At 55.9% G+C, this 215,767-nt stretch carries 198 protein-coding genes, 5 tRNA genes, 6 pseudogenes and 1 riboswitch; of the genes and pseudogenes, 52 read left to right on the top strand and 157 right to left on the bottom strand.

The genetic code is table 11. The annotated features are described in order from the left end of the window. Window positions 1-382: 382 nt before the first annotated feature. The 8 genes from C8P63_RS03770 to C8P63_RS03800 form a co-directional block, all read right to left on the bottom strand. Window positions 383-1,882 carry a Na+/H+ antiporter NhaC family protein gene (locus C8P63_RS03770; protein ID WP_108022015.1) on the bottom strand — a complete coding sequence of 500 codons (1,500 nt, stop codon included), beginning with the start codon at window positions 1,880-1,882 and terminating at the stop codon, window positions 383-385. Between the two features lie 319 nt (window positions 1,883-2,201). Beyond that, on the bottom strand, window positions 2,202-2,753 hold the full coding sequence (locus C8P63_RS03780; protein ID WP_108022017.1) for a DJ-1/PfpI family protein: 552 nt from the start codon (window positions 2,751-2,753) through the stop codon (window positions 2,202-2,204). A gap of 156 nt (window positions 2,754-2,909) precedes the next feature. Further along, window positions 2,910-3,077: a hypothetical protein gene (locus C8P63_RS18955; protein WP_170109483.1), complete on the bottom strand. Its 168-nt coding sequence runs from the start codon at window positions 3,075-3,077 to the stop codon at window positions 2,910-2,912. Between the two features lie 88 nt (window positions 3,078-3,165). Continuing rightward, the gene (locus tag C8P63_RS19880; protein ID WP_342748051.1) at window positions 3,166-3,342 is read right to left on the bottom strand and encodes a hypothetical protein; all 177 of its coding nucleotides are present in this window, start codon (window positions 3,340-3,342) and stop codon (window positions 3,166-3,168) included. A gap of 16 nt (window positions 3,343-3,358) precedes the next feature. Further along, the gene (locus tag C8P63_RS19885) at window positions 3,359-3,667 is read right to left on the bottom strand and encodes a GNAT family N-acetyltransferase (protein WP_342748052.1); all 309 of its coding nucleotides are present in this window, start codon (window positions 3,665-3,667) and stop codon (window positions 3,359-3,361) included. Between the two features lie 57 nt (window positions 3,668-3,724). After that, window positions 3,725-5,218 carry a M1 family metallopeptidase gene (locus C8P63_RS03790; RefSeq protein WP_108022018.1) on the bottom strand — a complete coding sequence of 498 codons (1,494 nt, stop codon included), beginning with the start codon at window positions 5,216-5,218 and terminating at the stop codon, window positions 3,725-3,727. Between the two features lie 149 nt (window positions 5,219-5,367). Continuing rightward, window positions 5,368-6,075 carry a metallophosphoesterase family protein gene (locus tag C8P63_RS03795; protein ID WP_108022190.1) on the bottom strand — a complete coding sequence of 236 codons (708 nt, stop codon included), beginning with the start codon at window positions 6,073-6,075 and terminating at the stop codon, window positions 5,368-5,370. 22 nt (window positions 6,076-6,097) lie between these two features. Beyond that, a complete protein-coding gene (locus tag C8P63_RS03800) occupies window positions 6,098-6,547 on the bottom strand; it encodes a hypothetical protein (RefSeq protein WP_108022019.1) in 450 nt (149 codons plus the stop codon). A 39-nt stretch (window positions 6,548-6,586) separates the two neighbouring features. Between C8P63_RS03800 and C8P63_RS03805 the strand changes: the two genes are divergently transcribed. Beyond that, entirely contained in the window at window positions 6,587-7,225 is a 639-nt protein-coding gene (locus C8P63_RS03805) for a DUF4397 domain-containing protein (RefSeq protein ID WP_170109484.1), read from the top strand. Between the two features lie 190 nt (window positions 7,226-7,415). Here the strand turns inward: C8P63_RS03805 and C8P63_RS03810 are convergent. The 8 genes and pseudogenes from C8P63_RS03810 to ilvD all read right to left on the bottom strand — a co-directional run bounded on the left by C8P63_RS03810 (window position 7,416) and on the right by ilvD (window position 18,728). Next, window positions 7,416-9,041: pseudogene (locus tag C8P63_RS03810) on the bottom strand (long-chain fatty acid--CoA ligase). A 684-nt stretch (window positions 9,042-9,725) separates the two neighbouring features. Beyond that, window positions 9,726-10,094, bottom strand: coding sequence for a hypothetical protein (locus tag C8P63_RS03815; RefSeq protein ID WP_108022021.1), 369 nt, complete (start codon window positions 10,092-10,094; stop codon window positions 9,726-9,728). 193 nt (window positions 10,095-10,287) lie between these two features. Continuing rightward, complete coding sequence (leuB, locus tag C8P63_RS03820) at window positions 10,288-11,406, bottom strand: 3-isopropylmalate dehydrogenase (RefSeq protein ID WP_108022022.1); 1,119 nt, start codon at window positions 11,404-11,406, stop codon at window positions 10,288-10,290. 31 nt (window positions 11,407-11,437) lie between these two features. Further along, window positions 11,438-12,994: a 2-isopropylmalate synthase gene (locus tag C8P63_RS03825; protein ID WP_108022023.1), complete on the bottom strand. Its 1,557-nt coding sequence runs from the start codon at window positions 12,992-12,994 to the stop codon at window positions 11,438-11,440. Window positions 12,995-13,017: 23 nt separating this feature from the next. Then, window positions 13,018-14,031, bottom strand: coding sequence for a ketol-acid reductoisomerase (gene ilvC / locus C8P63_RS03830; protein ID WP_108022024.1), 1,014 nt, complete (start codon window positions 14,029-14,031; stop codon window positions 13,018-13,020). 109 nt (window positions 14,032-14,140) lie between these two features. Further along, window positions 14,141-14,644: an acetolactate synthase small subunit gene (ilvN, locus tag C8P63_RS03835; RefSeq protein WP_108022025.1), complete on the bottom strand. Its 504-nt coding sequence runs from the start codon at window positions 14,642-14,644 to the stop codon at window positions 14,141-14,143. Continuing rightward, window positions 14,641-16,362 (bottom strand): biosynthetic-type acetolactate synthase large subunit, encoded by a 1,722-nt coding sequence (ilvB, locus tag C8P63_RS03840; protein ID WP_245920690.1) that lies wholly within the window; start codon window positions 16,360-16,362, stop codon window positions 14,641-14,643. The genes ilvN and ilvB overlap by 4 nt, the downstream gene beginning before the upstream one ends. Before the next feature lie 674 nt (window positions 16,363-17,036). Then, on the bottom strand, window positions 17,037-18,728 hold the full coding sequence (ilvD, locus tag C8P63_RS03845) for a dihydroxy-acid dehydratase (protein WP_108022027.1): 1,692 nt from the start codon (window positions 18,726-18,728) through the stop codon (window positions 17,037-17,039). Between the two features lie 125 nt (window positions 18,729-18,853). On the opposite strand from ilvD, the gene C8P63_RS03850 reads away from it, so the two are divergent. The 3 genes from C8P63_RS03850 (at window position 18,854) to C8P63_RS03860 (ending at window position 22,166) form a co-directional block, all read left to right on the top strand. Next, window positions 18,854-19,819, top strand: a complete 966-nt coding sequence (locus tag C8P63_RS03850; protein WP_281258671.1) for a bile acid:sodium symporter family protein — start codon at window positions 18,854-18,856, stop codon at window positions 19,817-19,819. Between the two features lie 244 nt (window positions 19,820-20,063). Beyond that, window positions 20,064-20,495: a MarR family winged helix-turn-helix transcriptional regulator gene (locus C8P63_RS03855; protein WP_170109485.1), complete on the top strand. Its 432-nt coding sequence runs from the start codon at window positions 20,064-20,066 to the stop codon at window positions 20,493-20,495. A 45-nt stretch (window positions 20,496-20,540) separates the two neighbouring features. Continuing rightward, the gene (locus C8P63_RS03860; protein WP_170109486.1) at window positions 20,541-22,166 is read left to right on the top strand and encodes an MDR family MFS transporter; all 1,626 of its coding nucleotides are present in this window, start codon (window positions 20,541-20,543) and stop codon (window positions 22,164-22,166) included. Between the two features lie 227 nt (window positions 22,167-22,393). Here the strand turns inward: C8P63_RS03860 and rplT are convergent, their stop codons facing one another. The 18 genes from rplT to polA all read right to left on the bottom strand — a co-directional run bounded on the left by rplT (window position 22,394) and on the right by polA (window position 38,559). Next, on the bottom strand, window positions 22,394-22,753 hold the full coding sequence (rplT, locus tag C8P63_RS03865) for a 50S ribosomal protein L20 (protein ID WP_108022030.1): 360 nt from the start codon (window positions 22,751-22,753) through the stop codon (window positions 22,394-22,396). A 47-nt stretch (window positions 22,754-22,800) separates the two neighbouring features. Further along, the gene (gene rpmI, locus C8P63_RS03870) at window positions 22,801-22,998 is read right to left on the bottom strand and encodes a 50S ribosomal protein L35 (RefSeq protein ID WP_108022031.1); all 198 of its coding nucleotides are present in this window, start codon (window positions 22,996-22,998) and stop codon (window positions 22,801-22,803) included. A 22-nt stretch (window positions 22,999-23,020) separates the two neighbouring features. Then, window positions 23,021-23,545 carry a translation initiation factor IF-3 gene (gene infC / locus C8P63_RS03875; protein WP_170109507.1) on the bottom strand — a complete coding sequence of 175 codons (525 nt, stop codon included), beginning with the start codon at window positions 23,543-23,545 and terminating at the stop codon, window positions 23,021-23,023. A 285-nt stretch (window positions 23,546-23,830) separates the two neighbouring features. After that, window positions 23,831-25,759 carry a threonine--tRNA ligase gene (thrS, locus tag C8P63_RS03885; protein ID WP_211308241.1) on the bottom strand — a complete coding sequence of 643 codons (1,929 nt, stop codon included), beginning with the start codon at window positions 25,757-25,759 and terminating at the stop codon, window positions 23,831-23,833. A gap of 432 nt (window positions 25,760-26,191) precedes the next feature. After that, window positions 26,192-27,040, bottom strand: a complete 849-nt coding sequence (gene ytxC / locus C8P63_RS03890; RefSeq protein ID WP_170109487.1) for a putative sporulation protein YtxC — start codon at window positions 27,038-27,040, stop codon at window positions 26,192-26,194. 137 nt (window positions 27,041-27,177) lie between these two features. Then, window positions 27,178-27,882, bottom strand: a complete 705-nt coding sequence (locus tag C8P63_RS03895) for a thermonuclease family protein (RefSeq protein WP_245920667.1) — start codon at window positions 27,880-27,882, stop codon at window positions 27,178-27,180. Window positions 27,883-27,918: 36 nt separating this feature from the next. Continuing rightward, window positions 27,919-28,581 (bottom strand): metal-dependent hydrolase, encoded by a 663-nt coding sequence (locus C8P63_RS03900; protein WP_170109488.1) that lies wholly within the window; start codon window positions 28,579-28,581, stop codon window positions 27,919-27,921. Window positions 28,582-28,906: 325 nt separating this feature from the next. Then, window positions 28,907-28,996: transfer RNA gene (locus C8P63_RS03905), tRNA-Leu, on the bottom strand. Between the two features lie 12 nt (window positions 28,997-29,008). After that, window positions 29,009-29,083: transfer RNA gene (locus C8P63_RS03910), tRNA-Gly, on the bottom strand. Window positions 29,084-29,091: 8 nt separating this feature from the next. Next, window positions 29,092-29,167 (bottom strand) — tRNA-Phe (locus C8P63_RS03915). Window positions 29,168-29,249: 82 nt separating this feature from the next. Then, window positions 29,250-30,179, bottom strand: a complete 930-nt coding sequence (dnaI, locus tag C8P63_RS03920; protein ID WP_108022036.1) for a primosomal protein DnaI — start codon at window positions 30,177-30,179, stop codon at window positions 29,250-29,252. Next, complete coding sequence (locus C8P63_RS03925) at window positions 30,179-31,675, bottom strand: replication initiation and membrane attachment family protein (RefSeq protein WP_108022037.1); 1,497 nt, start codon at window positions 31,673-31,675, stop codon at window positions 30,179-30,181. The genes dnaI and C8P63_RS03925 overlap by 1 nt, the downstream gene beginning before the upstream one ends. A gap of 91 nt (window positions 31,676-31,766) precedes the next feature. Further along, entirely contained in the window at window positions 31,767-32,264 is a 498-nt protein-coding gene (gene nrdR, locus C8P63_RS03930; RefSeq protein ID WP_108022038.1) for a transcriptional regulator NrdR, read from the bottom strand. A gap of 283 nt (window positions 32,265-32,547) precedes the next feature. Beyond that, window positions 32,548-33,588, bottom strand: coding sequence for a glyceraldehyde-3-phosphate dehydrogenase (locus C8P63_RS03935; protein WP_108022039.1), 1,041 nt, complete (start codon window positions 33,586-33,588; stop codon window positions 32,548-32,550). A gap of 202 nt (window positions 33,589-33,790) precedes the next feature. Beyond that, window positions 33,791-34,426 (bottom strand): lytic transglycosylase domain-containing protein, encoded by a 636-nt coding sequence (locus C8P63_RS03940; RefSeq protein ID WP_108022040.1) that lies wholly within the window; start codon window positions 34,424-34,426, stop codon window positions 33,791-33,793. Continuing rightward, window positions 34,384-35,013 carry a dephospho-CoA kinase gene (gene coaE, locus C8P63_RS03945; RefSeq protein WP_211308242.1) on the bottom strand — a complete coding sequence of 210 codons (630 nt, stop codon included), beginning with the start codon at window positions 35,011-35,013 and terminating at the stop codon, window positions 34,384-34,386. The genes C8P63_RS03940 and coaE overlap by 43 nt, the downstream gene beginning before the upstream one ends. A 55-nt stretch (window positions 35,014-35,068) precedes the next feature. After that, complete coding sequence (gene mutM / locus C8P63_RS03950; protein WP_108022041.1) at window positions 35,069-35,893, bottom strand: DNA-formamidopyrimidine glycosylase; 825 nt, start codon at window positions 35,891-35,893, stop codon at window positions 35,069-35,071. Window positions 35,894-35,913: 20 nt separating this feature from the next. Further along, a complete protein-coding gene (gene polA, locus C8P63_RS03955) occupies window positions 35,914-38,559 on the bottom strand; it encodes a DNA polymerase I (protein ID WP_211308243.1) in 2,646 nt (881 codons plus the stop codon). A 176-nt stretch (window positions 38,560-38,735) separates the two neighbouring features. On the opposite strand from polA, the gene C8P63_RS03960 reads away from it, so the two are divergent. Together C8P63_RS03960 and C8P63_RS03965 are read left to right on the top strand one after the other, a co-directional pair. Beyond that, complete coding sequence (locus C8P63_RS03960) at window positions 38,736-39,656, top strand: DMT family transporter (protein ID WP_245920669.1); 921 nt, start codon at window positions 38,736-38,738, stop codon at window positions 39,654-39,656. A gap of 535 nt (window positions 39,657-40,191) precedes the next feature. Continuing rightward, a complete protein-coding gene (locus C8P63_RS03965) occupies window positions 40,192-40,719 on the top strand; it encodes a hypothetical protein (protein WP_108022043.1) in 528 nt (175 codons plus the stop codon). Between the two features lie 1,117 nt (window positions 40,720-41,836). On the opposite strand, the gene C8P63_RS03970 is transcribed toward C8P63_RS03965, so the two are convergent. Beyond that, window positions 41,837-42,088: a WGxxGxxG family protein gene (locus tag C8P63_RS03970; RefSeq protein ID WP_108022044.1), complete on the bottom strand. Its 252-nt coding sequence runs from the start codon at window positions 42,086-42,088 to the stop codon at window positions 41,837-41,839. A gap of 143 nt (window positions 42,089-42,231) precedes the next feature. Here C8P63_RS03970 and C8P63_RS03975 point away from each other — a divergent pair, with 143 nt between their 5' ends. Next, window positions 42,232-42,747 carry a DUF3231 family protein gene (locus C8P63_RS03975; RefSeq protein WP_108022045.1) on the top strand — a complete coding sequence of 172 codons (516 nt, stop codon included), beginning with the start codon at window positions 42,232-42,234 and terminating at the stop codon, window positions 42,745-42,747. Between the two features lie 40 nt (window positions 42,748-42,787). Here C8P63_RS03975 and C8P63_RS18735 read toward each other — a convergent pair whose 3' ends face one another. Continuing rightward, window positions 42,788-43,021, bottom strand: a complete 234-nt coding sequence (locus C8P63_RS18735) for a hypothetical protein (RefSeq protein WP_146172105.1) — start codon at window positions 43,019-43,021, stop codon at window positions 42,788-42,790. A gap of 209 nt (window positions 43,022-43,230) precedes the next feature. On the opposite strand from C8P63_RS18735, the pseudogene C8P63_RS03980 reads away from it, so the two are divergent. Then, window positions 43,231-44,339: pseudogene (locus C8P63_RS03980) on the top strand (IS110 family RNA-guided transposase). A gap of 291 nt (window positions 44,340-44,630) precedes the next feature. On the opposite strand, the gene C8P63_RS03985 reads toward C8P63_RS03980, so the two are convergent. From C8P63_RS03985 to C8P63_RS03995, 3 genes are all read right to left on the bottom strand, one after another. Beyond that, window positions 44,631-44,915, bottom strand: a complete 285-nt coding sequence (locus tag C8P63_RS03985; protein WP_146172106.1) for a hypothetical protein — start codon at window positions 44,913-44,915, stop codon at window positions 44,631-44,633. Between the two features lie 283 nt (window positions 44,916-45,198). Continuing rightward, a complete protein-coding gene (locus tag C8P63_RS03990) occupies window positions 45,199-45,756 on the bottom strand; it encodes a hypothetical protein (RefSeq protein ID WP_108022047.1) in 558 nt (185 codons plus the stop codon). A 134-nt stretch (window positions 45,757-45,890) separates the two neighbouring features. Next, the gene (locus C8P63_RS03995; RefSeq protein WP_108022048.1) at window positions 45,891-46,559 is read right to left on the bottom strand and encodes a class I SAM-dependent methyltransferase; all 669 of its coding nucleotides are present in this window, start codon (window positions 46,557-46,559) and stop codon (window positions 45,891-45,893) included. 422 nt (window positions 46,560-46,981) lie between these two features. Between C8P63_RS03995 and C8P63_RS04000 the strand changes: the two genes are divergently transcribed. Then, window positions 46,982-47,992 (top strand): superoxide dismutase, encoded by a 1,011-nt coding sequence (locus C8P63_RS04000; protein ID WP_245920670.1) that lies wholly within the window; start codon window positions 46,982-46,984, stop codon window positions 47,990-47,992. 422 nt (window positions 47,993-48,414) lie between these two features. Here C8P63_RS04000 and C8P63_RS04005 read toward each other — a convergent pair whose 3' ends face one another. Then, on the bottom strand, window positions 48,415-50,358 hold the full coding sequence (locus tag C8P63_RS04005; protein ID WP_108022050.1) for a TOMM precursor leader peptide-binding protein: 1,944 nt from the start codon (window positions 50,356-50,358) through the stop codon (window positions 48,415-48,417). A gap of 380 nt (window positions 50,359-50,738) precedes the next feature. Between C8P63_RS04005 and C8P63_RS18960 the strand changes: the two genes are divergently transcribed. Continuing rightward, on the top strand, window positions 50,739-51,158 hold the full coding sequence (locus C8P63_RS18960) for a hypothetical protein (RefSeq protein ID WP_170109482.1): 420 nt from the start codon (window positions 50,739-50,741) through the stop codon (window positions 51,156-51,158). A 232-nt stretch (window positions 51,159-51,390) separates the two neighbouring features. Here the strand turns inward: C8P63_RS18960 and C8P63_RS04015 are convergent, their stop codons facing one another. From C8P63_RS04015 to C8P63_RS04030, 4 genes are all read right to left on the bottom strand, one after another. Beyond that, window positions 51,391-53,562 (bottom strand): heavy metal translocating P-type ATPase, encoded by a 2,172-nt coding sequence (locus C8P63_RS04015; RefSeq protein WP_108022052.1) that lies wholly within the window; start codon window positions 53,560-53,562, stop codon window positions 51,391-51,393. Further along, window positions 53,522-53,914 (bottom strand): ArsR/SmtB family transcription factor, encoded by a 393-nt coding sequence (locus C8P63_RS04020; protein WP_108022053.1) that lies wholly within the window; start codon window positions 53,912-53,914, stop codon window positions 53,522-53,524. The genes C8P63_RS04015 and C8P63_RS04020 overlap by 41 nt, the downstream gene beginning before the upstream one ends. Window positions 53,915-54,016: 102 nt before the next feature. Further along, window positions 54,017-54,628, bottom strand: a complete 612-nt coding sequence (locus tag C8P63_RS04025) for a class I SAM-dependent methyltransferase (protein WP_108022054.1) — start codon at window positions 54,626-54,628, stop codon at window positions 54,017-54,019. A gap of 102 nt (window positions 54,629-54,730) precedes the next feature. After that, on the bottom strand, window positions 54,731-55,645 hold the full coding sequence (locus C8P63_RS04030) for an aldo/keto reductase (protein WP_170109489.1): 915 nt from the start codon (window positions 55,643-55,645) through the stop codon (window positions 54,731-54,733). 34 nt (window positions 55,646-55,679) lie between these two features. Here C8P63_RS04030 and C8P63_RS04035 point away from each other — a divergent pair, with 34 nt between their 5' ends. Continuing rightward, window positions 55,680-56,927 (top strand): tetratricopeptide repeat protein, encoded by a 1,248-nt coding sequence (locus C8P63_RS04035; RefSeq protein WP_170109490.1) that lies wholly within the window; start codon window positions 55,680-55,682, stop codon window positions 56,925-56,927. Then, on the top strand, window positions 56,911-57,060 hold the full coding sequence (locus C8P63_RS18965; protein ID WP_170109491.1) for a hypothetical protein: 150 nt from the start codon (window positions 56,911-56,913) through the stop codon (window positions 57,058-57,060). Before C8P63_RS04035 ends, C8P63_RS18965 begins: the two co-directional genes overlap by 17 nt. 58 nt (window positions 57,061-57,118) lie before the next feature. Here C8P63_RS18965 and phoU read toward each other — a convergent pair whose 3' ends face one another. From phoU to C8P63_RS04090, 12 genes and pseudogenes are all read right to left on the bottom strand, one after another. Beyond that, window positions 57,119-57,772: a phosphate signaling complex protein PhoU gene (gene phoU / locus C8P63_RS04040; protein WP_245920694.1), complete on the bottom strand. Its 654-nt coding sequence runs from the start codon at window positions 57,770-57,772 to the stop codon at window positions 57,119-57,121. Between the two features lie 20 nt (window positions 57,773-57,792). Further along, window positions 57,793-58,569, bottom strand: coding sequence for a phosphate ABC transporter ATP-binding protein PstB (pstB, locus tag C8P63_RS04045; RefSeq protein WP_108022057.1), 777 nt, complete (start codon window positions 58,567-58,569; stop codon window positions 57,793-57,795). A gap of 14 nt (window positions 58,570-58,583) precedes the next feature. Further along, window positions 58,584-59,414: a phosphate ABC transporter permease PstA gene (gene pstA / locus C8P63_RS04050; protein ID WP_108022197.1), complete on the bottom strand. Its 831-nt coding sequence runs from the start codon at window positions 59,412-59,414 to the stop codon at window positions 58,584-58,586. Window positions 59,415-59,518: 104 nt separating this feature from the next. Continuing rightward, entirely contained in the window at window positions 59,519-60,454 is a 936-nt protein-coding gene (pstC, locus tag C8P63_RS04055; protein WP_108022058.1) for a phosphate ABC transporter permease subunit PstC, read from the bottom strand. A gap of 92 nt (window positions 60,455-60,546) precedes the next feature. Continuing rightward, window positions 60,547-61,491 carry a PstS family phosphate ABC transporter substrate-binding protein gene (locus C8P63_RS04060; protein ID WP_425437241.1) on the bottom strand — a complete coding sequence of 315 codons (945 nt, stop codon included), beginning with the start codon at window positions 61,489-61,491 and terminating at the stop codon, window positions 60,547-60,549. 420 nt (window positions 61,492-61,911) lie between these two features. Further along, a complete protein-coding gene (gene pnpS / locus C8P63_RS04065; RefSeq protein ID WP_425437242.1) occupies window positions 61,912-63,120 on the bottom strand; it encodes a two-component system histidine kinase PnpS in 1,209 nt (402 codons plus the stop codon). Between the two features lie 132 nt (window positions 63,121-63,252). After that, window positions 63,253-63,672: pseudogene (locus C8P63_RS19965) on the bottom strand (hypothetical protein); the annotation flags it as partial. Further along, complete coding sequence (locus C8P63_RS04070) at window positions 63,669-64,379, bottom strand: response regulator transcription factor (protein ID WP_108022198.1); 711 nt, start codon at window positions 64,377-64,379, stop codon at window positions 63,669-63,671. The pseudogene C8P63_RS19965 and the gene C8P63_RS04070, both read right to left, overlap by 4 nt. A gap of 193 nt (window positions 64,380-64,572) precedes the next feature. Further along, a complete protein-coding gene (locus C8P63_RS04075; RefSeq protein ID WP_108022061.1) occupies window positions 64,573-65,049 on the bottom strand; it encodes a hotdog family protein in 477 nt (158 codons plus the stop codon). Window positions 65,050-65,129: 80 nt separating this feature from the next. After that, window positions 65,130-66,068 carry a malate dehydrogenase gene (gene mdh / locus C8P63_RS04080; protein WP_108022062.1) on the bottom strand — a complete coding sequence of 313 codons (939 nt, stop codon included), beginning with the start codon at window positions 66,066-66,068 and terminating at the stop codon, window positions 65,130-65,132. 23 nt (window positions 66,069-66,091) lie between these two features. After that, window positions 66,092-67,378, bottom strand: a complete 1,287-nt coding sequence (gene icd / locus C8P63_RS04085) for an NADP-dependent isocitrate dehydrogenase (RefSeq protein WP_108022063.1) — start codon at window positions 67,376-67,378, stop codon at window positions 66,092-66,094. Window positions 67,379-67,435: 57 nt separating this feature from the next. Next, window positions 67,436-68,548, bottom strand: a complete 1,113-nt coding sequence (locus C8P63_RS04090) for a citrate synthase (protein ID WP_108022064.1) — start codon at window positions 68,546-68,548, stop codon at window positions 67,436-67,438. Between the two features lie 379 nt (window positions 68,549-68,927). On the opposite strand from C8P63_RS04090, the gene ytvI reads away from it, so the two are divergent. After that, window positions 68,928-70,070 carry a sporulation integral membrane protein YtvI gene (ytvI, locus tag C8P63_RS04095; protein WP_170109492.1) on the top strand — a complete coding sequence of 381 codons (1,143 nt, stop codon included), beginning with the start codon at window positions 68,928-68,930 and terminating at the stop codon, window positions 70,068-70,070. A gap of 37 nt (window positions 70,071-70,107) precedes the next feature. Here the strand turns inward: ytvI and C8P63_RS04100 are convergent, their stop codons facing one another. The 19 genes from C8P63_RS04100 to C8P63_RS04190 form a co-directional block, all read right to left on the bottom strand. Continuing rightward, a complete protein-coding gene (locus C8P63_RS04100; RefSeq protein WP_108022066.1) occupies window positions 70,108-70,509 on the bottom strand; it encodes an FxsA family protein in 402 nt (133 codons plus the stop codon). A 23-nt stretch (window positions 70,510-70,532) separates the two neighbouring features. Further along, entirely contained in the window at window positions 70,533-70,958 is a 426-nt protein-coding gene (locus C8P63_RS04105) for an acyl-CoA thioesterase (protein WP_108022067.1), read from the bottom strand. Between the two features lie 371 nt (window positions 70,959-71,329). Next, on the bottom strand, window positions 71,330-73,081 hold the full coding sequence (pyk, locus tag C8P63_RS04110; protein ID WP_108022068.1) for a pyruvate kinase: 1,752 nt from the start codon (window positions 73,079-73,081) through the stop codon (window positions 71,330-71,332). Between the two features lie 16 nt (window positions 73,082-73,097). After that, window positions 73,098-74,057, bottom strand: coding sequence for a 6-phosphofructokinase (pfkA, locus tag C8P63_RS04115; protein WP_108022069.1), 960 nt, complete (start codon window positions 74,055-74,057; stop codon window positions 73,098-73,100). A 90-nt stretch (window positions 74,058-74,147) separates the two neighbouring features. Beyond that, on the bottom strand, window positions 74,148-75,116 hold the full coding sequence (locus C8P63_RS04120) for an acetyl-CoA carboxylase carboxyltransferase subunit alpha (protein WP_108022070.1): 969 nt from the start codon (window positions 75,114-75,116) through the stop codon (window positions 74,148-74,150). Continuing rightward, window positions 75,103-75,969, bottom strand: coding sequence for an acetyl-CoA carboxylase, carboxyltransferase subunit beta (gene accD / locus C8P63_RS04125; RefSeq protein ID WP_108022071.1), 867 nt, complete (start codon window positions 75,967-75,969; stop codon window positions 75,103-75,105). The genes C8P63_RS04120 and accD overlap by 14 nt, the downstream gene beginning before the upstream one ends. Window positions 75,970-76,168: 199 nt before the next feature. Continuing rightward, complete coding sequence (locus C8P63_RS04130) at window positions 76,169-76,885, bottom strand: FadR/GntR family transcriptional regulator (RefSeq protein ID WP_245920673.1); 717 nt, start codon at window positions 76,883-76,885, stop codon at window positions 76,169-76,171. Between the two features lie 49 nt (window positions 76,886-76,934). Beyond that, a complete protein-coding gene (gene ystJ, locus C8P63_RS04135) occupies window positions 76,935-78,170 on the bottom strand; it encodes an NADP-dependent malic enzyme (RefSeq protein WP_108022072.1) in 1,236 nt (411 codons plus the stop codon). Between the two features lie 171 nt (window positions 78,171-78,341). Then, on the bottom strand, window positions 78,342-79,073 hold the full coding sequence (locus C8P63_RS04140; protein WP_342748053.1) for a DUF421 domain-containing protein: 732 nt from the start codon (window positions 79,071-79,073) through the stop codon (window positions 78,342-78,344). Between the two features lie 368 nt (window positions 79,074-79,441). Beyond that, window positions 79,442-79,999, bottom strand: a complete 558-nt coding sequence (locus tag C8P63_RS04145; protein WP_108022073.1) for a precorrin-2 dehydrogenase/sirohydrochlorin ferrochelatase family protein — start codon at window positions 79,997-79,999, stop codon at window positions 79,442-79,444. A gap of 102 nt (window positions 80,000-80,101) precedes the next feature. Next, the gene (locus tag C8P63_RS04150; RefSeq protein WP_108022074.1) at window positions 80,102-80,350 is read right to left on the bottom strand and encodes a DUF2164 domain-containing protein; all 249 of its coding nucleotides are present in this window, start codon (window positions 80,348-80,350) and stop codon (window positions 80,102-80,104) included. A gap of 600 nt (window positions 80,351-80,950) precedes the next feature. Further along, a complete protein-coding gene (gene cobA / locus C8P63_RS04155) occupies window positions 80,951-81,739 on the bottom strand; it encodes a uroporphyrinogen-III C-methyltransferase (protein WP_108022075.1) in 789 nt (262 codons plus the stop codon). 31 nt (window positions 81,740-81,770) lie between these two features. Then, a complete protein-coding gene (locus C8P63_RS04160; protein ID WP_108022076.1) occupies window positions 81,771-81,983 on the bottom strand; it encodes a DUF3906 family protein in 213 nt (70 codons plus the stop codon). Between the two features lie 13 nt (window positions 81,984-81,996). Then, window positions 81,997-83,628: a nitrite/sulfite reductase gene (locus C8P63_RS04165; RefSeq protein ID WP_108022077.1), complete on the bottom strand. Its 1,632-nt coding sequence runs from the start codon at window positions 83,626-83,628 to the stop codon at window positions 81,997-81,999. 12 nt (window positions 83,629-83,640) lie between these two features. Further along, window positions 83,641-84,249 carry an adenylyl-sulfate kinase gene (gene cysC, locus C8P63_RS04170; protein ID WP_108022078.1) on the bottom strand — a complete coding sequence of 203 codons (609 nt, stop codon included), beginning with the start codon at window positions 84,247-84,249 and terminating at the stop codon, window positions 83,641-83,643. Between the two features lie 16 nt (window positions 84,250-84,265). Then, complete coding sequence (sat, locus tag C8P63_RS04175; protein WP_108022079.1) at window positions 84,266-85,414, bottom strand: sulfate adenylyltransferase; 1,149 nt, start codon at window positions 85,412-85,414, stop codon at window positions 84,266-84,268. 65 nt (window positions 85,415-85,479) lie between these two features. After that, a complete protein-coding gene (locus C8P63_RS04180; RefSeq protein WP_108022080.1) occupies window positions 85,480-86,556 on the bottom strand; it encodes a sulfate permease in 1,077 nt (358 codons plus the stop codon). Window positions 86,557-86,562: 6 nt separating this feature from the next. Beyond that, the gene (locus tag C8P63_RS04185; RefSeq protein WP_108022081.1) at window positions 86,563-87,324 is read right to left on the bottom strand and encodes a phosphoadenylyl-sulfate reductase; all 762 of its coding nucleotides are present in this window, start codon (window positions 87,322-87,324) and stop codon (window positions 86,563-86,565) included. Window positions 87,325-87,384: 60 nt separating this feature from the next. Next, on the bottom strand, window positions 87,385-87,480 hold the full coding sequence (locus C8P63_RS04190; RefSeq protein ID WP_108022201.1) for a YezD family protein: 96 nt from the start codon (window positions 87,478-87,480) through the stop codon (window positions 87,385-87,387). Between the two features lie 139 nt (window positions 87,481-87,619). Next, window positions 87,620-87,730, bottom strand: a riboswitch (SAM riboswitch). Between the two features lie 331 nt (window positions 87,731-88,061). On the opposite strand from C8P63_RS04190, the gene wrbA reads away from it, so the two are divergent. Both wrbA and C8P63_RS04205 read left to right on the top strand, forming a co-directional pair. Further along, window positions 88,062-88,676 carry an NAD(P)H:quinone oxidoreductase gene (gene wrbA / locus C8P63_RS04195; protein WP_108022082.1) on the top strand — a complete coding sequence of 205 codons (615 nt, stop codon included), beginning with the start codon at window positions 88,062-88,064 and terminating at the stop codon, window positions 88,674-88,676. 1,220 nt (window positions 88,677-89,896) lie between these two features. Then, window positions 89,897-90,319, top strand: coding sequence for an SMI1/KNR4 family protein (locus C8P63_RS04205; RefSeq protein WP_108022084.1), 423 nt, complete (start codon window positions 89,897-89,899; stop codon window positions 90,317-90,319). 108 nt (window positions 90,320-90,427) lie between these two features. Here C8P63_RS04205 and C8P63_RS04210 read toward each other — a convergent pair whose 3' ends face one another. From C8P63_RS04210 to C8P63_RS04220, 4 genes are all read right to left on the bottom strand, one after another. Further along, the gene (locus tag C8P63_RS04210) at window positions 90,428-90,622 is read right to left on the bottom strand and encodes a hypothetical protein (protein WP_108022085.1); all 195 of its coding nucleotides are present in this window, start codon (window positions 90,620-90,622) and stop codon (window positions 90,428-90,430) included. Window positions 90,623-90,711: 89 nt separating this feature from the next. Next, window positions 90,712-90,834 (bottom strand): hypothetical protein, encoded by a 123-nt coding sequence (locus C8P63_RS19705; protein ID WP_281258675.1) that lies wholly within the window; start codon window positions 90,832-90,834, stop codon window positions 90,712-90,714. Next, entirely contained in the window at window positions 90,831-91,286 is a 456-nt protein-coding gene (locus C8P63_RS04215) for a hypothetical protein (RefSeq protein WP_108022086.1), read from the bottom strand. Before C8P63_RS04215 ends, C8P63_RS19705 begins: the two co-directional genes overlap by 4 nt. A 113-nt stretch (window positions 91,287-91,399) precedes the next feature. Further along, window positions 91,400-92,641 (bottom strand): glycerate kinase, encoded by a 1,242-nt coding sequence (locus C8P63_RS04220; protein WP_108022202.1) that lies wholly within the window; start codon window positions 92,639-92,641, stop codon window positions 91,400-91,402. Window positions 92,642-92,846: 205 nt separating this feature from the next. On the opposite strand from C8P63_RS04220, the gene C8P63_RS04225 reads away from it, so the two are divergent. Then, entirely contained in the window at window positions 92,847-93,095 is a 249-nt protein-coding gene (locus C8P63_RS04225) for a hypothetical protein (protein WP_108022087.1), read from the top strand. Window positions 93,096-93,184: 89 nt separating this feature from the next. Here C8P63_RS04225 and C8P63_RS04230 read toward each other — a convergent pair whose 3' ends face one another. Beyond that, a complete protein-coding gene (locus C8P63_RS04230; protein ID WP_108022088.1) occupies window positions 93,185-93,703 on the bottom strand; it encodes a phosphatidylglycerophosphatase A family protein in 519 nt (172 codons plus the stop codon). Window positions 93,704-93,739: 36 nt separating this feature from the next. Further along, window positions 93,740-97,231 (bottom strand): DNA polymerase III subunit alpha, encoded by a 3,492-nt coding sequence (locus C8P63_RS04235; protein WP_108022089.1) that lies wholly within the window; start codon window positions 97,229-97,231, stop codon window positions 93,740-93,742. A gap of 165 nt (window positions 97,232-97,396) precedes the next feature. Between C8P63_RS04235 and C8P63_RS04240 the strand changes: the two genes are divergently transcribed. The 4 genes from C8P63_RS04240 (at window position 97,397) to C8P63_RS04255 (ending at window position 98,986) form a co-directional block, all read left to right on the top strand. Beyond that, window positions 97,397-97,723 carry a YtrH family sporulation protein gene (locus tag C8P63_RS04240; protein WP_108022090.1) on the top strand — a complete coding sequence of 109 codons (327 nt, stop codon included), beginning with the start codon at window positions 97,397-97,399 and terminating at the stop codon, window positions 97,721-97,723. 1 nt (window position 97,724) lies between these two features. Beyond that, on the top strand, window positions 97,725-98,249 hold the full coding sequence (locus tag C8P63_RS04245; protein WP_108022091.1) for a sporulation membrane protein YtrI: 525 nt from the start codon (window positions 97,725-97,727) through the stop codon (window positions 98,247-98,249). A gap of 107 nt (window positions 98,250-98,356) precedes the next feature. Next, entirely contained in the window at window positions 98,357-98,590 is a 234-nt protein-coding gene (locus C8P63_RS04250; protein ID WP_108022092.1) for a YtzJ family protein, read from the top strand. A 90-nt stretch (window positions 98,591-98,680) separates the two neighbouring features. Then, on the top strand, window positions 98,681-98,986 hold the full coding sequence (locus C8P63_RS04255; RefSeq protein WP_108022093.1) for a hypothetical protein: 306 nt from the start codon (window positions 98,681-98,683) through the stop codon (window positions 98,984-98,986). Window positions 98,987-99,049: 63 nt separating this feature from the next. Here the strand turns inward: C8P63_RS04255 and C8P63_RS04260 are convergent, their stop codons facing one another. The 4 genes from C8P63_RS04260 to C8P63_RS04275 all read right to left on the bottom strand — a co-directional run bounded on the left by C8P63_RS04260 (window position 99,050) and on the right by C8P63_RS04275 (window position 102,396). Beyond that, complete coding sequence (locus tag C8P63_RS04260; RefSeq protein WP_108022203.1) at window positions 99,050-100,363, bottom strand: DRTGG domain-containing protein; 1,314 nt, start codon at window positions 100,361-100,363, stop codon at window positions 99,050-99,052. Between the two features lie 487 nt (window positions 100,364-100,850). Beyond that, window positions 100,851-101,135, bottom strand: a complete 285-nt coding sequence (locus C8P63_RS04265) for a hypothetical protein (protein WP_108022094.1) — start codon at window positions 101,133-101,135, stop codon at window positions 100,851-100,853. 188 nt (window positions 101,136-101,323) lie between these two features. After that, complete coding sequence (locus C8P63_RS04270) at window positions 101,324-102,016, bottom strand: metal-dependent hydrolase (RefSeq protein WP_108022095.1); 693 nt, start codon at window positions 102,014-102,016, stop codon at window positions 101,324-101,326. A gap of 32 nt (window positions 102,017-102,048) precedes the next feature. After that, window positions 102,049-102,396, bottom strand: a complete 348-nt coding sequence (locus tag C8P63_RS04275) for a YlbF family regulator (RefSeq protein WP_108022096.1) — start codon at window positions 102,394-102,396, stop codon at window positions 102,049-102,051. Window positions 102,397-102,639: 243 nt separating this feature from the next. Here C8P63_RS04275 and C8P63_RS04280 point away from each other — a divergent pair, with 243 nt between their 5' ends. The 5 genes from C8P63_RS04280 to C8P63_RS04300 are packed head-to-tail and all read left to right on the top strand — an operon-like array spanning window position 102,640 to window position 108,361. Beyond that, a complete protein-coding gene (locus C8P63_RS04280) occupies window positions 102,640-104,040 on the top strand; it encodes a YheC/YheD family endospore coat-associated protein (RefSeq protein WP_170109493.1) in 1,401 nt (466 codons plus the stop codon). Beyond that, entirely contained in the window at window positions 104,037-105,155 is a 1,119-nt protein-coding gene (locus tag C8P63_RS04285; RefSeq protein ID WP_108022098.1) for a YheC/YheD family endospore coat-associated protein, read from the top strand. The genes C8P63_RS04280 and C8P63_RS04285 overlap by 4 nt, the downstream gene beginning before the upstream one ends. Beyond that, entirely contained in the window at window positions 105,152-106,528 is a 1,377-nt protein-coding gene (locus C8P63_RS04290; RefSeq protein WP_170109494.1) for a YheC/YheD family endospore coat-associated protein, read from the top strand. The genes C8P63_RS04285 and C8P63_RS04290 overlap by 4 nt, the downstream gene beginning before the upstream one ends. Window positions 106,529-106,545: 17 nt before the next feature. Next, window positions 106,546-107,874, top strand: coding sequence for a YheC/YheD family endospore coat-associated protein (locus C8P63_RS04295; RefSeq protein ID WP_170109495.1), 1,329 nt, complete (start codon window positions 106,546-106,548; stop codon window positions 107,872-107,874). Window positions 107,875-107,878: 4 nt separating this feature from the next. Then, a complete protein-coding gene (locus tag C8P63_RS04300; protein ID WP_108022100.1) occupies window positions 107,879-108,361 on the top strand; it encodes a GNAT family N-acetyltransferase in 483 nt (160 codons plus the stop codon). Between the two features lie 409 nt (window positions 108,362-108,770). Here the strand turns inward: C8P63_RS04300 and C8P63_RS04310 are convergent, their stop codons facing one another. The 4 genes from C8P63_RS04310 to C8P63_RS04325 form a co-directional block, all read right to left on the bottom strand. Continuing rightward, window positions 108,771-109,238, bottom strand: a complete 468-nt coding sequence (locus C8P63_RS04310; RefSeq protein ID WP_108022102.1) for a low molecular weight protein-tyrosine-phosphatase — start codon at window positions 109,236-109,238, stop codon at window positions 108,771-108,773. A 32-nt stretch (window positions 109,239-109,270) separates the two neighbouring features. Further along, on the bottom strand, window positions 109,271-109,951 hold the full coding sequence (locus C8P63_RS04315; protein ID WP_108022103.1) for a glycosyltransferase family 2 protein: 681 nt from the start codon (window positions 109,949-109,951) through the stop codon (window positions 109,271-109,273). A gap of 199 nt (window positions 109,952-110,150) precedes the next feature. Further along, a complete protein-coding gene (locus tag C8P63_RS04320; RefSeq protein ID WP_108022104.1) occupies window positions 110,151-110,669 on the bottom strand; it encodes a glycosyltransferase family 2 protein in 519 nt (172 codons plus the stop codon). 140 nt (window positions 110,670-110,809) lie between these two features. Next, window positions 110,810-111,889: an ATP-grasp domain-containing protein gene (locus C8P63_RS04325; RefSeq protein WP_170109496.1), complete on the bottom strand. Its 1,080-nt coding sequence runs from the start codon at window positions 111,887-111,889 to the stop codon at window positions 110,810-110,812. 169 nt (window positions 111,890-112,058) lie between these two features. On the opposite strand from C8P63_RS04325, the gene C8P63_RS04330 reads away from it, so the two are divergent. Next, entirely contained in the window at window positions 112,059-112,757 is a 699-nt protein-coding gene (locus C8P63_RS04330) for a PIG-L deacetylase family protein (protein WP_108022106.1), read from the top strand. A 223-nt stretch (window positions 112,758-112,980) separates the two neighbouring features. On the opposite strand, the gene C8P63_RS04335 is transcribed toward C8P63_RS04330, so the two are convergent. After that, the gene (locus C8P63_RS04335; protein ID WP_170109497.1) at window positions 112,981-114,144 is read right to left on the bottom strand and encodes a glycosyltransferase family 4 protein; all 1,164 of its coding nucleotides are present in this window, start codon (window positions 114,142-114,144) and stop codon (window positions 112,981-112,983) included. A 475-nt stretch (window positions 114,145-114,619) separates the two neighbouring features. Here C8P63_RS04335 and C8P63_RS04340 point away from each other — a divergent pair, with 475 nt between their 5' ends. Next, window positions 114,620-115,390: a YheC/YheD family protein gene (locus tag C8P63_RS04340; RefSeq protein ID WP_245920695.1), complete on the top strand. Its 771-nt coding sequence runs from the start codon at window positions 114,620-114,622 to the stop codon at window positions 115,388-115,390. 335 nt (window positions 115,391-115,725) lie between these two features. Here C8P63_RS04340 and desA read toward each other — a convergent pair whose 3' ends face one another. Then, window positions 115,726-116,754, bottom strand: a complete 1,029-nt coding sequence (gene desA / locus C8P63_RS04345; RefSeq protein ID WP_281258676.1) for a Delta(5) desaturase DesA — start codon at window positions 116,752-116,754, stop codon at window positions 115,726-115,728. Window positions 116,755-117,045: 291 nt separating this feature from the next. Between desA and C8P63_RS04350 the strand changes: the two genes are divergently transcribed. Then, window positions 117,046-120,960 carry a WIAG-tail domain gene (locus tag C8P63_RS04350; RefSeq protein WP_170109498.1) on the top strand — a complete coding sequence of 1,305 codons (3,915 nt, stop codon included), beginning with the start codon at window positions 117,046-117,048 and terminating at the stop codon, window positions 120,958-120,960. A 44-nt stretch (window positions 120,961-121,004) separates the two neighbouring features. On the opposite strand, the gene C8P63_RS04355 is transcribed toward C8P63_RS04350, so the two are convergent. From C8P63_RS04355 to C8P63_RS04375, 5 genes are all read right to left on the bottom strand, one after another. Then, window positions 121,005-122,405 (bottom strand): SpoVR family protein, encoded by a 1,401-nt coding sequence (locus C8P63_RS04355; RefSeq protein WP_108022110.1) that lies wholly within the window; start codon window positions 122,403-122,405, stop codon window positions 121,005-121,007. Window positions 122,406-122,674: 269 nt separating this feature from the next. Continuing rightward, complete coding sequence (locus tag C8P63_RS04360; RefSeq protein ID WP_108022111.1) at window positions 122,675-123,664, bottom strand: MBL fold metallo-hydrolase; 990 nt, start codon at window positions 123,662-123,664, stop codon at window positions 122,675-122,677. Window positions 123,665-123,744: 80 nt separating this feature from the next. Next, entirely contained in the window at window positions 123,745-124,668 is a 924-nt protein-coding gene (locus C8P63_RS04365; protein WP_108022112.1) for a DMT family transporter, read from the bottom strand. Window positions 124,669-124,768: 100 nt separating this feature from the next. Continuing rightward, window positions 124,769-125,425 (bottom strand): SdpI family protein, encoded by a 657-nt coding sequence (locus C8P63_RS04370; protein WP_108022113.1) that lies wholly within the window; start codon window positions 125,423-125,425, stop codon window positions 124,769-124,771. Continuing rightward, complete coding sequence (locus C8P63_RS04375; RefSeq protein WP_108022114.1) at window positions 125,422-125,703, bottom strand: autorepressor SdpR family transcription factor; 282 nt, start codon at window positions 125,701-125,703, stop codon at window positions 125,422-125,424. Before C8P63_RS04375 ends, C8P63_RS04370 begins: the two co-directional genes overlap by 4 nt. 269 nt (window positions 125,704-125,972) lie before the next feature. Here C8P63_RS04375 and fni point away from each other — a divergent pair, with 269 nt between their 5' ends. After that, entirely contained in the window at window positions 125,973-127,022 is a 1,050-nt protein-coding gene (fni, locus tag C8P63_RS04380; RefSeq protein WP_108022115.1) for a type 2 isopentenyl-diphosphate Delta-isomerase, read from the top strand. A gap of 372 nt (window positions 127,023-127,394) precedes the next feature. Further along, window positions 127,395-128,822, top strand: coding sequence for an alanine/glycine:cation symporter family protein (locus C8P63_RS04385; RefSeq protein ID WP_108022116.1), 1,428 nt, complete (start codon window positions 127,395-127,397; stop codon window positions 128,820-128,822). Between the two features lie 120 nt (window positions 128,823-128,942). On the opposite strand, the gene C8P63_RS04390 is transcribed toward C8P63_RS04385, so the two are convergent. The 3 genes from C8P63_RS04390 to C8P63_RS04400 all read right to left on the bottom strand — a co-directional run bounded on the left by C8P63_RS04390 (window position 128,943) and on the right by C8P63_RS04400 (window position 135,611). Beyond that, a complete protein-coding gene (locus C8P63_RS04390; protein WP_245920677.1) occupies window positions 128,943-133,274 on the bottom strand; it encodes an alpha amylase N-terminal ig-like domain-containing protein in 4,332 nt (1,443 codons plus the stop codon). A gap of 213 nt (window positions 133,275-133,487) precedes the next feature. Next, entirely contained in the window at window positions 133,488-134,285 is a 798-nt protein-coding gene (gene thiD, locus C8P63_RS04395; RefSeq protein WP_108022118.1) for a bifunctional hydroxymethylpyrimidine kinase/phosphomethylpyrimidine kinase, read from the bottom strand. Window positions 134,286-134,480: 195 nt separating this feature from the next. Further along, the gene (locus C8P63_RS04400) at window positions 134,481-135,611 is read right to left on the bottom strand and encodes an NADH:flavin oxidoreductase (protein WP_281258682.1); all 1,131 of its coding nucleotides are present in this window, start codon (window positions 135,609-135,611) and stop codon (window positions 134,481-134,483) included. 392 nt (window positions 135,612-136,003) lie between these two features. Here C8P63_RS04400 and C8P63_RS04405 point away from each other — a divergent pair, with 392 nt between their 5' ends. Beyond that, window positions 136,004-136,423, top strand: a complete 420-nt coding sequence (locus C8P63_RS04405) for a DUF1259 domain-containing protein (RefSeq protein ID WP_108022119.1) — start codon at window positions 136,004-136,006, stop codon at window positions 136,421-136,423. Between the two features lie 1,231 nt (window positions 136,424-137,654). On the opposite strand, the gene C8P63_RS04410 is transcribed toward C8P63_RS04405, so the two are convergent. After that, on the bottom strand, window positions 137,655-137,999 hold the full coding sequence (locus C8P63_RS04410) for a c-type cytochrome (protein WP_170109499.1): 345 nt from the start codon (window positions 137,997-137,999) through the stop codon (window positions 137,655-137,657). Between the two features lie 332 nt (window positions 138,000-138,331). On the opposite strand from C8P63_RS04410, the gene C8P63_RS04415 reads away from it, so the two are divergent. Next, window positions 138,332-139,738: an MBL fold metallo-hydrolase gene (locus C8P63_RS04415; RefSeq protein ID WP_108022121.1), complete on the top strand. Its 1,407-nt coding sequence runs from the start codon at window positions 138,332-138,334 to the stop codon at window positions 139,736-139,738. 50 nt (window positions 139,739-139,788) lie between these two features. On the opposite strand, the gene C8P63_RS04420 is transcribed toward C8P63_RS04415, so the two are convergent. The 5 genes from C8P63_RS04420 to C8P63_RS04440 form a co-directional block, all read right to left on the bottom strand. Further along, complete coding sequence (locus C8P63_RS04420) at window positions 139,789-141,663, bottom strand: 3'-5' exonuclease (RefSeq protein WP_108022122.1); 1,875 nt, start codon at window positions 141,661-141,663, stop codon at window positions 139,789-139,791. Window positions 141,664-141,810: 147 nt separating this feature from the next. After that, window positions 141,811-142,278 (bottom strand): acyl-CoA thioesterase, encoded by a 468-nt coding sequence (locus C8P63_RS04425; RefSeq protein ID WP_108022123.1) that lies wholly within the window; start codon window positions 142,276-142,278, stop codon window positions 141,811-141,813. A gap of 551 nt (window positions 142,279-142,829) precedes the next feature. Then, entirely contained in the window at window positions 142,830-143,312 is a 483-nt protein-coding gene (locus tag C8P63_RS04430; RefSeq protein WP_108022124.1) for a hypothetical protein, read from the bottom strand. A 39-nt stretch (window positions 143,313-143,351) separates the two neighbouring features. Then, entirely contained in the window at window positions 143,352-144,506 is a 1,155-nt protein-coding gene (gene yhbH, locus C8P63_RS04435) for a sporulation protein YhbH (RefSeq protein WP_108022125.1), read from the bottom strand. A gap of 94 nt (window positions 144,507-144,600) precedes the next feature. Then, the gene (locus C8P63_RS04440) at window positions 144,601-146,499 is read right to left on the bottom strand and encodes a PrkA family serine protein kinase (RefSeq protein WP_108022126.1); all 1,899 of its coding nucleotides are present in this window, start codon (window positions 146,497-146,499) and stop codon (window positions 144,601-144,603) included. 1,145 nt (window positions 146,500-147,644) lie between these two features. Between C8P63_RS04440 and C8P63_RS04450 the strand changes: the two genes are divergently transcribed. Further along, the gene (locus tag C8P63_RS04450) at window positions 147,645-149,282 is read left to right on the top strand and encodes an amidase domain-containing protein (RefSeq protein WP_108022128.1); all 1,638 of its coding nucleotides are present in this window, start codon (window positions 147,645-147,647) and stop codon (window positions 149,280-149,282) included. A gap of 54 nt (window positions 149,283-149,336) precedes the next feature. On the opposite strand, the gene C8P63_RS04455 is transcribed toward C8P63_RS04450, so the two are convergent. The 3 genes from C8P63_RS04455 to C8P63_RS04470 form a co-directional block, all read right to left on the bottom strand. Further along, entirely contained in the window at window positions 149,337-150,056 is a 720-nt protein-coding gene (locus tag C8P63_RS04455; RefSeq protein WP_108022129.1) for an HAD family hydrolase, read from the bottom strand. Between the two features lie 48 nt (window positions 150,057-150,104). After that, window positions 150,105-150,569: a tRNA (cytidine(34)-2'-O)-methyltransferase gene (locus C8P63_RS04460; protein ID WP_108022130.1), complete on the bottom strand. Its 465-nt coding sequence runs from the start codon at window positions 150,567-150,569 to the stop codon at window positions 150,105-150,107. 624 nt (window positions 150,570-151,193) lie between these two features. Continuing rightward, window positions 151,194-152,333: an FAD-dependent oxidoreductase gene (locus C8P63_RS04470; RefSeq protein WP_342748054.1), complete on the bottom strand. Its 1,140-nt coding sequence runs from the start codon at window positions 152,331-152,333 to the stop codon at window positions 151,194-151,196. On the opposite strand from C8P63_RS04470, the gene C8P63_RS19460 reads away from it, so the two are divergent. After that, window positions 152,256-152,462: a DegV family protein gene (locus C8P63_RS19460; RefSeq protein WP_245920681.1), complete on the top strand. Its 207-nt coding sequence runs from the start codon at window positions 152,256-152,258 to the stop codon at window positions 152,460-152,462. The two genes, C8P63_RS04470 and C8P63_RS19460, sit on opposite strands and share 78 nt — an antisense overlap. A 149-nt stretch (window positions 152,463-152,611) precedes the next feature. Here C8P63_RS19460 and C8P63_RS04475 read toward each other — a convergent pair whose 3' ends face one another. From C8P63_RS04475 to C8P63_RS04530, 12 genes are all read right to left on the bottom strand, one after another. Then, the gene (locus tag C8P63_RS04475) at window positions 152,612-153,634 is read right to left on the bottom strand and encodes a cytochrome d ubiquinol oxidase subunit II (protein WP_108022132.1); all 1,023 of its coding nucleotides are present in this window, start codon (window positions 153,632-153,634) and stop codon (window positions 152,612-152,614) included. Between the two features lie 3 nt (window positions 153,635-153,637). After that, the gene (locus C8P63_RS04480; protein WP_108022133.1) at window positions 153,638-155,002 is read right to left on the bottom strand and encodes a cytochrome ubiquinol oxidase subunit I; all 1,365 of its coding nucleotides are present in this window, start codon (window positions 155,000-155,002) and stop codon (window positions 153,638-153,640) included. 434 nt (window positions 155,003-155,436) lie between these two features. Further along, complete coding sequence (locus tag C8P63_RS04485) at window positions 155,437-156,348, bottom strand: amidase domain-containing protein (protein WP_245920682.1); 912 nt, start codon at window positions 156,346-156,348, stop codon at window positions 155,437-155,439. Window positions 156,349-156,470: 122 nt separating this feature from the next. After that, on the bottom strand, window positions 156,471-156,764 hold the full coding sequence (locus C8P63_RS04490) for a hypothetical protein (RefSeq protein WP_146172107.1): 294 nt from the start codon (window positions 156,762-156,764) through the stop codon (window positions 156,471-156,473). A gap of 12 nt (window positions 156,765-156,776) precedes the next feature. Then, window positions 156,777-157,283, bottom strand: coding sequence for a GNAT family N-acetyltransferase (locus tag C8P63_RS04495; RefSeq protein ID WP_108022136.1), 507 nt, complete (start codon window positions 157,281-157,283; stop codon window positions 156,777-156,779). A gap of 13 nt (window positions 157,284-157,296) precedes the next feature. Further along, entirely contained in the window at window positions 157,297-159,042 is a 1,746-nt protein-coding gene (locus C8P63_RS04500) for an ABC transporter ATP-binding protein (protein ID WP_108022137.1), read from the bottom strand. Further along, complete coding sequence (locus C8P63_RS04505; protein WP_108022138.1) at window positions 158,999-160,795, bottom strand: ABC transporter ATP-binding protein; 1,797 nt, start codon at window positions 160,793-160,795, stop codon at window positions 158,999-159,001. Before C8P63_RS04505 ends, C8P63_RS04500 begins: the two co-directional genes overlap by 44 nt. Before the next feature lie 264 nt (window positions 160,796-161,059). Beyond that, window positions 161,060-161,599 (bottom strand): methylated-DNA--[protein]-cysteine S-methyltransferase, encoded by a 540-nt coding sequence (locus tag C8P63_RS04510; protein WP_108022139.1) that lies wholly within the window; start codon window positions 161,597-161,599, stop codon window positions 161,060-161,062. A 7-nt stretch (window positions 161,600-161,606) separates the two neighbouring features. After that, window positions 161,607-162,776 carry a tRNA epoxyqueuosine(34) reductase QueG gene (queG, locus tag C8P63_RS04515; RefSeq protein ID WP_108022207.1) on the bottom strand — a complete coding sequence of 390 codons (1,170 nt, stop codon included), beginning with the start codon at window positions 162,774-162,776 and terminating at the stop codon, window positions 161,607-161,609. A gap of 147 nt (window positions 162,777-162,923) precedes the next feature. Beyond that, on the bottom strand, window positions 162,924-163,358 hold the full coding sequence (gene rnhA, locus C8P63_RS04520; RefSeq protein ID WP_108022140.1) for a ribonuclease HI: 435 nt from the start codon (window positions 163,356-163,358) through the stop codon (window positions 162,924-162,926). Window positions 163,359-163,371: 13 nt separating this feature from the next. After that, window positions 163,372-165,081, bottom strand: coding sequence for an ABC-ATPase domain-containing protein (locus C8P63_RS04525; RefSeq protein WP_245920684.1), 1,710 nt, complete (start codon window positions 165,079-165,081; stop codon window positions 163,372-163,374). A gap of 362 nt (window positions 165,082-165,443) precedes the next feature. Further along, complete coding sequence (locus C8P63_RS04530; protein ID WP_108022142.1) at window positions 165,444-166,034, bottom strand: uracil-DNA glycosylase; 591 nt, start codon at window positions 166,032-166,034, stop codon at window positions 165,444-165,446. A gap of 225 nt (window positions 166,035-166,259) precedes the next feature. Here C8P63_RS04530 and C8P63_RS04535 point away from each other — a divergent pair, with 225 nt between their 5' ends. The 3 genes from C8P63_RS04535 to C8P63_RS04545 all read left to right on the top strand — a co-directional run bounded on the left by C8P63_RS04535 (window position 166,260) and on the right by C8P63_RS04545 (window position 168,699). Then, on the top strand, window positions 166,260-167,093 hold the full coding sequence (locus C8P63_RS04535) for a Cof-type HAD-IIB family hydrolase (RefSeq protein WP_108022143.1): 834 nt from the start codon (window positions 166,260-166,262) through the stop codon (window positions 167,091-167,093). 117 nt (window positions 167,094-167,210) lie between these two features. Further along, window positions 167,211-168,299 (top strand): DmpA family aminopeptidase, encoded by a 1,089-nt coding sequence (locus C8P63_RS04540; RefSeq protein WP_108022144.1) that lies wholly within the window; start codon window positions 167,211-167,213, stop codon window positions 168,297-168,299. A gap of 46 nt (window positions 168,300-168,345) precedes the next feature. Next, entirely contained in the window at window positions 168,346-168,699 is a 354-nt protein-coding gene (locus tag C8P63_RS04545) for a hypothetical protein (protein ID WP_170109500.1), read from the top strand. A gap of 44 nt (window positions 168,700-168,743) precedes the next feature. On the opposite strand, the gene C8P63_RS04550 is transcribed toward C8P63_RS04545, so the two are convergent. After that, window positions 168,744-168,820 (bottom strand) — tRNA-Pro (locus C8P63_RS04550). A 347-nt stretch (window positions 168,821-169,167) separates the two neighbouring features. Between C8P63_RS04550 and C8P63_RS04555 the strand changes: the two genes are divergently transcribed. Then, window positions 169,168-169,545 carry an EamA family transporter gene (locus C8P63_RS04555; protein ID WP_108022146.1) on the top strand — a complete coding sequence of 126 codons (378 nt, stop codon included), beginning with the start codon at window positions 169,168-169,170 and terminating at the stop codon, window positions 169,543-169,545. Window positions 169,546-169,559: 14 nt separating this feature from the next. On the opposite strand, the gene C8P63_RS04560 is transcribed toward C8P63_RS04555, so the two are convergent. Together C8P63_RS04560 and C8P63_RS04565 are read right to left on the bottom strand one after the other, a co-directional pair. Further along, on the bottom strand, window positions 169,560-170,741 hold the full coding sequence (locus C8P63_RS04560; RefSeq protein WP_108022147.1) for a zf-HC2 domain-containing protein: 1,182 nt from the start codon (window positions 170,739-170,741) through the stop codon (window positions 169,560-169,562). Continuing rightward, window positions 170,719-171,249 (bottom strand): RNA polymerase sigma factor, encoded by a 531-nt coding sequence (locus tag C8P63_RS04565; protein WP_108022148.1) that lies wholly within the window; start codon window positions 171,247-171,249, stop codon window positions 170,719-170,721. The genes C8P63_RS04560 and C8P63_RS04565 overlap by 23 nt, the downstream gene beginning before the upstream one ends. 400 nt (window positions 171,250-171,649) lie before the next feature. Between C8P63_RS04565 and C8P63_RS19465 the strand changes: the two are divergent. After that, window positions 171,650-171,872 (top strand): annotated as a pseudogene (locus C8P63_RS19465) (VOC family protein); the annotation flags it as partial. A 301-nt stretch (window positions 171,873-172,173) separates the two neighbouring features. Here the strand turns inward: C8P63_RS19465 and C8P63_RS04570 are convergent. Next, window positions 172,174-172,258 (bottom strand) — tRNA-Leu (locus C8P63_RS04570). Window positions 172,259-172,429: 171 nt separating this feature from the next. On the opposite strand from C8P63_RS04570, the gene C8P63_RS04575 reads away from it, so the two are divergent. Further along, window positions 172,430-172,789 carry a hydrolase gene (locus C8P63_RS04575; RefSeq protein ID WP_146172108.1) on the top strand — a complete coding sequence of 120 codons (360 nt, stop codon included), beginning with the start codon at window positions 172,430-172,432 and terminating at the stop codon, window positions 172,787-172,789. Here C8P63_RS04575 and C8P63_RS04580 read toward each other — a convergent pair. From C8P63_RS04580 to C8P63_RS04635, 12 genes are all read right to left on the bottom strand, one after another. Further along, window positions 172,783-173,301, bottom strand: coding sequence for a Gmad2 immunoglobulin-like domain-containing protein (locus C8P63_RS04580; RefSeq protein ID WP_170109501.1), 519 nt, complete (start codon window positions 173,299-173,301; stop codon window positions 172,783-172,785). The two genes, C8P63_RS04575 and C8P63_RS04580, sit on opposite strands and share 7 nt — an antisense overlap. A gap of 523 nt (window positions 173,302-173,824) precedes the next feature. Next, window positions 173,825-174,217 carry a thioesterase family protein gene (locus C8P63_RS04585; protein WP_108022151.1) on the bottom strand — a complete coding sequence of 131 codons (393 nt, stop codon included), beginning with the start codon at window positions 174,215-174,217 and terminating at the stop codon, window positions 173,825-173,827. A gap of 4 nt (window positions 174,218-174,221) precedes the next feature. After that, on the bottom strand, window positions 174,222-174,515 hold the full coding sequence (locus tag C8P63_RS04590; protein WP_108022152.1) for an aldehyde dehydrogenase family protein: 294 nt from the start codon (window positions 174,513-174,515) through the stop codon (window positions 174,222-174,224). Between the two features lie 13 nt (window positions 174,516-174,528). Then, a complete protein-coding gene (locus tag C8P63_RS04595) occupies window positions 174,529-174,801 on the bottom strand; it encodes a 3-hydroxyacyl-CoA dehydrogenase NAD-binding domain-containing protein (RefSeq protein WP_108022153.1) in 273 nt (90 codons plus the stop codon). A 2-nt stretch (window positions 174,802-174,803) separates the two neighbouring features. Then, window positions 174,804-175,115, bottom strand: a complete 312-nt coding sequence (locus C8P63_RS04600) for an EthD family reductase (protein WP_108022154.1) — start codon at window positions 175,113-175,115, stop codon at window positions 174,804-174,806. Between the two features lie 84 nt (window positions 175,116-175,199). After that, window positions 175,200-176,531 (bottom strand): phenylacetate--CoA ligase family protein, encoded by a 1,332-nt coding sequence (locus C8P63_RS04605; RefSeq protein ID WP_245920686.1) that lies wholly within the window; start codon window positions 176,529-176,531, stop codon window positions 175,200-175,202. A 96-nt stretch (window positions 176,532-176,627) separates the two neighbouring features. Next, window positions 176,628-177,110, bottom strand: a complete 483-nt coding sequence (paaD, locus tag C8P63_RS04610; protein WP_108022156.1) for a 1,2-phenylacetyl-CoA epoxidase subunit PaaD — start codon at window positions 177,108-177,110, stop codon at window positions 176,628-176,630. A 13-nt stretch (window positions 177,111-177,123) separates the two neighbouring features. Next, window positions 177,124-177,918: a 1,2-phenylacetyl-CoA epoxidase subunit PaaC gene (gene paaC / locus C8P63_RS04615; protein WP_108022157.1), complete on the bottom strand. Its 795-nt coding sequence runs from the start codon at window positions 177,916-177,918 to the stop codon at window positions 177,124-177,126. Next, the gene (locus tag C8P63_RS04620) at window positions 177,915-178,316 is read right to left on the bottom strand and encodes a phenylacetic acid degradation protein (protein WP_245920688.1); all 402 of its coding nucleotides are present in this window, start codon (window positions 178,314-178,316) and stop codon (window positions 177,915-177,917) included. The genes paaC and C8P63_RS04620 overlap by 4 nt, the downstream gene beginning before the upstream one ends. A gap of 11 nt (window positions 178,317-178,327) precedes the next feature. Further along, window positions 178,328-179,266 (bottom strand): 1,2-phenylacetyl-CoA epoxidase subunit PaaA, encoded by a 939-nt coding sequence (gene paaA, locus C8P63_RS04625; protein ID WP_108022159.1) that lies wholly within the window; start codon window positions 179,264-179,266, stop codon window positions 178,328-178,330. Then, the gene (locus C8P63_RS04630) at window positions 179,253-179,855 is read right to left on the bottom strand and encodes a TetR/AcrR family transcriptional regulator (RefSeq protein ID WP_108022160.1); all 603 of its coding nucleotides are present in this window, start codon (window positions 179,853-179,855) and stop codon (window positions 179,253-179,255) included. Before C8P63_RS04630 ends, paaA begins: the two co-directional genes overlap by 14 nt. A 419-nt stretch (window positions 179,856-180,274) precedes the next feature. After that, window positions 180,275-181,024 carry a sirohydrochlorin chelatase gene (locus tag C8P63_RS04635; protein WP_108022161.1) on the bottom strand — a complete coding sequence of 250 codons (750 nt, stop codon included), beginning with the start codon at window positions 181,022-181,024 and terminating at the stop codon, window positions 180,275-180,277. 230 nt (window positions 181,025-181,254) lie between these two features. On the opposite strand from C8P63_RS04635, the gene C8P63_RS04640 reads away from it, so the two are divergent. After that, window positions 181,255-181,815, top strand: a complete 561-nt coding sequence (locus C8P63_RS04640; protein WP_108022162.1) for a GNAT family N-acetyltransferase — start codon at window positions 181,255-181,257, stop codon at window positions 181,813-181,815. A 98-nt stretch (window positions 181,816-181,913) separates the two neighbouring features. Next, the gene (locus tag C8P63_RS04645) at window positions 181,914-182,351 is read left to right on the top strand and encodes a peptidylprolyl isomerase (RefSeq protein ID WP_108022163.1); all 438 of its coding nucleotides are present in this window, start codon (window positions 181,914-181,916) and stop codon (window positions 182,349-182,351) included. Between the two features lie 65 nt (window positions 182,352-182,416). On the opposite strand, the gene lplA is transcribed toward C8P63_RS04645, so the two are convergent. After that, the gene (gene lplA / locus C8P63_RS04650; protein WP_108022164.1) at window positions 182,417-183,409 is read right to left on the bottom strand and encodes a lipoate--protein ligase; all 993 of its coding nucleotides are present in this window, start codon (window positions 183,407-183,409) and stop codon (window positions 182,417-182,419) included. Between the two features lie 369 nt (window positions 183,410-183,778). Between lplA and C8P63_RS04655 the strand changes: the two genes are divergently transcribed. Continuing rightward, a complete protein-coding gene (locus C8P63_RS04655) occupies window positions 183,779-184,885 on the top strand; it encodes an LPXTG cell wall anchor domain-containing protein (RefSeq protein WP_108022165.1) in 1,107 nt (368 codons plus the stop codon). 37 nt (window positions 184,886-184,922) lie between these two features. On the opposite strand, the pseudogene pyrH reads toward C8P63_RS04655, so the two are convergent. Further along, a pseudogene (gene pyrH / locus C8P63_RS04660) lies at window positions 184,923-185,656 on the bottom strand (UMP kinase). A gap of 282 nt (window positions 185,657-185,938) precedes the next feature. Between pyrH and typA the strand changes: the two are divergent. Further along, window positions 185,939-187,768 carry a translational GTPase TypA gene (gene typA, locus C8P63_RS04665; RefSeq protein ID WP_108022166.1) on the top strand — a complete coding sequence of 610 codons (1,830 nt, stop codon included), beginning with the start codon at window positions 185,939-185,941 and terminating at the stop codon, window positions 187,766-187,768. A gap of 43 nt (window positions 187,769-187,811) precedes the next feature. Here the strand turns inward: typA and C8P63_RS19970 are convergent. The 8 genes and pseudogenes from C8P63_RS19970 to C8P63_RS04705 all read right to left on the bottom strand — a co-directional run. Continuing rightward, a pseudogene (locus tag C8P63_RS19970) lies at window positions 187,812-188,204 on the bottom strand (CAP domain-containing protein); the annotation flags it as partial. 679 nt (window positions 188,205-188,883) lie between these two features. Then, window positions 188,884-189,477, bottom strand: a complete 594-nt coding sequence (locus C8P63_RS04675) for a hypothetical protein (protein WP_108022168.1) — start codon at window positions 189,475-189,477, stop codon at window positions 188,884-188,886. A gap of 94 nt (window positions 189,478-189,571) precedes the next feature. Continuing rightward, window positions 189,572-189,859 (bottom strand): chromate transporter, encoded by a 288-nt coding sequence (locus C8P63_RS04680; RefSeq protein WP_108022169.1) that lies wholly within the window; start codon window positions 189,857-189,859, stop codon window positions 189,572-189,574. A gap of 50 nt (window positions 189,860-189,909) precedes the next feature. Then, complete coding sequence (locus C8P63_RS04685; RefSeq protein WP_108022170.1) at window positions 189,910-190,926, bottom strand: NADP-dependent oxidoreductase; 1,017 nt, start codon at window positions 190,924-190,926, stop codon at window positions 189,910-189,912. Between the two features lie 73 nt (window positions 190,927-190,999). Continuing rightward, on the bottom strand, window positions 191,000-191,569 hold the full coding sequence (locus C8P63_RS04690; RefSeq protein ID WP_108022171.1) for a GNAT family N-acetyltransferase: 570 nt from the start codon (window positions 191,567-191,569) through the stop codon (window positions 191,000-191,002). Window positions 191,570-191,925: 356 nt separating this feature from the next. Further along, window positions 191,926-192,345, bottom strand: a complete 420-nt coding sequence (locus C8P63_RS04695) for a hypothetical protein (protein ID WP_108022172.1) — start codon at window positions 192,343-192,345, stop codon at window positions 191,926-191,928. A 106-nt stretch (window positions 192,346-192,451) separates the two neighbouring features. After that, window positions 192,452-193,561 carry an o-succinylbenzoate synthase gene (menC, locus tag C8P63_RS04700; RefSeq protein ID WP_108022173.1) on the bottom strand — a complete coding sequence of 370 codons (1,110 nt, stop codon included), beginning with the start codon at window positions 193,559-193,561 and terminating at the stop codon, window positions 192,452-192,454. Further along, window positions 193,558-195,081: an o-succinylbenzoate--CoA ligase gene (locus tag C8P63_RS04705; RefSeq protein ID WP_245920689.1), complete on the bottom strand. Its 1,524-nt coding sequence runs from the start codon at window positions 195,079-195,081 to the stop codon at window positions 193,558-193,560. Before C8P63_RS04705 ends, menC begins: the two co-directional genes overlap by 4 nt. Before the next feature lie 520 nt (window positions 195,082-195,601). Between C8P63_RS04705 and C8P63_RS04710 the strand changes: the two genes are divergently transcribed. Next, complete coding sequence (locus C8P63_RS04710; RefSeq protein WP_170109502.1) at window positions 195,602-196,120, top strand: DUF1259 domain-containing protein; 519 nt, start codon at window positions 195,602-195,604, stop codon at window positions 196,118-196,120. Window positions 196,121-196,164: 44 nt separating this feature from the next. On the opposite strand, the gene C8P63_RS18970 is transcribed toward C8P63_RS04710, so the two are convergent. Then, window positions 196,165-196,338, bottom strand: a complete 174-nt coding sequence (locus C8P63_RS18970; RefSeq protein WP_170109503.1) for a hypothetical protein — start codon at window positions 196,336-196,338, stop codon at window positions 196,165-196,167. Between the two features lie 184 nt (window positions 196,339-196,522). Between C8P63_RS18970 and C8P63_RS04715 the strand changes: the two genes are divergently transcribed. Then, window positions 196,523-197,014 carry a glycine/sarcosine/betaine reductase selenoprotein B family protein gene (locus C8P63_RS04715; protein ID WP_170109504.1) on the top strand — a complete coding sequence of 164 codons (492 nt, stop codon included), beginning with the start codon at window positions 196,523-196,525 and terminating at the stop codon, window positions 197,012-197,014. 18 nt (window positions 197,015-197,032) lie between these two features. Continuing rightward, a complete protein-coding gene (locus C8P63_RS04720; protein ID WP_108022176.1) occupies window positions 197,033-197,269 on the top strand; it encodes a hypothetical protein in 237 nt (78 codons plus the stop codon). A 51-nt stretch (window positions 197,270-197,320) separates the two neighbouring features. Here the strand turns inward: C8P63_RS04720 and menB are convergent, their stop codons facing one another. From menB to C8P63_RS04740, 4 genes are read right to left on the bottom strand one after another with little or no spacing between them, the layout of a single operon-like run. Then, window positions 197,321-198,139, bottom strand: a complete 819-nt coding sequence (menB, locus tag C8P63_RS04725) for a 1,4-dihydroxy-2-naphthoyl-CoA synthase (protein WP_108022177.1) — start codon at window positions 198,137-198,139, stop codon at window positions 197,321-197,323. Window positions 198,140-198,143: 4 nt separating this feature from the next. Beyond that, window positions 198,144-198,983 carry a 2-succinyl-6-hydroxy-2,4-cyclohexadiene-1-carboxylate synthase gene (gene menH, locus C8P63_RS04730; protein WP_108022178.1) on the bottom strand — a complete coding sequence of 280 codons (840 nt, stop codon included), beginning with the start codon at window positions 198,981-198,983 and terminating at the stop codon, window positions 198,144-198,146. Continuing rightward, window positions 198,983-200,755, bottom strand: a complete 1,773-nt coding sequence (gene menD, locus C8P63_RS04735; protein WP_108022179.1) for a 2-succinyl-5-enolpyruvyl-6-hydroxy-3-cyclohexene-1-carboxylic-acid synthase — start codon at window positions 200,753-200,755, stop codon at window positions 198,983-198,985. The genes menH and menD overlap by 1 nt, the downstream gene beginning before the upstream one ends. Continuing rightward, complete coding sequence (locus C8P63_RS04740) at window positions 200,752-202,146, bottom strand: isochorismate synthase (RefSeq protein WP_245920697.1); 1,395 nt, start codon at window positions 202,144-202,146, stop codon at window positions 200,752-200,754. The genes menD and C8P63_RS04740 overlap by 4 nt, the downstream gene beginning before the upstream one ends. A 262-nt stretch (window positions 202,147-202,408) precedes the next feature. Between C8P63_RS04740 and C8P63_RS04745 the strand changes: the two genes are divergently transcribed. Together C8P63_RS04745 and ald are read left to right on the top strand one after the other, a co-directional pair. Next, entirely contained in the window at window positions 202,409-203,332 is a 924-nt protein-coding gene (locus C8P63_RS04745; protein ID WP_108022181.1) for a 1,4-dihydroxy-2-naphthoate polyprenyltransferase, read from the top strand. Window positions 203,333-203,645: 313 nt separating this feature from the next. After that, a complete protein-coding gene (gene ald / locus C8P63_RS04750; protein WP_108022182.1) occupies window positions 203,646-204,770 on the top strand; it encodes an alanine dehydrogenase in 1,125 nt (374 codons plus the stop codon). Between the two features lie 48 nt (window positions 204,771-204,818). Here ald and C8P63_RS04755 read toward each other — a convergent pair whose 3' ends face one another. The 4 genes from C8P63_RS04755 to C8P63_RS04770 all read right to left on the bottom strand — a co-directional run bounded on the left by C8P63_RS04755 (window position 204,819) and on the right by C8P63_RS04770 (window position 209,323). Then, window positions 204,819-206,405, bottom strand: a complete 1,587-nt coding sequence (locus C8P63_RS04755) for a PucR family transcriptional regulator (RefSeq protein WP_170109506.1) — start codon at window positions 206,403-206,405, stop codon at window positions 204,819-204,821. 121 nt (window positions 206,406-206,526) lie between these two features. Beyond that, window positions 206,527-207,183 (bottom strand): bifunctional 4-hydroxy-2-oxoglutarate aldolase/2-dehydro-3-deoxy-phosphogluconate aldolase, encoded by a 657-nt coding sequence (locus C8P63_RS04760; protein ID WP_108022184.1) that lies wholly within the window; start codon window positions 207,181-207,183, stop codon window positions 206,527-206,529. Window positions 207,184-207,195: 12 nt separating this feature from the next. Continuing rightward, window positions 207,196-208,344, bottom strand: a complete 1,149-nt coding sequence (dgoD, locus tag C8P63_RS04765) for a galactonate dehydratase (protein ID WP_108022185.1) — start codon at window positions 208,342-208,344, stop codon at window positions 207,196-207,198. 31 nt (window positions 208,345-208,375) lie between these two features. Continuing rightward, on the bottom strand, window positions 208,376-209,323 hold the full coding sequence (locus C8P63_RS04770) for a sugar kinase (protein WP_108022186.1): 948 nt from the start codon (window positions 209,321-209,323) through the stop codon (window positions 208,376-208,378). A gap of 216 nt (window positions 209,324-209,539) precedes the next feature. Here C8P63_RS04770 and C8P63_RS04775 point away from each other — a divergent pair, with 216 nt between their 5' ends. Together C8P63_RS04775 and C8P63_RS04780 are read left to right on the top strand one after the other, a co-directional pair. Next, complete coding sequence (locus tag C8P63_RS04775; RefSeq protein ID WP_146172110.1) at window positions 209,540-210,310, top strand: IclR family transcriptional regulator; 771 nt, start codon at window positions 209,540-209,542, stop codon at window positions 210,308-210,310. Between the two features lie 409 nt (window positions 210,311-210,719). Next, window positions 210,720-212,066: a GntP family permease gene (locus C8P63_RS04780; RefSeq protein WP_108022188.1), complete on the top strand. Its 1,347-nt coding sequence runs from the start codon at window positions 210,720-210,722 to the stop codon at window positions 212,064-212,066. Between the two features lie 184 nt (window positions 212,067-212,250). On the opposite strand, the gene trxB is transcribed toward C8P63_RS04780, so the two are convergent. Next, on the bottom strand, window positions 212,251-213,201 hold the full coding sequence (gene trxB / locus C8P63_RS04785; RefSeq protein WP_108022189.1) for a thioredoxin-disulfide reductase: 951 nt from the start codon (window positions 213,199-213,201) through the stop codon (window positions 212,251-212,253). Window positions 213,202-213,341: 140 nt separating this feature from the next. Then, complete coding sequence (locus tag C8P63_RS04790; protein WP_108022209.1) at window positions 213,342-213,665, bottom strand: ArsR/SmtB family transcription factor; 324 nt, start codon at window positions 213,663-213,665, stop codon at window positions 213,342-213,344. Window positions 213,666-213,960: 295 nt separating this feature from the next. On the opposite strand from C8P63_RS04790, the gene C8P63_RS04795 reads away from it, so the two are divergent. After that, window positions 213,961-215,208 carry a YeeE/YedE family protein gene (locus C8P63_RS04795; RefSeq protein WP_425437240.1) on the top strand — a complete coding sequence of 416 codons (1,248 nt, stop codon included), beginning with the start codon at window positions 213,961-213,963 and terminating at the stop codon, window positions 215,206-215,208. Window positions 215,209-215,767: the final 559 nt, after the last annotated feature.

A 215,767-nucleotide genomic window follows, 5' to 3' on the forward strand; every position in this document is an offset into this window, starting at 1 on the left:
GAGTGAAGCGACCCAGGCGAGACTTGTGCTCTGTGAGTGCATAGCGAGACCGGGGAGTGAAGCGACCCAGGCGAGACTTGTGCTCTGTGAGTGCAGCCGGAGCGGCTTTGGGTAAATGCTGCCGCTCACTTTTTCACAACGCTTGTAGGGGGTCTTTTTCACAGGCAGGGAGGACACGAAGAACGGAAGCGGGCTCCCACTGACATGGAAATTCATGATAAAATCCGACGTTTACACCTCCTTCTCAATAAAAAAAGCCCGCCTCGAAGCGGGCACAAGGGAGATGAGTGGTAAACCATTTTCATTCTATGGCGGAAAAAACCGTTTTAGACTGCTGAAGAAAAAGGCTGCCCGCATCCAACCGGCAGCCTTTTGGAATGCGTTAATCCTTCGGGGGTTCTTTCAGTTCTTCCCCGTTCTTCCCCTGATAACGAAGTCCCCAGCCGGTCAGGGCGGCGATCAGCATGACCAGAACCAGGAACCAGCCGTGGAACACGAAGGGGAACACGTCTGTCGGGGACACAACGGGAAGCCACTCGTATTTGCCCTTTAGATCACTGATGGTGGACCACCCGAGAAGCAGGGCCGCACTCCAAGGAAAGATGTACCCCAGGGCGGAACTCACCGCATCCAGGAAGTTGGCCCGACGGTACGAATGGATCCGGTGTTTTTCCCCGATCTCTTTCACAAAAGGTGCCGCGGCGATCTCGGCGGCAGTGTTGATGGTGATGGCACTGTTCAGGATCGACACGATGCCCCAAATCGCCAGCTCGGCGCGACGGACCACTCCCCGGATCCACCGGTTCAACGCCCCGGTAATGGCGTCCATGGTGCCTCCCAGGCTCAAGATGTGGGAGGCGGCCACGATCAGAAGGATCAGAATCGCCATGTTCATGTATCCCGAGATCCCTTCCACCAGGGCTCCTTCCACGATGGTATCGGAATCGGGATTAAACCGGATAAAGTCCCCCAGCACCCCCAGGTTGGTCCCCAGGATCAGGGGAATGGAGGCCAAAATCCCCCAGGTGAGGGAGGTAATCAGATGATGCCCCTTGAGTGCCAGAAAAATGACCAGGGCAAAGGGAAGGAGCAGGATCAAGCCGGCCGGATTGGACGATTGTTCCATCGCTGCCATCGCCGCCTGATTGTCCACGCCCTGTACCTCTCCCCCGCCGAAGACGAAAAACAGGAGGAGGGCCGGGAAGGCCGCCGCCAGACTGTATTTCAAACGGGAACGCACCACTCCCGGAACATCCGCCTCCTGAGTGACGGCGGAAACAATGGTGGTATCGGAGACGGGGGCCAGGTTGTCACCGAAGGCCGCGCCGCTGAGGATGGCGGCAAACAGAACCGTCGGATCGGCACCCATGGCCACCCCCGCCGGATACATCAGGGTACAAAATGCCACGGTGGTCCCGTATCCCGTCCCCACCGCCGTGGAGAAGACCGCAGCCAGAAGGAAGGTGAGCGCCGTGAAGGCCGCCCCCGTCATCCCGGAGGCGTCACCCAGCCATACCAAACCTTCCACCAGACCACCGGCCCGCAGCACCTGGGCGAACATGCCGGCCCAGAACCAGGCGACGATGGCCACCACACCGACCGGCTGGGCCATGCCGTCAAAGATGCCTTGGGCATAATCCTCCCATTTGCTTTTGGAGAGGAACAAGCCGATCCCCAAGCCGACCACGGCCCCGAGAACAAGCCCCAGTTCCGACGTGATATCGAGAAGACTGGTGGATACCGCCCAGATCACAAAAAAGAGCATCGGAACGGCGGCGCCGAAAGCTCCCATGCGGAAATCGAGTTTCCTCACGGTCTTGCTTCCCACCGCTTCGGCCAACTGTGCGTCCATATTTTCCGAAGATCGATTCGAATCTGCCATCTTATCCCTCCTGCCCTATGATTGTCGGCCGTTCCGGCGGAAGGTGATCCCCAAAGAGCCCCTGAAGAGAAAAATTCGATTTTGATAAGTCAATCCATCTCCCGTTTCCACCGGACCGCCGTTTTCATTTTCATTGTAACAGATCTGACACAGTTTCTCGCCATGGAATTTCAGGAAAACCCTTTGATCATCCTCATGAATCCGTTTTCAGGGGAAAGGCGGAATACAGTGACCCGGGGAATGACACTGTCAGACCGGCGGGATGCTTGACACCGAAAAAAACCGCCCGACGGGGAATCCCGTCGGGCGGTTTTGGGGGTTACCGGTTCAAGAGTTTCAGAAACTCTTTCATGAAGCCGGGCAAGTCCGGCCAGGCATGTCCCGAAACCAAATTTCCTTCGGTGTGGAGGTGTTCTTCCACATAGCGGGCTCCAGCCTGTTCCACCTCGGGGCGGCAGTTGCTGAAAGCGGTCATGGACCGGCCTTTGGCCACTTCGGGCACCACGGCGAAGACCAGTGCCGCGTGGCAGATGGCGCCGACGGGTTTGTTCTCGTCAAAGAAATGTTTGACGATGGACGGAATCCGTTCGTGCATCCGGATGTGTTCCGGCGCGCGTCCCCCCGGAATGATCAAACCGTCAAACTCCTCCGGTTTCACCTCGTCGAAGGACGCATGGGCTTCCAGACCGTAGGCATGTTTTTCGGTGAAGGTTTCCATATGGGGTTCAAAATCGTGGACCACCGTTTGCAGTTTCTTTTTGGTGGGTGCTGCGATGGTCACCTCATGCCCCTCTTCCAACAAACGGTAATAGGGGTAGAACACTTCGAGGGCTTCCGCCGCGTCACCGGTCAAAATCAACACTTTGGACATGGATGAACCTCCCGTTTTCCTGTTTTTTTACTCCTTATATGCATTAACCATTTTAACGAAAAACGAAACTTATTTGGTGGAAGTTCTTCTTTCACCTGAATCACGATTTTCCCCTGGACATGGCCTTCCTCGCTTTTTTCGCGGGCTCTACGAATGTCATCCAAGGGGATCACTTCCTTCAATGACCGGTTTTAAAGCCCCTTTTCCAACAAGTTTCCGATCCGGGCCAATCAACACATCGTTTTCCCGTGGTTCCGGTCGGGGCTGATCGGTCACCTTCAACCGGTCAACCCCGCCGTACCCATCCATGATGGCTGCTTTCATCGGATCACTCTGATATAAGGTTTTCCCTGTTGGGGGAACCGTTACTCCCTCATCTCGCATGCGTGGTGTCTGACTGCAGTTTGTCGTTTCATTTTCGAATATCAGACCATCCGTAGGCCACTTCTTTCAGTTCTTTTCCCGCAATCGTAACGGTCCCATCACGGATATAGGTGGCGCCAAGAGCTTCATAAAAGTGACGGGAATGATTCTCTGCCAAAACCCATACCAACATCGAGCGAAATCGGGTCGCAAGGTGATCAACCACTGCTTTGAAAAGTTGTTTACCAATGCCCTGTCAGCAGATAAATCGCGTACAATTCGCCGTCGTAACCGGGCTCGCCGAAACGCTCCCGTCCTCCATCCGCGAATCCAACGATTCTTCCAGACTCATGTTCCGCAACATACATTTTGTATGGCTCGTCGGATTGCTGCAGCCGCTTCTTCCATCTCTTTTCACGGTCGGAATAAGACAGGTTGAGGAGATATTCATTTGAAATGATGGAGTGGTAAGTGGTGCACCAGCTGTCCACATGAACTTTTGCGATATCCGAACAGTCATTGAGCGTCCCCGGACGGATTTTGACGGCCATCTCAACACCTCCATTTCCTTAAGAAAAACTGGACCCCAGGGTCCGGTTCGGTTTCTATTACTCCTGATCCGACAGATAGACCCGATGGTCGTGGAAGAATTGCGACAGGTCCTCGCCACTGGTTCGCTCCATCGTGTCGATAAAGTCGCGGGTGGTGGTCACTCCATACAGGTTCTCTTGAAAGTAAGTCTGCATTCCCTCGTAGAAACGGCGGTCTCCCAATTTTTCACGCAGGTCGTTCAGGGTGGAAGCACCGTAGCCGTAGATCATGCGGTAGTAGGCGTAAATTCCTTCCTCGCCTCGTGCGGTGAAAGCGGAGACGGGGGAAGAGAGATGGTAGTAGGGATCATCGACGGGAGGCACCTCATAATCCTCCAGTTCCCCGTCGTAGAGGGCGGCGGAAAAGGTGGCAAAGGATTCGTCCAGCCAAGGCTCGTCATACTCATTGTTGCCAAGCAGCCCGTAGAACCACTGGTGGCCGTTTTCATGGGCAACCACGGATTTGACCCACTCCTCCGTCCGATTGTCATTGAGGGACATCATGATCAGCTGGGGATACTCCATCCCGCCGAACCAACCCTCCATACTGACCACGTCCAGCTCGGGCCAGGGATACTGACCGTACTTTTCACTGAAGAGCTCGATGGACTCAATCCCTGATTCCAGCATCGCGTCAGCGAATTTTGCGTGTTTCTCCGTGTAGTACACGTTCACCTTTACCTTGCCGGCCATGCCGGATTTCACTTTATAGGTGGGATCCAGCTCGATGGCGAAATCCCGCACGTTTTTAGCCTTGAAACGGTGAACCGCCCACTTGCCGGACACTTTCGGTTTCCCGATCCGGGTGCCGGTGGCGGCTACCACCTGTTCCTTGTCGGTGGTGAGACGGACGTCGAAGTTTCCGCTCAGGGAGTAGAAACTTTCCCCGTAAGGATAGTAAGGGTCCACGTTCCAGCCTTCGTCATCGTAGACGGCCAAGATCGGGAACCAGTTGCCCAGGGAGACAGTGGTGCCGTACCAGCCGAAGCGGTCCTGGGCTTCCGGCACTTGGACGGTGAACTCCATCTGCACTTTTGCCGAGGCGTTTTCGGGGATGGAGAGCCCTTTGATATGAAGGCCCGTCCCCTTCAGGGAGAAATCTGCAGCCGTCCCGTCCACCTTCACCTTATGAATTTCGACGACGCCCCCGTTTTCCCGGAAGGTTTCCGCATTGGCCCAGACGTTAAACCAGATGTCTTTCATCTCCATCCCGAGATTATTGGCGAAGCGAACGGTCAGGGTGCCGTTGATCTGATGTTTCGTACTGTCGTACTTGACATCCATTTTATAGGAGGGATCGGAAGGGCCGCGCACCTCCTTCTTCGCGGCGGACGTCTTGGGTAACGGATCCTTCTCCGAACCGGCCGGCATGGAGGGGCGGTAAACCCCCGGAGCGTCAAAGGGTGAAGATTTCTCCTCCGCCACCGCGAGGGCTGGGACAGCGGCCGTCCCCAACAGCAGAGCGGCTGTCCCCAAGGCAATCAAACAACGAAAGCTGAGTTTTCTCTCCATGAAAAAACCTCCTTTTTTAGGTCTCGTTTACATCATTCGAGCTCCGAGGGAGGTTTCCTTCAGGTTTCAACAAAGTTATTGAAAATTTTTGTTAAATATTAATATTGAAGAAGTAGTAGGATCACAACGGGAACAACACCTGTGAATCTTCACCTGGTCATGTCGAGAACATGCTTGGCAAACTCCTCCGCACGGGGTACGCCGGTGGCCAGGAAATCACGGGCGGTCCGCTCCGGATCGACCATGGTTTCCCTCCATTCCACATCCGGCCCCAAAATGGCCCAGGAAGCACCCCGGGTTCCCAAGGGGAGACCGACACTGCCGGGATTGAGAATCCGTTTTCCGTTCACGACACGGTCCAGACAGACATGGGTGTGACCGCAGATCAACACCCTTTGGGTGACCCCTTTCACCATCTCTTGAATCCCGGAATTCGGGGTGTCGGCATGAATCCCTTCCGCATCGCTCCGTGGAGAACCATGAACAAACAGAACCTCTCCCCAATCTTCCACATTCAGTGCAACTTTCTCAGGCAGATTCCCCAAAAAGCGGAGTTCCTCTTCCGACAACCGGTCGGCGCACCACAGGTTGACTTCCGCCACCCAGTCCGACAACCCTTCCCGGACCCCGTGACGTTCCGCCATCTCCCGGTCGGCATTCCCCCGGATCACCCAAACCCCCGGTTTGGAGGCCAGCTCCATCACCCACCGTGTCACTTCCTTCGGCTGAGGCCCCCATGCCAGATCCCCGCCGATCACTATGTTTTCGATCCCTTCTTTCCGTATTTCCGCCCACACCGCTTTACAGGCGGGTAAATTGCCATGGAGATCATACAGCAACGCCAGTTTTTTCAACACGTCCGCCCCCTTTACCCAACTTTCATTCTCCGCTCCGCACACTTCTTCCTGGGCAAATGCATATGCTGGATGGGGCATGAATGAAAGGAGGGAAGCACCCCAAATGAGCAACGATGAACGAAAGAAAGACCGGGACGGAACCGAAGAAGAGAAGGAAACATCCCTTCACCAGCAATACGGTCCACTCCCCGGCTTCGGTCAGCCCGGCATGGGCTTCCCCGGCTTCGGTCAGCCGGGCATGGGCTTCCCCGGCTTCGGCCAGCCGGGCATGGGCTTCCCCGGCTTCGGCCAGCCGGACATGGGCTTCCCCGGCTTCGGCCAGCCGGACATGGGCTTCCCCGGCTTCGGTCAGCCGGACATGGGCTTCCCCGGCTTCGGTCAGCCGGACATGGGCTTCCCCGGCTTCGGTCAGCCGGACATGGGCTTCCCCGGCTTCGGTCAGCCGGACATGGGTTACCCCGGGTACGGCCAACCGGGTACCGGCTATCCCGGATACCCGCCGGAAGAAGGGATGGTACCGCGACGTCCGCAGCAGCCACCGCGCATGGGACAGCAATCGAGATTCCGTGTCCTGCACGCGATCCCGGACGCACCGGCGGTGGATGTCTACGTGGACGGCCGCCGGGTGGCTTCCAATCTCTCCTTCGGCCGGTACACTGACTACCTTCCCACCACCCCCGGCCGTCACCGGGTGGAACTGACCCGTGCGGGAACCCGCAATCCCATCCTCACCCAAACCATTGCCGTACCGATGAGGGATTACCTGACGATTGCCGCCATTGACAGCGCCAGGGGACCGCGCGTCGAACCCGAACTTGCCATTTACGAAGACGATCCCCGGACGCCTCCGCAAAAAAGCCGGGTCCGGTTCATCCACCTCTCCCCCGACGCACCGGCGGTGGATGTGTTCGCAGCCCGGGGAAGGGCCGCATACCAACCCCTTTTCCGAAACGTCTCCTACCGCACCTCCACCGACTACCGGACACTGAACCCCGGACAGTACAACCTGGCCGTTCGGGCGGCGGGGACGAACAATACCCTTCTGACTGTGCCCAATATCAACCTGCAAGCCAACCGGGCTTACACCATCGCGGCCATCGGCAAAGCGGAAGGTCAGCCCCGCCTCCGGGGCTTGATCATGCCCCATTGACCGGGACCGGAAATCGCGGAAGATGGCCCCTCAGCAGGGCTTTTGTTTTGGTTTTCCGACATACGGATCCATCCACCATTGTGTTATTTGCCGTTCAAAGGCTTTTTTCAAACATAAAGAAACCGAGCGGTCTCTTGAACACCATTAAACAAGCGGTTGCCTTTGGGGCAACCGCTGTGTTCCGTTTCCGTCACTCCACCGATTCCTTTGTTCCGAACCGCTCTTTCATCTCTTTACGGAGGGTGCGTTTCAGGAATTTGCCGACGGAGGTTTTGGGAAGTTCGTCCATGAAGACGATTTCGTCGGGGAGCCACCACTTGGCGACCTGGGGCTTCAAAAATTGGAGCAGGTCCTCCTTGGTCACTTTTTCCTTGTCATCTTCCTTCAGCACCACGCAAGCCACGGGACGCTCCTGCCATTTTTCGTGGGGAACGGCCACCACCGCCGCTTCAAACACCCCTTCGTGGGCCATCAGGGCGTTTTCCAGATCGACGGAGCTGATCCACTCCCCGCCGCTCTTAATCAGGTCCTTGGTCCGGTCCGTGATTTTGATTGCCCCTTCCCCGTCGACGGTCACGACGTCCCCGGTGTGAAGCCAACCGTCACGGAAGGCATCCGCACTTCGTTCATCTTTGTAATATTCGTCGGCGATCCAGGGACCGCGGATCAAAAGCTCGCCCATCTCTTTCCCGTCCCAGGCGGCTTCCCCGTCGGCCCCCTGGACCTTGATTTCCACTCCGGGAACCGGAAATCCCTGTTTGGACTTCAGTTCCAGCTTTTCTTCCGCCGGAAGCTTCGTCTGATGGCTCTTCAGATGGCAGACGGAGACCACCGGGCTCGTTTCGGTCATACCGTAGGCGTGGACCACGGGGACGTTGTATTTCTCCTCGTAGGCCCGGATCATGCTCTTCGGCGCCGCCGACCCGCCGAACAGGAGCATCCGCAGGCTGGACAGATCGTAATCGTTTTGTTCCAGTTCCTTCAGCATGGCGATCCAGATCGTCGGCACCCCGCCGGTCACCGTCACTTTTTCCGAATCGATCAGTTCGGCGATCGCTTTCGGGGTCATCTGCGGCCCCGGCAACACCTGTTTCGTTCCGAACCAGGTGGCGGCGAATGGCAGTCCCTAGGCGTTGACGTGGAACATCGGCACCACAGACAGGCAGGTGTCCGCCTCTGACAGGCCGATGACATCGGCCAGCCCCAAAGCCATGCTGTGCAGAAATATGCTTCGCTGGGTATAGACCACTCCTTTGGGTTTGCCGGTGGTGGCGGAAGTGTAACACATCCCTGCCGGGTCGTTTTCGTTCAGGTTCCGGGGGAAACGATACCCGGCATCCCCTTCCTTCAGCAACTCCTCATAGGAATAAAGGGAAGGAGCCGCCGTGTCCGGCAGGGATCCGTCCGTCATCACCACAAAGGATTCCACCGTTTTCAACCGATCCCGGATCCTTTCCACCAGTGGCCACAGGTTGTCGTCGACGAGGAGGATTTTGTCTCCGGCGTGGTTGATCACATAAGCCAAGTGTTCGGGGGAAAGCCGGATGTTGATAGTATGAAGGACCGCTCCCATGGAGGGGATGGCGAAGTAGGCTTCCAGATGGCGGTGGTGGTTCCAGGCCAGCGTTCCCACCCGGTCCCCCTTCTTGACTCCCAGCTTCTCCAAGGCGCCGGCGAGCCGGCGGGCGCGTTCACCCATATCGGCGTAAGTGTAGCGGAAGAGGCCCGATTCGGTTCTCGAGACGACCTCCTTCTTGGGAAACAGTCGCTCCGCCCGCTCCAACATCGGGGCCACCAACAGCGGAACATTCATGATCACAGTCCATCCCGCCTTTCGTCGTAAATTACATTATACTGACTTTTCTGTTAATAAAGCGCCTTCAAAACCGGTGATGCAATATTTAGTATACGGGTCGTTTCTTCCGTAAACAAGGGTTTCAACCCCATGAAAAAACAAAATTCTGACATGACATCGATCGAACGGATCGCTGTATAATGGATATGCACCATTCAACGGGACGGAGGGTGATCAGGGTGAATCCCATGCGTTGGAGTCTTTTCCTCTACGTGGCTTTGATCGTGGGATTGATCGCCGGCTACACACGAATCCATTAATTTACCCCGCCTTCCCCAACCGGAAGGCTTTTTTCATGTCAACCGCCGGGAGGAAATTCGGACCTCCAAAATCGCTTGTTGTCCCCCAGTCCCCCTGCTTTGACGCCTGTGAAACAGACGCCAATTGGTTGTCTAACCCAGTTTTTTACCCGAGTGGTACAAAATCAGGCTTGATTACCCAACCATCGAACCTATCTATTTCTGCAACTCTTTCTGATTCATCCAAGTATGTTTACCCATTGTAACAGGAAATGGGAAAGAGCCCGGTCTTGATCATGGCAGGTCCAACCATACCATTCTTCCAGTAAAACCCCGATGCGTCGGATCGAGGGTCATCTACAGGGAAGCCCCGTTCCGGAAATCGGTCGGTGATGATCGTTCCCTTTCATCCTGTTACGATCTCTTCCATCCAATGGTGAGACGTCACTTTGAGCCGGGTGATGCAACGGTGGGAGGCGGGCTTTTCCTTGAAGTACTTCTCCAGTCCTTCCTGGACCAGGGGCAACGGGAAGAGGCTGTTTTCTTCCCGGGCCCGTTCCGTCATCTCCAGAAGAGATTGGTAGAAACGGATATCCTCCCGGTTGTCGCCGCAGGGACAAAGGACTTTCTCCAAGTGCAGGGTAAGCAGACGGACGGCATGGGTTAACTCTTCCTCCACTTTTTTCACCAAATCCATGTTCCAGTATTCGTGACAAAGGGCCTCCAGGGCGTTCAATCCATGCAGATGGGCGAGACGTCCATCATTCATCGGCATAAATCTCACCTTCCTCATCAAGTTAATCAGGTTTATGGGTCAAAATATTCCGATTTCCATTTCTTCCGAAACCGGTTTTTTCCGTCTATTTTATTCATCCGGCGGGAAACGGCACGACAAAAGAGAAAATCCCGCGGAAAAAGAAGCCTTTTCCCGCGGGGGTGGTGGTTTGCCTCTAAGTCTGCGGGCGGGGTTACATCATCGCCTCCACCGGAACCTTGGGGTCCGGTTGGTGTTTTTTCAGTTCCTCCACCACCCGGTCGCCGAACTCCTCGGTGGAGAGAGCCAAATGCCCGGGAGCCGCCACATCCATGGTGCGGGCCCCCCGGTCCAGCACCCGGGTGACGGCCTCTTCGATCGCGCGGGCGGCTTCATCATCCTGGAAGGAGTGGCGGAACATCATCGCGACGGACAGAATGGTGGCGACGGGATTGGCCACCCCCTGCCCGGCGATGTCCGGAGCGGAACCGTGGACCGGTTCATAGAGCCCCCGGTTCCCTTCCCCGATGCTGGCCGAGGGGAGCATTCCGATGGAACCGGTCAGAATGGCCGCCTCGTCGCTCAGGATGTCGCCGAACATGTTCTCGGTGACGATCACGTCAAATTCGGCGGGGCGCCGGATGATCTGCATGGCGCAGTTGTCCACCAGCATGTGTTCCAGTTTCACATCCGGGTAGTCCCCGGCCACCCGCCCGGCCACTTTCCGCCAGAGACGGGAACTTTCCAGGATATTGGCCTTGTCGACGGAGGTGACCTTCTTCCCCCGTTCCCGGGCCCATTCAAAGGCTCGCCTGACGATCCGTTCGATTTCGTGTTCGTGGTAAACCAGGGTGTCGGTGGCTTTGGCCCCCGCCTTGGTTTCTTCGGTGTGTTTCTCCCCGAAGTAGATGCCGCCGGTCAGTTCCCTCACCACCAGAAGATCGACGCCTTTCAACACCTCTTCTTTCAGGGTGGAGCTTTGCGCAAGCCCCGGAAACAGTTTGGCCGGCCGGAGGTTGGCATACAGGCCGAGCTCCTTGCGCAGGCCCAGAAGGGCTTTTTCCGGCCGGAGAGGCGGGGGATTCCGGTCCCAGGCGGGGCCGCCCACAGCCCCCAGCAGGATCGCATCGGCTTCCCGACAGATCCGAAGGGTCTCCTCGGGAAGCGGGGTCTTCAACCGGTCGACGGCGCTCCCCCCGACCAGTCCGAAATCCAGGTGGAACCGGTAACCAAACTGTTCCCCGGTCTGTTTCATCACTTTGACGCCTTCCTCCGTGATTTCCGGACCGATCCCGTCCCCGGGCAAAACGGCAACGTTTCGCTGTTTATCCATGGCTTATCCAACCTCCTCTGGGATGCTCGATTCAGGAACTGACGACGGCCCGGGCCTTCTGTGCCGTCGGGTCCGCCTCCCGACGGGCCACGATCCGGTTGACGGCGTGGATGTAAGCCCGGGCGCTGGCTTCCAGCACATCGGTGCTCACCCCGCGTCCCTGAACCGTCCGGTCCCCCTGACGAAGTTTGACGTAGACTTCCCCGAGCGCATCCTTTCCATGGGTCACCGAAGCGATTTTAAAGTCCTCCAAGTGGGAAGCTTCCCCGGTCACACGGTCGATTGCCTTGAAAATGGCATCGACGGATCCGTTCCCGCAGGCCGCTTCCTCCAGCACACGTTGGTGGCGGACGTCCAACACCCGGACCGACGCGGTGGGGACAGACTGGTTCCCGTAGGAAAGCTGGACCGTTTCCAGTGTGTAGACTTCTTCTTCCTCGGCCCACTTCTCCTCAACCAAAGAGGCGATGTCTTCGTCTTCCACCGTTTTTTTCCGGTCGGTCAGTTCCTTGAACCGGACGAACAGTTGATTGATCTGCTGGTCGGTCAGCTCATACCCCATGCCTTTCAACTTATCCCGGAAGGCATGACGGCCGGAATGTTTTCCGAGAACGAGCCGGGTGGCATCCTGACCGATGGTCTCCGGACGCATGATTTCATAGGTGGAACTGTTTTTCAGCATTCCGTCCTGGTGGATGCCCGCCTCATGGGCAAAGGCGTTGGCCCCAACCACGGCTTTATTGCCCGGGACCAACATGCCGGTCATCTTGCTCACCATGCGGCTGGTCTTGGCGATCTCTTTCAGCTGAAGGCCGGTGGCAACCCGGTAGTGATCCTCCCGGGTCGCCAATGCCATCGCCACTTCTTCCAAGGCGGCGTTGCCGGCTCGTTCACCGATCCCGTTGATCGTCCCTTCCACCTGTTCCACCCCGGCCTCAATCGCCGCGAGGGTGTTGGCCACGGCCATCCCCAGATCATCATGGCAGTGGGCCGACAGCTTCACCTTTTCGATCCCCCGGACGCGGGCTCTCAAATAACGGAAGATGTCCCCGTATTCCTGCGGGGTCAGGTAACCGACGGTATCCGGAATGTTGAGCACGTCGGCTCCGGCGTCGATCACCCGTTCCGCCACCTGGCAGAGAAACTCTTTTTCCGTCCGTCCTCCGTCTTCCGTGGAAAACTCCACTTTGGGGAAGTATTTTTTCGCCAGTCGGACCGACGCTTCCGCCTGTTCCAGCACTTCTTCCCGGGTCATGTTCAGTTTGTATTTCCGGTGGATCGGAGATGTGGCGAGGAAGATGTGAAGGCCGGGATTTTCCGCCTCCTTCAGTGCTTCCCACGCCTTTTCGATGTCCCCCGGCACCGAACGGGCAAGGCTGACCACCGTGGAGTTTTTCACGGCTTTCCCTACCCTCCGGACCGCCTCCAGGTCGCCCTGGGAGGAAGCGGCAAAACCGGCCTCGATCACGTGAATTCCCAGTCGTTCCAGCTGAAGGGCGATGGTCACCTTCTCTTCCGCACTCAGGTTGACGCCGGGGGATTGCTCTCCGTCTCTCAAGGTCGTGTCAAAAAACTGGACCGTTCGCATGCCGCACCCTCCCTTTCCGAATGTTATTGTTTGGCAGGCTCTTTCGCATCTTGATTCAGCCAGGCCATCGTTTTCCGGAGTTTCTCGCCGACCCGCTCGATGGGGTGATCTTTTTCCGCTTGGGCCATGCGGTCGAACTGCCCGCGCCCTTCTTCGTTTTCTTCAATCCAGCGTTTGGCGAAGGTCCCGTTCCGGATTTCCTCGAGCACTTCTTTCATCGCTTGACGGGAAGCGTCCCCCACCACCCGCTTGCCGCTCACGTAATCACCGTACTCGGCGGTGTCGCTGATGGAGTGACGCATACCGGCAAGGCCGCCTTCATACATCAGGTCGACGATCAGTTTCAGCTCATGGAGACACTCGAAGTAGGCGATTTCCGGTTGGTACCCGGCTTCAGTCAGGGTTTCAAAGCCGTTCTTCACCAGTTGACTCACACCTCCGCACAAAACCGCCTGCTCCCCGAAAAGGTCCGTCTCCGTTTCTTCTTTAAATGTGGTTTCAATCACCCCGGCCCGGGTGGCACCAATTCCTTTTGCGTAGGCCAGACCCAGTTCCTTCGCTTTGCCTGTGGCGTTCTGCTGAACGGCGATCAGGGCGGGAACACCGAAGCCTTCTTCATACACCCGGCGCACCAGATGACCGGGCCCTTTCGGAGCGATCAGAATCACGTCGACATCTTCCGGCGGGTTGATCTGACCGAAGTGGATGTTGAAGCCATGGGAAAACATGAGGGCGGAACCGGGTTTCAGGTAGGAAGCCACCTGATCCCGGTAGACCCGGGCCTGCACTTCATCGGGCATCAAAAGCTGGACCACATCCGCCTGCTTGACGGCTTCATCGACAGTGTAAACCCCGAATCCGTCCCGCTTCGCCTGCTCCCAGGAGCGGCCCCGCCGAAGGCCGATCACCACCCGGACTCCGCTGTCCCTCAGGTTCTGGGCCTGGGCATGGCCCTGACTTCCGTATCCCACCACCGCGACGGTTTTCCCCTGAAGATACTGCAAATCCGCATCGTCACCGTAGTATACTTTCGCCATCATGCATCCTCCTTTAGTGGTATGAGTGAAACTGACACCCTGTTCAGCGGTGTCGCATTGAAGTTCCCGGGTAAGGAAGCCACATCGGATTCTCCCGTAACCCCCGGGATCAGCTTCCGGCGGGGACCGGGGTTTTGGCTGTCCCCCTCGGGAGGGCCGTCACCCCGGTGCGGGCCACTTCCTTGATCCCGTAGGGTCGCAAAAGCTCGATCAATGCGTCCAATTTGGAACGCTCCCCCGTCGCCTGGACCATCAGGCTGTGGGGGCCTACATCCACGACCGAAGCGCGGAACGGTTCGACGATGCCGCTCACTTCCATCCGGGTCGCCGGCCCCGCTCCCACCTTGATCAACAGCAGTTCCCGCTCCACGGCGGAATGTTCGTTCAAATCCTGGATTTTGATCACGTCGATCAGCTTGTGAAGCTGTTTTTGCACCTGCTCCATCGTACGTTCGTCTCCATTGGTCACAATGACCATCCGGGACAGCCCCGGCTCCTCCGACTCCCCGACGCTGATGCTTTCGATGTTGAAATTGCGACGGCCGAGGAGGTTGGCCACCCGGGCCAGCACCCGGGGCTGATCGTTCACCAACACCGACAGGATATGCCTCATTCATCCTCCTCCCCCATGATCATTTCGTCGAGGCCGCTTCCCGGAGCGACCATCGGATAGACGTTCTCCTCCGGAGCCACGCGGAAATCCACCACTGCCGGCCCCGGGTGGGACAACGCTTCGCTCCAGACCCGAGCCGCTTCTTCTTTGTTTTCCGCTTTCCAGGCTTTCACTCCGTAGGATTCCGCCAGCTTGACGAAATCCGGGCTGTCGGCCAGATCCACTTCGCTGTATCGTTTCTTGTAGAAGACTTCCTGCCACTGCCGCACCATTCCCAGACACTGGTTGTTAATGACCGCCACTTTGACGGGAATGTTGGCCAGAGACGCCACCGCCAACTCCTGGCTGGTCATCTGGAACCCGCCGTCTCCGGTGACACTGATCACCGTGGCGTCGGGATGTGCGAGCTGGGCTCCCAGTGCGGCGGGAAACCCGAAACCCATCGTTCCGAGTCCGCCGGAGGTGATAAAGGACCGGGGCCGGGCGAAGGGAAAATACTGGGCCACCCACATCTGATGCTGCCCCACATCGGTGGTGACCACCGCATCCCCCCCGGTGCTTTCATAAAGGTGCCGGATCACCCACTGGGGCTTGAGAACCTCATCGGAGTCCCGGAAGGTGAAAGGTTTTTCCCGGAACCATGTTTGCACCCGTTCCACCCAGATGTCGGAATGGGCCCTTGGGACGGTGTCCAAGGCGGCGGAGAGGGACTGTTTCACGTCCCCCACGAGAGGGATGTAGGTATCCACGTTTTTGCCGATCTCCGCCGGATCGATGTCAATGTGGACGATCTTGGCGCCGGTGGCGAATTTATCAAGCCGTCCCATCGTCACCCGATCGTCAAATCGCGCTCCGATTCCGATCAACAGGTCGCATTCCAAGAGGGCGTTGTTGGCGGCGTAGGTGCCGTGCATCCCCGGCATTCCCAGCCACAGGGGGTGTTGCCCGGGAAATCCGCCCAGACCCATCAGTGTGGTGGTGACGGGAATATGGGCTTTTTCCGCGAAGGCGATCAGTTCTTTCTCCGCCCCGGAGGTGACCACCCCGCCCCCGGCCAGAATCAGCGGTTTCTCCGCCTCCCGGATCGCCTGATGAAGCCGGTTGACCTGCAGGGGATGGGGATCCGTCTTGGGCTGGTAACCCCGGATGTGAACCCGGTCGGGATAACGATAGGCGGCCCGGGCGTTGGAGACATCCTTGGGAATGTCGATCAGGACCGGCCCGGGCCGGCCGGAGGTTGCGATATAAAACGACTCCTTCACCACCCGCGGGAGATCCTTCACGTCCGTGACCAAGTAGCTGTGTTTGGTGATCGGCATGGTGATTCCGGTGATGTCCGCCTCCTGAAAGGCATCGGTTCCGATCAGGTGTTGAGCCACGTTCCCCGTGATGCAGACCAATGGAATGGAATCCATCTGGGCATTGGCGATTCCGGTCACCAAGTTGGTCGCTCCCGGCCCGGATGTGGCGATCACCACCCCGGCTTTGCCCGTGGCACGGGCATATCCGTCGGCGGCATGAATGGCGCCTTGTTCGTGCCGGGCCAAGAGGTGCTTCAGCGCACCGTGGTAAAGGGAATCGTAAATGGGAAGCACGGCTCCCCCCGGGTAACCGAAGACCACTTCCACCCCTTCCTCGATCAGACATCGGAGCAAGATCTCCGAACCGGTGAATTCCTGGTGCGACTGACCGGTCTGGGTCTTCTCTTTGACGGGCATCGCCAACCGTTGGGCCATCCTCCTTGACCTCCTTCAGATTCAAAATAAAAACCTTCCACACCCAACCATTCCTGACACGGGTCCCTGTTCGGTCATGGTTTGATTGGGGCGAAAGGTTCGCGGTACCACCCAATGCTTCACCGCCGCCTCACGGCGGACGGCCTCAGCGGGTGCGCCCGGTACGGGCGCACCCCATCGGATAACGGCGATGGCCGGAGACGTTCTACTCAGCCCAAATGGGCCTTTTGACGCACAGCTCCGAGGTGAGATCGTCCGTCATGCCGCGGCTCCGTTCTCAGCCTCCGGAACTCTCTGTGACGCGGTGGATGACGGCGCATGTCCTCTTCACAGCCTTTTGACAACTTATTCAACTATTTGTAACATTTTTCTTCCCGTGGATATAACAAAACCTCTGGGCATGCCGTACCCGTCCGTCAGAAACATCGAATCGGGCAGGACCTGCCGCAGAGGCTTTTATCCTCACGGTGTACACCGGATTTCCGGTGCTGATGCCGCTCGGTCGCAGTCCCCGTCTTAAGCGGGCGGAACCCTAGGCACCCTCCCACACGCTGCGGATCCGTCGTTGTCCGCATTGGTGAAATTGTTCAATTATTTAGGTGCTATTATAGTCAGGGCCCGATATCGTTGTCAACCGATTTTTTGTAAATCTTTTATTAATCGGTGACGGCCCCGCGGGACGCCGAGGAAACCAGCCGGGCGTACTTGTTGAGAACCCCTCGGGACGCGGGCAGGGGAGGAGCCTGCCATTCCTTTTTCCGGCGTTCCAACTCCGCCTCGGAAAGATCGACGGAAATCTCCCGGGTCCGGCTGTCGATCGTGATCCGGTCCCCGTCCCGGATCAGGGCGATCGGACCGCCGACCTGAGCCTCCGGAGCCACATGACCGATCACGAATCCGTGGGATCCCCCGGAAAAACGGCCGTCGGTGATGAGGGCCACCTTTTCCCCCAGTCCTTTTCCGACCAGAATGCCGGTGATGGACAGCATTTCAGGCATTCCGGGTCCCCCCTTGGGACCTTCATAACGGATGACGACCACATCGCCCTCCTGCACCCGGTCGGAGAGAATGGCATCGGCGGCATCCTGTTCATTGTCAAACACCCTGGCCGGACCGGACATTCTCGACACTTTCAGGCCGGAAACTTTGGCCACGGCCCCTTCGGGGGCGAGGTTTCCTTCCAGCACCACCAGCGGCCCCGTCTTCCGGAAAGGATGGTCCAAGGGGCGGATCACCTGCTGCCCCTCTTTCAGGGGTTCGGCTTCGGCCAGGTTTTCGGCCAGGGTTTTTCCGGTCACGGTCAGGCAATCCCCGTGGAGCAGGCCGGCTTCCAGGAGCAGCTTCATCACCGCGGGCACCCCGCCCGCCTTAAAGAGATCCTGCATCACGTATTTGCCGCTGGGTTTCAGATCGGCGATATGAGGGACCCGTTGCCGGATCCGCTCGAAATCTCCCATTGAGAGATCCACATCGACAGCGTGAGCGATGGCCAGCAAATGGAGGATGGCGTTGGTGGATCCCCCCAGCGCCATCACCACCGTGATCGCGTTCTCAAAGGCTTCTTTCGTCATGATGTCCTTGGGGTAGATTCCCTTTTTCAGCAATTCCACCACGGCTTGTCCCGCCCGGTAACAGTCCTCCCGTTTATATTCCGATTCCGCCGGATGGGAAGAACTTCCCGGCAGGCTCATCCCCATCGCTTCAATGGCGGAGGCCATGGTGTTGGCCGTGTACATGCCGCCACAGGACCCCGCTCCCGGACAGGCGTGGCATTCGATCCGGTGAAGGGCTTCGTCATCGATCATTCCTTTGTTGTGCTGCCCCACCCCTTCAAAGGCGGAAACAATATCGATATCTCTCCCGTCCAGATTGCCGGGACGGATCGTTCCCCCGTAAACAAAGACTGCAGGAACCTGGGTGCGTCCGATGGCGATCATGCATCCCGGCATGTTTTTGTCACAGCCCCCGATCGCCACGTAACCATCCAGCCGTTCCGCTCCGACCACCGTTTCGATGGAGTCGGCAATCACTTCCCGGCTGGGCAGGGAAAACCGCATCCCCTCATGGCCCATGGAAATCCCGTCGGAGACGGTGATCGTGTTGAAAATCAGGGGCGCCCCCCCTTGTGCGCGAACTCCGTCCCGGGCCCGTTCGGCCAGTTCCCGGATATGAACATTGCAAGGGGTCACTTCGCTCCAGGTGCTGGCCACCCCCACCATCGGCTTCTTGAAATCTTCGTCTGAAAAACCGACGGCCCGAAGCATGGCCCGGTTGGGCACACGGCTTGTCCCTTCGCTGATCACACGGCTTCGGATGCGCAGATCTTTTTCGGTATCCGATTGGGTCATTTGGGTCCCTCCTTTTTGCCCTTGACAAGATGATTGCAGAACAGTGTATAGTATTTTTCAACAGCTGTCACGGCCTTTTTTTATTTTCATATTATTCAGCCCGTTAAAAAAAGGAGGAATCATCATTGAGGAATCTCATGACCGCCAGCCGATTCGCCCAAAACACGTTTGCCCTGTGGGTGCTGGTCGCCTCATTTCTCGCCTGGCTCTGGCCTTACGGCTTCACATGGATCAAGCCCTGGATCGCTCCCCTCTTGGGGGTGATCATGTTCGGTATGGGGCTGACCCTGAGGGGGAAGGATTTCGCTCTGGTGTTGCGCCGTCCCTGGCCGGCGCTGGCCGGGGTCCTTCTGCAGTTTGCCATCATGCCTCTCGCCGCCTATGCCGTCGCCGTCGCCCTGAACCTCCCTTCCGGGCTGGCCGCCGGATTGGTATTGGTAGGGGCCTGCCCCGGGGGGACGGCTTCCAATGTGATCGTCTATCTCTCCAGGGGTGATGTTCCTCTCTCCGTCACCATGACCAGTGTTTCAACCCTTCTTGCCCCTCTTTTCACTCCTTTTCTGCTGTTGTGGCTGGCCGGTTCCTGGCTGCCGGTGGACCCCGGGGCCATGGTGTTGTCCATCCTCCAGGTGGTGATCCTGCCTGTCGTCCTGGGGCTCGTGATTCGACGGTTCTTTCCCGTTACCGTGGAAAAAGCGACGGAAGCGCTGCCCCTGATTTCTGTCACCACCATCGTGGTGATCGTGGCGGGAGTGGTGGCTCTGAACGCCGAGAACTTCGGCAAAATCGCCTTGGCTGCCTTTCTGGCAGTCATCGTCCACAACGGTCTTGGCCTGTTGTTGGGATACTGGGGAGCGCGTGTGTTGCGGCTTGACGAATCGAGAAGCCGGGCGGTTTCCATTGAGGTTGGGATGCAGAATTCGGGTCTTGGTGTCACCCTGGCCCTCACCCACCTGAACCCCGCCGCAGCGTTGCCAGGGGCCATTTTCAGCGTCTGGCACAACATTTCCGGCCCCCTTCTGGCCACCTACTGGTCGCGGAAGAATGAGAAAAAAGCCCCGGTGTCTGAATCGGAAAGCGGCCGGATCTGACCCGCCGCGCCTGCCACTCCAGAGGAAGCGGGCCATCGGTTCCCGTCCATCCTCCCGACCCTCCTGCCTGATGGAGCCGTTCAGGGCGTTCATCCCATGCTCTCCTCTGGCCGGTGTTAGAAAGCTCCCCGGAAACCGGGGAGCTTTCTTTTCCATTGACATTCCCGTCAGATCGGGTGTATAATTCGTATCAGTAATATTTCACTTGATTAAGTATTTTCCCGACCCGCAAGGGGGGTTTTTTTTGAGCGAACGCCTGAGATTGACCCATGAGTTGGAACGGGCCTTCCGTCAGATCTTTCGGCAGTTGAAACGGGAGATCAACGAAGTGTTGGGGGATGAGATCAATCGAAGTGAATTCGTCTTTCTCAAATTCCTGGTCCACCACGGGCCCCAAAAACCCTCCACCCTTTCCTCCGAATTTGAAGTCGCGGCCAGCCACGTGACCCATGTGACCGACCGCCTGGTCAAAAAAGGATGGGTTCGCCGCCGGCGTTCCGAATCGGACAAACGAGCGGTGGAACTGGAAGTGACGACGGAGGGGAAATCGGTTTATCACCAACTGGAAAAGAAGTGGCTGCTTTATTTCAGCGGAAAATTTGATTCCTTTACCACCGAAGAAATGGAGACGCTCCTCCGGCTGTTTCAAAAACTGACCGGAGCGTCAAACAAGTGACCTGGGCGGGATCCCTTTCTCGCGGCACGAAGGGAGTTGGAGAGTGTGGAACATCTGGAAATGCGCCAAAAAGTGACCATCATGCTGGCGATTATGGCTTCCATGCTGTTCGCCGCCCTGAACCAGACCATCGTGGGAACGTCCCTTCCCCGAATCGTGACGGAATTGGGCGGAATGGAATATTTCAACTGGGTTTTCACCATCTTTATGCTGACATCCAGCGTCACCGCCATTCTGGTGGGCAAACTGTCGGATATTTACGGCCGGAAGGTGTTTATCCTGACCGGACTCGGGATTTTCATGACCGGCTCATTCCTGTGCGGAACAGCCACCGACATGATTCAGTTGATCATCTACCGCGGAATTCAGGGCTTCGGCGGAGGCATGGTCATGTCCACCGCCTTCACCTCCGTCGGGGATCTGTTTCCCCCGCGGGAACGGGGCCGCTGGCAGGGGATGCTGGGGGCCGTCTTCGGCCTGGCCAGCGTGTTCGGACCGACGCTGGGAGGCTACATCGTCGACCACTTCGACTGGCACTGGGTTTTTTGGGTTTTCCTTCCCGTCGGCGTGGTCGCTTTTATTCTGATCCTGTGCCTTTTTCCCAAAACGGAAACCGGGGAAAAGAAGAAAATCGACTACTTCGGGTCGCTGTTCCTGGTCTGCACCATCATTCCGCTGCTTCTCGCGTTGACCTGGGCCGGAGGGGAGTTTGCCTGGACGTCCCCGCAGATTGTCGGGTTGTTTTCCTTCTCCTTTCTCGCTTTTCTGGTCTTCCTGTGGACCGAAAGTCGGGCGGAAAACCCGGTGCTTCCCCTGTATCTCTTTAAAAACGGCATCTTTTCCCTCTCGAACGGCATCGGCTTCCTGATCGGGATGGGCATGTTCGGCGCGGTGATGTATATGCCCTTTTTCATCCAGGGCGTCATGGGAACCTCGGCCTCCAAAACCGGATTCGTCATGATGTTCATGACTCTGAGCATGGTGGTTGCCAGTGCGATCACCGGGCAATTGGTGACCAAGACCGGCAGGTATAAAACCCTGGCTTTGGCCGGGTTGACGATCATGGGGATCGGGATGTACTTTCTCACCTCGATGAACACCGAAACCACCAACGTATCCGCCGCCCTCCACCTGGTGGGGATCGGATTGGGACTGGGGATGGCCTTCCCCATCTTTAACCTGATCATTCAAAACGCCGTTCCCCACCGGGAATTGGGAGTGGCCACCGCCTCCATCCAGCTGTTTCGACAACTGGGCGGCACCGTCGGCGTTTCCATTATGGGGACCATCATGGCTTCCCGAATGGAATCCAAATTGAGCGAGGGAATCCAGAAAAACGGCTCCCTGGCCGATCACCCTGAACTGGCGGGGAAACTGAAAGAAATGAAGGATCCGCAGATCCTGCTTTCCCCGGAACGGCTGGCCCAGATCAAAGCTCAGCTCCCCCCGGAAATGAGCGGGCTCTTTGACTCGTTCATCCACTTCCTGCGTGAAGCCATGAATTACGCCCTGTCCGGTGTGTTTTGGGCGGGAACGGTTGTGATGCTCCTCGCCGTGGTGCTTACCTTCTTCGTCCGGGAAATCCCCTTGCGCACCACCAACCGGGACACGGATGAAGTGGATCCCGAGGGCAACCGGGCACGGGCTTCCAAAGTGCAGCCGCAAAACTGAGGATTTCATTGATAAAGACCCGGTTCGGACACCGGGTCTTTTTTTGCTTCTGTCTCCTCACCATCTCCGATAGCGCTCCCGTTCCACCTCTTGTACATATTCCCGGTTTTTCAAACCATTAATTTGGCACCGGAAGGAATCAGGATGATGGGAACCAACCACCAGGATGACCGCAGATTTCTTAAGCAAAAGCCCCGCTCCATTTGTGGAACGGGGCTTGTGTCGGTTCAGGCATTGATTTTTTTCTTGGCCAGGTTGGCCAGTTCGGAGAAGGCTTTTTTATCGTTGACGGCCAAGTCGGCCAGCATCTTGCGGTTCACCTCGACCCCGGCTTGCTTCAGACCGTGCATCATCTTGTTGTACGAGAGACCGTTCGTCCGGGCTGCGGCATTGATGCGGCTGATCCACAGCCGGCGGAAGTCGCGTTTCTTCCGACGACGGTCGCGGTAAGCATAAGACAGCGACTTCATCACTTGCTGTTTCGCGGTTTTAAACAGGGTATGCTTCGACCCGAAATAACCACGGGCCAGTTTCAACACCTTTTTACGACGACGACGAGTGACAGTCCCGCCTTTTACACGTGCCATGATTCATTCCCTCCAAATTCAACCGTTAATCGTTCCGGCTGCACCGGTTACTTGTAAGCGATCAGCTGTTTGATGCGTTTGACGTCGGACTTGTCGACCAACGCCGCTTTGCGCAGCTTCCGCTTCGTTTTTTTCTGCTTGTGTTCCAGCATATGATTCATAAACGCATGGTTCCGTTTGATTTTACCGGTACCGGTTTTGCTGAAGCGCTTGGCTGCAGCGCTGCGGGTTTTCATTTTCGGCATGAAAAATTCCTCCTCACACGGTTTACCCTTGTTTCTCCTTCTTGGGCGCCAAAATCATGATCATGTGGCGGCCTTCCATCTTGGGGGCGCGTTCCACATCTCCGATATCCTTCACTTCCCCCGCCATGCGGGCCAGAATCTTCCGGCCCAGATCCTGGTGGGTGATCTCCCGTCCGCGGAAACGGATGGTCAGTTTCACTTTGTCGCCCTTGCTCAGGAACTTTCTCACATTGCGGAGTTTGGTGTTCACATCATGTTCTTCAATGGACGGGCTGAAGCGAATTTCCTTGACCTGGATCGTTTTTTGTTTTTTCCGGGCTTCCTTCTCCCGCTTGCTCTGTTCATAACGGTATTTTCCGTAATCCATGATCCGGCATACCGGCGGCTTGGCTTTGGGTGCCACATTGACGAGGTCCAGGTCGGCCTCCCGCGCCAACCGGAGCGCTTCCCGTAACGGCTTGATGCCCAATTGGTTGCCATCCCGGTCAATGAGGCGCACCTCCCGGGCACGGATGGCCTCATTCACCAATTGTTGTTCTTTGCTAATAACCTGCCACCTCCGAAGGGGATTTCGTATTCAAGTAAAAAAGGCGCAGGCCAACGCCCACACCTTTTGCTCCCGTCAATCAGAACCGAGAACCTGTCAACAACCTGTGCGTCGATCAGGTGAGAAGCGGGCGCTTCTGCTTGAATACCGACTTGTATCTTACCATGTGCACCGATCCGTGTCAAGAGCGGGCGGTCCAGCCTCCCTTCCCGGTCCGGAACAATCGGATCAGTTGTTTTTCCATACCCGGTCTTCTTCGCGGCAAAACCATTTCACCCGCCGGCTTCAGGCTTTTGCCTCGATCTCTTCCCTCATCTTCCTGATCAGGTCGTCCACGTTCCAGGCTCCCCGGTCGCCCTCGCCCCGGCGGCGGAGGTTGACGGTTCCCTGTTTTTGTTCTTTCTCTCCGACGACCAGCATATAGGGGATTTTTTGGAGCTGGGCTTCCCGGATCTTGTAACCGATCTTCTCACTCCGGCCGTCCAGCTCCGCCCGGATCCCCGCGGCCCGGAGTTGGTCCACCACATCGGAGGCGTAATCGCGGAAGGCATCGGTGATGGTCATCACCCGGGCCTGGACCGGAGACAGCCAGAGCGGTAAGGCTCCCTTGTAGTACTCCAGCAGAAACGCCACAAAGCGCTCCATCGTACCCACGATCCCCCGGTGGATCACCACCGGACGGTGAGGTTGTCCGTCTTCCCCGATATACTCCAGTTCAAACTGGTTGGGCAGGTGGAAGTCCAACTGAACCGTGGACAGGGTTTCGTCCTTGCCAAGGGCGGTCTGAACCTGGACATCCAGCTTGGGACCGTAAAACGCGGCTTCCCCTTCCGCTTCCACGTATTCCAGTTCCATCTCGTCCATCGCTTCTTTTAGCATCCGTTGGCTCTTTTCCCACATCTCATCGTTCTGCACGTATTTGTCTTTATCCCCGGGATCCCGGTAGGAAAGTCGGTACCAGAAGTCTTTGATCCCGAAATCCTGGTACACCTCTTCGATCAGCCGGACCACCCGGATGAATTCGGATTTGATTTGATCCGGGCGGCAGAAGATGTGGGCGTCGTTCAGGGTCATGGCGCGAACCCGCTGCAAGCCGGACAGGGCCCCGGACATCTCGTGTCGATGCATCATTCCCAGCTCGGCGATGCGGACGGGCAGATTCCGGTAACTCTTCAGCTCATTTTTGTACACCATCATATGATGGGGACAATTCATCGGTCGGAGAACCAATTCTTCATTGTCCATCTTCATCGGCGGATACATGTCTTCCCGGTAATGATCCCAGTGGCCGGAAGTCTTGTACAGATCCACACGGGCCAAATGAGGGGTGTAGACATGATCGTAACCCATCCGTTCTTCCTTGTCCACGATGTACCGTTCGATGATCCGACGAATGGTGGCCCCGTTGGGAAGCCACAGGGGCAGTCCCTGCCCCACCTCTTTGGACAGCGTGAAAATCTTGAGTTCTTTCCCCAGTTTGCGGTGATCCCGTTCTTTGGCTTCTTCCAGTTGCTTTAAATACGCTTCCAACTGGGACTTTTTGGGCCAGATGGTGCCGTAGACCCGCTGCAGCATTTGATTGTTCGAATCCCCCCGCCAGTAGGCTCCCGCCACGCTCAGGAGTTTGAATGCCTTCAGCTTTCCGGTGGAGGGAACATGGGGACCCCGGCACAGATCGAAAAACTCCCCCTGTTCATAGATGGTGATCTCTTCATCTTCCGGCAACTCCCGGATCAGCTCCAACTTCAGCTCGTCTCCGACTTCTTCGTAGATACGGAGGGCCTCCTCCCGGGAGACGACCCGGCGCCGGATCGGATGGTCCTCTTTGACAATCTTCTGCATCTCCTGTTCGATTTTGGGCAAATCGTCGGCCGTCAGTCGGTGAGGCAGATCCATGTCGTAATAAAAACCGTTCTCGATCACCGGGCCGATCCCCAGTTGCACGTCGGAATACAGGCGTTTCACCGCCTGTGCCATCAAGTGGGCGGCACTGTGCCGGTAAACTTCCAGGCCTTCCGGATCATCCAGCGTCAGAATGCGCACCACCGATCCCTCCGGCACTTCCCGCGACAGGTCCACCGTCACGCCGTCCACCTGTCCCGCGATCGCTTTCTTGGCCAATCCGCGGCTGATCGATTCCGCCACCTCGCGAACCGTCACCTTCTTCTCGTATTCACGGACCGAACCGTCCGGCAGTTTCACGGCCACACCCATCAGCCTTCACTCCTTTGCCAACAAAAATAAAAACACCCGCTCCCATAGGGACGAGTGTTTGGCACACGTGGTTCCACCCTGTTTCAACCCCGTCCCCCCTGGCGGGGAAGGACGGTGGTCCTTTAGGCACGTTAACGGCGTGCAAAACCGGCAACCGTTACTAACCCCGAAAAAAGGGCGTTCCCGGCGCTGCTCGGAGGGGGTCACCAAACGTTCAGGGGATTCAGAGGCTTGCAGCCGGCGGCCTCTGTTCTCTGGAAATCATGAACGATCAGCGGTGTCCTCGTCATCGCACATCTTGCGCACCCTCTCCGTCAAAAAAGGGGTGCCGTCCTTTGTTTTCACATACCGTCCCGCAGGGACGGACAGCTCCGTTATTGAAAAATTGTACCAGATGAAAACCCACATTGCAAGGGGAAGGAAAAAACTCCGTCAGCCTTTGGGGGTGGTTCCCTCCCCCCTTCTCCGGAAATGGGGCTGGCATCCGGAACACCCGTCACAAACCGAGATCCGTGTCTCGAACACCTGCTCCAGCGTACGGATCACGTTCTCTTCCCGGTTTTGGGTATGAAGAACCACCTGTTCGGGGGCGATGGTCAAAAGGGTGCTGACAATCAGATCCTCATGGGAAAAGGGCTGTTCCATCAGTTCCTGCACCGATTCGTCCAGCTCCTTCGTCCGAAGCGGCTCCCCCTCCTCATCCAACAGGCGGAACTGCCGCCGTCCCGTATGGAGGACATGAACCAGGTTCAACTTGGGTTCCTGCACCGATACGAAGTAACGGAGCAGTTCAATGAACTCCCGGTACTCCTGGTCCAGGAGATATTCGTCAATGGCGTGTTCCACCAGCTTGACCAATCCATTCCGGTACCGTTTCATCCGAAACCGGAAAAATCCGTCCACGGCCACGGACCGGTGTTGGGTCAGATACTGGGCCACTTGCCGCGCCATCCGGTCCTTTCTTCTTCGGCAGACCGGTTCCTCCGATTCAGAATCGTTCAACAGGTCAAAAGTATACCGCTCGATTTCCCGGCTGTCTTCGGGATCGCGGTAACGGAATTGTTTTTTGATAATGTGACGAATGAAGTTCGGTTCGTTGACGGACAAAAGATACTCGGCCACCGCAATTCCAAGGAAGCGGGGTAAACCCTCTTTTTTCTTTCCCGCCTTGGGGTGGGAAAAAAGGAAAAGGGTCCGGTTCCCCTGATCCGCTTCTTGCAGCCGACAGGAAAGACCCGTTTGCTCCAGCAGGGCCAGCTGGTCGTTCAGTAACGTACGCATTTGACCCGCTTCCCTGGAATTTCCGGAACCGGGTATCGATATCTGATATGAGGCCATAACCCGCCCTCCGCTTTGTCCATGGTTTATCCTAGTATATGGGGGCGGTTGGGTCGGTATACGTCGAGGACCGTCCGTGACTACCGGGGACCTTTTGGCGGGCGGAATCCTGCTTTTTTAGCCTCCTCTTCCGTGCAAAACCAACGTTCCGGTTTGGTGGATTCATATTGGGGACTCTCCCGTGTGTGAAAAATTTTCTCTCCGTCACGGTTGATATTTCCCTTGATCTTTCCGGTGCAGTCTCCTTCCCGTGATGTCTCCGCCCGGTTCCGGGCGGAGACATCTTTTCCCCAGAGACCCTTTTCTTTCTCTCTCGCCTCTCTCTGCAGGCGAAGAAACTTCTCCTGGTATCGGACGTTGGGCGGCACCGTCATCACCTGGGCCATGCCCTCTTCAAGCAGCATCGCATTGAAGAGTTCATCTCCCAACCACACATAAGCCAACAGGCGCCCGTACTGATCCCGTTCTTCCACGTCCGTCTCCAGACGGACATCCTTTCCCGCCAGATGTTTCGTGGTAAAACGGGACGCTTCTTTTCCGTAAACCTCGGCTCCGATTTTCGGGTGGTTCGTTTCGGGGGTGTTCACCCCGATCAACCGTACCTTCTCGATGCGTCCTTCCATGCGGACGGAAAGGGTGTCCCCGTCGATGACGCGAATCACCTTGGCTTCACGCCCTTTCCCCGGCCCATCCGCCTCCTCCTTCAACCGATCGGCGGATTGGCAACCCGCCAGGAGTACAAGGGGGATCAGTAACCCGGCAATCGCTCTCTGAAGGGCTCCCACGAACACCACCTCCTTTTCCACGACAACGGAAAACCCTCAACCCCGCAACAGTCCCTTGACCGCTTCCAGCTGTTCCAGAGCGGAATGAAAAAAGGAATCATAGGAAGCATCCCGGAAGAAGAGCCAAACCAGAGCGATGCACCCCCCGTACATCGCCACTTTTCCCGTGATCTTGTCAAAGGTGTCGCCGGAGCGGATATTCACTCCAAGGCTTTTGAGTCCCATCCGCTTTTTCCAGGGCCAAAACAGGGGAATCCCTCCCGAGGTGCAGGCGTCCGCCAGCAAATGGGAGAGATATCCCGCCGCCATCGCCCAGGCATGGAGCGGATGGGCCTGATACGTGATCCAGGTGACGAGGGCGAGGGATAAGAAGGAATGAGTAAAACTCCGGTGAGGGATAAAGGCGACTGCCATCGCATAGAGTCCCGAATACATCACCCAAAGTTCCAGGTTTTTGATCAACGCCAACAACACGAAGATAGCCCCGGCGATGGCCAGAGCGGCGGAACGGAAGCGGATGGAACGGAACAGGAGATTGTTCAGAGTGCTGCCGTCCTCATCGATGTCCGGCAGCATGGCCCCCAGGGAAGAAACGACCACCATGGACATGGCAGTCAGCACCTGGTCTTCACTCCCGGTCACCCCGACGGCGACCGCCCCCGCGGCCACTCCCAGGGACAAGTGGGTATTCCCGGTCAAAATGCCGTCCTCCTCTCCAAACATTGTCAGACGCAGGCATCCTTAAATAACATTAAAGTATTTTAACACAAAAGAAAACACTCAGACAGACCGAAGCCCGCTGCGAATCCAGGTGGAGCCACCGAAAAGAGGGTACTTCAGGGATGAAACCAACTCCGGAGAGGTCTATTGTTGAAAGCACCCGATTTCCCGCGGTTACGATCTGTCGGATCGGGGTGCCTTGAAACTCTTGAAATTGTATTCCCATGAAGAAAAACCGGCTCTCGGTGAGGGAGCCGGTTTTTCGGGAGATGCAAAAGCCCCCGTTCAAAAACGGGGGAATGATTGGTACCGAGGGTCGGACTCGAACCGACACGGTGGATCACCCACCCCGGGATTTTAAGTCCCGTGCGTCTACCAATTCCGCCACCCCGGCAAAATATAAGAATGGAGCGGATGACGGGATTCGAACCCGCGACCCCCGCCTTGGCAAGGCGGTGCTCTACCACTGAGCCACATCCGCTCGAAAAATGGTGGTTCGGGACGGAATCGAACCGCCGACACGAGGATTTTCAGTCCTCTGCTCTACCGACTGAGCTACCGAACCACTTCGTGTTCACTTGCGACAAAAAGTATTATAGCACGCCGCAATGGTTAAAGCAACCCGTCCGGAGATTTTCGTTTCGGTTTCAGGCCTGCCGGCGGTTGGGACCTTCCACATAAAAGGCATTCACATAGGGGCGGATCCTTTCCATGATCCGTTTGGCCTTCACCCGCTCGGTCCCGCCTTTTTCCGAATGGGACAGATGATCCTCCAACTCGTTCAGATCGAGATTGGAGGTGATGACGGTCGGCAACTTTTCCGTCATCCGGAACTGAAGAATCGCCCCCAGAATCTCATCCCGGATCCAAGGGGTGATGTTTTCCGCCCCGAGATCGTCGAGGATCAAAACGGTAGCCTTTTTCAGTGTGTCCAGCTTTTCCTGGATCATCCCGTCCCGGATGGATTCCTTGATTTCTCTGATGAAGTCCGGCACATAGACCATCAGGGAATCCACACCGTACTGCACCAGATATTGGGCCATCGCCCCCGCAATCCGGCTTTTTCCGACCCCGAAGGGTCCATAGAGGTACAGGCCTTTTTGCGGGCGTCCGTCGGCAAACTGATCGCAAAAATCCATCGCTGCCTCAATCGCTTCGGCTCTGCCGGCATCCCAGGTCATTTTGTCAAAGGTGGCGTGGATAATATCGGCTGGAATGTAGTGGCTTTTAATCAATTGTTTCCGTTTCTTTTCCTGCTCATGGGCAATCCGTTTCTCACAAGGCGTCAGCCGCAAATCCAGATAACCGCCGTACCATTGCAATTCGGGGCGGTGGCCTTTTACAAGGTTCGGGCATTGGTCCAGCCCGGGACAACGCCTGCACTGTTCACGCTCCCGGATCATTTGCCGGAGCTGAACGAGGGAACGCCGGAAAACGTCGTCCCCCACTTCGGGATGTTTTTCCCGAAATGCACGGATATCGGAGTGGGAAAGCACGGTTTCCAACTCCTTTTTCGGATCCATCCTGCCGGCGAGCCGTCCCTTCATGGGGGCCACCACTTTATCGATCCGGTCCATTATGGCTCAATCCCCTTTTCTTGCATCCGTTGGTTGAGGCGCTGGTTCATTCGATTCAGTTTTGCGCGAAGCCGGGCTTCTGTATCCGGGTCCACTTCCCCGCTCCCGGGCTTTTCCCCCTTGGCCTCCCGTTCCATGGCCTGGGCCAAGGAACGGGGAAGGGGCTCTTCTTTTTGCCTTCGCCGGTTTTGGTTCCGGGAAGTCCTCGATCGACCCCCCTTGGAATTACGCCGCTTCCATTCCCAATCCAGTTCCTTCCGGGCCATTTCCCGCGCTTCCTTTACGGTTTGGACATTTTTTCGGGCCCAGTGTCCCGCAATCTTTTCAACCAATGGACGGGGAAGCTTGTAGTCGTGGGAATACAGCACATATTCCAGCAACACGTTGATCACGCCGGTAGGAAGGCCGTAATGATTCGTCAGATCCTCCACCAACTCCAGATCGGCACGGGGAATCATCTTTCCTTTTTGAAAGTGCTTCAACAATTCCACCGGGGAAACCTCATTCAGCATGCGAAAGTGGCGATCTTCCTCGGATTCATCCCGTGAGTGAGAGACCGGAGACCTCCCTTTCTCCACCGTTCGGGACGGCGGACGTCCTTCTCCCGGCTGATCCAGCTGCTTCCGGTCCACCACGACCGGAGAGCTTCCGAAGCGCATGCGATACTGGCTCCTGACAAAAGACCGGAGCCGCTCCGTGTCGATTTTGCCCTGTTGAGTCACGTATGGGTTTTGGATGGCCCGGATCAGGTCCCAGTCATCCAGTTGATAAAGAAAGCGGATTTCCCGTACTTCTTCCTCCACCCGTTCCGTCCAGGCGCTGTCATTCAGGATGTTCTGAAGACGGGCTTTCACCATGGAGAGATCATCTTCCCCTTCCAGGGAGAAAACGGGAGGGTGTCCTTCATCGGAGTCACCGACCGGCTCCGGCGGCATCAGCTCGTGCTCCACCTCTGAAGCCGAACGAAGCTCCGCGGGGGAAAGGGAACCAAACACCTGTTGAAACGACTTGGTAACATCTTTTCCCCCGGACGGAAAAGCGGCTGTCTCCTCGGCGCCCACCCACTGTTCGTACAGGCTTCGAAACCGGTCTTTTCCCAACCGGTTCACCAGGGAGACGCTGAGAACATCACTTTGGAAGAAACGTGCCGGTGTTAAAGGGGCCAGCAGATCGTATTGAAACACCCGGTGCCCCTTTTCCTGTGTCTCACGGGTATTAAGCAGTCCGACCCCTTCCAAGCGGTAACGGGCCTGCAACAACTCCCCGAGGGGAAGTTGCAACCCCTTCATCAGATCGAGGTGAGAATAAAGGGGGGAGACTCCCGGACGATGCAGCGGCAAATAGCTGTATATCGTCAGATAGAGACCGACCGCCGCCACCCCGACGAGAGGTTGATACAGATGAACCAACACCATCTGATCGGTCGGTTGGATCGGTCTGCGGCTGCGGCTCCGCCATCCGTCCCGCGGCGTGCAATCCTTCCAGGCAATGCTCATCAACCCACCCCCCAACGGATCTGCAATGAGTGGATTACTATTGTATCAGGAGAACCGGCACACCACAAACCTTTTCAACCCGCAAAAAACCTTATTCCTCGTCCCCGGTTCCTTTATTCTCCTTCAAGGGATCACGGGTGCGATTTAACAGGTCTTCCAATTCTCTCACAAATACATTGATATCTTTGAACTGCCGGTAAACCGATGCAAAGCGGACATAAGCCACCTCATCCACATCCACGAGACGCTCCATGATCATTTCTCCGATTTCGCGAGTGGGAATTTCCGATTCGTTGTGTTCCCGCAGGTTCCGCTCCACCTCGTCAACCAAGGCCTCCAGACGTTCCATCGGAACCGGACGCTTTTCACAGGCACGGATCAGTCCCCTCAGAAGTTTCTCCCGGCTGAATTCCTCCCGACTTCCGTCTTTTTTGATGACGATCAGCGGTTTTTCCTCCACCATCTCAAAAGTGGTGAAGCGACGCTCACACGATTCGCACTGGCGCCTTCGCCGGATCGATTTTCCCTCGTGAGCCGGGCGGGAATCGAGAACCCGGCTTCCCAGCGAATGGCAATACGGGCACCGCATGGTCGCAATCCTCCTCCCACGATTCTCTCCGACGGACGTTGAAAAAAAGTCGTACTCACTATACCACAACCGACAGGGTTTGTATTCGTGGGCCGCCCGGCCGCGTCCTTCAACCTCTCACCTCTGTAAGCGAAAAACGCCCCCGGAAGTTTCCGAGGGCGCGACCATCATCTGGAAGCGTTATGAAAAAGCGGGGGGCAACATTTACGCTCCGGCTCACTATTGTCGGTAAACGCTTCCCTTCTTCTGAGCCTAACAATAAATCACAACGCTTCTAAAGCTTTTATACGGTGATTTCCTGCGCCTGTTCATTCTGTGTCAAAAAAGGGCGTCCCACCCACTGGATCAGATCCACCACGCGGCAGGAATATCCCCATTCGTTGTCGTACCAAGCAAGCACTTTCACCTGGCGGTCTCCGATCACCATGGTGGAGGGTGCATCCACGATGGCGGAGTGGGAATTGCCGTTAAAATCCGAGGAAACCAGGGGAGCATTGCAATACTGAAGAATTCCCTTCAACCGGCCTTCCGACGCTTCCTTGAGAGCCGTATTCACTTCCTCCGCGGTGACTTCCCGCTCCAGATCCACCACCAAGTCCACCACCGACACATTGGGTGTCGGTACCCGAAGAGCGAGGCCGTTCAGCCGCCCCTTCAGTTCCGGGATCACTTTTCCGATCGCCGACGCGGCTCCGGTCTTGGTTGGAATGATGGATTGGGCGCAAGCCCGGGCCCGCCGGAGGTCCTTATGGGGATTGTCCAGGTTTTTCTGGTCGTTGGTGTAAGAATGCACGGTGGTCATCAGACCCTGTTCGATCCCGAAGGACTCATGGAGCACTTTCACCACCGGTGCCAGACAGTTGGTGGTGCAGCTCGCGTTGGAAATGATCCGGTCCCGTGTCGGATCGTAAGCGTTCTCATTCACGCCCATGACCATCATGACATCCTCGTTTTTCCCCGGAGCGGTGATCACCACTTTTTTGGCCCCGGCCTTCAGGTGGAGACCGGCCCCTTCACGATCGCGGAACTTCCCGGTCGCTTCCACCACGATATCAATATCCAATTCAGACCAGGGAAGACGGGCAGGATCCCGGTCGGACACCAGCTTCACTTCTTTTCCGTTGACCATCAACCGGTCCCCTTCGCCCCAAACATCATCTTCCACATGACCGTGTATGGTGTCGTATTTTACCAGATGAGCCAACGTTTCGGCGGGATAGCTCGCGTTTACCGCCACTACTTCCATGTCTTCTTCTTGGATCGCTTTTCGGAACACCATCCTGCCGATCCGACCAAACCCGTTAATCGCAATACGCAGCGGCATACGTTTCCCCTTCCTTCTATTTATAACATACCAGTTCCCACTACCATTATAATCAGTATGACATATATTGCAATGAGTAGGACTGGAAATTGGGCGGAACCATTACCTGCAGAACATATCCACAGGAAAACCCCTCAACCGGAAAGCAAGTGAGCACCTCCATCGATCTCCGGTTTAAGGGGTTTTCCATCCTTCTGCTGATTTACTCCGGAAGCGTGTACGTTTCACGCTCCCGGATCAGATGTTTGTATAACGATCGATACTTTTTATGGAAGAACAGAACCCGTTGTACATAATGGCGGGTTTCACCGTAAGGGATTTGACCCAGGTTTTTCCGGGTTCCGTCCCAGCGGCCTTCCTTCAACCATTTTTTCACATTACCCGGGCCCGCATTATAGGCTGCGATGGCCGCCACTTTGTTGTCGTTGAACTCCTTCATCAGCCCGGAAATGTACCAGCTTCCCATATGAATGTTGACCGCCGGGTCCTGAACGGCATCCTTGAAAGCAGGTGAGAACCGCCCCCGGTCCACCACCCATTCCACTGTGTTGGGTGTCAGTTGCATCAGTCCCTCGGCACCGGCATGGGATTTCACATCGGGGTTGAATTTACTCTCCACCCGGATGATCGCCATCACCAGAAACGGGTCTGCTCCGGTGGTGTCCGCGCTGTACAGGATCTTGTCTTCGTAATCCAGCGGGTACATCCACCGATTGAACAACGGCATGGCCACCACGAGAAACACCAACAGCAGAATAAAGGCCAAACCCAACTTGCGTTTGGACGGGAGGGCGGCTATAGCCGGCCGGATCCATTTTTGGAGACCATAGTTTGCCACAAAGCATCCACCTGTCTTTCCGTCTCCGTCAAAGTACCGGAGTTGTCAATCAGCACATCGGCGAACTTTTTTTTCTCATCGATAGGCATCTGGGCCCTGATCATCCGCCTGGCTTCCTCGGTTGTGATGCCTTCCCGTTCCATCAATCGTTTCAATTGAAGGGGTTCAGGTATGTAGACGAGAACGACCGTGTCCACCATCCACAGGAGATTTTCCTCGATGAGAAGAGGGACATCCAGGACCACGGGACGTTCGGCATCGGTTTTGCGGGCGCGCCGGACCTCCTCTTCCATCCTCCGGACAATCAGGGGGTGGAGAATGCGGTTCAGATCCTCCCGGGCATCCGGGTCGCGAAAAATCACTTCGCGGAGTGCCTTCCGGTCCAGTTTCCCGTCGACGTGAAAAACGCCGTCGCCGAAGCGTTTGCGGACCTCCCGGCTCCCCTCGGTACCCGGCTCCACCACTTCCCGTGCCACCCTGTCCGCATCAACAATCGCGGCCCCCCGCACACGGAGCATGTTGGATACCGTACTTTTTCCGGTTGCAATTCCACCCGTCAAACCGAGGGTCAATCCGATTTCCTCCATTTCACCATATCTTAATCGGGAAAGAAAAGAAAGAAAATCCTTTCCTCTCGCGACATTACTTCTGACACTTCGGACAGAAATGGGTTCCCCTGCCGGCAACCACCCGGCGCACGATCGGGGTCCCGCATCGGTAACAGGGCTCCCCCTTCCGCCCGTAGACCCGGATGCTCAGCTGAAACATCCCCATTTCTCCTTTGCCGTTCACATAGCTGCGGACCGAAGATCCACCGGCCTCGATCGCTTTCAATAACGTTGAACGGATACTCCCATAGAGACGTTTCACCTCGTCAGGATCCAGGGAAGGAACGGGACGTTCGGGGTGGATCCCCGCTGCGAACAGGGCCTCATCCACATAGATATTGCCAAGCCCGCTCAGAAATGACTGATTCAGCAGGAGAGCCTTGATCCCGGTCTTCCGACCGGCCAGACTCTCTGCAAAACGTTCCGGTGTAAATTCCTCCGACAGGGGTTCCGGCCCCAGATGACAGAGAGGAGGCCGGCTCAATTCCTCCCCTTTGGGCCAAAGGTGCATCGTGCCGAACTGACGGACATCCCGGTATCTCAGTTCGGTTCCGTCGGTGAAAGAAAAAATCACATGGACGTGCTTTTCCAGGGTTGTGCCCGACGGTTCCAAACGGTAGCGGCCTTCCATCCGCATATGGGAAACCAAAACCCAGGGGTCGAAGAAAATGCGGAGAAATTTTCCCCGCCGACCCACACCGGTGACGGTCCGTCCTCTCAGCATGTCCCGGAACAGCTCCGGATCGGGAGGTTCTTTGATGATTTTCGGAAGGAGAACCCGGACGTCATCCACTGTTTTTCCGACGATGAGCGTTTCCAGGGTACGTTTCACGGTTTCCACTTCAGGCAGTTCCGGCAATGCTCATTCTCTCCCATTATTTACTTGGCTTCATACCATGTTTTTCCGGTGTTCACGTCCACCTTGAGGGGAACCGAGAGTTCCACCGGTCCTTCCATCACTTGTCGGACCCGTTTCGACAACAGCTCCACCTCTTCTTTCGGCGTCTCAAAGATCAATTCATCATGAACCTGGAGAAGAAGCCGCGCCCGCATCTCTTCTCTTTCCAACCTTTCTTCCATTTGGACCATCGCCTTTTTGATGATGTCGGCGGCGGATCCCTGGATGGGGGTGTTCATCGCCGTGCGTTCGGCAAAGCTTCGCCGGTTGTAGTTCCGGGAATGGATCTCCGGCAGATAGCGTCGACGATGGAGCATGGTGGTCACATAGCCGTCTTTCTTGGCTTTCCTCACCACTTCATCCATATACGTCTTGACTCCCGGATAGCTGTCAAAGTAGCGGCGTATGAACTCTCCCGCTTCTTTGCGGGGAATGTTCAGGTTCTGGGACAGCCCGTAGTCGCTGATTCCGTAAACAATCCCGAAATTCACTGCTTTGGCCTGCCGGCGCATCAAGGAGGTCACTTCATCTTCGGAAACCCCGAACACATCCATCGCGGTCTTCGTGTGGATGTCCATGTCCTTCCGGAACGCTTCCAGCAGATTTTCATCCCCGGACAAGTGGGCCAATACCCGAAGTTCGATCTGGGAATAATCGGCGGAAAGGATCAGCCAGTCCTCCTCCGATGGGATGAACACCTGCCGGAGCCGTCGTCCTTCCTCCAACCGCACCGGGATATTCTGGAGGTTGGGATCGGAGCTGGACAATCGCCCGGTGGCGGTGATCGCCTGGTGGAACCGGGTATGGATTTTTCCAGTCGAGTCGTCGATCTCCTTCAGCAGACCTTCCACATAGGTGGAGATCAACTTGCCCACCTGGCGGTAATGCAGGATTTCTCCCACAATCTCGTGTTGTGGTGCCAACTTCTCCAATACATCGGCGCTGGTGGAATATCCGGTCTTGGTCTTCTTGAGTACAGGAAGATTCAGTTTGTCAAACAGGATCTCCCCCAACTGCTTGGGGGAATTGATATTGAACTCCGTTCCCGCAAGGCCGTGGATCTTCTCCGTCAACTCTTGCAAGCGCTCCTCCAGTTCCTCACCGATCTCCCGAAGACGGTCCCGGTCCACCTTGACCCCTTGCATCTCCATCCGGGCGAGGACGTGAGCGACAGGGAGTTCCAGATCACGAAACAGGGAATCGAGGTTGTTTTCCTCCAGTTCCCGTTCCAGTTCCGGTTTCAGCTGATAGATGGCCTCCGTTTTGCGGGCGAGGTGTTCCGCCAGTTCTTTTCCTTCCAACTGACGGCGCTTGGCCCCTTTTCCGTATACCGCATCGTCCTCCGGAAGACCCCCTCCCCGTTTGCGTTCCATGATGTCGGAGAGTTCATGCCCCGATTCGGAGGGGTGGATCAAGTAGGATGCAAGCAACACGTCGAAGGTGTAACCTTTGCTTTCCAACCCGTGCCGTTCCAAAACGACCCGGGTGGCTTTGACGTCATAACACCATTTCTCCCGCTTTCCGTCCTGAAGCCAGTCTCTGAAAGCTTTCCACCCTTTGGCTGTTTCCCAATCCATGAACAGCCGCTGTTTGCCGTCGGACAGGGTGACCGCCAACACTTCGGCCCGGTGATAGTTCTCATCGCTTCGTTCCACGAACAGAGCAAGGGCCTCCTGACGGAGAAAATCCTCCCATTGGGATGTCTCTTCCGGTCCGATCATCTCGACGGAGATGGCCTCCAAGCCGGTCGTATCGTGTGGGGACTCGTCCGCTCCGATCCGCTCCAAAAGGGATTTGAACTCCAGCTTTTTCAAGAGCGGTGCCACCCGTTCTGCCTCAAACCCTTCATATTTCAGGTCATCCAGTCCGAAATCAAGAGGAACGTCGCACAATATGGTGGCCAGTTCCTTACTCAGGATGGCATCCCGGCGGTTTGCCGCCACTCGTTCCTTCAGTTTTTTGCCGGGAAGATTGTCGGTGTTCTCCAGAACGCCTTCCACTGTTTCAAATTGTTTCAGCAACTTGAGGGCCGTCTTTTCCCCCACACCGGGAATCCCCGGAATGTTGTCGGAGGGATCCCCCATCAACCCTTTGAGATCGATGATCTGCTCCGGCTTCAGGCCGTATTTTTCCTTCAGTTTTTGCAGATCGTACCGATCGGCATCGGTGACCCCTTTTTTGGTCATCAACAGCTGAACGTTGTCGGAAACCAGTTGAAGGAGGTCTTTGTCACCGGTCACAATCGTGACGGAAAACCCCTTTTCTTCCGCTTGCCGGGAAAGCGTTCCGATAATGTCGTCGGCCTCGTACTGATCCAGCTCAAAATGGCGGATCCCAAAGGCGTCCAGGAGTTCCTTGATCAGTGGAATCTGCTCAGAAAACTCTCCGGGAGTTTTGTCCCGCTTTCCTTTGTATTCCTTATAATCCCGGTGCCGGAAGGTCGTTTTGCCGGCGTCGAAAGCCACCAGCACGTGGCTGGGTTTTTCCTCATCCAGGACCTTCATCAGCATCATGGTGAAGCCGTACACCGCATTGGTGTAGGTCCCCTTTTTGTTTTGGAGGAGGGGCAATGCAAAAAAAGCCCGGAATGCAATACTGTTCCCGTCGATCAAAACCAGTTTGTCCATCATGGACCTCCATTTCAAAATTGCGATCCCGTCCCGGTTTGTCAACCGTTACCGCCCGGGATATAATGAGCGTTACAGTGAAGGGTTGAACAACATATAAACACCCCCATTTTACCATGGGGCCGGTATTCACTTCCAGCAACGCACACCACGTCCCTTGGAAAGGAGGTCTCCCGGTGTCCCGCCGACCCCCGATCCATCCGTATCTGGCATTGGGAATCGGAATTGTCTTTATCTCTTTTTCCGCGATTCTGGTGAAGAGTTCAAGCGCTCCTTCGACCGTCATCGCCGCTTGGCGTCTCCTTTTGGCCACCGGTCTGATGTTGCCGGTGTGGTGGTGGAAACACCGGAGCGAGATCGGCTCCATCAAAGGAAGAGATTGGGGACTGGCCTTTCTTTCCGGGGTGTTCCTCGCTCTCCACTTCGCCCTCTGGTTCGCTTCCCTTTCCTATACCAGCGTGGCCAGTTCCGTGGTGTTGGTCACCTTGCAACCGGTCTTCGCCTTCGCCGGGGCTTATCTCCTGTTCGGGGAACGGATCCGGACCGCGGCTCTGACAGGAGCAGGGATCGCCGTCACAGGCGGGATGATCCTGGGGTGGGGGGATATCGCCCTGGGAGGCACCGCCTTCTTCGGCGACCTTCTCGCCTTATCCGGTGCCGCCATGGTGACGGCTTACTGGCTGGCCGGACAGCACCTCAGAAAAAAGCTCTCCCTGATGACTTACACCACCATTGTCTACGGAACGGCCGGACTTCTGCTGGCGGCCGCCTGCCTGGCCATGGGCGCCCCCCTCTTGGCCCACCCACTCCGGGACTGGACCCTCTTTCTCCTCTTGGCCTTGTTTCCCACCCTTCTGGGCCACAGCCTGCTCAACTGGGTGATCCGGTGGGTGCCGGCCACGACCGTTTCGGTCAGTATTCTGGGGGAGCCGGTGGGTGCCTCGATCCTGGCCTGGTTCCTCTTCAAAGAACAGCCGGGTGCTCTCCAATGGACGGGCGGCCTCTTGATCATGGCGGGGGTGTACGGCTTCCTTCGGTACAAGGAAGCTCCGACACGGGAAAACCCGGCTCGGAGGAGCCGGGCGTTGGAGCGGTGACCCCGGGGGGACGATAAAAAACGTCCATGCAATGGTTGATAGGAGTCTGAGATCCGTGCAACGAGGGATGTTGTGAATATCGGTTAATGGACCGGTTTTGCCACGCTCCGGCTGTTACCTTGATCGCATCACTCCCCGGTCTCGCTCTGTACTCAGGGGACGAGTCTCACCTGGATTACTCCGCTTCCGGTGCCACTTGGCAGTCCACGCCCCCCATACTCAATCCTGGATAATCAACAGTCCTGCGTGTTAAATCTACCGTGCAAAAGGATCTGTTCCTTGCTAAAAAAGCCTTTGCCTGAAGCAAAGTCCAGCCCCTCATTTCCGATGACAGCCATCACGCAGAACCTAAAGCGGATGGCTCATTTTCTTCACCGTTTATTTGTAACTCCCACTTGTTTGGAGAGTTCTTCTTTGCCGAAGATTCAGATCCATGATGCGATTTCAGGTTTGGGATGTATGGGGTCAACAGTTCGATGTAATATAATACCTGAGAAGGATTCCTGACAAAACCGACTGTAAGGAGGGAAAACCGATGAGGAAACCGGCTTTGTTTTTAGTCGTTCTGGCTTTTGTGGTATCAGGATGGATCTGGAAACAAGCCGCCATTCCCAAAGATATCAACGGGGATCACGCCATGGAAATAGACCGGTTTCGTGAAGAGTTCAACAGAGAGCTCCGAAAACGCGAACTGGCGAAATACGAGTTAAGAGACGGAGATGTACGGAACGGGGAAAGAAAAGGGGGCCTCCGGTATAAAATTATCCAATGGAACGAAGCCGGAAAGCAATTATTGCTCATTTATGATTCCGACAGACGATTGAAGTCGGTTTCCCTCTTCGGGGAGAGTGACCGGTTGGAAAAGGAATCGGAGATGTATCAGCTTTCCCGAACCCTGGTGAAGACCGTCTCTCCCCAACTGAAAAAAGAAGACCGGGATACCCTGTTTGATGACCTGGGTCTTGTTGATACCACGTTGAGTGAGGAAGGAAAAGTAAATCTCGGAGAAAGGAAATATCTCTTCAAAACGGACCCGGTTTTTTCTTTCATCGTCAATTTATAAGCGTTCACCTTTTCCGGAAATGGACAAACCTGATTGTGAAACAACAAACCTGAACAGGCCGGCGGATCCATGGCATTTACATCCCTCGCAACTGCTAAAAATCTTATAAATGGTTTATAGTCCTCCTTAAACCGATCCTTAAGTTATACAATATCTTAGACCAAAAACAGATAATTCTTCACACCCTTTCGTCAAGCGTCTCTTTAAGACGGGCTGATTGCCATAAGGGAACATAGATAACATTGAGCAAGCCGATAAAAGCTGGTATAAGAATGATTATAAAAAACATCAATCGCCAATCCACCCGTTGCCCATGCTGGGATTTCAAGAACTCTTCTGTATCTCTCCAATCCCTTTTTCCAAGCCCATTTACCTTTGGCGCCTAATATAAAAAGAACAACGATCCTGCAAATCGGGCTTAGTACCAACAATGAAACATAACACGATGAGGAACTCCCCAAATGAAAGTCAAGAAAAACGCTCCCCAGTTCCATTTATTAATTTTTTCGGAGTATTTATTTAATGCATAATAAACAACCACCTATCTTATAAATTTTGGTTAAAATAAATGAGCAGCGCCGTCTTTCGTTGCTTTGCAACGGGTTCCCAAAAATTGTGACGGCGCTACTCTACCTACACCCTACAACACATTCGCTCTAAAATAAACAGGCCAAAGGAAAAAAGCACCTGATTTGGGTCTGAACTCGCAATGAAAACAAGTTTTGAATGTGAACCTACCTATCACTAGAAGCGTTCTCAGAAGAAGGGAAGCGTTTACCCGAAACAGCGACTTTGCTGTCCTGCCCGGCGGAGAATCAGCCAGCAAGGGCGTTCAGGGGCAAAAACTTTTCTGTGTTGCATCCGCAGGCGTTTGCCCCTGCCCGCAACAGGAAGATTCGGAGTAGACAGTGCATATATCCCTGCCAGACAGCATAGCGCGACCGGGAGTGAAGCGACCCCAGGCGCGACTTGTGCTCTGTGAGTGCAACCGGAGCGGCTTCGGGTAAATGCCGGACTATGCGGGGATTAAAATCATGCGCCACGCCAAGCGAGGTGAAAGTGAGGTTGGGTAAAAATAAAGACGTACCATAAGGCACGTCCCAATGTTGTAACTTATTTATTTGTTCCTGTCATCTCGTCGACGAAGACCTAACAACCCAAGCAAACCTGCCAACCCGACCCAACCCCAGTCATTGTCATCTTCATCTGCTGTGGTGTTGGCAACAGGGCGCATATTGTTACCCATATCATCATCGTTGTTTACAAAAAATGCTTGCTTTGAATAGGCTTCATGATAATTTGACGCAAAGGCAGGAGTGGACACCCCAATAAGTGTGAAGGCTACCAGAAATAAAATAAACCTTTTCATCTATTCTCAATCCCTTCATTCGATTTCTGCCCCTAATATGCCACATTGATCGAGACAATTATTCACTTTCAATCATATTTCCACACCTCATGGGCCAAGATAAAAACATGGATAACCTTATCAATACCATTAGGAGGTACTTCATGGGCGTAATGAGTGGAAATCCAGCGAATGAACCGATGCATTATGGGGAGGTCTTTGCCGCTTGGAGTTACTTGGCCGCGAGTAAAGGAAAAGTGGCGGGATATCAAACCATGTTGAATCACACAGGGGACGAAGATCTCCGGAATTTTATTGAGGACATGATTAAAACTGGAAAACAAGAGGAGGAACAGATCGAGCGACTCCTGAAAGAAAATGGAGTTGGACTTCCTCCGGCACCTCCGGAACGTCCAGTAGCCAATTTGGAGAGTATTCCGGTTGGTGCTCGGTTTAATGACCCCGAGATTGCGGCTTCTATTGCCCGGGACATTACTACCGGGATGGTGGCTTGCAGTCAAGCGATGGGGCAATCTATTCGGGAGGATATCGGGATGATGTTTGGGCAGTTCCATGCCAAGAGGGCCATGTCAGGTGCTACACTCCTTCGAATGCAAAAGGAAAAAGGTTGGTTGGTTCCTCCCCCTCTGCACATTCAGGAACCAGTTGAAGCCCATTAACAAAAAAGACTGTGGACCCTTCAAGATTGAGGGGTCCTTTTTATTGTCTATAGGAGGTGATGGGATGGGCGGCCCGATATACCTTCAACTTTGGAAACTTCCATTCAAACGGAAATAGAAGAGCCAAAAAAGCCATAAACACATAATCAAAGCCATAAGGAATCTGTTTTGGTGGGTTCCACCATCCAAACCCCATCCCCGCGAACCACACAAAACGTTCATGGCTCTCTAAGCCGCAACCCCAGGATGAAAATGTATGATCCGTGGTTTCCATCGTCCATCCTGCTAATACCATAGGCAGCGAACGAACTACGTGGTTTAATGGTGGTTCGACCCTGGACACAAAACTGTATGGAATCGCTTCGTTGCACAACCCCATGTTGACACCGCTGGGCACATTTTGCGGTGATCACGGACAGAAAAATGATTCATTCGAGCGAGATTCTCCTGTCTGTGGACTTCTAATACAGGAAGGGATGGACAATGGACACTCTCATTACCCATGGAGCCGGCATGGATGTCCACCAAAAGGAGATCGTGGTCTGTGTCATTACAGGTCCCGAAGGAGAAGAACCGCAGATCGAAACGCGGTCCTTTCCCACCATGACCCGGGATCTGTACGATCTGTTGCGTTGGTTGGAGTCCAAGGAAGTGACCCATATCGCTATGGAAAGTACGGGGATCTACTGGAAACCCGTCTACAACATTTTCGGAGGGCTACTTCGAGATCATCCTGGCCAACGCCCAGCGGATCAAAAATGTCCCCGGTCGAAAGACCGATGTCTCCGATGCGGAATGGATCGCACGCCTTTTACGCCACGGGCTCATCAAACCTCGCTTCGTTCCACCTCCGGATATCCGGGAACTTCGCGAGCTGACCCGGCTGCGGAAAAAATGGGTCGGTCATCTCACAGCGGAGAAAAACCGAATTCAAAAGGTTCTGGAGTGCTCCAACATCAAGTTGGAAACCGTGATTTCCGATATTTTTGGTGTCTCCGGCCGCAACTTACTGGAACGCTTAGTGGAACAAGGGTATGTCGATGCCAATGAGATTGAAGGTTGTGTAAAAGAGCCGGTAAAAAGAAAGTGACCAAGCTTTCCGAATCCCTCTTCGGTACCTTGAATGAGCATCAGATTTTCATGATCCGACATTCCTGGAACCATATCCGGTTTATTGAGGAATCGATTCAACAACTGGATCAACGAATCAGATCATTCAAACCATGCCAGGCATCAACCGAATCACGGCGGCTTCGATCATTGCAGAAATGGGAACCGATATGGAGCAATTTCCTTCAACGGCTCATTTCTCTTCCTGGGCGGGAGTATCCCCGGGCAACCACGAGAGCGCCGGTAAAAAAAGTACACGCACGATCCAGGGAAATCCCCACATCAAAACGGCCCTCTGTGAAGCCGCATGGGCCGCATCGCGATCACGGAAAACCCGACTGGCAGTGAAGTATTGGAAACTATCCGCACGAAGAGGAAAGAAAAATAGCGTTAAGGATCTCGATCTCCGCCCCATGATTCTCACTCTGATGTTATTTCGAACTTTGGTAGCTGTACACACTCCGTTAATCACTTGTGCCTGACCGCCAAAAATACGAGCAAATTCTCGACACAGGGGACTGATTGCCATACTACCTCCTCCTTCCTGATAAGCTATGAGCAAGCTATGAAGGGAAGAGGGGAGATGGCACCTCGTTTCTCCTGGAATATAGAAAATATACTGTTGACTATGATGGACCTCAAGCATTCATTCGGTCGGGGCAAACCAGTGCATCATTAATAACATCGATGGCAGCAATGACGTAGGTGAACACCAGTTAATCTCAGATCTTTACTTTCAACTACTCAGGGTAATTGGTCATTTAATGACCCAATCAAAACCCTTGAAATACGGGCTCACGCAGGTATCCCGTGTGAGTCCATTTTTTATATTTAACTTTGCAATGGATTCTCGGCTCGACATGGACAAACCGTTGATCTTCCCGGATCTTCATCTGTTGCGCCACCTGATAGAAGGCTTTCCGTTCCCTTGGACCGATTCCGAGTTCCATTACTCCACCAGGGCGGTGCCGACCGTCTTCCTCCAAAGCGATCAACCAACCGGGTTCCTCTTTTCGATATCCCGTGATCACGACTTCCGCCTCTTGCCAATGGATCACCTTTTGCCATGCCCACGCGTTTCCCCGGGTGATACAGGGAGTCTTTCCGTTTCATCACGATTCCTTCTAACTATGCTTCACCGGTGGTCCGAAAAAGCCCGGTCCCGGTCCTTTTACAGCTTCTTGGACTACCCCTATTCCTCCCCAAAGAATTACTTTTAAACAAGAGGGATGAATCAAAAAAGAGAGGGGGTTCCCCTCTCCTGCCCAACGGTGTTGAGTTTTTTCGTTAAAGGTAAGATCTTATTTTTAATACAGAGTATTATCTTCATTTGGCCCCTTTTTAATGTCCACCGTGAGAGGAACCGTGGTTCACTCCCGGAGGAAAGGGATGAAAATGGGAGGTAATCAGGAATCCCGCCACCAGCAAGAAATAGAAGAAGGGATGGAAAAGAACGATTTCGAACCGGTTGGAAACGCGGCCGCTCCCGGACATGATTAAAAAGGCCATAAACAGGACTCCCCCCACCAACACGGAGGTCAGATGAAACAGCAGAGTTCCGGACTCCGAAGGGATCATCACCGCCAGCATCGCCCCCATGGGCCCGCCCATCCAACCTGCCACCGTCCCCTCCAGCACCCCCCGCACCCCGCTTTTCCATCCGATGGCCCAGCCGGCGGCGGTCCCCGCCGCAAATCCGGTCAAAGCGGCCGGGAAAAAAGAGATTCCCATCGCAACCGGAAGATAAACCCCGATCCCCGTCCCCACCGCAGTCCCCGTCGACATGGAACAGACCATCCCGTCCCGGGAGAAAGCCCCCCCGCCTCCGATCGACAACCGGATCAACCACAGCACCAGAAGAACGCCGCTCACCCACCAACCCGCCATCGCAACGGACACCTTCCCACCTCCCTGTCCCATGTATATGACTGCCTTCTTGCAGGAAGAAGAAAAAAGAAAAAAGACCCTTCCGGGTCCTTGAACTCAGTGTCCCCCGTGACCTCGCCCTCTGCACCATTACGGGCTAATCTTCATTACTTACCGGAGCCTTCCTCTGTATATTCATCAGCATTTCCGGCGTTCTCTCCTCCGGCGACCGTCTTGACCGGGTGCGCCCGGATCAGAGATACCATTCCCAGCCACCTGCGCTCCACCCGTTCCACCTTAAGTTGCCGGTTCACCAGCCGGAGGATGTCCCGGTTCTGGTGACATCCCACCCAGCGGTAATTCAGCGGATCGATCCATTCCTGAAGACGGGCCACCGGCTTTTTTGAACTGAGCCCGTGCTCCAACAGCAAAATTTTCCCCTCCGGCCGGCACCAGGAGGCGAAGGAGCGCAGCACACGGCCCGGGTCTTCGTAACCGCAGAGGGACAAAGTGGAAACGATGGTGTCAAAGGAGTTTTCCGGATAGGTCAGCGCCTCCACATCCGCCTCCAACAACTCCACCTTCAAATCCACTTCCGAGGCCGCCTCTTTTGCTTTTTCCAACATGGCCGGGCTGAAATCGACTCCCGTCACCTTCTTCACCCCGAGAGGATAATAAGCGAAGTTGGCTCCGGCACCCACGGCCACCTCCAGCACTTCCCCCCGGGCGTCGGCCAGAAGGCGACGCCGCCATGATGCCAAAATTCCTTTCTTTCTCATCCGTTCATACCGGCTCGCCTGACGGTCAAAGATCTGCACCAGCTTCCGCCGCTCCACTTCGCACTCTCCTTTTCATTTCATTAGTGTCCCAACGATGAGGGGGAATATTTTTCAACTCCTTCCACCTGCAAAAAAAGTTCCACAGAAAAAACGGCAGGAATCATGATGTCCCCCGCAGGGATACAGATTAACAAAAACATCTTGAAGAGTGTGGGTCCTGATGAGAAGTACACACAGCTTACCGTATGGGAATGAGTATCGCCCATGTTTTTTGGTTTCATATGGATGTTTGTTATGAACTTGCGACAGCTGTTCTTCAAACCGTCTCTAAAAGGATTGGGGAAAATTGAGCGGGTTCTAAATTCAGCTGCCGAGGGACAGGGGGTACTCCTTACCTTCGGGGAACAAATTTTTTTAGGCACATGACCCGCTTTCTTACATATCCTGAAAGGGCCAACGAATCAGTGGAGGGAAGCATCATGGTTGTCGATCCAAACCCGTTCAGTGCCCGGTTGAGGCGGCAAATCATCGCCTTTGCCCGGGAAGGCCGACGCCTGCTATCGAATTGGAACGAACCCGGCGGTGGGGAAACGTTGTCACCGAAAACGCGCCTGCAGTGGGAAAAACGATTCGGGGAATTGGAAAAAGCCGCCGTTTCGGTGAGTTCTTTTTCCCTTTATCCCCTGTTACAACAAGTATGGGAAGGGCACAGCCGGCTGGTTCGAATGATTCGAAAGGATTTAGCCACCATTCAGGGGACAGAACCCGCGGAGAAAACCGGGGAGGAAGTGGTGGAGGAAACCGCGGAGGATCCCGAACGGAACAAGGAAAAACACGAAGACTGTCCCACCCCCCCAAAAAAACCGGTGCCGATCGGCGGTCACGTTCTCCCCCCGCTTCCTTATCCTTATGAAGCCTTGGAACCTTACATCGACGCAAAAACCATGCGCCTTCACCACGATGAGCATCACAAAAGCTATGTGGACGGTTTGAACAAAGCGGAGATCATGATGGCCCAAGCCCGCAAAACTGGCAATTTCAATTTGATCAAGCATTGGGAACGGGAAGCGGCATTTAACGGCGCCGGACATTATCTGCACACGATCTTTTGGGAGATCATGAGCCCCAAGGGCGGCGGCAAGCCGAGCGGAAAGCTGCTGAAACAAATCCGGAAGGATTTCGGCAGTTTCGAAGCCTTCAAAAAGCATTTTTCCGCCGCCGCCGAAAAAGTGGAAGGCGGCGGTTGGGCGATCCTCGTATGGGCTCCCCGCGCCCAACGGCTGGAGATCCTGCAGGCGGAAAAACACCAAAATCTGTCCCAGTGGGACGTGGTTCCCTTGTTGGTTCTGGACGTGTGGGAACACGCCTATTACCTGAAATACCCCAACAAACGGAAGGCGTACATCCGGGCCTGGTGGAATGTGGTGAACTGGCCCGCCGTCGAATGCCGGTACCTGCAGGCGCGGAAGTTGTTCTGGAAACCATACTGAATCAGTGCCGCAGATGATTCCGGAAAAACGGACGGGCGACGATCCCAGGGCGTGTTCAGGCAACTTCAAACGAGGGCACGGTTAACCGGATCGGTCCTTTCAAAAAACAACCTGTAAAAATTCGCACAAACAAACACCCCGCCTGATGCCCTCCCTGCTCAAGTGGGGTGTTTGCCTGTTTCGTGAGCAATATGAAAAGAAGATGGAACATCCGCTTTCAGAGCATGAAGTGGGTAAATACTTTGATGGCAAACCAACCAAGTTCGTATCCTTCAGTTTATATCTTTCCACTGAACCCTGACCCGCGGTATAGCATGATCGAAGGGGGGATCTTCCCAATCCACCTCCCAGTCCGGAGCCGATGTCAAAATCCAGACGGTGCAGGAATGCATCCAGATCCATCCTTCCCTCCCGGTCACGTCTTACGGAAACGGATGCGGGTATAGGTTGAGCTGTGCCAGCGTCAGCGGTTGTTTGGTGTGTCCGAGTTCCACCGGTACCCTCAGCACCCTCTCCAGCCCTTCCAGGCGGGTAAAGTGATGTCCGAAGGTCATGGGTAACATCCCCGGAATCAGCACTTTCACGCAGTAGAGTCCGTTTCGGTTGATTTCCGGTGTGGTTTGGTTCACCACAATCACCTCCAGGTTCAACCGGCAAAACACCTGAAGGATCTCCTTGAGATCCTCCGTCAAATCCGCATGCCTGGCCTTCCCCTGGAACTCCTCGTCAAACCTTTGCAACGAACGATTTCCATCCAGCAAAAATCGAAGGCGCTCCCGGGCTTGCGGCAAACCATACAGCAGCGCATGATCCTCCATCTGCCGCACCAGGGACGAATCGTGGAACATGGACTTTGCCTTCTTTTGGATTTCCTCATATTGCTTGTTAAGCAGCCGCATCGTGCCGGACAACTCATGGACCGCACTTTTCACCGCCCGTACGGGGTCCGGATGAGCTCCGGCCGCACAGATGAGATGGGCTCCCTTCGGTTTTCGGTTTTTCGCTAACGCCCACACGCTGGGAATGCCGTTTTCCATCGTCGTGTTAAAGAACTCAAGATCATACCCCGTCACCGTTTGAAAACGATGGAACATCCACCGCAATTCCCGGTCATCAAGAGAATCTGGGTCCAATCGCGGGACAGGCAATTGCGCGTACCAAGTCATCAGGAATGAGTCCCGTTCCACCACTTCCAAAAGACCGTAGAAAATGGCCTCCTCCAAACTCCCGCCCAAGGCGCATCCGTTGGAAGTCTCAAAGACAAATCTCTCCCCGCAACCCGGGCCGAAATAGGCGAGAGACTTCGGAACCAGAATGGGACGCTCCTGCAAAAACGAAAAACCCCACACCCAATCGATCGGACGGTCCGGATCAAAGGGTTTGAACGGAAAACCCGGACGTGTATACTGTTCCTTTGCGTGCACCCCGACCGTGACAGGGTTCAGCGCTTGATCGGCCAGATTACGGTAACAATCCTGGGTCACCGTCCGTTTGCCGCGGGGTTCCAGACCGCAGTAGCGTTCCAATCCTTCCAAAATGGCCGTCAACCCGCTCTCAGCATAGGAATGAGTCCGCCCACCCGTTCCTGTATCCCCCGTGATCAATGGCAGATTCACCCCCGCATCGGCAAAGGTGGATGCCAGATCATGCATTTTCCCGTTCAGAATGCCGGTTCGATAATCCAGATAGTCTTTGACCAGTGCTTCATTCAGATCATCGATCGAACGACAGCGGTAATGGTCACTGCTGACCTTCAGACTCGGTTGAAGTGAAATGCGGGCCGCGGTCGGCGAATCATCGGGCAAACGTCCGCAAACCGAACAAAGCGGATCAGGAAGAAAAAAGTGACGGGAGTTTTTCAGCGTTTTCAGGTTGATTAAAAATATCCGTCCATCCAAGTGGGCCCGACCACCTTGTAACACCCTCCGTGCCTCTGCCAGCAGCAGGTGAGCCATCTGCAAAAGGCCTGTGCACGATGCCCAGGGGTCACGGGGGACTCCCCCCTGGGCCGCCAGTCTCTGTTGCAACCCCTGCATCTCTTGGCGGTCGCGCCCCGCCATAAGGCGTCGCTTTTCCGCACACCGGGAGCACCCCGGCGTTCCTGGGCGAACCAACGGCCCGACCACTCCTTCTCCAAATGAAACAAAACCGCGCAGCCAAGGGATGCCGGCTGTCTGAAACACCTCTTCCGCCTGATGATGAACGGAAGGGTCCCAAGAATCGTGCAACACCAGAGCCAAATCCGCTTCTTCCGTCTGTCCCGTTTTCAAATCGGTCCAGCGAAGGACCGGGTATCGGGAGGAGAGTTCCCCGCACACGAAGTCCGCCAAGAGCCCTTCTCCAACAACCGCCACGACGGTGCTCACCGGGATTCCTCCCCTCGCAGTGACACACCGAACACGCCCGCCGGCTTCGGCTTCTCTATTAAAAACGGTTCTTGCGCCAGGTCGAAGACCATCCACGCTTGCGCCGGGTGACACGCCGCTTGGGTTTGTGCCGTTGAGAGCATCTGTTGTAATGCCTTCCCCACTTTCCGTTCCTCCTCACTGTCACCTACTCCAATATTCATCATCACTCTGTTATCTTATGCACGGTTTTTGAACCCTGATGCCTGATTCACCGAGAAGAACCCCTGCCAGCTCAAAAAATCGCTGTGCAGGGGGCAACCCCAGTTTCCGTTTGATTGTCTGTGTCCACCATCGCCCGGCCTGTGATCATGCTAACAACCGTGACAATGATGACAATGATGGCAGTGGTGACAGTGGTGGCAGTGATGGCAATGGTGGCAGTGATGGCAGTGATGACAGTGATGGCAATGGTGGCAGTGATGACAATGATGGCAATGGTAGTAATAATCCTCACCGGAAACATTCACGTCTTGATTTCCCCAAGGTGTCACCTTCGCTGCACTGAACTCGTCAACGCTCAACTTTTGAAGATCCTGTTTGAAATCATCCAAGGCGTAACACCTCCGTTCATAAAGTGGGTAGAATCCGTAACGGGGAACCAGCAATGGATGAAAAAAGATGATCCACTGTGGTCGACCCCTCAGATCCTTCGTCCAACAAATTTCTTCCCTACATCGTTCATCATTATGAAGAAAATGCCTATTGTTGCAGGTCCCTCATCCATTTTGGGCCGGTATCATACGGGAATTTACGGATGATTTCGGTAACTCGCCTTCTCCCCGCCGATCCGGCCCCCCCTTTTTCAGGCGTTTCACGCAGTAAACCAAAGAGGACGGGTCGTAATTCAACGGATGGTCATAGCGCTTCATAGTAAAAAACGGAAAGCCGCCTTCGAAAGGAAGGCGGCTTTATTCATCAAGTTCACTTTCCCCTGCTCCCGATGATCCGATTCCTTTCATGAGGCGGATATATCGATGGCCCTCTTTCCGATTACGGTTGGATGCGGATCAAACGCAGGCTGTTCAGGGTGACCAGGAGGGCGGCTCCCATGTCGGCGAAGATCGCCAGCCACAGCGTCAACCACCCGGGAAACACCAGGTAGACCGCGGCAAATTTGGTGAGCAGGGAGAAGGTGATGTTTTGTTTGATCACCCTTAAAGCAGCCCGGCTCAAACGCACCGTGAAAGGCAGCTTGGTGAGGTCGTCCGCCATGAGCACGATATCGGCTGTTTCCAAAGCCGTATCGGTTCCGGCTCCGCCCATGGCGATTCCGGTGGTGGCCACTGCCATGGCGGGAGCATCATTGATCCCGTCTCCCACCATCCCGATGCGGCGGTCGGCCTTTCGCAGCTCTTTCACTGCTTCCACCTTATCTTCCGGCAAAAGCTCGGCCCGATACTCTTTCATCCCCACCGCCTGAGCGATCACACGGGCAGTGGCCTCGTTGTCACCGGTGAGCATCACCGTTTTGTCCACGCCGACCCGTTCCAGTTCGGCGATGGCCTGTCGGCTGGTATCCCGAACCGCATCGGCCACTGCAAACAGAGCCAGCACCTGTTCCGGACAGCCCAGAAGAACGGCGGTCTTACCCTGGTCTTGCAACTCTTTCAGAACAGGCCGAACCGCTTCCATCGGCGCATCCATTTCTTCGAACAGGCGCGGACTCCCGATCCAGAGCGGCCGGCCTTCCACCATCGCCCGGGCCCCGCGTCCGGGTTTGGCCTCAAATTCGCAGGCTTCCTTGACGGCCACGCCGAGCTCCTTTGCGTATCGCACGATCGCACGGGCCAAGGGGTGTTCGGAACGGGCCTCCAAGGCCGCGGCCAGAGCCAGCGCCTCTTCCTTGCGCTTCTCTCTGAAGAGGCGGATTTCCGTGACTTCCGGTTCCCCTCGGGTCAACGTTCCGGTTTTGTCGAAGGCGATGGCCTTTAAGGCCCCCATGTTCTCCAAATGCAGACCGCCTTTGATCAGCACGCCGTTATGAGCGGCGTTTCCGATGGCGGAGACGATGGCCACTGGAGTGGAAACCACCAGCGCACAGGGGCAGGCGACGATTAACAGAGCCAGCGCCTCATAAACCGACGAGATCCAGGGAGTGCCAAAGAGAAGAGGCGGCACCAGCGCCATCCCGGCCGCCAACAGCATGATCGCCGGGGTGTAAACCTTTGCGAACCGGTCCACAAAGGCCTGGGAAGGGGCCCGCTGTTCCTGGGCGTCCTCCACCAGGGTGATGATCCGGGCCAAGGTGGTGTCCTCCGCCCGTTTGGTCACCCGGACTTCCAACGCTCCTTCTTCGTTGATGGAACCGGCGTAAACCTCACTGTCCGGCTCCACGGCCACCGGAATGGATTCCCCCGTGATCGCGGCTTGGTTGACCGCCGATCGTCCGGCTGTGACCACTCCGTCCATGGCCAGTTTTTCACCGGGTTTTACAATCATGATATCCCCGATCTGAACCTCTTCGACGGGAATGTGCCGTTCCCGGTCCCCCCGTCGAACCGTGGCTGAACGGGGAGCCCATTCCACCAGGGACTTCAAAGAGCGGCGGGCTTTGGCGGTCGTATAAGCCTGCAGGGTTTCACTCACCCCGAACAGGAAGGCCACGACCGCCGCCTCCTCCCAGTATCCGATGGCAAGGGCCCCCGACACGGCCACGGTCATCAGCGCGTTCATGTCAAAACGGAATTTCCAGATCCCGGGGAGCCCCTTTTTGGCGGTTTCCCATCCCCCCAGCACGGTGGCGGCCAGATAAAGGATCACCGTTACGGGGGCCGACATACCTGTCCAACCGCTGATCAGGGCCAGAACGATCAACAGGAAAGCGGAACCCGTGAACACCACCTGACGCTCACGGTACCAGGGGGCGGGACCTTCGGTTTCCCCCTCTTCCACCCGGATCCCGTCAAAGGCGCCGAGTTTGTTGAGTTCTGCCCGAGAGGGAGACTTTCCCCGGATGGTGATTTTGGAAGCGCCGAAATTGAGCCGGGCATCGATCACGCCCGGGATTTTTTTCACATCCCGCTCAAACTGAGCGGCACAATCCGCTCAAGTCAGTCCGGTCAGGCGGTAGACGGTTTCTTTTTCCTGATGCGGTACGCGTTCCGCGTAGGGTGCCACGGGTTCACCCCCTTTTCCCGGCGGGAGGAATTTCCTCCGGCGCATATTTCATGGCAAACCGAACCATCTGTCGCACCGAGCCGTCATCCAGGGTGTAAAAAACGATCTTTCCCGCTTTCCGACTGCGGGCCAGACCCATCTTCCTCATCAGCCGGAGGTGATGAGAAGCCGTCGCCACTGAGGCGCCCAGGATGTGAGCGACGTCACAGACGCAGAGCTCCTCTTCCAAACAGAGGGCGTAAGCGATTTTTAACCGGGTTTCATCTCCCAGCCCTTTAAAGAGCCGGGCGGCGGCACGGGTCTCTTCCATTTTTCCCTTCAACCGGCGGACTTTTTCTTCATCGTGACAGAAGACGTCACAAATATCCGGCTGTGTGTGGGAAGGACGGGAAACCATCCGGATCTCCCCCTCATTCAAATAAACTTTTAAATAGAGTCTGACACAGAGGGCTCACCCTAACAATATTCAAATAACGGATTGAATGACAATGTTCCCTTGTTATTTTCGGCAGACCGCGATTCCGAAGGGGTATCGGACCCCTTCACGGCATGCCGATTCAAACGTGACCCCCCGTTGATAAAAAAACGTCTTTTCCCTGAAACCGCCGAAGAGTTCATGAAACTCCGCCGGAGTCAACTGATGAAAATGAAAGGGATCTTTGCAAGGAATCCCCCGCCCCCGACCGAAGGGGGTGGAGAGAACCAAGGTGCCGCCACGTCTGAGGAGCCGCTCCAACTGCCGGACAAAGAAACGATCGTCGGGCATATGCTCCAAGGTTTCAAAGGAAAGAACCGTATCAAATGTGCCCAGTTTTTCCGGCAGCTCCGGATCGGTGGCGTCGGCCACCCGGTAATGGGCCAGCGGGTGGTAGTACGTGCGACGGGCGTACTCCACCGCATCCCGATCCCGATCCACACCGATCACTTCCTCCACTTCCTTCTTCCGCAGTTTGGCCACCATCTGGGTGCCGTATCCCGCCCCGCAGGCCAGATCCAGCACCCGTCCGCGGACATAGGGGGCGGCGAAATAGTATCGGGCCACATGTTCCAAAAGCAGGCCGTTGGTCGGTTTCATCCACTCGGGTACAATCCGCTCTTCCGTCGGTTTCATCCGTTTTCACCGCTTTTCCATTTTTTCTTCCCCATTGTAAACCGAACTCCGATCCGGGCAAAAAAGGCGTGATCCCCACGGATCACGCCATGAAACGGCGTTTTAATCCCCTGCCCCGATTGCCGCTGCACGTGTTAAGAGTTCCCCGTCGATTTCCCGGTTCAGAAGCGCGATGTTCCGGTCGATCCGTCCGGGTTTCTTGGTCCCGACCAGCACGGAACTGATCCCTTTGTTTTCATGGAGAAACCGAAGGGCAAGCGCCGTCAGGGCTTCCCCGTCCCCCTCCGTCAGCTCCAGCAGGCGGCGGATCCGTCCTTTTTCCGGAAAATCTTCTTCCATGTAAGGAAGAATACGGGGAGTCAGCTTTCCCATGGCAAGGCCCGACCGGATCAGGACCCCGATCCCTTTTTCCCGGCAGAGACGGATGTTTTCTTCGTTTTGACGATTGAGGAGATTGTACTCCATCTGCATGACGTCGAAGTCACCGGAGAGGATGCATTGTTTTGCAAGCTCCCCGTCGATGGAAGCCCCCAGGAACCTGACCTTCCCTTCCTTCCGGGCCTCCTTCATCGCTTCCAACGTCTTCCCTTCTTCGATCACTTTTTCCGGATCCGGACCGAAGTGAATCTGCACCAGGTCGATCACCTCCGTCCGGAGCCGTCGCAGGCTCCGGTCGATCGACTCTTTCACCGCCCGGTAAGAAAAATCATAAAAAGTATCCGGCTCCCGGCTGTGTTCGCCGCATTTGGTGGCGAGCACGTATTCTCCGCGGCGGTGGGAAACGGCTTTCCCGATCCGTTCTTCACTCCGATGGTAGGCGCTGGCGGTGTCGATGAGGTTGATTCCCCGATCCAACACCGCGTTCAGCACCCGGTTCGCTTCCCGTTCATCCGGCCGTTCCCGGTCCTTCCCGGAACCCAGTCCCCAGTCCCGACCGATCTCCAGAGCCCCGAATCCCAGAAACGTCACAGACCCGCCCATCCGGGGGATCTCCCGTTTTTCCAACGCTCGATTCATTCGGTTCACCTCGCTTTTCATTGTAGCAGAGCGGGTGTTTTTTCACATCTCACCCGCGACGATCAGCAACATCGAGCGCGGCGTTCCCCATGTCCGTCAGGACCGGGCCATCTATCTCTTGGAAAAGCTGGGGCTCTCCTTGGAAGAACTCCCGGATATGGTGATCGGAGAAGAGCGGGAACTGAAGAGGGTTCAGTTTCAATTGTTTATGGCCGAGTCTCTTCATGATATTAATGAAGTGGAAAAGGCTCTAAAAAAATTGGACGAGCTAAATGTAACCGACTCCCACCCTCTTGCCGCATACTTCCATTATATAAAGGGCAAATGTTTTAACACGTTGAAAAAGTGGTCCAAAACGGAGCGTTCCTTACATAATGCCATCCGCCTCGCCAGTCCGGACCGAAGCAAGACGAACCTGGAATCGGCGGCTTTCACGGAACTGGGCCTTAACAGCTATTATCAAAACAACCTGGAGCAAGCGGTGCGATACAGTGACAGCGGCATCGATGCCTTTGAGGAGAACGGGGAAAGGCAACACTTTAAGTACCTCCTCCGGCGAAACAAAGCGATCTACCTGGAACGTCTGGGCCGGCTGGGAGAAGCGATCCGTCTGGTCAACGAGGTGTGGGATGAGCTGAACGGGATCGACCAAACCGAAACGGTATTAAGCTTCTACTGGCTGCGCGCGGAGCTTTCCAGACGGACGGATATGACGGATGATGCCATCCGGTTTGCCGAAGCCGGGTTGGAAAAGGCCCGCATAAACAGACACTATACCCTGATGTTTGATTTTTGGACGGTCCTGGGCAGCGTGTATATGTCAAAGGAAGAGTGGGAACCGGCCGAGGATTGTTTTAACATGGCCTTGAGCTTAAGAGGAAAGTTTCCGGATGAACATAAATATACTGTCACCTTTGCCCGGCTGGGTCTTCTGTACTTGCACCAAGACAAGATCGATCAAGCAATGGATGTAATCCGGAAGGCCATCCAAATCGGTGAAAAATATGATGACGCTCCCCGACTGACTTATGCACTTCAGGCCATGGGGGATCTTTACTTCAAACAGGACCGAAGGCAGGAAGCGATCCCCCATTATGAACGGATGCTCAAACTGGCACGGAAACATCATCTCATGAATAAAGAACACCGTGCCCTGTTGCAATTGGCACGGTGTTGGGAAGGAATCGACGAGCAGGAATTTCAAAAGCTTACTCGAAGTATGTATAAAGTACAGGTCAAACTGCATCACGAGGAGGAGACAATCCTTGAAGAAGTCCATTAACCGTCTGATTCTTTCGATAATGACTCTGATTGCCCTTGGCGGCGGTATCTTTTTTGGACTGAAAGAAACAGAAACCAACCCAGTCAAAATTTCTTCAAACCAGCCGGAATACAGCGATCCGGGACGAGGTTAACTCTTTTCATGGAATAAGGCAACTGACAAAGGTCAGTTGCCTTATTTTTTTAGGATATTCAGTTCAAATCTTCCCGCTTACCGGTCTCGATATAGACGATGCTTTCGGCGATGTTGGTGGCATGGTCGGCGATGCGTTCCAGGTAGCGGGCGACGAAGCTGAGGCGGAGAGCCTCTTCCGTAAACTGTTGCTGCTGGATCATGTATTCCAGGAGCTCTTTCACGATGGACTCGTACTTCCGATCCACCACGTCATCCGTCTCGGCCATTTTTTTGGCCAGTTCCACGTTGCCGTCGATGAAGCTGTTGATCCCGTCATGGACCATGTTCTGGGTGATCCGGGCCATTTCGGGAATGTCCTCCAGCTCTTTGAACAGCTTGAGGCGGTTTTTCTTGAAATGAAGGGTGACTTCGGCGATGTTGCAGGCCAAGTCCGCCATCCGTTCCATGTCGGAACCGATCTTCAACGCGGCGATCAGTTTCCGGAGGTCCTTGGCCACCGGTTGTTGGGTGGCGATCAGGGTCGCCACTTTTTCATCCAGCCGGTCCTCCATGGCATCGATAGCAGGATCGTTGTTCAATACATCACGGGCCATGTCTTCGTCCATCCGGGCCAGGGAGCGAACCGCCTTGTCAATCGCGACCTCCAACTCTCCCCCCATGTCGAGGAGGAGATGCTTTACTTCCTGAAGGGACGTGTCAAACTGTCGCATCACGGATCAGGCTCCTTTCCTTAACCGAAGCGGCCGGTGATGTAGTCTTCGGTCTTCTTGTTGCCGGGGTTGGAGAACAGCGTGTTGGTATCGTCATACTCGATCAGTTCCCCGTTGAGGAAGAAGGCCGTCTTGTCGGAGACGCGGGCTGCCTGCTGCATGTTGTGGGTGACGATGACGATCGTGTATTTCTCCTTCAACTCCTGGACCAGTTCTTCGATTTTGGAAGTGGAGATCGGATCCAGGGCGGAAGTCGGTTCGTCCATCAGGACGATCTCCGGTTCCACCGCCAAGGCCCGGGCGATGCAGAGACGCTGTTGCTGTCCGCCGGACAGACCGGTGGCCCGATCCTTGAGACGGTCTTTCACTTCATCCCAGAGCGCCGCCTGACGGAGGCTTTTCTCCACGATCTCATCCAATTTCTTTTTGCTGGTGATGCCGTGAATCCGGGGTCCGTAGGCGACGTTGTCGTAGATGCTTTTCGGGAAGGGATTGGGGGCCTGAAAGACCATCCCCACCTCTTTCCGCAGCATTTCCACATCGATGTCGCGGTCATAAATGTTTTTGCCGTAGAGTTCGATATTCCCTTCGATCCGGACACCGGGGATGAGATCGTTCATCCGGTTCAGGGTCCGGAGGAAAGTGGATTTCCCGCAGCCGGACGGACCGATCAGGGCCGTCACCGAGTTTTCCGCCACATCCATCGATACATTGTAAAGGGCCTGCTTTTCACCGTAATACAGATCCAAGTTTTCCACCCGGATCGCCGGTTTCGTTTGCACTGCTTGCTCAGCCATGGATCGTTTCCCCCTTAACCGTCTCTCCGTTGATATTTATTCCGCAGGAAAATCGCCAAAGCGTTCATGGTCAGCAGGATGGCCAGCAGCACGATGATTCCGGCCGCGGCCAGCTCCTGGAATTCCGCTTTCGGCAACCCGGTCCAGGTGAAAATCTGGATCGGCAGCACCGTGAAGGGATCAAAGACATTGCCCGGGGTAAAGTAAATGAAGGTCACCGCCCCGACCATGATGAGAGGTGCCGTCTCCCCGATGGCCCTGGAGAGGGCCAGGATGGTTCCCGTGAGAATCCCCGGCATGGAGTACGGAAGCACCACCCTGGAAATAGTCTGCCACCGGGAGGCACCCATGGCGTAGGAAGCCTGTCGCAGAGAAGAAGGCACGCTGGCGATCGCCTCGCGGGCCGCCACAATCACAATCGGCAGGATCAAAAGCGTCATCGTCAAGGCCCCGGTCAGCACGCTCTGCCCCAGATTCATTCCCCGGGCAAAGATGGTGAGACCCAGGATCCCGAACACGATGGAAGGCACACCGGCCAGGTTGCTGATGTTCAGCTGGATCAAGCGGCTGAACCAGTTTTTCTTCGCGTACTCCTCCAGGAAGATGGCTGCCCCCACCCCAAAGATGAAGGTGAGCGGGGCCGTTACCGCAATCAGCCAGATCGAACCCCACAGAGCCGCTTTCACCCCGGACTTTTCGGGAAAACGGGAAGCAAAATTGTTCAACAGGTCGGCACTGACCCATTTCCAGCCTGTGTTGACAATGTCGAACAATAAGATCCCCAATACAACGACACCGACCAGAGTGGCCAGGAAGAACAGACCGTGAGCCAGGCGGTTCATCATGCGACGAAACCCGACGCGGCCGGCACCTTGATTACGGTTTGCAGAATTCAAGGATTTCGCCTCCGACTTTCCTTTTTGACCGATCACCGCTTCTTCCGCACCCATCAGTATTCCTCCTTAAACCGGCGAGAGATATACTGAGCCAGGAGATTCATGATCATGGTGAAGACGAACAGGGTCATCCCCACCGCATAGATGGACTTGTAAGCCGTGCTTCCGAAACTGATATCTCCGGACGCGGCCTGGACCATGTAGGCCGTCATCGTCTGGATGGAATCGGTGGGATCAAAGGTCAGTTTCGGCGTGGCACCAGCGGCAATCGTCACAATCATTGTCTCCCCGATGGCGCGGGAGATCCCCAGGACGAAGGAAGCGATAATCCCCGACAAGGCGGCGGGCACCACCACTCTCAGCGCCACTTCCAACCGGGTGGACCCCATGGCGTAGGCCGCTTCCCGGATTCCCCGGGGGACGGAACTCATGGCATCTTCTGAGAGGGATGCGATCATCGGAATAATCATGATGCCGACCACGATGCTGGCACTGAGGGCGTTGAACGGCCCCATGTCGGGGAAGAAGGTCCCCCTTAACAACGGAGTGACAAAGGTGAACGCAAAGAATCCGTACACCACCGTCGGGATCCCCGCCAGGATTTCCAAAACCGGTTTCAACACCCGACGAACCCGGTCATGGGCATATTCACTCAGGTAGATGGCTGCCGCCAATCCCAGCGGGATGGCGACCAGAGCCGCCCCCGCCGTGACAAGCAGGGTCCCGGAAATCAGAGGCAGAACTCCGAACTTTTGCTGATTCCCGCTGAAAAGAGCGGTCCATTCCGTTCCCGTGATGAACTGAACAAAGGGAATTTCCTCAAAAAAGCGGGCGGTTTCAACAATCAGCGTGAAGACGATCCCCAAGGTGGTCAGAACGGATACGAGTGCACAGACAAGAAGGAGTTTGGGTATGATCCCTTCCCAGGTCGTTCGCCAGGTCCGCTGCTTGCGAAAGCGGTCCATCCCCACCGATCCAGCTGTTTTCATAATGTTGTCGCTCCTTTCCCTTAAAACACGGGAAAGTGTGGCACAGTCCCCAACGGACGGCCACACAATCCTTTCCAGCGATGTCAAGCTTCTTACTTAATGCCCAGCTCTTTCAGTTCTTCCTCGTATTTTTCATCTTTCAGTTTGATGTAACCCACTTCCGGCACGAGTTCCTTCCCTTCGGTCAGGTAGAACTCCATGAACTTCTTGATGTGCTCTTTTTCCATGGCCTGCTTGCTGGCGTAGACGAAGATCGGGCGGGAGAGCGGGGCATACTTTCCGCTTTGGATCGTTTCTTCGGTCGGTTCCACCGCGCCCTTGCCGGCATCGATCGGAACGGCTTTCAGCTTATCCTTGTTTTCTTCGTAGTAGGCGTAACCGAAGTAACCGAGGGCGTTTTTGTCACCGGCCACCCCTTGCACCAAGGTGTTGTCGTCTTCGGACTGGGTGTAGTCGGTGCGGCTCTTGCCTTCTTCACCGACAATTTCTTCAGTGAAGTAGTCGAAGGTTCCGGAAGAAGTCCCCGGACCGTACAGCTTGATCGGTTTGTCGGGCCATTCCGGGTTGACGTCTTTCCAGGTCTTCACCTTGCTGTTCGGTTCCCAGATCTTTTTCAGCTGATCCACGGTCAGCTTGTCGACGAAGTCGTTTTCTTTGTTGACGACGACCGTGATCCCGTCCTTGGCCACTTCAACTTCAATCGGCTCCAGACCGGCCTTTTCAGCGGCCTCCTTTTCTTCGTCCTTGATCGGACGGGAAGCGTCGGAAAGGTCGGTTTCTTTCTTGGCCCATTTTTCAAAGCCGCCGCCGGTCCCGGATTGGGATACCGTCACGTCGACGCCGGGGTTCTTTTTCATGAACTCCTCGGCAACGGCGGAGGTCACCGGGTAAACGGTGCTGGATCCGTCGATTTTGATTTTACCGGAAAGGCCTTCTCCGCCACCTTCACCACCGGCGTTCGGGTTGTTGGAGGAGCAGCCCACCACCAGTGAAAGCGAAAGTACCAGAGCGCCTGCGATTTGCAAACTTTTCTTCAGCATAACGACACAGCCCCCTAGAGAAAATGTAATTCAGGTTTACCATTCCCTTGACCACTGCCAACTATAAAGCGATACTTTTATTCTCAAATAAACGGATTGTTAAGGTTTTGTAAAGGAGGCGGTTACCATCCTGTAACATAAAAGTAAACCTGGAATCGTGGGGATTGATTGTCAGGCTCAGAAGAAGGGAAGCGGCTTTGCCGTCCTGCCCGGCGGAGAATCAGCCGGCAAAGGCATTCAGGGGCAAAAGCTTGTATGGTTTGCCCCTGAACGCAGCAGGAGCGGACCATGCCTGCATCCCTGCCCGACAGCATAGTGAGACCGGGGAGCGCAAGCGACCCAGGCGAGACTTGTGCTCTGTGAGTACAACCGGAGCGGCTTCGGGTAAATGCCGCCGCTCACTTTCTCACCATCCTTTTAGAGGGGGAAGGAGAGCGTGATCGCCGTGCCTTTTCCCACCCGGCTTTCCACGTGAATCTTCCCTTCATGGGCTTCCACCAGATGCTTCACAATCGCAAGTCCGAGACCCGTTCCGCCGGACTCGCGGGAGCGGGCCTTATCCACCCGGTAGAAACGTTCAAAGATCCGGGGGAGATCCTCTTCGGGGATGCCAATGCCCGTATCCTCCACCTGAACCCACCAATGATCTTCCTTCTTCCCTGCCCGCAACCGGACATGCCCCCCGGCCGGAGTGTAGGCCATGGCATTGGAGAGGAGATTGATCAAAATCTGGGAAAAACGATCCTTGTCCACCCGGACCCGGAATTCCTCTTCCACCTCCACCCGGAAGGACAAATCCCGCTTGCGCATCTGTTCTTCCACGGTTTTCCCGGTTCGGCGGATGAGCTCCCCAACGTTGACCTCTTCCAGATCCAGCCGCATTTTTCTCGACTCGATCCGGGAGAGATCCAAAAGGTCGCTGATCAGCCGCTCGAGGCGAAGGCTTTCCGTTTGGATGATCTTTAAAAATTCCTCTCTCATTTCGGGATCTTCCGCTGCCCCGTCCAGGAGGGTCTCCGCAAACCCCCGGAGGGAAGTGACCGGGGTTTTCAATTCATGGGAGACATTGGCAACAAACTCCGTCCGCATCTTCTCCAGCCGGCGGATGGCGGTGATGTCGTGGAGCACCGCCACCACTCCCATACCACCTTTCTCTCCGTAAATCGGAGTCAGGTTGGCTTCCATGATCCGTTCTTCGGGGAAATAGAGATGAATCTCATCCCGGACCCGTTCTCCCGAATCGAGACACTTTTTAACCAAGAGATGAAGGTCGTGAAAAATGGCCCGTTCCGGCAGGGGTTTGTTCAACAGCTGGGGACTCTTCATGTTGAAAAAACGGTGGATCGCTTTGTTGGCCAAGGTGACTTTTTCCTCCGAATCCACCATCAAGAGACCGCTTTCCATCGTTTCGATCACGCCGGTCAGCCGGCGTTCGTTCTTGCGGATGGTTTCCAGCTGGTAGCGGAGACCGGCGGCCATCCGGTTGATTGCGGTGGCCAGGCGGCCGATTTCATCCCGCTGTTTCACGGGAACCCGGCGGTGGAGTTTATTGCGGGCGATGTCCACCGCCACCTGGGTGATCTCTTCGATGGGGCGGGTGATCCTGTAAGCGATCCGGGAGCTCATGAATGCAGCAAAGATGAAGGACAACAAAAGCCCCCCCGTCAAGGAGACCCAGATCTGGCTCAGGCTCCGGTCAATCGTCTCCAGTTCGAGGGCCAGCCGAACGGCCCCCAGGACACGAGCGGTGTCCCCGTCCCCCTTCACAACCGGAATGAAGACATACAGTTTTCCGTCCGCTGTGACACTGTTATATTTTCCTTTCGACTCGGCGCGGAGGGCACGGGCCACCTCCGCGTGATGCTTCAAATTTCCCAGTTCCTGCGGGGGCTTGGAGGAGTCCCCCAATACATCCCCGTTCCGATTGATCAGGGTGACCCGGGCGTCAAGGGAACGGCTGAATTTGTCCGCCTGTTGCTGAAAAAGCGCCGGCTCATCCAGCGCTTCTTCCCAGTTCAGCGTATCCACCAGCAGTCTGCCCTCTTTCCCGAGGCGGTCCGTCAGCGAGTCCAGATAGGAGGATTTTAACAGAAGAGCGACAAAGATCCCCGTCCCCAGTACCGATACGGCAATCACCAGCAGAGACATCAGGGTTAAGCGGTGACGAAGTGATCTCATGAGTCCTTCGGGCCTTCAAATTTGTATCCGATCCCGCGAACGGTTTTGATGTAAACCGGATTGCGGGAATCCTCCTCCACTTTCTCCCTCAGGTGGCTGACGTGAACATCCACGATCCGGGTATCCCCGATGTAATCATAATCCCATACCGCATTGAGAAGCTGGTCACGGGACAACACCTTTCCCCGGTGGTTGGCCAGATAAATCAGGAGTTCAAACTCTTTGGGGGTCAGGTCCACCTGGGTCCCTTTTCGGAGGACCTCATACCCTTCCGTGTCGATCTCAAGGTCCCCCACGATCAGCTTCTTCTTCTCCCGGGGGGCTTCCCCCTCCCGAACGGCTTCCATCCGGCGGAAAATGGCTTTCACCCGGGCCACCAATTCCCGGGGGCTGAAGGGTTTCGTCATGTAATCGTCGGCCCCCAGTTCCAGGCCGAGCACCTTGTCAAACTCTTCGGTTTTAGCGGTGAGCATCAGGATCGGGAGGTGCCGGTTTTCCCTCCGCACCTGTTTGCAGACCTCCAATCCGTCCATCTTGGGGAGCATGAGATCCAGGACCAAGAGATCCGGATTTTCATTTTTCACTTTCTCCAACGCCATCTCCCCGTCTGTGGCCACTTCCACCTGATACCCTTCTTTTTCCAGGTTGAATTGGACCAGTTTGACAATGGAGGTCTCGTCGTCGACAACCAACACTTTTTTGTCCATCTTCCATCCTCCGCTTCGATGGTTCTCCCATTCCGGCTTCATCCGGCCGGGATCAGGCGGATTCTTGACAATTATTCTTTCTTTCCGCCTGAGGTTCATACAAATCCCATACTACACAAACTGCCACTTTCGTAAAGTCCCCCCTGTTCCCTGTGCAATCGAAAAAGCGCCGCGGAATCGGCGCTGCAACCGGTTAAAAATTTTCGTAGGCGTGTTTCAACCAATCGGTCCTCGGCTGGGGTGGAATCACGTCCACTTCTCCTTCCAACACCTTTCTCCCTTCCCCGTCCGTTCCCCGGACGGAGAAAGTGACCCACTTTTGTTCCCGGTCTTTGTACGTCAGTTCCAGTTCCAACCGAAGAGTGGAACCCAACCAGGCCGGTTTCGGGCAGGACAACCGCTGTTCACGCAATAAACTTCCGGCTCCCGGAAGTTTTTCCGAAAGAATGGATTCCACCCATCCAGTCAAAAGCCCCACAGGGACCAGGAGACGGCTGTAAGGGGTTTGTTCTGCATACTGGGATTGGAGAAAGAGGGGGTTGGTATTGTCGGTGGCACCCAGGTAAAGGAGGAGATCCTTGTCGTGAACCTTCCGCACCTCTTCCGTCCGGTCTCCCACCGACAGCCGTTCCCACGTTCGACCCGGATCGGTTCGTTTCCCCAGAATCATCGCCCATCACCTCCCCGTATACGCTTACATTTCCATCCGGAGTATGAAAAAGCCCGGGAAGGCCCGGGTTTTGGATGGATTTATGAAAGAAGTTTCATCACACTGCGGACAGAATCCGCCGATTTGTCCAGTTGCTTTTTCTCTTCATCGGTCAGGTCCAGCTCGATGATTTGCTCCAGACCGTTGGCACCCAGGATCACCGGAACACCCAGGTAAATGTCATTGTATCCATATTCCCCCTCCAGGTAAGCGATGGCCGGGAGAATCCGCCGTTTATCCTTCAGGATGGCCTCCGCCATCTGAACCAGGGACGCCGCCGGGGCATAATAGGCGCTGCCGTTTCCGAGCAGGCTGACGATTTCCCCTCCGCCTTTGCGGGTGCGTTCCACGATCGCATCCAGCCGATCTTTGGAAAGCCACTTCTCCAGAGGAATTCCACCGGCGTAAGAATAACGAACGAGGGGAACCATGTCGTCCCCGTGACCGCCGAGCACAAAACCGGTCACGTCTTCCACGGAAATGTTCAGTTCCTGAGCGATAAAGGTCCGGAAACGGGCGGTGTCCAATACACCCGACTGGCCGATCACCCGGTTTTTCGGGAACCCGGAGGTGCGATACACCTCATAAGTCATGGCGTCCACCGGATTGGTCAACACCAGGATGGTGCACTCGGGGGAATACTTCACAACCTGTTCGGTCACCGAGCGCATCACTTTGGCGTTGGTGCTGACCAGATCATCCCGGCTCATGCCGGGTTTCCGTGCCACACCGGCGGTGATGATGACCAGATCGGAGTCCTTGGTGTCCTCGTAATCGACGGTTCCGGTGATTTGGGCATCAACACCCTGGACCGGGGTGGACTCCAGCATGTCGAGCGCTTTTCCTTTGGTCGGGCCTTCGGCTTGCGGAATGTCCACCAAAACCACGTCGCCCAGTTCCTTCTGGGCCAGCATCAACGCTGTGGTCGCACCGGTAAAGCCGCTTCCGATTATGGAAATTTTCCTTCTGCGGATGGACATGGAACTACCTCCGTTTCGGCACATTATAGATTTTCGATGAGTTTGGTTGCGAATTCCGAGCACTTGAGCTCGGTGGCCCCTTCCATCAAGCGGGCAAAGTCGTACGTCACCGTTTTCTGACTGATGGTTTGATCCATGGCACGGTATATCCGGTCCGCAGCTTCCTGCCAACCGAGGTGTTCCAGCATCAAGACACCGGAGAGGATGACGGAACCGGGGTTCACCTTGTCCATTCCGGCATATTTGGGGGCGGTTCCGTGGGTCGCCTCAAAAATGGCGTGGCCGGTTTCAAAATTGATGTTGGCTCCCGGCGCGATTCCGATGCCTCCCACCTGGGCGGCAAGGGCATCCGAGATGTAGTCCCCGTTCAGATTCAGAGTGGCAATAACGTCGTATTCCGCGGGACGGGTCAGGATCTGCTGCAGGAAGGCATCGGCGATGGAGTCCTTCACGATCAATTTGCCTGCCGCTTCGGCTTCGGATTGGGCTTGGTTGGCCGCATCCAAACCGTGTTTCTCCTTGATCTCGTCATACTCCCACCAAGTGAACACCTTGTCGCCGAATTCCCGCTCAGCCAGTTCATAGCCCCAGTTCTTGAAGGAGCCTTCGGTGAACTTCATGATGTTTCCTTTGTGCACCAAAGTCACGCTCTTGCGCCCGTGATCGAGGGCGTATTGAATAGCCGCCCGCACCAGACGTTCCGTTCCTTCACGGGAGACCGGTTTGATCCCGATTCCGGAGGTTTCAGGGAAGCGGATTTTTTTGACGCCCATCTCATCCTGAAGGAACCGGATCACTTTTTTGGCGTCCTCAGACTCCGCCTGCCACTCGATCCCGGCATAGATATCCTCGGAGTTTTCCCGGAAAATCACCATATCCACCTGTTCGGGCTTTTTGACCGGGGACGGAACCCCGTTGAAGTAACGGACGGGTCGCAGACAAACAAACAGATCCAATTCCTGGCGCAGGGCCACGTTGAGAGAGCGGATCCCCCCGCCGACCGGGGTGGTCAACGGCCCTTTGATGGCGACAAAGTATTCCTCGATCGTCTTCAGAGTTTCTTCCGGAAGCCATTCCCCGTACTTCTTGTAAGCTTTTTCGCCGGCATAAATCTCAAACCATTCGATTTTCCGTTTCGATCCGTAGGCTTTTTCCACCGCGGAATCCAGAACACGCCGTGCGGCAGCCCAGATATCCGGACCGGTGCCGTCCCCTTCGATAAAGGGAATGATCGGATGGTCCGGGACGCGGAGTCCCCCGTTTTCAAGAGTGATCTTTTCTCCGGTCTGAGGTGCTTCATACCGTGCCATAAAAACACTCCTTTTCCTGTTTGGGGGGTGGACCGGATCGGATCCGGTCTCCCCATTTTATCTTTTTTCAACAGGGATGTAGGACTGGTTGACCGGCCCCGTGTACTCGGCGCGGGGACGGATCAGACGGTTGTCGGCATACTGCTCCAGAATATGGGCGGTCCAACCCGAAACGCGGCTGATCGCAAAGATCGGGGTGAACAGCTTCCGGGGGATCCCGAGATAATGGTAAGTGGAAGCGGAATAAAAGTCGACATTGGGTTTCAACCCTTTTTTCCGATCCATCAGGTCTTCAATGGCCACGGACATTTGGTACCAAGTTCGATCCCCGGTCGTGTCGGCCAGCTGGCGGGACATCTCCCGAAGGTGCTTGGCCCGCGGGTCGCCGTCTTTGTAGACGCGGTGACCGAAGCCCATGATCTTTTCTTTGTTTTCCAGCTTGCGTTGGATGGTCTCCTCCACTCTGTCCGTCGTGCCGATCTCTTCCAGCATGGCCATGACACGTTCGTTCGCGCCGCCGTGGAGGGGGCCTTTCAAGGTCCCGATTGCCGTGGTCACGGCCGAATACATATCGGAGAGAGTGGCCGTGGTCACACGGGCTGCAAAAGTGGATGCGTTCAACTCATGGTCGGCATGCAGGATAAACGCTTTGTCGATGGCCTTGACAGCCGTCTTCTCCGGCTCTTCGCCATGAAGCATGTAAACAAAATTCCCGGCATAGCCGTATTCCGGACGCGGTGAGACCGGTTCCAACCCTTTGCTGAGACGGAAGAGGGCCGCAACGATGGTCGGCAGTTTGGCGGTCAGGCTGATCGCTTTCCGGATGTTGGCCTCCCCGCGGTTGTCATCCGCTTCCGGATCATACATGGCCAAGGCGGAAACCGACGTCCGGAGTGCCGCCATGGGGTGGATGTCCTTCGGATAAGACTTCAGTTGTTCCAGAACGCCTTGAGGCAGCTCCGCCTGAGAACCCAAATCCTTTTTGAGTTCCTCCAGTTCATTTTTTTTGGGCAGGCGTCCGTTCCAGAGAAGGAACATCACTTCCTCGAAATTGGCCTGTTCGGCCAGCTCATCGATGTTGATGCCGCGATAGGTCAACACCCCGTCCACGATGGAGCTGATCTTGGAAGTGAGAGCTACGACACCCTCCAATCCTTTCGCAACCGACATGGCAATCGCTCCTTTACGAATGAAAATAGTGCTCGGGCACGCTAGAAGGCCGGTCTTCACCCCCTCGAGAAATGAAGGGTTTAATGATGTGAATTTTTATTACATTAACATGAGCAAAGCATCCATCCCGCTCCGGCGCTCCGCTCCAATGAAGAATGAAAAGAACCGTCTGAACCTGTACGGCTTGGACCGGTTCCGTTAATGAAATGAAATTTTGCCTTTGGTGCCCCGATTCGCCTCTTTTAGTTTACCATAAAAAAAAAACGTTATCATCACAGTGGTTTCCAATAAAACATGATACAATAAATGCGAAACGGGACGGGTCGGGATAAAGCGAGTGGGAAGACCGTCCCACGGTTTTGGAAAGGGGGTTCACGGTTTGGACCGCACAGCAGCCGTCAGCATCGCTCTCCGGGCTTCCCTGGTCGTGGGGGTGGCGATCTTGGCGTATTATATCGTGATTTTTTCTTTCCCGTTGACCTATCCCTTTTTGATCGGTTGGTTGATCGCGATGATGGTGGAGCCCGCCGTCCGCTGGTTGGAAGCACGGATCCGGCTCCCCCGCTGGGCGGGCGTCACTCTGACCCTCGTTCTGGTGATGGGCAGCCTTCTCACGCTGCTGGTCATACTCGCCTCCAGAATTGTCATTGAATTGACAAAACTGGCGGAACGCCTTCCTGACATCTTCAACCGCTTCAACCAATATTTAATTGACACATTTGTTAATGAAAACAACGAATTGACCCGCATGATCCACACCATTCAGGAATATATGCAGAAAAACCCGGAACAGAGCTCCGAAATCATGACCAGCATCCGCGACAACCTCGGGGTCATTACCGATAAAGGAACGCAGATGATCACCGACATTCTGGCAGGGATCGGTATTTTCCTGGGAAATCTCCCCTATTACGCAACCGTTCTCGTATTCATCATCCTTGCCGCCTTTTTCATCGGACTCGACTGGCCCCGTCTGAAAGAGGCGATTCTCCGCCTGATTCCCAAACGAATCCGGAGTACCGGGGGGGTGGTCTACTCGGATCTCCGGAAAGCCCTGCTCGGCTTTATCCGTGCACAGCTGACCTTGATTTTGATCACCGGAGTTCTGGTCTGGTTCGGCCTCACGCTGTTGGGGGTGGACTACGCCCTGGTGCTCGCCCTCATCATCGGAGCGGTGGACCTCCTTCCTTACTTCGGAGTGGGGGCGGTATTGGTTCCCTGGTGGGGGTACCTGATGTTGACCGGCGATTTCCGGTTCGGTCTGGGAATCGGCATTCTCTATGTGGTGATCGTCGTCGTCCGCCAATTCCTGGAACCGAAGCTGGTGGCCACGAATATCGGGTTGGATCCGCTATTCACCCTGGTCGCCCTGTTTGTGGGATTGAAGCTGATCGGGGTGATCGGCCTGATCATCGGACCCGTGGTGGCCGTCATCCTGATCGCCCTTTACCGGGCGGGAGTTTTCAGCGACTTGTGGAACTTCGTCATCCACGGAAGGACCGGCGGGCGTCCCGCCGGTTAACAAACCAAAACCCGCCCATCCCGGGCGGGTTTTGGTTTTACCACCGGCGCCGTGAAATCCGGAACACACGTCCCTCCTCGATCATCCGGGTGAGCCGGCGCTTGATGAAAAGTTTCACCAGGCCCCGGGTGTAAGGAACCAACAGCAAGAATCCGACGGCATCGGTGAAAAATCCGGGCGTCAGAAGGAGGAGCCCGCCGGACAGGATACAAATCCCGTCCAGAAGGGCATCTCCCGGAAGTTCGCCGTTGTTCAGTTGGATCTGCGTCAGCCGAAGGGTCTGCAAGCCCTGCCAGCGGGCCAAATACCCACCGGCCACTCCCGTGGCGATCACCGCCAACACCGTGGGCCACGCCCCGATCACTTCACCCACAGTAACCAGGCCCCATATCTCCAAGGCGGGAACGAGGATCATGATCAACACCAATATACGAAACACGGTTTCATTCCCCCGTTTATTCCTTAATGGGTGTGGGCGAGGAGCAAGTGATACAGCTCCGGCTTTTGCCGCTTCAGATTGAAACGCTTCATCCGGCGATCCGTCCACATATGAATCGTCTCACCCCGGGCCACCAATTCGTTATCGGACTTCCGGCGGACCTCATAACGGAAGGTGATCTTCGGTCCGCGCATCTCCCCCACCCGGGTCAAAACCCTCACTTCATCTTCATATCGGGCCGGGGAGTTGAAACGGCAATGGAGATCGACGACCGGGAGCAGGATTCCCTGCTCTTCCAGTTCTCCGTAAGAAACGCCGATCTCCCGGATGAAAGCCGTCCGGCCCACTTCAAACCAGACTGCATAGTTACTGTGATGAACCACGCCCATTTGGTCCGTTTCCTGGTACCTTACGCGTAAAACGGTTTCATGAACAGTGGGTTCTCCCATGGCGAATCCTTAAACACCTCCGATCGACCCCATTATACCACGGTATCGGAAAAAACCGCGTATTACCGGAAGCTGTGCGGCTCACTTTACATATTTCGGGAAAGGAACACACATAATGTGAATAGCCAAATCCACTTTGAACAGATACAATAAGAATAAACAACAGGATTCGGAATCAGGATGATGAAAGGAGGTTCCCAAAGTGAAATTGCGGCGGCGCAAAAAACGGCGTAAAAAACTTCGCTGGTGGATCTATCCCCGGCTCCGTACGATCTGAACCGCCGTGACCCTGCGGAATGACAAAGGGCTCCTGCATTTTTCCGTTTTTTACACGACAAGCGCTGGAAAAACCAGCGCTTGTTTTTTGTTCCTCAAAGGACATTGGCACGTCCGGAGTAAATGTGCCCCCGTTCCGGGTCAACGGTCAGCTCCATGCCGTCTTGAAAGAGACGGGTCGCCCCCTTCACCCCGACCACCACCGGGATTCCCAGACTTAAGCCCACCACTGCTGCATGGGAGGTGAGGCCGCCTTCTTCCACGATCACCGCGGAAGCGCGTTCAAAGGAATCCATCATGTCCTTGTCCGTTCCCTGGGTGACCAGAATCGCCCCGTCCTTCATCTTGGAGCGCAGTTCCTCCGCGGTTTTGCCCACCACCACTTCACCGGTGAGCACCTTTTTTCCGACTCCCTGTCCGCTGGCAAACACGTCTCCGATCACATGCACTTTCATCAAATTGGTTGTGCCGGACTGTTTCACGGGAACACCGGCGGTGATGACCACCAGTTCCCCATGGCGGACCAAGCCGGCTTTCAGGGAAGACTGAATGGCGGTGCTGAGCATTTCATCGGTGGATTCCACCCGGCCCCCTTCCACGGGGTAGATCCCCCAGACAAGGGTCAACTGCCGCATGACCTTATGATGGCGCGTCACCGCCACGATCGGGGCGCGGGGACGGTATTTGGAAACCATCCGGGCGGTCCGGCCGCTTTCGGTGGAAGTGATGATGGCGGAAGAATTCAACGCGCCGGCGGTGTGGACCACCGCCTGACTGATGGAATCCGGAATGCTCACTTCCAGCTCCCGGATCCGCTCACGGAACAGGTCGGCGTATTGAAGGGAGTCCTCCGCTTTGGAAGCGATCCGGTCCATGGTCTGCACCGCCTCGACGGGATATTTCCCGCTGGCTGTCTCCCCCGAGAGCATGATGGCATCGGTGCCGTCAAAGATCGCGTTGGCCACATCGCTGGCCTCGGCACGGGTGGGACGCGGGTTTCGCTGCATGGAGTCCAGCATCTGGGTGGCGGTGATCACCGGTTTGCCCAGATGGTTGCATCTTTTGATCATTTTTTTCTGCAGCACGGGAACTTCCTCGGCCGGAATTTCCACTCCCAAATCCCCGCGGGCCACCATCACCCCGTCGGAAACTTTCAGGATGGCGTCCAGGTTCTTCACGCCTTCCCGGTTTTCGATTTTGGAGATGATATGAATATCGGCCCCGTACTCCTCCAGAATCTTGCGGATCTCAAGAACATCGTCGGCCTTTCTCACAAATGAAGCGGCGATAAAATCCACATCCTGTTCAATGCCGAAACGGATATCGTCGGCATCCTTGCCCGTGATTCCGGGAAGATTGACGGAAACCCCCGGAACATTGACCCCCTTGCGGTTCTTCAGAGGGCCTCCGTTCTCAATGCGGCAGCGGATGTCGCCCCCCTGCACCTCCTCCACCCTGAGGCTGATGAGTCCATCGTCAACCAGAATCGTGGAGCCGGGGCGGATGTCGTCGGGCAGGCCCTTGTAAGAAACAGACACGCGGGAAGCATCCCCTTCGATTTCTTCGGTGGTGAGGGTGATGGTTTCCCCCGTCTTCAACTCCACTTCCCCTTCCCGGAGAAGACCCGTGCGGATTTCCGGCCCCTTCGTATCCAAAAGAATGGCCACCTTGGTGCCCAACTCCCGTTCCACCTCTCGGATGCGTTCGATCCGGCGCAGATGTTCTTCATGGTTCCCATGGGAAAAATTGAGCCGCGCCACGTTCATGCCGGCCCGGACCAGGCGCCGGAGCGTCTCCTTGTCCTCGCTGGCCGGGCCGATGGTGCATACGATCTTGGTCCTCCGCATCCATTCCACTCCTTTTTTATATGGCTAAGATACTGGCTAAGTTGTAGATGGACATATCGGGGTGATGTTTCATGGCAAAAGCTTCTTCAAAATCGAGACCGACGATTTGATTCCTCCGGCTGGCCACCATCTGATCCTTTTTCCCTTCCAGGAGAAGATCCACCGCCTTGGCCCCCATCCGGCTGGCCAGAACCCGGTCGAAGGCGGTTGGCGAACCGCCCCTCTGGATATGACCCAGGACGGTCACGCGGGTTTCGGCCCCGGTCTTTTCTTTGATCCGGCGGCCGATGTCCACCCCGCTTCCGACTCCTTCGGCCACGATGATGATGCTGTGTTTTTTGCCCCGGCGACTTCCGCGTTCCAACCGCTCCACAATTTCATTCAGGTCATGGGGGGCTTCCGGGATCAGGATGGATTCCGCCCCGTCGGCCAGACCCGCCCACAGGGCGATATCCCCCGCGTCCCGCCCCATTACTTCCACCACGTAAGTCCGTTCATGGGAAGTGGCCGTATCCCGGATTCGGTCGATGCACTCAATGACGGTATTGATCGCCGTATCGAACCCGATGGTGAAATCCGTTCCCGGAATATCGTTGTCGATGGTTCCGGGAACCCCGACGGTGGGGATCCCCTGCTGGGTCAGCTTCTGCGCCCCGCGGAAACTTCCGTCCCCCCCGATGACAACCAGGGCATCCACTCCCTGCTTTTTCAGGTTCTCCACGGCTTTGGCCTGTCCCTCCGGGGTTTTGAATTCCTCGCTCCGGGCACTGTACAAAACCGTGCCTCCCCGATGAATAATATCCCCAACCGAACCCAGATTCATGGACACGAAATCTCCCTGAATCAGTCCGGTATATCCGCGGTAAACTCCGACGACCTCCATTCCGTGATGATGGCCTTTCCGGACCACCGCCCGGATGGCCGCGTTCATTCCCGGCGCGTCTCCCCCGCTGGTCAGAACTGCGATTCGCTTCATCCATTCTCACCTCGTTCGTTGTAATCACCCGAATCCCCGTCGGGACTGTTATTGTCCCGCCGGGACAAAAAGAGAATACCGTGGGGTGATTTATTCCACGGTATGGTATACCCCGATTTTCTCAAATTTTTTGTGCCGGTCAGATACCAGCTGGTCACCGTCCATCTCACAGAGGGGTTCCAGCGCGTCCCGGATCGCCTCCTTGATCTGTTGTGCCTGAAAAGCCGGATCCCTGTGAGCCCCCCCTTTGGGTTCGGGGATAATCTGATCGATCACGCCCAGCTCTTTGAGATCCTGTGCCGTAATTTTCAGAGCTTCCGCCGCTTCCTGAGCCTTGGCCGCGTCACGCCACAGAATGGCTGCAGCACCCTCGGGGGAAATGACGGAATAATAGGCGTGCTCCAGCATCAAAAGGCGGTTGCCCACACTGATCGCAAGGGCGCCTCCACTGCCTCCTTCACCGGTGACGATACAGATGATCGGCACCCGGAAGCCGGCCATTTCCCGGAGGTTCCTCGCGATCGCCTCGGACTGCCCCCGTTCCTCCGCTTCCACGCCGGGATGGGCTCCTTGCGTATCAACAAAACAGATGATCGGCCTTCCGAACTTGTCCGCCTGCTGCATCAGGCGAAGGGCCTTCCGATACCCTTCGGGATGGGGCAGACCGAAGTTGCGGGCAATTTTATCTTTTGTATCCTTCCCCCGTTCGTGTCCGATCACCGTTACCGGGCGGCCGTCCAGCTTGGCGATTCCGCCGACGATCGCCGGGTCGTCCCCGTAGAGCCGGTCACCGTGCAGTTCCATGAAATCCGTGAAGATATGTCGGATATAGTCCAGGGCGGTGGGACGGGAAGCATGGCGGGCAATCTGCACTTTTTGCCAGGTGGAGAGATTGCCGTAGATCTCTTTTTCCAGTCTCCGGGCTTTTTCCTCCAAGGTGGCGATTTCGTCGGAAAGATCGATGGATTTTTCTTGGGTGAATTTCTGCAGTTCCTTGATCTTCTCCCTGAGTTCCACCAAGGGTTTTTCAAAGGGGAGTTGTCCGTTACCGGTTGCCATCGTTCACCCTCCCGCTGTGCAAATCGAGAATCTTAATCAGGGTCTCCCTCAATTCCGAACGGTGCACCACCTGATCCAGTTGCCCATGCTTCAGCAGAAACTCCGCCGTTTGGAAGTCTTCCGGAAGCTTCTGCCGCACGGTCTGTTCGATGACCCGGCGTCCGGCAAAACCGATCAGGGCCTGGGGTTCGGCGATGTTGATATCCCCCAGGGAAGAGAAGCTCGCGGAAACGCCGCCGGTCGTCGGATTGGTCAGAACCGAAACAAAGAGGACCCGTTCCCGGTGCATCTTTTCCAGCGCCGCACTCGTCTTGGCCATCTGCATCAGGGAAAGCACGCCTTCCTGCATCCGGGCTCCGCCGGAGGCGGAAAAAAGGATGAAGGGGTATTTCTTCGTGGCGGCACGGTGAGCGGCACGGGCGATTTTTTCTCCGACAACGGATCCCATGCTGCCCATTCGAAACCGGGAATCCATCACACCGATCACGGCGGGAAAGCCTCCCACGGTCCCCTCGCCGGTCACCACCGCTTCATTCAGCTTTGTCTTTTCCCGGTCCGCCTCCAGTTTTTTGGCGTAGTTGGGAAACGAGAGGGGATCCCCGGAGGTCAGTCCGGAATCGAATTCAAAAAAACGACCTTCGTCCACAATCATCCGGATTCGTTCCGGTGCGGACATGGAAAAATGGTAACCGCATTTTTTGCAGACTTTCAGGTTTTTCTCCAGTTCTTTGACAAAACCGATGTCTCCGCACTGGGGACATTTCTGCATGATTCCTTCGGGAATGTCTTTTTTCGCCTGCTCCGAGGGGATGGTGGCGTATTTTTTCTGTTTTCGAAACAAGTCCTTTAACACGGTAACACCTCATCCGTGTGCGTATTGGTTTTTGCGGCCGATTACACAACAGAGGGCCCGGCGCACCGGGCCTGACCGTTCCTGGACGGCCGAATGTTTATCCTTGTGAGCGGACCCGGGGGAACCCATCCGGTTTAATCGGAGTCATCATAGCACAGAACGGAAGGGAGAAGCAAAAACAAGCCGGTCGGGGCAGGGTTCAGATCCCGCCCTTGACTCCATCCCTGCCGGTACGGAAAAAACCCGCGGCGGTCAGGTGGGCTTCCAACCTCCGTTCCGCTTCGCGGGGATCCCGGTCCCGAATGGCATCCAGGATTTCACGGTGCTCCCGAAGGGCCTCAGCAGGACGGCCGCTCCGTTTAAGGGAGGATGTTCTCACCGTCTGTCCGTATTGAATCACCGGATACCAAACCCGGAGAAGCAAATGGTTCTGCGAGGCCCGCACCAGGCGGCGGTGAAACTCATAATCCTCCTCCACCGGCACGTTCCCTTCCAAGACCTGCTTCTCCATCTTTTTCCATATTCTTTCCAACTCATCCATATCCTCCCGGTCTGCACGGAGAGCGGCGAGTCGGGCCGCCCCCCTTTCCAGGAGTCCCCGCATCTCCAGCAAGTTGTCCTTGGAAGGTTGGTCCCGAAGGATGTAAAAAGCGAGGAGGTCCACCAAACGATGGGCTCGGTGGGGTTGCAAAAAGGTGCCTTGCCCTCTCCGTGTGGTGATGATTCCCAAAAGCTCCAGCGCCCTGAGCGCTTCCCGGACCGTGGAACGACCCACTTCAAGCCGGGAAACCAGTTCCCGCTCGGAAGGCATCCGGTCGCCGGGTTTTAATCCCTCTTCCTCAATGACTTCCTGGATCCGGAGAAGGATGGATTGAAACTTTGTGGAGCCTGCTTCCGACAGCACGTTCAACACCACACCTCGCTTCACCTGACTTCAAAAGGGTGAGAATATGGAATGAATGGGATTAAGATGAGATCTGGGTTAGCTGCAACGTCCGCTTGTACACTTCTTCCGGATCCACCTGGATACGGGCCACGCCCGTTTCCATCGCCGCACGGGCCACTTCCGCAGCCACCTTGGGGGCTACCCGCGGGTTGAAGGGAGCGGGGATCACATAATCGGGGGAGAGTTCGTCTTCCCCGATCAGATCCGCGATCGCGGAGGCTGCCGCCACTTTCATCTGTTCGTTGATCCCCCGGGCCCGGGCATCCAGAGCCCCGCGAAAAATTCCGGGGAAAGCGAGCACATTGTTCACTTGGTTGGGAAAATCGGAACGACCCGTTCCCACCACTCTGGCACCCGCCTCATAAGCCTCTTCCGGCATAATCTCGGGAACCGGGTTGGCCATGGCAAAAATGATCGGATCCCGTTTCATCGATCGGACCATTTCTTTGGTAACCGCTCCGGCCACCGACACCCCGATAAAAACGTCGGCATCTTCCATCGCGTCGGCCAGACTTCCTTTAACCCCTTCCCGGTTGGTCTCCTTGGCGATGGTTTCTTTGATGGTGTTCATCCCTTCCCTGCGGCCTTCATAGATGATCCCTTTGCTGTCGCACATGAGGACGTCTTTGACGCCCAGGGACAAGAGCAGCTTTATGATGGCAATCCCGGCCGCACCGGCCCCGTTGGCCACCACTCTCACTTCGTCCATCCTTTTGCCCACGACTTTCAGCGCGTTGATCAGCCCTGCCAGTGTGACGATGGCCGTCCCGTGCTGATCATCGTGGAAGACGGGAATGTCCACTTCCTTTTTCAATCGTTCTTCGATGATAAAGCACTTCGGTGCCGCGATATCTTCCAGATTGACTCCCCCGAACGTGGGGGCCAAGAGCTTCACTGTCTCCACGATCTTGTCCACTTCATTGGTATTGACGCAGAGGGGGAAGGCATCCACCCCCGCAAACGATTTGAACAAGACCGCCTTCCCTTCCATCACGGGCATGGCCGCGTGGGGACCGATGTTCCCAAGCCCGAGCACCGCCGTTCCGTCAGACACGACGGCCACCAGATTCCCTTTCATCGTATAGTCGAATACTTTGGCCGGATCGGTATGGATCTCCTTGCAAGGTTCAGCCACACCCGGTGAATAGGCCAGACTCAGATCTTCGGAACGCTTGACAGCCACTTTGGAACGAACCGTCAGTTTTCCCTGTTGTTCACGGTGCAGCTTGAGAGCTTCTTCGCGCAAAGAGGACAATCCTTTCACTCCTTTGATATCCGGTCCCGGCGGTGGTCAGACCACTGAATGGAATATCCCCTATTATAGCAGATGCCGGGACCGGGAGGAAGAGTCCATCCCCCGAAGCATGCCCCCTCCCCTCTCCGCCCGGCCTCCCCCTGTTCCCGCGGGCGGTCCTGTTCCGACGTCTCAGTGCTTTAAAGGAGGGGGGGAAAGATCCCCGGTTTGGTTAAGGGAAACGGTCAGGTCACCGTTCGGTTTCACCGAAGCGAAAAACACCTCTTTTTCGCTGCTGATCCCCTGCTGTTTCAATCGCTGCCGCAGCCAGTCCCGGTCGAGCTTGAGAAAGGCGAGGACATCGGTCTCCACTTTCCCTTCGAGGATCACCGGGTGGGAGAAGTCGGTCACCGGCGGAGCGGGCAGATTCAGATCGCCTTTGGAGACGTTTTGCTTCTCAAATCTTTTTTGCACTGACAGATTCCCGTTAGGTTCAATCACCGCCATCTCCACTTCGTCCAAGTCGAAGATTTGCTGTTCCCGGAGCATGACCAGAATGTTGTCCACCGAATAACGGATACTGCCGAGTGTTTTGGGAAGAAATTCTCCTTTCCATACCACGACGGCCGGCTCAAAGGTCAACAACCTTCCGATCTTCCTTCTGGAAACCGCCAAGCGGGAAACCAGGCGCTGAATAAGCCCGATCGCAAGGATAGTGGCGAAGGTCGGCAAATGGTGGATGTTCGGATCGGCGATATCCGCTCCGACCACGGCACCCATTACCACGATGATGAGGAAGTCGAAAACCGGCATCTCCCCAATGGACCTCCTCCCCATGAAAAGCGTGACAAAGAGAAGCAGAGGAAGGATCGTCACCACTCTTCCCAATATCAGCGGAATGTCCTTGATCATTTCCAGATCCATCACCAACCACCTTCCTTGGATATTTTTTCCGGTCTCTCGATCATAGATTGAAGCAACCATGGAGATCCCATGCATGCCGGGTTGGGTTCGCGGAAGAAACCGGGCCATAACGGTTGAAGAGTATGCCATCGATCGGAGCCAAACGGACACCGGGGTGTCCGTCGGCGAAAACACGTCCGGCGAGTCCCCGCCGGACGGAAACAGCCCGTTTGTCTTCGGTGCATTCAAACCTGGTCCTCTGAACTTCCGTTTTGTCTCAACGGGAGGCCGATCATGGACAACGACGTCCCGCCGGGCACCCGGATTCTTTCCCCGTGAGAGCGGACGGCAAGTAAAACGGAACCCCCCCCTTGCTTTCAAGGGAGGGTTCAATCTTCCTCCGCCAGTCTCCTCAACCTTCTTCTTTTCTCTTCCTCACTCAGCCCTGAAGTCCTGATCTTCTCCCGTTCCCGATACAGCCGGTCCAGCTTCTCCCGCCAGCTCTCATCGTACTGCTCCGCCAACTCGTCCCGGATCATGCGGGCCAGAAACGGACTGGCCCCGCCGGTGGAGACGGACAACGTGAGCCGCCCCCGGTTCAACCGGACGGGAACATGGAAATTCCCCAACGACGGTCGATCCACTACATTGACCAACTGTCGGGAGCCGGCCGCCTCCGCCACCTTCCGGTTGACTTCCGCCGAATCCGTCGCCGCCACCACCACCCAGGCATCATGGAGGTCCGCCGGCTCAAAGGCTTTTTTCCGCCAATGCAATTTTCCTTCCCCGGCCAACGTACGGATCTCCCCCCCGGCTTCCGGAGCCACCACCGTCACCCGGGCCCCCGCTTCCAGCAGCCACCGGGACCGGCGGGCGGCCACCTTCCCCGCCCCGATCACCACCGCCGGTCGGCCGTGAAGGTTGAGCATGATGGGAGTGTGGTTCATCAAAAGCCCTCCTAATATTTCTCACAATCCCCCCTGAAAACCCGGGTGGAACACACAATGAATTCCCTGACGCAGCCTTAAAACCCTTGCCCCTGACTCCGATCAGCGGCGGGTCATTCTTTGCAGGGATTGCAGATCTTCTTCCATAGCGGTGCATCGTTGGCCCACCAACTTTACCGCATCCCGGATGCCTTGGTTGTACAGAACCGGGCCCAACTGATCGATAAAGAAATGAAGGAGGGTTTCTGCAGCAATGTTCCCGATTTCCTCGCCTCTCTCATCCAAACAGAAGCTTTTTATTTCGTCTATTAACACTTCTTTTTGCTCTCTGGGTAATTTCAGAACGTTCATGACTGTCCTCTCCTTCATTAGAAGCGTTGTGAAAAAGTGAGCGACAGCATTTACCCAAAGCCGCTCCGGCTGCTGTCCTGCAGAGATGTAGGCACTGTCCGCTCCGAATCATCCTGCTGCGGGCAGGGGCAAACGCCTTCGGATGCAACACAGAGAAGCTTTTGCCCTTAAACGCCCTTGCAGTCTGATTCTCCGCTGGGCAGGACAGCAAAGTCGCTATTTTGGGTAAACGCTCCCCTACTTCTGAGCCTAACCATAAATCACAACGCTTTTAGGTAATTGTACTTCAAATCATATCTCTAACCTTCGTTTTCCGTTCCTCTCTTTTCTATATCGTTTCCTTCCTTTCCTTGGATTAACTTATTCAAACTTCCTTAAAGTTGACTAACCGCCACTCAACAGCACGTGATCTGCACAGATGAGTGTGGACCCCTTTCGCCTGACCGTTTTTTCGCTTCCACGCCGCCCATCTTCACCGTGAATGGGTGTGGGTCGTCCTTTTTTCTTCAGTTCCTTCATCACCTGTAAAAAAAGCCGCTTTCGCGGCACAAAATCAGTTGCAGGGATAATTTTTCAAGAGCACGTATTCCTTTCCTTCACTTACACCCCCACCTTTTCCAGGCGGGCTCCTTCCCATTCTCCATCCAGTCGTTTCTCGAACCAAGCCAGTTTTTCCCGAAAAGCGACCACTTCCCCCACGAGAATCAGGGTGGGGTTTTTCACTTGGTGGCGGCGGGCAAGGTCGACCAGGTCCTCCAGCGTGCCCGTCACCGTTCGTTGATCGTGGGTGGTCCCCCAGTGGATCAGGGCGACGGGGGTGTGTGGAGGCTTACCGTGGGTGAGGAGACGCTCCCGGATATAGGGGAGATTTTTCACTCCCATGTAGATGGCCAGCGTGTCGATCCCCCGGGCCAGGTTTTCCCACTGCAGCTCCTCTTCCTCCCCTTTCTTCCGGTGTCCGGTGACGAAGGCGAAGGTGGAGGCGTGTGCCCGGTGGGTGACCGGGATGCCGGCGTAGGCCGGTGCGGCGATCCCGGCAGTGATACCGGGGACCACCTCGAAGTCCACCCCGTGGCGGACCAAAGCTTCCGCTTCCTCCCCGCCCCGTCCGTATACAAAAGGGTCGCCCCCCTTCAACCGGGTCACCGTCTTCCCCGCCAGGGCATGCTTCACGAGAAACCGGTTCATCGTCTCCTGTTTCATCGTGTGGAAGCCGGGGAGCTTGCCGCAATAGAGGAGCTCTGCCTCCGACCGGGCGTAATCGAGCAATTTCGGATGGATCAGACGGTCATAGAGAATGATATCCGCCTCCCGGATGCAACGGACCCCCTTCACCGTGATCAGCTCCGGATCGCCCGGTCCGGCTCCCACCAAATAAACTTTTCCCATGGCAAACCCTCCCGAATGTATTCGTTTCCTTTCAGAGGTTCTCCGATTCCCGCAGGACGAAACCGCCCCCTTTTTGGATCCGCTTTTTCTCGTAAAGGGTCACGTCTTCCACCTCGGGCATCTTGAGATAGGTTTTTTCCAGTTCGGTATCGACAAGACAGAACGCCTGATCGTCATCCCCGGCAACCACCACCACGGGGACGGCTTCCTCTTTTAAAAGGACTTCGAAACGATAGAGATACACCCGGCCACCCCCTTTAAGAAACCTTCGGATGGATCCGCTCCAGGATGTCATCCAACACCCGCTGCAGTTCTTCCAATCCGGTCCGGTGGAAGAAATCGTGGAAGGTTTCCCCGGGGTGCTTCTGTTCCCGGAAGTGGAGCAGAAACGCTTTCAGGACGGCGGGAAGATGCTCCCCGTCGATCTTCCCCTTCAGCTTCCGGTTCAGCTCTCCGCCTCCCTCCAGCGTCCCGCCCACGTGGATTTCAAAGGCTTCCACCAGCCCTTTTTTCTCCCTGGATTTCATCTTGATCCCCTGCAAACCGATATCCGCGATTTGGCGTTGGCCGCAGGAATTGGGGCAACCCACCATGTGGATCCGGACCGGGACGTCCACGTCCACCTCTTCATCCAGGTACTCGGCGATCCGGCGCATCCGTTCCTTGGTCTCCACCAGAGCCAGGTTGCAGTATTCGATACCGGTGCAGGAGACGGAGTAGCCGATGAACTTCGGCGGATCGACGGAAATCCGCCGGAAGATCTCCTCATGGAGGAGCGGCTCCACGTTTTCGTCCGGAATATGGGGGAGGATCAGGTTCTGGGAGTTGCAGTTCCGGATCTCCCCCTTTCCGTACCGCTTGGAAATCCGGGCCAGCTCCAGCACCTCGTCGGCATGGAGACGGCCGACCGGCACATTGAAACCGATATAGTTGAGACCCTTTTGCTTCTGGGGATGCACCCCGTAAAAGTAGCCGGCGTTCCACTCCTTGACCGGTTCCTCTCCTTTTTCGGGGAGCGGTCCGATGTATTCCAGCAGTTTCTCTTTGAACTTTTCCGGTCCCCAGTCGGCCACCAGGAACTTGAGGCGGTTCCGGGTCCGCTTCTCCCGGTACCCGTAATCCCGGAAGATTGTCGTGACGGCGACGGCCACATCTTTCACCTGTTCCGGCCGGACGAAAACGTCCAGCGTCTCCGCCAGATACGGCCGGGACGACAGTCCGCCTCCCACTTTCAGGTGGAAGCCTTTCGTCTCCACCCCGTCGATCTTCTTCACCGCGGGAGTGAAGGAGACGCAGTTGATTTCCGCGTTGGAGGCATTTCTCAGATTGGCGCTGACGGACATCTTGTACTTCCGGGGCAGGTTGGAAAAGTCTTTGTTATGCTGAAAGAACCGGAACAGCTCCTCCACGATCGGAGTGGTGTCCAACAGCTCGTCAGGATCGATCCCGGCCAGGGGATTCCCCACGATGTTGCGGGTGATGTCGCCGCAGGCGCCGGCGGTGGAGAGCCCCATTTTCTCCAGCCGGGCGAAGATGTCGGGAATCTCTTCGATCCGGAGCCAGTGGAACTGGACCGCCTGACGGGTGGTGATATCATAGACCCCCCGCCCGTAGTCCCGGGCGATCCCCGCCAGGGTAACAACTTGGTCGTAATTCAGGATCCCCGAAGGAATGCAGACTCGCATCATGAAGTAGCCGTCTTCCTTCGGCCGTTGCAGGTAGAGGCCGGCCCATTTGAACATGGGCCACATTTGCTTCGGGATCGAATCAAACCCCTCTTTTGCGTATCGCGGAATGTGATCGAAGATTTCCAGTCCGTCCATCTCCAGTTTCTGCTTCTCGACGGCGTTGATCTTCTCATTGTCCGCCCAGTGTTTTTCGTAAGCCACGGCCCTTCCTCCTTATCGATTGATCCGGGGAATCAGTTCCCGTTTCTCAAGCAGATTCAATATTTCTTCGACGGATTCTTCCACCGTCGCTTCAGCCGTATCGATCACCAGTTCCGGGGATTCCGGTTCCTCATAGGGAGCGCTCACGCCGGTGAATTCCGGGATTTCCCCCAGCCGGGCCCGGCGGTACAGCCCCTTCGGATCCCGGCGCTCGCATTCATCCAGGGGACACCGCACATAGATTTCGATAAACTCCCCCTCATCCAGGAGCTCCCTCACCTGCCGGCGGTCCTCCCGATACGGGGAGATAAAAGCTGTCAGAGCAAACTGCCCGCTGTCCACGAACAACTTTGCCACTTCCCCGATCCGGCGGATGTTCTCCTTCCGGTCTTCCGGAGAAAATCCCAGGTCCCGGTTGAGACCGTGGCGGATATTGTCCCCGTCCAGGACGTAACTGTTCAGCCCCAACCCGGCGAGCTGACGGTCCAGGGCGTTGGCCAGGGTGGATTTCCCCGAACCGGACAGCCCGGTGAACCAGAGAACGGCACTGCCGTGGCCGTTCTTCCTCCGTCGGTCCTCTTTGCGAACCGCGGTATCAAACCAGACGATGTTGGCGGTCATCCTTCTCCCTCCCTCTTTAACCCGTGATGACGGTTTTTTCCCTCAGTCCCCGGATCAGGACGTCAGCCACTTCCGGTCGGCTGAAGGTGGCCGGCGGCCGTTCCCCGTTCCGGAGCATCTCCCGCACCTTGGTGCCGGACAGGGCCACGTGGTGGTCTTTCCCGTGGGGACAGGTTTTGGCCGAAGCCATGTTTTCGCACCGCCGGCAGTAGAAACTGTGTTCAAAGAACAGAGGGGTAATCCCCAATTCCCCGGGCCGGAATTCGGCGAAAATCTTTTGTGCATCGTAAGTGCCGTAATAGTCTCCCACCCCGGCATGGTCCCGTCCCACGATGAAATGGGTGCAACCGTAGTTCTTTCTCACCAAGGCGTGGAAAACCGCTTCACGGGGGCCGGCGTAGCGCATCGCCGCCGGAAAGACGGCGAGAAAAACCCGATCCTCCGGGTAGTAGTTTTGAAGCAAAACCCGGTAGCTTTCCATTCGGACCTCCGCCGGAATGTCATCCGCCTTGGTCTCCCCGACCAGGGGATTGAGAAACAGACCGTCCACGGTCTCCAATGCCGTCTTCTGGATGTATTCGTGGGCCCGGTGAACGGGGTTCCGGGTCTGGAAGCCCACCACGGTCTTCCACCCTTTTTTCCGGAACGTTTCCCGGGTCTCCACCGGATCCAGGTGATGGGAGGCAAACCGTTTTTCCGGTCTTCGGATCAGCTCAATGGGACCCGCCAGATACACGGGGGGTCTGTCGAAGAGTTTCTTCACGCCGGGATGGGCGGTCTGTGTCGTCCGATAGACTTGCTCCGCTTCCCGGATTTTGTCGGGGACGTACTTTTCCTCCAGCCAAAGCCGGCCATAGGTCACCCCGTCTTTCACCAGCCGGACCGCTTCCCCTTCTTTCAGGCTCTCCGCTTTTTTCCGGGAGACGGGGAGGGTGATGGGGATGGACCAAGGCAGGCCATCGGCCAGCCGCATGCTTTCCACCACCGAGGTGTAATCCGCTTCCCCGAGGAACCCCGTCAGCGGACTGTAGGCTCCGATGCCGATCAGTTCCAGGTCACTCAGGGAAAAGGCGTCCAGCTCCACTTCTTGGTCAACCGCGCCGATCTCCGCATCCGGATTCCACCGGTTGATCAGCTCTCCCCCGTGGGGAAGGCTCTCACTCATGGGATCCTCTCCTCTCATTCCTGTGATGTCCGGTACAGGTGTGTCGTTGATTCGTATCTCCCCCTTCAAATGCCTTCGCCGTGTTCATTCAGGGACTGCTTCTCCCGCCTGACGGAATGAAACAGGCTGATCGAGCCCAGCGTCGCCAGGAAGACACTGGCCACCGCGATCACAGAGTAAAGGTCGCCATGGGCCAACCCTTTGACCAGCCCGTAGGCAATCACCAGGGAAAAGACGGGGGAGACAGCCCAGACCTTGAGCATCCGTTTGATCAATCCCTTTTGCCAGAGGGAAAAGCCCTTTCGGGCCGTCCCAATCCCGATAATGGCCGAAGTGGTCACCTGGGTAAGAGGCACGGGGATTCCCAGAAGGGAGGCTCCGATCACCAGTAACGCACCGGTCCCCGAGACGACGCTCCCCTCCAGTAAAGAAAGGTCCGTGATCCGCTTCCCGTTGGTTTCCAATACCCTGCCTCCGAGGAGAATGGCCCCCGCGGCGACGAACAGACCGCCGTACAGAATGCCGTCGGAAACCGTCATCAGTCCCGCCCCCACCAGAGGACCAACCGCATTCGCCACGTTGTTCATACCTGCTGAGAAGGCCTCCATCAATCCCGCAAGGACCAAAAGGCCGGCCAACCAACGGCTCCGGTTCCCCCGACGGAGAGCGGAGAACCGACCTTCAGCAGCGATCACCGCCTTCCCCGACAGAAGGGCCAGACCGAAAGCGGCGAAAGGAACCAAAACCCAAAACGCCACGATGGCAGCCAGACTGGACAGGTAGACTTTCTGCAGAGCGACTCCCGCCCCCACCACGGCTCCCACTGTCACTTCGCTGGTGGACAGCGGAATCCCCAGACGATTGGCGATGGAGAGGGAAATGCAGGCGGAAGACAATACCATGATGGCGAGCCGCACCGTCATGATCGAGCTTGGGACGATCCCCTCCCCGATCGTCTTGGCCACCTCGCCGCCTCCCAGGGCTGCCCCGAGGAACACCCCGACGCCGCATATACAGAGAGCCGCATGGCGGCTTCTGACCGCCCCCGCGCCGTATGCCGCTCCCATCGAGGCGGCGGCCCCGCTGGCCCCGATATTCATGGCGAAGAAGAAGGCGATGGCCATACCCGTAAAAGTGATCATGATTCTCTACCGGGACGTGTGAAGACCGCACTCGGTCTTCCCCGTGCCGGCCCACCGACCCGCCCGCATGTCTTCCCCCTCCGCCACCGGCCGTGTGCAGGGGACGCAACCGATGCTGGGGTATCCCCGGTCGTGAAGGGGATTGTACGGGAGACTTCGGGAGCGAATGGTCTCCCACACCTCATCCCAGCTCCAGTGGATGAGCGGGCAGATTTTGACGGAACGGAAGCGTTCATCCTTGTTCAAAAATTGCGTCGACCGGCGGGTCGGGGATTGTTCCCGGCGCAGCCCGGAAATCCAGGCCGCCCTTCCCTTGAGGGCCCTCTCCAGCGGCACGATCTTCCGGAAGCGGCAACATTCATCCGCCTCCCGCTCCCACAGCCGGAACCCATACTCTCTGGCCTGCTCTTCCACGGTTTGCTCGGGACGCAAGAATTCCATCCTCAGTTCCGGGTACCGGTTTCTCACTTCATCGATCACCTGATACGTCTCCCGAAAGTGAAGCCCGGTATCCAGAAACACGAGACGGGCATCGGGACGGATGCGGGCAATCAGGTCGATCAGGACCATGCTCTCCGCTCCGAAACTGCAGGCATAAACCAGATCATCCCGATAATGATCGTAAGCCCACCGGAGCACCTCCAGGGCCCCTTTGGTCCCGTTGTCGATGGAAAAGACGGGTTTTTTCGCCGTCTCCCAGTGTTCATAGGTCAATTGAACGCCCAACCGGGCCACCTCCTTTTTCCATGTAAAAACGGCCCGCACCATGGACGAAACACCGTGGCGGGGCCGCCTCCGGTTTGTCCGGTCAGCGGACCGTTTCCCTTTTCATTTAAGTCGGACTTTTTCGCTTTTTTCCAGTTGGATCACTTTTCCGTCCTGCACAACCAAGGTGATCGAGCCGTAACGCATTCCCTCAAGCATCTCCCGGATGTGCCCGGCCACCGTGTCGTATCCGGTTTCGGACGGTTTTTCGTCGGACACCTTTGAGTCCCTCCTTCCGCAACAAAAAAAGCCTTCCCATTTTGGAGAGACTTCGAAGGTGAAAAGGTATGCCCTTACCATCTTATCTTCCAAAATGGTACCCATTTTGCTGGAATTGGCACCTTACATGTCATCCATGCAGGTTGCCGGGCTTCATCGGGCCAGTTCCCTCCGCCGCTCTGGATAAGATTTAGTATTATCTTAGTGGGTGGATTACAGGAAGTCAACCTTTTTTACCTAGTTTTTTGATCGGATTTTCCCGTTTTATTTTCATCCTGTTCTCTGCGGCTGAGACATCGTGAACGGTCAACGGATCAGCCGCCCTTTCATGACAGGTTTCGGATGATGTCGATGGGTTACGGATCCGGTTTCCATGGTGATATCATTGGATTACTTTTTTTTAACGGCTCATTTATATTGAGTCACTTTACAAAAGTAATTGATGTGTTCTATCCTTAGAGATGGGGATATTTTTTCTGATTTACCCCATAACTAACAGAAAAGGAAAGGAGTGTTCTGGAATGTCCCAGATTAAACTGGCCGTCATTTACTACAGCTCCACCGGAACCAACCATCAGCTCGCTCAATGGGCAGCCGAAGGGGGAAAAGAAGCCGGTGCCGAAGTCAAGATCGCCAAAGCCCCGGAACTGGCACCGGAAGCAGCCATCGCCCAGAATCCCGCTTGGAAAGCCCATATCGAAGCCACAAAAGACGTGCCGGAAGTCACCGTCGATGATCTCGTGTGGGCGGATGCCCTGATCTTCAGCGTTCCAACCCGGTTCGGCAATGTCCCGGCCCAAATGAAACAGTTTCTGGATACGACCGGCGGGGCGTGGTTTGAGGGCAAATTGGCCAACAAAGTGGTCAGTGCCATGTCTTCGGCCAGCAACCCCCATGGCGGGCAGGAACAAACCATTCTGCAGCTGTACACCACGATGTACCACTGGGGGGCGATTGTGGCCGCACCCGGATATACAGATCCCTCGATCTTCCAGTCCGGCGGAAATCCCTACGGCACCAGCGTAACGGTGGATCAAGAAGGAAATATGAAAGAAAATGTCCGGGATGCGGTCATTCACCAGGCCAAACGGACGGTCACCGTGGCCGGCTGGGTGAAGAACGGACTGCAAGGTTGACCCCCCGACCTGATTCACGACCGTCCAAAACCCGATAAGAGGGCGGAAGATCCGATACATAGGGCGAATCCCGATCCGCTCCAACCGATCGTCGGAAAACGCCCTGAACCATCATAAGACAAAGAAGCTGATTCCCTGCGGAAATCAGCTTCTTGGTTGTGTGCGGAACAAAATGCGGATCTCTTGGATCGACACCTTCTGCACCGATCCCCTTTACCGAGAGCCTCAGTCCCTTGTCTCCATCGGGTAAAATGAATATTATGATAATATCTATTTTTTTAAAAATACACCAAGGAGGGTTATCATGACCACCACGGAAACGCCGACTTCTCCTTCACCCCGTCCCCGCCCGGAGGGAAAGTTGCCTGTCCGGGCATTGATCGCGAGTCTGGCCGGGGCCCCTCGGCGGGCTGGTGTTCAGTCATATCGGGGATCGGATCGACCGGTTCCACTCTTTTTGGTGTTTGTCTTTGTTCCTTATGTAAATATAAGGTTAAAATTTTGATATGGAGTGATTTTATATGAGGTCAACAAGTCTTGTATTTATATCACCGGGAACTTTTCTTTATGGGTTAAAAATGCTCTTTTTTGCTTTATTTACGGTTCAAAATCCCGTAGCACCAACACCATATATTTATACATAAGTCTTTTTGGAAGTACAATATTTTTCTGGCAATGACATGGTTATATCTAATCGTAGGTTTCATCTTATTGATCGCTTCCTTTTTTAAAAGCAAAAAGTGACAACAAAAGTGGGTGAGCGAACAAGCTACGGCTTCAGTCGTGGAAATGCAGACGTCAAATATCGTACGCTTTTGGGCCTCCGTTTGGGCCGAAGCGACCGGAGGGCCCGAGAAAGTCCCCACCGGTTGGATGGAAACGATGGAGAGGCGTGGTGTGTGAATCCCTTCCCTAGAAGAGTTGTGAAAAAGTGAGCGGCAGCATTTACCCAAAGCCGCTCCGGCTGCTGTCCTGCAGAGATGTAGTTACTGTCCGCTCCGAAACATCCTGCTGCGGGCAGGGGCAAACGCCTTCGGATGCAACACAGAGAAGCTTTTGCCCCTGAACGCCCTTGCAGGCTGATTCTCCGCTGGGTAGGACAGCAAAGTCGCTATTTTGGGTAAACGCTTCCCCTTTTCTCGAAACAAACATTCAATCACAACGCTTGGGGAAGGGGTCTTTCACATCAAAATATCCCTAAGCTAAAAGGAGAAATTGTAGTGTGGAAAGAGTTTATAAATAATGTTGTGGAAGTGGCTGAATTTGACGAACCGGCAACCAACGAACAAATTCAAGCCGTCCAGAAAAAGTTCGATGTCGAGCTTCCTGATGAGTTGATCAGTCTACTGAAAGAATCCGATGGAGTCGACGGAAAATACGGATGTCCGATTGTTTTTTCCACTGGCCGAATCATCGAAGACAATGTGCAATTGAGAAAATTGAATTACTGTATGCTCTTGAATTGTTTGTTGTTCGTGGCGGATGCAGGAAATGGGGATTATTTCGGCTACTCGATTGTAGGTGGATCCATTCAACGGAATCATATTTATGTTTGGAATCACGAGGATGACAGCCGAAAGTGCGTCGCCCCCTCCTTAAAGACCTTCATCGAGTGGTGGAATAGCGGGAAAATAAGGATTTGAATGGGTTGTATTCCCGGACAAATGGACAAAAACCGAAATTACCTTTCTAACAACGAACCTTCCCCTACCCGGGGAAGGTTCGTTGATCTTTAGAAAGATCCCATGCTCTTATTCCGCACCTGTTGGATCCAGCAAATCCCGCCACTCACCGAAGATTTCGTCACACACCTTGGAAAGCGATTCTTCCACTAACGCTTTGACTTCATGAAGGGTCTCTTCCGATGGCGTCCCATGACGAAAAAAGAGGTCGTCCGTGATCAGAGCGGTCTTTCCGTTGGAAAGCTCCACAATCCAATAACCCATATGCGTCCTCCTGATGGATGGCCTTATATCCAGTATAGGAGGCGGATCACACAGTGAAACCTCGTCAAACCAAAAAAAACGCCGACAGATTATCCCATCGGCACCTGCTTTTCCGATGACGTCTTTTTCTCCTTGAGAAGCAGCTTCCGGTAATGCCAGGCGGTGGACAGCACGAAGAAGAAGGCCAGCAGCAAAAACATGAAAGGAGTCATCCCAACCCCACCCTTTCCTGTGAGGTTCCGGTTTCTTCCCGGTCGAACAAGATCTCGAACTTCTTACGGCCGATCCACAGGAGGTACACATTCATCGCCACCAACACGGTACTCAAATCCTGAACCCCGATGTTAAAACAGTAGTTCACCATCATCACGTTCAAGGCGATCGGAAAGCTGATCAACGCCCCCCATGTCCGGGTGAGCGGAATCAGCAGCAACAGCGCCGCCCCCACTTCCCCCAGCCCGATAAAGATCTCATAAGCTCTTGAATACCCGAAGAACGACCAGGCCGTCGCAAACCCTTCTCCCCTGGCTTCCAATATCTCCGGGCTTTCTCCGAACTGTCCCATTGTTAACTTGGCCACCCCATAGATCAGAAAGTTGGTGGCCAAAAACAGTCGGAACGTCGTGGGTACCGCATCGATCATGGCCTTGAGCATTCGGTTCATTCCAGACCCCTTCCTGTATGCGTCCAAAAATTTCCTCCCCGTCAAATGATATCATACATCCTCCCTCCAGCAGGCGGGAAAAGAGAAAACCCCCTGACGGGAAAGACGGATTTTCACCCTGTTCCACTCAGTTGCCACACCCTTGCAAAGCGGCGGGCGGCGGTTTCCAGGAGTTGTGGGCCTTGGTCCATCGCTTCCCCCAGGGAAAGGGGACGGTTGACAATGGGGAAAACGACGGAGATGCCTTCCCCTGCCGCCTCCGTCAAATCCCCTTCCACACTGCCGGCAAAGACAACGACGGGGACACCGTGGCGGAGGGCGATGCGGGAAATGCCGACCGGAACCTTGCCGTAGAGGGATTGGTGGTCCACTTTTCCCTCTCCGGTGATGACGAGCCCCGCTTCCCGAATCCGCTCTTCCAGTCCCACCAGGTTGGCGATCCGTTCAAAACCACTCTCAAAACGGACATCGAGAAGCGATCGGAGGGAGAAGCCGAAGCCTCCCGCAGCTCCGCTGCCCGGGGAAGACCGGTGATCCCGGCCCGTGGCCCGGACCAGGGCCTCCGCATAATGCTCCATCCCCGCCTCAAACCGGTCCAAATCGTCTTTTCGGACCCCTTTTTGAGGACCAAAGACGCGGACAGCCCCTTCCGGTCCCAGGAGCGGATTGGTCACATCCGAGGCGACGGTGAGCCGGACGCTCTTCAGCCCCGGATTCATCCCCGAGAGGTCGACCTGTTCGATTTCACCCAACTTGCCCCCTGCCGGTTCGAGGAGATGGCCCTCCCGGTCGAGAAAGCGGACTCCGAGAGCGGTAAAAAAGCCCGTCCCCGCATCCACCGTGGCACTTCCCCCGAGTCCGAGGATCACTTCTTCGACCCCCAGATCCAAGGCGTGTTTCATCAGCTGACCGGTCCCGAAGGTGGAGGTGCGGACGGGGTCCAGCTCCCCCTCCTTGAGAAGGTCGAGCCCGGAGGCAGCCGCCGTTTCGATCACGGCCAGTTTCCGTTCTTCACAATAGCCCAGTTCGGCCTCCACCTCCCGACCCAGGGGATCCTTCACCCGAACCGGGATTTTCCTTCCTCCGGTTCCGGCCAGGACGGCATCGACGGTTCCTTCTCCCCCGTCTGCCATCGGCAGGGCGGTGAATGTCCAGTCGGGAAACACTTGTCTGATCCCTTTTTGAATCCGTTCCGCCGCTTCCCGGCTCGTCATCGACCCTTTAAAAGAATCCGGCGCCACCACCACCTTCACAGACGAATCTCCCCCTTCTCCGGTTTCCATCCACGGGCCGGCTCCCCCCCCGTAAACCGAAGGGAGACGGCCCGGAATGATCGTTTGGGTGTTCGTTTTCATGATGAAAGCACCCCTTTCAAGAACATGATAAACTTTACGTTTATCAGGGTACAGAAACAAAAACGGATTCGGCCCCAAACGGGAACGAACCCTTGCCGAAAAAGGGATGCAACCACCCATTCTCCGATTTCGCGGCAACCATCCAATCAAAAGAGTCAACCCCTTCATACCATGTTGCAGAAGTAGATTAGAAGGGGTGACAGACTTGAAAAGAAAATTTGTTCCGAGCCACAGGATCAACAAAAAACAGATCGGAAAACCGGCCATGATTCGTTTGCGAAACGGAGCGGTTCTGTTTGGTACGGTCAGGGAAGTCCGGAATAACGGGGTGATGTTTATCCCGGTTTCGGCGAAACACCCATTGACAGGCAAACAAGCAAAAACCAGCCTGTTTTTCTTCCCCATTATCTTCATCCCGTTCTTCTTTTTCCCCGGAATTTTCCTCTTTATCTGATGGGTGAAAAGGCGAACATCAATAGCGACTGGATGCCTTGCGGCAAACAGTCGCTATATTCATATGAGGTGAGATCCGGGAAGGCCCGGTCATTCCACCGGACCTTGTTCATGGAGTTGAATGTCCGCCAGGTAGCGATCCATATCGGCATTCTCATGGGCGATCCGGGCCGATGCCGCCGCGGCGATGCCGGCGATCAGATCGTCGAGGAAAACATGAATCTTTCCGTTGTGGTTGTTCAATTTCCGGATGACGCCCTTCTTGGTTTTATCCAGGTATCCGAAACTGGTCAGCCCGATGGTACCGTAGATGTTGGTGATGGAGAGAGCCAGAATTTCGTCGATTCCATACAGCGGTTCATCCGCTTCCATCATCTTTTGCAACGGCGTGGGAAGGGTGCGATGTTCCGCCAGTTCATCCAGGGCCACCCCGGTGATGAGGGCATGCTGCACTTCCCGCTTGCGGAGCACCTGCTCCACACTCTGCAGGCAGGTTTTTCGTTTCAATTTGTTGTTATAGGGACGTTGCAAGTCGCAGGCGATGTCCGCAATGTCCTCCAGGGTCACCCCCCGCCGGTTCAACAGGTTGACTACATGGCGGTAAAACAAAGGGTACCACCTTCTTCATGCAAGTCATGAAACATCTTATGTTTCCCGAGCGTCCCGGGTGCGGGTGAGGGACGCTTTCACGTGAAAAGAGTGCGCTCCCATTATTTCCTCCACCTGCCGTTTCAATTCCTCCGTGACACGGATTCCGTACTTGTCCACGGGAAGTTCCATGACCCGGCGTGTCCGGTCGTAATAGAGGCGAACGGGAGTCTCCCCACGGCCCGATAACAAGACCCGCTTCAGCCTGCCCAGCCTTTCCGGGCCTTCCCGATCCGGAGGGATGCGGATGTAGACAACCTGCGGTTGGGACGGATCCACTTCCTTGATCCGGTCCGTCTGTTGTTTTCCGCTGAATTCCACCGACAGCCGTTTCAAGTCTTCCACGGTGTCGGCGAGGAGTTTGGCTCCGTTTTCATGCCGGTTCACCCGCCCGGAAACCCGGATGGCGCGGTCTGTCTGCAGCAGGGTCCGGTACTGCCGGAGTGTGCGGGGGAAAACCACCACCTCCACCTGCCGGGAGTAGTCCTCCAGCGTGACAAACGCCATCGGCTCCCCTTTCCGGGTGGTGATCGCCTTCACCTCCCGGATCAGGCCGGCCACGGACACCCGTTCTTCCTCCCGGCATTCCTCCAGCGACTCCAGGGTGTGAGAGACACGGGTAGCGATTGTATCCCGAAACTCGTCCAGCGGATGGCCGGAGAGATACAGACCCAGGAGCTCCCGCTCCATCTCCAGTGTTTCCCGCCGGTTGAACGGTTTCACCCCGTCATAGGAAAAACGGGTGGAAGAACGTTTGCCGACCTCATCAAACAGTTTCAACTGATTCTCCGAGCGGCGGCGCTGATAGTCCCCGCCTTGTTCCATCGCCTCGTCCAACATGGCCAACAGCCGGGCACGGTGACCCGGCAGACTGTCCATCGCCCCGCACTGAATCAGGGATTCGATCACCCGGCGGTTGCAGGTTCTGAGATCGACCCGGCGGCAGAAGTCGAACAAATCCCGGTAGGGTCCTTCCTTCCGCTGCTCCAGAATGGAAGTGATCGCATGGGTCCCCACATTTTTGACGGCAGCCAGCCCCATCCGGATCCCCCCTTCCCGGACGGCAAATTGCCGCTCGCTTTCGTTCACGTCGGGGTGAAACACCCGGATCCCGTTTTGGCGGCAGTCCTCGATATACTCCGCCATCTTGCCGTGGCTTCCCATCACCGTGGTCAACAGGGAAGCCATGAACTGGAGCGGCCAGTTGGCCTTCAGATAGGCCGTTTGATAAGCCAGCACCGCATAGGCGGCGGAATGACTCCGGTTGAAGCCGTAGTCGGCGAAGCGGACGATCAAGTCGTAAACTTTGCGCCCCGTTTCTTCACTGTACCCCTGGTTGACACAACCCGCAACAAAAGCCTCTCTTTGCTCATTCAAGACTTCGCGTTTTTTCTTGGAGACGGCCCGTCGCAAAATGTCCGCCTGGCCGAGGCTGAAACCCGCCATTCGGGCGGCGATCTGCATAATCTGTTCCTGATAGACGATGATGCCGTAGGTATCCTTCAGGATCGGTTCCAGGTCGGGGTGGGGGTAATTCACCGCCTCCCGGCCATGCTTGGCCCGGATAAACCGGGGAATCTGCTCCATCGGTCCCGGACGGTAGAGAGCGAGAACGGCGGTCAGATCCTCGAAGCAGCTGGGTTTGAGGTCCCGGAGCACTTTGCGCATCCCCGCGGATTCCAGCTGGAAAACCCCGGTGGTGTCCCCTTTGGAAAGCATGCGGTAGGTCGCGGGATCATCGTAGACGGAGCCGTTGAAATCGATGTCCCTGCCTTCCGTCTTCCGTACGGACTCGATGGTCCGTTCAATCACCGTCAGGTTTCTCAACCCCAGGAAGTCCGCTTTCAACAGACCGATCTCCTCCAGCGCTTCCATGGGATACTGGGTCAGACGGATCCCCTCGCTCCCCCGCTCCAGGGGGACATGGTCCGTCAACTCGCTTTCGGAGATGACCACCCCGGCCGCATGGGTGGAGGTGTGACGCGGAAATCCTTCCACTTTGCGGACGGTCTCCATCAAACGGGCGATCCGGGGGTTTTCCCGGACTTTCTTTTCCAGTTCCGACCCTTCCCCCATCACCCGTTTCAGGTTCATGTCGGGGCCGGCCGGGATCATCTTGGCCACTTGATCCACTTCGGCATAGGGAAGTCCCATCACCCGGCCCACGTCACGGACGGCAGCCCGGGGGGCCATGGTGCCGAAGGTGATGATCTGAGCCACCCGATCCGGGCCGTATTTCCGGGTAACGTACTCGATCACTTCATCCCGGCGTTCATAATTGAAGTCGATATCAATATCCGGCATGCTGACCCGTTCCGGGTTGAGGAAGCGCTCGAACAGCAACTTGTGACGGATCGGATCGATATCGGTGATCCGGAGGACATAGGAGACCAGGCTGCCCGCGGCCGATCCCCTGCCGGGTCCCACGGCGATGCCTTCTTCCCGGGCAAAACGGACAAAGTCCCACACGATCAGGAAATAATCGCTGAATCCCATGTTCCCGATCACGGACAATTCATAATCCAGCCTCTCCTTCACTTCCCCGGAGAGGGAACCGTAACGCTCTTTCGCCCCGGCCAGGCACTGCGCCCTCAGGTATGAAGCGGCGGTGTGTCCCTCCGGCACCGGAAAACGGGGCAAGAGACGCCCTCCCAGGGGAATCTCCACCCGGCAGCGCCGGGCGATCCGGCGGGTGTTCTCCACCGCTTCCGGTACATGGGCAAACAGGCGCTCCATCTCCCGGGCCGATTTCAGATAAAACTCATCGGCGGGAAACCGCATTCGGTCTTCTTCGTCCAGCTTCCGGTTGGTTCCGATGCACAGCAAACAGTCCTGCATCTCATGGTCTTCCCGATCCACATAATGGAGATCGTTGGTCGCCACCAGCGGCAGGTTCCGCTCCCGGGCAAGGGAGATCAGATGACGGTTTACCTTTTGCTGTTCCGGGATTCCATGATCCTGAAGCTCCAGAAAAAAGTTCCCCTCACCGAAGATTTCCCGGTACTCCTCCGCCAGACGACGAGCTTTCCCGAAATTGTCTTCCAGGATGGCCTGGGGAATCTCCCCTGCCAGACAGGCGCTGGTGGCAATCAGACCCCGATGGTGCCGGCGCAGAAGCTCTTTGTCCACCCGGGGTTTATAATGGAAACCCTCCAGGTGGGCCTGCGTCACGATCTTCATCAGGTTCCGGTACCCTTCCTCCGTCTCCGCCAGGAGCAGCAGGTGATGGATCCGGTTTTCCCGCGGTGACGGTCGCTCTTCCAGCCTTCCCGAGGTCAGATACACTTCACATCCGATCACCGGATGGATCCCGGCTTTTTTGCAGGCTTGATAAAAAGGAATCACCCCGTACATCGCTCCGTGATCGGTGATGGCCAGCGAATCAAAACCGGCCTCTTTGGCCCGGGCGACCAATCGGTCAATCCGGGCCGCCCCGTCCAGGAGGCTGTATTCCGTGTGCACGTGGAGATGAACAAAGGATCCGTTCATTGTTTTCACCCGGTTTTCCCTTTAAATTCTCTCTTTATTATACCCGATTGAACAAGAGGATACGAACATACCATCCCCCCATTTCCGAGCCTCGTCCACATAAACCGTTACACAGAATCATACAGTGGAACATAGGATATTTGTTTGGACAAAGGCGGTGTAGGGATGGGAGAGTTCTGGTCAACCACGGTGCTGAACTATTGCATTGCTCTGGGTGTTGTACTCGGCGGTGCGATGCTGGGCGGAATCGGGGCTTTTTTCGGAAATGAACCCCCCATGGATACCATGCTCCGGCTGTCGGAACATTTGAAAATATGGGCCCTGGTGGCCGCTCTCGGCGGAACGTTCGACACGATCAAATCCTTTGAAGTGCATATTCTCGGCGGGGAAATGAGTCAGGTGTTCCAACAGCTCGTCTTTATCCTGAGTGCATTTTTCGGAGCCCATTTCGGCACAGTGCTGATCCGGTGGCTGATCCAAGGGGATTTATGAGATGGCGAAACCGGTTCGGGTTCAGCTGATCCGGGTGTTGGTCACTTTCCTTTTCGGTGTCGTGGCGGGATTAACCGTTATGAACCTTCTCTACGGAGAAAAGCTGGACGCCCTTTACCTGGAACGGAACCACCTGTATTACCGGAACAATGAAAAGTACAAAAAGATCCAGGCGTTGGAGAAGGACCTGAACAAACACACGGACAATCTGACCATCGGACAGGACATCTCGGTGGAAGTAAAGCTTCCGGAAAACGAAAGCCGCTTTTATCAGGATAAAATCCAACAGGAAGTCCAGTCGATCATGCATCCCTTCGTCGGAAAATCCGTTCATTGGGTAAGCGACAACCCCGAGGTGCTGGATTCTTTGTTGGAAAAACGGATCATTCAGATCCAGGATGAAAAGAAGCCGACCAATCCGCCGAAAATCTTCCACCTCAAGCTGCAATACCTGACCTTTGTCGGGTCCAAACTGAAAGTCTGGGTCGTGGCCCATGAGAAACCGAAGGAGATCGAGGAAGAATGAGGTCCGCTTTTTTCACAAAAACTGAAAATGATATGTCCATTCATCTCAAGCGTTCGCAAAATGCGCCCCCAAGGTGTATCATAGAAACAGAAAGGGGGGGAATTCCTTTGATCATCAGCCGCAAAAAGCTGGCAAAGGCAAAGGTTGAAAAGCTGAAGCGCGGTTATTCCGCCTACGCTGAAACGGAAGAAGTCGCCGGGTTGATTGAGAAAGAGTTGGGTCGGATCGAGCTTCCGGTCTTCGTCGACCGGACGCAACTGGGATATTGGTTCATCCCGGAAGACAATGGAACGACGGCACCGAACTGCCCCCCGGACAACCTCGACTCACCCTGTACCTGAACCATTCCCCACAAGGCGCCCTCCGCCCTTTTGGCGGGGGCGATTTTATTATGTATACCGTCTGAATCCCTGTCGAAGGAGGATGAAACCATGCAACTCTTTTTGATCCTGTTGATCGCCGTGATCGTCTTTACGGCGATCCGGACCTTTTCCAACAGCATCGCCAGACAAAAAGCGAAAGGCGCCGATCGTCTCAAACACCAGTCCGGCGTGAACATCCACATGGGGATCCTGTTTATCGCCGTGGCTGTGATGCAGGGGGTCTCCCTGGGAGGCGGTTGGATTTTCACCCTCCTGTGGGTCGGTATCGGGGCACTCGGGATTTATAACTTGATCTTCGGCCTCCGCACGAGGAAACACTACTTGGAAATCACCCGGGAACAAAACGACACCTGAACCGCCTCCCTCCCCCGGCCGGAAAAGACCTCCTTCCCGGAAGGAAGGAGGTCTTTTTGCTTTTCAACGCTCGATCAGCTGCGCCGTGACCAGCGCTTTCGCAACCACTTGGCTGTCATGATAGACTTCCACATCCACTTTCCCCACTTTCCGGCCCAGTTCGATCACCCGGGGACGAATGTGGATCTCCCGTTCCAATTGAACCGGTTTCAGCGAGTACAGGGTCAGGTTATCCGTCACCATATCCCCCCGGTGTTGTCGCCGAAGGCGACGGTGGGCGGCTTCCGTAATCAGGGCGGTGAGCACACCGGTGGAGAGGTTGCCGAGTGGGTCGGTCATCTGCGGAGCCACAACTCCCCGGTACATCAGCTCTCCCCCCCTCTCCTTGACTTCCTCGAAACCTTTGACGATCAGGTCATTGATCGTTTCGCCGACCTGGGGCTGCTTTTGCATGTACTGAAGGGATTTGATCACGTCCTGGCGGCTGATTACCCCGAGCAGATGGTGTTGGGTGTTGACCACCGGGAGCAGTTCGATCCCCTCCCACACCATTTCATGTGCGGCGGCGGCCAGGGATGTTTTCGGTGTAACGGTGATCGGGTTTTTGGTCATCACCCGTTCGATCCGTTCGTCCGACGAATGCCCGACCACGTCTTTGGCCGTCACCATTCCGTGCAGTTTTCCGTTGGCATCCACGACAGGGTACCGGCTGTGTTTGGTCTCCTGAACCGATTCGTGGAAGCGGGAGACTCGATCGTCGAGCCGCAGGAAGATGGGGGGCTTTTCGGGGTTGAGCATGTCTTCCACCAAGAGAATTTCCTTTTTGATCAGGCGATCATAGATGGCACGGTTGATCATCGCGGCCACGGTAAAGGTGTCATAGGTACAGGAAATAACCGGAAGTTCCAGCTGGTCGGCCAATCGCTTGACTTCCTCGGTGGCGTCAAAGCCCCCGGTGATCAGAACGGCGGCACCCCGTTCCAGAGAGATGCGGTGGGCGTTGTCCCGGTTTCCGACGATCAGAAGGTTGCCCGGTTCCACATAACGAATCATCGCCTCCAGTTTCATCGCCCCGATCACGAATTTGTTCAGGGTTTTATGGAGCCCGGTGCTTCCCCCCACCACCTGCCCGTCCACAATGTTAACCACTTCAGCGAAGGTCAGGCGTTCAATTTTGGAACGGTGTTTCTTTTCGATCCGAACGGTACCCACGCGCTCCACCGTGGAGACCAGCCCCTGATTTTCCGCATCCTTGATCGCCCGGTAGGCCGTTCCCTCGCTTACTCCCAGCTCCCGGGCGATCTGGCGGACCGATATCTTGTGCCCGATCTCCAGATTTTCTATGTATTCCAGGATCTTCTCATGTTTGGTGGCCACTTTCTTCACTTCACTCCCCGATTTCTCTTCACACCGTTTTCTTCCACATTATACATGACGAAAGATGAGTTGACCAAATGGAGACGTCTCAAAAAATCCGGTTCCCTCCTACATCTCTGCAGGACAGCATAGCGCGACCGGGAGTGAAGCGACCCAGGCGCGACTTGTGCTCTGTGAGTGCATAGCGCGACCGGGAGTGAAGCGACCCAGGCGCGACTTGTGCTCTGTGAGTGCATAGCGCGACCGGGAGTGAAGCGACCAGGCGCGACTTGTGCTCTGTGAGTGCATAGCGCGACCGGGAGTGAAGCGACCAGGCGCGACTTGTGCTCTGTGAGTACAGCCGGAGCGGCTTTGGGTAAATACTGCCGCTCACTTTTTCACAACGCTTCCAAGAGGAAGACAAACAGCCTGAATCCCCGTTTGCTTACGGAATGAAGCGGATCCACCGCATTCGTGAACAAAAAAGGAAGAGGGTTTCCCCTCCCATTTACCGTTTCCGCCGGCCCCCGCCGGACCAGGCCGTGGTTCTCCGGCGCTTTTGTACCTCCAGCCACCGGTCCCGCCGGCTTCGTTCATCCCGTCTTCGCTTGTCACGATCCAGCCGGAGCACCATCCGCCAATTGGCGGCAATCACCAGATAGGCAAAGATCAGCCATGACCAGGCAAACAACGACGGCAACCCGAATTCCATCGATACCGGCAGGCGTGGGACCGCAATAAAGAGAAACGCCAGCGCCACCACCAGAGCGATTCCGTTTTTGGTCCGAAACAATCCGATCTTCCCCCTTTTGTCCCCTCCTGTTCCATCCTACGGTACAAAGGGAGGAAAAATGCAAAAAAAAGAGGCGGTGGTAAACACCGTCTCACCATTAGGGGGTTTTCATCCTGGTTTTATATTACCGCTATTATATTACAAGCACGTTACACACGATTTACATTCTCTTATCTCACCCAAAGCGTTTATAGATCAAAAGATTCACCCGGTTGGACGACCTGACCGTCCATGTTCTTTTCCTTCAGTTGACGGACAAAGGCGTCTGCATCCTGCTCGATCAAAGGAAAAGTGTTGTAATGCATGGGAACAACCTTCCGGGCGCCGACCCACTCGGCGGCGAGAAGGGCATCCTCCGGACCCATGGTGAAATTGTCCCCGATGGGAAGCAATGCCAAGTCCACATCGTTCTGTGCTCCGATCAGTTTCATATCGGAGAAAAGGCCGGTGTCGCCGGCGTGATAGATCGTTTTCCCGCCCAGAGTGAGAAGCAACCCGGCAGGCATCCCCAGATAAATGATTTCTTTCTTCTCTTCGTCGATAAAACCGGATCCGTGGAAGGCCTGGGTCAGTTTGACCCGACCAAAATCAAAGGAATGGGCACCCCCGATGTGCATCGGATGGACTTTCTCCACCCCTTGAAACCCGATCCAGTTGGCCAGCTCGAAGTTGGCAATGACCGTGGCATGATTGCGCTTGGCGATCTCAACGGTGTCCCCCACGTGGTCCCCGTGTCCGTGGGTCAGCAGGATATAATCGGTTTCGATTTCCTCCGGTTTCGCTTTTGCAAGGGGATTATCCTTCAGAAACGGGTCGATGATCAGTTTGGTCCCCTCGTGATCAATTTCAAAACAGCTTTGTCCGTGAAAGGTGATATTCATGTGAATCCCTCCGTCCTGCAGGTTTGCGTTCGTCAATTTTTATAGATTTCTTCCACCGGACCGCCCAGAATCCGGTTGATGTCCGACATCAGTTGTCCGAACCGTCTTTCCGCCTCCAGGTACTCCCGAAGCTCCGGATTGGAACGCATCTCTTCCATGAGCCGGTTCAGTTCTTCTTCTTTTTCTTCCCCCGGTGTTCTTCCCTGCATCTGAAGCGTCTGCAGTTCCATGGAAAGTTCTCTGAACCGTTCCATGGTCTGCCGTTGTTCTGGATCGCGGCTGATCTTCTCCCATGCTTTCGCCAGTGCCTTCATTTCATTGGAACGGCGGAGCGCCCGGGCCAACTCATACGCCTTGTCATATGGATGTTCCACAGACACGTTTTACCCTCCCCCTTCCCTAATGCATATACCACGAATGAAAGAAAAAAACCTTCTTTTCAAAAGACGGTTCCGCATTCCAGTATAGCACGAATCCACCGGAGAAAAGCCATCCCCCCCGGCCTGAACGCTACGGTCGACGCCCCTTTTATTCACCGCAAAATACATGCCCACATACTCTATAGCAGTCACATTTCGCGGAAGGGGATCCCAATGGGGCACGCAAGAGTTGTTATCCAAGTCATGTCAGAAAGCCACTTCCCCCCTCATGCCAACATGATCATGAGCCAGTCTCTCGCCGACCGCCTCCGTCTTCCCAACCAACCGGTGTGGGTCACTCTGGGGATCGCCACGGACACCGCCTTCATCCAGCTGAGCCGCAACCCGAGCCCTCTCATCCGGATCAGCTCCCGTTTGGCAGAACGGTTGAAAATCCAAAACCAGAAAACCCTGAACGTCCGGTACGATTCCCGTAACCGGCGCCTCCATTTCGGTCCCCTTCTGGGCGTTCTGATCAACCGGAATGTAGAAGGAAGCAACAAACAGCTGTTCGGACTCATGGCCCGTTTTTTGGAAGAGTGTGCCCTGGCATCAACGCAGAAAGGGGTCTGTCTGGTTGTTTTTCCTCCCGAGAACATCCACCTCGCCAGGAAAACCGTTCGCGGATGGGAGTACCGGGGCAACCAATGGCTCCAAACCGAGTTCCCCCTGCCCGATGCCATCTACAACCGGATCACGTCCCGGCGGATCGAGCGGCAGCCGGAGCTGCAGCAAAAGCTCCGAACCCTGAAAAACACCTGTCGCATCCCCTTCTTCAACGAAACCTTTCTCAACAAACGCGAGGTTCACGAGCTGTTGATCCAGGATGAGAAAATGCACCGTCTTCTGCCGGAAACCCAACCGTACCATCCGGCGAGGTTACGGAATATGCTGGAGAAATACGGTGTGGTCTACCTGAAGCCGACCAACGGGAGCCTCGGGCAGGGGATTATCCGGGTCACCGTGGCGGGGGGGAGATGGGTCTGTCAATACCCGGAGGCCTCACGGACCGTGACCCGGATGTTCCACCGTCGAAAAGAAGCGCTCAGACATCTCCGGCGCCGGGTTTCCCCTCGATACATCATCCAAAGGGGGCTCAATCTGGTCACCTGCGACGGCCGTCCCGTCGATTTCCGCGTCCTGGTCCAGAAAAACGGCAAGGGGCAATGGGCAGTCACATCCATCGTGGGGCGGATCGCCAACGACCAGGATATCGTATCCAACCTGGCCCGCGGCGGTACCCTCCGGAAAGCCGCAGACGTCCTGTCCTCCGTACAAGCGATCAACAAACCAACGATCCAGCACCTGCGTCAACGGGCCTTGGAAATTTCGCAAACCTTTGAACAGCTCTCCCAAGGACACTTCGCCGAATTGGGGGTGGACCTGGTTCTGGACAAAACGGGACACCTGTGGTTGATCGAACTCAACTCCAAGCCTTCCAAAACGGACGAAACAGTAACCAACCCCTCGACAGCCATCCGGCCATCCGTCAACCGGCTGATCGAATACGTTACGTATATCACTGGTTGGGCTCCCTGTCTGACGGCTCCCAACGCCGTTCCGAAACCCCGGCGACCCGACCGAACCAGGAGGAAAAGGCGATGAGTCCGACTGTCTATACATTGGGGGTGATCAGCTGCCGGTCTGCGCAAAAGACGCCTCCGTTTCAGGAGACGGAGTACCTGAGGGCACTTACCAAGGAGGGAAAACCCCAGGGGATCCGGCTCATCACCTTCACGCCGATGGAGGTGGACTGGAACACAAAAGTTGTAACCGCCTGGAGGTATGACCTTTCCTCCGGGAAGTGGAAAAAGGAACGGCATCCCTTGCCTCCTTTGATTTACGACCGTTGTTATTATCTGAATACCCGACAATACCTTGCTTACAAACCATACGTCTCCCGGATCGCCCAGTGTCCGGGGGTCCAGCTGTTGGGAAAACCCCTGGGAGGGAAATTGCAAACCCACGAGATGCTCCAAAAAAACCGATCGTTGGTGCCATACCTCTCTCCCACTTTCCGTCTTCGGTCCCCGACGGACATTCTGCTCGCCCTGGAGAAAAACACATCGGTCCTGATCAAACCCAACGGGGGGAGTCACGGGAGAGGCGTGGCGGCGATCACCCCCGAAGGAAGCTCGTACCGGGTGCGGGGTCGCTCCATAGCCAACCGGTGCTTCCACCTCTTGCTTCCTAAAAAAAAGGCGCTCATTCAGTGGGCACGCCGGTTTACCGGGCAAACACGATACATCATCCAACCGTATCTCCAACTGACCACAGGGGACGGAAGACCCTTCGATCTCAGAATTCTGGTCCAGAAGGATCAAAACGGCAGCTGGACCACCACGGGAATGGCTGTACGGACAGGAAACCCAAACTCGTTGACCTCCAACCTTCACGGAGGAGGCAAAGCGGAAAAGGCCCTTCCTTTTCTGAAAAAGCATTATCCTCCGACCATGGTATCGAAGATTCTGGATTCCATTCGTTTTCTTTCCACCCACATACCCAAAGAAATCGAGAGACAACACGGGAGACTGCTGGAACTTGGACTGGATGTGGGAATTGACCGCCAGGGGCGGGTATGGTTTTTGGAAGCCAACTCCAAGCCCGGTCGAAGCGTTTTTCTTCTGACCGGCGAAAAGGAAATCCGGCGGCGTTCCGTTCAAATGCCGGTGCAGTATGCCCTGAGCCTGTTCCGCAGTCTGACAGGAGGGTCGGTATGAGCTCTGTGATCTGCCGTATTCAACCATCGGCCTCCGGAAGTCAGCATGCTGTCGGACTGTCGCAACTCCTGATGAAGGAATGGGGATGTCAAAACGGCCAGTCCATCAAGCTTCGGATCGGCAGCAAAAGCATGATCACCCGGGTCATCGGTCTTCGAAGAAAAAAGTGTGTCATCGTCCTCTCCCGTTCGATTGCGGCTCAACTGAACCTCCCCTTCTTCGGAGAAACACGGGCCGCCTACCGCAACAAAGAACTGCGCCTTGGCCCGGTCCTCGCCATCCTGACCACCGGTTTTTCCGGATCGGGGATCACTCCTTTCGGGGCCCGGTCCGCTTTGTTCCGAAATTTTTTGCTCGCGTCCAGAGAAGAACGGCCCTTTTTTTACGTATTTACCCCGGAGATGGTCGACTGGACCAACCAGGTGGTCTCGGGTTGGTTTTACCGGAAGGATGGATCCGGCACCTACCGCTGGATGCGCAGACCAGCCCCTCTTCCGGATGTGGTCTACGAACGGGTCCCCAACCGGAAAGCAGAAGCCGGAACCCCGGTGAAAAATTGTAAGGCCCGCCTGCAAGCCATCGGAAAGACCCGGATCTTCAACCAGGGTTTTTTCAACAAGTGGCAGGTTCACGAAGCCCTTTACAACCACCCGCTTACCTTGGAAAGCATTCCCGAGGCGCACCGCTCTCCCACTGTGGAAACCATCCGCGATATGCTGGAGCGCTATAAGATGGTGTATCTCAAGCCCAGCGGGGGAAGTCTCGGGCTGGGCATCTCACGGATCACCCAGAGTCCGGACGGGGGGTACTATTGCCGGTTCCGGAACGGGGATCAAAACATCCTCCGCAAGTTCCGCGCCTTGAGTCCGCTCATGAAGCAGATGTTCGGACCGCAGATGAAACGGCTCCCCAGCTACATCGTCCAGCAGGGCATCCGGCTGATCAAATATCGGGGAAGCCCCGTCGATTTTCGCGTCCATATGCACAAAGACAGAATGGGAATGTGGAAAGTGGTCGGTCTCGGGGCGAAAGGAGCTGGAGCCGGGTGCGTCACCACCCATGGACGGACCGGCGGTTCTCTCCTGTCCGCCCAGGAGGTCCTGGCATATTGCTTTCCGGGTCAGGAGAAGGAGATGGAACACCGGATCCGGGAAACTTCGATTCGGATCTGCACCGCTTTGGAGAACCGGGTTGGAAAACCGCTGGGCGAACTGGGACTGGACATCGGTGTGGATCAGAACCGGAGAATCTGGCTGTTCGAGGTTAACGCCAAGCCCGGCCGACATATTTTCAAGCATCCGTCCTTGGCGGAATCGGGAAGGCAATCCGCCCGATGCATCACGGAATACTGTCTGAAACTGGCGCAATTTTAGAAGGGGGGAATGAGATTTTGAACTCCTTCCCGAAAACGGGATGGCTGGTCTTTACACCGGATGGAAACGGACCGGTTTTTATTCCGCGGCGGAGGATCACCGGTACGGACGCCGCTGCTCCGGTGACCATGAACCTCGGGGCCCGTTTGAAAAAAACCGTATCCATCCGGCGAGCGAATAAAAAGTTCGTCCATCGCCCCCTGATGTGCCCGGCACGGTTGAAGGAAATTCAAGGGGGGGAATGGAAAGCGGGTCCTTTCATCGGAATCCTGACTTCGGGAACGTTGAAAGGGTTTATGGGCAACCGGTCCAACTTTATCGACCTGATCCGAACGGGGCGGCGAATGGGGGTTACGATTTTTGTCCTCACCCCCGAAGGGTTGAAAGAAGGGGCCCATACTGTGCAGGGATTCCTGCTGAACCCGGGTGTCAATGGAAACCGCTGGGTGCCGGCCACTCTCCCGATCCCCGATGTCGTCTACAACCGCATCCCCAGCCGCAAGCTGGAAAGCCGGGCCCAGGAACAAAAAATACTGGCCACGCTTTCCAACATGACCGGTGTCAGTCTGTTCAACCCGTCCTTCTTCAACAAGTGGACCCTCCATCTCCACATGCAACGCTCCCCCCGCCTGGCCCGTCTCCTTCCGGACACGGCTCGGTGGAACGGTGGGAAACTCCTGAAGGAAATGGTGACAAAACATTCCACGCTCTTTCTGAAACCCGTGGAAGGGAAAGCAGGACATGGAATGATCCGGGTGACCCGGAAAAACCGGGGCTTTGAAATCGTCTTTCAAACGCTTCAGGGCAAATATCATTACTTCGCCGGAAACCTGCAACAACTGAAGAAACGACTGATCCCCCTCACCCGGGAAAGGAATTACGTCCTCCAGCAGGGCATCGATCTGGCACGCTACGGGGGAAGCCCCTTCGATCTCCGTGTGCTGATGCAGAAGGACGGAACCGGACAGTGGAGCAACACCGGAATCGGAATCCGCGTCGCCGGCAAAGACGCGATCAGCACTCATGTCCCCATGGGCGGTTCCATCGCCGGCTCCCCGGAGGTGCTGAGAAGCCTTTTCGGTTCACAGGCCCCGGCCATCACAGCAACCATCCAATCGACCTCCCTGGAGATCGCTTCCCATCTTGAACAGGAAGAAGGCAAAAATCTGGGGGAGATCTCGATGGACCTGGGGATGGAAAACGACGGCCGGCTCTGGTTTTTCGAAGCCAACGCCAAACCGATGAAGTTCGATGAACCGGATATCCGGAAACGCTCCCTTCAGCGCCTGATCCAATATTTTCTGTACCTCAGCGGGTTTGCCGGCGACGACCGGAGAGGGGGCTGATATCATGGTCCGCGTCGTGTCGATCCACCCCGCCCTCTTCCGTCGACTTCGACCGGCCATCGTCCGCTTTTCCCAACGGTACGGGGACCGGCGCATCACCCACCGCGCCCTGAGGTGGCTGAAAAACCTGAACGCAAATCCTTTTCCGGAGGGGACCTGGATGGCGGCCGCCATTGACGGAAAAAAATTGGTGGGATTCATCCTTTTCGGCTCCTACGGCCTGGAGGAAGCTTACATCGTTGTCCATCCGGGCCACCGGAAGCGAAAAGTGGGCGAATCGTTGTTGGAGCAGGCATTGAGTTCCCTGGACCGGATCTACACCCGGGTCGCCTGCGACAATATCCCCAGTCTGAAACTCTGCTTCAAATCGGGGCTGGTGGCCTTCCACCTGATCACCGGCCCCACCGGTAAGCCCACCCTTTGTCTGGGGGGCGGCAACTGGAAGGCGGAAGAATTCCGCAAACACGGTGAAGTTGATGAACCATGATCTGCCTCCTTTCCCCTCCGACGGGAAAGGGGATTTTTTATTTGGGGTTGAGCCGGCATTCACCAGCCGTCCGGTTGTGAATCGTCACCTTCTTCCTTTTCAATCTTTTCGAGCACTTTCCGGTATTGGTGTGTCTGTACTCCACAACCCCGATGAACGGCAGAAAGGGAAACAGTATAAAAAATACAGTCATTCCGACCTTATGAAAAAAAAGTCCGATCTGACCGGGGATGACAAAGGACAGAATGATACACCCACCTGGAAATTCGCTTGTTCAGGAATGCTGATAATACGAATCCCCTCTGTGTCTACAGTAAGAAGCTTGCTTTTTCTGTGGACTTAGAGGGGATAATATCCATCTTGAGGCTTGTATTCGAGTATATTCTCCAGGTCGCTAAAGGGCACTACATCAAATCTTTCCCCGTGCACGGATGGTTCGGATGAGGCCTTCACAGCCGGCCTCCACCAATCGATAGGTTTCTTCGAAGTGGCCGGTAAAGTAGGGGTCCGGCACTTTGGTATAGTTGGGATCACCGATGAAATCGGTTAACCGACAGAACCGCTTGTCCGTATACCCAGCCAGCTGTTCGATGGAAGCCATGTTCTTATCTTCCATCACTACGATGTATTCGAATCGGGTCAGGTCTTCATTGTTGATCTGCCGGGCTTTGATTCCTTCGTAGGAGATCCCTTGCCGGGCTAGAATGGCTCGTGTCCCGTGATGAGGGGGGGCCCCCACATGCCAATCCCCGGTACCGGCGGAGTCAACGTGAACCTTCTCCTCCAGACCCTGCTGACGGAGTTTGTGGCGTAGGACCGCCTCAGCCATCGGGGAGCGGCAGATGTTACCCAAACATACAAATAAAACCGATACCAATCCTTAACACCTCTTTCTGGATTTCCTTCATCTTAGACATACGATCGGTAATTCTCGCTTCGAGCAATGATTTTGCAATATCTCAGCCCTTTTTCATCCTTTTCTTTCCAAGTGTGTGTCCGTTTGTTTTTTCGTCTGATGGAAACATAATAATATCTATCTGTTGAGTAAATCTTATATCCTTTCCTGCGAAGCCTTTGTTGAAATATGATGTCTTCACCCAGCGTTCGTGCTGGAAACTGTACATGAGGAAACACATTTTTTTTAAATACAAACGTGCCCCCGCCTACATGATTTGTATACCGGTTTTGTTTATGGGGTCTAAATACAGCGATCAGCTTTTTTCCTTCAAAATAGGTGGTATGTGCGTCTTTCCCTACCAATGAAGCGCGTGTGGTTTTTAAAGCATGCACTGCCTGAGTTAAATATTTTGGTGCGTAGTAATCATCGTCATCAAATTTTGCGATGAAGGAATACCTGGCTTTTCTGATCCCGAAATTAAGACACACCCCCAAAGGGACCCCTGGTATTTGATAAACACGAACATTATTAAAATTTTTCGCCATCTGCAACCATCTGTGGAGGTCCATGTTTTTTCGGTTTAAGATAATGATCAGCTCTTTTTTCTTAAACATTTGTCTGGCATAGTTCTCGTAAACATTGTGTATTTGATTGGGCCTTATTGTACAGGTGATCACCGAAACGCCTTCCATCTACATTAACTCCTTTTTTGCATAAGATTTGTAATCCACTGTGCGGGAAATGATTTTACACTCTCTCAGCACTTTCTCATCCGTTCCTTTCCACGTGTGTGTCCGTTTGTTTTTTCGCCTGATGGAAACATAGTAATATCTGTTAGTTGAATAGATCTTATATCCTTTCTTGCGAAGCCTTTGTTGAAATATGATGTCCTCACATAGATTTCGATCTGGAAACATAACATAAGGAAAAACATTTTTTTTTGAATACCATTGTACCCCCGCCTAAATGAGGTCCAGGCATCTTAATCTCATACAAAAATTTGCTTTCATGATGGGGTTTCCTGATGGCGAGTGTTTTCATATTTTTGAAATAGGTGACAGTTCCCCCTTTCCCTACCATTGAAGCGTTCGTTGTTTTTAAAGCATGCACAGCTTGATTTAAATATTCTGGGGCATAGTAATCATCATCATCAAATTTTGCGATGAAGGGGTATCTTGCTTTTCTGATCCCGAAATTGAGACAGGCTCCCAATGTAGCCCCAGGTATTTGATAAACACGAACATTCTTATATTTTTTTGTTACCTGCTGCCATTGGAGGAGGCTCATGTTTTTTCGGTTTAAGATAATGATCAGCTCTTTTTTTCTAAACATTTGATTGACGAAATTCCTGAGAATATTGTGTATCTGATTTGGCCTAATCGTACAAGTGATCACCGAAACACCTTCCATTTTATTTAACTCCTTCAGATGTTAGTTAATGGCTTCACACCCTCAGTATTATCGGATTGAATCTGTCGGTCCGGATTGCTCGCGCAGTATGCTGTTGGATAGTTGCCGGCAGAGAGCTGTGCGTATCGGAAACAGCAGGTTCAGATTCCCCATTGTATCGGTAGACCCGCTTCACTCCAAAAGACCTCCTCCCAATACCTTGTCATCCTGGTTCCCCATTGAACACACAACTCTGAGGAATGAATGGGAATCTCTTTTGCCACCTTTACTGCCAAATAAGGCAGGTTAACGCCGGCCGCTGTGCAATGTACAATGGTTCCTTGTATCCGGGGATTGATTTCGATAATTTTAGGTTGTGTGTCTTTATCCCTACATATTTGCACGCCGATATTCCCATGCAAACGAAGTTCTCTGACAATACGCGAAGCATAAGCAATCACATCATCTTCTTTAACGATTGTACTTTTGACGGAAATCCCGTTGACGATCGCTTCCCTCAACCTTGGAATCGCAATAATGACTTCCCCGTCTCTGGCCAATAGATCAATACTGTATTCTTCACGGGGAAGATATTCCATGACAATCGTCTCCGGAATCACCGAGCAATCGCTCAAAATACGAAAGAGTTCGTGATCACTGATATACGCGGAATTGGGCTTTTCATTGAAGAGTGGATTCAAACGATTTTTTTGCGTATCGAGAATGCGAAATCCCCTGCTTCCATCGGAAACCACTGGTTTAAAACATACTGGATGATCAGGGTATCCCAATTCATACAGCGCTTTGCGTAATCCTTCCACTGAATTGACAATCACAGATCGGGGAGTAGGAATCCCTTTCTTCTTCAGGGTGTGGATTAAGGTTCCTTTATTCATCACTTGCATCACACGATTGTATTCGGAAACGGAAACTACGGTCCCTATCTCCTTGAAACGGTGGAGATACTTTGCAAACCGGGGTAACTCCTTGGATACCAAAGGGAGAATGATATCCACGTTCTCAGCTGAACACAAACTTATAAGTCTTGGAACAAAGTCAGGTTCCGCGGCCTCGGGGCCGATGAAAAATTTGTCAACCATGACCTGGCCGACCGCATGGGGATTTATATCGATCCCGATAATACGAAAATCATATTCCTTGACGGCCCGCAGAGATTTAATCACTCCTGGAGCTCCTGGGGAACCCACCCCCGTCAGGAGAACCGTCATCGGTTTTGGCATTTGCAATATCCCCCTGTTCGGCTCATAGTACATACTCATGGTACATAATAGAAAAAATATCAGATGTTGATTGGACTACAGTTAATTTGGTTTATTAACCAGGGCATTTCTAACACACCATACCCTCGTATTCGCAATATATTATTGTAATAGAATCGGGGGTGAAAAGATGGGAGCAATCCAATACAACCAACAAAAAGTGCTTATTTTAGCCCCTCATGCAGATGATGAAATCATCGGATGTGGGGGAGTGATTCAAAAATATTTAAAGAGTAACAGTATCGTCCGGATCGTTATTGCGTCGTTCGTTAAAGGGAAAAGCCAAAAGTATGATACAGATACAAATAAATATGTAATTTATGATGGCAATGTCCGTTTAAATGAATTGAACAAATCACATGCCATATTGGGGATTAAAGATTACTGCTTTTTATATACAGATGAGGAAACAGAACAGTATCACAGTCGGTTGGATATGATTCCCAGAGTTGAATTGGCATCCAAGATAGAAAAAGAAATCGAAAGCTTTCATCCCACTGTGGTTTATATCCCCAGCAAAACAAAACATCAGGACCATACCGCTCTTCATCGAGCTGCCTTGACGGCAACCCGACCCTATTATTGGAACGGATCGGTCATTATTTATGAAACGGACGGAGAGATTGGTTTCCAACCTCATCTGTACATCCCGATGAGTTCAGAGGAAGCAGAAAAAAAAGCAGACGCATTAAATATATATAAAACTCAATTGGGAACCAAGCGACATCCCATCAATCCGGAGTCTCTACTGACCAAAGCGAAGTTCAGGGGACAGTCGATTTACCGTGATTATGCGGAAGCATTCCAAATTTTCAGGCTGCATGGATAACCAAGAGCACACTTAATATACTGAAAGATTTAAGCCTTCAGGGGGTAATGGAGTGAACAGCCGCGTGTTCCTCGAAACATATGCTAATGTCCACCTTTAATCCAAAGGGCTGTTCCGACATCTCTCTAGCAGAGGGTTGGGTGTACCGTGGGGCACATTGGCTGGCCAACTCCACCACGGTCGCGATGTCCCCCTTCGAAATGGGAACCAGCAGGGATCATTTTTAAGTGCGTCCTTTGCTTGACGAATGGATTCGGTAATAGAATCTGGCGTACTGACGGGCGGTATGATCCCATGAAAAACTGCGTTCAGCCAAAAGACGGCCATTTCTGCCCAGCCGCTCTCTTAAAGCGGAGTTCGCCGAAAGATGCAGGATGGCGTCTGTTAACTCATGTTTTAAACGAGAGGGTTTGATCAGGATGCCGTTCACTCCTGTTTTTACCGTTTCCCGAATACCGCCGATGGCGGTGGAGATGACGGGCTGGCCCGAAGCCATCGCCTCCAAATTCACCAATCCCAAAGCTTCCGGTCCGATTGAGGGAGTGACCACCAGGTCCGCCAATGCGTAATACCGGGGCATCTTCGTTGGATGGATGGTTCCGGTGAACCGGACGTGCGGGTGGATCGACCGCGCCATCTGTTTCAATTTCCTCACATACCGCGTTTCCCTGTTTGAACCATATCGGCTCCCGCCGGCCACCATGCAGAGAATCCGTGGATCCTGTTTTACCGCTTTGATGATGGATTCCAGCAATAGGTGGACGCCCTTGATCGGAATCAGCCGGCCCGCGAACAGAATCACGGTCCGACCCGTTACAACGAAGCGGGAACGGAGGCGGCAGCGAATGCGTTTTCCCTTCTCGCTCCAACGAGATATATAATCTCCTGTGTCCACCCCCAGATGCACGGGGCGGACGGGGGTGGACGTCCTGTAACGGGACAAGAGGAGTGACCGGAGATAATGGCTGTTGGTCAGGATGAGATCGGCGCTGTTCAGACAGTCTTGTGGTTTCCGACCTCCCAACGCGAGGGGATTCAAAAACAATAGGGAATGCATACCGAGCAAAACGGGGCAGGGCAACCGTTTTTTGAGAAGAGGGACGAACGCAGGCCGGTTCTCCACCTGGACGATGTCATGGGGGAACTTTTTCAGATACCGAATGCAGGAATGAAGATAACTTCTTTGCGAGGTGTCTTCCAACCGGATATACGTGACGCGATTCCTTGTCTCCTTGTCTTTCAACCCGGGAAAACGTTTTCCCAGTACCGTTACGTTCCAGTGTGCAGGCAATCTGCCCGCAATATTCGTGATCGCCGTTTCCACTGAACCACCGCCATATTGAACCGGGACGGGGAAACTTCCCGGACTGATGAAAGCGATCCGCATATAGCCGTCTCCTCCCCCTGGGAATTTCCTGTATTGTATGTGGCGACCAAATCGGTTGTTCACACCGGCGAATCCCCCAATTGAACGGCCATTCTCCCTTTTTTGGACGGAAGTCCAGGCATCCTCCCTCCCTGGTAATATAATAAGTATCAATTTAGTCTGATGGGGAGAGGGTACTGGAATGAACCGTTCAAAAAACGTGGGAATTTTGTTGTCGTCACAACTATTGCACCGCATTCGCGCCGATCTTGCCACGCATGAACGGGCGAAACTCTATTTTCAGTTCGGGAAGCGGCTAGGGTTGCAGCCCATACTCTTTGACCTCAGGGGTCTTGACCTGACGAACCGCCGGATCAGGGGCTATGTCTGGCATCCGACTTTCCGGAGTTATATTCCTGTTCACCGTCCTCTTCCCCCTGTTGTGCACAGCCGTGTGCTGGGGTATTCGCGGAAGTTGACCCGTCTCTCACAGAAGATGGGGAAGCGGTTGTTCAACCCACCGGTCCGACGCGATAAAGTATTCATTCATCGATTACTGTCCCGAAATACAACGGTTCGGCCCCATCTACCAGCTATGATACCGTTAACGGAAACCACGAAAGCAGTCACGTGGATCGATAAGTACCCTGTGGTTTTTATCAAGCCTGTGATCGGCTCACTGGGTCATCACATCATCCGGATCGAAAATATGGGGAAGAAATCCTTTCTTGTTCATCCATATAGAGGCAAGAAAACCCGGATGTCCGCCTCCGGATTGGCCCGATACCTGGGAACCCTCAAACAACGACGCTACTATATTCAGCAGGGTATACCGCTGGCCCGTTTCAACGGGGCTCCTTTTGACTTTCGGGTTTCTGTTCAGAAAGGGCGTTTCGGAAGATGGGAAATCAGCGGGATCGCGGCGAAAGTGGCCAGGGAACAAAGCCATATGACTAACATAGCCCAAAACGGGAAAGCGATGAGGGCCTGGACCGCGCTCAACCGTTGCTTTCCTAAGCAACGAATCCAAGCCATCCTCAATCGGATTTCCCACCTCTCCATAGCAACCTGCCAAGAGTTGGAGAAAACCTGGCCCGCATTCGCTGATGCCGGGTTAGACGTCGGGATCGATCAAAAGGGGCGCCCCTGGTTAATCGAAGTCAATTTTCGTGATTTACGCATCATTTTCCCATTAGCCGGTGACAAAAAAATGTTTCATAGGACGTATCTTAATCCCCTTTATTATGCTGCCTTCCTCCGCCATTAAGCGGCTAGCTCGGAGTCAGTACAGACCCACAGCTTGATTAACACCAAACTGGAAAACCTACTGCCCATGATCGACAGCTAGACCTCTTCTGTCATCAAATCCATGATGGAACCGGTATTTTACCCCAGTGCAAGAGTCCTTTGTACCACCATGGTGGATTTTTGGACAAAACGGATGAATCCTCTTGAAAAAACAGCACCCCCGACAAGGTTTTAGTCTTGTCGGGGGTCGATTGTTCTTCTGTGTTTTTCAAATATCGGTTCGTACGTACCGCATTCTTGGCCCTTCTCTCAAAAAGGGATCATTCGTTCTTAGTACTCCGCTTCGTTTCATATTTATCCCGTTGTCCTGTTTTCTTCGGCTTTCAGGAAACGCTTGATGTACCCGAATCCCATCAACTTCTTGCGATTTTCGTCCCATATGCGGAAGTTGAGAGATTTCAGACTGGATAAAAGCGTAATAGAATTCACACTCTGGAACATCGTATTCTTTTTGTGAACATGGTGCAGGTAGTAGTTCGGAACCCGGGGGCTCAAATGGTGAATATGGTGGAAGCCGATGTTTCCCGTGAACCAATGCAGGATCTTCGGCAGCTTATAGAAAGAGCTCCCGCGGAGCGCCGCCTCCACGTAATCCCATTTTTCGTCTTTCTCGAAATAGGTCCCTTCAAACTGATGTTGAACGTAGAAGAGCCAGACACCGGCCAAACCCGAAATCAGAAAGATGGGTCCCTGAATCAACAGGAACTCTTTCCAACCGATGCTCCAACAAAGCAACCCGGCGACAGCGGCGATTCCGAGATTGGTGATATAGGTGTTCATCCGTTCCTTCCTCCGGGCTCCCTTTCGGTTGAACCGGTATTCAATGAGGAAAAGATATGTGGGCCCGAGACCGAACATCACCAACGGGTTCCGGTACATGCGGTAAGCCATTCGCTTCAGCCGCGGCAATGCCAGATATTCCTCGACTGTCAACGTCCAAATATCCCCCGTGCCGTGCCGATCCAGGTTACCGCTGGTAGCGTGGTGGACGGAATGACTGTGCCGCCATTGATGAAACGGACAGCAGGTCAATATTCCGGTAAGCGTTCCCAACACCTCGTTCGCCTTCCGGTTCGGGAAGAAGGAACCGTGACAGCAGTCATGAAAGATGATAAAAATCCGGACCAACAAACCGGCTGCCAAGCAGACCGGGACCAAGGTAAGCCAATAGGACACCGAAAGACTCAAATATGCAAGATACCAAAGCAGAAAGAAGGGAACGATGGTATTGATCACTTGCCAAACACTTCGCTTCACATCGGGCCTCATGTAAGGAGCGATGATTTTCCGCCAGTTTTCATTCCGGTTGTTTTCTTTATCCAAAAAATCCTCTCCCTGATTCAATGATGGAATCTATTTCCATCTTTTCTTTTTTCTCGCAGCTGGATGACCGTTAACCCAGTGAACAGGGACAGTATAGCACAAATCGCGGTATCTACCCATCCCGCGTTCACTTTTTGTGGGTCGTCACTTTCCCTTCGACTCCCCCCGACTGAGCTTCACTCCCTCTTTTCCCTGCCTTCAGCAGAAGCCCAGTTTCGCTTCTTCGGGTTTCCGCTTTTATGCATGATGAATATACCTATTCAGAGAGCACATAGGAAAGGGATGATATCCTTGCATCGAAGAAAAAGGGGGTACCGGAAACCTCCAAAAAACCGTCAACCGGCAGATGAACGAATTCTGGATCAACTCTCGGCGGATGAACGAATTCTGGATCAACTCTCGGCGGATGAACGAACCCTGGATCAACACTTTCATAAAGAGGAACAAAAACTGAAGAACCTTGAAACAGAAAAGCCGGCCGTAGATCACCCGCCTCAAGCGGAAGAAAATATTTCCACAGAAAAAGACGGGGGATCAGCGGTCCACCCGGAAGATCCCGACCGTCAAAGCGCCGGGCCTGTCCAAAACAACAAGACAAAGACACCAGCGGCCGCCAAACAACGGCAATCCGACTCCAAAGGTGACAAACCGGGGTCCCGTTCATCCGGTGAGTGGAAGAAATTGAAGGAGAACCGTCTCCATGGCCGTTCCAGTAAAGCATTCATCCATACCGGGGACCTGGCGGACGGGTTGATCACCCACGAAAAACTGGGGAAAAACTCCGTTGACAGCACCAATCTGCAGCCGGGGGCGGTGGAATCCAAACACCTGAAAAACCAGGCGGTTGACTCTTCCAAGCTGGTCTGGCACGCGGTCACCTCCTCCAAACTGGCGGAAAAATCCGTGAAAAAACATCATCTGACGGAAGGTTGCATCGGACCCGAACACATCGGGAACGAAGCCATCCAAGGTCATCATTTCGGCGAAAACAGCATTGACGGAACCCGCCTCAAAGACGACAGCATCGACGGTGCCAAATTGAAAGATCATTCGGTGCAGGCCTGGCACCTCGCCCCCGAGCAGATTACCGAAAAACACCTGGCCGATGAGTCCATCGACGGAGATAAGCTTAAAAGCGGATCCGTCCACACCCGCCATTTGGCCAACAAAGCCGTCGACCACTCCAAGCTGGGGCCCGGGGCAGTGAGCACCGACAACCTGCAGGATGAATCGATCACGGAAGACCAACTGGCCGAAAACGCCGTCACCTCCGACAAGATCGCCCCGAATACCATTCAGGGCACGCACATCGAAGAAAATGCAATCGGGGAACACCACCTTGAACCGGAATCCGTCACAAGGGAAAAACTGGCTCCGGAATCCGTGGAAAACGATCATATTCGTCCAGGTACCGTTGGAGAAAGACATCTGAGTCCTTCCTCCATCAACACGCAGCATCTCCAGGATCACAGCATCACGGCGGAAAAGATGGCCGTTGATTCAGTCGGGGGTTCGATCATCCGGCCACAATCCATCGACGGTTCGCACTTGATCAACGATACGGTGGAAGAAGAACACCTGAAGGATGGGGCCGTGACCCGGAAAAAAATCGCCCCGCGCTCGGTTCAGGCGAGGATGCTGGACCTGGACAGCGTCCGCCCGGAACATTTGACAGAACAATCCGTGCAGGAACAGCACCTTGCATACCAATCCATTCACAGCAGACACCTGCGGGACGGTTCGGTAAAAGAGCAACATCTCGCTGATTCCTCCATCAACGGGAACAAATTGGCCGACCGTTCCGTGACCACATCCAAACTCTCCCCGGAAAGCATCTCAACGGACAAATTAACGGACTTTGCCGTTCAGTCCCCGAAGCTGGGAAACAAATCCGTTACCGGGGAAAAGTTGGCTCCCCGCAGCGTGGACAGTCATCACCTGAGGGAGGATGCCGTGACGGAAACCCACCTGGCCGATGGTTCCGTTTTTTCGGGCCATATTCGTGACGGGCAAATCCTGCGGAACCACCTGGCCAATCAGGCGGTCCATTCCCGGCAGCTGGCCGATGAAGCGGTCAGGGAAGCCCACCTGAAGAAAGGCTCCGTCAACGGGGATCACCTGAAAGAGAACAGCGTCAAGGGCTCCCATCTCTCCCATGACTCCGTTTCTTCCTCCCACCTCCGGGAGCACGCGGTGCAGAACCGTCATCTTGAAGAGGAGTCTGTCACGTCGGAGAAAATCGCCAATGCATCGGTTCACTCCCGGCATATTGAGGTGGATCAGGTGAACGGGTCCCACTTGGCAGAAGGCTCCGTCGTCTCCAGCCACCTCGCTCCCGGCAGTGTCAACGGAGAGAAAATCCAAGAAGAAGCCATTTCCTCCCATCATATCGGTGAAGGGCAAATCAAGCAAAATCATCTGGATGATCAGGCGGTTCATTCCCAACACCTGGCCGATGAGTCCGTAAATGAATCCCATCTGAAAAAAGGTTCCGTCAACGGGGATCATTTGAGAGAAAACAGTATCAACAGCCCTCATCTTGCAACTGATTCCGTCGCCCCCACCCACCTTCGCAACTACTCGGTGCAGAGTCGTCACTTGGAAGATGAATCCATCACATCGGAAAAGATTGCCGATGCGTCGATCCACTCCCAACACATCGACTCGGCACAGATCACGGGGTCCCATCTGCAGGAAGGATCGGTTACCTCCGGTCACCTTGCCTCCGGCAGCGTCAACGGGGAAAAACTCGGAGAGGGAGCCGTTTCTTCCCGTCATATCGGTGACGGGCAAATCAGGCGGAATCATCTATCCGACCAAGCGGTGTATTCCCACCATCTGGCCAATGAATCCATCGAAGCATCCCATCTGAAAAAAGGCACCGTCAATGGGGGGCATATAAAAGAAAAAAGTGTCAACGACACCCACCTCACAACCGAATCCGTCGCCTCCACCCACCTTCGCAATCATGCGGTGCAAAGTCGTCACCTGGAAAATGAATCCGTCACATCGGAGAAAATCGCTGAGGAATCGGTCCAATCCCGCCACATCGACTCGGCACAGATCACGGGAGCCCATCTGCAGGATGGGTCGGTTGCCTCCGACCACCTTACCTCCGGCAGCGTCACCGAAGATAAGATCGGGAACGGAGCGGTTTCCTCCCGCCATATCGGCGAGGAGCAGATCATGCGGAATCATTTGTCCGACCAGAGCGTGCATTCCCGGCAATTGGCAGACGACTCCGTCGGGGAGTCCCACCTGAAAAAAGGGTCTGTCAACGGAATTCATTTGAAAGAGAACACAGTCAACTCCAACCATCTCGAACACGATTCCATCTCTTCCTCCCACATCCGCGAGCGGGCAGTGGAACACCGCCATCTGCAGGACGAAAGCGTCACCTCCGAAAAAATCGCCGACGGTTCCATCGGATTGGAGAAGTTGGCCTTCCATCTCTCCGACGAGGTGGCTGTCCCTGCCATCCGCTCCGGGGTCCGTCCTTTTCACCTGACGGGAGATCCGTTGGAAACCATCGTCACCATTCCGATGAGTGACTCCGGTTTGAATCAGCCCTACTTGCCGATGGCCATGACTAATCACCCGGATTGCCATGTCAGTCTGGAGAGTCGTTCGGCAGAATCCTTCTCCCTGAGAGTGCGACGGATGAACGGCTCCTCTGACACGGGGACGATGGGATTCCTGTTCTGGATCACGGTTCCCTTCGATGGAGAGTGGGGGGAGTTCCCCGAAATGGAAGCGGAGTGTTCCGAATCCATCTGGAACCAATCCCCTGCCCACATGGGAGAAGCTTGGAGCGGCGCTTCCAAAGATGAAACCTCCCTTTCTCACGAGGCCGAAAGTTGGGACGGCGATTCCGCCGACAGCGAAACCCGCTTTGTTGAGGAAGAAAGAACAGAGGCTGCCGGAGAGACCGAAGGCCCATCCATGGAAGAGGAAGCTGAATCCGCAGAAGAAACCGGAACCCGTTTCCGTGAAAGTGAACCTGCCCCCGTTGCCAGTGAGGATGTATCGGAAAAGGAAGCGGATCGGTCCACGATGAACCCAAGCGAAGTCGATTCCACACCGGAAGAGGAAAACTTATCCAACGGAAGCGATCCCTCCGGCGGGGAAGACTCCCAGGATGGGGAGCCGCCTGTCTGGCCGTTTGGTGAAAATCCAGCCGAGTCTGTCTTTCAAAACCGGAAATAACCCATCTTGAAAAAAGGCACCTGCTTTTGCAGGTGCCTCTCCTGTTACAGAAAGCGGCGGGTGCATTTCTTTCCGTTACAGGTGAACAGGACCGGTTTGTTCTCGATCACCGTCTCAATGTGGGCCGTCCTCCCCCACAGGGATTGCACGTGGGGAAGCGTCTTTTCGAGGTACTTGATATCCAGCTCCAACCCTTCATAGCAATGTTTCAGGTAGAGCTCCCCGTTACCCTTGTAATCCCCGTCTTCCACCACGATATACGGATGACCGCCGTTCACACGGCTGGCAATCAGTTGATCCCGCACTTCTTTCCAGTCTTTGTCGGTCACCGTCCATTCGTTGCCGGAACGCTGGAAGATGAAGAGATCCAAATCTTCCACCAGCTCCTTGGTCAGGTAGTTCCGGATAAACGAGGTATCCATATCCATTTCCCGCACTTCAAAGATTTTGTCCCTTCCCTTTCCGGGCACCCGGCCGTAGCGTTCCCGCTCTTCCTCCGTGGGATGGTCCCACCGACTTTCGATATCCTCAAACAGTTTCAGACCCAGATAGTAAGGGTTGATCGAGGTGGTCGAGGGTTGGATCACGGAAGCGTTCAGTTTGGCGAATTCCAGGGTCTCTTCATCTGTCAGATCCATTTCCCTTAAGATACGGATATGCCAGTAGGAGGCCCAACCTTCATTCATGATCTTCGTTTCCATCTGGGGCCAGAAGTAGAGCATTTCATCCCGGAGAACCGTCATAACGTCTTGTTGCCATTTCTCCAGCACCCGGCTGTGCTCCATCAGGAACAGCAACAGATCTTTCTCCGGTTTTTCCGGGATTTTCGTTTTTGGAGCCCGTGGAGCTTCTTTGACACCGGAATCGTCCAGTTCCCAAAGATCATCATAGGGAGTGGTGCGTCGGTTTTTTCTCACCGGTTCCCGCTCCTTGCGGCGAGGTGGTCGGATCAGGCTGGGATCGATATGCTCCTGGATGGACAGGACACTGTCCAAAAACCGCTCCACCTCTTCTTGCCCGTACTTCAGCTCGTATTGCCGGATGCGTTCCGCACTGGCGGCCATTTTTTCCACCATGTCGCGGGAGGTATTGGAGAAGCGGATGTTATTCTTGAAGAAATCACAGTGAGCCAAAACATGGGCAGCGATCAGTTTGTTTTGAATCAAGCTGTTTCCCTTCAGAAGAAAAGCGTAGCAGGGATTGGAGTTGATCACCAGCTCGTAAATCCGGCTCAGGTTCAAATCATACTGCAGTTTCATCTTGTGAAAGGTTTTGCCGAAACTCCAATGGGAAAAGCGGGTCGGCATTCCGTAGGCCCCGAAGGTATAGATGATGTCCGCTGGACAGATTTCATAGCGCATGGGATAAAAATCCAGGCCGAATCCCTTTGCAATTTCCGTGATTTCCCCGATCGCACGGTTCAGTTCCTTGAGCTCATCGGTCATCCGAAACTCCCTCCCCATCTCTTTCCAACATCATACGCCTGAAGCCGTCAAAGGTTGTTATCGACAGACCCGATGCGGCTTCCGCCCTGGAAGCGTTTTGGGCAAATGCTGCCGCTCACTTTTTCACAACGCTTCCAGTGTCTTCAATACAACCTTATGTAGGAGAAGATCTGCCTATCTCCTCCCGGGTCAAAATCGTAAAAAAAGCCCCTTGAACATGGAAGGCCCCCGTTGAGTATCCGATTCCTCAACGGGGCCCGGAAATGGGACTATTGTTTGTGACGTTCGGTCAGCGGCTTGGACGCTTCATCCCCTTCGCCGGGAGCCTCGTCCAAGGTTCCAAACCGGAAGACCTCCCCCTGCTCACGGATCACCACATCCTTCCTTCGGTCCCCGGCGGCGGTAAGAAAACGTTGGATCGGCTCCCCGACGGGTTCCTTGGACAAAACGAACGTATTCCAGTGGATCGGCACGATCCAGCGGGCTCCGGCTTCCACCGCCATCCGCCAGCCCTGCTCCGGCGTACAGTGATAGGCGGTCAAAGCGTCGGGTTGATAGGCGCCGATCGGCATGAAGAGAAGATCGACCCCTCCCTGTTCCTTCAGACGGGCAAACGTGGATGTGTAGGCCGTATCCCCCGGGAAAACCACCTTCCTTCCTTCTTTCTCCAATATGTACCCTGTCCACCCGAAGTCCGTGTTCCAGGGAAATCGACTCCCCCAATGACGCACGGGAAAGGCCTTCACGGTGAGGCCGTCCGGCAACCGCAAAGGATCGGTCCCGCTCAGCTCCACCACCTTTCCAACGGGAAGCCCCTTCAGAAGGCGTCCCATTTTCGCCGCCGTCACCACCGTCATTCCCGGGTGCGCCAGTTTCTTCAGGGTGGGAAGATCCAGATGGTCCATATGGGCGTGGGAAAGGAGAATCAGATCCGTATCCTTCAGAGACTCCAGACTCAATGCCGGCGGAACGAATCTTCGCGGACCGATTTTCAGCCCCGGAAAGAGCTCCAACCCCACTCTTTCCTCCAGCACGGGATCCGTCAGGATGCGGGTGCCGTAAAAATGGAGGTAACAGGTGGCGTGGCCCACCCAAGTGACCGTCACCTCCCGGTCTTTCCACGTTTCCGGCTCGGGACGGTTGGGAGCGGGACGGCGGACCGGATGCGGCATCTCTTTCCGGTTCTTTCGATACCGGATGCCCAACCACAGGGCCGGCACCGTCAGGGCGGCCAAAAGAAAAGGAACGTACCAGATCATGTGGGGTGTGTTCGCCTCCCGTCGTTTGATCAAGTATCCACCAGTCTACCCGAAAGAAAACGATCCAACGCATATCCCGGTTATCTTCCGTCAGCCGCCTTCTCTGCCGTATCCTTTCGTTCTTCCGGAAGAGCCTGTCCCTTCTTTTGCACCAGACCGACGCCGGTCAGCACCAGAACCGTTCCCGCCGCCTGAATCCAGCCGATCTCTTCTCCCAGCTGCAACCAACCGAAGACGAGGGCGAGCACGGGGACCAAGAGCACTGAAACCGCCGCTTCCCCCGCACCCAAAGCGGAGACGGCGAAAAACCACGCGACAAAGGCGAAGGCGGAGGAGAAAAGACCGGTGAAAAGCAGATTGGCCACCAGGTCGAGGCTCCAGCGATCCGGCGAGAAACCCGGTTCAAACCACAAGGTCAACGCTGCCAATCCCACAGTTCCCACCGTCATCTGGAAAGCGGTCAGGGAGATCTTGTCTTTTCCGGAAAACCGGGCCCGGACCAGGATATTGCTTCCCGCCCAACAGATGGATCCCACCAGCACCAGACCCATTGCCTTCCACGCCGACATCCCGCCGACGGCTTCCGGGCCGGCCACTCCAACCAATCCCGCCAATCCCAAGAGAAGCCCCGCCAGCTTCCCCGAGTTCGGCCGTTCCGACAGGAAGAACACGGCCAAAAGGTACGTCCACAACGGCATCGTATAGGCCAGGATGGAAGAAGTGCCGGCGGGTAACCGCTCCATCCCCGCCATCCAGAAACCGAAGGTGGCAGTGGTCTGCAACAGTCCCAGCAGGACCAACCAACCGACCTCCCCTCGCTCCAGCCGCAACCGTCCGGAGAAGTAAGCGATCGACAGGAGAACAACGGAACCGATCAGAAACCGGTAAAAGGAGAAGGAAAAAGGCCCCAAATGATTCAGGCCCGTTTTCATCGGAATCCAGGTGTATCCCCAAATCACGGTAATCCCCGTCAGGAGTATCCAGGCTTGACGTCGGCTTCCCATCCACTCATCCCTTTCTTCTGCTTCCTTTCATTTTTCGCATGTTCGCAAAAAACACCCCGAGTCCTTTTTCCCGGAAGGGGTGTGATTGAAGCCGGCGGGCTCAGGAATCGCCGGACAGTTTCCGGTAAACCGCGTAAGCGTACACCATCGGCAGCAGGGAGGACAAGATCAGGATAGGAAGCACCACCCAGAAGGTCATACCCGCTGGCAGAAGCGCCGTGAAAAGAATCAGAATCCCGGCCCCCACCCACAGCGGACCGGTGAACCGGTGCGTCCGACGCCACACCTCTTCGTTTTCCAGCGTCCAAGGAAGGCGGATGCCGAAAAACCAATTGGGTCGCACCTGACCCATGAAGTTGCCGAGGACGATCCAAAGGAGTCCCAATCCCACGGGCATGATTTTGGACAGGTTTACCGGATAACCCAGGGTATATAACAGCGTTGCCACAAAGACCCCTCCGAGGAACAGCGTGAGAACAAGGCGGAAGATTTCATAAAACCGGGTGAACTTCCGATAGTTCTCGCGTCTGGGATCGATGAAGGGGAGCCACTTGATGAAGAAAGGCAACGACAGGATCAATCCCGACATCATCGGGATGAACACCTCCTTGTCACTGTAGTCATCCGGTTTTCCCGACGGGCCGAAATGACTCGGTACCCGATCCGGCAACCGATCATAGACCGCCCAGGCAAAAACTCCGGGAAGCAAAGCAAGAACCAAAATGACCGTATCCCAACGGTTCCAGCGAAACTTCATTCTTTTTCCTCCTCCCGGAATGAATTATCCGTAAAATCGAGAAACCAACGCATCACTTCCTGAAGAACCGTCGTATTCAAAGAATAAACGATATGCTGACCCTTCCGTTCCCGAAGTACCAGCTGAGCTTGTTTCAGGACATTCAGGTGATGGGAGAGACTTGGTTTGGACATGGAAAAGGATCCGGCGATCTCTCCCGCGGTCCGGTCCCCCGCCCGGAGTATGCGAAGAATCTTGCGTCGGGTCGGGTTGGACAGAGCTTTAAACGCTTCGTTCAGATGGCATCCCCCCTTTGCAAAAGCGCTTCGATATTTAGATTATATTCTAATAATCTAATGAAGTGCCGGCTTTTGGCAAGAAAAAAGCCCCCGCCCGGTTAAACGGGACAGTCTGAACTCCTTCCCAGGCTCTTTCACCACACCAAATATTCCGCAGATCGAATCATGGGCCGTCATAACTTCCAAATCCCGGGAGATGATAAACAACACATCTCATCCGGCTGTCCGAAAAATGGGGCCTCCCTCACATAGAGAGGATTTCATCATCGATGAAGGAACCGAACCACTCCAAGCGAAAATCGGAACACATCGACATCGTGCTCAACCGGAAGGTAACCGGCACCGGCATCACCACCGGTTTTGAAACCTACCGTTTCATCCACCAAGCACTGCCGGAAATCGCCTTTTCCGACATCTCCCTGGAAACCGATTTTCTGGGCAAGCGGTTGAAAGCTCCCTTCCTGATCAGTTCCATGACCGGGGGGACGAAGAAAGCAAGACGGATCAACCGGAACCTGGCCTCTGCTGCGGAAGCGCGGGGATGGGCCATGGGACTCGGTTCCGTCCGGGCCGCACTCGAACATCCGGAAACCGCCGATACCTTCAACATGCGGGAAGTGGCTCCCAGCATCCCCCTGCTGGCCAACCTCGGAGCCGTTCAACTCAATTACGGATACGGGGTCGATCACTGCCGGCGAGCGGTGGAGGTGACGAAGGCCGACGCTCTCATCCTCCACCTGAACAGCCTTCAGGAAGTCTTTCAGCCCGGGGGAAACACCGATTTTCGCAACCTCCTCCAAAAAATCGAAGACGTCGCCTCCGCTCTCGAGGTTCCCGTAGGGGTGAAGGAAGTCGGATGGGGCATCCACGGCGAACTTGCCCGCCGCCTTTTCGACGCGGGTGTCGCCTTCGTCGACGTGGCTGGAGCCGGGGGCACCTCCTGGAGTCAAGTGGAAAAATACCGTTCACGGGACGAGCTCCGCTTCCAGGCTGCCAGGGCCTTTGAAGACTGGGGCCTCCCCACCGCCGACTGCCTCCGGGACGTCCGGTCCCTCACTCCCGAGGGAACCCTGATCGCCAGCGGCGGCTTGAAAGACGGCGTCGAAGGAGCCAAAGCTCTCGCTCTCGGCGCCAACCTGGCAGGATACGGACGCTCCCTCCTCCGGCCCGCAACGGAACCCGCCGAGGAGGCCATCACCCGCCAGCTGGAGCGGATCGAACTGGAGTGCAAGATCACCATGTTCGCCACAGGGATCGATCGGGTGGAGATGCTGAAAGGAACGAAACGGATCGTTAAAAAAGAAAGAGCGGATCGCTGATTGAATTTGCCCCCGCAATAACATGTCCGATCCAACGAAAGCCCGCCTCCGTGTACCGGGGACGGGCTCTCTTTGCTCCTTGACTGTTTCAAGCCTTGTCGGGAGAACCGGTTTCATCCGTTTTCCTCCGTTTCCATCAGCCAGTTCAGAAACCGTTCCCACAGCCGGCGGAAGCATCCCACTGTCACCACTCCCCTCCGCGGTCTATTTCCATTTTATTTCCACTATACTTGATATTTCAAATCTGTCGTTTTGGAACTATTTTCACTCCGATCGTCCCTTCATTTATAGTAAGATAGAAAGGGTCCTCCGTAAAAAATCAATCCTGAAACTCATTTCCGGAATCTGATTCTTTTATCAAGAGGTGATCGGATGATTGTGTTGGAAGAACTCGTTCCTCAGATCAACGACCTTCTCTGGTCTTATATCCTGATCTTCACCCTGATCAGTCTCGGACTTTGGTTCACCATCCGGACCCGGTTGATCCAGTTCCGTATGGTGGGCGAAATGATCCGTCTCTTGGGAGGAAAAGCCGACACCCAAGTGGATGGAAAAGGCGTTTCTTCCTTTCAAGCCTTCTGCATCAGCCTCGCCTCCCGGGTGGGGACGGGGAACCTGGCCGGTGTCGCTCTGGCCATCTCCCTCGGCGGCCCCGGTGCTGTCTTCTGGATGTGGCTGATCGCCCTCTTGGGAGCGGCATCCGGCTTTGTCGAAAGCACCTTGGCCCAGATTTACAAAGTGCGGGACGGGGAGACCTATCGCGGCGGCCCCGCCTATTACATGGAGAAAGCCTTGGGCAAGCGCTGGATGGGCATCCTCTTTTCCATCCTGATCACGCTCTGCTTCGGACTGGTCTTCAACGCCGTCCAGGCTAACACCATCACCTTGGCCTTTGAACCTCTCGGTATGGACCGTTCCATTCTCGGCGTGGTGCTCGTTGTGGCCATGGCCCTCATCATCTTCGGCGGGGTGAAACGGATCGCCCGCACCGCCCAACTGATCGTCCCCGTGATGGCGGTGCTGTACATCCTGCTCGCCCTCTACGTGTTGGCCAAAAACATCACCCAGATCCCCGATGTGCTGGGCCTGATCTTCAGCAGCGCCTTCGGCCTGAAAGCCGTTGCCGGCGGAGGCCTCGGGGCCGCGGTGATGGAAGGGATCAAGCGGGGCCTCTTCTCCAACGAAGCAGGGATGGGGAGCGCCCCCAACGCCGCCGCTACGGCGGAAGTGAGCCATCCGGTGAAACAGGGCCTGATCCAGACCCTCGGGGTGTTCACCGACACCCTCCTGATCTGCAGCTGCACGGCATTCATGATCCTCTTTTCCGGTCAGTACACCACCGGCGAAGCCGACGGGATCCAACTCACCCAGAGCGCCCTGGGCGCCGAGATCGGCGCGTGGGCGGGCATTTTCGTCGCCGTCGCCGTCTTCCTGTTCGCTTTCAGTTCCCTGGTGGGCAACTATTACTACGGGGAGACCAACATCGAATTCATCCAGGCCGATAACAAAGGCTGGCTGACCGCTTACCGGCTGGCCGTCCTGGGTATGGTGATGTTCGGATCCGTCGCCAAAATCCAGATCGTATGGGACCTGGCCGACCTGTTCATGGGATCGATGGCCCTCCTCAACTTGATCGCCATCGCTCTCCTCGGCCCGATCGCCTTCGCCGCCCTGAAGGATTACCTGCGGCAGAAGAAAGAAGGGAAAGATCCCGTCTTCCACATCAGTCACATCCCCGGCCTGAAAAACGTGGAGTGCTGGGGCGCGGAAGAGTCCGGACAGAAAACGAAACAGGCGTAATTTCAAAGTAAAAAAGGACTCGTGCGGGAGCCTCGCATGAGTCCTTTTTTATGCCGTTTCCCCAATATCCCGCAGGCTGACCGCGGTCAGACCGGCAGGGATCGGATCGAAACCTCCGTCTTATTTTTTGTAAATGGTCATCGTAATATCTTTGGTGTTCTTGGCAATCGCTTCACCGTCGTTTTTAAAGATGGCCGATCGGTTTTCTTCTGATGGTTCGATGTGCAGCTTGATTTCATTGACTCCGTCCTTCAGCCGGAGTGTGTGACTGAACGACATATCGTCCTGGATGGGAACGGGCTCCCCATTTACCGTAAGGACCCCTTCCTTGATGGCGTTTCCTTTCAGGGTGATGGTGTCACCGGTCACTTCCTGTCCATCCGTGTGGGATGTGATCACTGCCGGCTGGTCGATCCAGCGCAGGACATTGTCCTCAATCACCATCCGGTTACCACCCTGGTTGGTGACGACTGCTTCCAGATTGGTTTCTGTCGATCCGTACCCATAATAGCTGACATCATCATCGTTCGGATTATTGGGGGTGTGGTCGGCCAATCCTTCCTGATCCCAGGAGTTGTTTTTGACGTATTTGTAGCTGAGCACTTCCCCCTCCCGGGCTTCGATGGTGTACTCGTAATCGTTGGTGACAGCGCCGCCTCTGGTCATCTCCCAGGCGCCGGTGTTCCAGCCGTTACGACTGCCGGGGATGTTGATCTTCACATCCTGGGGTGTATAGTCAGGCAGGCGGACCTTGAACGTGACCATTACGGTCACCAGATCCGGGATGACTGCCACCTTGTTGGAGGTGACGTGATTTCCGTACTGGTCGTAGACGCGGACTTCATAGGTGTATGAAGTTCCGTTAGTCACATTCAGATCCTTGTACGTGGTTTTCTCCACATCAAACCGTTGGTCGATCACCCGGCCATCGCGCAGGATGGCCACCATGCAGGGATCGGTCGGTTCCTCCAGCTTCCAGGAAAGGTTAACCTGGGCGGACTCCTGTTCCGGTGGTTCCAATGTGACACTCTTGGCTGGAAGCGTGTCATCTCCTCCTTTTTGATAGGTGACAGTCCCTGTGTCACTGGTGAACCAGTCCCGCCCCAGGTTGGTGGAAAATCGGTATCTGTACTGATATTCTCCCGGCTCAATGGGCAGGAACCGGGCTTCGAAACGGTTATACTCCCCGTTCTGACCCGTATATTGGGAGGAATGGGAGGTCCAGGATTCTTTTCCGGGCTCTTTGACTTGAAGTTGTGCCTGCAACCCCTCGGCCTGGTCCCGGTCGGTCGCTCCGGCGATGGAGATTTCGGCAGCCACCTCTTGTTTTTGAGCCAGGTCAATCATGTTGTCATCCAGCTTGGTTACACTCTGCACGGTGGTGTTTTTGTCCGTCAGCTTAATGTGGGGAATGGCACCCCGTTTGAGTTCCGTTTTGGCTGATTCGTTTCCGTGCTTGTCCACAGCGGTGACAGCAAAGTAGTAGGGGCGACCGTTATTCAGTTGGTCGATGGTGATGCTTTTGTCGTGGGTGGTGGCCACTTTCTGATAGGCTCCACCGCTGACGGTCGTCCGGTACACATGATAGGTTTTGGCATTGCCGTTCCAGCTTAATTTCACTTGATGATCGCCTTCACTGGCTCTCAGCTTGGAAATCTCTTTGGGACGCTTCAGCTTGGCTCCTTTGTCAGAGACAAGCATCCGTCCGCTCATGGCGGGGATGGTCAGCTTCACTTTGCCGTCCTGTACAGTGACCTTGCAGCGTTTGTCCAACTGATCGGTCAGCGATACCCCGTTGATGATCAGATCGGCCACATCCAACTCCACCGTTTGCGGGGTGTTGCCGCGGTTGGTGGCAATCAGGGCCGCTTTTTTATCGTCGGTGCGGGCAAAGACAAACAAATCCTTTTTGGTGTGCAAATAATCCAGATCACCGTAGGCGAACAGATGCCGATGGTCGGTTCTCACTTTACCGATTTTCTGGTAATGGCGGATCAAGGATTTGTCTTCCTTGCCCCAGGGATAGGTGCGCCGGTCATCCGGATCTTTGGAGCCGGTTACTCCGGCCTCATCCCCGTAGTAAATCGTCGGTGCTCCCGGATATCCCATTTGAAGAATGGAAGCCAATTTCAGCCGCTCCACTCCCAGGCGGTGGTTGTAGTTGGGGTCATGCTCGGCTCGCTCGTAGGTGTCGGTTCCGTTTCCAAGCAGAAAGACCGCCCGTGAGGTATCATGGGAGCCGACCAGGTTCATTAACGCTTGTTGTGCTTCCAGAGGATAATCTTCCTGGACAGCGCGCAATTGATCGGCCGCATCCGAGGCGTTGCCGTTTTTCAAATAGTCCATCAAGGCGCCGCGGAATCGATAGTTCATCACGGAGTCGTACAAGTCCCCCAGGAAGTACTGGGAGGCATCATCCCAGATTTCGCCCAGAATGAGCGGATCACTTTTACTGCCCGTTTTCAATTCTTTGCGGAATTCACGCCAAAACTCCGGGTCCACCTCATTGGCCACGTCAAGCCGCCAACCGGACGCACCCCGGTCCAGCCACGATTTGGCCACCGAATCTTCCTCATACATGATGTAGTTGGCAAACGGGCGATTGTTCAGCTCCGAATCGTAGTCCACCGCTTTACCGGGGATGGACTTGATCTCCGGCAGGGAATCAAAGCCCCACCAGGCTTGGTATGGATAGACACCGTCCGTTTTTTTGTTTTCGATATGAAACCAGTTGTGAAAGCCGTAAGGACTGAATTTTTGCCCTTCCGCTTTCAGTTCTTTTTCGACGCGTTTCTTTGCTTCTTCTTCTTTCACCCCTTCATTGACCAGATCATAGACGCGCGACCAGTATTCGTAGGCGCCGACCGTTTCATATTTGCCGTATCGGTCAAAGTAGATCGAGTCATCCCCCACATGGTTAAACACTCCGTCCAGGATCAGACGCATCTTCCGCTTTTTCAGTTCACGGGTGAATTCCCGAAACTCTTCCGGTGTGCCAAACATGGGGTCGATCTCTTGATAATCGGTGGCATCGTATTTGTGATTGGATGCGGCATGGGCAATCGGATTCAAATACAGGGTGTTGACACCGAGGGACTGGATATAATCCAGCTTTTTCTCAATCCCTTGGATGTCCCCGCCGTAAAAGTCGTTGCTCCAAATGCCGTCCCCGTCATATTCTTCGCTTTCAACCAGGCGGGGATTGTCCGGAAGTTGCTCCCAACCGCGGTGTTCAATCGGTTCGGAACCGCGTGCATTTTGTTTGGCGTTGTCATTTTTTTTGCTTCCATTGAAAAAACGGTCGGGGAAAATCTGATAGACCACCGCTTCTTTCATCCAGTCCGGGGTCTTGTACTTTTCATCGTGGACGGTCAGCTGGAAATAAGAAGCGTTGCCGTCCAGGGGGGTGCCGGTGTGTCCTTCCCGGTTGTCCTCGCCGTACTCTTTGGTCGCTTCACCGTCGCGGACGATAAACTTGTACCCGTATACGCCTTTTTCTTTCGCCTTAACCGAAACTTCCCAAAATTCAATCTGTTTCCCGTCTTTTTCCATCCAACCGGCAGGAGTCATGTCGAGCAGGCTGGTTTTGCCGCTGGTGTAGTTTTTCAGCATCAGGCGGGCCCCGGACAAATCCCCTTTTTTGGCCTGAAGGCGCAATTTCACCGTATCACCGGTGGGCACGGCACCAAAAGGGGTCCGGTACAGCTTGTCCCATGTATCATGGTGGAGGTGCCCGCCTTGAACGCGCCCGTCAGGTACGCCGGGGTCGTAGTCGGTGTAGACATCATGTGTTTCATGGTTGTAGTAAAAAGTGATCCGGGTCTTGCTCAGCACGTTCAGCATAAAATTTTGTTCCGGGTAGGCGGGAGCGTCCCAGTTGTTGCCCAGTACAATTTTAAACTCATGTTTTCCTTTGGGTACATCGACAGCATAAGTATAGATGTTGTCCTGGTCGTCATCGGTCAGAATGGCGGTCGACTCGGCGGGCGCCCACTCACCACCCGCACCGATGTCAGGCTGGATGTCCCCCACAATGCGGGGTCTTTCCGCTTCCGGCAAGGGAATGGTTACAGTGATCACATGGGTGGAATCGTTATAAGTAAAGGTGACCTTTGTTTCCCGCTCCAGCGTCAGCTTGTAGTTGGGGCCGTTTGGTTGGCCACCGACGCCGTAGTTTTCATCCCACGAGCCATTGATCGCCACTTTGTACTCATAAGAACCGGCAGGGAGTGTGCCGGAGAGTTGATACAAGCCATCACTCCCGGGAGTCATGACGGTTTGGGGATCCGTCGGGTCCCATTCACCGGCACCACCCAACTCATCTTGTAAATCGCCAACCAGTGTGACCGTTCGCTCCTCGGCAACAGCCGGATTGAGCACGGCGAATGAAATCGTTTGCACCATCAAGGAAAAAATGAGTAGCAACAGTAAAAACCGTTTGTTCCTCAACAAGTTATCTCCTCCTTTATAAAAGAGTAAGACAAGTGAAACCGTTTGCACCAAGAGATACATATTATTATGCCACACATTGGATAATTTGAAAAACAGTGATTTTTTTCATAAATCCTGACCGTATACTCCCCTTTGTCGGATTCCTGAATATAGCAGGAAGAGCCGGGCACCCAAAAAAACGCCTTTCCACACGGAAAGGCGGGGTTCTCATTCTCAAGTGTTTCTCCTCCGGTAAGCCCAGTGGTTGACGGGTCCAACCCCCTCCTCCCTGTCCCAGGCCTCCCGGATCGCTTCGGTGACAAAGGATTTGGCGATCTGGACAGCGGTCTCCACCGGGTTTCCCTTGGCCAGCTCCGCCGTGATCGCCGCCGACAGGGTGCACCCCGCTCCGTTGGTGTGGGGGGTGTCGATGCGATCCGCCTCCAGGACCACCACATATTTTCCGTCATACAGCACGTCCAGGGCTTTTTCCCCTTCCAGTCGCCCCCCTTTGACCAGGACGTAATCCGGCCCCAGTACATGGAGGCGGCGGGCCGCCTCCTTCATCTCCTCCAGAGAGCGGATGGTCATCCCGGTCAGCTTTTCCGCTTCCGGAAGGTTGGGGGTGACCACCTTCGCCAAGGGGATCAACTCCTCCCGAACCGCCTTCAGCGCTTCCTCGTGGAGAAGGTTTCCTCCGGTCTTGGTCACGATCACCGGGTCCACCACCAATCGATCAAGGCCAAATTTCTTCACCCGGTCGACCACCAGCCGAATCACTTCCGATGAATACAGCATTCCCGTTTTGAGGGCATCCACCCCCATCCCTTCCACGCCGGAGTCCAGCTGAGCCGCCACGGTTTCCGCCGATTGGGGAAAAAGATCCCTTTTCCCGTCGGGAAACAATGTGACAATGGCGGTGATCACCCCCATTCCGAACACGTCCAACTCCTGAAAGGTTTTCAGATCTGCCTGGATGCCGGCCCCGCCCAGACTGTTGGAACCGGCCACGGACATCGCCCGATACTCCATACCTTGCCTCCTTATCAGCACACAGCGATGATTTCGTTCCCTGCACACCCTTCCATGATAACGGAAACGGGTGGCCGATCAAAACATCCCCCGTCATTCAGCCGCAAAAAAAACAAAGCCCCTATTGAAACGGGGGCTTTGTCTCATCTGTCAGTCGACAACAACATTTTCCTGGGAAACGGTGCCTCCAATTTCCTATCTCATATGCGAATTTCCAAAATCGATTTCAAAATCCTTTAATTTTGCATTGGGGCTCAAAAACCTTTCGGGATGGAATTCATTTAACGTTTCGTTGTTTTTTACTTTACGAGGCCAATCGCTGTTGGCCAAAGCTCCCCGGCCAATGGTGACGACATCTGCCTCCCCTTGTTCGATCATTTCTCTCGCCTTCACCGGATCATGAAGAGACCCGTTCGCCATGACCGGGATCTCCCCATACTTCTTGGCCAGCGCCGCAAGGGAAGCGCCTTGATCCCCAAAGGCAGGCTCCCAGGCTCCTTGATGTTCGTCCTTGTAATCAAAAGCAGGTTGCCACGCTTCATATTCTGTGACATGGATATAATCTAACCCAGCCTCAGCCAGTTGATGAAAGATCACCTTGGCATCTTTTTCTTTTCCTTCCCACTGATGTTGAAAGTCGTTCACTTTTCCTTGTGAGATCCGAATTCCAACCGTCATGTTATGACCCACGGCTCCCCTGACATGTTGGGACACTTCAACCAACAACCGGACACGGTTTTCCGTTGGACCTCCATACTCGTCGTTTCGCTGATTCGTGTAGTCCGTCAGAAATTGATCTAAAAGATACCCATTGGCACCATGAATCTCAATCCCGTCAAACCTGGCTTTTTTTGCCCGTTTGGCAGCTTCCGTAAAGCCAATGATCACATCTTGGATATCTTCTTTTGTCGCCTCCCGGGGCATGGGAAAGGGACCGTTTCCGCCGTACATTTCCATTTGCTCTCCTTTGGGTTGAACAGAAGACGGCGCCAAGGTTTCATTTTTAAATCGATTCCCTTGGGAGAGAGCCCCGGCGTGCATTAGCTGGATAAAGATTTTGCCACCTTCTCGATGAACCGAATCCACCACCCGTTTCCAGGCTTGCATTTGTTCTTCATTACAAATCCCCGGTTGATTCCAATAACCCTGACTGTACTTGTGATCCGGATAGGTTCCTTCCGTAATGATGAGCGCAAAACCACCACGGGCAAATTGGGTATAGTATGACACCATTGGATCCGTTGCCAGCCCCTCATCCGTCGCACTGGTGCGTGTCATGGGGGCGACCCCGATCCGGTTGTCGAGGCGGGTCGGCCCCAGTTGCATGGATTCAAACAAGCGGTTTGTCAATGTAGAACCATGCCTCCTTCCAAAGTTCATTCTTACCCTGTCCATTCCGGTGATAACCATACTTTTCATGGGGGTTTATCAAACAGCCTCTGGAATTATTTTGAAAAAGCGAGCGGCAGCATTTACCCAAAGCCGCTCCGGCTGCACTCACAGAGCACAAGTCTCGCCTGGGTCGCTTGCGGAAGGTATGATCACACATCCAGGGACACCCCCCTGGGGGGCGATACCCCATACCCATTATGACGAAGGGACGGCCGAATAACCATGATAGTCAACAGTATATTTTCTATATTCCAGGAGAAACGAGGTGCCATCTCCCTTCTTCCCTTCATACCTTGTTCATAGCTTATCAGGAAGGGGGAGGTAGTATGGCAATCAGTCCCCTGTGTCGGGAATTTGCTCGTATTTTTGGCGGTCAGGCACAAGTGATTAACGGAGTGTGTACAGCTACCAAAGTTCGAAATAACATCAGAGTGAGAATCATGGGGCGGAGATCGAGATCCTTCTTAACCATTCCAGCCGCTATTTCTTTTGAAAGCCGGGGTCGGGATGGTCGGGCTTTGTGCTTGGGGGAAACCGTGATTCTGACCCAAGAAATCAACCCGTTTATCAGCCGACTCCGAAGCGCAGGGATTCAGGTAACAGCTCTGCACAACCACTGGCTCTTTACCAATCCCCAAATTTGGTACATCCATTTTCAGACCATTCAACGTCCCTTGGTCTTTGCAAGGAATGTACGGAATGCCTCCAGGGTATTAACCAATCGACCCGTCGGTCCGTCAAAATAATAGACCCCCTTACCGCTTCTCTTGCAGAAGAGGTGTTTTATCCATTGATAGCCAAGAAGAAAGGAGGATCTTCCGTGTTATCTCTTTTGTCTCAAATGATGAAACAGCCTTGGGTTAACAAGATCATGGGTTTTTGGAATAAGGTGAGAGCTTTAATTGGAAAAATAGCTCCCTTTTTTCACTTGTTGAAGCCTTTGATCAAGAGTGGAAGAAGACCGCGACCGAACTTTGATTGAGTCCCCATAGGAAACGCTCTCAGTTAAGGGTTACCCTTTTGATTGGGAGGCGCCAGACGCCATTGTGTCCCCCCCTATCCGTCGGGTAGGGGGGGGATCTATTAAAAAACCAATCTTTTCAAAGAAAAGTGCAGACGACCGTATGCCTCCCGGACTCCCCGTATATGTTCCTGCCGGGTCGTTTCCCTTTCGTATCCATATCGATCCGATCGACAGTGAAGTTTGGTAAAAATAATACCATTGTCTATCACCTTTATGGATTTGAATTCATATTATGATATTGACATGATTTAAAAGGAGGGGTAGAAGTGTCTTCCCACTTTGATTCTTTTGGACTCCGTCGGTTGCTGCTGTTCCTTTTGGTCATCGCTACGATCTTTGCTTTGGTTGGGGCCATTTGGTAGAAGTTATGTACGTAGAAAGGAGGTTTAAAAAATGTCCTTTATTGGAAGTGGATTTGGTTTCGGCGGACTCCGTCGGCTGTTGTTGTTCCTGTTGGTCATCGCCACCATTTTCGCACTGGCTGGGGCCATTTGGTAATAACTCAAAAATGGATCCGTTATTTTTAACGGATCCATTTTTTAAATAATTTAACCGCGTTCATCCTGGTGCGAGCTTTAAGTTAATAGGCAAATGCTCTTTTTTATAAAAATATCAAAAAGCCCTAAACATCGGATATCAACTCTCATACGATAAAAGTAGACCAGCCAAACCGCAGCCGAGCCGGATCACACCGAACCGTAACCGTATCTTATTTACCTCCTTCCGGAAGCCGATACTTCGGTTTTCTTTTAAACCCTTGAAGATTCGATTATAAGAATCCTTCAAGGGTTATTTCAATTTTTTCCTGCAATTCATATCAACCGCTCTTTTTTCAACGGATTCTTTCCATTAATTTTTCAAATGACAACAAATCAATTTGCTGGTTTGCATCTGAGAAGGCAATGGCAGGTGCACAAAAGCAAAACACTCCCGCGATCCGGGAGTGTTTCGACTCATTTCTTGTCCGCCAGCCAGCCGGCCAGGTTTTTCCGTTCTTCCGGGTTGAGGGAAACCTGGGCGGGCATGGCCCCTTTTCCGCCCTGGATAATCGCTTCGATCTTCTTGGCGGAATACTTGGCCCCCACCTTTTCCAGGCTCGGCCCCTGGGCGCCCTCCAGGTTCTCACCGTGACAGCCCATGCAATTGCTTCGGTAGGTCGCCTTTGCTTGGGCGGCGTCCACTTCTGTTTCCCCGGAGGTGTCGCTCCCGGAAGCGGGCTGGGAACTTTGGGAACAACCGGTTACAGCGGCCGCCACAGCAAATGCCAAAATAAGTCCTTTCCAGCTGGATCGGTTCATCGCTGATCCCCCTCCTTCTCCCTCCATAATGCATTAAAATAAGTGCCTTAGATGCGGTTTCTTCCGAGAATTGTGTGTCAGATGGGGGGTTGCCCTCGATGGCGATCGAAACAAAGGCAGATCATTTGAAGTGATTGCTTGGGGAAGCGGAGGCCACAACAGATAAAAACACCCCTCAGCGACCGTTGGCCCGCGTTGAGAGGGGTTCAAACGTTTAAGAGGTCTTTTTACGGGAAAATAAAAATATAGATACAAATACCCACAGCGGTATACATGAACATCACAAAATGAAACCGAATATGCTTGCAACCACTATCATCAGGAGGGATCCGATGATACTCCGCTACTTCTACAACGACAAACTGGCCCATGCTTCCTACCTGGTGGGTTGCCCGGCCACGGGAGAGGCCATCGTGATCGATCCGGGACGCGACGTGGAGCCCTACCTGAAAGCCGCGCGGAAAGAAGGATTAAAGGTGGTGGCCGCCGCCGAAACCCACATCCATGCGGACTATGTGTCGGGGGCCCGGGAACTGGCCGACCGGGGGGAAGCCAAGCTCTACCTCTCCGGTGAAGGGGAAGGGAAATCCTTTCCGTATGCCAAAGAGCTCCATCATGAATTCCTCCAAGACGGAGACCGTTTCTCCATCGGCAACCTCACCCTGGAGGCGATGCACACCCCGGGGCACACCCCGGAGCATCTCTCCTACCTTCTGACCGACGGGGGAGCCGAAGACCCGATGGGGATCTTCACCGGGGATTTTGTCTTTTTCGGTGATGTGGGACGACCCGATCTTCTGGAAAAATCCCTCGGAGTCTCCGGCTCCGCTGACGCCGGAGCGGAAGCGATGTTCCGTTCCCTTCAGCGGTTCAAGGAGTTGCCGGACTTCCTTCAGATCTGGCCGGCCCACGGGGCGGGCAGTGCCTGCGGCAAGTCCCTGGGCGCCGTCCCCTCGTCCACTGTGGGTTACGAAAAACGGTACAACTGGGCCCTGAAGGAGGAGGATCCGGAGTCGTTCAAGAAGGAGCTCCTGAATGAGCAGCCGGAACCGCCGCACTACTTCGCCGTCATGAAGCGGGTCAATAACGAAGGCCCGGAACTCATCTCCCGCCTCTCAGCTCCCGGGAAGATGAAACCCTCCAAAAAAGCCGTCGACGAACAACTGGAGCGGGGCGCCACGGTGATTGACACCCGGGCTCCCGGGGATTTCGCTTCCGGCCACCTGCCGGGGACGATCAACATTCCATACACCCGGTTCTTCACCAACTGGGCCGGCTGGCTGATCGACTATGACCGCCCGGTTTACCTCATCGCCGATCCGGATCGGGTGAATGAGATGAAAAAAGATCTCTATTCCATCGGGATCGATCATTTGGAAGGGTATTTCGACCTCTCCGTCATTGAGAAAACGGATGAAAAGGATCTGGAGCAATACCGGACCGTTTCCCCCGATGAAGCCGCCGAAAAAGTAAAAAACGGCGACTGGGAAGTGGTGGACGTCCGCATGAAAAACGAGTGGGACCAGGGCCACATCTCCGGCGCCCGCCACATCATACTGGGCGATCTGAAGGAAAAAATCAAAGGAGTCCCCAAGGACAAACCGATCCTGGTCCACTGCAAATCCGGCGGCCGCTCCGCCATCGCCGCCAGCCTCCTCCAGGCCGAAGGCATCAAAAACGTGATCAACCTTCGCGGCGGTTTCGACGCCTGGAAGGAAAGAGGCCTGCCGAAGGTATGAAACACCGTCCTTAAAAATCCCGTACCCAAAGGTACGGGATTTTTTCGTGCTTACTTGTGTGATGTTTCCGTCGACACAAACCGGTCGAAATACCTTGTAAACTCCGACTCTCCGGAATAAGTGATGTAGAGATGTTTTTTCGCCCGGGTCATCGCGATGTAGAGAAGGGAAGCTTCCCGGTTTCGGTTTTCCTCCAGGGGAAAAGGAAGGCGGTCCACATTGACCACGAAGACCGCATCGAAATCCAGTCCCTTGCTGCTGTCGATGGTGCTGATTTTGACGGTGGGTTCCTTCAGGTCGAAAGAGCGTTTGCTCCGTTCGTTTTCCGCAATCCAGGTAAAGGGAATCCCCGTTTGTTTCAGGGAAGCCCGGATCGCGTCGATGGTCCGGCACGGGCCGAACTTCTTCACCCGGTACAGGATCAGCATGCGGGAAAGCGGGATCCGGTCGGTTCCCCGCAGGCGGCGGATCTCCCCCGCCACGAAGTCCGTCTCTTCCCCGATGGAGGAAAACCGACGCACCACCGGTTCCGGACCCTTCCGAAGGGTGCTCTGGGGAGAGATGATCTCCACGTCGTCGTTCCCTTTTCCTTTTTTTCCGCCTTCCTCAGCGTGGGCTTGGTAAAAGTCCCAGGAAAAGCGGACAATGGGGGCGGTGTTTCGATAGTTGACGGTCAGGATCCGGGAGCGGCCGCGGAAATCGAGGCCGGTGTCCTGCTTATAACTGCGCCGGCGGGAGTAAATGGTCTGGGCCCGGTCCTCCACCAAGAGGAGAGACTGGGTCTCCGGGTTTAACAGCTTGCTCACCAGGGCCAGCCATTCCGGCTGGAAATCCTGGCCTTCATCGATCAGGGCGGCGTCGTACCGCGGAAGGTTCCCCTCTCCCCGGTTCAGTTGTTCCAACACCTCGGGGATCTGCTCCTCCCGGCGGATGTTCAACTCTTCCCGCAGCCACTCGTGGAAATTGTACACCCGCACCCGGCTCGCCAAATCCTCCTCCCCTTCCGTCTTTGAGGCGGAAGGGCGGAGCTTCCGTTCCACCATGCGGCGGATTGCCCGGGAGAGAGAAATGTTGTAGCAGAGGACGAGAATGTTCCAGTCCGGATGCTCTTTGGCCAGGAGATGGACCCGGCTCGCCAGGATCAACGTCTTGCCGCTCCCGGCCACGCCCCGGATCAGACGATGGCGGTCGCCGATCTGCTTGGCCAGACCTTCCTGGTGCAGGTCCATCGTCTCCAGGTTCTCCAGATAAAACAGAAGGGAATCCCGGATCCGGACCGGGGTCACCTTTCCGCTGATCCGGACCTCTGGAAAGAGATGAAACCGGATCCGCGCAATATCCAGTTCGGTGAGGGGCTTCTCCATGGGAAAGGGGGCGGGCAACATCTCCCTGAGCTTCCGCCGCAGGAGAATGGCGGAAAAACAGTCCTTCTCCGGATCGATCTCCTCCCGGCCGAGGATTCGCTCCGGGCCGGCCACCTCCTCCACTCCCGTCTCTTTCAAATCCCCCCGGGACAACCGGGTGAAGACCGCCCCGAAGCCGTAAGGGAATTTGAGCTGCATGGCATACTTTCCCCCGGTGTGCACCAGTTCCGAGTCTTTCTTCAGTTTGTCGGCGATGCGGAAGGCGTACTCCCGCGCCTGCTTCGGCGGGCTGGTGACGCTGATCTCCCCTTCCGCCCCCTTTCGGATCCTCCAGCGGTCGGGGTTCAATTCCACCAAGGTGTTTCGGGTGTAATCCTTCACTTCCAGCACCACCAGCCCCAGATCCGGACCGATCACGACAAAGTCCGGTCGCCTGCCGTGGATGTCCGGTTCATGATAGACGATATAGTCCTCGGGCAAAAACTCCTTCAGCGTCCGGAACAACAACCGCTCCCCGGCGGTCGCATCTTTCCGGATGGTCTCGGGTATCACGTGGGCCACCGGCTTTCCTCCTCTATGTATCTTCAAGAGGTTACTATATCACAGAACTTCTCCAGGGACGTGCAAAAAAGGAAGATGAGAAAAAACCGGCCCTTTCCTTTTTCCATAATCTGAGCCGGGGTTCACCACCCCCGGCTCCTGTTCCCTTCATCGCTTTTTCCTTTTTTTCCGCAGTTCTTGTCGCTCCGGTGCCGATTCAAATAATTGTTTCTCTTCCTCTGTTTCGGGAAGGACCTTCGGTACAGGAACCGGTTTTCCGTCTTTCCCGACGGCCACCATGGTGACGAAGGAAATGGCCGTCACCCGTCGATCCCCTCCCGGCCCTTTTTCCGACATTACCTTTACATAAACTTCCATCGACGTTCGGCCCGTCCAACTGACAAAGGCTTCCACGTTGACAATGTCCCCCTCCTTGACCGGGGAGAGAAAGTCCACGGAGTCGATGGAGGCGGTCACCACCGGGTTCCGTGCATGTCTCATGGCGGCGATGGCCGCCACCTCGTCGATGTAGGCCAACACCTTTCCGCCGAAGATGGTGCCCAGGTGATTGGTGTCCGGCGGCAGGACGAGGGACGTCTGAACCGTTCGGGAGTTACTTGCCGGTACTGGTTCCACGTTGTGTTCCTCCTGTCTGTGAGGTTTTTTCCCTTACCGACTATGCTACACCAAAGAGGCGTGAAAAACCGCCGGAAAGAATCGTCGGTGTGCCTCTTTGGCCGCCCCCCGGCGGACACGACGGGCCACTCGGATCGGATTCGATCCCCTCCGTGGAACACAATGCCAGTACAATTGGAAAAACCGTAAGATTGCGGTCCTTTTTGGTTGGATTGGTACCATTTATGTAATGCATCATTCTGCGTGTTGGTGTATGATCAAGATCGAGGAGCACACCCAATCCCTACGAACCCTTCGCCCCCTCGGGACGGAGGGTTTCTTTTTTTTTTGTGGAACACGACGAAGAATATGATTCCATTTTCATATTTTTTCTCCGACGCTCTCGGAATCGATCCGGTGGGGAGAGAGGGATGCACTTCTTGGGCTTGGTCGTGTTGGCCGGGCGATCAGCGCCTCCTTCCGGTGTTGTGAGGTGAATTTAGTGACAATGTGTGACAACGAAAAACCCCCGCCTCTCTCAGAAAGGCGGGGGTTCGTATTTCGATCCGAATTTACCCGGGTTTCGGGAGGCGCTTGTCTTTCTTGATCCGATCGATGTATTCCTGAGCCGTTTCCGATGAGAGATAGCGGTCGGTTTCCCCTTTCACGGGATAAGTGTCGCTGTCCCCCCTCTCCGGAACCTTCAGTCTGCGGGTTTCCATCAGGGAGATTTTCCCATGAACAATGACACACACCACATATTCTCCGGGATTCAGGTCGACCGACAGATGGGGAGTGTTTTCCCTGAAAAACAGCACCTCCCGACGGGGGTTCGCCACCGCAATCAGGTTGTTGTTGTATCCGTTGGTGTTGATATGGCACCCAGGCGGATGAAATGATGGCGGTTGATGGTTCTTTCCACCTCCAAAACAACGAACGATGATCTTTCCTTCCGAATCACTGAAATCTTTGGGAGCGTACGATACTTCTTCCCCCCGTACCTGTCCACTCTCTTTCACCACGATCGACGGATTTCCCTTTAAAATCAAACACAACCCCCGCCTCTCCTTCCGGAAAGGCGGAGGGTTTCTCCTTTACACCGCGGTTTCTTCTTGCTTTTTCTCGAAAAAATGTTTCAAGGCGTCGTACACCTGCCCTTTCTCCCGGATGACATAATGCATAAACTTGGGGTTGGGGATGTGTTTATATGCCGTCATCAGGGTGGAATGGCGGTTGTACTGGTTGACTTCGCCGTAGCCGAAGAGGTTGCTTCGATCCATCAGTTCACCCACCAGTTTGACGCAGCGTTCATTGTCCGAGGTGAGGTTGTCGCCGTCGGAGAAGTGGAAAGGGTAGATATTGTAGCGGTTGGGCGGATAACGGTCGTCGATGATCTCCAGGGCCTTGCGGTAGGCGGAGGAACAGATCGTTCCCCCCGACTCTCCTTTGTTGAAGAAGTGGTCTTCGGATACTTCCTTGGCTTCGGTGTGGTGGGCGATGAAGACGATCTCCACCTTCTCGTACCGGGTCCTTAAGAACCGGGTCATCCAGAAGAAAAAGCTCCGGGCGATATATTTTTCAAAGATCCCCATGCTGCCGCTGGTATCCATCATGGCCAGGACGACGGCATTGGAGTGGGGGATGACGATCTCCTCCCAGGTCTTGAACCGAAGGTCCTCGTCGGAGATGCGGCCGAAACCCTGATTTCCCTTCATGGCGTTTCGCTTCAGGGCTTCGAGCAAGGTCCGTTTCTTGGCGATGTTGCTCATCAATCCTTTTTTTCGGATGTCGTTGAAGCGGATGTCCTGCACTTCCAGTTCATCCTGCTCCTTTTGCTTCAACCGGGGAAGCTCCATCTCCGAAAAGAGAATTTCCTCCAGCTCTTCCACGGAGATTTCCGCTTCATAGTAATCGTGACCGGGCGCGTCTCCCGCCCCCTTCCCCTTGCCGGGCCCGGCCTTGGCGGGTTCCCGTCCGATGACGTCCCCCACCTGACTCTTTCCGTTCCCCTGACCGACATGTTTCCCCTTGTTGTAATTGTAGCGGAAGCGGTATTCCTCCATGGACCGGATCGGAATCTTCACCACTTTTTTCCCGTCGGAGAGAATGATGTTTTCCTCGCTGATCAGGTCGGACATATTTTTCTTGATCGCGTCTTTCACTTTTTCCTGGTGTCGGAGCTGGTCCTGGTACCCTTTCCGGTGGAGGGACCAGTCCTCCCGGGAAACGATGAAACCGGGGTCAGACATATCGGTTCACCTCCCATCCCGAATTCTTTCATACAAAAGTACCTGATGTGGGACTCACCCGATCATGCCATGAAACGTCCTCTCTGCCATTTTGTCAACGATTCAACAGGCTCCCGACATACCGGAGGAGATCATTGGCACAGGTGGGACAGTAGCCGTATTTGTCGATCAACGTGGCGGTCACCTCGTTGATCTTCTTCAATTGGTTTTCATCCGGGGTTTTGGTGGAGGTCGTAATTTTGACCACGTCCTTCAGGTCAGCGAAAAGCTTTTTCTGAATGGCTTCCCGCAGCCGGTCGTGACTGTTGTAATCGAACTTTTTTCCTTTGCGGGCATAAGCCGAAATCCGGATCAGGATCTCTTCCCGGAAGGCCTTTTTGGCGTTTTCGGAGATACCGATCTGCTCTTCGATGGAACGCATCAGCTTCTCGTCGGGATCCAGCTCTTCCCCGGTAAGTGGATCCTTGATCTTGGTCCAGTTGCAGTAGGCTTCCACGTTGTCCAGATAATTGTCCATCAGCGTTTTGGCTGATTCGTCGTAGGAATAGACAAATGCCTTCTGCACTTCTTTTTTGGCCAGCTCATCGTATTCTTTCCTCGAAATAGATATAAAATTCAGATAACGTTCACGCTCATCTTTGCTGATGGACGGATGTTGATCCAGACCGTTCTTGATTGCCCGCAGAATATCCAGAGCGTTCAGACAGTGGGCTTCGGTGCGGATCATGGCGCTGGAAATCCGGTTGATCACGTACCGGGGATCGATGCCCGACATGCCTTCATCCAGATGTTCGTTCTGCAGCTCTTCGACATCGGCTTCTTTGTATCCGTCGACGGACTTGCCGTCATAGAGACGCATTTTCTTGACCAGATCCATTCCCTGCTTTTTGGAGTCCTTCATCCGCGTCAGAATACTGAAAATCGCCGCGGTGTGAAGGGCGTGGGGGGCAAGGTGCACATGACTCAGATCGCTTTGTCTGACCAGTTTTTCGTAAATCTTCTCTTCTTCGGTCACTTGCAGGTTGTAGGGGATCGGCATCACGATGATGCGGGACTGGAGCGCTTCGTTTTTCTTGTTGGCGATAAAGGATTTATATTCCGCTTCGTTGGTGTGGGCGACGATCAGCTCATCCGCGCTGATCAAAGCAAACCTTCCGGCTTTGAAATTCCCTTCCTGGGTGAGGGACAAGAGATTCCAGAGAAACTTCTCGTCGCATTTCAGCATCTCCTGGAATTCCATCAGACCGCGGTTGGCCTTGTTCAGTTCCCCATCGAACCGGTAGGCCCTGGGGTCGGACTCGGATCCGTATTCGGTGATGGTGGAGAAATCAATGCTCCCCGTGAGATCGGCGATATCCTGGGATTTGGGGTCCGACGGGCTGAACGTCCCCACCCCTCTCCGGTCGTCCTCGGACATCAGCACCCGTTCCACGGGAACATCTTCGATCCGTCCGCCGTATTCCTCCTTCAGCCGGAGACGGCAGGCGGGACACAGGTTTCCTTCGATCCGGACACCCAGCTCTTTCTCCACCTCCGGCCGCATCGATTGGGGGATGAGGTGAAGGGGTTCTTCCTGCATCGGGCAACCCTTGATCCCGTACAACGCCCCCGCATCGGTGCGGGAGTACTGTTCCAACCCCCGCTTCAGCAAGGTGACAATGGTGGACTTGCCGCCGGAGACCGGTCCCATCAGCAGAAGAATCCGCTTGCGGACGTCCAGCCGGCGGGCGGCGGAATGGAAATATTCTTCCACCAGACGTTCGATGGCCCGGTCCAGACCGAAGAGTTCCCGACTGAAAAACAGGTAACGGGTCTTTCCGTTGTCATCCTTCTCGATCCCGGCATCGGCGATCATATTGAAAACCCTGGAATGAGCGGTTTGGGCCAGCTCCGGACGTTCCCGGACCATCTCGATATACTCACCGAAGGTCCCTTCCCATGCCAGCTTCTCTTCCCTCTCCCGTTTTTCGGCGATACGTTTCAGGATGTCCATCAGAAGCCTCCTCTCAGCTCCCGGCCGCTGATTGAATATGCCATAGTGCTAATTAAGGTATTCAATGTCCCCCCGACTCATGTGTCCTTTCAAATCTAGCATGCAGAAAAGGACAGACGGTTCGACGGGGTAGTATATATGTATGCGAAGGCGGGGACAATGTTTCGCCGGGATTCCTGTAAATACAAGAAAAAAAGCCGCCCGGAGGGGAGGACGGATGTCTTGTAATAAAACTTGTGAACTTTATCGCGTTAACGGATAGGAAAGTTTTATCAGGGTGTTTATACATACCCTCCATCCTTCCGGTCAACAGACACGTGCCGGACCCGGATCCCCTTGAGGGTCAAACCACAGGAAAACGGGGACAAGCGTGTGGATATGTCCGGTCCTCCCCCTGAAAGGCCGACAGGGCCCGTTTCCGCGTGGTACCTTTTCCTTTGTTGGTGGAAAAGTCCGATCCGGTCCCCTTTCCGTTCCACCCACCTGCTCTCCCCGACCTTCCACCGGATTTCCGTCGGATCTCTCTTACTATTTTACTCATTTCCGTTTTTACTGCCGAAGTGGACACAAAATCCCCGGGCCACTCGAAGTATATTTATAGAATGTCGAAAGGGGGCGAAAGATGAGAGGTAGTTGGTTGGAAAATGACCGGTTTCTGCATCATCAGCCTTTTTCGTCTGACTTTCCCCTGAAAGCGTTGTGAAAGTGAGCGGCAGCATTTACCCAAAGCCGCTCCGGCTGCACTCACAGAGCACAAGTCTCGCTTGGGTCGCTCGCTCCCCGGTCTCGCTATGCTGTCCTGCAGAGATGCAGGCACTGTCCGCTCCGAATCATCCTGCTGCGGGCAGGGGCAAAACGCCTTCGGATGCAACACAGAGAAGCTTTTGCCCCTGAACGCCCTTGCCGGCTGATTCTCCGCTGGGCAGGACAGCAAAGTCGCTATTTTGGGTAAATGCTTCCCCTTTTCTCGAAACGAACATGAAATCACAACGCTTCTAAAGATCGTTGATGGAAGTTTGAGGAACATCTTTAGACCTTATAGTCTATTGACTTCGCTTTGTCTCAATGATTATGATAAAGTCGTTCTGGAAGATTTTTCGCTTATTTCTTATCATTTTATTTTGTGAGAAAAGGAGACAGGGACATTGGATAGCCGGAAAGAACACAAGAAGCAGGACAGCAAACTGAAAGAGCTGCTCAAAAACCGCAAAGTCGTCGTGGCATCCAGCCTGGCGGTGATTCTCCTGGTCGGTTCCCTGGCGTACACCGGCGCCTTCGAGTCCGGCGACCGTTCCGTCGACTCGGCCTCTCAAAAACAAGCCCACGCTCCGAAAACTCCGACGCCGGAAGAATACGCCAAGATGTCCGATGAAGAACTGGTGGATAACGTCAGCTACTACAATGAAATCTCTCTTTCGAAAGGACAAGTGAAGCAGAAAGCTCCGCAAGCCGCTAAAATTGTGGATCAAAAGGCGAAAGACCAGAACATCAAAGTGGACCTGGACAACCAGGATTACCGGGACTTTGTCTATTCGGAGGCCATGGGTGCCGGGGACAACTCCTCTTCTCAACAAAAAAAGCAAATGATCGACTACGCCAAATGGGTTGATAAATACGAAAACAAACTGATCAACGACCGGATCCGGGAACTGGTCAAAAAAGCCAAGAAAGAGGGGCTGACCAAAGAGGAACGGATGGAACTGATCAGCCTGCTTCCCTTTGATCTCGGTCCCAAAGTGAAACCCGGAACAGGAAAGGAAAAGACCGGGAATGAAGAACCCTCCAAAGAAGGGCAACAAGATAATACCGGTGACGACACCCAGTCCGGGGATAGCCAACAAGACAGCACAAACTCCGGAGACACCACCGAGTCCATCAAAGATAATTTGGAAGACATCAAACCCGGTGACGACACCCAGTCCGGGGAACAACAGCAAGATGGCACCAACTCCGAAGACAACACCCAGTCCGCGGAACAGCAGGACGGCACCAACTCCGAAGACAACACCCAGTCCGGGAAACAACAGCAGGACGGCACCAACTCCGAAGACAACACCCAGTCCGGGGAACAACAGCAGGACGGCACCAACTCCGAAGACAACACCCAGTCCGCGGAACAGCAGGATGGCACCAACTCCGAAGACAACACCCAGTCCGCGGAACAGCAGGATGGCACCAACTCCGAAGACAACACCCAGTCCGGGGAACAACAGCAGGATGGCACCAACTCCGAAGACAACACCCAGTCCGGGGAACAACAGCAGGACGGTACCAATACGGAAGAACCGGAACAGACCCTCGGAACGGAGGCTAACGGTTACAACCGTCAAAAAGCGGTGGATTATGCCTATCAATGGTGGAACAAGCGGAACCCCGAGTACCGCTCTTATAAGTATGACTGCACCAACTTCATCTCCCAGGTTGTAAAAACCGGCGGCATCAAAGAGCGAAAGGGAGGCCGTTGGGACTGGGCGGATTACTGGTATTACAACAGTGAACAACCGTCCATGACTTGGACTGTTGCTCACAGCTTCTACCGTCATATGAAGTTGGCCCGTGGTGCCCAAAATACCGCCAACATCCCCGATCTCAAAGTGGGTGACATCATGAGCGTGGACTTCGCAAAGGATGGCGACGTTGATCACAGCGTTATCATCACCAAAATTGAAAACGGTCTGGTCTATGCCACCTATCACTCTGATGATAAAAAAGATAACTTGGTCAATGAGTGGTTTGTTAAAGCTAACGTCTACGCCTGGAAGATGGAAACCGTCAAAAACTGAATCCACACAAAACCCCCTGCATAAAATGCAGGGGGTTTCTCTGTATATCCATTATTATCTCTCAAAAACCCCGTTTCCCTCCCGGATGTCGGTGAGGAGTTGTTCCAGGGTGCCTTCCTGGTCCGGGGTGTAGGCCGGTTCTCCACGGTCGATCCGGTAGTCGGTGACCAGGTAGGTTTTCATGCCGACGGTGCCCGCCACCATGTCCTCCTGGACGTCGTTTCCGATCATGACGCACTCCTCCGGCCCGACGTCCATCTCCTTCGCCACTTCCCGGTAGTAGCCAGGCTGGGGTTTGCAGAAGTGGGTTTCTTCGTAGACGGAGACCCACTCCACCAGATCCTCCACTTCGGCCCAGCGCATCCGCTCCCGGATGGCGGCCTCGGGGAAGACAGGGTTGGTGGCGACGGCAACCCGATAGCCCCGGTCGAGGGCTGCCTCGACCACCTGACGGGAAAGCGGCGACGGCTCCACGTATTTCTTCAGGGTCGGGAAACGTTCGGCGTAGAACCGGTCGAAGAGCGGCCAGATCTCTTCCTTCTTCAGGCCGGATTGAGCCAGGAACCTCTTTTCGAACACCCTCTCGTTGGTCAGGGTTTCATCTTGATTGGCAATCATGGTTTTGGTGGCGTCCCAGATCAGCGGCACCAGTTTGTCCGGCGGCAGTACATGGGCCACATAGGGAGCCAGTTCCTTCAAGTACTGTGCGATAAAGGCTTCGGTGTCCATCGGCAAGAGTGTCCCGTCCAAATCGAAGCAGCAAACCTTCAGCATGGTTTCTTTCCCCTCTCCTGTCGCCAATCCCTTGTTGGTTGCTTCTGTTCATTCCAGCCCCGAAAAATCCGTCTGCCGGAGTGCTTCGTACAGGATGATCGCGGCGGCATTCCCCAGATTGTGGGACCGGACCACCGGACGCATGGGGATCCGGATCTGCGTCTCCCGGTGGGTTTCCAGAATTTCAGGCGGAAGCCCTCTGGACTCCTTTCCGAAGACAAAGACGTCTTCATCCCGGTAGGAGAAGTCGGTGTAGCGTTTCTCCGCCTTGGTCGTGGCACAAAAAAAGCGCCTCCCCGACAGGGATGCAGTCAACTCGTCAAAAGAGTCATAGTACCGGACATCCACCTTGTACCAGTAGTCCATTCCCGACCGTTTCAGGTATTTGTCATCGGTGGAAAAGCCCAGCGGCCGGACCAGATGGAGCACGGCCCCGGTCACCGCGCAGGTCCGGGCGATGTTTCCCGTGTTGTTGGGGATTTCCGGTTCAACCAAACAGATGTGAAACGGCATGATTCCATTCCTTTCCGATCCATTCCTGCTCTATTATAACGGAAACCGAATTGGTACTCCAGAATTGATCATACGGGGACGACCTGTTGCGAAGGATCCCCCTGTCTTCCACCCCTTGGCAGGTTGAACGAAGGGAATGTGAGGGTGGTAGACCCCGTCAGACTTGGGAGAGCATACCGCAAGGGTATTGTGGAGATTGAATGCGCGACCCTATTGTGGAAATTGGGGTGCCGGCCCTCGTCACTGTGTTCATCTATGTATTTATGATCGCCTGGGAACGAATGCATGTTCGCCTCTGTCAAAGCCACGGAAAATCTCCGCTTGCTGAAGGTACCCGACTCCATGCTGTGGAAAAATGCTCTCTGCTTCGACCCCGCCCAGTTTGCGGTGCCTCTTTCCTCTGCCAAGAGGATATTCCCACCGTTATACTGCCCAGGTTATACCAGCTGATATACAAGTATGAAGTCACCTTACTTCCATCTTGACTGACCCATCGGCCAGCATCCCACGCATGAATTTTTGGATGAGATCCTGCAATTTACCCTCCATAAAAGTTAAAGACCGGATCCCGTTTGGATCCGGTCTTTAACTCGGCCCAACATCGACTGTTACGAAGTGGGATCCTCAAGACAGTACCACATCATCCTTTACCAGTTCCTCCTGCAGCAAGGAGACATCCAGATCTGCCGGTGCACACCCGTTGTTCAGACACAGGGCTGCCGCCGTTCCCGCGGCTTGGCCGGTCCCCATCGCGCTCGGAGTAAGGCGTGAGGTGGCGATGGCTTCGTGGGAAGCGGACAGGCAACGGCCGGCCACGAGGAGGTTTTTGACAGTTTGGGGAACGAGGGAACGGTAGGGGATGTCGAAGGCGCCGTCTCCCGACACCCAGGCCACCTCCACGTTTTTTCCGGAAGGGGAATGGATGTCGATGGGATAGCCGCTTCGGCAGATGACATCTTCAAAGTGTCGTCCCGCGATCACGTCTTCCTTCTGCAGGGTGTACAACCCAACGATTCGGCGGGTTTCCCGAATGCCGATTTGGGCACCCACGTTGGAGATGCCGGCGTTTTCAAAGCCGGGAATCCACTTTTTCAAAAAGTCCGCCACCATCAATACCTGTTTCCGCCCTTCGTATTCGGCCCGGGACAGGTCTTCCACATCGGTGCCGTCAAGGTCCTGGACCCTGGTCATGTTCACCAGAACCTCGTCATCGGCCGGACCGGCGAAAAACAGAACCTGGTCCCGGTTGATCGGCAGGTCGGCCTCTTTCCACTGGGAATAAAAACCCTGGACGGCGGTCAGGGGCAGATCGGGCAGTTCCTTCACCGGGGTTTTCGGGTAAAAGTTGTCCGGGTCGGCCAGGATGGCCTCTTTCACCTTTTTCAGATCCACCCCGCGCATGCGGAACTTGGAAGTCATGGGCTGGGTTTTACGGTCACCAGGTCGCCCCTTTTCCGTGGGGGCCCCCGCCAGGTGGGCGACGTCGGCGTCCCCCGTGGTATCGATGAAGAGATCGGCGGAAACGGAGAAGCGTCCCGATTTGGTGGTCAGTTGGACGGAATGGATGGCACTCTCCTTTACGGTCAGATCATCCACAAAACTGTGGACCAACAGATCCACCCCGGCTTCTTGCAACATCTCCACTGCCAGTACTTTATAGACCTCCGGATCGTAGGGCGTGACGGTGTGGACGAACCCGCACGCGCCATCCTGCAGGGAAGAGCGGAGAAGGAAGCCGAAGCCTTGAAGGAACGATTCAAAGATCTGGAGAACGTCCGCGAACTGTATGTCAGCGCCATCAGCCCCGCCCTTGTGGTCCACACCGGCCCCGGTCTGCTGGGCCTGGTGGTCGACCCCATCGACTCGGAGACTAGAAGTATTGTGAAAAAGTGAGCGGCGCTGCAGCATTTACCCGAAGCCGCTCCGGCTGCATCTCCAATCCGGCGAAAAAAGAACACCCCGCTCGGGGTGTCAAGGCTGCTGACCAAAAGGGAAGGTCGGCAGCCTTTGTTGCTTTTAAGCCATCCCATCCCCCTGAATGATTATCTCTGATGCAGATACCGCTTGTCTTTCAGAAACAGCCGCCAGAAGAGATAAAATCCCGGAACCAGGATCGCCAGTCCGATGGCATAGGATACGAGGAGATAGCGGAACATTTCCGGGTTGGTCACGCTTTTCGCCACGGTCAGGTCGGGATAGACCAGATACGGCAGATGCGCCCTGCCGTAAGCAAAGGATGCCAGGGCGTACTGCGTGATGAAAAGGGTGAAGGACAACCGGGGAAGCCCCCGGGATTTCCCCGGGTCCCGACTCTTCCAAAAAAGCGCCAGGTAGCCGATCAAAAAAGCGGCAAAGGAAAGAAAGAACCACAGACGTTCCTCCAGCAGGCGATCCCGGAGCCAGACGGCTTCCCGTCCCATCAGAAAGGTGGTGAGCACGGCGGTTGCCAGCGTGAGCGGGCCCAGCCAAACCACGTGCCTCCGGAAAACACGATAGGTGGATTCATTATCCGCTTCCCGGGAATAATCCGCCAGGAAGGCCGCAGACAGAAAGAGCTCGCTGGACAGGCCAAATGCCAGATACGCGCAGGTCACCGGGCTGGTGAAAAGTTTCCCTATCCGGAGGGTCCGGGTCTCCGGATCGATAAATCCCCCGGTCAGGATGGGGAGCACGCTCACCAAAAGACTCGGGATCAGCACACCGGTCACCCCCGACACGATATCCAAGGTGTTGCGGAAGCGTTGCACGGAGTGATGAAAGACCATAAAGGTACTCCGGATGGTGAGCAGGATCAGGACCAAACTTCCGGGAATCAACAGGGCCATGCCGAAGGAATAGATCGCCGCCGGAAAAAAGGCGACCAGGGTGACCACCAGCAGAACGAGAAAAACGTTGGTCACCTCCCAGGTGGGAGAGAGGAACCGGTTGGCGATGGAACCGGCCTGGGCCCCTTTCCGGGTATAGACCATCCCCCAGAAACCCGTCCCGAAATCGACCGAGCCCAGGATGGCGTAGATGAAGACAAACAGCCACACAAGGGAAATCGCCAGGATAGCTTCATCCATTCCTCACCACTCCCCTTCCGCCGGATACTCTTGTTGGATCCCTTCAAGTTCCTCCCTCAGCGGATGCCGGCCGAAAAAAGAGTGCATCACGATCACCGTGCCGACGAGGAGCAGGAGATAGAGCCCGATGAACACGACGAACCAGAGTCCCAATCCGGCGGCATCCGTTACCGCCTCCGACGTCCGCTGGTAATGATACACCGTCCAGGGCTGCCTTCCGCTGCAGGTGAAAACCCACCCGAATTCAATCCCCAACATCGATAACAGGCCGGAAGGAGCCAGAGTCCCCAACAGCCAGCGCGGCAGGCTCGTTTTCTTCTTCCCCCGACGACGCCATTGGAGGATCCAGGCCAGGAAGGAGAGAAAGATCAGAAGGACCCCGATGACCACCATCAGGTTGAACAGGGTATGGACGTAAAAGGGGGGCCAGTTTTCCCTTGGGAAATCGTTCAACCCCTTCACCACCGCATCAAACCGGTTGTCGGCCAGAAAGCTCAGGGCCCACGGAATCTTGATCGCCCCCACCAGCTCCCCTTTGTCCGGATCGACGATTCCCCCTAAGGCCAGGGGGGCATAGGCCCGGGTTTCAAAATGGCCTTCGGCGGCGGCCAGCTTTTCCGGTTGGTAGTCATACAACACCTGGCCTGCGGCATGGCCGTTCCAAGCGGTGGCGAGGGACATGAGCCCCCCGACGGCCAGGGACATCATCAGGGCCTTTTTGTGGTATCCGTACTCCCGATCTTCCGATTTCCGGTGAAGCATCCTCCAGGCGGCCAGCCCGGCGATGGCGAAGGCCCCGGTCATGTAAGCGGAGGCCAACACATGAAGGGCCGCCGACGGAAAGCTCGGGTTGAAAAACGCGTTCAGGGGATGAACCTCGGTGATTTTTCCTCCGCTTGCTTTGAATCCGGTCGGAGTGTTCATCCAGGCGTTGGCCGAGGTGATCAACACCGCGGAAGCGCTCCCCCCCAAAGCCACCAGGAACACACTGACGATCCGGGTGATGGGGGAGAGGCGGTCGGCAGCGTACACATAGATGGACATAAACAGCGCTTCCAGGAAAAACGCGAACAACTCGATCTGGAAGGGAAGGGCGATCACTTCCCCCACCACTTCCATGAATTTGGGCCACAAAAGCGACAGTTGCACCGCCACGATGGTACCCGATGGGATGGCCACCCCCAACAGGATGGCCTGAGCCTTGGTCCATCTCTTGGCCATCACGGTGTAATCCCGGTCCCGGGTGATCTGGTAAACGATCTCCGACACCAGAATCATAAAGGGCAGTCCCACCCCCAGGGTGGCAAAAATGATGTGAAAAGCCAGCGAGCTCCCGAACAGCGAACGCGCAATCGTTAATTCATCCATGATCCTCACCTTTTTCCTGGAAGCGTTGTGAAAAAGTGAGCGTCAGCATTTACCCAAAGTCGCTCCGGCTGCACTCACAGAGCACAAGTCTCGCCTGGGTCGCTTGCGCTCCCCGGTCTCGCTATGCTGTCCTGCAGAGATGGTTGCACTGTCCGCTCCAAATCATCCTGCTGCGGGCAGGGGCAAAACGCCTGCGGATGCAACACAGAGAAGCTTTTGCCCCTGAACGCCCTGGCAGGCTGATTCTCCGCTGGGCAGGACAGCAAAGTCGCTATTTTGGGTAAACGCTTTCCCTTTTCTCGAAACGAACATTCAATCACAACGCTTCTAGCGGTTCCATCTTAAGGTGAGCGAAGGATTGGAATCCTATTCCAATCCGAGGTCGCTGTCGGAAAATCGCAACAAAAAACCCGCCTTCCCCATGGGCCGGCGGGTTAATTTTCCAAGTGAAAAAAGCTGTATTTGACGTTTGGCGTCCAGGCATGGGAATCCCGGTAATCCCAATACCGATGCCGGCTGTTGACGGTGTGGGCGTTCACCAGTGGCATGCCCATGGGATCAACTGCGGTGACGATGGTATTGTGCTGCCAACGCCCGTTCCCATCCCAGTCATAGCAGATGACATCCCCCATTTGCAGTTCCTGGGGGGAGGAAACCCTCCGGGCACCCATGGCGCCGCCGGAGGCAAGGTACCGTTGCAGGCTGTTGGCCACGGCCCAGCTGTAGCTCCAGTTTTCCCATGCTCCTTTGTACCACCATCCCCGGTCCCGGCGAAAGGCGAAGTCCATGGGGATCTCTCCGGCGTGGATGCATTGGGAGATGAAGTTTGTGCAATCATCCTCCATTTTCCGGTAACGGGGATTGGCCCCGTTCCACCATGCTTCGGCATATTGAACGGCCTTGATTCGATTGTACCCTTTGCCGGAAACCCCCCCTTCTTCGGGGGGCTGGTAATAGGTCCATCCTTGGTCCACATCGGTGTCCATCGTCTCATCCAGTCGGCATTCATCGATGGACCACCCGTCGCTTCCTTCCGTGAGCGACACCCGGTAGCCGTTGATTTCCTCCTGTTCAAACAGCCGGTCGGACAAGGCGTAGAGAAAACGTTGGTGAACCACCAACCGCATCCATACCTGCGATTCGTCCTTTTCCTCCCGGACCACCCGGATCCGGGTCTCCCCCTTGACCGGTTTGATCTCACGTTCCCGCTGCTGTTCCCGGATCCTCAACCACCGGTTCCGCTCATTCTCCACCCAGTCCGCATCCCCGTCCAGCACCCAATCGAAGAGGCGGTCCGGTTCCCCTTCCACCCACAGCTGGTTCTGCCCGCGGAACCAGGTGGTCACGGGCTGCCTCCAAGAACGATTTTCCATAGGCACCGTCCCTTCGAACCCATCTCTTTCCCATCATATGACGTCGGACGCGGGGTATGAACCGGAAAGGCGTTGCGGGGTTTCTTTCGGAGCCTTTATTCTTTGTCTCTTGCTCCCTTTATTTGATGAATCTCATGCTCATAGGCATGTTCTCTCAACCATTCTTTCAGCTCGTTCCACCGATGCTCATTCAGATTGACGGTTAACGAGACTTCCAACCGGACGGATTGATTGAACAACTTCACCAGGAGTTTGATCGCTTCCAGGAGGAGAAGGGCTCCAAACAAAGCGGGGTAAAACGACTCCACATAAAAACTGACCGCGATCAACACTGCCCCGGACAACAGGAAGAGCCCAAATCTGTTTTTCATCGAGAGCTGGCGCATCACTCCACCCCCATCCTAGCGATTCAGCCAAAGAACCATCCAGTCTTCGTCCACATACCGATCCGGCAGTTTCAGGGCTTTTTCTTCCCGTCCGTACACTTCAAAGCCCATGGATTGATACAGTCCGATCGCGGGACGGTTGTCAGCCGCGACGGTGATATGGACCTGTTCCAGCCCCGGCCGGCTGCGGACCCTGTTCAACAACGATTCCAACAACGCCTTTCCGATGCCCCGTCCCCGGACTTCCGGGGTCGTGTACATCCCCCAAACCAGCCCCTTGTGACGGGTTTTCGCTCCCCGGTTCCGGAAAAAGCCCACGGTCCCGACCAGCCGTTCCCGGTCGAAGGCCCCCAGGACGAACCGATCGTCCGTCTTTGCCAGCCGCTCCCCGATCTCATGAAGAGGGCGTTTCTTCTCATCCTCATGGGAAGCCCCGAAGGCTTCCGGATGTTCCCGCAACATCCGGAGCCGGCATTCCCGGTAGATTTTCGCATCCTCAGGTGACAACAACCGGATTTCCATCCCGTTTCCCCCTTTAACCGGTTTGACTCTCCTCCATCCCCTGTTGCAGCCGGTACATCTTGTGATAGAGACCCTGATGGGCCAAGAGCTCCTGATGGGTCCCCCGCTCCAGGATCTCGCCCCGGTGGAGCACCAGAATCAAGTCCGCATCCTGCACCGTGGACAGGCGATGGGCGATGGCGATCGTGGTCCGCCCCTTCCGCATCCGGGAGAGCGCTTCCTGAATCTTCTCCTCCGTCTCCGTATCGACGTGGGCCGTCGCCTCATCCAACACCAGGATGCGGGGGTTCAGGGCCATGGTGCGGGCAAAGGAGAGAAGCTGCCGCTGACCGCTGGAAAAGGTGGCCCCCCGTTCCCCGACCGGTTCCCGGTACCCTTTGGGCAGTTTTTCGATGAAGCTGTCCGCTTGGACAAACCGGGCCGCCTCCCGGATCTCCGCATCCGTCAGGTCCGGATGGTGAAACCGGATGTTGTCCTCCACCGTCCCCACAAACAGGAACGGATCCTGCAACACCAGTCCCATCTTCCTCCTCAATTCATCGTCCCGATACCTCTCGAGAGGAACCCCATCGATGGTGATCCTCCCCTTCTTCAGGGGATAAAAGCGCATCAACAGGTTGATGATGGAGGTTTTTCCGCTCCCGGTATGGCCGACGAGGGCCACGGTCTGACCGGGTTCGGCGGTAAAGGAAATGTTTTTCAGCACATCGGTCTTCCCGTCATAGGAGAAGGTGACGTTGTCGAAAACGATGCGACCCCGGGTGATCTCCGGATTTCCCGATCCTTCCCGGGCAGGCGCCAGACGCTCCTCGTCCAGCAGTTCAAACACCCGGGAGGCGGAAACGAGGGATTGCTGGAGAAAAGAGAGTTGCTGCATCATCTGGTTGACCGGCTCGAACATCCGGTCCAGAAGGTTGATAAAAGCATAGAGCACCCCGATCTGAACGGCACTTTCCTCCATGCCGATGCCAAAAAAAGTGAGAACGGCCATGATCGTCAGAAGATAAATCAGGTCGACGGCGGGCCGGAGAAGCAGTCCGTTCAACCGGGTGGTTTGCATGTTGGCAAGATAATGCTCCCGGTTGGTCACCCCGAATTCCCGCTTCAGGCGTCCTTCCTGGCGGAGGGCCTGGATCACGTTCATTCCCTGGATCGATTCCGAAAGCTTGGCGTTCAATTCGCTGAGCTTTCGCCGCACCTCTCTGTAAGCCCGATGGCTGAGACGCCGATAAACCACCATGAGTCCGCAGATCAGGGGAAGGAGCACGAGGCAATAGGCCGCCAGCTCCACATTCAGCAGAAACAGGGCGACAAAAACCCCCAGGATCAGGACAAGATTCTGAACGAAGGTGGAGAGGACGCTGACAAAAAGCTCCTTCACCGCCTCGGTGTCGTTGGTGATCCGGGACACCAAGGCCCCGCCTGGCATCCGGTCGAAAAAGGAAAGACCCAGGTGCTGGACTTTTCCGAATACGTCGACCCGCAACTGCTGAATCACGCGGAGAGCGATTCGGTGAAAGGTGAACTGCTGGAAATACTGCATCACCACTCCTGCCAAGAGGAGACCCAGATAAGCGCCCCCCAGGAAAACCAGGGGTTTCGCGGGAAATATCCCCGGGGTGAGATAATCATCGATGAAGATCTTGGCCAACAGCGGACCCGCCACTTCCGCTCCGGTCGCCAGCAATAACAGGATAAAAGCACAGATCAGAGTCTTACGATGAGGTTTGAGGTAACCGAGCAACCGCCTCATCACCATCGGCCCCACCTCCTTTTTCGATGAGGGACTCCAGATACTGACGCCGAACCATCCAGGCGTACCACCCCTCTTGCTCCAACAACTCCCGGTGGGTCCCCCGTTCGATAACGGCTCCGTCCTCCAGTACGAGGATTTCGTCGGCATGCTCGATCCCCGACAGCCGGTGTGCGGCGATCAAGGTCGTTTTTCCGGCCCGTTCTTTTCGCAAAGATTCAAGGATCTTCTCCTCGGTTTTGGCATCGACAGCGGACAGGGAATCATCCAAGATCAGAATTTCCGGATCCAACAACAGGGCACGGGCGATGGAAAGACGCTGTTTCTGACCGCCGGAGAGGGTGACGCCACGCTCCCCGACAAGGGTGTCATATCCTTCTTCCAACCGGAGGATGTCCTCATGGACCCGGGCGAGACGGGCCACGCGCTCGATTTCCCCGTCAGTGGCTTCCGGCCGGCCGAAAGCGATGTTCTCCCGGATCGTCGCGGAAAAGAGGAAATGATCCTGGGGAACGTAGCCGATCGCCGACCTTAAAGCCGACAGGGTGTACTCTTCCACGGGAATCCCCCCGATGGAAACGGAACCCGGGGGACCTTCCACTTCCCGGAGCAGCAACCGGAACAGCGTCGTCTTCCCGCTGCCGGTCTTACCCACGACACCCAAAGTGGCTCCCTGCGGCACGGTCACTTGAACCCGGTGGAGGGCCGGCGTTTCCGCCTCCGGATAGGTAAAGCGGGAAAGGTTAAAGCGGATTTCCCCCGAAGCCGGCCGGGTGACAGCCCCCTCCCGGTCGGAGATGTCCGGTTCCACGTTCAACAGGGATCGGATGCGGTCGTAGGAGGCACGCCCCCGCTGCATGATGTTGGTCAGAAACCCGAAGGCCAGCATCGGCCAGATCAGCTGGCCGAGATAGAGGGTGAACTGGGTCAATTGCCCGATCGTCATCTCCCCGTTCGTGACATACACCGCCCCGAAGGCGACGGTCAGAAAAAAGGAGACCCCTACGATCAGGGAGATGGTGGGACCGAACAGGGCATCGATCCGGGCCACGGAGATGTTCTTCTCCACCACGTCAAGAGACAACCGATGAAAGGATCGCTTCTCCGCTTCTTCCCGGCCGAAAGCTTTCACCACCCGCACTCCGGAGATGTTCTCCTGCACCTTGTTGTTAATGTCGGAAAAAGCAGCCTGGGCCTTCAGAAACCGCTCGTGCATCCATTTTCCGTACCGGCCGACCGCCCAGGCCATGAACGGCATCGGGACCAAGGCGATCAGGGTGAGTTTCCAGCTGATGAAAACGGCCATGGACAGGACCACCAATCCCCCGAGCACCAGCGAATCCACAAAGGTGAGAACTCCTTCCCCCGCCGTCACCCGGACCGCCTGAACGTCGTTGGTGGCGTGGGCCATCAGGTCACCCGTGCGCCGGCGGTTAAAAAAACGGGGAGACATGCGGGTAAAGTGGGCGTACAGCTCCCCTCTGAGCTGTTGCCCCAAGCGGAAAGCGGCGCCAAACAGAAGAATCCGCCAGAAATAACGCAATATATACATGGTTATGCCGGCCACGGCCAACAGGGTCAGCCACTTCAGCAGAAAGCCCGTGGTCAACTTCTCCCCCTCGATGGCATCCACCACCAACCGGACGACATAAGGAGGGAAAATCTCCAGGAGCGCCACCACCAGCAAGACCCCCACACCGAGGATGTAACTCTTCTTTTCCTGTTTGAAAAACCACCAGAGGTCCCGAAAAATGCGCATATGCGTTCCCCTTCTGTCCTAAAATCGGCTAAAAAAATACGCCCGCCGGCAGTGCAGCTCCCGGGCGGGACGGAGCCGTTCGGAACAAATACCGGATACAAAAAGTGCCATTCCATATCCATTATAGCACGCTGTATAAGCCCGGCGCAGTTGTTTCAGACAAACAAAAAAGGGGCGGACGACTGCCCGCCCCGTCGAAATCGACAGGTGAAGCGTTGGATCCCAAACGGTAAAAACGAATAAAAGTGCAAAAAGCAGGGGTGGTCATGCCCGGGCCTGGCGGGGTAGCGCTCCCTCCAGTCCGAGCAGGAATTCCTTGATTTCAAGGCCTCCCCCATAGCCAACGAGGGATCCGTTGGAGCCCACCACCCGATGGCAGGGAACAATGATCGAAACCGGGTTCCGGTTGTTAGCGCCGCCGACGGCCCGCACCGCTTTGGGTGCCCCCATCGCCTGAGCCACATCTTTATAGGAGCGGACCTCCCCGTAGGGAATGGTTTGGAGCTGTTGCCAAACCAGCTTTTGAAATGCGGTTCCATAAAGGTCCACAGGCACATCGAACCGGCGGCGATTCCCTTCGAAGTATTCGTTGAGTTGCTGGGCAACGGATCGGAGTTCCAAGTCGTTCCGCTCCAACTGGATGGAGCCGAGCCACTCCTTAGCCCATCGTTCCAGGAACAGGGGGGCCTGTGCCCCTTTCGCGAAGTCAAGTCTGCAAAGCCCCTTTCCTGTCATGGCCAGCGTAATGGGACCGACCGGGCTGTCCGTTTCACTCCACACGAGGACTCGTGAAGCTGAGACCATAATACCTCTAAGCCTCCCTGTACGTTCTGTGATTCGCCGTTTCTTCCCCACGGCATTCATCCAGGGCCTTTTCGATTTCCTCCTTCACTTTCTGATCCCGTTCTGTTTTCCCGGCGAGGCTCAATGCATCCGCTGCTTCCGGTCCGCCGATCCTTCCCAGGGCCCAAGCCGCCGTCCCTCTGATCACGGGGCGGGGATCTTCTTTCAAAAGGCGGATCAAATCCGGAACCGCGGTCCGGTCCCGAAACCGCCCGAGGGCGATGATGGCGTTTCTCTGAATCGGTTTTTTCCCTCTCCAGGACCCCGCCATCGAACCGAAGCGCTCGCGGAACTCCCGGTTGCTCAGTTGAAGCAGGGGTTTCAAAAGGGGTCGTACCTTTTCGGGATCCGGTGTAAATTCCTCGTGGTGCGTGAAGTTTTTCTTCCGGTTGTAGGGGCAGACCGCCTGGCAGGTCTCAAAACCGTAGAGGTATCCTCCCAACAGATCCCGGTACTCCGGGGCAAGGAACCCCTTGGTCTGGGTCAGGTAGGCCAGACAAGCCCGGGAGTTGAGTTGCCCGGGAGCAACCAGGGCCCCGGTGGGACAGGCATCCAGACAGGCGGTGCAATCGCCGCAGGCTTCGGTCACCGGCTGGTCCGGCGGAAGGTGGACATCGGTGATCATCTCGCCGAGATACACCCAGGAGCCGAACTCCGGCGTGATGATCGAGGTATTTTTACCGCTCCACCCGATCCCGGCCCGTTCAGCCACGGCCCGATCCGAAAGAGCGCCGGTGTCCACCATCACGGTCGCCGCCGCCCCGGGAACCAGTTCCAGCAGCTTGGCTTTCAATCCTTCCAGTTTCCGCTTCAGCACATTGTGATAATCTTCTCCCCAAGATGCCCGGCAAAACACCCCCCTGTATGCTCCGGGTTTGGAAACGGGCGGCTGTTCCATCTTGGTGGGATAAGCGAGGGCGATGGCAATGATGGATCGGGCTTCGGGAAGAATTTTCCGCGGGTCGGTCCGCTTATCCAGGTCCGGTTCCTCAAAACCCGACTCAAACCCGGCTTCCCGATGGCGCTTCAACCGTTCTTTCAACTCGGTGAAAGGTTCCGCCGACGCGAATCCGATTTTGTCGATTTTCAGCCGTTTGGCCTCCATCTGCAACGCTTTTTTGATCTCGGCCGCCTCCATTTTCATCGCCCCGCCCTCCTTTCTCTCACAGGTTTGGTTTACTTCCATGATAACACGGAAACACAACAACCGCCCGGTTCATGACCGGATTATTGTTATTGTTATTTTATAACGGTTACGAGTCGAACAGACCGCTTTTATATGCGGTCAACCCTTGGGAATGGCGCCCCGGGCCAGTTCGTCGCAACGGTTGTTCAGCTCGACGTCGCTGTGGCCTTTCACTTTGATGAATTCCACGTCGTGTTTCCGAACTTCCTTTAACAGTTCTTGCCACAAATCCTTGTTTTCCACAGGTTCCTTCCGGCTGTTGACCCAGCCCCGCCTTTCCCAGTTGAGATACCACTTCTGTTTGAAGCAGTTGGCCAGATAGGCGCTGTCGGTATAGAGCTTGACCTTGCAGGGTTGCTTCAACCGCCGGAGGGCTTCAAGGGCGGCAGTCAACTCCATCCGGTTGTTGGTCGTTTTCTTTTCCCCGCCGGTGAGTTCCTTCCGCCGGTCCCCGTAAATCAAAAGAGCCCCCCACCCCCCCGGGCCGGGGTTGCCCGAACAGGCGCCGTCGGTGTAGATCGTAACCTCTTTCAAACCCCTCTCCTCCTCACAGAACCCTCAAGGTCCGCAACCGGTTGACAGCCGCCGCCACTTCATGCTTCCGCGGCAGGGCCAGGTCCCCCGGATGTTGTCCTTTGAAAGGTGAAATCACATCCAAACCCTTTTGCCCGATCTCTGCGTAAATCGCCTCGATCAACTCCCTCAGCGTCTTCCCGCCGTCCGCCTTCTTCCCGATCAGGCGCATCATTTCGGCGATCGCCCGGGTCTGACTGACATCGACCAGCTGCTCCACGCCGGAGAGGTCCACCACCGTCGATCCGAACTGGATCGACCGGAGCCCTTTGGCGTCCACCTTTTCCTTTTTGCCTTTCCTTGGATCGAATCCTTTTCCGAGAACTTTGCGCGGGGTCACTTCACCGAACTCCTCACCGCCTTCCCGGCTCCGGTCGTTGGTTTGGATCCGGGCCACTTCTTTCGCTTCCCGGGTCACCTCATAAGGCAGATATTCATCCATCATGATGACCGTGTCCGCCACATCGAAGTAGTCGCCGGAACCACCGAGGACCAAGATGCTGGAGGTCCCTTTCTCTTCATAAAGCTGCCGCACCTTGTCGATGAAGGGGGTGATGGGTTCTTTCCCTTTGGCCACCAATTTCTGCATCCGACCGTCCCGGATCATGAAGTTGGTGGCGCTGGTGTCCTCGTCAATCAGGAGACAGGAGGCGCCCATCTCCAGGCTTTCCACGATGTTGGTCGCCTGGGAGGTGCTCCCGCTGGCGTCTTCGGTGGAAAAACGGACCGTATCCCGTCCGAAAGGAAGGTTGTTGATGAAAGGGGAAATGTTCACCTTTTCCACCCGACGCCCGTCTTCGGCCCGGACTTTGACTGCTTCGGCATCGGTGATCACATATTCCCGGCCATCCCCGGCGATGTGGTCGTAAACCCCCCGCTCCAGGGCGTTCAGAAGGGTGCTTTTTCCGTGGTATCCACCCCCGACGATCAAAGTGATCCCGTCACGGATGGCCATTCCCCGGATGGGGCTTCCGTGAGGGACCTTCACCGAAACCTCCAACGATTCCGGCGCCCGGAACTCCACCACGTTCTCTCCTTTGAGGGGACGATCGCTGATGCCGCTCTCCCTGGGAAGAACGGCGCTGTTGGCGATAAAGGCGATCCAGCCTTTTTCCTTCAGATATTGACGGATGGCCCGCTGGTTGTCGACCAGCTTCATCCGCTCTTCCACCCCTTCCCGGTCGATGGAGTCGGCCGGAGTGGCCTCCATGACCAGCCTCGGCAAGTAGTCGCAGAGCATCTCTTCCGCTTTCCGGCCGAGGACCCGGCGTCCCTGGGCGGGAAGACCCACAGTGACCCGCACCTCCACATAATCCCGGGTCACCACCGCCGCCGTGCGGGGCAGGATTTCCTGTCCGGGGCGGTCCACTCCGATCAGGCCGCTTTTGCCCGTCCCTTTGGCCCGGAAGGAGTAGCGGGCGGCCTTCTCCGCCCAAACCCGGGCGATCCAGTCTTCCAGGGCCACTTTCCGGTGAGGTTGTGTGAACCACTCTTCGGGGATCTTCGCTTCGCTCTGGGGCATCCGCACCCGAATGCGGGAAGGGGCTGCAAAGGGGTCCCCCTGAACGTAGTCGATCATCAGTTGAAAATGGGGAAAGCGGTATTCCCCCTGAAGGTCCTTGTACGCCTTATAACCTTTTCCGTCGATTCGGGATAATGTCTGTTTCAACCGTTTCAAATCCATACCTCCTCTGGTTCGGGAGCCGTGTTTCCTTATTTATTTCCCGTTCCTTCCAACCCTAACAGGTGTATGGGTTCACCATCGATGGAGTCGATCGTTGTCAGCCACGGCGACCTGTTGGCCATCCGGCAAGGAAATCATGTTTGTCCGTGGCAAGGGTCGCTTCACTCCGGCTCTCTTTGCAGCAGGACACCGCTTCCTGCAACCGTCAACCACGACCGCAGGGTTTGAGGTCCAGCGTTGCGGGGGAATGACATCCCCCGGCAGGGGTGGATCACCCATCCATAAGACAGGAAAAGGGAAGTCGGAAGCGAGATCGGAACGATTGCCGTATCTTTCAGAATAACGCCTTCCGGGACACGGGGTCAAATTTCCGCTGTCCGTTTCCGCTGTCCATTTCCGCCGGCGAGAACTTCCCGGTAGGCGTCCCGGATCGCCTGGAAGTCCTCCCATGCGTCCCTCTTTCCGGCAGGGTTCCGTAGAAGATAAGCCGGGTGGAAGGTGGGCATCATCCGAATTCCTTTCCGTTCGATCCAGCGGCCCCGGATCCGGGTGATCCGCGCCCGGGGATCGATCAAGGCCCGGGTCGGGGCCGATCCCAGGGTCACGATCAGCCGGGGACGAATGGCGAGAAACTGTTCCCGGAGAATGGTGATACAAGTGTTCATTTCCTCCTCATGGGGCGTCCGGTTCCCCGGGGGGCGGCACTTGACAATATTGGTGATAAACACTTCCTCCCTGGGAATTTCCGCTGCTTCCAGCATCCGGGTCAACAATTGTCCCGCCCGACCGACAAAGGGGCGACCCTGCCGGTCTTCGTCAGCCCCCGGCCCTTCCCCCACAAACATGAGCGGTGATCGGGGGTTTCCTTCCCCCAGCACGATCCGGGTGCGCCCCCGGTGAAGGGGACAGCGGGTGCAATCAGCATGGCGTCTATGTACGGATTCCAGATCCAATCCGGTTCCCCTCCCTCTCTTTTTCCTTATTATTGCATACAAAAAAGCGGTCCTTCCATGGGTATCCGTCTTTTATTTCTGTTTATATTCATGATATAATGGATTGATAAACTTGCTGATTTTATATTCAGGTATCCAATCCGGATTTTAACATGTTGTTCAACCGAACTTCATAGTGTTCCGGTATGGTAGTGTTGTGTGGACAGACAAAAGGAGTGATTCCATTTGTCCATTTTGAAATATCCTCTCTTTGTTTCCGATATTGACGGAACTCTGGTCAACCAAATGAAAGAAATCCCTGAAGCCAATAAAAAAACCATCTCCACTTTCCGTCACCAGGGAGGGCTCTTTACCCTGGCCACGGGACGGAGTTACATGGAAGCGAAACGGTTCATTGAAGAGATGGACGTCCGGCTGCCCGTCATCCTCTGCAATGGCGGTGTGATCTACGATCCAGCCACGGACCGGTTGCAACCGACGGCTGCGATCGAGCGAAGCATGGTTTTTGATGCTCTTGCGGACCTGGAAAAGTTGACGGACATTCTGGATATCTTCATCTACACCACGGACAAGGTATACGCCACCGGGATCAGCCCCCAAACCCAAGCCCAAATCGAAACCGGGGAATTTCCCCTGGAACTGGTGGGAAGCTACCATCATCTTCCGGAAGTTCCTTGGATCAAAATGGTCGTGGTGGCGGAACCGCAACACATGCCCCAGTTGCACGCCTGGACCGAAACGGTGGACTATCCCTTGGAATTCGTCCAGTCTTCGGAAAATTACTTTGAAATTCTCCCCCAAAACGTGTCCAAAGGAAACGCCGTCCGCCAATTGGCGGAACGCTTCGATTTGCATCCCGGCCAATGCGCCGCGATCGGAGATCATTTGAATGATCTTTCCATGGTGGAAATGGCCGGCGACTCCGCCGCTGTTGCCAATGCTCACCCCAAACTGATTCAGGCGGCCCGCCGGATCGTCCCCAGCAACGAGGCGGCCGGTGTCGCCCACTTCGTCCGCCATCACCTCCTGGCGCCCGTTTCCCAGGCACAAAGCCAGTGAGAGATGACTTGACCCGTTGATTCCACTCCGGTGGGCCAACGGGTTTTTCCTTTCGTGGCACTCCTCTTCCCGGCGGGGGCGTGATACAGTAGACAAAAAGAGAAGAGGAGGTTTCACATGATCCAGCAACGACTGCGTGACCACGGCTTTCCCGTGGGACGGCTGCCCACGGGAAGCCGGAACTGCATCACCGATGTGGCGGATGTGCGGGTGGGTCACATCACATTGCGGGAACCGGACAAAGGAATCTGCACCGGAGTGACGGCCATCCTCCCCCATGGAGGAAATCCCTTTCGGGTAAAGTCGACGGCCGCTTCCCATGTCATCAACGGATTCGGTAAAACGACGGGACTGGTGCAGGTGGAGGAGCTCGGAACGCTGGAGTCCCCCCTCCTCCTCACCAACACCTTCGGTGTCCCGGCGGCCACGGAAGGTGCCCTGCGCTGGCTGATGGAGCGGGACCCATCCATCGGGGATTCGGCAGGATCCGTCAACGTGGTAACGGCAGAGTGCAACGACGGATGGCTGAACGATTTGCGCGGTCTTCACGTTCGCCCCGGGCACGCCTTCCGGGCGATCGAATGCGCCCGGGGGGACCGGCGGTCGGAAGAAGGGTCGATCGGTGCCGGGACGGGAATGATTTGTTTCGGATGGAAGGGTGGGATCGGAACCTCTTCCCGGCGGATCACCACCGAACGGGGGGTCGGTCACATTGGGGTTCTCACCCTCACCAACTTCGGCCGCCCCGAGGACCTTACCATCCTCGGGGTTCCGATGGACCGAATCGCTCCTGAAACCATGGAATCTCCTCCGGACGGTTCCGTCATCATCGTCCTGGCAACGGACCTTCCGATGGACGCCCGTCAGCTGAAGCGGGTGGCACGGCGCTCCGCCTTCGGACTGGCCCGGACCGGCTCCTTCGCTTATCACGGGAGCGGAGACATCGTCATCGCCTTCAGCAACGCCCGCCTCCAGCCCCACGTTCCGGATGATTCCATCCTGTCGGCCGGACATCTGGCTGAAGACGGACCGCTGATCTCCCGATGCTTCCGGGCGGCGGCGGAGGCCACGGAAGAAGCCGTCTACAACTCCCTGTTCCAGACAGAGACGATCACCGGCCGGCAGGGAAGATCCATCCCCATCCTGCCTCCATCCGCCGTGCTTGAACGCCTGAAAGAAGCCGGCCTCCTTGGACGGGATGTATGAAAAACGCCTTCCCGCGGGAGGATACAGACCTAAAGGAGGGTCCCGAATGGCCGGCTTGATCGTCAAACTCCTCATTTATCCTTCGGTTCTGTTGGTGTCCGATTGGTTCTTCGCCGATCTGTATTATCCGTCTGTGTTTCACCCCCTGATCACGGGGGTGGTGCTGGCGCTGGCCGCTCACTTCATGGAAGTGGCGATGCTGCGTCCGGGAAACTTCTGGGCAAGCAATCTGACGGACTTCGCCGCAGCCGCTGTCATCATCTATCTCAGCGCACGGATCTTGCCCGGAGCCCGGGTGACCCTCATCGGCGCTCTGCTCACCGCGTTTTTTCTGGCCGTGACCGAATATTTCCAACACCTGTGGCTTTTGAGATCCGGTAAAACGGAAAAAGCGGTATAAAAAACCGGCTCTCTCTGAGAGAGCCGGTTTTTGTTCAACAAAGTTGGTCGGGGCGACAGGATTTGAACCTGCGACCCCCTGCTCCCAAAGCAGGTGCTCTACCAAGCTGAGCCACGCCCCGTAAACGTTGGTGCGGTGAAGCCTGCAACCCAAATGCAAGCGGCAGTGGTCAAGCACTTCAGTCGAGATTCAGCACCGCAATCTTCATTATAAAACAGCAAGGGTTGAACTCTCAAGTCCAATTTTGTGGCAATTCCAGTCCTTCGTCGTTCACATTTCCCGCCCACTGGTTTCCGGAGGAATCTTCCTCCCAAACAACTCCCCTTCCGGCATTCGCTCCATAGATTGCCGCTGATGGAATTCCCAACGGAACGCCCCCGGATCTCAATTCCACAACCTCCCGCTCCCCGAATCCCATTCCCATGGAGGAGTTTGAACAGGAAGAATTACTGAAGGGGGTTGGCTCCCATGGGCTTCCAGATGCTGTTCGGATCCCTGGGACTGATCCTGACCGGAGTCACCCTTGCCGGCTGGCACCCCTTCCATTTCAACGCCTCTTCTATGATGATACTCTTTTACCTGGCGTTTCTCTCCGCGGCGGGATTCGTCCTGTGGAACAACGTGATGAAATACAATCCCGTCGGGAAAGTCTCCATGTTCCTGTTCACCATCCCGGTGTTCGGGGTGATGCTCTCCGGACTGTTGCTGGGTGAATCCCTTCACCTGTTCATTCTGCTGGGCCTCACTCTGGTGGCCGGCGGGATCTTGATCGTCAACCGGGAACCCGAAAAATCCAGTCGGGAAAAGCACCCGGCGGCGGTATTTGTTCGGGAAACCCGTCCATAAACCAAACGGATTGGTTATTCGACGGATCCCGCTTCTCCCCCCTCCTCCTGTGAAGGAAGGGGGAGTTTTTCGGAATCAGCAGGGGAATCTTCATCACTGTCCGGTTGAGCACTTTTTTTCTCCACCGTGACCGGATCCTCCCCGTCCAACACTCCGATCCGGTGCTCTCCCACCTCCATGGAGAAGAGCGCTTCCTCCTCATCGGGAGGAGGAGAACCGGGATCTTCCGGCTCATCGGTCGGATCCTCTTCTTCCGGAGGAGCCGGGGGATCGTCGGGAGAAGGCTTCGATTCCCTTCCGTCATCAGGGACCCGATCTTCTCCTCGAGGGAAAGTTCTGCCATCGGGGATTCTGGGTGCCGGATCGGGATTGGCCGCCATCTGTCGATCCCCTTTACCCGACTGAGCATCCTCCGCGTGTTTCGGGGACGATGTCGACTTTTCTTTTTTCCCACGGTCTTTCCCTTTCGTTTTCTCCGAGGGTTCGGAGCTCAGCACCACTTTACTCCCGGGTTGGGAAAAATCCCGGCTCCGGGCTTCCTCGGTGATCACCGCCCGGTCCGGATTCCCTTCGGGTTTGCCGTCGACCAGCATGACCCCGTCTCCTTTCCGGGAAACGGTGAAAGAACCGATATACTCCGGTTGGTTTCCTTCATAGGACCACAGACGGTATTCCCGGCCGGTGGACAGGCGTTTCAGATGGACGGCGGACAACACCGTTTTCCACTCTTTTCCCCGAAAGAAATGAACCGTGGCCCGAGCATCGTTCTTCCCTTCCAGCAACATCGATTCGTCGGGTGTACCCAGGCGGGGCACACTTTCCTTGTATACGACAGTAGAGGAAGCCTGGGTTGTTTTCCCCGCTGAATACAACCAGATGAGAAACGAAGTTCCCGCCAAGATCAGGGCCAGCAGAACCGCCACGTAAGGGAACAGACCGGCCCCCCTCCGGCGGTCTCGGTGGAAAGGAGCGGGGAGGCCGGAAAGAAGCTTTTTTTTCACCTCGGGAGGAGGCGGCTCCTCTTTCGGGAGATGCAACAACGCCTCGGTGATCCGGCGGGCGTCCCCCACTTTCCTCTGACACCAGGAACAGCCTTCCAAATGCTCCTCATACCGCTCCTGATCTTCGGGATCCAAGGCGTCCATCACGTAAAACTCCGCCAGGGAATGGATGTTATCCCCGCTCCGCTTCTCCAACTTGACCCCTCCTTCCGAAGTTCCTCCTCAGTTTTAAAAAGGCGGAATGCGTACGCAAGGTCACGGTTGGAATCGGCTCATCCAGCTCCCCGGCGGCCTGTTTTCGGGTCATTTTGCGGAAATACAGGAGATCCAGGATCTCCCGTTGTTTCTTCGGCAACCGATCCACGGCCTCCCGCACCCGTTCCCCCGATACCGGCAAAGTCAAACGGACCGCTTCGGGCGGCCTTTCGGGGTCTCCTTCGTTATTTTGATCGGCCAGAACCCGGCACATCTTCAACAGCCAAGTCCTCACCTGGTGACTCTCCTGTCGGTATATCCAGGCATGCTCCCATGCGCTTCGGAACACATCCACGGTCATCCGGCCCGCCGTTTCCCGGGATCCGGTCAAACGAAGAGCCAGACCGTACACCTTTTTGGCGTGACGGTCATACAACTCCTCAAGGGCCGCACGGTCACCCCTGGCCATGCGCCGGATCATCACCAGATCGCTTTCCATCTCCTCCATCTTTTTCCCTCCTCCGGTTTTTTCGGGGAGTTTTTTGCCTGTTTTTCAGTATCTCTGTTATTTTTCGTCAGATGGAAGTCAAATCCTTTCTCCCGGGTGTAAAATTTTTCGTTTTTCACTCGAATCGGAATTCGATTTAGACAGATCGGCGATGGGATGCTGTAAGAGATAGATACCCATGGAAAGAAAAATGAACGAGGCAACAGGACTCTCACCGAAGAGTCTCATCGTCCCATTTTTCAAGGGATTTCCGCCGTTCCATTGGTCTCACGCCCCGGTCCTTTCAACGACAGCTTATCGAAAGAGGCCGACCCGTGAAGGGTCAAAATGTCGAATTTATCCAAGATCCTGAGAACGGGATCTGGTAACATGAAAAGGAAAATAAGCAAAGGAGATTCCCATGATTCAACGTATCGAAACGGTCGCCGTCTACGTTGACGATCAGCAAAAGGCCAAAGCTTTTTGGACGGAAAAAAGCAGGTTTCATCGTTCATCGCGAAGACGAGATGGCCCCTGGTGCCTACTGGCTTGAAGTGGGTCCCGAAAACGCTTCGAACCGCCTTGTCCTTTACCCCAAGAAAATGATGGAAGGGTCAGAGAACATGAAAGTCTCAATTGAGTTCCTTCCCTTCAAATCCGCTAGTTTATTCCCACTTTTCAATATATGCTGTATTTGGGAATTGACAAAGCATGTAGGTTCTTTTTTCAATATTGAACATTACAGGGAAAGGGTTGTATTAATTCCGATTTTTGCCTTACGAGCTTAACTGATCGTATGGGATTCTCAACGAGATACCCCTCTTCATACAGCCAGATACGATTTTTACGAATCATACGCGGACAACCCCGTCCGACTCCTCGTCCATGTGTCCAAACGAAAGAAGCCCCGAACGCCGTCATATCAGCGCTCGGAGCTTTCGAATTTGGTACCGAAGGTGGGACTCGAACCCACACCCCCGAAGGGACACGATTTTGAGTCGTGCGCGTCTGCCAATTCCGCCACTTCGGCACAACGGATTTATTTGAGTCACCTCAACGGCGACATCTAATATTATATGACGGGCACTGCCGTCTGTCAAGAAATAAATATCCCACCCCGGCGGCACGCATGTTTTTTTTCTTTCGGCGCAAAATACGGGCAAAGATCCACCCGAGAACCCCATTTACGGGAGCGATTCCCTTGAGTAAACGCAAGTACTATGTCGCGCTCCATTCCGGTGAAATTATGGGGGAACTCCTGCAGAACCCCACCGACTCTTCCTATGAGTTCGAAATCGAAGCGACAGACGAAGAAGCCCGCCGACTGAACCGACTGTTGGGAAACAATGCCGTCGAAGACATGGAGACTTTCTGGGACGCCCACATCCCGTACCTGTATCATAACCAGGCCCGGGAAAACGAAGGATACGACCGGACATTCCGTCAGATCTACGAGATGGTGTATCGGTTAGGTACCCCGGAGACCAAACGGCAAATCGAACAATTGGGGCTCCTCGACGTGGGGCGGGACAGCCGCGACCCCGAAGGACCGATTTATTGAAGGCGTTCCAGCGGAATGACGAGTTCGTTTTCCCTGGACCCGTCCTTGGGGCTGATCTCGTACAGTTCCAGGGTGAGGGTCCCGTTTTTGGGAAGACGGTCTGCCGGGATCTCCAGCTTCAGGGTGAAGGGCGCCCAATCCGGACCGCCTCCTTCGGCCTGGGCGGAACCCTCCGCCAGGTAGTCATGTCCGTCGGAAACGGCATACCGGTAGTTCCCTTCAAACACCCGGGCCTCTCCTTTCACCGTGTAACGACCGGCCTTCCCGATTACCGTCAGGTTGCGGAAGGCTTTGTTCTGGTCCGGGATTTTCCGCCCTTCGTCTTTTTTGGTGTTTTTCGTTTTTTGGCCTTCATTCGGCTGTCCTCTGGTTTCTTTCTTCTTTCCCGCGTTGTTCTCCTCGACAGAATCCTCCGTTTGGTTTTCCGGAGCCTCAGAAGATGCACCACACCCCATGAGGGACCATCCCAGGATGAATACGAAGACGGGAATCCTCCCGATCCACGTTCTCACTGTCTCCCCTTCTTCCTTTGCAGCTTTTTTGTCCCCTGACATCCCTTATTCCGTTCCTGTCACTTTTTGGAGGACGGAAACGCCCGGTCAGCACGGAGGAGCATCCAAAAAAGAGTCGGGAACGACCTCCACGCAGGGTTTTCCGCTTGTCCGGCAACCCCTTGCGGCTTGCTCCGACGAACTCCCTTCAAATGTACTTTCTACGATGATTCTTTGATTTCCTTTAAAAATTCTTTGAACACCTTAGACATAACGGGCTCTTTCCTTCTGATAAACACCGTGGGGACGTTGGAATACGGTTCAGGTACAGAATGAAACCGAAAATCGCGTTTAAAGGGATGGTAATCAAGAAGGATTTGGACAACTGGCCATGCCCCAATCCTTCCCGTACAGTTGCAGTACGAGTGGGATGGAGCTTTTGTGGCGGGACCCGTCCGCTTGAGACCATCTTGGCTTACACCCCACGCCACTCAACCCCATCACCGGAATTGAACAAAACCGGAGCTGAATGCCCCGGCTTCATTCATTTCATCTCTTCGATCCGGTCCCGGATCTGTTGTTTGAGCAGAATCGCCTGGACAAAGGTGCCTTCTCCGACGACGGCTTTGTCGTGACGGGCCTCCACCCGGCAGACGACCTGGTTTGTCTTCACCTCGGTGGCCTCCGCCGTAAAGGTGACTTGCTTTCCGACGGGGGCCGGGGCCCGGTGTTTCACGGTGATGGCCCCGCCCACCCCTTCCTCCCCTTTCTCCAGAAAGGGAAGGATGATGTTGCGGCCCACCCATTCCATGTAGTATACCATGGTGACGGTGGAAAGCGTGGGATGAACCTCAATGCCCCCGAAGGAAGCGGTCATCTCCCGGGTCACGGTGATGCTCATCGTCTCCCGGCGGCCCGGTTCCAGTCCCGGCTTCACCGGATCACACCCCGACAGGATTCAGCGGTTTCGTGATTGCCGCCACACGATAGAGGATCTGCCCCCGGCGGGAGGCGCGCCACTTGGCCCATTTGCTCTCCTCCAGGGCAAACCGGGCCGCTTCGACGGCTTTGTCCACGTTCTCCCTGGTTGCTTTGGCCACCCGGGCGATGGTTTCCTCCGTGGCCGGCTTGAAGGTCTCAAACCATTCCCCGGAAGGGCTCGGCACGGGTTCCCCGTTGATCAGAAGGGGGGGTTCCTCCTTCAACAGGGAGATTTTCACCTGTTCCTTCTGCATTGGATTTCCTCCCTCACTTTCGCGGACTGGCCTCCGCCCGACGCTCGTCCATGCGGGTCGTCGGGCGGATCCGGGAAAAAATGCGATCGGCCTCCTTCCGGTTGAGACGTCCCTTCTCCACCTGCCGGTTCAGCCGTTTCCGGATGCGGTCCACGCCTCCGTTCAATGGTTCTTCCGAGAGATCCCAAAGCCGGACATCATAACCGGCGGAAGCCAGGACCTGGGCGATTCCTGCGCCCATGGTCCCGGCCCCCGTCACGGCGGTCACGGTGTGGTTTCGGTCCATCCCTATTTCTCCCGGGCCACTTCACCGATCATCATGGTGACCAACGGACCGGCGAATCCCATCAGATCTTTGGCCGCCGCTTTCCCTTCCGGGGACCTCATCGCCGCATCCAGGGCGGCCCGGTCTTCGAAGTACATGGCGGCTTCCAGGTAGTACTCGGCTTTTCCACCCATCGGGGCTCCCTGCATCCGGGTCACTTCCAGCTTCTTCAGGCCCGGCATCTTCTCCGCGAGGGGGGTGTGGACGTTCTCGTAGTGATCGTCGAAGGCTTCCCGGTCTTCCGGATGACAGTACAACGCAATCAGTTTCACCATGGACGATTCCCCTTTTCTTGGTCAGGATTGGGTGCCTTTTCGGCCCGGATACTACGCCAGGTACGATGATCTTCCCTTTCCTTGTCAGCCCGGCTGAGCTTCTTTGCGGCGGTCGATCACGCGAACCGCCTTCCCTTCGCTCCGCGGAATCGACTTCGGTTCTTTCAGGCTCACTTCGGTGGTGATGCCCAGCAACTCTTTCAGCCGTTGTTGCAAGCGGTTACACACTTGTCCGCATCGTTCATGCCCGGGATCGAAATGCCCTTCCGTTGAGCGGAGAAGATCTTCGGAGATCTCCACTTCCAGGGTGAGCCGGTCCATCGTTCCCTCTTTGGTGACGACCAGCCGGTAATGGGGCGCGACCTCTTTCTCCTCCAACACCACCGCTTCCATCTCCGAGGGAAAGACATTGACCCCCCGGATGATCAGCATGTCGTCAATCCGTCCCTTGATCCGGGACATACGGGTGTGGGTGCGGCCGCACCGGCAGGGTTCCCGTATGAGGCTGGCGATGTCCCCCGTCCGGTAGCGGAGGACGGGCAAGGCTTCCTTCGTCAAAGAAGTGAAGACCAACTCCCCGTATGCTCCGTCGGGCAAGGGATCCCCGGTCTCCGGATCCACCACTTCAGGAAGGAAATGGTCTTCGGCGATGTGAAGACCGTCCTTGGCTTTCGGGCACTCCATCGAGACACCGGGCCCGATCACTTCCGACAGCCCATAAATGTCCAAAGCGTCGATCCCCCACTTTTCCTCCAAGGTTCGCCGCATTTCCTCCGACCAAGGCTCCGCGCCGAAGATCCCGTACTCCAGGGTGGTGCTCCGGGGATCCACCCCCATCTCTTCCATGGTCTCCGCCAGGCTCAGAACGAAAGAGGGAGTCCCTCCGATCCCCCGGGGGCGGAAATCCCGGATCAGAGCAGCCTGGCGGACACGGTTGCCGCCGGAGACGGGAACCACTGTCGCTTTCAATCGTTCCGCCCCGTAATGGAGGCCCAGTCCGCCGGTGAACAAACCGTAGCCGTATGCGTTGTGGAAGACATCCCCCGGACGTCCCCCCGCGATCACAAGGGCCCGTGCGCACACTTCCGCCCAGATCCGGAGGTCGTTTTGGGTGTACCCCACCACCGTCGGCTTTCCGCGGGTGCCGGAGGAAGCATGGATCCGGGCCACCTCTTCCAGTTCCACGGCAAACAGGCCGAAGGGGTAATGATCCCGGAAGTCTTTTTTCCAGGTGAAGGGAAGGCGGGGAAGGTCCTCGAGGCTTCCGATCTCCCCCGGCTTCACCCCCGCTTTGTCCAGCCTTCTCCGGTAAAAGGGAACCAGGTTGTACACCCGTTCCACCGTTTGCTTCAGACGGTCCGCCTGAAGCCGTTCCAGTTCCGGCCGGTCCATCGTTTCCAGTTCCGGTTGAAACAAGTGAAACCCTCCTCTGGCCGTTGTTGGTGTCCAGGTGTGCCATGAATCGTCCTGGTGCGGAACCCCAGCTGCTTTCGACGATTGACCATACATATCCTAGACCGGTTTCATCCCTTCAAAAGGCTGGCGGCAGTTCTTGCAGTAGAAAATGGAACGGCAGGCGGTGGGACCAAACAGGTTGTGCACCTCACCCTCTCCCGCCCCGCAGTAGGGACATTCCGGGACGATATCCATCGGGTCGGCCCCCCGATCCCGAGGCGGCGCGATCCCGAACCCCTTCAACTTCTCCCGACCCTCCGGGGTAATCCGGTCGCTGGTCCAGGGCGGGTCCATCACGAACTTCACTTCCACTTCTTTCACCCCTTCCTGCCGGAAAAGATTTTCCCTGACGTCCCGGGAAATCAGGTCCAGGGCCGGACATCCGACAAAGGTGGGCATCAGCTCCACCTTCACCTCTCCCCCGTCCTCCGTCACCCGGTTCACCATCCCCAGTTCCAGGATGCTGAGGTCCGGAATTTCCGGATCCTTCACCGCCTGTAAGACCTCCATCAACGCGTCGCCACGGGTGGCCTTCCGCATCCCGATCACCTCCTCACCAACGGGCCGCGGAATCAGTGACAACCACTTCGGACATCGTGCGGATCAATTCCGTCAGATCCTCCGTATGTTCCCCCCGCCGACCGTCCTTCCCGGGAGCCGGCGGCAACCCCGGCCAAGTGAGACCGGCTTCGTCGAACACCGGCTTCACCCTCATCTCCCAGCGCCGGGCCAGTTCTTCCGATCCGCAGGCGATCAGGCCCGAGCGGATCATTTCCTCCTCTTCATCGCCAAGGGAGAAAAAACCACCCGCCTCGGACCACACCTCCCCCACCGCCCGTTCCACCCGTTTCCGGGCTTCCCCGCCGGCACGGGCCAGCCGGATGAACCAAGGCTTCAGTTGGAGAAGGTGATAGTGTTCTTCCCGCCGGATCTTTGCCACCCCCCGGGCCAAGGGACGGTAGGAGGAGTTCACCAGCGCCTCTGTCCGAACGTCGTCAAAGGCATCGTAGAGGACATGGCGGACCATGGTCCGGGCCCAGTCCCCGTTGGGCTGTTCCAGGAGGACGGCATTTTTCCGCTCCTCCGCCTTCCGGAAAAAGGCGAGACGGTCCGGACTCTCCTCCCCCAGTTCATGGAGGAGCCCCAGGTAGAAGACGGCGTGGCCCACTTCGTCCTGGGCGATGGAGCTGAAAGCCACGTCCCCTTCGATGTCCGGCGCCAGCCCCAGCCACTCTGAATCCCGGTGTCCCAGGCACAACTCATCGTCGGCCAGTTGATAAAGGAGCTCCGCCAGCGCCCGGCGGCAACCGGGATTCTGCGCGGCCTGGTCCGCTGTCTCCATGATCATGAGCCCTTCCCCCCGTCTCTCTTCCCGGAATTTCCGGCGGGTGTTCCGTTCAAGTCCCGGACGATGTCTTCCAGGTGCATCGCCCGTTCCCGGTACCTCTTCCAAAGACGGCCATTTTCCGAATAACCGCCCACTTCCCGGTATTTCCGGTCAAACTCCCGGGCGAACCAGTCCGGATCGTCGTAGGGCGTGGCATGGACCTCATCACGGGGGACGATCCAGATATTGACCGCCTGCTCCCGCCGCAGAAAGTTTTCCCGGGCGGTGACGAGCGCCATGTCCGGAGAGGGGGCCACCACGCTCCCCACATGAATATGCGGGTCCGCCTGGGTCTTCTGCACAAACACTTCGAACACTTCGTATTCCGTTCGGATTTCACACCCTTCCAATTTCTCCACCCCTTTTTCTCTCAAACGGGCTGCTTCTCACGGGAGCGGACCAGGGCCTCCCGCACCCAACGCTGCTCCTCGTGGGCGAATCGGCGCAGCCCGATCCGTTCCTGCGATTTGGGCCCCCGGTTGAAGCGGACGATCTCTCCGAACTTCTTCCAGTCCGGTTCGGTGAAGATCCATTTCCCTTCCTTTTCGTCACAGCGAAGGTCGGGATCCGGGATCGTCAGTCCGAGGGACCGGATCCGGGGAATGTACTTGTTGAAAAACTGTTGGCGGAGTTCCTCGTTGGTTTTGGTCCGGATTTTATAGTCGATCATCCGCTGCGCCGCGGGGGTGACCTCCACCGGGCCAAAGAAGAAGATCAGGGGTTCCCACCAGCGATTGACCGCTTCCTGCAGCATCCGCTTCTGCTCTTTTGTCCCCCCGGCCAGCGCCAGGATGATGTTCTCCCCGTGCTGCATGTGAAAGCTCTCCTCGGCGCAGATTCGTTTCAACACCCGGGCATAGGGTCCGTAGGAGGTATCGAGGAGGGCCGCCTGATTAATGATGGCCGCTCCGTCCACCAGCCAGCCGATCACCCCGGCATCGGCCCAGGTGGGAGACCCCATGTGGAAGACGTTGTGGAACTTGACCCGGCCTTCGATCAGATCGTCGATGAGATCTTCCCGGGTTTTCCCGAGGGGGGCCGCCAGATCCTCCGCCACTCTCAGGAGGAGCTGTCCGTGACCCATTTCATCCTGAACTTTGGCCATGATCGCCAGCTTCCGCTTCAGGGTGGGCGCCTTGGGCACCCATTCCTTCTCGGGAAATGCCCCCATGATCTCGCTGACGGCATGCATATGGATCAATTTCAGGAGGAGCCTCCGGTACTCATCGGGCATCCAATCCGTCGCCTCGATCTTCTCCCCCCGTTCCAGCCGCTCCATGAACCGGTCATGGCGCTCATCGTGATTCATCTTTTTCTCCCCCTTCACTCTCGGTGAAACCAGACAGCAGAATATCGGCAAATCGGTCCGCCACTTCCTCCGGCGACAGTTCCCCTTCCGGATGGTACCACTGGTACAGCCCGTTGGCCGCCGACAGGATCAGCAGACGGGCAAACTTGGGGTCGACCAGACGGAACCGCCCCTTCTCTTCCCCTTCGGAAAGGAGGCGCGCCCACATCGCCTCGTACTCGTCCCGCTTCTGCTGGATGATCCGCCGACGTTCTTCTGTAAGCGCTTTCCACTCGTGAAAAAAGACGGTTGCGGCCTCCAGATTGTCCGTGATCACCCGGATGTGGGCCACCAACGCATTCCGAAGCTTCGTCACCGGGTCCTCCTCGCTCATCACCACCGAACGAAGCGAGCGGAGAAACATCTCCGCCCCCCGGTCCGTGATCTCGAACAGGAGATCTTCCTTGGACTTGATGTGGGCATACAGACTGCCGGAAAGAATTCCGCTGGCTTCCGATATATCCCGGATCGTGGTCGCGTGATATCCCTTGGTCCGAAAGAGTTGACTGGCTTTTTCGAGAATTTGTTCCCTTCGTCCGACCTTGGGCATCGCTTCCGACTCCTTTGCTCGCTAAAAACAAGCGCTTGCTTGTTTTCAGCGTACCCAAAACCGGAAATATTGTCAATGGTCTGATTATTTTTTCGACCTTTCGGGGCGGGGACATGCCGACCCCCTTGAAGCGTTGTGAAAAAGTGAGCGGCAGCATTTACCCAAAGCCGCTCCGGCTGCACTCACAGAGCACAAGTCTCGCCGGGGTCGCTTCACTCCCGGTCTCGCTATGCACTCACAGAGCACAAGTCTCGCTTGGGTCGCTCGCTCCCCGGTCTCGCTATGCTGTCCTGCAGAGATGGTTGCACGGTCCGCTCCGCCGGGCAGGACAGCAAAGTCGCTATTTTGGGTAAACGCTTCCCCTTTTCTCGAAACGAACATGAAATCACAACGCTTCCAGTCCCGGTACGGCAGTCATGTCACCTCTTTTCCCTCACCGTCTCTTCGATCCAACGGGTGACCAGAGGGTGGGGAAGATAGGTTTCTCCCGGATAAACGCAATCCACCCCCTCCAGTTCCCGCCGAAGCAGGACATCGGTGAAGTACCCGCGACTCAGGAAGACGGGCAGGACCAAGAGCCGGCGTTTCCGGCTGAGGGCTTCCGCTTTTTCCCGAACGTCTCCCACTTGGAGCATGGCATAATCGGCCACCGGGAAGCCAAACCGTTCCCGGAGACCGCCGGCCAATCCGGTCAACCCCTTCTCCCAGATCTCCCGGAACCCGGGTTTGTTGCTCCCGTGAGCCGCCAGGAGAAGATGTTCCTCCTCCGGCCGTTCGCTCCACTCCCGGACACGGTCTTCCAACAGCTTCAGGATCAGGGGATGATCGTCCATCGCACGGCACCAGACGATCCCGGCACGGGGCCGGATCGGGGACAGATCGGTCGCCACCCGGGAACGGTCCGTCACTCCCAGCGCGTACCGGATCTCTTCCAGGTGGGTGCTGCCGGAAGAAACAAAGAGGGGCACCGTCCATATCCGCTTTACTCCCTGTTCTTCCAGGTACCGGACGCCGTCGGGAATCAGGCGTCCCTTCACCAGTTCCAAACAGCCGACGGTGATGGGCAGATCGGTATCCACCCGCTCCACCGCTTCTTCCACCAGCCGGTTCCACTCCGGATCCCGGGACCCGTGGGCGAGAACCAATACCCCTTCTTTTCCGGTGGTCATACCAACACCCCCATTCCGTTTTTTTCATTATGAAGTTTCTTCTTTCGGAACGGAAGCGTTCGGATAAAGTTCATAAACGAAAAGGCGACAAAATTCTTGTCAACCCCCAAGCACCCTTATCCTTAAAAGGATGAAAACGCTTCACTCCGGAAATCTCCCAATCCATGTTAAAGTAATAACTGTGTGATTTTGCGGTTTTGGCCGCAAAAAAATCAACAGGAGGCCATTGTGTGGATTGGTATCATCGTCTGAACGATTACTTTCCCGAGGAAGAAATGAAAAAGTACGCGCAGTTGCGTGACCTGATCCGTGACCAGGACATGTACCACAAAGAGGAAACGGAAGACTACCTCGTCCTGTACGGTGGGTTCTCTTCTTTCGTCTTTGTGGATTACCTGCTGGTCAAGAAAACCGCACGGGGCGGCGGGGTCGGCAGCCGTGTCATTCAAAAACTGAAAGAGAAAGGCAAACCGATCCTGCTGGAAGTGGAGCCGGCGGATCCCGCCGTGCCCGACACGGAAAAGCGGATTCGGTTTTACCAAAAAAACGGCTTCCAAGTGGCGAACCGGATCCGTTATCAACGGGAGACGGAAGACGGGAACACCTTCACCCTGAACATCCATTACTGGAGCCCCGGGCCCCTCGAGCAAACCACGATCATGAAAATGATGATGGAGGCCTGCGATAAAATTCACAACTTCCGTTCCAAGCGCTACTACGGCCGGATCCAGGCCGACCCGAAAAAAGTGCTGAAATGGAAGAAGAAAGAAAAAAAGCCGGCATTGGCTTGAAAATCGATTCCCGCCCATGGCGGGATTTCTTTTTTGTTCAAATTTGCCTCCGAATGGTTTGATACAATGGGAAAGTCGATTGAAAGGAGGCAACAATGATGGCCCTCAAAGGAAGGATCGAGATGGAAAACGGTGAAACGATCGAGATGGAATTTTTCCCGGAAGCCGCCCCGAAAACAGTGGCGAATTTCCGGAAGCTGGCGGACCAGGAGTTTTACGACGGGCTCACTTTTCACCGGGTGATCCCCGGGTTCGTCAGCCAGGGTGGCTGTCCGATCGGGAATGGCACCGGGAATGCGGGCTACACCATCCCTTGCGAAACCGATAACAACCCGCACAAACACGAACCCGGCGCCCTCTCCATGGCCCACGCGGGGAGAAACACCGGCTCCTGCCAGTTCTTCATCGTCCACGAGGCCCAGCCCCACCTGGACGGGGTGCACACGGTATTCGGCAAAGTGACAAAAGGACTGGAAACAGCCCGCAGGATGAAAAACGGAGACCGGATGAAAAAGGTCCGGGTCTGGGAAGAGTGATACAGCAAAAAAAGAACGGGACTGTGAGGCCCGTTCTTTTTTTGCGGCAAGGACCCGGGGGTTTTTCAATACACCAGGTCGATGAACTCGTCTTTCGTGATGTTTCCAAAATACTCCCGCACGTCGATCTCCTTCAGGGCGTCGGCAATATCGTCACGGTCATACCGGCGGCCGGTCAGAAGATCCTGGATCTCCTTCACATCCCTCACGCCGAAAAAGTCCCCGAAAATGGTGCATCCACGGATGATGCCTTTCTCCACCTGAAGCCGGACGTCGATGCTTCCGGCCCCCTCGAACCGGCGGGCGTGCTCCACGTTGAACTTCGGGGAACGGCCGAAGTTCCAGTCCCAGTTCCGGTACCGCTCGGCGGAAATTCGGTCGATCTCCTTCCAATCCTCTTCCGTGAGCCGGTACTCGGGAATCTCTGCTTCCCCCTCGAAAATGTAACGTAACAAAAGATTTCGGAACTCCTCGACGCTCATCTTCCGGTCCAGGAATTCACTGATGTTGGCCACCCGGCTCCGGACGGACTTGGTGCTCTTCGATTGAAATTTTTCCTTCTTCACCTTGAGAGCCTCAGCCACCCGTTCCAGGTCGACGTCGAACATCAACGTGCCGTGGCTGAACATCCGCCCTTTGGTAGTAAACTGGGCGTTGCCGGAGATCTTTTTCTCCCCGACCTGGATGTCGTTCCGTCCCGTCAATTCCGCCTCCACCCCCAGTCGGCGGAGGGCTTTGATCACCGGCTCGGTGAATTTCCGGAAGTTGAGAAAACTGTTGCCGTCATCCTTGGTGATGAAACTGAAGTTGAGGTTTCCCCGGTCGTGGTAGACAGCCCCTCCCCCGGACAGGCGGCGGACGACGTGGATTCCATGCTCACGGCAGTAATCCACGTGGATCTCCTCCACCGTGTTCTGATTGCGGCCGATGATGATGGAAGGATCGTTGATGTAAAACAGGAGGTAGTCCTCATCGATGTCGAGATGTTTCAGGATATATTCCTCAATCGCCAAGTTCACCCTGGGGTCGTAGGTGTTCTGGTTATCAATGAACAGCAAGGGAGTCAACCTCCTCGTTGTCTTCATGCCCTCTCATTGTAGACAACCGCCCGCCTTGAAGCAACTTTCAATCGGAGGGTATGAACCCTGTCGGGAAATTCCGACGTGCACCGGCTGCTGTTCTGCAGAGATGCAGGTACTGTCCGCCCCGAATCATCCTGCTGCGGGCAGGACAGCAAAGTCGTTAAAACGCTTCCCTTCTTCTGATTTTTGAATCCGTGATTACAGACAACTCTGTTCCCCCGTCACAGATCTCCGCCCCTGCCTGTTCACCCTGGGTTTTCGCCTGATCAGAAGGAAAAATACACCAAACCGGAGATCCATTACGAATCATTATTATGAACCATTTAAAAAGGAGGAAATAATCACATGTTTCGAGGCAAGATCTTTTCCCTGATGATGGCATGGATATTGGCGCTCACCTTGGCTCCCGTAAGCGTGATCGCCGGCGATTCGGTGAACACCCCTGACAGCGAACCTGCGGCAAGCGACCCCACTGCCAATACGGATGTAACCACCCTCGATCCAAAGACGGACAATGGCAACGAATTCACAGACAAAAAAGATGGGGAAGTCCCATCCGGGAGATCGAGTGAACCCGAACAAAAAAAACCGACCACACAACCGACTGAAGAAACCCTGAACATCCGTCACCAGCGGATTGCGGACAACGGATCCCTTGTTTTCCACGCCAGCCTTCCCAACGCCGAGAAGGCCAGCGGCAAATGGGCTTTCGTCTTCGACGGCAGAGAAAAAATCCGCACCAACGACAGAACCTCCGCCCGGGCCAAATATTTCAGCCTCCCCGAAGGTTATGAAGCCGGCAAGGAATATGAAGTAAAGGTACGGTACGAAGGAATCGCGGATGGTGAACCCGCTGTTGCAAAAGCAACTTACAAGTTCAAACTCACACTTCTCGAATGGGGGGCCGTCTGCACGGAAAAAGGGATTAAATTCAACACCAAACTGGATGGAGCCGAAAAAGTCCGGGGGAACTGGACATTTCTCATCCTCGGCGAAGACGTCAAAGTCACGGACAACACGGGCAAAGTCTCCGGTGCGGAACAACAACACACCGTAACCCAACAAAAACTGACAGAGGAAGGGGTTTCCCCCGGTGAATATGAAGTTCACGTGGATTTCCAAGGTATTGCCGACGGGGCCAAGACCCATCTGTTCGGACTGGATTCCCTGTATCTCGATGAGGACGCACCCTGCCTTCAGCAAAACCGTCCACCGGGGAATGGAAACCATGGAGATGGAGACGGCGATGACACAAACCCTGACAATGGAGAAACCCCCGATGACGGCAAAACGGAACAGCCGGACTCCAAAGACGGGACCGACAGCAAAGTGGATCACGGTGGAAACCTTCCCGACACTTCCGGCAATGAACTGACGATCATGCTGATTGGCGGCGGGATCGCCCTCGCGGGCCTGATTCTCTTTCTGATTCGGAAACGATTCCCTTCTTAACCGAAAGGGACCAAAAGCACCCTGTGACAGGGTGCTTTTACGTTTCTCCTCCACCTTCCAGCATCGAATCCATCCCCCCGACGATGGTCCCGGTTTCCCCGCCTTCGCAAAGAGTCCTCATGGCCCCTTTGCAGTCGAAGTCAAAGATATGGACCGGCATACGGTGATCCCGCGCCAGCAGAAAGGCGGTTTGGTCCATCACCTTCAGGTCGCGTGCGATCACGTCCCGATAGTTGAGGGTACGGTAGCGACGTGCACCGGGGGCGCGGTTCGGATCCCGGTCATAGACCCCGTCCACCCCCTGTTTGGCGGCCAGGATGGCATCGCATCCCATCTCCAGGGCCCGCTGCACCGCCGGATAATCCGTGGTGACGTAAGGTTGGCCGTTTCCCCCGGCGAAGATGACCAGATAACCTTTCTCCAGGTGCTTCATCGCCCGCAGCCGGATGTAGGGCTCCGCCACCGCATTGATGGGAATCGAAGTCATTACCCGCACCTCCCGGCCCGTCTTGCTCTTAACACTCCCCGCAACATCAGACTGTTGATCCCCGTTCCCAGCGTCCCGATGTTGTCCGCCTCCACCCGGTCGATCCCCCAGATGTCCGCCAGCCTGCCCCGGAAGATGTTGCCGCCCCCGATCACGACGGAGACCTGGACCCCCATCTCCGTGAGGGAGATGATTTCCTCCGCGATGTGGTCGAGACAGTCCACGCTGAAGGGGGCTTCCCCTTCCGTCCCGGCGATACCGCATTTTCCTCTCCCCTTTCCCAAAGAGAAAGGCAAAGGCTTCACGCCTTTGCCTTCAAGATAAAAAAGGGAATGCGATGAAATTCATCGTCCGGTTCTCCATATTCCTCATCGGCATTCCCTTCCGTGTATCAAATCCTCTGTATTATATTCGGCCGATCTTCAAAGGTCAAACTTCCTCTTCGTCCACCGGAACCCGCTGTGATATAATAAATGAGCTGAGAGAGACGATTTCGTGAAGAATCCTCGGCCTTTGCGCCGGGTGATTTTTTGTGCAAAGGAGGCAGCGCATCCGCGCGCACCTGAATGAAAGCTGATCACATCCGCAACATCGCCATCATCGCCCACGTGGACCACGGAAAAACCACCCTGGTGGACGCCATGCTGAAACAGAGCCGGATCTTCCGGGAAAACCAGCAGGTGGAAGAACGGGTGTTGGACTCCAATGATCTGGAGCGGGAACGCGGGATCACGATCCTGTCCAAAAACACCGCCGTTACCTACCAGGGAGTCAAGATCAACATTGTCGACACCCCCGGCCATGCCGACTTCGGCGGTGAGGTGGAACGGGTGATGAATATGGTGGACGGTGTTCTCCTGTTGGTGGACTCCGTCGAAGGGCCGATGCCCCAGACCAAGTTTGTCCTTCGCCACGCCCTGGAACGGGGTCATAAAGCAATCGTCGTTGTCAACAAGATCGACCGGCCCAATGCCCGCCCCGACTGCGTGGTGAATACCACCTTCGACCTCTTCGTCGATTTGGGAGCTTCGGAAGAGCAGGCCGATTTTTCGGTCCTCTACACCAACGCCCTGACCGGGGAAGCCGGCACCGAGCCGGATCAAATGACCGACAGCCTGGAACCTTTGTTTCAGCGGATACTTAAGGACCTTCCCCCTCCCCGGGTGAACCCCGACGGACCGCTGCAGCTCCAGGCCACCCTGATGGGTTACGACGATTACAAAGGAAAGATTGTGATCGGACGTCTGAACAGCGGTTCCATCGGGAAAAACGATCACGTCCTCCGGATCGACCGGGACGGAAACCGGCACCCCCTCAAGGTGGCCCAGGTGTTTGTCCATGAAGGGTTGAAACGGATCGAAACGGAGCGGGCCGAGGCCGGGGACATCATCGCCCTGACGGGGCTGGGCGATGTGGGCATCGGGGATACGATCACCGATCCCGACCGTCCCCGGCCGCTGCCCCCGATCAAAGTGGAAGAGCCCACCCTCAGGGTCACCTTCGGGGTGAACACCAGTCCCTTCGCCGGGCGGGAAGGGGAATTCGTCACCTCCCGGAAACTGCGGGAACGCCTCTACATCGAATCGGAGCGGGACGTCGCCCTGAATGTGGAAGACACCGACTCCCCCGACACCTTCCTGGTGGCGGGACGGGGGGAACTCCACCTCGGCATCCTGATCGAAAACATGCGCCGCGAAGGGTATGAATTCGAGGTCAGCAAGCCGGAAGTGATTCTGAAGAAGATCGACGACAAGTGGCACGAGCCGGTGGAGATCGTCGAAGTGGAAGTGAGCGGGGAACACCAGGGGGCGGTTGTGGAACTGCTGGGCAAACGGAAAGGTCAGATGACGGACATGGAACTCCGGGACGACGGTTCCATCCATTACACCTACCGGGTTCCCACCCGGGGCCTGATCGGCTTCCGCCAGCAGTTTTTGACCGCCACCCGGGGCGAAGGCCTGATGAACACCCTCTTCGGAGGCTATGAACCTCACTCCGGCGACATCCCGACACGGGACCACGGATCCCTTGTCGCCTGGGAGCCCGGGGAGACCACCACCTACGGCCTCCACGCTGCACAGGAACGGGGGACGCTCTTCATCGGCCCCAACACCGAGGTCTACGAAGGCATGGTCGTCGGTCAGCACATTCGGGACAACGACCTGGATGTCAACGTCTGCAAAAAGAAACAGCTGACCAACTTCCGCGCCGCCGGTTCCGACGACGCCCTGCGCCTGGAGCCACCGAAAAACCTCTCCCTGGACGACGCCCTGGAATACCTCTCCGATGACGAACTCCTGGAAGTCACGCCGAAAGACTTCCGCATCCGCAAACGGATTCTTGCCAAAAACCAACGCCGCCGCTACCAGAAACAGGGCGGCAGAGTGGAGAAATAAAGAGAATCCCCCCGCAGCATTGCGGGGGGATTCTCGTATTTGTCTATTTCGCGATAAACTGCTGGGTCCAGTAGTGGCCGTAGGACCCGCCTTTGGCGTAGCCCACCCCGATGTGGGTGAACTGGGAGTTCAGGATGTTGGCACGGTGCCCGTCGCTGTCCATCCAGCCCTTCACCACGGCTTCCGGTGTCGGCTGACCGGCGGCGATGTTCTCCCCGGCGGCGGTGTATTGGATGCCAAATTGCTTCATCATCTCAAAGGGAGAACCGTAGGTGGGAGAGTTGTGGGAAAAATAGTGGTTGTCCCGCATGTCCTTTGACTTGACCCGGGCCACATCGGACAGCTCCGAATCCGCTTTCAGGGGAGAGAGTCCTTTTTTGGCCCGTTCTTGGTTCACGAGGTCCACCACTTCCTTTTCAAAAGCGGAGAGGGAATCGGAGGCGGTGGGCGGGGCCGGCTTGTCCGGTTCGGAAGCAGCCGCGGAAACAGTCGCCTCCGACGGACCGTTTCCGGAATTTGGGGAGGGTTCTTTTTTGGCCGGCTCCTTCTCCGGTTCGGGCTTTTTCACCGTGACATCCGGCTCTTCTTTCTGTTTGGCCTGGTCTTTCTTATCGGACTCTTCTTTCTTTTGGTCGTCGGGTTTCTTTTTCTCTTTTTCATTCTCTTCATCGGACTGAGCGGTGAGATCCGCCGGTTGCTGTTTCTCCGGCCGGTCCGGTTGCGCCGCTTCTTCTCCGCCAAAAACAGGCAGTTTTTCCTGGGCGTACAAAACGCCGGCGGAGAGAAACAGAACCAATGCGGAGATACCCAGATAGAGAGGGAACCGCCGCTTCCTCCTGGTTTTTCTTGGCGGTAAGGATCCAGCATTTCGATGTGAATTCAAGACAGGTTCCTCCTTCTGCCGCTTCGGTTCCTATCAAATGGAATCTTTGTCAACACTTTGTTCTCATGTAAAAAACGATGCCAACCGGATAGAGGTTTCGATAAAAGCGAGATTGGATGGATCTTCCTCCTGATGCTGCGAAGGAAATGGATTCGAACCCAGGTGTTTATTCCATCGTGGAACAGCCCCCCCGGGGTTCCTCTCGGGGGGCTGTTCCACGATGGAACGAAGGCTATCGCATCAGCAGCATATCGGACTCGTAGGATTCATAATCGTTCCACTGCAGGAAATCCACGACTTCGAACGCCAGGTTTTTTCCGGGGTTTTTGCGGGCGGACAGATCACTGTCGCCGGCGACGGCAGCCAAACGGTCGAAGAATTCCTTGGTCTCTTCGAACAGATCATCTTCAAAGTGCATGGACTGGTTGCGGCCGTGTCGGATGATTTCTTTCAACGTGACGGCCTGCCCGTTTCCCCGGATCACTTTCCCCGTGGGCCACCGATCGAAGTTTCCGTGAACGATGGAAAGCCCCTGTTTGGCGATCTGCAGAAGGGCTCCGCTCAACACCTGGAGTGAGTTCACCTTGATCTCCCGTACCCACTCCAGTTGCTTCAGCTTCATCGCCAGGGAACCATTCTCTTCCTCAAAGTGTGCCGTTTCCTCGTTTCCGCCCGGAACGGAGACGGCATACCGGGCCTTCCACTCCTCTTTTATTTCATCATGTTCCTGTATCAACCGTATGGACTCCCGTTTTTGCTCCCACACCAGACTCACCAGATTTTCGGCGGCATAGCGGGTGTTCTCCAGATAGAAGCGAAGATCCACGGGCCATCACCTCGCATATGGTTTCTCTTCCATTTCGAGGAATCCATGACAGATTCCTTTCCAAAAATCAAAAAAACCGCCAGTCGGGCGGTTTTTAAGCAAAGGATTGGATCAACGCCTCCCCCCCGGCGGCGGTCATCACCACCACCAGCCAGGGTGGGAGCTTCCATACCGTCAACAGGCCGAAGGCGGCCAGTGCCAGGCTGAAATCCTCCGGACCGCGGATCACTTCAGTGAAGACCGGATCGTACAGAGCGGCGAGGAGAATCCCCACCACCGCTGCATTGATCCCGGCGAAGGCGGCCCGGAAGGCCGGGCGATTACGAATGGCTTCCCAAAGGGAAGCGATCCCATCAAGACGTGTCCCGCCGAGCCGCTTCACTCCCGGTCTCTTGGCGGGACACTTCTTTCACGGGGATCCTCCGTGATTCGTTATTGCACCTCCGACACCTTCACCAGCTGCTTCCCGAGGTTCTCTCCTCTGAAGAGGCCGAGGAAGGCTTGCGGGGCGTTTTCAAGGCCTTCCACGATGTTTTCCCGGTACCGGATCTTGCCCTGGGATACCCATTCGGCCAGGTGGGAAAGGCCTTCCTTGAAGCGATCCTGGTAGTCGGAGACAATAAAGCCTTTCATCAGAGCACTGTTGATGAGCAGCGTCGTCTGAATCCGGGGGCCGATATCGGGTTTCTCCAGATTGTAGAGACTGATCTGGCCGCAGAGGACGATGCGGGCATATTGGTTGATCCGGGACAGGACCCGATCGGAGATCTCGCCGCCCACATTGTCAAAGTAGACGTCCACACCGTCGGGGCAGGCATCTTTCAATGCCTCTTTGACGTCCTCGGCTTTGTAGTTGATCACGGCGTCGAAACCGAGCTCCTTCTGGAGATAGCGGATCTTCTCCTCGGAGCCGGCAATCCCGACCACGCGGCAGCCTTTCAGCTTGGCGATCTGGCCGACGACGGTGCCGACGGCGCCGGCGGCACCGGAGACGACCACGGTCTCTCCTTCCCTGGGTCGCCCGATGTCGAGAAGGCCGAAGTAGGCGGTGAGACCGGGCATCCCCAAAACGCTCAAGGCAGTGGAGGGCGGGGCGAGGCGGGCGTCCACCTTGTTCAGCTCCGCCCCGTGAACGACGGAATAATCCTGCCATCCCATCATTCCCGTGACCAGCTCACCGGGTTGGAAGTCAGGGTGCCTGGACACCTCCACCTGCCCAACCACTCCGCCGGTCAGCACTTCGTTCAACCGGAAGGGCGGGATGTAGGACTTCATATCGTTCATCCGTCCCCGCATGTAGGGATCCACGGAAAGGTAGATCGTGCGGACCCGCACCTCCCCGTCTTTCGGTTCGGGGACCGTGGACTCCGTCAGGCGGAAGGTGCGGTCGTCCGGTAAACCCTTGGGGCGTTTCACAAACAGGATCTGTCGGTTGGTTTGATTACCCATGGAATCCTCCGTTCGACCATTTATTTCGGTCGGAAATCATTGCATCCTTTTTGTCGTCCGTTTCAGTGTCCGCTTACAAACCGTTTTCGGAACTCACCTTGCTCATCCGATAGTCGCTCACCCGATACCCCATGGAAGCATAAAGTTTCACCGCCGCCAGATTGTTGCTGGTAACAAAGACGTGCCGCGGGGCAACCCCCCGTTCCTGGAACCACCGTTCCCCCCTGGCCAGCATCTGCTTGGACAACCCCTTCCCCTGATAATCCCGGTGGAGGTAGATCCCGTTGATAAACCCTGCTCTTCGGAAGGTGAGATGATCTTTCCGGATCTCCAGGTAGAGAAATCCGATCGGTTCATCGGAGTCGCAGATAAACACGAGCAACAGGGCATCGGGATTGTCCAACCGGTTCCGCAATTCCCGGGCCAACTGTTCCCCCGCTTTCTCCCGTTTCAGCACTTCCTCCCAGTAACCGGCATCAAACGCTTCCCCCGTCACTTCCGACCAATAACGGTAATGATCCATCATCAGGTCAAGGTAAAACGCCACCACTGCCTCCTCGTCCGTTTCCGGACGGTAGGAACGGGCTTTCAGCTCCTTCAACCCCAAACTCCGCCGCTCCCGTCCGACCTTTTCACTCCACATCCCTGTCACCGAACTCCTTCCCCTATTATTTCAAACAACATTTGGCAACCCTTTTGCCAGTGGTTGGGTATTTCCGTAAAAATCCTCGGGGGTCTGCATGTGCGGACCTTCCTCAATGAATGGGCACGCATTCATTTGGATTGAAATCTGAGGGTGCACAGGAAACCCGACCCGGGGAGGAGATGAAAGAATCCGCCTTGCCGAACGTACTCGTGCCGCCAGCCGGAAACACACCCACCGGACGGAGCACGAGTTCCACAGCAAATACTTCGATATCCTGGGTTCAAAGTCCTCGGTCTATACAAAAAAAGCCGGTTGTCAACCGGCTTTTTTCTCATACGGACTCCACTTCCCTTTCAGGCGGCCAGTTTATTCCGAACCGACCGGTTGAGTTCAATCCGGTTCCACCACATCCCCCCGAAAAAAAACGCAGAGGGAACCATCAAGGCGAATAACCGCCAGTCCAGTCCCCCCATCCAGGAACCTCCCCATGCAGACAGGCCGACACAGACCCCCATCGCTGTCAGGGGATAAAAACCGGGTTCCTCCTGCCGCAATCTCCAGAGAAGGATGAACAAAAGAGGGGCTGCCACCGTGAAGTACAACAGTCCGCCGATCCCGAGAGTTCCCGATGCCAGATACGCGGCGAGGAGCATCCACAGTGCGGGGTTGCCGGGTTCTATGACAGCGGAAATGTACAGTGCACAGAGGACAAACTGAACGGCGATTCCGGCTCCGAAAGAGGTGACCGAAATCGTCAACACCGATTTGACCATGCTTGACCCTCTTTTCCATTTCTTTTTCTATCTTTTACTTCCATTCTACCCTTTTTCGGAATATTTGGATAGAACGGAAGAAGAAAAGTCCGGGAGAACCGGACCTTCATGCTTCCCAGGTTCGTTTGTTTAAACGGGCCTCCCTCAGCCGATCCCGGTCCACCTCGAATCCGATGCCCGGAAGGTTCAGGGGAACGGAGAGGGTGCCGTTTTCCACCGTCACTTCCGGCCGGATCAGATCCCGTTCCCAGTAGCGGTCCGAAGCGGAAAGGTCCCCTGGAAGAGTGAACCCTTCCAGGGAGGCGAGGGCGATATTCTGTGCGCGTCCCACCCCGGATTCGAGCATGCCGCCGCACCAGACGGGAATGCCGCGCTTCCGGCAGTGATCGTGGATGCGTTTCGCTTCGGTCAGACCTCCGACCCGGCCCGGTTTGATGTTGACCACGCGGCAGCTTCCCAGTTCCAGGGCCTGCCGGACATCCCCGAAGGACTGGAGGCTTTCGTCCAGACAGACCGGAGTGGACAACTCGGCCTGAAGCTTGGCATGATCGACGATATCGTCGGCGTCCAAGGGTTGTTCGATCATCAGAAGGCCGAAACGGTCCAAATATTTCAGATGATCCAAATCCTCCAGAGTGTAGGCGGAATTGGCGTCCGCCATCAAGGGGAGAGCAGGAAATTCCGCCCGGATCGGTTCCAACACCTCCACGTCAGCTCCCGGCTTTATTTTCACCTTGATTCGACGATAGCCTTCCTCCACCCGCAGCCGAATCTCCTCCAGCATCGTTGCCGGATCGGCCGAACCGACCGCCGCCCCGGCAACGATCCGATCCCGGGAACCGCCCAAGGCCCGGGCGAGGGAGAGACCGCGATACCGGCACCAGAGGTCCCAGATCGCCCCTTCCAAGGCCGCCTTGGCCATGGGATGGCGGCGAATCGGGGCAAACCGATCCGGGATCTCCGACGGGTGTTCCAAGGGACGGTCCAGCAAAAGGGGGACCAAAAAGTCACCGATCACGTGCCAGGCGGTTCCGACGGTTTCCTCCGTGTACCAAGGTGAGGTGAAAACGACACATTCCCCCCAGCCCGTCCGGCCTTCTTCGTCTTCCGCTTCCACCAGGATCAGATCCCGTTCGGTGACAGTGGTGAGACTGTTGGAAAAGGGGGTCTTCAGGGGCATCCGGATATGATGGAGAGTGATTTTCTTCACGATCATGGTCCTGTCTCCCCTTGCCCCCCGCCGGGGATCAATTCGGGCAATCGGCGACGGAGGAGTTTGTTGGAAGCGTTTTTGGGCAGTTCCTCCACCTCGTGGATCCGGACCGGGACCTTGTAACGGGCCAGCCGCTCCCGGCAGTGGCGGAGAAGTTCGTTCTCCGCCACGGATTGTCCTTCCTTCGGTTTGACGAATGCGACGGGGACCTGTCCCCAATCCTTGTCCGAAAACCCGGTCACCCCGGCTTCTTCCACCGCCGGGTGGGAGATCAGTACCGCCTCCACCTCCGCCGGATAAACATTCTCCCCGCCGGAGATGATCAGGTCGTGTCTACGGTCCAGCACATAGAGGAATCCTTCCTCGTCCACATAACCCAGATCCCCGGTATAAAGCCATCCGTCCCGGATCGCATCCCTGGTGGCATCTTCCCGCTTCCAGTACCCCCGGGTCACATTGGGGCCTCTCACCACGATCTCCCCTGCTTCGCCGGGGGCCAGCTCCCGATTGTCCCCGACGATTTTCAGCTCGGAAGGGAAAAGGGGCTTGCCTGCGGACCCCAGCTTGCGGAGGCTGTCTTCCGGGGAAAGCGTGACAATCTGGGAAGCGGTCTCCGTCATCCCGTAGGTTTGAAACACCGGCACCCCTTTCCTTTTGCACCGTTCCAGAAGCGGCCGGGGCGCCGGTCCCCCCCCCAGGAGCATGCACCGGAAAGATTCCGGGTAATGCTCTTCGCCCAACTCGTCCAGCATCCGAGTGAGCATGGTCCCCACCACCGAGGCGATGGTCACCCCGTCTTCCGCGATGGCGCGGTTGGCCCGAGCGGGATCGAAGGCGGGGTGCACCACGGCGGTCATGCCGCAGATGAGGCTGCGCATCAGGATCGACAGGCCGCTCATGTGAAACAGGGGGACCGCGGCCAACCATTTGTCAGCCGGATCCAGCCCCAGGTTAAGGGCGGAGGCGGTGGCGCTCCACCAGTGATTCCCCCAGGTCAACATCACCCCTTTGGGTCGTCCCGTGGTTCCCGAGGTGTACATCAGGGTATGGAGATCGTCCAGGGAAATGCGGGAGCAACCCTCCGTCTCTTGCTCCGGTTGATCACCCAACTCATCCCAGGAGAGGGCCTTCGGGGCCCCTTCGACGCATGCTTTCCGGGCCGCTTCACCCAAGCTCCGGTGGGCCTCGTTCACAATCATCACCTTCGCACCGGAATCTTCCAGTTGCCAGGCGATTTCACGGGGAGCCAGCCGGGTGTTGAGGGGAACCAACACCGCCCCCAACCAGGAGATGGCGTGGATCAAGGTGACTGTATGAAGGCCGTTTGGCATCAAAAACGCCACCCGGTCCCCTCTTCCAACTCCAAGTCCGGACAGCCGCCGGGCTGTTTTCCGGACCTCCTCCGCCAACCGGCGGAAGGTCCTTTTCTCCTCCCCGCAGATCACCGCGGTTCGCTCCGGCGTCAAACCAGCCCGCTTGTCCAGCCAGCGGGGCATCTCGGTTCCGTTCTGCCATTGGGACATCGGTGCTTCAACCTTTCTGTGATGGATCCGGATTTGATCTCCTTCATTATACCGTTCCCGTTCCCTTGGTGGGAATGATGAAGATTCGAATTTGGGGACGGGCGGACCCGAAAGGAGTGATTGGCATGAATCTCGAATGATCCATGAATCACGCAGGATTTCACTTTCCCCTTTTCATCAACGTAAAAAGCCCCGCGGAAACGGAGCTTTAGAAGTGTTGTGAAAAAGTGAGCGGCGGCATTTACCCGAAGCCGTTCCGAATCTTCCTGCTGCGGGCCGGGGCAAACGCTTGCGATGCAACACAGAGAGCTTTTGCCCTTGAACGCTTCCCTTCTTCTGAGCCTGGCAATCCCTCACAACGCTTCCAGGGCATCGTGGACTCCCAGATCTCAGAAGACGGCAACCCGCTCTTCTCCCCGAAGGCTTCCCAACCTGGAAGAGCTGGATTTTCCCGCTCGTATCTCATAAAACCCGCCCCGAAAGGAAAAAATATCCACATCCATCAAAGAAGGTGATGTGGATGAGATGGAAAAGAGGATGGGCGTTCTTGTTGGTGCTTCTCCTGTTCGCGGTCCCATTTCAGCCAGTCCAGGCCCAAAAGTCCGGGGATTGCCGGCGGCTGGAGCAAGCACTCGGTTACAAAGTGGAAGCGCAAGAAGGTATCTGCCGGATGGGATTGATCCGCAAGGAACTTCGGGTCACCCATCAAGGCAGGATGCTGTCCCCGGAGACCATGGAGCTGGAGCTGTTGGCCAACTTTGAACGCGTCGGCGACGCGTGGGTGGTCATGGGAGAGTTTGCCTTGATGGAGCCGGAGGTGAACCCGGTGGTGGACCGTCTGCGCCAGTCGGGTCTGGAAGTGACCGCCATCCACAACCACATGCTCTTCGAGCGGCCCCGGGTGATCTACCTCCACTTCCAGGGAGAAGGCACCCCGGAACGGCTGGCCAAGGGAGTCCGAAGCGCGGTCCGTGCCACTTCTTACGGAAAGAGAGGCTTCAAACGGTTTCCCAAAGACCGCTTGATGTTGCCCCATTGACACAAAGAAAACCGCCTCCGTATCAAAAACGGGGCGGTTTTCAATCACTTCTGCCGAAGCAGGGATTCGATCCGGTCCAACTTTTGGTTGACCTGCCGCATCAGGGTGAGGTGCTCGTGAAGGGCTTTTTTCGCATACTCCGGAATAAAACTCGTCTCCCCCCGGTGCGGGGCAAGCCTCCGGTGGCCGTGATAAGGCGGCGGAACCATCCCGTACATCTCAATCCATCCCCTTTTACCATGGTTGGATTATTTGTATGGTCTGTTCGGCGGGGATGTGTACCCATGCCCATCATTTTTTAATTTCTTCACCGGAAAGTTGATGTTAAATTTTAATAAAGGAGGTGCAAAGTCCATTACTGACATTCGATCTTCCTCGCCCGTCAGTCGACCCAAGAAGGTTTTGGCCCGGTTCGTTCGATGGGCGATGCAGAAATGGCCCAAACTCTACGACCGACTGAACGCTTATGAAAGTCGGAAATGGAAAAAGAAAATCCCTTGGACTCCGTTAAAAAAACCCCTCAAAGAAAGCAAAGTGGCACTGATTACGTCGGGTGGCCTCATTTTGAAACATCACCCTCCCTTCGACTTGAACAACCCCAAAGGAGATTGTTCTTACAGAACGATCCCGTCCGACGCCTCCTCAGACAGCACCGTGGTCAGTCATCTTTTTTACGATCATGGGGATGTGGACATCGATACGGAAGTGATGTTTCCCCTCGCCAACCTTAAGCGCTTGGAACGGGAGGGAAAGATCGGGGAAGTGGCTCCCCGCCATTTCAGTTTCAGCGGTGGGATTCCCGATCCGACTCCGCTGGTGAACGGGACAGCCCCGGAAGTCGCCCGGCATTTGATGAATGACCAGGTGGATCTGGCCATCCTGACCCCGGCCTGAGGATACTGTCATCGGTCCGTGGGACTGATCGCACATGAGCTGGAGCGAAAGGGGATCTCAACCGTGATGGTGACCCTTCTTCCGGAATCCACCAGGGAGCTGGGCGTGCCCCGTTCCGTTTTCTTCCCCCACAAACTGGGGGCACCGATCGGTCGGCCCGGTCAACCGGACGAACAATATCAAGCCCTGCTCCAATGCCTGGATGCCTTTGAAACTGCAACCAGGGGAGAAATGATCGAAGTGCCTCCTGCCTGAACGAAACAGACCTTTCCCGGTTACGGGAAAGGTCTGTTTGCATGGGCCGGGTTACGGGAACCGGGGAAACTTGCCGAAGTCCGGCTTCCGTTTTTCTTTGAAGGCATCGCGGCCTTCCTTGGCTTCGTCGGTGGTGTAGTAGAGAAGCGTGGCATCCCCGCCCAGTTGCTGCAGACCCGCCAGACCGTCGGTGTCCGCATTGAAGGAGGCTTTGAGGAAGCGGAGGGCGGTGGGGGACTTCTCCAGCATTTCTTCACACCACTGTATGGTCTCTTCTTCCAGCTTCTCCAGTGGAACCACGGTGTTGACCAGTCCCATCTCCAGCGCTTCCTGTGCGTTGTACTGGCGGCACAGGTACCAAATTTCGCGGGCCTTTTTGTGACCGACGATCCGGGCGAGGTAACCGGCACCGTATCCGGCGTCAAAGCTTCCCACTTTGGGGCCGGTCTGGCCGAAGATGGCGTTGTCGGCGGCGATGGTCAGGTCGCAGACCACATGCAGCACGTGACCCCCGCCGATGGCATAACCGGATACCATGGCCACCACCGGCTTCGGGATGGTTCGGATCAGGCGCTGCAGATCGAGAACATTGAGACGCGGGATCTCGTCATCCCCCACGTAGCCACCGTGACCGCGGACACTCTGATCGCCGCCGGAGCAGAAGGCTTTGTCCCCTTCCCCTGCCAGAATGATGACGCCCACCTCGGCGTCGTCCCGGGCGCGGGAGAAAGCGTCGATCATCTCCATCACGGTCTGGGGGCGGAACGCATTCCGCTTTTCCGGGCGGTTAATCGTTACTTTGGCGATCTGGTTGTACTTTTCATACCGGATGTCTTCGTACTCGCGCACCGTTTGCCATTCTACAGACACTGTGTCATCCTCCCTCTGTGCTCAAAGAAGTTTCCATATTTCCCTGAATCCATTCCAGCACTATTGTATCAAAAAGGCGGGGCCGTTCCACATGGACTGCGTGTCCCGCCCGCGGAACGGTATACCGGCGGACCCGGGAGAGACGCGCCTCCATCGCCGCGGCAATCCGGCAAAATTTCCGATCCTCTTCCCCGGTGATGAGGGCGACGGGAGCACGCAGTTCCTCCAGGCGATCCCACCAAGAAGGCTGCACTCCGGTCCCCATCCCCCGCAGACTGCCCGCCAGTCCCGCGGCCCGCTGGGCGAGGCGCTCCTCCCGGATCGCCCGCCGGACCGTTTGCGGCAGGCGTTTCTGGGTGGCAAAGAGGGGAAGTTCCTCCCAATACCGGACGAAAGCCTCCACTCCGTCCCGTTCGATCCGCCCGGCCAAGGCTTCATCCCGTTCCCGGCGGATCTTTCGTTCTTTCCGGGACGAAAGGCCGGGAGAACTGCTCTCCAAGATCAGCGACTCCACCCGCTCCGGCCTCAAGAGGGCGAAAGAGAGCGCGAGGCGGCCGCCCATGGAATATCCCAACACATGGGCCCGCCGGATTTCCAGCCGGTCCAGAATTTCAGCCAAATCCTCCGTCACCCGCTCCACTGCGTAACGGCCCGGGTCGGAGGGTGCGTCGCTTCCGCCGTGTCCAAGGAGGTCCACCCCCACCGTCCGGACGTGACGATTCCAGGAAGATCGAAAAGGCTGCCAAGTCTTGACGGACCCGGTAAAGCCGTGCAGGAGAAGCAGGGCGGGGCCTTCTCCGTCCGTTTCCACCCGGTAGCGGACACCGCCGACTTCCATCCGCATCATCGGTCCCCCTCTTTCAGCCGGGAGCGGACGGATCGGGCGATTCGGTCCCAAATGCGCCGGTGGAGGCGGACGTTCTCCGCCCGGTCCGTCCGCACCTCGATCACTGTCAGCCCTTTCTGATTCAGGCTGCTGATGTAAGCTTGGCGGAAGGCTTCCCAGGAGTCCGGTCGTTCCAACCGGCCTCCATACATTTCGACCGCACAGGCGAAGTCCAGACCGACCGGTGTGCCGAAAAGGGTTTCAAATGTGGAAGACTCCGCCTGACCGGCCTGGGGCAGAAAGGAAAAGATGCCACCCCCCTCGTTGTTCACCACCACGACGGTGGCGTCCAACCCGTACCGCTTGGCCGGAAGGAAACCGTTCAGGTCATGATAGAAGGAAAGGTCCCCCAGCACCAGAGTGATCCGGTTGCCCGCTGCGGCGGCCCCGAGGGCGGTGGAAACCACCCCGTCAATGCCGTTGGCCCCCCGGTTGGCCATTGTCCGGATCGACCGGGAGGTGTTGAAGAAAAAAGAGTCCATATCCCTCACCGGCATGCTGTTTCCGGCAAAAAGAAGCCCGTTGTCCGGAAATAGCTCCGCCAGTTCCGGAAAAATCCGCCCCTCGAAGGGAACGTCCTTCCGTGTCTCCTCGGCCAGAATTTCCCGGACTTCCCGGTTGAGTTCCTTCCAGAACCGGGACCAGGGAAGTTCCTTTCGGTCGCTTCCCAGGCGGCTGACCACACCCTCGCAGAAACCGACCGGGTCGGCATATACCATGTCCGTCGCCAACAGGGAGGGCTCCCGCCATCCCCCGTCGGGGTCCACCACAATCTGACGGCACTCCGGATGAGCTTTCAAGTACAAAAAATAGGCTTTGGAAACCGGCATGGCCCCGAAGCGGATCACCACTTCCGGAGCCAGCGTTTCCACTGCTTCCCGGTCCCGCAGAAAGGCGTCGTACCCTTCCAGAATCCACTCTTTGGAATGGGGACCGCTCCGGAGCTGGGAGAGTGGGTCCGCCAGCACCGGAAACCCGAGAGCCCCAGCCAGACGGTGGACAGCCTCGCCCAGGCGGGGGTCGTCCTGGGGACCGCAGACGATCAGTCCCCGCTCCATTCCGGACAGCTCCTTGGCCCATCGGTCCAGTTCCTCAGAGGGGAGGGTGCGCTGACCGGACTCCACCCGGACGTAGGGAGCGGAGGCCTCCCCCCTCGCCGCCCTTTCCCAAAGGGAGGGGGCGGCGAGATCGGGAACCAGCGGCTCCCGGAAGGGGAAGTTGAGGTGAACGGGACCCATCGGCCCCGCCATGGACGTCCCCACCGCCCGGGCCGCAAAGGTGCGCGCGTACCGGAGCACCGGTTCCTTCGCTTCCGGCAGGGCCATCTCCGCGAACCATTTGACGTGGGTACCGTACATTCCCAGCTGGTCCACTGCCTGGGGCGCCCCTACATCCCGCAGTTCGTGGGGACGGTCCGCGGTCAGGACCACCAAAGGGACGCGGGCCAGGTTCGCCTCCACCACCGCCGGAAAATAATTGGCAGCAGCCGTTCCCGATGTGCACAACAAGGCTGTCGGTTTCCCCAGGGCCTTAGCCAGCCCCAAGGCGAAGAAGCCGGCCGACCGTTCATCCACGTGGATCCATATCTTCAGTTTCGGGTGGGCCTGAAGCGCCATCGCCAACGGGGTTGAGCGGGAGCCGGGACTGACCACCGCATGTTCCAGTCCCGAGCGTGCCAACTCATCCACGAAGGCCCCCACATAAGCCGTCAACCCCTCCGTCGGATTCAACGGCCCTCCCCTCCCAGCGCCGACAACATCGGCCGGAACTTCATGCGGGTCTCCTCATACTCACTGTCGGGATCGGAATCCCCGACGATTCCGCAACCGGCGAAGAGGGAAGCGGTCCGTCCCCGGAGAAGACCGGAACGGATCCCGCAGATAAACTCCCCGTCTCCCCGGAAGTCCAGCCAACCCAGCGGGGCGGCGTACCAGCCGCGATCCATCCCCTCCGTTTCCCGGATCCGGTCCAGGGCCGCTTGTTGCGGGTATCCACCCATGGCGGGAGTGGGATGGAGGCGCCGCACCATCGCGAGGAGGGTGGTATCCGGTTTGGATCTTCCTTCGACGGGAGTGAAGAGATGTTGGACGTCCCGCACCCGATAGAGCGTGGGGGTGTCGGGCACCCGCACTTCCCCGCACCCTTCCCGGAAGGCTTCCGCGATCATGTGAACCACCACGGCGTGCTCTTCCCGGTTCTTGGGGTCGGCCAGCAGTTCCTCCCCCCGTTTCCGGTCTTCCTCCGGCGTGGCTCCCCGGGCGGCCGTCCCCGCCAGACAGGTGGAATAGAGACGGTCGTCGTCTTTTTTGACCAGACGTTCCGGTGAAGCTCCCAGAAAACATGCGTCGCTCCGTTCCATCGCAAAAAGAAAACTGCCGGGTTGCCGTTGCTGCAAACGCTTCAATATGACAGCGGCGGCAAAGGGCTCTTCGGAACGGAGCCGAAGTTCCCTGGCAAGCACCACTTTTTCCAGGTTCTCTTCCCGGATATGGCGGGCCGCTTCGGAAACGGATTCCTTCCAGCGCTCCGGTTCCACTTCAAAGGCGTCGTAGGAAGAGGGAGAAGGAGCCACGGAGAGGGTGGCGGCCGTGCGTATCAATTCCTCTTCCTCTTCGGCGAGCGCTTCCGCCATCTCTTCCGGGTCGTCCCCCGGTTCCACCCGGGCGTTCACCGTCAGCAGGCACCTCTCCTTCCGCACACTCAGCATGAACCGGGGAAGGATAAAAGAGGCTTCGGAAAACCCCTCCCACAGGGGCGTCTCCGTCCTCAGGGGATCGAAAGAAAAGCCTCCCAACAACAGAGGGCCCGCTCCCCGAGGAGGATCGGCAGGCTCCCGGACCGCGTTCGCGAGCAGTTCTTCCCACTCCCGCTCCACCGCCCGATACCGGTCTTCCATCGGGACTGCCTCCGCTCTCCAAGCGGCTCCCACTCCGACCAGGGTCAATTCCCGATCCGGATCGGACCAGAAGTTTCTCGCACCCCATCTGGCTCCGGACGCAAAAAAAGAGAGGGGATCCAAGCTGGGAATCCCGGCGGTTCGACTGACCAGAACCGGCCGGTTTTCCCGGCGGGCCCGGGCCGCCCCTTCCTTCAGCCCGGAAAGGTTGTCCAATTGTTTCATGGTCGACACGGTCGTTCCCCCCATCCGTCTCCCGCCGGCCCCCTCATCCCCCGGGGGTCGGCGAACCCGGGCAAAACGTGCACCCGGGTACGGTGTTCGTCGATTTATCGCTCGATATGTCCGATTTCCTGATACAAGCGCAAATCCAGTATACCGGAATTCCCCATTCTTTTCTACCGATTCAAAAGGAACCCGGTGTGGAGTCCGGCGGCGATTGGGGGTATAATGTTGTCGGATTCCGTTGGAAGGAGAGAAAACCTCAATGAACCGGCAATCCCCGACGATCAGGCCAAAGAGGAACTGGCGGGTATGGTGGCAACTGCTGCGCCCCCACACTCTGACCGCTTCCATTATCCCCGTCCTGATCGGGACGGCACTGGCCTTTCCGGTCCACCGGATCGATCTTCTTTTGTTTCTGGCCATGTTGACCGCCTCCATCCTGATCCAGGCGGCCACCAACATGTTCAACGAGTATTACGACTACAAACGCGGACTGGATAACGAACAGTCCGTCGGCATCGGCGGCACCATCGTACGTCATAAGGTCTCCCCCCGAACCGTGATGGGCATCGCCGTCGCTTTCTGCGCGGCGGCCGTCCTCCTCGGTGTCTACATCTGCATGAACACCAGCTGGTGGCTGGCCGTTATCGGTTCCTTCTGCATCGCGGCGGGCTACTTTTATACGGGGGGACCGGTCCCGATCGCCTATACACCTCTGGGGGAGGTGAGCTCCGGCCTGTTCATGGGTCTGGGAATCATCCTGATCGCCTTTTTCATCCAGACCGGAACCGTCACCATGGAGAGCATCCTGATCTCCATCCCCATCGCCATTCTGGTGGGGGCCATTTTGATGGCCAACAACATCCGCGACCGGGAGGGCGACGCCAAAAACGGCCGCAAAACTCTGGCCATTCTGCTGGGTCACGAAGGAGCCGTCCGGTTTCTGGGCGGAATGTTCGCCGTCGCTTACCTGTGGATCCTCATCCTTGTTCTGACCGGGGAAGCCAGCCCCTGGCTCCTCCTGGTCTTCATCAGCCTTCCCAAGGCGGTTCAGGCAGTCCGCGGCTTCACCGGAAAAACCCGGAACACGGAAATGATGCCGGCCATGAAGTTCACCGCCCAGGTAAACACTCTGTTCGGTTTCCTTCTCGCGCTGGGATTGTTCCTGGGACAATATACCGGCTGAAAAAGCCTCTGGATCCCTCTCCCTTCGGAGAGGGATCCCGTTTTTTATAAAGCTTCCGCCTGACCGGTGAATCCAACGGGAAAAGGCTTTCCTCGTCGGATGACAAAACCGCTTGATGATCCAACTTCTGCGTCGGAAACCAACCGTTGCGGGCACCGCCCGCAGCGGTCGGTGATCTCCCTCCAGCCGGTGCGTGGACCATCCGACAGAGCTGTCCAAATTCCCTTGCCGGATCTCATACACTTTGTCTGACGAAACCGCCCCCATTTTTTGATAATTTGATCGTAAAGGCAAAAACAAGGGGGGTTGCCATATGAGAATCGGAGTGCCCAAAGAAGTGAAAAACCGGGAGTTCCGGGTCGCCATCACTCCGGCGGGGGTGCAGTCCCTGACGGATGCGGGCCACCAGGTGGTGATTCAGGAAGGAGCGGGAACCGGAAGCGGTTTTGAAGACGAAGAATACGTCCGGGCCGGCGCCCGAATGGGAACCGTGGAGGAAGCATGGGAATCGGACCTCGTGCTGAAGGTGAAAGAACCCGTGGAGGAAGAATACGGTTATTTCCGGGAGGATCTACTGCTGTTCACGTACCTCCATCTCGCGGCGGACCGGCCGCTGACCGAAGCCATGGTCCGGTCCGGCATGACCGGGGTTGCCTACGAAACCGTTCAGCTGGAAAACGGATCGTTGCCGCTCCTCGCCCCGATGAGCGAAGTGGCCGGCCGGATGTCGGTACAGGTGGGTGTACACTGCCTCGAGAAGCCCCAGGGCGGCAGCGGCATCCTGCTGGGCGGGGTCCCGGGCGTCCCCCCGGGCCGCGTGGCGATCATCGGCGGTGGGATGGTGGGAACCCAGGCGGCCAAAATGGCCGTGGGTTTGGGGGCCGAAGTGACCATCCTGGATATCAACGGCCAGCGCCTGCGCCAGTTGGACGACCTTTTCCACGGCCGCGTCCGGACCGTGATGTCCAACCGGTTCAATGTGGAGCAGGCTGTGCGGGACGCCGACCTGGTCATCGGGGCGGTGTTGATCCCCGGTACCCGGGCGCCCAAGTTGGTCACCCGGGACATGGTCTCCCAAATGAAACCCGGTTGCGCCGTCGTGGATGTGGCCGTGGACCAGGGCGGATGCATCGAAACGGCCGACCGGGTCACCACCCACGACGACCCGACGTACACCGTGAACGGGGTGGTTCATTACTCCGTGGCCAACATGCCCGGAGCGGTCCCCCGCACCTCCACCTTCGCCCTTACCAACGCCACGCTTCCCTATGTGTTGAAGTTGGCCAACCACGGGCTGAACCCGGAAACGGATCCCGCTCTCATAAAGGGTGTCAACGTGGCAAAAGGAACGATCACCTGTGAAGGCGTGGCCGACGCCTTCGATCTGGAATTCGCCTCTCCCCGAGAAGTTCTTTTTGGCACGACGACTCATTCCTGACGGACAAAAGCGAAAACCCGGCGGCGGATTCACCGTCGTCGGGTTTTTTTACGGCCGCCCCTTTTCCCTGGCCGTTAAAAACCGGTGGGCGGCCAGAGCCATGTCCAGTGCGGTCCGACGGGAAGGATGTTCCCAATCCTCTCCGAGCAGGGAAGCAATCTGGTCCAGCCGGTAATACAGAGTTTGGCGGTGGATAAACAGATCCTTGGCCGCCTGTTGTTTGGATTGACGGGCATTCAGAAACGCTTCCAGCGTCTTCACCAGCTGGGTCCCGTTTTTTCGGTCATGGTCCAGCAACGCCCCCAGTTGCATCTCCACAAACCCGCCGAGAACGGAAGAGGGCACCTGCAAAAACAACTGCCATGAATCGAGGTCATCGTAGCAGATGACTTTTCCCTCTTCAGCTTCCTCCTCCCGCGGAATGGTAAGAGCCAGAGCCGCCTGCTGCCAAGCCTGGGGGGCCTGTTCCGTCCGGAGGAAAGCATGACTCACCCCCACTTCCCACCGATAGCGGGAAGCCGGCGGCGTGGTATTTAACTCCTCGAACAGACGATGAAACCCCTCCCGCAGCCGATCCGTCAATCGGGACGGGGAAGCCCCCCCGCGATCCAACAACACCATCACCCGATCCTTCCCCCGGCTCGACATCCAGGTCTGGAATCCCAAGGGTCCGAACAGCCGTGAAGCGGATCGCACCCATTGCAGGACGGCAATGCTCTTTTCCTGGTCCGACAGACCGGAGGACCCGGTTTCTGAGGGAAGGGGGCGGCCGTCCACTGCCGCGATCACGAGCCGTTGACCGGCTTGAATCCCCGACCAAAGGTCGGAGGGAAGTTTGGCCTCCCCCCGGGAAATCAGGTCGTTGATCCATTGACGCCCCTCGGATAACCGCCTTTCCTCCAGGGAGATTCTGCGCAAAAATTCCTGGGCGATGGCCGTGGCCGCCCGGTCCAACACCAGTTTCAGAAACTCCGGCGGTTCGTCGCCCGCATCCACGTACAGATCCCCCACATGGACATCCAGAGCCACGATGGGTTGACGGATCAGCGAGGCCGTCTCCGGCATGGGCCGCTGTTCCGGATACGCGATGTCTTCCCCGAGATGATCGTGCAACCATACCGGACATTGGATCTCCTTGTGCAACAGCTGCAGGATGCGGGTCACCCCTTTCGGCCGGAGAGTCAATTGAAGGAATTGGTTGGATACCCGTTCCAGCGCGAGAAGCTGATGGTGATGGCGATTGATGAGATACGCATGAATATCCTGGGTGATTCCGATGAATGAAACCGCTTTCTCAAACACGATAATGGGAAAGCGGTGTTCATCGGCAAACCGGATGATCTCCCGCGGGAGCTGCACATATCGATGGACCAGCTCGATGCACAGGGCCGACACCCGGCTTTCCACCAATTCCCGGATGTATTTCACTTTCAGTTCCTTGTCCCGCCCCAGTCCCACACCCGTCATCAAGATCATCTCATGCCCATGGACATAGGAAGATCCGTCCATAATCTCCAGGACATGGACCCAGCGAACGGGACGGTCCAACCCGTCGGCACCGGCCACCACCTTGGCGTGCCGAAACAGGGGGCGTTCCAGTATTTCCGCGACTGTCAGGGATTCCGTCCCCTTCATATTCCCTTTCCTCCCGTTGATCCCATTGGCTCCATTGTAACAAGTTTCAGCGCCGGGTGGGAGGATGTCCGGGCTTGGCTGCGATCCCTTTTCTTCCATCAAAGAGAAGCGGACCGCCTCTTCATTTTGACAATGAATCTCCCGCGAACCCGTCGACGATCGCGCGAAGCCGGGCGGCCCGCTCGCGGATCGTTCCGAAGTCCCCGGCCGCGATCCGCCGGGGATCGACCAGGCTGGAACCGATGCCCAATGCCCGGGCTCCGGCCCGCAAAAAATCGGCTGCGTTGGTCTCGTCCACTCCTCCCACCGCCATCAGCGGAATGTGGGGGAGCGGTCCCCGGAGGTCTTTGATATAGGCGGGACCCAGCGAACCGCCGGGAAAAACCTTCACCATGACAGCCCCCTCCCGGTGGGCTTTCACCACCTCTGTAGGAGTCATCGCCCCCGGGATGACGGGGATCGCGTTTTCCGTCGCGAACCGGAGCACCTCCACGTCCAGGTTGGGCGTGATGAAAAAAGCGGCCCCCGCTTCACGGGCGCGGTCGGCGTCCTCCAGATCCAACACGGTTCCGGCCCCGACGTGCATCCGGTCATCCCACTCTTCTTTCAGCTCCCGTATGATGTCAGGGGCTCCCGGGGTATTCATGGTGACCTCCATGACGCTCACCCCGCCGTCATACAGGGCCCGCGCCGTCTCACGGACGCTTCCGGCGGGGACGTTGCGCAGGATGGCGACGATGCCGACCTTTTCCAATACGGGCAGAAACGCTTCACTCATCGGAATCCCTCCTCACCACTCGGCTACGGTGCCGTCGGCGTTGCGCCAGATCGGATTTTTCCACTTGTGACCCCTGCGGGCGGCTTCCCGGACCACGGATTCGTCCACCCTGATCCCCAACCCCGGTCCTTCCGGAATGGCCACATAACCATCCTCGTACTGGAAAACCGTCGGGTCCTCCAGGTAGTCCAACAAGTCGCTCTCCTGGTTGTAATGGATGCCGAGGCTCTGCTCCTGGATAAATACGTTGGGAGTGCATGCGTCCAGCTGCAGACAGGATGCCAAGGCGACGGGGCCCAGAGGACAATGGGGGGCGACGGTCACATCGTAAGCCTCGGCCATCGCGGCGATCTTTTTCACTTCACTGATCCCGCCGGCGTGAGAAAGATCCGGTTGGATAATATCCACGTACCCATCCTCCAACAACCCTTTGAAATCCCAGCGCGAATACATGCGCTCCCCCGTGGCGATCGGCGTCGAGGTGTGGCGGGCCACTTCCCGGAGTGCTTCGTTGTTTTCAGGCAAGACCGGCTCCTCGATGAACATCAGACGGTACGGTTCCAGCTCTTTGGCCACCACCTTGGCCATCGCCCGGTGGATGCGGCCATGAAAATCGACGGCGATGCCGAAATCGGGACCGGTCGCTTCGCGTACGGCAGCCACCCGCTCCACGATCGCTTCCACTTTGGAAAAAGAATCAATATAGTTCATTTCCCCGGAAGCGTTCATCTTGATCGCGTTGAAACCCTGCTCTTTTTTCTCCGCCGCCGCACGACCCACATCCGTCGGACGGTCTCCCCCGATCCAGGAATAGACCCTCACCTTCTCCCGGGCGGCCCCGCCCAGGAATTCATAGACGGGAAGTCCGTACCGTTGGCCTTTGATGTCCCACAGGGCTTGGTCGATGCCGGCGATGGCACTCATCATGACCGGTCCGCCGCGATAAAACCCGCCCCGGTATAAAACCTGCCACAAATCTTCAATCCGGGAGGGGTCGTTGCCAATCAGACAGGGCTCCAGCTCCCGTACGGCGGCGGCCACGGTGTCGGCTCTCCCTTCGACCACCGGCTCTCCCCATCCCGTGATTCCCTCGTCGGTGGATATCTTCAGGAACAGCCAGCGCGGCGGCACGGTAAACAACTCAATCTCGGTGATTTTCATTCTCCATCCTCCAATTCCCGATATTCGTTCATCAACGGAGCGTCTCTTTTCCGGTTCCGGACATAAACCGCTCCAACTCCTCCCGGAGCGGCAGGTTTTCATAATCTCCCGGACCAGTCACGGCCAAGGCACCCATCGCACAGGCGCGGCGAACGGCCTCGGGAGTCGGCAGACCGTCCAACAGACCTGATACGTAACCGGCGGCGAACGCGTCCCCCGCCCCCACTTCATCCACCTGACGAACGGAAAACCCTTTCACCTTTCCTTTCTCACCGCCCGCCCGGTACCAGGCTCCCTCCGGTCCCAGCTTGACCACCACTTGTCCCGCCCCGAGCCCGACGAGGGTCGAAGCAATGACCTCCGGATCATCGGAGCCTGTCATCAGGCGTCCTTCATTCACACCGGGCAACACGATGTCCGACTTGGCGGCAATCTCCCGCAGAATCGGCCCCGCCTCGTCCTCCCCCCATAATTTCGCCCGATAGTTGGGATCGAAGACCACCGATACCCCGTGGTTCCGGGCTTCGTCAACTGCGGAAAAAACGGCTTCGCGGCAACTGTCGGAAAGAGCCGGAGTGATCCCTGTCACAAACAGGATCCGGGCCCCGGACCATCGTTCCGGACGGACATCACCGGGTGTCAGGGCACTGGCCGCCGATCCGGCCCGATAATAGTAGACCCGTGTCCCGCCCTCCCCTTTCCGTTCCTTGAAGTAAAGGCCCGTCGGACGGGAGTCGTCAAAAATCACCCCGCTCACATCCACCCCTTCCCCGCGAAGGTTCCGATAGATGCCGAGCCCCAGGGGATCTTTCCCCAGACGACTGATCCACGCCACCCGATGTCCCAGGCGGGACACAGCCACGGCGAAATTGGACTCCGCCCCCGCCATCCTCTTTTCGAACCGATGGACATGCTCCAGCGGTCCGTTCCGGTCCGGATCCATCAATACCATGCTCTCTCCGAACGTAACGACTTCCATCCTTCCACCCCTTCCATCCGGTTCCACGCTCATTCAATCCGGAATCGTTTCTTACTTGGAAACTTTGTTTCTTTTTTGCTATAATCGTAATGTACAAGGAAAGTTCCTCGTTTGCAAGAGGGAAAGCGCTTTCGTGAAGTGAGACTTCCTTCCGTGGGAGGCTTTCCACCCACGGAGGGTTCATGGAACGATCCTCATGACCGGGTGGTGAACACCTTGAACGGCAAATCTTCAGAAATGAAACCGGCTTACGGAACAGCTGTATTGAAGGCGGCTGCCATTCTCCAATGCCTTTCCGGAAGCGATTCCCCGCTGGGAGTGAGTGAAATTTCACGAAAAACGGGCATCGGCAAATCAACCGTCCACAAACTCCTCCAAACCCTCATCCACGTGGGTTATGTCGAAAAAACCCAAAGGGACGCCCGCTTCCGCCTGGGGATCGGACTGATCAAAATGGCCCACAACTCCCTGTCCCGGATGGACATCGTCCAGGTATCGGCCCCGTTTCTGGAAACGCTGAACGAAGAAACCGGGGAAACCGTCCACCTCGGGGTTCCCGACGGCCACCAGGTGGTGTACGTAAACAAGCTGGAAAGCCGACGGGCGGTTCGGATGTATTCCCGCGTGGGTTTGACTGCCCCGCTTTATTGCACAGGGCTCGGAAAGGCCATCCTCTCCTGTTTTTCCCCGGAAGAATTCTCCCGGTATCTGGAAGAGACCAAACTGCGCTCCTATACGCAAAACACCCTCTCTTCCCCGTCCGCCCTGACCCGGGAGATGGAAACGATCCGGAAACGGGGGTACGTGATCGATGACGGGGAACACGAAGAGGAAGTCCGCTGCATCGCCGTCCCCCTGGAAAAAGGGAGCCGCATCTTCGGGGCGGTCAGCGTCAGCGCCCCGCGTTACCGAATGGACGACGGGGTGTTGCTCAAATACCTCCCGCCTCTGAAAATATGCCAAAAGAATATTCTGGAACGATTGTAACTTATTTCAAAGTCCAAAGCACCCCAAGGGAGACCGAAGGAATTGGCTGTGGTTCACTTCCTGCGGACACACCCAGGACAGCATAGCGCGACCGGGAGTGAAGCGACCCCAGGCGAGACTTGTGCTCTGTGAGTGCATAGCGCGACCGGGAGTGAAGCGACCCCAGGCGAGACTTGTGCTCTGTGAGTGCACCCGGAGCGGCTTTGGGGAAATGCTGCCGCTCACTTTTTCATAACGCTTCTGGAGGGAGCAACCGCCCCTCTCTCCGTCCGAACCCAAGAAATCACTATTTTTAAAGAGGGAAAGGGATTGAAAGCGAATTCATCCAATGATATACTCATCACAGATTAAAGAAACGATGTTTCTTATACAGAAACGTAAGCGTTTACAACGAGGGGGGGAAGATTTCATGTCATCATCATGGTTGTTTATCGGTGCGTTAGTCAGTATCCTGCTGGTGTTGTTCCTCGTGATGAAATCGAAGTGGCAAGCCTTCGTCGCCCTTCTCTTCTCCAGCTTCGTCCTCGGTCTTCTGTCCGGAATGCCCGTCAACAAAATCATCGAATCGGTGGAGAAAGGCATGGGCGGCACTCTCGGCTTCGTGGCCGTGGTCATCGGTTTGGGTGCCATGTTCGGCCGCATGCTGGAAGTCTCCGGCGGAGCCGAGCGGCTCGCCCGGACCCTGATTGCCAGTTTCGGAGAGAAACGGGCTCAGTGGGCTCTCGCCCTGACCGGTTTCGTCGTCTCCATTCCGGTCTTTCTGGATGTCGCTTTGGTGATCCTGATTCCGATCATTTACAGCCTGGGTAAAAAGACAGGCAAATCGCTTTTGTACTACGGGATACCCTTGTTGGCGGGGTTGGCCGTCACTCACAGCTTCATTCCGCCGACACCCGGTCCCATCGCCGTTGCCGACATCATCGGCGCCGACCTGGGTTGGGTGATCCTCTTCGGATTGCTCGCCGGGATTCCGGCCACCATCATCGCCGGGCCGCTGTTCGGCCGTTACATCGCTGACAAGATCCATGCGGCGGAGCCGGAATACATGAGGGCCGACAAGCACGAGATCGACACCAGCAGGGAATTGCCCAGCTTCTCGCTGATCCTCACCCTGATTCTGCTCCCGCTCGTGTTGATCCTGGGCAACACCCTCTCCGGCGTGATGCTTCCGGAGGGCAACTCTGTCCGCAACATTCTCACCTTCATCGGCCATCCCTTCGCCGCACTCCTGCTGGTGACGCTTCTCTCCTTCTTCACCTTGGGGCGACTGCGGGGCTACACGAAGGAAGACGTCCAATCCATCGCCACCAAAGCCCTTGAACCGGCGGGAATCATCATCCTGATCACCGGGGCCGGCGGTGTCTTCAAGCAAGTGCTGATCGACAGCGGCGTGGGGGAAATGCTGGGATCCATGATGAAAGACTCCGGCCTCCCTCCGGTCCTGCTCGCCTTCCTGATCGCCAGCATCATCCGTGTGGCCCAGGGTTCGGCCACGGTGGCCATGATCACCGCCGCCGGCCTGATGACCCCGATCAACGAAGCGCTCGGTCTCGCCGGCCCCCAATTGGGCCTGGTCGTGATTGCCATCGCCGCCGGTGCCACCATCGCTTCCCACGTCAACGACTCCGGCTTCTGGATGGTGAACCGCTTCTTCGGCCTCAGCGAACGGGATACCCTCCGTTCCTGGACCGTGATGGAAACGATCATCGCCCTGGTCGGATTCGCCGTGGTATTCCTTCTGAGCTTCTGCTTCTGATTCAATAACAATGGATATCCCGCTGAAATAACCTTGGAAAAACTCTCGCGCACTCGGTGCGCGGGAGTTTTTAAGTGGAATTCCCTCTTCAGACGGAGTGGATCCATTCGCACGGTGGAGAACAGCGAAATGAAGCCAAAAAAAAGAACCGGCGGCATCGAGGCCGCCGGTTTTGACGTTAAAATCAGAGCGCCTGGCTCCAGTCGATGGTGGCTGCCCCTTCCAGATACTTTTCGCAGTCCATCGCCGCCATGCATCCCGTGCCCGCTGCGGTGATCGCTTGACGATAGACGTGATCCTGGACGTCTCCGCAGGCAAAGACACCTTCAACACTGGTCCGGGTGGTGCCGGGAGCCACTTTGACGTAGCCCAGTTCGTCCAAATCCAACTGTCCCTTCAGAAAATCGGTGTTGGGACGGTGGCCGATGGCCACGAACAGACCGTCGGTCTCCAACAGCTCTTCTTCGCCGGTCTCTTTATTGCGGACTTTCAGTCCCTTAATGCCACCTTCTTCTTTCGTGACCACTTCGACGGGAACCCGGTTCATCGCCCACTTGATTTTTTCGTTGCTTTTCGCGCGGTCCTGCATGATCTTGGATGCGCGCAACTGGTCGCGACGGTGGACAATGGTCACCTCGGAGGCGAACTTGGTCAGGAAGGTCGCTTCCTCCATGGCGGAGTCACCACCGCCGACGACAATGATTTTCTTCCCGCGGTAGAAGAAACCGTCACAGGTGGCGCAGGTGCTGACCCCCTGCCCCATGTTTTCCTTTTCGCCGGGGATGCCCAGCAATTTGGCGGAAGCGCCGGTGGAAAGGACGAGGGCCTCGCATTCCAGCTCCCCTTCCCCTTCGACATTCAATTTGAAAGGACGCTGGGACAGGTCCGCATCGGTCACCCATCCCCGCATGAATTCGGCCCCGAAACGTTCCGCCTGTTTCCGCATATTGTCCATCAGTTCCGGACCGAGAATTCCGTCCGGGAACCCCGGGAAATTTTCCACATCCGTGGTGGTGGTCAACTGCCCCCCGGGTTCCTGACCTTCGATGACCAGCGGCTTCATGTTGGCCCGAGCCAGATAGATGGCGGCCGTCAGTCCGGCCGGTCCGGTTCCGAGAATGATCACTTTGCGCATAGGAATCAAAAACCTCCTGACCTTTCCAGTGTGTCTTGGTTTGTGTTCAACGGGTCTGTTGCAGACTGGATCACGATCCGGTTCCGTTTCCGCGAATTCCATTCCCTCTGTTTCGGTCTTTCAATCCCCGATTTCCGCACTCAGTTGCAGATCCCTTTCTTTCCTTCCGCCTTCAACCGCTCGATTTCCCCGCTCTGGTCCGGCAGGGTTTGGAGAAATGCATCCAGGAAGGGATACTCTTTCCCGTCCAATGAGTAGTACACCCACTGTCCCTGCCGCCGTTCCTTGACCAGCTTCGCGTTTTTCAGCTTCCGAACATGTTGGGACACCGCCGGTTGGGACATTTTGAGAATCTCGACCAACTCGCCCACGCAAAGATCTTCTTCCTTGAGGAGAGCGAGGATGCGGAGCCGGGTTTTGTCGGCAAGAGCCTTGTGGCAGTCCGCCAGTTGGTAGAAGTTCATGACCACCACCTCACTCCTATATATAAGCATATTCTTATATTGTTGTCAAAGGAACCATGGGAAAAGAGAGGGTGTGTTCCCACCACGCGTTTTTCTGCGGGACTTGTTGAAAATGACCTTCGGTGGATGGCATCCACCCCTTCGGGATTTTTCTTATTTTGCAGAAACTCCCGGACTTTCATCCGGGGAACCGAGGGTCGGCGTATCCTTATTTACACCGAAAAAAAGTTCATGTATGATATACAAATAATAACCAATTCCCGACTAATATAATCGGAAAAGGAGGTTTTATATCGTGTCGTTGTCCACCCATACCCAACCCCTGAGCGGACAACGGGAGCCCGCCCGCCCCGGCCTGCCGTCCGCACGGATCTCGGTGCTGGGGCTTGCGCTCCTCACCGCTTGGATCCTGGGTTCCGCCATTCTGGAGACTCAAGGCCTTTCACAGGGGAGTTTGTTCGGAATCGGACTTCTACTCGGATACACCCTCTATCATGCCCGGTTCGGCTTCACTTCGGCCTTCCGGCAACTCCTTTCCGTGGGACAGGGAGCCGGACTTCGTGCCCACATGCTGATGCTGTCCGTCGCCTGTCTCCTTTTCGCTCCCATTCTCTCTTTCGGGATCGGATTTTTCGGGGTGACACCTGAACCCTATGTATCCCCCGTCGGAGTCAGTGTTTTGGTGGGTGCGTTCCTTTTCGGTATCGGCATGCAGTTGGGGGGCGGTTGCGCCTCGGGAACCCTGTACGCCGTGGGAGGCGGCAGCGCTCCAGTCTTCATCACGCTGCTCGGCTTTATTGCCGGATCTGTGATCGGGGCTTGGCACTGGGGATTCTGGACCGCCCTTCCCGCCCTTCCTCCCATTTCCCTGGCGGAGAGTACCGGCCTGGGCTACGGAGGCGCCCTGGCAGTGCAACTGGCCGTGTTTGCCGGAATCGCCGGATGGACAATATGGGTCGCCCGCCGCAAAAACCCGCCGGTGATCAAACCCGTTCCGAGCGGAAAGGGATGGATTCGGGTGTTTCGAGGCGCCTGGCCTCTCTGGGTGGGTGCGTTGCTCCTGGCTGGTTTGAATGCCCTGACCCTGACCATTAAAGGGAAACCCTGGGGGATCACTTCCGCTTTTGCGCTCTGGGGATCCAAAGTGGCGGCAGCCTTCGGTGTGGACGTTTCCCAGTGGGCGTACTGGTCGGGGGAAAAAGCCGCCGATCTGGAAAAACCGATATTGGCGGACCCCACCAGCGTCATGAATTTCGGGATCATCCTCGGGGCCATGCTGGCCGCGGCCGCTGCGGGAACCTACGCCATCCGGAAAGTTCCGGGCCGAATCGCTCTGGCCTCCGTCTGTGGAGGACTTCTGATGGGCTATGGAGCACGCCTGGCCTATGGCTGCAATATCGGAGCTTACTTCGGCGGTATCGCTTCCTTCAGCCTCCACGGCTGGGCATGGATCGTCATGGCGTTGATCGGCACTTTCGTCGGGCTTCGCTTCCGTTCGCTCTTCGGGATGAAAAACCCTCAACCCAAGGATTCCGTCTGCTGAACACCCGGTAAAAACAAGTGAAAAAAGGGAGGCTCCCGCTGAAGGCGGGAGCCTTTTTTGAAGCCCCCCTTCTTTTTACCAGGGATTTTAATGGAAAGCGTGAGTATGAAAGACAGAATTCCCGGAAACATTACAGGTACCAATAAAAGCGTTGTGATTTATTGTCAGGCTCAGAAGAAGGGAAGCGTTTACCCGAAATAGCGACTTTGCTGTCCTGCCCAGCGGAGAATCAGCCTGCAAGGGCGTTCAGGGGCAAAAGCTTCTCTGTGTTGCATCCGAAGGCGTTTGCCCCTGCCCCAGCAGGAAGATTCGGAGCGGACAGTGCAACCATCCTTGCAGGACAGCATAGCGAGACCGGGGAGTGAAGCGACCCAAGCGAGACTTGTGCTCTGTGAGTGCATAGCGAGACCGGGAGTGAAGCGACCCAGGCGAGACTTGTGCTCTGTGAGTGCATAGCGAGACCGGGAGTGAAGCGACCCAGGCGAGACTTGTGCTCTGTGAGTGCATAGCGAGACCGGGAGTGAAGCGACCCAGGCGAGACTTGTGCTCTGTGAGTGCA

The sequence above is a fragment of the Melghirimyces profundicolus genome (genome assembly GCF_003054245.1).
GTDB classification, from domain to species: domain Bacteria; phylum Bacillota; class Bacilli; order Thermoactinomycetales; family DSM-45169; genus Melghirimyces; species Melghirimyces profundicolus.

Excerpts from the sequence above, each read along its gene's own strand:
- cysC (WP_108022078.1), bottom strand. The coding sequence starts at position 84,249 with ATGACCGCCAACATCGTCTGGTTTGATACCGCGGTTCGCAAAGAGGAC.
- C8P63_RS04495 (WP_108022136.1), bottom strand. The coding sequence starts at position 157,283 with ATGGAAATCCGGTTGTTGTCACCTGAGGATGCGAAAATCTACCGGGAA.
- C8P63_RS04705 (WP_245920689.1), bottom strand. The coding sequence starts at position 195,081 with ATGTCCCAATGGCAGAACGGAACCGAGATGCCCCGCTGGCTGGACAAG.
- C8P63_RS04340 (WP_245920695.1), top strand. The coding sequence starts at position 114,620 with ATGGGGAAGCGGTTGTTCAACCCACCGGTCCGACGCGATAAAGTATTC.
- ilvN (WP_108022025.1), bottom strand. The coding sequence starts at position 14,644 with ATGAGGCATATCCTGTCGGTGTTGGTGAACGATCAGCCCCGGGTGCTG.
- C8P63_RS03970 (WP_108022044.1), bottom strand. The coding sequence starts at position 42,088 with ATGAAAAGGTTTATTTTATTTCTGGTAGCCTTCACACTTATTGGGGTG.
- queG (WP_108022207.1), bottom strand. The coding sequence starts at position 162,776 with ATGGAGGCGGCCGAGATCAAAAAAGCGTTGCAGATGGAGGCCAAACGG.
- C8P63_RS04690 (WP_108022171.1), bottom strand. The coding sequence starts at position 191,569 with ATGTGGAGTGAAAAGGTCGGACGGGAGCGGCGGAGTTTGGGGTTGAAG.
- C8P63_RS04365 (WP_108022112.1), bottom strand. The coding sequence starts at position 124,668 with ATGGGAAGCCGACGTCAAGCCTGGATACTCCTGACGGGGATTACCGTG.
- C8P63_RS04320 (WP_108022104.1), bottom strand. The coding sequence starts at position 110,669 with ATGGAAGGTGTTTCGGTGATCACTTGTACGATTAGGCCAAATCAGATA.
- C8P63_RS04740 (WP_245920697.1), bottom strand. The coding sequence starts at position 202,146 with ATGAAACAATTGGACAACCTTTCCGGGCTGAAGGAAGGGGCGGCCCGG.
- C8P63_RS04405 (WP_108022119.1), top strand. The coding sequence starts at position 136,004 with ATGGCAATCAGTCCCCTGTGTCGGGAATTTGCTCGTATTTTTGGCGGT.
- C8P63_RS04180 (WP_108022080.1), bottom strand. The coding sequence starts at position 86,556 with ATGATCACTTTTACGGGTATGGCCATCGCCTTCTTCTTCGCCATGAAT.
- C8P63_RS04000 (WP_245920670.1), top strand. The coding sequence starts at position 46,982 with ATGGTTGTCGATCCAAACCCGTTCAGTGCCCGGTTGAGGCGGCAAATC.
- paaA (WP_108022159.1), bottom strand. The coding sequence starts at position 179,266 with ATGAATCACGATGAGCGCCATGACCGGTTCATGGAGCGGCTGGAACGG.
- C8P63_RS04695 (WP_108022172.1), bottom strand. The coding sequence starts at position 192,345 with ATGGTCAAATCGGTGTTGACGATTTCGGTCACCTCTTTCGGAGCCGGA.
- nrdR (WP_108022038.1), bottom strand. The coding sequence starts at position 32,264 with ATGCGGTGCCCGTATTGCCATTCGCTGGGAAGCCGGGTTCTCGATTCC.
- C8P63_RS04360 (WP_108022111.1), bottom strand. The coding sequence starts at position 123,664 with ATGATCTGGTACGTTCCTTTTCTTTTGGCCGCCCTGACGGTGCCGGCC.
- C8P63_RS04480 (WP_108022133.1), bottom strand. The coding sequence starts at position 155,002 with ATGGATGAATTAACGATTGCGCGTTCGCTGTTCGGGAGCTCGCTGGCT.
- C8P63_RS18960 (WP_170109482.1), top strand. The coding sequence starts at position 50,739 with ATGGCAGTGGTGACAGTGGTGGCAGTGATGGCAATGGTGGCAGTGATG.
- C8P63_RS03790 (WP_108022018.1), bottom strand. The coding sequence starts at position 5,218 with ATGGAGAGAAAACTCAGCTTTCGTTGTTTGATTGCCTTGGGGACAGCC.
- C8P63_RS04630 (WP_108022160.1), bottom strand. The coding sequence starts at position 179,855 with ATGCCCAAGGTCGGACGAAGGGAACAAATTCTCGAAAAAGCCAGTCAA.
- C8P63_RS04475 (WP_108022132.1), bottom strand. The coding sequence starts at position 153,634 with ATGGATGAAGCTATCCTGGCGATTTCCCTTGTGTGGCTGTTTGTCTTC.
- C8P63_RS04790 (WP_108022209.1), bottom strand. The coding sequence starts at position 213,665 with ATGAACTTCTACCAACTGGCGGACTGCCACAAGGCTCTTGCCGACAAA.
- C8P63_RS18735 (WP_146172105.1), bottom strand. The coding sequence starts at position 43,021 with ATGGAAACCACGGATCATACATTTTCATCCTGGGGTTGCGGCTTAGAG.
- C8P63_RS18970 (WP_170109503.1), bottom strand. The coding sequence starts at position 196,338 with ATGTACGGGATGGTTCCGCCGCCTTATCACGGCCACCGGAGGCTTGCC.
- C8P63_RS04410 (WP_170109499.1), bottom strand. The coding sequence starts at position 137,999 with ATGAACCGATCCAGCTGGAAAGGACTTATTTTGGCATTTGCTGTGGCG.
- C8P63_RS19705 (WP_281258675.1), bottom strand. The coding sequence starts at position 90,834 with ATGACTCCTTTCATGTTTTTGCTGCTGGCCTTCTTCTTCGTGCTGTCC.
- C8P63_RS04400 (WP_281258682.1), bottom strand. The coding sequence starts at position 135,611 with ATGCAACTGGGGCCGACCCGCCTCGACAACCGGATCGGGGTCGCCCCC.
- C8P63_RS04635 (WP_108022161.1), bottom strand. The coding sequence starts at position 181,024 with ATGACCACCGGAAAAGAAGGGGTATTGGTTCTCGCCCACGGGTCCCGG.
- pfkA (WP_108022069.1), bottom strand. The coding sequence starts at position 74,057 with ATGAAGCGAATCGCAGTTCTGACCAGCGGGGGAGACGCGCCGGGAATG.
- C8P63_RS04185 (WP_108022081.1), bottom strand. The coding sequence starts at position 87,324 with ATGGTGCGGGCCGTTTTTACATGGAAAAAGGAGGTGGCCCGGTTGGGC.
- C8P63_RS19885 (WP_342748052.1), bottom strand. The coding sequence starts at position 3,667 with ATGGCCGTCAAAATCCGTCCGGGGACGCTCAATGACTGTTCGGATATC.
- leuB (WP_108022022.1), bottom strand. The coding sequence starts at position 11,406 with ATGGATAAACAGCGAAACGTTGCCGTTTTGCCCGGGGACGGGATCGGT.
- C8P63_RS04385 (WP_108022116.1), top strand. The coding sequence starts at position 127,395 with ATGATTGTGTTGGAAGAACTCGTTCCTCAGATCAACGACCTTCTCTGG.
- polA (WP_211308243.1), bottom strand. The coding sequence starts at position 38,559 with ATGGACAAACTGGTTTTGATCGACGGGAACAGTATTGCATTCCGGGCT.
- ilvD (WP_108022027.1), bottom strand. The coding sequence starts at position 18,728 with ATGACCCAATCGGATACCGAAAAAGATCTGCGCATCCGAAGCCGTGTG.
- C8P63_RS04280 (WP_170109493.1), top strand. The coding sequence starts at position 102,640 with ATGTCAGAAAGCCACTTCCCCCCTCATGCCAACATGATCATGAGCCAG.
- wrbA (WP_108022082.1), top strand. The coding sequence starts at position 88,062 with ATGTCCCAGATTAAACTGGCCGTCATTTACTACAGCTCCACCGGAACC.
- C8P63_RS04760 (WP_108022184.1), bottom strand. The coding sequence starts at position 207,183 with ATGAGTGAAGCGTTTCTGCCCGTATTGGAAAAGGTCGGCATCGTCGCC.
- C8P63_RS04555 (WP_108022146.1), top strand. The coding sequence starts at position 169,168 with ATGGGCTTCCAGATGCTGTTCGGATCCCTGGGACTGATCCTGACCGGA.
- C8P63_RS04075 (WP_108022061.1), bottom strand. The coding sequence starts at position 65,049 with ATGATTCTGGGGAAACGAACCGATCCGGGTCGAACGTGGGAACGGCTG.
- C8P63_RS04105 (WP_108022067.1), bottom strand. The coding sequence starts at position 70,958 with ATGGGAGAACCCACTGTTCATGAAACCGTTTTACGCGTAAGGTACCAG.
- C8P63_RS03935 (WP_108022039.1), bottom strand. The coding sequence starts at position 33,588 with ATGCCGCTGCGTATTGCGATTAACGGGTTTGGTCGGATCGGCAGGATG.
- C8P63_RS04545 (WP_170109500.1), top strand. The coding sequence starts at position 168,346 with ATGGCCGGCTTGATCGTCAAACTCCTCATTTATCCTTCGGTTCTGTTG.
- C8P63_RS04780 (WP_108022188.1), top strand. The coding sequence starts at position 210,720 with ATGTCATCATCATGGTTGTTTATCGGTGCGTTAGTCAGTATCCTGCTG.
- C8P63_RS04600 (WP_108022154.1), bottom strand. The coding sequence starts at position 175,115 with ATGGTGAAACTGATTGCGTTGTACTGTCATCCGGAAGACCGGGAAGCC.
- C8P63_RS03770 (WP_108022015.1), bottom strand. The coding sequence starts at position 1,882 with ATGGCAGATTCGAATCGATCTTCGGAAAATATGGACGCACAGTTGGCC.
- pstC (WP_108022058.1), bottom strand. The coding sequence starts at position 60,454 with ATGAAAACAGCTGGATCGGTGGGGATGGACCGCTTTCGCAAGCAGCGG.
- C8P63_RS04755 (WP_170109506.1), bottom strand. The coding sequence starts at position 206,405 with ATGAAGGGGACGGAATCCCTGACAGTCGCGGAAATACTGGAACGCCCC.
- thiD (WP_108022118.1), bottom strand. The coding sequence starts at position 134,285 with ATGGAGTATCGGGCGATGTCCGTGGCCGGTTCCAACAGTCTGGGCGGG.
- coaE (WP_211308242.1), bottom strand. The coding sequence starts at position 35,013 with ATGGAGGAAATCGGATTGACCCTCGGTTTGACGGGTGGAATTGCAACC.
- pnpS (WP_425437242.1), bottom strand. The coding sequence starts at position 63,120 with ATGAGCTCCCGGATCGCTTACAGGATCACCCGCCCCATCGAAGAGATC.
- C8P63_RS04415 (WP_108022121.1), top strand. The coding sequence starts at position 138,332 with ATGATACTCCGCTACTTCTACAACGACAAACTGGCCCATGCTTCCTAC.
- fni (WP_108022115.1), top strand. The coding sequence starts at position 125,973 with ATGAAGGAACCGAACCACTCCAAGCGAAAATCGGAACACATCGACATC.
- sat (WP_108022079.1), bottom strand. The coding sequence starts at position 85,414 with ATGAGTGAGAGCCTTCCCCACGGGGGAGAGCTGATCAACCGGTGGAAT.
- C8P63_RS04455 (WP_108022129.1), bottom strand. The coding sequence starts at position 150,056 with ATGCTGAAGGTTTGCTGCTTCGATTTGGACGGGACACTCTTGCCGATG.
- C8P63_RS04190 (WP_108022201.1), bottom strand. The coding sequence starts at position 87,480 with ATGCTTGAGGGAATGCGTTACGGCTCGATCACCTTGGTTGTGCAGGAC.
- C8P63_RS04335 (WP_170109497.1), bottom strand. The coding sequence starts at position 114,144 with ATGCGGATCGCTTTCATCAGTCCGGGAAGTTTCCCCGTCCCGGTTCAA.
- C8P63_RS04285 (WP_108022098.1), top strand. The coding sequence starts at position 104,037 with ATGAGTCCGACTGTCTATACATTGGGGGTGATCAGCTGCCGGTCTGCG.
- ilvB (WP_245920690.1), bottom strand. The coding sequence starts at position 16,362 with ATGCCCGTCAAAGAGAAGACCCAGACCGGTCAGTCGCACCAGGAATTC.
- C8P63_RS04140 (WP_342748053.1), bottom strand. The coding sequence starts at position 79,073 with ATGGATCTGGAAATGATCAAGGACATTCCGCTGATATTGGGAAGAGTG.
- icd (WP_108022063.1), bottom strand. The coding sequence starts at position 67,378 with ATGGCACGGTATGAAGCACCTCAGACCGGAGAAAAGATCACTCTTGAA.
- C8P63_RS04710 (WP_170109502.1), top strand. The coding sequence starts at position 195,602 with ATGAGATGGAAAAGAGGATGGGCGTTCTTGTTGGTGCTTCTCCTGTTC.
- C8P63_RS03815 (WP_108022021.1), bottom strand. The coding sequence starts at position 10,094 with ATGCCGATGAATGATGGACGTCTCGCCCATCTGCATGGATTGAACGCC.
- C8P63_RS04510 (WP_108022139.1), bottom strand. The coding sequence starts at position 161,599 with ATGGTCTCAGCTTCACGAGTCCTCGTGTGGAGTGAAACGGACAGCCCG.
- C8P63_RS04020 (WP_108022053.1), bottom strand. The coding sequence starts at position 53,914 with ATGGTTTCCCGTCCTTCCCACACACAGCCGGATATTTGTGACGTCTTC.
- C8P63_RS04540 (WP_108022144.1), top strand. The coding sequence starts at position 167,211 with ATGATCCAGCAACGACTGCGTGACCACGGCTTTCCCGTGGGACGGCTG.
- C8P63_RS04325 (WP_170109496.1), bottom strand. The coding sequence starts at position 111,889 with ATGCCAAAACCGATGACGGTTCTCCTGACGGGGGTGGGTTCCCCAGGA.
- C8P63_RS04315 (WP_108022103.1), bottom strand. The coding sequence starts at position 109,951 with ATGGAAGGCGTTTCGGTGATCACCTGTACAATAAGGCCCAATCAAATA.
- C8P63_RS04590 (WP_108022152.1), bottom strand. The coding sequence starts at position 174,515 with ATGCAGAAGGAACAGGTGAAAATCTCCCTGTTGAAGGAGGAACCCCCC.
- rpmI (WP_108022031.1), bottom strand. The coding sequence starts at position 22,998 with ATGCCGAAAATGAAAACCCGCAGCGCTGCAGCCAAGCGCTTCAGCAAA.
- C8P63_RS04240 (WP_108022090.1), top strand. The coding sequence starts at position 97,397 with ATGGGAGAGTTCTGGTCAACCACGGTGCTGAACTATTGCATTGCTCTG.
- C8P63_RS04235 (WP_108022089.1), bottom strand. The coding sequence starts at position 97,231 with ATGAACGGATCCTTTGTTCATCTCCACGTGCACACGGAATACAGCCTC.
- C8P63_RS04070 (WP_108022198.1), bottom strand. The coding sequence starts at position 64,379 with ATGGACAAAAAAGTGTTGGTTGTCGACGACGAGACCTCCATTGTCAAA.
- ilvC (WP_108022024.1), bottom strand. The coding sequence starts at position 14,031 with ATGGCGAAAGTATACTACGGTGACGATGCGGATTTGCAGTATCTTCAG.
- C8P63_RS04655 (WP_108022165.1), top strand. The coding sequence starts at position 183,779 with ATGTTTCGAGGCAAGATCTTTTCCCTGATGATGGCATGGATATTGGCG.
- C8P63_RS04355 (WP_108022110.1), bottom strand. The coding sequence starts at position 122,405 with ATGACCGATGAGCTCAAGGAACTGAACCGTGCGATCGGGGAAATCACG.
- C8P63_RS04145 (WP_108022073.1), bottom strand. The coding sequence starts at position 79,999 with ATGAACCACACTCCCATCATGCTCAACCTTCACGGCCGACCGGCGGTG.
- C8P63_RS04255 (WP_108022093.1), top strand. The coding sequence starts at position 98,681 with ATGCAACTCTTTTTGATCCTGTTGATCGCCGTGATCGTCTTTACGGCG.
- dgoD (WP_108022185.1), bottom strand. The coding sequence starts at position 208,344 with ATGAAAATCACCGAGATTGAGTTGTTTACCGTGCCGCCGCGCTGGCTG.
- C8P63_RS04300 (WP_108022100.1), top strand. The coding sequence starts at position 107,879 with ATGGTCCGCGTCGTGTCGATCCACCCCGCCCTCTTCCGTCGACTTCGA.
- menC (WP_108022173.1), bottom strand. The coding sequence starts at position 193,561 with ATGATCGTGAAGAAAATCACTCTCCATCATATCCGGATGCCCCTGAAG.
- rplT (WP_108022030.1), bottom strand. The coding sequence starts at position 22,753 with ATGGCACGTGTAAAAGGCGGGACTGTCACTCGTCGTCGTCGTAAAAAG.
- C8P63_RS04565 (WP_108022148.1), bottom strand. The coding sequence starts at position 171,249 with ATGGAGGAGATGGAAAGCGATCTGGTGATGATCCGGCGCATGGCCAGG.
- C8P63_RS04290 (WP_170109494.1), top strand. The coding sequence starts at position 105,152 with ATGAGCTCTGTGATCTGCCGTATTCAACCATCGGCCTCCGGAAGTCAG.
- paaC (WP_108022157.1), bottom strand. The coding sequence starts at position 177,918 with ATGATCATGGAGACAGCGGACCAGGCCGCGCAGAATCCCGGTTGCCGC.
- C8P63_RS04220 (WP_108022202.1), bottom strand. The coding sequence starts at position 92,641 with ATGAAAACGAACACCCAAACGATCATTCCGGGCCGTCTCCCTTCGGTT.
- ald (WP_108022182.1), top strand. The coding sequence starts at position 203,646 with ATGAGAATCGGAGTGCCCAAAGAAGTGAAAAACCGGGAGTTCCGGGTC.
- C8P63_RS04685 (WP_108022170.1), bottom strand. The coding sequence starts at position 190,926 with ATGGGTAATCAAACCAACCGACAGATCCTGTTTGTGAAACGCCCCAAG.
- C8P63_RS04440 (WP_108022126.1), bottom strand. The coding sequence starts at position 146,499 with ATGGACATCCTGAAACGTATCGCCGAAAAACGGGAGAGGGAAGAGAAG.
- C8P63_RS04595 (WP_108022153.1), bottom strand. The coding sequence starts at position 174,801 with ATGGACCGAAACCACACCGTGACCGCCGTGACGGGGGCCGGGACCATG.
- C8P63_RS03825 (WP_108022023.1), bottom strand. The coding sequence starts at position 12,994 with ATGCGAACGGTCCAGTTTTTTGACACGACCTTGAGAGACGGAGAGCAA.
- trxB (WP_108022189.1), bottom strand. The coding sequence starts at position 213,201 with ATGCGCAAAGTGATCATTCTCGGAACCGGACCGGCCGGACTGACGGCC.
- ytxC (WP_170109487.1), bottom strand. The coding sequence starts at position 27,040 with ATGCGTACGTTACTGAACGACCAGCTGGCCCTGCTGGAGCAAACGGGT.
- C8P63_RS04025 (WP_108022054.1), bottom strand. The coding sequence starts at position 54,628 with ATGAAACCGACGGAAGAGCGGATTGTACCCGAGTGGATGAAACCGACC.
- C8P63_RS04505 (WP_108022138.1), bottom strand. The coding sequence starts at position 160,795 with ATGCGCATTTTTCGGGACCTCTGGTGGTTTTTCAAACAGGAAAAGAAG.
- C8P63_RS03965 (WP_108022043.1), top strand. The coding sequence starts at position 40,192 with ATGAGGAAACCGGCTTTGTTTTTAGTCGTTCTGGCTTTTGTGGTATCA.
- C8P63_RS04770 (WP_108022186.1), bottom strand. The coding sequence starts at position 209,323 with ATGGAAGTCGTTACGTTCGGAGAGAGCATGGTATTGATGGATCCGGAC.
- C8P63_RS04210 (WP_108022085.1), bottom strand. The coding sequence starts at position 90,622 with ATGGGTTATTGGATTGTGGAGCTTTCCAACGGAAAGACCGCTCTGATC.
- C8P63_RS04330 (WP_108022106.1), top strand. The coding sequence starts at position 112,059 with ATGGGAGCAATCCAATACAACCAACAAAAAGTGCTTATTTTAGCCCCT.
- C8P63_RS04245 (WP_108022091.1), top strand. The coding sequence starts at position 97,725 with ATGGCGAAACCGGTTCGGGTTCAGCTGATCCGGGTGTTGGTCACTTTC.
- thrS (WP_211308241.1), bottom strand. The coding sequence starts at position 25,759 with ATGGGTGTGGCCGTGAAACTGCCGGACGGTTCGGTCCGTGAATACGAG.
- pstB (WP_108022057.1), bottom strand. The coding sequence starts at position 58,569 with ATGGCTGAGCAAGCAGTGCAAACGAAACCGGCGATCCGGGTGGAAAAC.
- C8P63_RS04030 (WP_170109489.1), bottom strand. The coding sequence starts at position 55,645 with ATGAATCGAGCGTTGGAAAAACGGGAGATCCCCCGGATGGGCGGGTCT.
- C8P63_RS04500 (WP_108022137.1), bottom strand. The coding sequence starts at position 159,042 with ATGGTGATGAGGCGGTTGCTCGGTTACCTCAAACCTCATCGTAAGACT.
- paaD (WP_108022156.1), bottom strand. The coding sequence starts at position 177,110 with ATGCGGAAGGCCACCCGTGGCGACGCGTTGATGGAGGTCTTACAGGCG.
- typA (WP_108022166.1), top strand. The coding sequence starts at position 185,939 with ATGAAAGCTGATCACATCCGCAACATCGCCATCATCGCCCACGTGGAC.
- C8P63_RS03925 (WP_108022037.1), bottom strand. The coding sequence starts at position 31,675 with ATGAGCATTGCCTGGAAGGATTGCACGCCGCGGGACGGATGGCGGAGC.
- C8P63_RS04150 (WP_108022074.1), bottom strand. The coding sequence starts at position 80,350 with ATGAACGTTCTGAAATTACCCAGAGAGCAAAAAGAAGTGTTAATAGAC.
- pstA (WP_108022197.1), bottom strand. The coding sequence starts at position 59,414 with ATGATGAACCGCCTGGCTCACGGTCTGTTCTTCCTGGCCACTCTGGTC.
- C8P63_RS04215 (WP_108022086.1), bottom strand. The coding sequence starts at position 91,286 with ATGAACCGAATGCTCAAGGCCATGATCGATGCGGTACCCACGACGTTC.
- C8P63_RS04525 (WP_245920684.1), bottom strand. The coding sequence starts at position 165,081 with ATGGATTTGAAACGGTTGAAACAGACATTATCCCGAATCGACGGAAAA.
- C8P63_RS04370 (WP_108022113.1), bottom strand. The coding sequence starts at position 125,425 with ATGAAGTTTCGCTGGAACCGTTGGGATACGGTCATTTTGGTTCTTGCT.
- C8P63_RS03780 (WP_108022017.1), bottom strand. The coding sequence starts at position 2,753 with ATGTCCAAAGTGTTGATTTTGACCGGTGACGCGGCGGAAGCCCTCGAA.
- yhbH (WP_108022125.1), bottom strand. The coding sequence starts at position 144,506 with ATGTCTGACCCCGGTTTCATCGTTTCCCGGGAGGACTGGTCCCTCCAC.
- C8P63_RS04090 (WP_108022064.1), bottom strand. The coding sequence starts at position 68,548 with ATGTCGGTTGCGAAAGGATTGGAGGGTGTCGTAGCTCTCACTTCCAAG.
- pyk (WP_108022068.1), bottom strand. The coding sequence starts at position 73,081 with ATGCGGAGGACCAAGATCGTATGCACCATCGGCCCGGCCAGCGAGGAC.
- C8P63_RS04460 (WP_108022130.1), bottom strand. The coding sequence starts at position 150,569 with ATGCCGTTTCACATCTGTTTGGTTGAACCGGAAATCCCCAACAACACG.
- mdh (WP_108022062.1), bottom strand. The coding sequence starts at position 66,068 with ATGTCCATCCGCAGAAGGAAAATTTCCATAATCGGAAGCGGCTTTACC.
- C8P63_RS03805 (WP_170109484.1), top strand. The coding sequence starts at position 6,587 with ATGGTACCGCGACGTCCGCAGCAGCCACCGCGCATGGGACAGCAATCG.
- C8P63_RS04745 (WP_108022181.1), top strand. The coding sequence starts at position 202,409 with ATGAACCGGCAATCCCCGACGATCAGGCCAAAGAGGAACTGGCGGGTA.
- C8P63_RS04645 (WP_108022163.1), top strand. The coding sequence starts at position 181,914 with ATGGCCCTCAAAGGAAGGATCGAGATGGAAAACGGTGAAACGATCGAG.
- C8P63_RS03975 (WP_108022045.1), top strand. The coding sequence starts at position 42,232 with ATGGGCGTAATGAGTGGAAATCCAGCGAATGAACCGATGCATTATGGG.
- C8P63_RS18955 (WP_170109483.1), bottom strand. The coding sequence starts at position 3,077 with ATGAAAGCAGCCATCATGGATGGGTACGGCGGGGTTGACCGGTTGAAG.
- phoU (WP_245920694.1), bottom strand. The coding sequence starts at position 57,772 with ATGCGACAGTTTGACACGTCCCTTCAGGAAGTAAAGCATCTCCTCCTC.
- menH (WP_108022178.1), bottom strand. The coding sequence starts at position 198,983 with ATGCGGATGGAAGTCGGCGGTGTCCGCTACCGGGTGGAAACGGACGGA.
- dnaI (WP_108022036.1), bottom strand. The coding sequence starts at position 30,179 with ATGGACCGGATCGATAAAGTGGTGGCCCCCATGAAGGGACGGCTCGCC.
- C8P63_RS04120 (WP_108022070.1), bottom strand. The coding sequence starts at position 75,116 with ATGGCAACCGGTAACGGACAACTCCCCTTTGAAAAACCCTTGGTGGAA.
- cobA (WP_108022075.1), bottom strand. The coding sequence starts at position 81,739 with ATGGGAAAAGTTTATTTGGTGGGAGCCGGACCGGGCGATCCGGAGCTG.
- C8P63_RS04270 (WP_108022095.1), bottom strand. The coding sequence starts at position 102,016 with ATGAATATCACCTTTCACGGACAAAGCTGTTTTGAAATTGATCACGAG.